The organism is Streptomyces sp. NPDC051569 (assembly GCF_044454085.1).
Lineage (GTDB): Bacteria > Actinomycetota > Actinomycetes > Streptomycetales > Streptomycetaceae > Streptomyces.
Map to the genome: position 1 here is coordinate 57,458 of NZ_JBITDJ010000006.1, position 229,100 is coordinate 286,557.

General features: G+C 69.9%; 202 protein-coding genes, 3 tRNA genes, 5 pseudogenes and 1 riboswitch (2 of these 211 running past the window's edge). Of the genes and pseudogenes, 104 read left to right on the top strand and 106 right to left on the bottom strand.

Going from position 1 to position 229,100, the window contains the following annotated elements; translation table 11 throughout:
- Together ACIBAE_RS12380 and ACIBAE_RS12385 are read right to left on the bottom strand one after the other, a co-directional pair.
- A protein-coding gene (locus tag ACIBAE_RS12380; protein ID WP_399284363.1) for an HTTM domain-containing protein crosses the window boundary here: on the bottom strand, positions 1-1,215 show its 5' portion. It extends 207 nt beyond the left edge of the window; 1,215 of the gene's 1,422 nt are visible here — the first part of the coding sequence; it begins with the start codon at positions 1,213-1,215; its stop codon lies off the left edge, out of view.
- Positions 1,212-1,916 carry a DUF5819 family protein gene (locus ACIBAE_RS12385; protein ID WP_399284365.1) on the bottom strand — a complete coding sequence of 235 codons (705 nt, stop codon included), beginning with the start codon at positions 1,914-1,916 and terminating at the stop codon, positions 1,212-1,214. The genes ACIBAE_RS12380 and ACIBAE_RS12385 overlap by 4 nt, the downstream gene beginning before the upstream one ends.
- Positions 1,917-2,058: 142 nt before the next feature.
- Here ACIBAE_RS12385 and paaA point away from each other — a divergent pair, with 142 nt between their 5' ends.
- From paaA to ACIBAE_RS12410, 5 genes are read left to right on the top strand one after another with little or no spacing between them, the layout of a single operon-like run.
- Positions 2,059-3,138 carry a 1,2-phenylacetyl-CoA epoxidase subunit PaaA gene (gene paaA / locus ACIBAE_RS12390; RefSeq protein ID WP_399284678.1) on the top strand — a complete coding sequence of 360 codons (1,080 nt, stop codon included), beginning with the start codon at positions 2,059-2,061 and terminating at the stop codon, positions 3,136-3,138.
- Positions 3,135-3,425: a 1,2-phenylacetyl-CoA epoxidase subunit PaaB gene (gene paaB / locus ACIBAE_RS12395; RefSeq protein WP_399284367.1), complete on the top strand. Its 291-nt coding sequence runs from the start codon at positions 3,135-3,137 to the stop codon at positions 3,423-3,425. Before paaA ends, paaB begins: the two co-directional genes overlap by 4 nt.
- Complete coding sequence (gene paaC, locus ACIBAE_RS12400; RefSeq protein ID WP_399284369.1) at positions 3,422-4,177, top strand: 1,2-phenylacetyl-CoA epoxidase subunit PaaC; 756 nt, start codon at positions 3,422-3,424, stop codon at positions 4,175-4,177. Before paaB ends, paaC begins: the two co-directional genes overlap by 4 nt.
- Positions 4,171-4,677 carry a 1,2-phenylacetyl-CoA epoxidase subunit PaaD gene (gene paaD, locus ACIBAE_RS12405; RefSeq protein ID WP_399284370.1) on the top strand — a complete coding sequence of 169 codons (507 nt, stop codon included), beginning with the start codon at positions 4,171-4,173 and terminating at the stop codon, positions 4,675-4,677. Before paaC ends, paaD begins: the two co-directional genes overlap by 7 nt.
- A complete protein-coding gene (locus tag ACIBAE_RS12410) occupies positions 4,678-5,736 on the top strand; it encodes a 2Fe-2S iron-sulfur cluster-binding protein (protein ID WP_399284372.1) in 1,059 nt (352 codons plus the stop codon).
- Between the two features lie 241 nt (positions 5,737-5,977).
- Here the strand turns inward: ACIBAE_RS12410 and ACIBAE_RS12415 are convergent, their stop codons facing one another.
- The 4 genes from ACIBAE_RS12415 to ACIBAE_RS12430 all read right to left on the bottom strand — a co-directional run bounded on the left by ACIBAE_RS12415 (position 5,978) and on the right by ACIBAE_RS12430 (position 9,338).
- Positions 5,978-6,319 carry a rhodanese-like domain-containing protein gene (locus tag ACIBAE_RS12415; RefSeq protein WP_399284374.1) on the bottom strand — a complete coding sequence of 114 codons (342 nt, stop codon included), beginning with the start codon at positions 6,317-6,319 and terminating at the stop codon, positions 5,978-5,980.
- 61 nt (positions 6,320-6,380) lie between these two features.
- Positions 6,381-7,301 carry a hypothetical protein gene (locus ACIBAE_RS12420; protein WP_399284375.1) on the bottom strand — a complete coding sequence of 307 codons (921 nt, stop codon included), beginning with the start codon at positions 7,299-7,301 and terminating at the stop codon, positions 6,381-6,383.
- A 49-nt stretch (positions 7,302-7,350) separates the two neighbouring features.
- Positions 7,351-8,832 (bottom strand): DUF2252 domain-containing protein, encoded by a 1,482-nt coding sequence (locus ACIBAE_RS12425; protein ID WP_399284376.1) that lies wholly within the window; start codon positions 8,830-8,832, stop codon positions 7,351-7,353.
- Positions 8,833-8,984: 152 nt separating this feature from the next.
- The gene (locus tag ACIBAE_RS12430; RefSeq protein WP_399284378.1) at positions 8,985-9,338 is read right to left on the bottom strand and encodes a winged helix-turn-helix transcriptional regulator; all 354 of its coding nucleotides are present in this window, start codon (positions 9,336-9,338) and stop codon (positions 8,985-8,987) included.
- A gap of 126 nt (positions 9,339-9,464) precedes the next feature.
- Between ACIBAE_RS12430 and ACIBAE_RS12435 the strand changes: the two genes are divergently transcribed.
- Positions 9,465-10,079, top strand: a complete 615-nt coding sequence (locus ACIBAE_RS12435; RefSeq protein ID WP_399284380.1) for an FMN-dependent NADH-azoreductase — start codon at positions 9,465-9,467, stop codon at positions 10,077-10,079.
- Positions 10,080-10,395: 316 nt separating this feature from the next.
- Here the strand turns inward: ACIBAE_RS12435 and ACIBAE_RS12440 are convergent.
- Positions 10,396-10,479: transfer RNA gene (locus ACIBAE_RS12440), tRNA-Leu, on the bottom strand.
- A 337-nt stretch (positions 10,480-10,816) separates the two neighbouring features.
- Here ACIBAE_RS12440 and ACIBAE_RS12445 point away from each other — a divergent pair.
- The 7 genes from ACIBAE_RS12445 (at position 10,817) to ACIBAE_RS12475 (ending at position 20,249) form a co-directional block, all read left to right on the top strand.
- On the top strand, positions 10,817-11,692 hold the full coding sequence (locus ACIBAE_RS12445; RefSeq protein WP_399284381.1) for an FhaA domain-containing protein: 876 nt from the start codon (positions 10,817-10,819) through the stop codon (positions 11,690-11,692).
- A gap of 10 nt (positions 11,693-11,702) precedes the next feature.
- Positions 11,703-12,218 (top strand): FHA domain-containing protein, encoded by a 516-nt coding sequence (locus tag ACIBAE_RS12450; RefSeq protein ID WP_399284382.1) that lies wholly within the window; start codon positions 11,703-11,705, stop codon positions 12,216-12,218.
- A gap of 141 nt (positions 12,219-12,359) precedes the next feature.
- Positions 12,360-13,892, top strand: coding sequence for a PP2C family protein-serine/threonine phosphatase (locus ACIBAE_RS12455; RefSeq protein WP_399284383.1), 1,533 nt, complete (start codon positions 12,360-12,362; stop codon positions 13,890-13,892).
- Between the two features lie 25 nt (positions 13,893-13,917).
- Positions 13,918-15,336: an FtsW/RodA/SpoVE family cell cycle protein gene (locus ACIBAE_RS12460; protein ID WP_399284384.1), complete on the top strand. Its 1,419-nt coding sequence runs from the start codon at positions 13,918-13,920 to the stop codon at positions 15,334-15,336.
- Positions 15,333-16,799 (top strand): peptidoglycan D,D-transpeptidase FtsI family protein, encoded by a 1,467-nt coding sequence (locus ACIBAE_RS12465; RefSeq protein ID WP_399284386.1) that lies wholly within the window; start codon positions 15,333-15,335, stop codon positions 16,797-16,799. Before ACIBAE_RS12460 ends, ACIBAE_RS12465 begins: the two co-directional genes overlap by 4 nt.
- Positions 16,800-16,967: 168 nt before the next feature.
- Entirely contained in the window at positions 16,968-18,995 is a 2,028-nt protein-coding gene (pknB, locus tag ACIBAE_RS12470) for a Stk1 family PASTA domain-containing Ser/Thr kinase (RefSeq protein WP_399284388.1), read from the top strand.
- Between the two features lie 318 nt (positions 18,996-19,313).
- A complete protein-coding gene (locus ACIBAE_RS12475) occupies positions 19,314-20,249 on the top strand; it encodes a restriction endonuclease (RefSeq protein WP_399284389.1) in 936 nt (311 codons plus the stop codon).
- On the opposite strand, the gene ACIBAE_RS12480 is transcribed toward ACIBAE_RS12475, so the two are convergent.
- From ACIBAE_RS12480 to ACIBAE_RS12500, 5 genes are all read right to left on the bottom strand, one after another.
- Positions 20,246-21,007 carry a class E sortase gene (locus ACIBAE_RS12480; protein ID WP_399284390.1) on the bottom strand — a complete coding sequence of 254 codons (762 nt, stop codon included), beginning with the start codon at positions 21,005-21,007 and terminating at the stop codon, positions 20,246-20,248. The two genes, ACIBAE_RS12475 and ACIBAE_RS12480, sit on opposite strands and share 4 nt — an antisense overlap.
- Positions 21,008-21,152: 145 nt before the next feature.
- On the bottom strand, positions 21,153-22,568 hold the full coding sequence (locus ACIBAE_RS12485; RefSeq protein WP_399284391.1) for a class E sortase: 1,416 nt from the start codon (positions 22,566-22,568) through the stop codon (positions 21,153-21,155).
- Positions 22,565-23,203 carry an aminodeoxychorismate/anthranilate synthase component II gene (locus ACIBAE_RS12490; RefSeq protein ID WP_399284392.1) on the bottom strand — a complete coding sequence of 213 codons (639 nt, stop codon included), beginning with the start codon at positions 23,201-23,203 and terminating at the stop codon, positions 22,565-22,567. Before ACIBAE_RS12490 ends, ACIBAE_RS12485 begins: the two co-directional genes overlap by 4 nt.
- The gene (locus ACIBAE_RS12495; protein WP_399284394.1) at positions 23,200-23,379 is read right to left on the bottom strand and encodes a hypothetical protein; all 180 of its coding nucleotides are present in this window, start codon (positions 23,377-23,379) and stop codon (positions 23,200-23,202) included. The genes ACIBAE_RS12490 and ACIBAE_RS12495 overlap by 4 nt, the downstream gene beginning before the upstream one ends.
- A 146-nt stretch (positions 23,380-23,525) precedes the next feature.
- Positions 23,526-24,293, bottom strand: coding sequence for a DUF881 domain-containing protein (locus ACIBAE_RS12500; protein WP_399284395.1), 768 nt, complete (start codon positions 24,291-24,293; stop codon positions 23,526-23,528).
- 141 nt (positions 24,294-24,434) lie between these two features.
- On the opposite strand from ACIBAE_RS12500, the gene crgA reads away from it, so the two are divergent.
- Complete coding sequence (crgA, locus tag ACIBAE_RS12505) at positions 24,435-24,692, top strand: cell division protein CrgA (RefSeq protein ID WP_363078981.1); 258 nt, start codon at positions 24,435-24,437, stop codon at positions 24,690-24,692.
- A 424-nt stretch (positions 24,693-25,116) separates the two neighbouring features.
- Here crgA and ACIBAE_RS12510 read toward each other — a convergent pair whose 3' ends face one another.
- Positions 25,117-26,019 carry a rhomboid family intramembrane serine protease gene (locus ACIBAE_RS12510; protein WP_399284396.1) on the bottom strand — a complete coding sequence of 301 codons (903 nt, stop codon included), beginning with the start codon at positions 26,017-26,019 and terminating at the stop codon, positions 25,117-25,119.
- A gap of 185 nt (positions 26,020-26,204) precedes the next feature.
- On the bottom strand, positions 26,205-26,732 hold the full coding sequence (locus ACIBAE_RS12515) for a peptidylprolyl isomerase (protein WP_399284398.1): 528 nt from the start codon (positions 26,730-26,732) through the stop codon (positions 26,205-26,207).
- A gap of 376 nt (positions 26,733-27,108) precedes the next feature.
- Between ACIBAE_RS12515 and ACIBAE_RS12520 the strand changes: the two genes are divergently transcribed.
- Positions 27,109-27,831, top strand: coding sequence for a DUF5324 family protein (locus tag ACIBAE_RS12520; RefSeq protein ID WP_399284399.1), 723 nt, complete (start codon positions 27,109-27,111; stop codon positions 27,829-27,831).
- Between the two features lie 64 nt (positions 27,832-27,895).
- Here ACIBAE_RS12520 and ACIBAE_RS12525 read toward each other — a convergent pair whose 3' ends face one another.
- The 3 genes from ACIBAE_RS12525 to ACIBAE_RS12535 all read right to left on the bottom strand — a co-directional run bounded on the left by ACIBAE_RS12525 (position 27,896) and on the right by ACIBAE_RS12535 (position 29,408).
- Positions 27,896-28,261, bottom strand: coding sequence for a DUF6344 domain-containing protein (locus tag ACIBAE_RS12525; protein ID WP_399284400.1), 366 nt, complete (start codon positions 28,259-28,261; stop codon positions 27,896-27,898).
- A gap of 508 nt (positions 28,262-28,769) precedes the next feature.
- The gene (locus ACIBAE_RS12530; protein ID WP_399284401.1) at positions 28,770-29,147 is read right to left on the bottom strand and encodes a hypothetical protein; all 378 of its coding nucleotides are present in this window, start codon (positions 29,145-29,147) and stop codon (positions 28,770-28,772) included.
- A gap of 188 nt (positions 29,148-29,335) precedes the next feature.
- A tRNA-Ala gene (locus ACIBAE_RS12535) sits at positions 29,336-29,408 on the bottom strand.
- Between the two features lie 186 nt (positions 29,409-29,594).
- Here ACIBAE_RS12535 and ACIBAE_RS12540 point away from each other — a divergent pair.
- Both ACIBAE_RS12540 and ACIBAE_RS12545 read left to right on the top strand, forming a co-directional pair.
- Positions 29,595-30,143: a helix-turn-helix domain-containing protein gene (locus ACIBAE_RS12540; protein WP_399284402.1), complete on the top strand. Its 549-nt coding sequence runs from the start codon at positions 29,595-29,597 to the stop codon at positions 30,141-30,143.
- Positions 30,144-30,194: 51 nt separating this feature from the next.
- A complete protein-coding gene (locus ACIBAE_RS12545) occupies positions 30,195-31,586 on the top strand; it encodes a serine/threonine-protein kinase (protein WP_399284404.1) in 1,392 nt (463 codons plus the stop codon).
- Between the two features lie 13 nt (positions 31,587-31,599).
- On the opposite strand, the gene ACIBAE_RS12550 is transcribed toward ACIBAE_RS12545, so the two are convergent.
- From ACIBAE_RS12550 to dnaA, 11 genes are all read right to left on the bottom strand, one after another.
- Positions 31,600-33,027 carry a hypothetical protein gene (locus ACIBAE_RS12550; RefSeq protein WP_399284405.1) on the bottom strand — a complete coding sequence of 476 codons (1,428 nt, stop codon included), beginning with the start codon at positions 33,025-33,027 and terminating at the stop codon, positions 31,600-31,602.
- A 273-nt stretch (positions 33,028-33,300) separates the two neighbouring features.
- Positions 33,301-33,435: a DLW-39 family protein gene (locus ACIBAE_RS12555; protein ID WP_003958712.1), complete on the bottom strand. Its 135-nt coding sequence runs from the start codon at positions 33,433-33,435 to the stop codon at positions 33,301-33,303.
- Positions 33,436-33,645: 210 nt separating this feature from the next.
- Positions 33,646-33,719: transfer RNA gene (locus tag ACIBAE_RS12560), tRNA-Ile, on the bottom strand.
- A gap of 58 nt (positions 33,720-33,777) precedes the next feature.
- A complete protein-coding gene (locus ACIBAE_RS12565) occupies positions 33,778-34,389 on the bottom strand; it encodes a DUF3566 domain-containing protein (RefSeq protein WP_399284679.1) in 612 nt (203 codons plus the stop codon).
- 87 nt (positions 34,390-34,476) lie between these two features.
- Positions 34,477-37,128, bottom strand: coding sequence for a DNA gyrase subunit A (gene gyrA, locus ACIBAE_RS12570; protein ID WP_399284407.1), 2,652 nt, complete (start codon positions 37,126-37,128; stop codon positions 34,477-34,479).
- 51 nt (positions 37,129-37,179) lie between these two features.
- Positions 37,180-39,267 (bottom strand): DNA topoisomerase (ATP-hydrolyzing) subunit B, encoded by a 2,088-nt coding sequence (gene gyrB / locus ACIBAE_RS12575; RefSeq protein WP_399284409.1) that lies wholly within the window; start codon positions 39,265-39,267, stop codon positions 37,180-37,182.
- A gap of 683 nt (positions 39,268-39,950) precedes the next feature.
- Positions 39,951-40,577 (bottom strand): DUF721 domain-containing protein, encoded by a 627-nt coding sequence (locus ACIBAE_RS12580; RefSeq protein ID WP_399284410.1) that lies wholly within the window; start codon positions 40,575-40,577, stop codon positions 39,951-39,953.
- Positions 40,574-41,746, bottom strand: a complete 1,173-nt coding sequence (recF, locus tag ACIBAE_RS12585; protein WP_399284411.1) for a DNA replication/repair protein RecF — start codon at positions 41,744-41,746, stop codon at positions 40,574-40,576. Before recF ends, ACIBAE_RS12580 begins: the two co-directional genes overlap by 4 nt.
- 29 nt (positions 41,747-41,775) lie before the next feature.
- Positions 41,776-42,663 (bottom strand): phosphogluconate dehydrogenase (NAD(+)-dependent, decarboxylating), encoded by an 888-nt coding sequence (gnd, locus tag ACIBAE_RS12590; protein WP_399284412.1) that lies wholly within the window; start codon positions 42,661-42,663, stop codon positions 41,776-41,778.
- A 77-nt stretch (positions 42,664-42,740) separates the two neighbouring features.
- Complete coding sequence (dnaN, locus tag ACIBAE_RS12595) at positions 42,741-43,871, bottom strand: DNA polymerase III subunit beta (RefSeq protein ID WP_399284414.1); 1,131 nt, start codon at positions 43,869-43,871, stop codon at positions 42,741-42,743.
- A 959-nt stretch (positions 43,872-44,830) separates the two neighbouring features.
- Positions 44,831-46,567 carry a chromosomal replication initiator protein DnaA gene (dnaA, locus tag ACIBAE_RS12600; RefSeq protein ID WP_399284415.1) on the bottom strand — a complete coding sequence of 579 codons (1,737 nt, stop codon included), beginning with the start codon at positions 46,565-46,567 and terminating at the stop codon, positions 44,831-44,833.
- Between the two features lie 363 nt (positions 46,568-46,930).
- Here dnaA and rpmH point away from each other — a divergent pair, with 363 nt between their 5' ends.
- From rpmH to ACIBAE_RS12645, 9 genes are all read left to right on the top strand, one after another.
- On the top strand, positions 46,931-47,068 hold the full coding sequence (rpmH, locus tag ACIBAE_RS12605) for a 50S ribosomal protein L34 (RefSeq protein ID WP_073787211.1): 138 nt from the start codon (positions 46,931-46,933) through the stop codon (positions 47,066-47,068).
- Between the two features lie 26 nt (positions 47,069-47,094).
- Positions 47,095-47,466 (top strand): ribonuclease P protein component, encoded by a 372-nt coding sequence (gene rnpA / locus ACIBAE_RS12610; protein WP_399284417.1) that lies wholly within the window; start codon positions 47,095-47,097, stop codon positions 47,464-47,466.
- The gene (yidD, locus tag ACIBAE_RS12615; protein ID WP_399284418.1) at positions 47,463-47,822 is read left to right on the top strand and encodes a membrane protein insertion efficiency factor YidD; all 360 of its coding nucleotides are present in this window, start codon (positions 47,463-47,465) and stop codon (positions 47,820-47,822) included. The genes rnpA and yidD overlap by 4 nt, the downstream gene beginning before the upstream one ends.
- Positions 47,823-47,825: 3 nt before the next feature.
- On the top strand, positions 47,826-49,109 hold the full coding sequence (gene yidC / locus ACIBAE_RS12620) for a membrane protein insertase YidC (protein WP_399284419.1): 1,284 nt from the start codon (positions 47,826-47,828) through the stop codon (positions 49,107-49,109).
- A 14-nt stretch (positions 49,110-49,123) separates the two neighbouring features.
- Positions 49,124-49,633, top strand: a complete 510-nt coding sequence (locus tag ACIBAE_RS12625; protein WP_399284420.1) for a protein jag — start codon at positions 49,124-49,126, stop codon at positions 49,631-49,633.
- A 107-nt stretch (positions 49,634-49,740) separates the two neighbouring features.
- Positions 49,741-50,457 carry a 16S rRNA (guanine(527)-N(7))-methyltransferase RsmG gene (gene rsmG, locus ACIBAE_RS12630; protein WP_399284421.1) on the top strand — a complete coding sequence of 239 codons (717 nt, stop codon included), beginning with the start codon at positions 49,741-49,743 and terminating at the stop codon, positions 50,455-50,457.
- A 265-nt stretch (positions 50,458-50,722) separates the two neighbouring features.
- Complete coding sequence (locus tag ACIBAE_RS12635) at positions 50,723-51,799, top strand: AAA family ATPase (RefSeq protein WP_399284422.1); 1,077 nt, start codon at positions 50,723-50,725, stop codon at positions 51,797-51,799.
- Positions 51,796-52,896 (top strand): ParB/RepB/Spo0J family partition protein, encoded by a 1,101-nt coding sequence (locus ACIBAE_RS12640; protein WP_399284424.1) that lies wholly within the window; start codon positions 51,796-51,798, stop codon positions 52,894-52,896. The genes ACIBAE_RS12635 and ACIBAE_RS12640 overlap by 4 nt, the downstream gene beginning before the upstream one ends.
- Before the next feature lie 299 nt (positions 52,897-53,195).
- Entirely contained in the window at positions 53,196-53,813 is a 618-nt protein-coding gene (locus ACIBAE_RS12645) for a GNAT family N-acetyltransferase (protein WP_399284425.1), read from the top strand.
- 78 nt (positions 53,814-53,891) lie between these two features.
- Here the strand turns inward: ACIBAE_RS12645 and trxA are convergent, their stop codons facing one another.
- The 7 genes from trxA to ACIBAE_RS12680 form a co-directional block, all read right to left on the bottom strand.
- Entirely contained in the window at positions 53,892-54,239 is a 348-nt protein-coding gene (gene trxA, locus ACIBAE_RS12650; protein ID WP_399284426.1) for a thioredoxin, read from the bottom strand.
- A 44-nt stretch (positions 54,240-54,283) separates the two neighbouring features.
- A complete protein-coding gene (trxB, locus tag ACIBAE_RS12655; protein ID WP_399284427.1) occupies positions 54,284-55,258 on the bottom strand; it encodes a thioredoxin-disulfide reductase in 975 nt (324 codons plus the stop codon).
- A gap of 119 nt (positions 55,259-55,377) precedes the next feature.
- On the bottom strand, positions 55,378-55,614 hold the full coding sequence (locus ACIBAE_RS12660; protein ID WP_399284428.1) for a hypothetical protein: 237 nt from the start codon (positions 55,612-55,614) through the stop codon (positions 55,378-55,380).
- Positions 55,615-56,330: 716 nt separating this feature from the next.
- The gene (sigM, locus tag ACIBAE_RS12665) at positions 56,331-57,035 is read right to left on the bottom strand and encodes an RNA polymerase sigma factor SigM (protein ID WP_399284429.1); all 705 of its coding nucleotides are present in this window, start codon (positions 57,033-57,035) and stop codon (positions 56,331-56,333) included.
- A gap of 21 nt (positions 57,036-57,056) precedes the next feature.
- Positions 57,057-58,748, bottom strand: a complete 1,692-nt coding sequence (locus ACIBAE_RS12670; protein WP_399284431.1) for a protein kinase family protein — start codon at positions 58,746-58,748, stop codon at positions 57,057-57,059.
- A gap of 109 nt (positions 58,749-58,857) precedes the next feature.
- Positions 58,858-60,999, bottom strand: coding sequence for a murein biosynthesis integral membrane protein MurJ (gene murJ, locus ACIBAE_RS12675; protein WP_399284433.1), 2,142 nt, complete (start codon positions 60,997-60,999; stop codon positions 58,858-58,860).
- A gap of 45 nt (positions 61,000-61,044) precedes the next feature.
- Positions 61,045-63,411, bottom strand: a complete 2,367-nt coding sequence (locus ACIBAE_RS12680; protein ID WP_399284434.1) for a DUF6049 family protein — start codon at positions 63,409-63,411, stop codon at positions 61,045-61,047.
- Between the two features lie 211 nt (positions 63,412-63,622).
- On the opposite strand from ACIBAE_RS12680, the gene ACIBAE_RS12685 reads away from it, so the two are divergent.
- Entirely contained in the window at positions 63,623-65,065 is a 1,443-nt protein-coding gene (locus ACIBAE_RS12685) for a CCA tRNA nucleotidyltransferase (protein ID WP_399284436.1), read from the top strand.
- Positions 65,066-65,077: 12 nt separating this feature from the next.
- Here ACIBAE_RS12685 and ACIBAE_RS12690 read toward each other — a convergent pair whose 3' ends face one another.
- From ACIBAE_RS12690 to ACIBAE_RS12700, 3 genes are all read right to left on the bottom strand, one after another.
- The gene (locus tag ACIBAE_RS12690) at positions 65,078-66,391 is read right to left on the bottom strand and encodes an MFS transporter (RefSeq protein ID WP_399284437.1); all 1,314 of its coding nucleotides are present in this window, start codon (positions 66,389-66,391) and stop codon (positions 65,078-65,080) included.
- Positions 66,392-66,483: 92 nt separating this feature from the next.
- The gene (locus ACIBAE_RS12695; protein ID WP_399284438.1) at positions 66,484-67,566 is read right to left on the bottom strand and encodes an inositol-3-phosphate synthase; all 1,083 of its coding nucleotides are present in this window, start codon (positions 67,564-67,566) and stop codon (positions 66,484-66,486) included.
- Positions 67,567-67,625: 59 nt separating this feature from the next.
- Positions 67,626-68,342 (bottom strand): PadR family transcriptional regulator, encoded by a 717-nt coding sequence (locus ACIBAE_RS12700; RefSeq protein ID WP_399284439.1) that lies wholly within the window; start codon positions 68,340-68,342, stop codon positions 67,626-67,628.
- A gap of 370 nt (positions 68,343-68,712) precedes the next feature.
- On the opposite strand from ACIBAE_RS12700, the gene ACIBAE_RS12705 reads away from it, so the two are divergent.
- Both ACIBAE_RS12705 and ACIBAE_RS12710 read left to right on the top strand, forming a co-directional pair.
- A complete protein-coding gene (locus ACIBAE_RS12705) occupies positions 68,713-71,370 on the top strand; it encodes a transglycosylase domain-containing protein (RefSeq protein ID WP_399284441.1) in 2,658 nt (885 codons plus the stop codon).
- Between the two features lie 127 nt (positions 71,371-71,497).
- Positions 71,498-72,988 carry a glycosyltransferase family 87 protein gene (locus ACIBAE_RS12710; protein WP_399284443.1) on the top strand — a complete coding sequence of 497 codons (1,491 nt, stop codon included), beginning with the start codon at positions 71,498-71,500 and terminating at the stop codon, positions 72,986-72,988.
- Between the two features lie 174 nt (positions 72,989-73,162).
- Here ACIBAE_RS12710 and ACIBAE_RS12715 read toward each other — a convergent pair whose 3' ends face one another.
- From ACIBAE_RS12715 to ACIBAE_RS12725, 3 genes are all read right to left on the bottom strand, one after another.
- Positions 73,163-74,194 (bottom strand): alanine racemase, encoded by a 1,032-nt coding sequence (locus ACIBAE_RS12715; protein WP_399284444.1) that lies wholly within the window; start codon positions 74,192-74,194, stop codon positions 73,163-73,165.
- Between the two features lie 113 nt (positions 74,195-74,307).
- On the bottom strand, positions 74,308-75,426 hold the full coding sequence (locus ACIBAE_RS12720) for a lipid II:glycine glycyltransferase FemX (RefSeq protein ID WP_399284446.1): 1,119 nt from the start codon (positions 75,424-75,426) through the stop codon (positions 74,308-74,310).
- 107 nt (positions 75,427-75,533) lie between these two features.
- Positions 75,534-75,848, bottom strand: a complete 315-nt coding sequence (locus ACIBAE_RS12725) for a hypothetical protein (RefSeq protein ID WP_399284447.1) — start codon at positions 75,846-75,848, stop codon at positions 75,534-75,536.
- A 270-nt stretch (positions 75,849-76,118) separates the two neighbouring features.
- Between ACIBAE_RS12725 and rpsF the strand changes: the two genes are divergently transcribed.
- The 4 genes from rpsF to rplI all read left to right on the top strand — a co-directional run bounded on the left by rpsF (position 76,119) and on the right by rplI (position 77,843).
- Positions 76,119-76,409, top strand: a complete 291-nt coding sequence (gene rpsF / locus ACIBAE_RS12730; protein WP_006604399.1) for a 30S ribosomal protein S6 — start codon at positions 76,119-76,121, stop codon at positions 76,407-76,409.
- A gap of 74 nt (positions 76,410-76,483) precedes the next feature.
- Positions 76,484-77,098 (top strand): single-stranded DNA-binding protein, encoded by a 615-nt coding sequence (locus tag ACIBAE_RS12735; RefSeq protein WP_399284449.1) that lies wholly within the window; start codon positions 76,484-76,486, stop codon positions 77,096-77,098.
- Positions 77,099-77,141: 43 nt separating this feature from the next.
- Positions 77,142-77,378, top strand: a complete 237-nt coding sequence (gene rpsR / locus ACIBAE_RS12740) for a 30S ribosomal protein S18 (RefSeq protein ID WP_003967857.1) — start codon at positions 77,142-77,144, stop codon at positions 77,376-77,378.
- An 18-nt stretch (positions 77,379-77,396) separates the two neighbouring features.
- Positions 77,397-77,843, top strand: coding sequence for a 50S ribosomal protein L9 (gene rplI / locus ACIBAE_RS12745; protein ID WP_399284450.1), 447 nt, complete (start codon positions 77,397-77,399; stop codon positions 77,841-77,843).
- A gap of 191 nt (positions 77,844-78,034) precedes the next feature.
- On the opposite strand, the gene ACIBAE_RS12750 is transcribed toward rplI, so the two are convergent.
- Positions 78,035-79,372, bottom strand: coding sequence for an MATE family efflux transporter (locus tag ACIBAE_RS12750; protein WP_399284452.1), 1,338 nt, complete (start codon positions 79,370-79,372; stop codon positions 78,035-78,037).
- A gap of 422 nt (positions 79,373-79,794) precedes the next feature.
- Between ACIBAE_RS12750 and dnaB the strand changes: the two genes are divergently transcribed.
- Positions 79,795-81,273, top strand: a complete 1,479-nt coding sequence (gene dnaB / locus ACIBAE_RS12755) for a replicative DNA helicase (protein ID WP_399284454.1) — start codon at positions 79,795-79,797, stop codon at positions 81,271-81,273.
- 585 nt (positions 81,274-81,858) lie between these two features.
- Here dnaB and ACIBAE_RS12760 read toward each other — a convergent pair.
- The 4 genes and pseudogenes from ACIBAE_RS12760 to ACIBAE_RS12775 form a co-directional block, all read right to left on the bottom strand.
- Positions 81,859-82,310, bottom strand: a pseudogene (locus ACIBAE_RS12760) (hypothetical protein).
- A gap of 60 nt (positions 82,311-82,370) precedes the next feature.
- Positions 82,371-83,918, bottom strand: coding sequence for an ISKra4 family transposase (locus ACIBAE_RS12765; protein WP_399284455.1), 1,548 nt, complete (start codon positions 83,916-83,918; stop codon positions 82,371-82,373).
- A 48-nt stretch (positions 83,919-83,966) separates the two neighbouring features.
- Complete coding sequence (locus ACIBAE_RS12770; RefSeq protein ID WP_399284456.1) at positions 83,967-84,209, bottom strand: hypothetical protein; 243 nt, start codon at positions 84,207-84,209, stop codon at positions 83,967-83,969.
- Between the two features lie 103 nt (positions 84,210-84,312).
- On the bottom strand, positions 84,313-85,278 hold the full coding sequence (locus tag ACIBAE_RS12775) for a helix-turn-helix transcriptional regulator (protein WP_399284458.1): 966 nt from the start codon (positions 85,276-85,278) through the stop codon (positions 84,313-84,315).
- 93 nt (positions 85,279-85,371) lie between these two features.
- On the opposite strand from ACIBAE_RS12775, the gene ACIBAE_RS12780 reads away from it, so the two are divergent.
- The gene (locus ACIBAE_RS12780; protein ID WP_399284459.1) at positions 85,372-85,737 is read left to right on the top strand and encodes a VOC family protein; all 366 of its coding nucleotides are present in this window, start codon (positions 85,372-85,374) and stop codon (positions 85,735-85,737) included.
- A gap of 632 nt (positions 85,738-86,369) precedes the next feature.
- On the opposite strand, the gene ACIBAE_RS12785 is transcribed toward ACIBAE_RS12780, so the two are convergent.
- Positions 86,370-86,936, bottom strand: coding sequence for a dihydrofolate reductase family protein (locus ACIBAE_RS12785; protein WP_399284460.1), 567 nt, complete (start codon positions 86,934-86,936; stop codon positions 86,370-86,372).
- A gap of 500 nt (positions 86,937-87,436) precedes the next feature.
- On the opposite strand from ACIBAE_RS12785, the gene ACIBAE_RS12790 reads away from it, so the two are divergent.
- From ACIBAE_RS12790 to ACIBAE_RS12820, 7 genes are all read left to right on the top strand, one after another.
- Positions 87,437-88,234: an inositol monophosphatase family protein gene (locus tag ACIBAE_RS12790; protein ID WP_399284680.1), complete on the top strand. Its 798-nt coding sequence runs from the start codon at positions 87,437-87,439 to the stop codon at positions 88,232-88,234.
- A 271-nt stretch (positions 88,235-88,505) separates the two neighbouring features.
- Positions 88,506-89,369, top strand: coding sequence for a hypothetical protein (locus tag ACIBAE_RS12795; RefSeq protein ID WP_399284461.1), 864 nt, complete (start codon positions 88,506-88,508; stop codon positions 89,367-89,369).
- Positions 89,370-89,589: 220 nt separating this feature from the next.
- The gene (locus tag ACIBAE_RS12800; RefSeq protein ID WP_399284463.1) at positions 89,590-90,186 is read left to right on the top strand and encodes an MBL fold metallo-hydrolase; all 597 of its coding nucleotides are present in this window, start codon (positions 89,590-89,592) and stop codon (positions 90,184-90,186) included.
- Positions 90,187-90,223: 37 nt separating this feature from the next.
- The gene (locus tag ACIBAE_RS12805) at positions 90,224-90,643 is read left to right on the top strand and encodes a helix-turn-helix domain-containing protein (protein ID WP_399284464.1); all 420 of its coding nucleotides are present in this window, start codon (positions 90,224-90,226) and stop codon (positions 90,641-90,643) included.
- Positions 90,644-90,653: 10 nt separating this feature from the next.
- The gene (locus tag ACIBAE_RS12810; RefSeq protein ID WP_399284466.1) at positions 90,654-91,070 is read left to right on the top strand and encodes a VOC family protein; all 417 of its coding nucleotides are present in this window, start codon (positions 90,654-90,656) and stop codon (positions 91,068-91,070) included.
- Between the two features lie 27 nt (positions 91,071-91,097).
- Positions 91,098-91,262: a hypothetical protein gene (locus tag ACIBAE_RS12815; protein ID WP_399284468.1), complete on the top strand. Its 165-nt coding sequence runs from the start codon at positions 91,098-91,100 to the stop codon at positions 91,260-91,262.
- Between the two features lie 234 nt (positions 91,263-91,496).
- Positions 91,497-93,890, top strand: coding sequence for an ATP-binding cassette domain-containing protein (locus ACIBAE_RS12820; protein ID WP_399284470.1), 2,394 nt, complete (start codon positions 91,497-91,499; stop codon positions 93,888-93,890).
- A gap of 104 nt (positions 93,891-93,994) precedes the next feature.
- On the opposite strand, the gene ACIBAE_RS12825 is transcribed toward ACIBAE_RS12820, so the two are convergent.
- From ACIBAE_RS12825 to ACIBAE_RS12835, 3 genes are read right to left on the bottom strand one after another with little or no spacing between them, the layout of a single operon-like run.
- On the bottom strand, positions 93,995-94,630 hold the full coding sequence (locus ACIBAE_RS12825) for a DUF6875 domain-containing protein (RefSeq protein ID WP_399284472.1): 636 nt from the start codon (positions 94,628-94,630) through the stop codon (positions 93,995-93,997).
- Positions 94,627-95,247, bottom strand: coding sequence for a hypothetical protein (locus ACIBAE_RS12830; RefSeq protein ID WP_399284473.1), 621 nt, complete (start codon positions 95,245-95,247; stop codon positions 94,627-94,629). The genes ACIBAE_RS12825 and ACIBAE_RS12830 overlap by 4 nt, the downstream gene beginning before the upstream one ends.
- A 35-nt stretch (positions 95,248-95,282) precedes the next feature.
- Positions 95,283-96,659, bottom strand: a complete 1,377-nt coding sequence (locus ACIBAE_RS12835; protein ID WP_399284475.1) for a pyridoxal phosphate-dependent decarboxylase family protein — start codon at positions 96,657-96,659, stop codon at positions 95,283-95,285.
- A 161-nt stretch (positions 96,660-96,820) separates the two neighbouring features.
- Here ACIBAE_RS12835 and ACIBAE_RS12840 point away from each other — a divergent pair, with 161 nt between their 5' ends.
- The gene (locus ACIBAE_RS12840) at positions 96,821-98,203 is read left to right on the top strand and encodes a serine hydrolase domain-containing protein (RefSeq protein ID WP_399284477.1); all 1,383 of its coding nucleotides are present in this window, start codon (positions 96,821-96,823) and stop codon (positions 98,201-98,203) included.
- 109 nt (positions 98,204-98,312) lie between these two features.
- On the opposite strand, the gene ACIBAE_RS12845 is transcribed toward ACIBAE_RS12840, so the two are convergent.
- Together ACIBAE_RS12845 and ACIBAE_RS12850 are read right to left on the bottom strand one after the other, a co-directional pair.
- Positions 98,313-99,473, bottom strand: a complete 1,161-nt coding sequence (locus tag ACIBAE_RS12845; RefSeq protein ID WP_399284479.1) for a winged helix DNA-binding domain-containing protein — start codon at positions 99,471-99,473, stop codon at positions 98,313-98,315.
- A 75-nt stretch (positions 99,474-99,548) separates the two neighbouring features.
- On the bottom strand, positions 99,549-100,007 hold the full coding sequence (locus tag ACIBAE_RS12850; protein ID WP_399284480.1) for a MarR family winged helix-turn-helix transcriptional regulator: 459 nt from the start codon (positions 100,005-100,007) through the stop codon (positions 99,549-99,551).
- Positions 100,008-100,413: 406 nt separating this feature from the next.
- Here ACIBAE_RS12850 and ACIBAE_RS12855 point away from each other — a divergent pair, with 406 nt between their 5' ends.
- Together ACIBAE_RS12855 and ACIBAE_RS12860 are read left to right on the top strand one after the other, a co-directional pair.
- Positions 100,414-101,055: an HAD family hydrolase gene (locus ACIBAE_RS12855; protein ID WP_399284482.1), complete on the top strand. Its 642-nt coding sequence runs from the start codon at positions 100,414-100,416 to the stop codon at positions 101,053-101,055.
- 314 nt (positions 101,056-101,369) lie between these two features.
- Complete coding sequence (locus ACIBAE_RS12860) at positions 101,370-103,151, top strand: globin domain-containing protein (protein ID WP_399284484.1); 1,782 nt, start codon at positions 101,370-101,372, stop codon at positions 103,149-103,151.
- A gap of 100 nt (positions 103,152-103,251) precedes the next feature.
- Here the strand turns inward: ACIBAE_RS12860 and ACIBAE_RS12865 are convergent, their stop codons facing one another.
- From ACIBAE_RS12865 to ACIBAE_RS12880, 4 genes are all read right to left on the bottom strand, one after another.
- Entirely contained in the window at positions 103,252-103,731 is a 480-nt protein-coding gene (locus tag ACIBAE_RS12865; RefSeq protein ID WP_399284485.1) for an NUDIX domain-containing protein, read from the bottom strand.
- A 51-nt stretch (positions 103,732-103,782) separates the two neighbouring features.
- On the bottom strand, positions 103,783-104,679 hold the full coding sequence (locus tag ACIBAE_RS12870) for a LysR family transcriptional regulator (protein WP_399284487.1): 897 nt from the start codon (positions 104,677-104,679) through the stop codon (positions 103,783-103,785).
- A gap of 236 nt (positions 104,680-104,915) precedes the next feature.
- A complete protein-coding gene (locus ACIBAE_RS12875; protein WP_399284488.1) occupies positions 104,916-106,037 on the bottom strand; it encodes a cystathionine gamma-lyase in 1,122 nt (373 codons plus the stop codon).
- A gap of 59 nt (positions 106,038-106,096) precedes the next feature.
- On the bottom strand, positions 106,097-106,477 hold the full coding sequence (locus tag ACIBAE_RS12880; RefSeq protein ID WP_399284489.1) for a phage holin family protein: 381 nt from the start codon (positions 106,475-106,477) through the stop codon (positions 106,097-106,099).
- Between the two features lie 15 nt (positions 106,478-106,492).
- Here ACIBAE_RS12880 and ACIBAE_RS12885 point away from each other — a divergent pair, with 15 nt between their 5' ends.
- From ACIBAE_RS12885 to ACIBAE_RS12900, 4 genes are all read left to right on the top strand, one after another.
- The gene (locus ACIBAE_RS12885; protein ID WP_399284490.1) at positions 106,493-106,810 is read left to right on the top strand and encodes a cupin domain-containing protein; all 318 of its coding nucleotides are present in this window, start codon (positions 106,493-106,495) and stop codon (positions 106,808-106,810) included.
- 137 nt (positions 106,811-106,947) lie between these two features.
- Positions 106,948-107,166: a DUF5326 family protein gene (locus ACIBAE_RS12890; RefSeq protein ID WP_399284491.1), complete on the top strand. Its 219-nt coding sequence runs from the start codon at positions 106,948-106,950 to the stop codon at positions 107,164-107,166.
- Positions 107,167-107,458: 292 nt separating this feature from the next.
- Complete coding sequence (locus tag ACIBAE_RS12895) at positions 107,459-108,229, top strand: IclR family transcriptional regulator (RefSeq protein ID WP_399284492.1); 771 nt, start codon at positions 107,459-107,461, stop codon at positions 108,227-108,229.
- Positions 108,230-108,331: 102 nt separating this feature from the next.
- Positions 108,332-108,766 (top strand): SsgA family sporulation/cell division regulator, encoded by a 435-nt coding sequence (locus tag ACIBAE_RS12900; protein ID WP_399284494.1) that lies wholly within the window; start codon positions 108,332-108,334, stop codon positions 108,764-108,766.
- Positions 108,767-108,853: 87 nt separating this feature from the next.
- Here ACIBAE_RS12900 and ACIBAE_RS12905 read toward each other — a convergent pair whose 3' ends face one another.
- The gene (locus tag ACIBAE_RS12905) at positions 108,854-110,257 is read right to left on the bottom strand and encodes a YibE/F family protein (protein WP_399284496.1); all 1,404 of its coding nucleotides are present in this window, start codon (positions 110,255-110,257) and stop codon (positions 108,854-108,856) included.
- 70 nt (positions 110,258-110,327) lie between these two features.
- Positions 110,328-110,472, top strand: a riboswitch (TPP riboswitch).
- On the opposite strand from ACIBAE_RS12905, the gene thiC reads away from it, so the two are divergent.
- The gene (gene thiC, locus ACIBAE_RS12910) at positions 110,465-112,294 is read left to right on the top strand and encodes a phosphomethylpyrimidine synthase ThiC (RefSeq protein WP_399284498.1); all 1,830 of its coding nucleotides are present in this window, start codon (positions 110,465-110,467) and stop codon (positions 112,292-112,294) included. It overlaps the preceding riboswitch by 8 nt.
- Positions 112,295-112,373: 79 nt before the next feature.
- On the opposite strand, the gene ACIBAE_RS12915 is transcribed toward thiC, so the two are convergent.
- Positions 112,374-113,444: a metallophosphoesterase gene (locus ACIBAE_RS12915; protein WP_399284682.1), complete on the bottom strand. Its 1,071-nt coding sequence runs from the start codon at positions 113,442-113,444 to the stop codon at positions 112,374-112,376.
- A 297-nt stretch (positions 113,445-113,741) separates the two neighbouring features.
- Positions 113,742-114,854 carry a LacI family DNA-binding transcriptional regulator gene (locus ACIBAE_RS12920; RefSeq protein ID WP_399284500.1) on the bottom strand — a complete coding sequence of 371 codons (1,113 nt, stop codon included), beginning with the start codon at positions 114,852-114,854 and terminating at the stop codon, positions 113,742-113,744.
- 356 nt (positions 114,855-115,210) lie between these two features.
- Here ACIBAE_RS12920 and hisC point away from each other — a divergent pair, with 356 nt between their 5' ends.
- From hisC to ACIBAE_RS12945, 5 genes are all read left to right on the top strand, one after another.
- Entirely contained in the window at positions 115,211-116,290 is a 1,080-nt protein-coding gene (hisC, locus tag ACIBAE_RS12925; RefSeq protein ID WP_399284502.1) for a histidinol-phosphate transaminase, read from the top strand.
- Between the two features lie 306 nt (positions 116,291-116,596).
- Positions 116,597-118,105: a cytochrome ubiquinol oxidase subunit I gene (locus ACIBAE_RS12930; RefSeq protein WP_399284504.1), complete on the top strand. Its 1,509-nt coding sequence runs from the start codon at positions 116,597-116,599 to the stop codon at positions 118,103-118,105.
- 14 nt (positions 118,106-118,119) lie between these two features.
- Positions 118,120-119,118, top strand: a complete 999-nt coding sequence (gene cydB, locus ACIBAE_RS12935) for a cytochrome d ubiquinol oxidase subunit II (protein ID WP_399284505.1) — start codon at positions 118,120-118,122, stop codon at positions 119,116-119,118.
- Positions 119,119-119,133: 15 nt separating this feature from the next.
- A complete protein-coding gene (cydD, locus tag ACIBAE_RS12940) occupies positions 119,134-122,751 on the top strand; it encodes a thiol reductant ABC exporter subunit CydD (protein ID WP_399284507.1) in 3,618 nt (1,205 codons plus the stop codon).
- An 88-nt stretch (positions 122,752-122,839) separates the two neighbouring features.
- A complete protein-coding gene (locus ACIBAE_RS12945; RefSeq protein ID WP_399284509.1) occupies positions 122,840-124,546 on the top strand; it encodes a GAF domain-containing sensor histidine kinase in 1,707 nt (568 codons plus the stop codon).
- 94 nt (positions 124,547-124,640) lie between these two features.
- Here ACIBAE_RS12945 and ACIBAE_RS12950 read toward each other — a convergent pair whose 3' ends face one another.
- On the bottom strand, positions 124,641-125,486 hold the full coding sequence (locus ACIBAE_RS12950; RefSeq protein ID WP_399284511.1) for a Cof-type HAD-IIB family hydrolase: 846 nt from the start codon (positions 125,484-125,486) through the stop codon (positions 124,641-124,643).
- Between the two features lie 338 nt (positions 125,487-125,824).
- On the opposite strand from ACIBAE_RS12950, the gene ACIBAE_RS12955 reads away from it, so the two are divergent.
- Entirely contained in the window at positions 125,825-126,736 is a 912-nt protein-coding gene (locus ACIBAE_RS12955) for an LLM class flavin-dependent oxidoreductase (protein ID WP_399284512.1), read from the top strand.
- 34 nt (positions 126,737-126,770) lie between these two features.
- On the opposite strand, the gene ACIBAE_RS12960 is transcribed toward ACIBAE_RS12955, so the two are convergent.
- From ACIBAE_RS12960 to ACIBAE_RS12980, 5 genes are all read right to left on the bottom strand, one after another.
- Positions 126,771-127,316 carry an RNA 2'-phosphotransferase gene (locus ACIBAE_RS12960; RefSeq protein WP_399284684.1) on the bottom strand — a complete coding sequence of 182 codons (546 nt, stop codon included), beginning with the start codon at positions 127,314-127,316 and terminating at the stop codon, positions 126,771-126,773.
- A 142-nt stretch (positions 127,317-127,458) separates the two neighbouring features.
- Positions 127,459-128,241: a MerR family transcriptional regulator gene (locus ACIBAE_RS12965; RefSeq protein ID WP_399284514.1), complete on the bottom strand. Its 783-nt coding sequence runs from the start codon at positions 128,239-128,241 to the stop codon at positions 127,459-127,461.
- Positions 128,238-129,182, bottom strand: a complete 945-nt coding sequence (locus ACIBAE_RS12970) for a metal-dependent hydrolase (protein WP_399284516.1) — start codon at positions 129,180-129,182, stop codon at positions 128,238-128,240. Before ACIBAE_RS12970 ends, ACIBAE_RS12965 begins: the two co-directional genes overlap by 4 nt.
- Positions 129,179-130,990, bottom strand: a complete 1,812-nt coding sequence (locus tag ACIBAE_RS12975) for an SDR family oxidoreductase (RefSeq protein WP_399284517.1) — start codon at positions 130,988-130,990, stop codon at positions 129,179-129,181. The genes ACIBAE_RS12970 and ACIBAE_RS12975 overlap by 4 nt, the downstream gene beginning before the upstream one ends.
- On the bottom strand, positions 130,987-131,817 hold the full coding sequence (locus ACIBAE_RS12980; RefSeq protein WP_399284518.1) for a M24 family metallopeptidase: 831 nt from the start codon (positions 131,815-131,817) through the stop codon (positions 130,987-130,989). The genes ACIBAE_RS12975 and ACIBAE_RS12980 overlap by 4 nt, the downstream gene beginning before the upstream one ends.
- Positions 131,818-132,062: 245 nt before the next feature.
- Here ACIBAE_RS12980 and ACIBAE_RS12985 point away from each other — a divergent pair, with 245 nt between their 5' ends.
- The 5 genes from ACIBAE_RS12985 to ACIBAE_RS13005 all read left to right on the top strand — a co-directional run bounded on the left by ACIBAE_RS12985 (position 132,063) and on the right by ACIBAE_RS13005 (position 136,669).
- Entirely contained in the window at positions 132,063-133,049 is a 987-nt protein-coding gene (locus ACIBAE_RS12985) for an ABC transporter ATP-binding protein (RefSeq protein WP_399284685.1), read from the top strand.
- Entirely contained in the window at positions 133,039-134,052 is a 1,014-nt protein-coding gene (locus ACIBAE_RS12990) for an ABC transporter permease (protein ID WP_399284519.1), read from the top strand. Before ACIBAE_RS12985 ends, ACIBAE_RS12990 begins: the two co-directional genes overlap by 11 nt.
- A complete protein-coding gene (locus ACIBAE_RS12995) occupies positions 134,049-134,960 on the top strand; it encodes an ABC transporter ATP-binding protein (RefSeq protein WP_399284520.1) in 912 nt (303 codons plus the stop codon). Before ACIBAE_RS12990 ends, ACIBAE_RS12995 begins: the two co-directional genes overlap by 4 nt.
- A gap of 25 nt (positions 134,961-134,985) precedes the next feature.
- Positions 134,986-135,705 (top strand): ABC transporter permease subunit, encoded by a 720-nt coding sequence (locus ACIBAE_RS13000; protein ID WP_399284522.1) that lies wholly within the window; start codon positions 134,986-134,988, stop codon positions 135,703-135,705.
- A 271-nt stretch (positions 135,706-135,976) separates the two neighbouring features.
- Positions 135,977-136,669, top strand: a complete 693-nt coding sequence (locus ACIBAE_RS13005) for a hypothetical protein (RefSeq protein WP_399284523.1) — start codon at positions 135,977-135,979, stop codon at positions 136,667-136,669.
- 197 nt (positions 136,670-136,866) lie between these two features.
- Here ACIBAE_RS13005 and ACIBAE_RS13010 read toward each other — a convergent pair whose 3' ends face one another.
- The 9 genes from ACIBAE_RS13010 to ACIBAE_RS13050 form a co-directional block, all read right to left on the bottom strand.
- On the bottom strand, positions 136,867-137,727 hold the full coding sequence (locus ACIBAE_RS13010) for an HAD family hydrolase (RefSeq protein WP_399284524.1): 861 nt from the start codon (positions 137,725-137,727) through the stop codon (positions 136,867-136,869).
- The gene (serS, locus tag ACIBAE_RS13015) at positions 137,724-139,001 is read right to left on the bottom strand and encodes a serine--tRNA ligase (protein WP_399284525.1); all 1,278 of its coding nucleotides are present in this window, start codon (positions 138,999-139,001) and stop codon (positions 137,724-137,726) included. Before serS ends, ACIBAE_RS13010 begins: the two co-directional genes overlap by 4 nt.
- A 578-nt stretch (positions 139,002-139,579) precedes the next feature.
- A complete protein-coding gene (gene pheA, locus ACIBAE_RS13020) occupies positions 139,580-140,515 on the bottom strand; it encodes a prephenate dehydratase (RefSeq protein ID WP_399284526.1) in 936 nt (311 codons plus the stop codon).
- A gap of 83 nt (positions 140,516-140,598) precedes the next feature.
- Positions 140,599-141,858: an iron uptake transporter deferrochelatase/peroxidase subunit gene (efeB, locus tag ACIBAE_RS13025; RefSeq protein WP_399284686.1), complete on the bottom strand. Its 1,260-nt coding sequence runs from the start codon at positions 141,856-141,858 to the stop codon at positions 140,599-140,601.
- 42 nt (positions 141,859-141,900) lie between these two features.
- Positions 141,901-143,820 (bottom strand): copper resistance protein CopC, encoded by a 1,920-nt coding sequence (locus tag ACIBAE_RS13030; RefSeq protein WP_399284527.1) that lies wholly within the window; start codon positions 143,818-143,820, stop codon positions 141,901-141,903.
- A gap of 14 nt (positions 143,821-143,834) precedes the next feature.
- Positions 143,835-144,305, bottom strand: a complete 471-nt coding sequence (locus ACIBAE_RS13035) for a copper chaperone PCu(A)C (RefSeq protein ID WP_399284529.1) — start codon at positions 144,303-144,305, stop codon at positions 143,835-143,837.
- Positions 144,302-144,961, bottom strand: a complete 660-nt coding sequence (locus ACIBAE_RS13040) for an SCO family protein (protein WP_399284531.1) — start codon at positions 144,959-144,961, stop codon at positions 144,302-144,304. The genes ACIBAE_RS13035 and ACIBAE_RS13040 overlap by 4 nt, the downstream gene beginning before the upstream one ends.
- Positions 144,962-145,101: 140 nt before the next feature.
- Entirely contained in the window at positions 145,102-146,904 is a 1,803-nt protein-coding gene (locus ACIBAE_RS13045; protein ID WP_399284532.1) for an MFS transporter, read from the bottom strand.
- A gap of 265 nt (positions 146,905-147,169) precedes the next feature.
- Positions 147,170-149,380, bottom strand: coding sequence for a serine hydrolase (locus ACIBAE_RS13050; protein ID WP_399284534.1), 2,211 nt, complete (start codon positions 149,378-149,380; stop codon positions 147,170-147,172).
- A gap of 198 nt (positions 149,381-149,578) precedes the next feature.
- Here ACIBAE_RS13050 and ACIBAE_RS13055 point away from each other — a divergent pair, with 198 nt between their 5' ends.
- The 4 genes from ACIBAE_RS13055 to ACIBAE_RS13070 all read left to right on the top strand — a co-directional run bounded on the left by ACIBAE_RS13055 (position 149,579) and on the right by ACIBAE_RS13070 (position 154,293).
- Entirely contained in the window at positions 149,579-150,319 is a 741-nt protein-coding gene (locus tag ACIBAE_RS13055; protein WP_399284536.1) for a GPP34 family phosphoprotein, read from the top strand.
- A gap of 434 nt (positions 150,320-150,753) precedes the next feature.
- Positions 150,754-151,611, top strand: a complete 858-nt coding sequence (locus tag ACIBAE_RS13060) for a helix-turn-helix domain-containing protein (RefSeq protein WP_399284537.1) — start codon at positions 150,754-150,756, stop codon at positions 151,609-151,611.
- Between the two features lie 249 nt (positions 151,612-151,860).
- On the top strand, positions 151,861-152,061 hold the full coding sequence (locus ACIBAE_RS13065) for a DUF397 domain-containing protein (protein ID WP_399284539.1): 201 nt from the start codon (positions 151,861-151,863) through the stop codon (positions 152,059-152,061).
- 549 nt (positions 152,062-152,610) lie between these two features.
- A complete protein-coding gene (locus tag ACIBAE_RS13070) occupies positions 152,611-154,293 on the top strand; it encodes a sodium:solute symporter family protein (RefSeq protein WP_399284540.1) in 1,683 nt (560 codons plus the stop codon).
- A 73-nt stretch (positions 154,294-154,366) separates the two neighbouring features.
- Here the strand turns inward: ACIBAE_RS13070 and ACIBAE_RS13075 are convergent, their stop codons facing one another.
- Both ACIBAE_RS13075 and ACIBAE_RS13080 read right to left on the bottom strand, forming a co-directional pair.
- A complete protein-coding gene (locus ACIBAE_RS13075; RefSeq protein WP_399284541.1) occupies positions 154,367-155,482 on the bottom strand; it encodes an ADP-ribosylglycohydrolase family protein in 1,116 nt (371 codons plus the stop codon).
- Between the two features lie 112 nt (positions 155,483-155,594).
- On the bottom strand, positions 155,595-158,243 hold the full coding sequence (locus tag ACIBAE_RS13080) for a bifunctional FO biosynthesis protein CofGH (protein ID WP_399284543.1): 2,649 nt from the start codon (positions 158,241-158,243) through the stop codon (positions 155,595-155,597).
- A gap of 450 nt (positions 158,244-158,693) precedes the next feature.
- On the opposite strand from ACIBAE_RS13080, the gene ACIBAE_RS13085 reads away from it, so the two are divergent.
- From ACIBAE_RS13085 to ACIBAE_RS13100, 4 genes are all read left to right on the top strand, one after another.
- Complete coding sequence (locus tag ACIBAE_RS13085; RefSeq protein ID WP_399284545.1) at positions 158,694-160,196, top strand: CehA/McbA family metallohydrolase; 1,503 nt, start codon at positions 158,694-158,696, stop codon at positions 160,194-160,196.
- 198 nt (positions 160,197-160,394) lie between these two features.
- Positions 160,395-163,418: a BTAD domain-containing putative transcriptional regulator gene (locus ACIBAE_RS13090; RefSeq protein ID WP_399284546.1), complete on the top strand. Its 3,024-nt coding sequence runs from the start codon at positions 160,395-160,397 to the stop codon at positions 163,416-163,418.
- A gap of 344 nt (positions 163,419-163,762) precedes the next feature.
- Positions 163,763-163,948 (top strand): hypothetical protein, encoded by a 186-nt coding sequence (locus tag ACIBAE_RS13095; RefSeq protein WP_399284548.1) that lies wholly within the window; start codon positions 163,763-163,765, stop codon positions 163,946-163,948.
- A gap of 334 nt (positions 163,949-164,282) precedes the next feature.
- Entirely contained in the window at positions 164,283-165,038 is a 756-nt protein-coding gene (locus tag ACIBAE_RS13100; RefSeq protein WP_399284550.1) for a hypothetical protein, read from the top strand.
- A gap of 28 nt (positions 165,039-165,066) precedes the next feature.
- On the opposite strand, the gene ACIBAE_RS13105 is transcribed toward ACIBAE_RS13100, so the two are convergent.
- Both ACIBAE_RS13105 and ACIBAE_RS13110 read right to left on the bottom strand, forming a co-directional pair.
- A complete protein-coding gene (locus ACIBAE_RS13105; RefSeq protein WP_399284552.1) occupies positions 165,067-167,436 on the bottom strand; it encodes a PQQ-binding-like beta-propeller repeat protein in 2,370 nt (789 codons plus the stop codon).
- Positions 167,437-167,628: 192 nt separating this feature from the next.
- Complete coding sequence (locus ACIBAE_RS13110; protein ID WP_399284554.1) at positions 167,629-168,438, bottom strand: VOC family protein; 810 nt, start codon at positions 168,436-168,438, stop codon at positions 167,629-167,631.
- 398 nt (positions 168,439-168,836) lie between these two features.
- On the opposite strand from ACIBAE_RS13110, the gene ACIBAE_RS13115 reads away from it, so the two are divergent.
- Both ACIBAE_RS13115 and ACIBAE_RS13120 read left to right on the top strand, forming a co-directional pair.
- Positions 168,837-169,484, top strand: a complete 648-nt coding sequence (locus tag ACIBAE_RS13115; RefSeq protein WP_399284556.1) for a TetR family transcriptional regulator — start codon at positions 168,837-168,839, stop codon at positions 169,482-169,484.
- Positions 169,485-169,600: 116 nt separating this feature from the next.
- Positions 169,601-170,281, top strand: a complete 681-nt coding sequence (locus ACIBAE_RS13120) for a pyridoxal 5'-phosphate synthase (protein WP_399284557.1) — start codon at positions 169,601-169,603, stop codon at positions 170,279-170,281.
- On the opposite strand, the gene ACIBAE_RS13125 is transcribed toward ACIBAE_RS13120, so the two are convergent.
- Positions 170,278-170,970, bottom strand: coding sequence for a GNAT family N-acetyltransferase (locus ACIBAE_RS13125; protein WP_399284559.1), 693 nt, complete (start codon positions 170,968-170,970; stop codon positions 170,278-170,280). The two genes, ACIBAE_RS13120 and ACIBAE_RS13125, sit on opposite strands and share 4 nt — an antisense overlap.
- 114 nt (positions 170,971-171,084) lie before the next feature.
- On the opposite strand from ACIBAE_RS13125, the gene ACIBAE_RS13130 reads away from it, so the two are divergent.
- The 3 genes from ACIBAE_RS13130 to ACIBAE_RS13140 all read left to right on the top strand — a co-directional run bounded on the left by ACIBAE_RS13130 (position 171,085) and on the right by ACIBAE_RS13140 (position 172,991).
- Entirely contained in the window at positions 171,085-172,248 is a 1,164-nt protein-coding gene (locus ACIBAE_RS13130; protein ID WP_399284561.1) for a flavin-containing monooxygenase, read from the top strand.
- Between the two features lie 96 nt (positions 172,249-172,344).
- Positions 172,345-172,680: a type II toxin-antitoxin system RelE/ParE family toxin gene (locus ACIBAE_RS13135; protein WP_399284562.1), complete on the top strand. Its 336-nt coding sequence runs from the start codon at positions 172,345-172,347 to the stop codon at positions 172,678-172,680.
- Positions 172,681-172,691: 11 nt separating this feature from the next.
- The gene (locus ACIBAE_RS13140; RefSeq protein WP_399284564.1) at positions 172,692-172,991 is read left to right on the top strand and encodes a helix-turn-helix domain-containing protein; all 300 of its coding nucleotides are present in this window, start codon (positions 172,692-172,694) and stop codon (positions 172,989-172,991) included.
- 30 nt (positions 172,992-173,021) lie between these two features.
- Here ACIBAE_RS13140 and ACIBAE_RS13145 read toward each other — a convergent pair.
- Together ACIBAE_RS13145 and ACIBAE_RS13150 are read right to left on the bottom strand one after the other, a co-directional pair.
- Positions 173,022-173,637: pseudogene (locus tag ACIBAE_RS13145) on the bottom strand (MFS transporter); the annotation flags it as partial.
- Positions 173,622-174,080: pseudogene (locus tag ACIBAE_RS13150) on the bottom strand (ATP-binding protein). The pseudogenes ACIBAE_RS13145 and ACIBAE_RS13150, both read right to left, overlap by 16 nt.
- 162 nt (positions 174,081-174,242) lie before the next feature.
- Between ACIBAE_RS13150 and ACIBAE_RS13155 the strand changes: the two are divergent.
- From ACIBAE_RS13155 to ACIBAE_RS13175, 5 genes are read left to right on the top strand one after another with little or no spacing between them, the layout of a single operon-like run.
- Positions 174,243-175,112 carry a Scr1 family TA system antitoxin-like transcriptional regulator gene (locus tag ACIBAE_RS13155; protein WP_399284565.1) on the top strand — a complete coding sequence of 290 codons (870 nt, stop codon included), beginning with the start codon at positions 174,243-174,245 and terminating at the stop codon, positions 175,110-175,112.
- Positions 175,109-175,294, top strand: coding sequence for a DUF397 domain-containing protein (locus ACIBAE_RS13160; RefSeq protein ID WP_399284566.1), 186 nt, complete (start codon positions 175,109-175,111; stop codon positions 175,292-175,294). The genes ACIBAE_RS13155 and ACIBAE_RS13160 overlap by 4 nt, the downstream gene beginning before the upstream one ends.
- A gap of 51 nt (positions 175,295-175,345) precedes the next feature.
- The gene (locus ACIBAE_RS13165; RefSeq protein ID WP_399284568.1) at positions 175,346-175,531 is read left to right on the top strand and encodes a DUF397 domain-containing protein; all 186 of its coding nucleotides are present in this window, start codon (positions 175,346-175,348) and stop codon (positions 175,529-175,531) included.
- Positions 175,532-175,582: 51 nt separating this feature from the next.
- Positions 175,583-175,768: a DUF397 domain-containing protein gene (locus ACIBAE_RS13170; RefSeq protein WP_399284569.1), complete on the top strand. Its 186-nt coding sequence runs from the start codon at positions 175,583-175,585 to the stop codon at positions 175,766-175,768.
- 28 nt (positions 175,769-175,796) lie between these two features.
- Positions 175,797-176,138 (top strand): helix-turn-helix domain-containing protein, encoded by a 342-nt coding sequence (locus ACIBAE_RS13175; protein WP_399284570.1) that lies wholly within the window; start codon positions 175,797-175,799, stop codon positions 176,136-176,138.
- Positions 176,139-176,207: 69 nt separating this feature from the next.
- On the opposite strand, the gene ACIBAE_RS13180 is transcribed toward ACIBAE_RS13175, so the two are convergent.
- The 4 genes from ACIBAE_RS13180 to ACIBAE_RS13195 form a co-directional block, all read right to left on the bottom strand.
- The gene (locus ACIBAE_RS13180; RefSeq protein WP_399284572.1) at positions 176,208-176,858 is read right to left on the bottom strand and encodes a hypothetical protein; all 651 of its coding nucleotides are present in this window, start codon (positions 176,856-176,858) and stop codon (positions 176,208-176,210) included.
- A 184-nt stretch (positions 176,859-177,042) separates the two neighbouring features.
- Positions 177,043-177,948, bottom strand: a complete 906-nt coding sequence (locus tag ACIBAE_RS13185; RefSeq protein ID WP_399284574.1) for an aldo/keto reductase — start codon at positions 177,946-177,948, stop codon at positions 177,043-177,045.
- On the bottom strand, positions 177,945-179,132 hold the full coding sequence (locus ACIBAE_RS13190; RefSeq protein WP_399284575.1) for a JmjC domain-containing protein: 1,188 nt from the start codon (positions 179,130-179,132) through the stop codon (positions 177,945-177,947). Before ACIBAE_RS13190 ends, ACIBAE_RS13185 begins: the two co-directional genes overlap by 4 nt.
- A 14-nt stretch (positions 179,133-179,146) precedes the next feature.
- Positions 179,147-179,284: a hypothetical protein gene (locus ACIBAE_RS13195; protein WP_399284576.1), complete on the bottom strand. Its 138-nt coding sequence runs from the start codon at positions 179,282-179,284 to the stop codon at positions 179,147-179,149.
- A gap of 623 nt (positions 179,285-179,907) precedes the next feature.
- Here ACIBAE_RS13195 and ACIBAE_RS13200 point away from each other — a divergent pair.
- Together ACIBAE_RS13200 and ACIBAE_RS13205 are read left to right on the top strand one after the other, a co-directional pair.
- Positions 179,908-181,164 (top strand): multiprotein-bridging factor 1 family protein, encoded by a 1,257-nt coding sequence (locus tag ACIBAE_RS13200; RefSeq protein WP_399284578.1) that lies wholly within the window; start codon positions 179,908-179,910, stop codon positions 181,162-181,164.
- Between the two features lie 14 nt (positions 181,165-181,178).
- Complete coding sequence (locus tag ACIBAE_RS13205; RefSeq protein ID WP_399284579.1) at positions 181,179-181,550, top strand: hypothetical protein; 372 nt, start codon at positions 181,179-181,181, stop codon at positions 181,548-181,550.
- Between the two features lie 132 nt (positions 181,551-181,682).
- Here ACIBAE_RS13205 and ACIBAE_RS13210 read toward each other — a convergent pair.
- Positions 181,683-181,922: pseudogene (locus ACIBAE_RS13210) on the bottom strand (MFS transporter); the annotation flags it as partial.
- A 230-nt stretch (positions 181,923-182,152) separates the two neighbouring features.
- On the opposite strand from ACIBAE_RS13210, the gene ACIBAE_RS13215 reads away from it, so the two are divergent.
- Positions 182,153-183,229: a GlxA family transcriptional regulator gene (locus ACIBAE_RS13215; protein ID WP_399284580.1), complete on the top strand. Its 1,077-nt coding sequence runs from the start codon at positions 182,153-182,155 to the stop codon at positions 183,227-183,229.
- Between the two features lie 280 nt (positions 183,230-183,509).
- Here ACIBAE_RS13215 and ACIBAE_RS13220 read toward each other — a convergent pair whose 3' ends face one another.
- The 3 genes from ACIBAE_RS13220 to ACIBAE_RS13230 all read right to left on the bottom strand — a co-directional run bounded on the left by ACIBAE_RS13220 (position 183,510) and on the right by ACIBAE_RS13230 (position 185,527).
- Complete coding sequence (locus ACIBAE_RS13220; RefSeq protein WP_399284581.1) at positions 183,510-183,983, bottom strand: ATP-binding protein; 474 nt, start codon at positions 183,981-183,983, stop codon at positions 183,510-183,512.
- A 601-nt stretch (positions 183,984-184,584) separates the two neighbouring features.
- Positions 184,585-185,097 (bottom strand): EF-hand domain-containing protein, encoded by a 513-nt coding sequence (locus tag ACIBAE_RS13225; protein WP_399284583.1) that lies wholly within the window; start codon positions 185,095-185,097, stop codon positions 184,585-184,587.
- A gap of 55 nt (positions 185,098-185,152) precedes the next feature.
- Positions 185,153-185,527, bottom strand: a complete 375-nt coding sequence (locus ACIBAE_RS13230; protein WP_399284584.1) for an STAS domain-containing protein — start codon at positions 185,525-185,527, stop codon at positions 185,153-185,155.
- A 284-nt stretch (positions 185,528-185,811) separates the two neighbouring features.
- On the opposite strand from ACIBAE_RS13230, the gene ACIBAE_RS13235 reads away from it, so the two are divergent.
- Positions 185,812-186,402 (top strand): RNA polymerase sigma factor, encoded by a 591-nt coding sequence (locus ACIBAE_RS13235; protein WP_399284586.1) that lies wholly within the window; start codon positions 185,812-185,814, stop codon positions 186,400-186,402.
- Positions 186,399-187,715, top strand: a complete 1,317-nt coding sequence (locus ACIBAE_RS13240) for a maleylpyruvate isomerase N-terminal domain-containing protein (protein WP_399284587.1) — start codon at positions 186,399-186,401, stop codon at positions 187,713-187,715. The genes ACIBAE_RS13235 and ACIBAE_RS13240 overlap by 4 nt, the downstream gene beginning before the upstream one ends.
- Before the next feature lie 78 nt (positions 187,716-187,793).
- Here ACIBAE_RS13240 and purU read toward each other — a convergent pair whose 3' ends face one another.
- Positions 187,794-188,723, bottom strand: coding sequence for a formyltetrahydrofolate deformylase (gene purU, locus ACIBAE_RS13245; protein ID WP_399284588.1), 930 nt, complete (start codon positions 188,721-188,723; stop codon positions 187,794-187,796).
- A gap of 166 nt (positions 188,724-188,889) precedes the next feature.
- Positions 188,890-189,336 (bottom strand): hypothetical protein, encoded by a 447-nt coding sequence (locus tag ACIBAE_RS13250; RefSeq protein WP_399284687.1) that lies wholly within the window; start codon positions 189,334-189,336, stop codon positions 188,890-188,892.
- A gap of 192 nt (positions 189,337-189,528) precedes the next feature.
- On the opposite strand from ACIBAE_RS13250, the gene ACIBAE_RS13255 reads away from it, so the two are divergent.
- Complete coding sequence (locus ACIBAE_RS13255) at positions 189,529-190,809, top strand: ABC transporter substrate-binding protein (RefSeq protein WP_399284590.1); 1,281 nt, start codon at positions 189,529-189,531, stop codon at positions 190,807-190,809.
- 203 nt (positions 190,810-191,012) lie between these two features.
- Here ACIBAE_RS13255 and ACIBAE_RS13260 read toward each other — a convergent pair whose 3' ends face one another.
- Positions 191,013-192,656 carry a hypothetical protein gene (locus ACIBAE_RS13260; RefSeq protein WP_399284591.1) on the bottom strand — a complete coding sequence of 548 codons (1,644 nt, stop codon included), beginning with the start codon at positions 192,654-192,656 and terminating at the stop codon, positions 191,013-191,015.
- 291 nt (positions 192,657-192,947) lie between these two features.
- Complete coding sequence (locus ACIBAE_RS13265) at positions 192,948-194,330, bottom strand: transcriptional regulator (protein WP_399284594.1); 1,383 nt, start codon at positions 194,328-194,330, stop codon at positions 192,948-192,950.
- A gap of 337 nt (positions 194,331-194,667) precedes the next feature.
- Between ACIBAE_RS13265 and ACIBAE_RS13270 the strand changes: the two genes are divergently transcribed.
- From ACIBAE_RS13270 to ACIBAE_RS13280, 3 genes are read left to right on the top strand one after another with little or no spacing between them, the layout of a single operon-like run.
- On the top strand, positions 194,668-195,354 hold the full coding sequence (locus tag ACIBAE_RS13270) for a bifunctional DNA primase/polymerase (RefSeq protein ID WP_399284595.1): 687 nt from the start codon (positions 194,668-194,670) through the stop codon (positions 195,352-195,354).
- A 55-nt stretch (positions 195,355-195,409) separates the two neighbouring features.
- A complete protein-coding gene (locus ACIBAE_RS13275; protein WP_399284596.1) occupies positions 195,410-196,225 on the top strand; it encodes an ABC transporter ATP-binding protein in 816 nt (271 codons plus the stop codon).
- Complete coding sequence (locus ACIBAE_RS13280; protein ID WP_399284598.1) at positions 196,222-197,967, top strand: transporter; 1,746 nt, start codon at positions 196,222-196,224, stop codon at positions 197,965-197,967. Before ACIBAE_RS13275 ends, ACIBAE_RS13280 begins: the two co-directional genes overlap by 4 nt.
- A 67-nt stretch (positions 197,968-198,034) precedes the next feature.
- Here ACIBAE_RS13280 and ACIBAE_RS13285 read toward each other — a convergent pair whose 3' ends face one another.
- Positions 198,035-198,898 carry an alpha/beta fold hydrolase gene (locus tag ACIBAE_RS13285; protein WP_399284600.1) on the bottom strand — a complete coding sequence of 288 codons (864 nt, stop codon included), beginning with the start codon at positions 198,896-198,898 and terminating at the stop codon, positions 198,035-198,037.
- A gap of 761 nt (positions 198,899-199,659) precedes the next feature.
- Complete coding sequence (locus tag ACIBAE_RS13290; protein ID WP_399284601.1) at positions 199,660-200,352, bottom strand: metal-dependent transcriptional regulator; 693 nt, start codon at positions 200,350-200,352, stop codon at positions 199,660-199,662.
- 197 nt (positions 200,353-200,549) lie between these two features.
- Here ACIBAE_RS13290 and ACIBAE_RS13295 point away from each other — a divergent pair, with 197 nt between their 5' ends.
- Positions 200,550-201,314 carry an SIS domain-containing protein gene (locus ACIBAE_RS13295; RefSeq protein ID WP_399284603.1) on the top strand — a complete coding sequence of 255 codons (765 nt, stop codon included), beginning with the start codon at positions 200,550-200,552 and terminating at the stop codon, positions 201,312-201,314.
- Between the two features lie 359 nt (positions 201,315-201,673).
- A complete protein-coding gene (locus tag ACIBAE_RS13300) occupies positions 201,674-203,257 on the top strand; it encodes a SulP family inorganic anion transporter (protein ID WP_399284604.1) in 1,584 nt (527 codons plus the stop codon).
- A 40-nt stretch (positions 203,258-203,297) separates the two neighbouring features.
- Here the strand turns inward: ACIBAE_RS13300 and ACIBAE_RS13305 are convergent, their stop codons facing one another.
- Together ACIBAE_RS13305 and pdxH are read right to left on the bottom strand one after the other, a co-directional pair.
- Positions 203,298-204,893 carry a PAS domain-containing protein gene (locus ACIBAE_RS13305; RefSeq protein WP_399284606.1) on the bottom strand — a complete coding sequence of 532 codons (1,596 nt, stop codon included), beginning with the start codon at positions 204,891-204,893 and terminating at the stop codon, positions 203,298-203,300.
- Between the two features lie 482 nt (positions 204,894-205,375).
- The gene (gene pdxH / locus ACIBAE_RS13310; protein ID WP_399284608.1) at positions 205,376-206,068 is read right to left on the bottom strand and encodes a pyridoxamine 5'-phosphate oxidase; all 693 of its coding nucleotides are present in this window, start codon (positions 206,066-206,068) and stop codon (positions 205,376-205,378) included.
- A 221-nt stretch (positions 206,069-206,289) separates the two neighbouring features.
- Here pdxH and ACIBAE_RS13315 point away from each other — a divergent pair, with 221 nt between their 5' ends.
- Positions 206,290-206,598: a hypothetical protein gene (locus ACIBAE_RS13315; protein ID WP_399284610.1), complete on the top strand. Its 309-nt coding sequence runs from the start codon at positions 206,290-206,292 to the stop codon at positions 206,596-206,598.
- A gap of 115 nt (positions 206,599-206,713) precedes the next feature.
- On the opposite strand, the gene ACIBAE_RS13320 is transcribed toward ACIBAE_RS13315, so the two are convergent.
- The 4 genes from ACIBAE_RS13320 to ACIBAE_RS13335 all read right to left on the bottom strand — a co-directional run bounded on the left by ACIBAE_RS13320 (position 206,714) and on the right by ACIBAE_RS13335 (position 213,410).
- Entirely contained in the window at positions 206,714-207,442 is a 729-nt protein-coding gene (locus ACIBAE_RS13320) for an enoyl-CoA hydratase family protein (RefSeq protein ID WP_399284689.1), read from the bottom strand.
- 38 nt (positions 207,443-207,480) lie between these two features.
- Positions 207,481-209,067 (bottom strand): 4-coumarate--CoA ligase family protein, encoded by a 1,587-nt coding sequence (locus tag ACIBAE_RS13325; RefSeq protein ID WP_399284691.1) that lies wholly within the window; start codon positions 209,065-209,067, stop codon positions 207,481-207,483.
- A 257-nt stretch (positions 209,068-209,324) separates the two neighbouring features.
- Entirely contained in the window at positions 209,325-210,365 is a 1,041-nt protein-coding gene (locus tag ACIBAE_RS13330; protein WP_399284611.1) for an EamA family transporter, read from the bottom strand.
- 78 nt (positions 210,366-210,443) lie between these two features.
- Positions 210,444-213,410, bottom strand: a complete 2,967-nt coding sequence (locus ACIBAE_RS13335; RefSeq protein ID WP_399284613.1) for an FAD-binding and (Fe-S)-binding domain-containing protein — start codon at positions 213,408-213,410, stop codon at positions 210,444-210,446.
- A 234-nt stretch (positions 213,411-213,644) separates the two neighbouring features.
- On the opposite strand from ACIBAE_RS13335, the gene ACIBAE_RS13340 reads away from it, so the two are divergent.
- The 7 genes from ACIBAE_RS13340 (at position 213,645) to serC (ending at position 220,701) form a co-directional block, all read left to right on the top strand.
- On the top strand, positions 213,645-215,219 hold the full coding sequence (locus ACIBAE_RS13340; RefSeq protein ID WP_399284615.1) for an ATP-binding protein: 1,575 nt from the start codon (positions 213,645-213,647) through the stop codon (positions 215,217-215,219).
- Positions 215,216-215,683 carry a roadblock/LC7 domain-containing protein gene (locus tag ACIBAE_RS13345; RefSeq protein ID WP_399284617.1) on the top strand — a complete coding sequence of 156 codons (468 nt, stop codon included), beginning with the start codon at positions 215,216-215,218 and terminating at the stop codon, positions 215,681-215,683. Before ACIBAE_RS13340 ends, ACIBAE_RS13345 begins: the two co-directional genes overlap by 4 nt.
- Positions 215,680-216,036 (top strand): DUF742 domain-containing protein, encoded by a 357-nt coding sequence (locus tag ACIBAE_RS13350; RefSeq protein WP_399284619.1) that lies wholly within the window; start codon positions 215,680-215,682, stop codon positions 216,034-216,036. The genes ACIBAE_RS13345 and ACIBAE_RS13350 overlap by 4 nt, the downstream gene beginning before the upstream one ends.
- Positions 216,017-216,667, top strand: a complete 651-nt coding sequence (locus ACIBAE_RS13355) for a GTP-binding protein (protein ID WP_399284621.1) — start codon at positions 216,017-216,019, stop codon at positions 216,665-216,667. Before ACIBAE_RS13350 ends, ACIBAE_RS13355 begins: the two co-directional genes overlap by 20 nt.
- Complete coding sequence (locus tag ACIBAE_RS13360) at positions 216,664-218,016, top strand: cytochrome P450 (RefSeq protein ID WP_399284622.1); 1,353 nt, start codon at positions 216,664-216,666, stop codon at positions 218,014-218,016. The genes ACIBAE_RS13355 and ACIBAE_RS13360 overlap by 4 nt, the downstream gene beginning before the upstream one ends.
- Positions 218,013-219,287 (top strand): cytochrome P450, encoded by a 1,275-nt coding sequence (locus tag ACIBAE_RS13365; RefSeq protein ID WP_399284624.1) that lies wholly within the window; start codon positions 218,013-218,015, stop codon positions 219,285-219,287. The genes ACIBAE_RS13360 and ACIBAE_RS13365 overlap by 4 nt, the downstream gene beginning before the upstream one ends.
- A gap of 295 nt (positions 219,288-219,582) precedes the next feature.
- The gene (gene serC / locus ACIBAE_RS13370) at positions 219,583-220,701 is read left to right on the top strand and encodes a phosphoserine transaminase (protein WP_399284625.1); all 1,119 of its coding nucleotides are present in this window, start codon (positions 219,583-219,585) and stop codon (positions 220,699-220,701) included.
- A gap of 169 nt (positions 220,702-220,870) precedes the next feature.
- On the opposite strand, the gene ACIBAE_RS13375 is transcribed toward serC, so the two are convergent.
- Positions 220,871-221,926: a WD40 repeat domain-containing protein gene (locus tag ACIBAE_RS13375; RefSeq protein WP_399284626.1), complete on the bottom strand. Its 1,056-nt coding sequence runs from the start codon at positions 221,924-221,926 to the stop codon at positions 220,871-220,873.
- A gap of 174 nt (positions 221,927-222,100) precedes the next feature.
- Between ACIBAE_RS13375 and pip the strand changes: the two genes are divergently transcribed.
- Positions 222,101-223,105 (top strand): prolyl aminopeptidase, encoded by a 1,005-nt coding sequence (pip, locus tag ACIBAE_RS13380; protein WP_399284627.1) that lies wholly within the window; start codon positions 222,101-222,103, stop codon positions 223,103-223,105.
- An 87-nt stretch (positions 223,106-223,192) separates the two neighbouring features.
- On the opposite strand, the gene ACIBAE_RS13385 is transcribed toward pip, so the two are convergent.
- Positions 223,193-223,507, bottom strand: a complete 315-nt coding sequence (locus ACIBAE_RS13385; RefSeq protein WP_399284628.1) for a hypothetical protein — start codon at positions 223,505-223,507, stop codon at positions 223,193-223,195.
- A gap of 242 nt (positions 223,508-223,749) precedes the next feature.
- Here ACIBAE_RS13385 and ACIBAE_RS13390 point away from each other — a divergent pair, with 242 nt between their 5' ends.
- Positions 223,750-224,745, top strand: coding sequence for an aldo/keto reductase (locus tag ACIBAE_RS13390; RefSeq protein WP_399284630.1), 996 nt, complete (start codon positions 223,750-223,752; stop codon positions 224,743-224,745).
- Positions 224,746-224,883: 138 nt separating this feature from the next.
- Here ACIBAE_RS13390 and thpR read toward each other — a convergent pair whose 3' ends face one another.
- Positions 224,884-225,492: an RNA 2',3'-cyclic phosphodiesterase gene (thpR, locus tag ACIBAE_RS13395; RefSeq protein WP_399284631.1), complete on the bottom strand. Its 609-nt coding sequence runs from the start codon at positions 225,490-225,492 to the stop codon at positions 224,884-224,886.
- Between the two features lie 116 nt (positions 225,493-225,608).
- Here thpR and ACIBAE_RS13400 point away from each other — a divergent pair.
- Positions 225,609-226,053: pseudogene (locus ACIBAE_RS13400) on the top strand (Uma2 family endonuclease); the annotation flags it as partial.
- A 105-nt stretch (positions 226,054-226,158) separates the two neighbouring features.
- On the opposite strand, the gene ACIBAE_RS13405 reads toward ACIBAE_RS13400, so the two are convergent.
- Together ACIBAE_RS13405 and ACIBAE_RS13410 are read right to left on the bottom strand one after the other, a co-directional pair.
- Positions 226,159-227,496, bottom strand: a complete 1,338-nt coding sequence (locus ACIBAE_RS13405) for an MFS transporter (RefSeq protein ID WP_399284633.1) — start codon at positions 227,494-227,496, stop codon at positions 226,159-226,161.
- 29 nt (positions 227,497-227,525) lie between these two features.
- Positions 227,526-227,966 carry a MarR family winged helix-turn-helix transcriptional regulator gene (locus ACIBAE_RS13410; protein ID WP_399284634.1) on the bottom strand — a complete coding sequence of 147 codons (441 nt, stop codon included), beginning with the start codon at positions 227,964-227,966 and terminating at the stop codon, positions 227,526-227,528.
- A gap of 139 nt (positions 227,967-228,105) precedes the next feature.
- On the opposite strand from ACIBAE_RS13410, the gene ACIBAE_RS13415 reads away from it, so the two are divergent.
- From ACIBAE_RS13415 to ACIBAE_RS13425, 3 genes are all read left to right on the top strand, one after another.
- The gene (locus ACIBAE_RS13415; protein ID WP_399284635.1) at positions 228,106-228,288 is read left to right on the top strand and encodes a FitA-like ribbon-helix-helix domain-containing protein; all 183 of its coding nucleotides are present in this window, start codon (positions 228,106-228,108) and stop codon (positions 228,286-228,288) included.
- A 201-nt stretch (positions 228,289-228,489) separates the two neighbouring features.
- Positions 228,490-228,795, top strand: a complete 306-nt coding sequence (locus ACIBAE_RS13420; protein WP_399284637.1) for a DUF2530 domain-containing protein — start codon at positions 228,490-228,492, stop codon at positions 228,793-228,795.
- 168 nt (positions 228,796-228,963) lie between these two features.
- On the top strand, positions 228,964-229,100 hold the 5' portion of the coding sequence (locus ACIBAE_RS13425) for a cation-translocating P-type ATPase (protein WP_399284639.1). 2,437 nt of this gene lie beyond the right edge of the window; 137 of the gene's 2,574 nt are visible here — the first part of the coding sequence; it begins with the start codon at positions 228,964-228,966; the stop codon falls past the right edge of the window.

The following is a 229,100-nucleotide window of genomic DNA, read 5'->3' on the forward strand; positions in this document are numbered from 1 at the left end:
CTCCAGGATCATCGCGACCAGCAGGACATTCTTGACCCGCCGGTTGAAGAGCGTGAAGGGGAAGGCGACCTGCACGACGACCGTGCCGTAGGTCAGCAGCATCACCATGACGCCGCTGGCCGAGAGCAGGGCGGAGAGGTCCGGCCACGGCGCGAAATAGTCGAGATTGAGCGGGTAGTACAGGGCGGTGCCGTCCTGCCAGCGCGACCCCTGGATCTTGTACCAGCCGGCGGTGGCGTAGACGAGACAGACCTCGGCCATGATCACCACGAGTGCGGCATTGTGGATGAGGTTGGCGAGGACATCGAGCAGGGCGCGCGGCTCGCCGCCAGGCGCGAAGCGCCGCGCCGCCCACCACAGGGCCTGGCCCACCCACTGTCCCCAGAAAAGGACCAGCAGCCACATTTCGGGCTGGACCCGGTCCGTCACGGTGCCGATGAGAAGAAACACGCCCAGGACGACCCACAGGGCCGGCCCGACCCGGTCGGGTGCGCCCCGGTCGAGTGCGCCCCGGTCGGGTGCGCCCCGGTCCGATGCGCCCCGGTCCCGGACCACACGGTCCGGTGCGACCCGGTCCGGTGCGACCCGGTCCGGTGCGACCCGGCCGCCGTCGTCCGCTCCATCGCCGCGCCCCCCGTCAGGGGCGTCGGCCTCAGCGCCGTCTCCGGCGCCGTCACCGGCCTCGCCGGAGGCGGCCAGGGCCTCGGCCCGGGCCGCCTCGCGCGCCGCGCGCCTGGCGTCCAGCGACCAGACCTGACCACAGCGGGTCAGCATCAGATAGATCGCCATCAGATGGATGACGTTGTCCCCGCCGTCGCCCATGAAGATGCTGCGGTTCTGCAGCGACAGCACGCCGAACATGAACAGCACGGACATCGTGCGGGTGCGCCAGCCGAGCATCAGCAGCGCGCTGGACAGCACCGCCGCGCCGAAGACGATCTCGAACCACACCGCACTGCTCGACCACATCAGTCCGGTGAAGGCACCGTTCTTGGTGATCAGCTGCTGGGCCATGTCCCAGCTCCACGGCCCGTCGGGCCCGTACAGCTCGCGCCGGTGCGGCAGCTCGCGCAACAGGAAGAGCAGCCAGGTGCCGGCGAATCCGATCCGGATGACCGCGCTCTGGTACGGGCCGAAGGCCGTGGAGGTGGCCCGCTGCACGGCACGGGCGGCCCGCCGGTCCGGGCTCCGCCGCTTGCTCGGTCCCCCGCTCACCGGCCGGCCTCCGTACGGCCGCCGCGCACGTCCCCGGGAAGATCCGTGGCGTCCACCGTCCACCAGGGAAGGACCCGGTAGGCGGGCCGGGTATTGATCTTCTCCTCGCTCCACGCGGGAGCGGGGACGGCGCTGGTGGCGGACCTGAGCTGGATGCGATCGACGGGACCGCCCAGGTCGCGCTTGTCCAGGCGCAGCATGACGATGCGGCGGACGTAGCTCTCGGAGAGCTGCCCGCGCAGACCGTTGGGACGGTTCTCGTTGTCGTGCGATCCGACGAAGAAGTCCCAGCCGCGACGCAGTTCGTTCTGGTCGACATGGCTGGGGAGGAGGTTGCCGTGGATCTCTTCGCCGTCCTCGGCGGAGAGATCGATCCAGCCGGTGGTCGTCCGGCCGCCGCCGGACTCGACCTCGGCGCGCACCTGGACGGCGACGTTCTGCTGGAGGGGGTTGGGCGCGAAGAGTTTCCAGTTCTGCTCGAACTCCGGATATATCCAGTCGTCGACGGCCTTGCCGTACTGCTTGCTGAGCGTGTTGGAGGGCGCGACGTGCAGAAACACCATGGCCAGATGGCCGCAGGCCAGCAGGGCGACGACGGCGAGCGCGACGGCGGCCGCCACCTGGTACGGGAAGGACAGCCCGGCTATCCCGACGCCGGGTGGCGGCCCGGCCTTCACGCCCTTGTCACCGTACGAATCCATTCCGCCCCGATCTCCGCCGATCCCCCGTCGGACCCCGGCCCTGGTTATCCACAGGGTTGACACCCTACGGGCCGTCGACTCACCATTGAAGCCAGTGAACCGAACGATCGGTCGGTAGGGGTCCCGGATGACGACAGTGCCCATGGCGACAGCCGCGAAGGCGAAGGTGGAGACGGTGGAGCGGGCTTTCGAGGCGGCGTTCGACGCCGCCGTGGCCGCCGACGAACGCATCGAGCCGCGCGACTGGATGCCGGACGCGTACCGCGCCACGCTGGTCCGCCAGATGGCGCAGCACGCCCATTCCGAGATCATCGGTATGCAGCCCGAGGCGAACTGGATCACTCGCGCGCCGTCACTGCGCCGCAAGGCGATCCTGATGGCCAAGGTGCAGGACGAGGCGGGGCACGGCCTGTATCTCTACAGCGCCGCCGAGACCCTCGGCACCGGCCGCGACGAGCTGCTCGACAAGCTCCACTCAGGCCGTCAGAAGTACTCCTCGATCTTCAACTATCCGACGCTGACCTGGGCCGACGTCGGCGCGGTCGGCTGGCTGGTGGACGGCGCGGCGATCACCAACCAGGTCCCGCTGTGCCGCTGCTCGTACGGCCCCTACGCGCGGGCGATGGTCAGGATCTGCAAGGAGGAGTCCTTCCACCAGCGGCAGGGGTACGAACTGCTGCTGGCCCTGAGCAGGGGGACGCCCGCCCAGCACGCCATGGCGCAGGACGCGGTGGACCGCTGGTGGTGGCCGTCCCTGATGATGTTCGGCCCCCCGGACGACGAGTCGGCCCACTCCGCGCAGTCCATGGCCTGGAAGATCAAGCGGCACTCCAACGACGAGCTGCGACAGCGCTTCGTGGACATCTGCGTCCCGCAGGCGCGCTCCCTCGGTCTGACCCTCCCCGACCCGGATCTGCGGTGGAACGAGGAGCTGGGCCGGCACGACTTCGGAGCGATCGACTGGGCCGAGTTCCGGGCCGTGCTGAAGGGCGACGGACCGTGCAACGAACAGCGGATCACGCAGCGCCGCCGGGCGCACGAAGAAGGAGCCTGGGTCCGGGAAGCGGCGGCGGCGTACGCGACGAAGCACGAAACCGGCACGCGCGGCAGGCACAGCACCGGCAGCACGGACAGCACGGCGGGCGCCGGCAGCACGGACAGCACGGCGAGCACCGGCAGCACCCACAGCACCGACAGCACGCAGACGGAGGCGACGGCATGAGCAGCTCGACCGACTGGCCGCTGTGGGAGGTGTTCGTGCGCTCCCGGCGGGGGCTCTCCCACACCCACGCGGGAAGCCTGCACGCCCCGGACGCGGAGATGGCCCTGCGCAACGCCCGCGATCTCTACACCCGGCGCAGCGAAGGCGTGTCGATCTGGGTCGTGGAGTCCGCATCGATCACGGCCTCCTCCCCCGACGAGAAGGACCCGTTCTTCGCCTCGGCCGGCGACAAGCCCTACCGGCACCCGACCTTCTACGAGATCCCGGAGGGGGTGAAACACCTGTGAGCGACGCACCGCCGACCGTCCCGGCGCACCTGCCCGCGCGTACCGCCACGCACGCCGCCGCACTGGCCCTGGGCGACGACGCCCTGGTGCTCTCGCACCGGCTGGGGGAGTGGGCGGGCCACGCCCCTGTCCTGGAGGAAGAGGTGGCGCTCGCCAATATCGCGCTCGACCTGCTCGGGCAGGCGCGGATCCTGCTCTCCCTCGTCGGGGACGAGGACGACCTGGCCTATCTGCGCGAGGAGCGGTCCTTCCGGAACCTCCAGCTGGTCGAGCAGCCGAACGGCGACTTCGCGCACACCATTGCCCGCCAGCTCTACTTCTCCACCTATCAGCTGTTCCTGTACCAGCGGCTCGCGGCCGGGGACAGCGAGTTCACCGGTCTCGCGGCCAAGGCCGTCAAGGAGGTCGCCTACCACCAGGATCACGCCGAGCACTGGACACTGCGGCTCGGGGACGGCACCGCGGAGAGCCATGAGCGGATGCGGCGGGCCTGCGAGGACCTCTGGCGGTACACCGGCGAGATGTTCCGGCCCGTCGAAGGGGTGGATCTCGACTGGCAGGCGCTGGAGGCCGATTGGCTCGCCTCGGTCAGCGCCGCACTGGAACGGGCCACGCTGAGCGCCCCGGACTCCCCCCGGACCGGGGGCTGGGCCGCGGGCGCGGGCCGCCAGGGACTGCACACCGAACCGTTCGGACGGATGCTCGCCGAGATGCAGCACCTGCACCGCAGCCACCCGGGGGCGTCATGGTGACCGCCACCCCTGCCACGCCACTGGAGGCCGAGCTGCGTGCCCTCGCCGGCGCCGTGCCCGACCCCGAGCTTCCGGTGGTGACGCTGGAGGAGCTGGGGGTGCTGCGTACCGTCCGTGTCTCGGGCGCCGGAGAGGTCCAGGTCGAGCTGACCCCCACCTACACGGGCTGCCCGGCGATCGAGGCGATGTCCTCGGACATCGAGCGCGTGCTCCACGACCACGGAATCGCGGAGGTCTCCGTCGTCACGGTCCTCTCCCCGGCCTGGTCGACGGACGACATCAGCGCCGAGGGCCGGCGCAAGCTCGCCGAGTTCGGCATAGCCCCGCCGCGCCCGCACGGCGCCGGCGGCGGCCCGGTGCCGCTGACGCTCGCCATCCGCTGCCCGCACTGCGGCTCGGCCGGCACCGAACTGCTGAGCAGGTTCTCCTCCACCGCCTGCAAGGCGCTGCGCCGCTGCACATCCTGCGGCGAACCGTTCGACCACTTCAAGGAGTTGTAGATGTTCCATCCGCTCCGGGTCAGCGACGTCGAGCGGCTCACGGACGACGCGGTGGCCGTCACCTTCGCCGTGCCGCCCGAGTTGCGCGAGGCCTTCCGGCACACCCCCGGCCAGCACATCGCCCTGCGCCGCACCGCGCGCGGCGAGGAGATCCGGCGTACGTACTCGATCTGCGCGCCCGCCACCGCCGATCCCGTACTGCGCGTAGGCATCCGGCTGGTCGAGGGCGGCGAGTTCTCGACGTACGCGCTCAAGGAACTCACCGTGGGCGACACGGTCGAGGTCATGGAGCCGACGGGCCGGTTCGTACTGGAGCCGCGCTCCGGGCGCTTCGCGGCGGTCGTGGGAGGCAGCGGCATCACTCCCGTGCTGTCCATCGCGGCCAGCCTGCTGGCGCGGGTGCCCGACGCCCGGTTCTGCCTGATCCGCAGTGACCGCACAGTGGCCTCGACGATGTTCCTGGACGAGGTCGCCGACCTCAAGGACCGTTACCCGGACCGCTTTCAGCTGGTCACGGCGATCTCCCGGGAAGAACAGCAGGCGGGGCTGGGCTCCGGGCGGCTGGACCGGGAGCGGCTCACCGGGCTGCTGCCGGCGCTGCTCCCGGTGGCCGATGTCGACGCGTGGTTCCTCTGCGGCCCGCTCGGCCTGGTGGCCGGCGCCGAACGAGCGCTGCGCGGACTCGGCGTGCCCCGTGGCCGCATCCACCAGGAGATCTTCCACGTCGACGACGCGGTCGACGCCACGGCGACCGTCACCACGGCCGCCGCGCGGACCCCGGCCCGCAGCACCCTCACCGCGACCCTGGACGGACGCTCCGGCAACTGGCCGGTCCAGGAAGGGGAATCACTACTGGAAACGGTGCTGCGCAGCCGCTCCGACGCGCCCTACGCGTGCAAGGGCGGTGTGTGCGGGACCTGCCGGGCGTTCCTGGTCTCGGGTGAGGTCAGGATGGACCGGAACTTCGCGCTGGAACCGGAGGAGACCGAGGCGGGCTACGTACTGGCCTGCCAGTCCCACCCGGCCACCGCCGAAGTGGAGCTGGACTTCGACCGCTGAACCAGCCGGGGTCGCGGCCCCCGGAGGGCCCAAGGTCCGCCGGACCGCGCCTGGGGCCTGTTGCGAAAGTCCCGCCTGGTTCGCGACGCCTGGTTCGCGACCCCTGGCACGCACACTCGCCGCACTGTCGGAATCGTCCACGTACGTCCAGTACGAGAACGATCCTCCGCCTTGCGATCGCACGCACCAGACGCCGTGAGCCCCGCCCCTCGGGCGGACGGCGCTACGTTCGCGACACGCCCTAGAGGACGAAGGCCGGGCTGCCGTTGTCGGTGACCATCGGACGCCCGGCGCCGTCCCAGGCCAGCATTCCGCCGTCCACGTTCACCGCGTCCATGCCCTGCTGCACCAGGTACTGGGTGACCTGGGCGGAACGGCCGCCCACCCGGCACACCACATACGCCTTACGGCCGTCGGCCGCCTCGGTCACCTCACCGAAGCGGGCCACGAAGTCGCTCATCGGGACGTGCAGCGCACCCTCGACATGACCGGCGGCCCACTCGTCGTTCTCCCGGACATCCAGCACCAGGCCGTCGGCCGGCACCGCCGCGACATCTACCGAGGGCAGCGGGGCGAAGTTCATGGGTGTGCCTTCTCTCGTACGTGACCGGGGCCTGGACCGGGCACCGGCGGCTCCGGAAAACCTACTCCACCAGCTTGGCCAGTTCGCTCTCACGCTCGGAGACCTCGGCCAGCAGCTGCTCGGCGATCTCCTCCAGCAGCCGGTCCGGGTCGTCCGGCGCCATCCTGAGCATCGAGCCGATCGCGCTGTCCTCCAGCTCCCGCGCGACCTGCGCCAGCACTTCCTTGCGCCGCGACAGCCACTCCAGCCGGGCGTAGAGCTCCTCGCTCTCGCTCAGCCGGGGCGCACGCGGCGCGGGCCCCGCCGCCCACTCCTCGGAGAGCTCCCGCAGCAGCGGCTCGTCGCCGCGCCCGTAGGCGGCGTTGACGCGCGTGACGAATTCCTCACGCCGGGTCCGCTCCGCGTCGTCCCGCACCAGGTCCGGGTGCGCCTTGCGCACCAGGTCGCGGTAGAGCTTGCGGGCCTCGTCGCTCGGCCGTACCCGCTTGGGCGGCCGCACCGGCTGATCGGTCAGCATCGCCGCCGCCTCAGGAGACAGTCCGTCGGAGTCCAGCCAGTCGTGGAACAGCTCCTCCACCCCCGGCATCGGCTGCACCATCGCGCGGGCTTCCTTCGCCCTGCGCAGATCATCGGCGTCACCGGTCCGGGCCGCCCGGGCCTCGGCGATCATCGCGTCCAGCTCGTCGAGCCGGGAGTACATCGGGCCGAGCCGCTGGTGGTGCAGCCGGGAGAAGTTCTCCACCTCGACCCGGAAGGTCTCCAGCGCGATCTCGAACTCGATCAGCGCCTGCTCGGCGGCGCGCACGGCCTTCTCCAGGCGCGCCTCGGGACGCGGCACGTCCGCCGCCCCGCTCACCGCCGCCGCCTGCACGGCGTCCGCCGCATCCGTGGCATCCGGCACGTCCGCCGCATCCGGCACGTCTCGTACGTCCTGCTCGTCGTCGTTACGGATCGTCGGCTCCCCGGGGGCGTCGTACATCACCCTTCCAGCCTACGGGCGATCACGGCGGGCCCCGCCCCGCCCCGGGCCCTCAGACCCCGAGCTCGGCCGCCACCCGCCCGCTCCTGACCGCCGCCACCAGGTCGGCGTGGTCCGCCTCCGTACGGTCCGCGTACGCCACCGCGAAGGCCGCCACCGCCTCGTCCAGCTCCTCGTTCTTGCCGCAGTACCCGGCGATCAGCCGGGGGTCCACGCTGTGCGCGTGGGCCCTGGCGAGCAGTGCGCCGGTCATCCGCCCGTAGTCGTCCATCTGATCGGCCGGCAGCGCCGCCGGATCCACACTTCCCTTGCGGTTCCTGAACTGCCGCACCTGATAAGGCCTGCCCCGCACCGTGGTCCATCCCAGCAGGTTGTCGCTCACCACCTGCATCCGCTTCTGGCCGAGCACCACCCGGCGCCCTTCGTGCACCGTCTCCGGCACCTCGAATCCGACAGCCGCCAGATGGGGCAGCAGGGCGGACGGCCGCGCCTCCTTCACCTGGAGCACCAGCGGCTCGCCCCGGTGGTCGAGCAACAGCACCACGTACGACCGCGTGCCGACGCTGCCGGTGCCGACCACCCGGAACGCCACATCGTGGATCGCGTACCGCGCGAGCAGCGGCAGCCGGTCCACCGAGAGGGTGCCCAGATACTCCTCCAGGGCGGCGGCCACGGCCCCGGCCTCCTCGTCGGGCACCCGCCGCAGGACGGGCGGCGCGTCCACGAAGCGCCGCCACCCGGCTCCCCCGGAGGCCCCGTCCGCACCTGCGCCGCCCCCGGCAGCCCCGCCCCCGCCGGGCACCGCCTCGGTCGACCTGGCGGCGAACCGCGCACTCGTGTTGTTACGGGCCTTCCGCGAGACGCGCTCCAGCGTGCCGACCAGATCGCGGGCGTCGGCGTGCGAGACAAGTTCCTCGTCGGCGATCGCGTTCCACGCGTCGAGCGCGGGAAGCTTCGCCAGCAGCCGCATCGTCCGCCGGTAGGCGCCCACCGCGTCGGCCGCGCCGCGCCGGCAGGTCTCCTCGTCCGCGCCCGCCTCCCGGCCGGCCAGCACCAGCGAGGTGGCGAGCCTCTTGACGTCCCACTCCCAGGGACCGACCACGGTCTCGTCGAAGTCGTTCAGATCGATGACGAGCCGGCCGCGCGCGTCTCCGTACAGACCGAAGTTCGCCGCGTGCGCGTCTCCGCAGATCTGCGCGCCGACCCCGGTGACCGGGGTGCCCGTCAGGTCATGGGCCATCAGCCCGGCGGCGCCGCGCAGAAAGGCGAAGGGGGTCGCCGCCATCCGCCCCACCCGGATCGGAGCCAGCTCGGGGACCCGGCCCCGGCTCGACTCCTCGACGGCACGCACCGCGTCGGGCCGCCCCGCCGCGAAGATCACCGAGTCGTGCGAGGAGCGCGCGACCCGCTCGCGCAGTGCCTTCCCCACAGCCTTGGGCGTACGGCCCGGCCTGCCCGCGACGCCCTCGGCGATACGCGGCGCGAATCCCGGCACCGCCGGAATGCGCTCGGATTCCGCTCCGACATCGCCCATGGCGTGCCGCCTCCCCCGCACTCGCCCAACATCAACTTCCACGAAGGTACCGGGCGTTCGGGGCGGGCGCCTCCCCTGTGGACAACCGCACGACTGTGGACAACCGCACCACCCCGCCACGGAAGCGACGGAGGCGACGGAAGCGACGGGGATCAGCAGCGCGGCTCGGGCGTAGCTCCCCGGAGATATGACTCGGCCCACAGGGCCAGCTCCTTCAGCGCCGGCTCCATCGCCGCCCCCGCCTCGGTCAGCCGGTACCTGACCCGCAGCGGCGGCCCCACATCGACCTCGCGCAGGACCAGGCCCGCTATCCCCAGCTCGGTCAGCCGGTCGGAGAGCATGCGCTCGCTGATGCCCGGAATCGCCCGACGCAGCTCGGCGAAGTGCGCCGCCCGTTCCATCAGGACGGAGATGATCGGCCCGGTCCACCGCTTGCCGAGCAGCTCGAAGACCAGCGTGATGCCCACGTTGACCTGCTTGCACGCGTCCTCGCTGTGGTCCGCCATGTCCTCAGAGTACTGGTTCCACGGAGTGGGATGAAAAAAAGTAAGTAGCTGTGTTATCTCTAGTAACGAACGGAACTACCGCCCGCCCGGCGCCCTCTTCTTTTTCACCCCCCTCTGGAGATCCTCATGGCAACGCTGCTGCACATCGACTCCGCCGTCTTCCCCGAAGGCTCGGCCTCCCGCGACATCACCGCCCTCTTCGTCCAGTCCTGGCAGGAGCAGCACCCCGAGGGCAAGGTCATCTACCGCGACCTCGCCGCCACCCCGCTGCCCCACCTGGACATGGCCGCCGTCGTCGCCGGCGCGGACAACGCGCTGCGCGCCGAGCTCGCCGCCGAGCTGGCCGAGGCGGACGCCGTGCTGATCGGCGCCCCGATGTACAACTTCACGATCCCGTCCACGCTCAAGGCATGGCTGGACCAGGTGATCATCAACGGCCACAACGCGGGCCCCGACAGCACGTCGGCGGAGACGCCCTTCACCATCGTCGCCAGCCGTGGTGGGTCCTACGCCCCGGGCACGCCGCGCGAGGACTTCGAGTTCGTCCAGAACTACCTGGAGAAGGTGCTGGAGGGCATGCTCGGCGTCACCCAGATCGACTTCATCGTCGCCGAGATGACCCTGGCCCACTCCAACCCGCAGATGACCCAGTTCATCCCGCTCGCCGAGACCTCCCGCACCCAGGCGAACGAAGCGGCCACGCAGAAGGCCAAGGCCCTGGCCGCCCGCCTCGCGGTCTGAGCCGCCCGCCCACGGTCCGGGGACAGCGCGTCCCCGGCCTGGGAGACGTGCCTCCCGGCGGGGCCGCCCCCGGGAAGCACGTCTCCCACCGTGACCTCCGGCGAGACGCCGGACACACAACCGGACATACATCCCGGACGCTCAACCCGGCGCTCAACTGGGAGCCCCCGCCAGGAACCCCGGCCGGACATCATGCCCGGACACCCGACCCCGGCACCCGCCTCCGACACCCGCCCCGGAGACACGAACCGGAGACACGACCCGGGAACACAACGAAGAAGCCCCGTAGGTCGATGACCTACGGGGCTTCCATCTGTGCGCGAGGGGGGAGTTGAACCCCCACGCCCTTTCGGGCACTGGAACCTGAATCCAGCGCGTCTGCCTATTCCGCCACCCGCGCATTGGGTGTGTCGTCCGGTCCCTCACCTGCTGGTGTGTGTCCCTGGCGACATGGAAAAGATTAGCACGGTGAAGACGGTGGGTTCACCTCCGTTGTTCCGGCGGTACGACGGGGAAGCAGGCACGGAGTCGGGCAACGGAACAGGGAACGGACAGCGACCGCACCCACTCCTCCTGAGTGGACCCCGGGTGCGGGACACTGTCGTGAGGCCGCCTCTACCATCCGTGTGAGAGGTGACACTCATCGACGGGGCAGACAAGGGGAACCAGCCGATTTCCCGACGCGTGGATACGATCAGTAAGCAGTACCAGGACGGCAACGACGGAGGAGGTGCCCCATGGGAGTCATGAAGCGTTTCGAGCAGCGTCTCGAAGGTCTGGTCAACGGCACCTTCGCGAAGGTGTTCAAGTCGGAAGTCCAGCCCGTCGAGATCGCGGGTGCCCTCCAGCGCGAATGCGACAACAACGCAACGATCTGGAACCGCGAGCGGACCGTCGTCCCCAATGACTTCATCGTGGAGCTGAGCACGCCCGACTACGAGCGCCTCAGCCCGTACTCCGGCCAGCTCGGTGACGAACTGTCCGGGCTGGTCCGCGACTACGCGAAGCAGCAGCGCTACACCTTCATGGGCCCGATCAAGGTCCACCTGGAGAAGGCCGAGGACCTCGACACCGGTCTGTACCGGGTGCGCAGCCGCACCCTGGCGTCGAGTACGTCACAGGGGCAGGGCCACGGGCAGGGGCAGGGGCAGGGCCACGGGCAGCCACCCGAGCGCGGTCACGCCTCCCCCCAGGGCGGCGCCCCCGGCGGCTACGGCTACCCGCCCGCCTCGGCACCCCCCATGCCGACCGCCCCACCCCCCGGTGGCCACCTGTCCGTGGCCGGCCGCACCCCGCCCCCCGGCAGCGGCCCCGGCCAGGCCGCACACGGCCAGGTACGCAGCTGGATCGAGATCAACGGCAATCGCCACCAGATCTCCCGTGCGACGCTCGTGCTGGGCCGCAGCACCGAAGCCGACGTACGGATCGACGATCCAGGCGTATCGCGCAAACACTGCGAGATCCGGACCGGAACGCCCTCGACGATCCAGGACCTCGGGTCCACCAACGGCATCGTGGTGGACGGACAGCACACCACCCGCGCTACGCTCCGCGACGGCTCGCGGATCGTCGTGGGCAATACGACCATCATTTACAGGCAAGCCGAAGGGTGAAGCGGGGGCAATGTCAGAGCTGACCCTGACGGTCATGCGGCTAGGTTTTCTGGCCGTTCTGTGGCTGTTCGTGATCGTGGCCGTCCAGGTCATCCGCAGCGACCTGTTCGGAACACGCGTCACGCAGCGCGGCTCACGCCGCAACAGCGACGCCCGTCCCCAGCAGGCGCGCCAGACCCCGGCGCCGCCCCAGCAGCGCCAGCAGCAGGGCGGCAACCGCCAGCGCCGCGGCGCCCCCACCAAGCTGGTCGTCTCCGAAGGCACCCTGACCGGCACCACGGTCGCGCTCCAGGGGCAGACCATCACCCTGGGCCGCGCGCACGACTCAACGATCGTGCTGGACGACGACTACGCGTCCAGCAGGCATGCCAGGATCTACCCGGACCGTGACGGCCAGTGGATCGTCGAGGATCTCGGGTCCACCAACGGCACGTATCTCGACCGGACCCGACTCACCACCCCGACACCGATTCCGCTGGGCGCTCCGATTCGCATCGGCAAGACCGTCATCGAGCTGCGGAAGTAGTACGACAATGAGCGAGCGGAGCGAGCGAGCCGCAGCGGTCCCGACTGCGGACCGGAGCAGGCTCCCGACCGGAGGGTGGGCAGTGTGGCTCGAGACCGGCTGGCGCGACAGTCGACCGGCGAGCCGACGGGTGAGGTGCGCATGAGTCTGTCTCTGCGCTTCGCCGCCGGGTCGCACAAGGGCATGATCCGGGAAGGCAACGAGGACTCCGGCTACGCCGGCCCCCGGCTGCTGGCCATCGCCGACGGCATGGGCGGCCAGGCCGCCGGTGAGGTCGCCTCCTCCGAGGTGATCTCGGCCCTCGTGCAACTCGACGACGACGTACCAGGATCGGACCTCCTCACCTCGCTGGGCACCGCCGTACAGCGGGCCAACGACCAACTGCGCTCCATGGTCGAGGAGGACCCCCAGCTGGAGGGCATGGGCACCACGCTCACCGCCCTCCTCTGGACCGGCCAGCGGCTCGGCCTCGTCCACGTCGGCGACTCCCGCGCCTACCTGCTGCGCGACGGCGTCCTGACGCAGATCACCCAGGACCACACCTGGGTGCAGCGCCTGGTCGACGAAGGCCGGATCACCGAAGAGGAAGCCACCACCCACCCGCAGCGCTCTCTGCTGATGCGCGCGCTGGGCAGCGGCGACCACGTCGAGCCCGACCTCTCCATCCGTGAGGTCCGCGTCGGCGACCGCTACTTGATCTGCTCCGACGGCCTCTCGGGCGTCGTCTCCCACCAGACGATGGAGGAGACGCTCGCCAGCTACCAGGGCCCGCAGGAGAGCATCCAGACACTCATCCAGTTCGCCCTGCGCGGCGGCGGCCCCGACAACATCACCTGCATCGTGGCCGACGTCCTCGACGCCGAGTCCAACGACACCCTGGCCGGGCAGCTCAACGACACCCCGGTCGTCGTCGGCGCGGTCGCCGAGAACCAGTACCAGCTCAGCAACGCGCAGAACGCCGCCGCGATGCAGACCCCCGCCGGCCGCGCGGCGGGCCTCGGCCGGCCCGTGCCGCCCCAGCACGGCGGCGGCTTCGGCCCGCCCGGCAGCGGCGACGACTCCGGCTACGGCGCCGGGCCGTACGAAGGCGGCTTCGGCGCTTACAGCGACGAGGACTTCGTCAAACCCCGCCAGGGCCGCAAGTGGCTCAAGCGGACCTTCTCCGTGGTGCTCGCGCTGGGCGTCGTCGGTGCCGGCGTGTACGGCGGTTACCGCTGGACCCAGACCCAGTACTACGTCGGGTCCAACGAGCAGCACATCGCGCTCTACCAGGGCATCAGCCAGGACCTGGCCTGGCTCTCGCTCTCGCAGGTCGAGACCGACCATCCCGAGATCGAACTCAAGTACCTCCCGCCCTACCAGCGCAACCAGGTGGAAGCCACCATCGCCGAGGGCAGCCTCGCCGACGCGCGCGAGAAGGTCGACGAACTCGCCACCCAGGCCTCGGCCTGCAAGAAGGACGCGCAGCGCCGCCAGGCGGAACGCGAGGCGGCCGCGGCCGCGGCCGCCGAGCAGGCACAGACCGACTCCGGCAAGGCCGGTACGAATCCCTCCGGCACGAATCCCTCCGGCCGGACCACCACCGACACCAAGCCGAAGCCGACTCCCGCTCCTGGCCCCAGCCTCTCGGAGGAGGAGCAGAAGGTGGCCTCGAACTGCGGAAAACAGCAGTAGCGGCCGTAGGGGGCCTTTCACCACCATGAGCGTTGTCACCAACACGACCACCATCGGCGCGATCGAAGCACCGAGCCGCCGCAACACCGAACTCGCCCTGCTGGCCTTCGCGGTCGCCATCCCGGTATTCGCGTACCTGAACGTGGGACTGGCCCTCAACGGCAAACTCCCCACCGGCGTGCTCGGTTACGGCCTCGGCCTCGGCCTGCTCGCCGGCGTCGCGCACCTCGTCGTGCGCAAGTTCGCCCCGTACGCCGACCCGCTGCTCCTGCCGCTCACCACGCTGCTCAACGGCCTCGGCCTGGTGCTGATCTGGCGCCTCGACCAGTCACCCCGGCTCATCCGCCGCGCCGAGAACGCCTACGGCGCCTTCAGCCCGGACGCGCCGAAACAGCTGATGTACTCGGCCCTGGCCATCGCGCTCTTCGCGGCCGTCCTGATCCTCCTCAAGGACCACCGCGTCCTGCAGCGCTACACCTACATCTCCATGGCCGTGGCACTGGTGCTGCTCATCATGCCGATGTTCTTCCCCTCGGTGAACGGCGCCAAGATCTGGATCAGCATCGCCGGCTTCTCCATCCAGCCCGGCGAGTTCGCGAAGATCATCATCGCGGTCTTCTTCTCCGGCTACCTGATGGTGAAACGCGACGCCCTGGCCCTGGCCAGCCGCCGCTTCATGGGCATCTACCTGCCGCGCGGCCGCGACCTCGGACCGATCCTCGTCGTCTGGGGCGTCTCGATCCTCATCCTGGTCTTCGAGACGGACCTCGGCACCTCGCTCCTGTTCTTCGGCCTCTTCGTCGTGATGCTGTACGTCGCCACCGAACGCACCAGCTGGATCGTCTTCGGACTGCTGATGTCCGCGGCCGGCGCGGTCGGCGTCGCGACCTTCGAGAGCCACGTCCAGCAGCGCGTGAACGCGTGGCTCGACCCCTTCACCTGCTACGACACCGACCCGAGCGGCGCCTGCCGGCAGATCAGCGAAGCCCTGATGTCCTTCGGTTCCGGTGGCACGCTCGGCACCGGACTCGGCCAGGGCCACTCCGACCTCATCGACTTCGCCGCCAACGCCGACTTCATCTTCACCACCGTCGGCGAAGAGCTCGGCCTGGCCGGCACCATGGCCTTCCTGCTGCTCTACGGCCTGATCGTGGAGCGCGGCGTACGGACCGCCCTCGCCGCCCGCGACCCCTTCGGCAAGCTGCTCGCCATCGGCCTCTCCGGCGCCTTCGCCATCCAGGTCTTCGTGGTCGCCGGCGGCGTCATGGGCCTCATCCCGCTCACCGGTATGACCATGCCGTTCCTCGCCGCCGGCGGTTCCTCCGTCCTCGCCAACTGGGCCCTGATCGGCGTCCTGATCCGTATCAGCGACACCGCGCGCCGGCCCGCGCCTGCCCCCGCCCCGTCACCCGACGCCGAAATGACCCAGGTGGTCCGACCGTGAACAAGCCCCTGCGCCGGATCGCGATCTTCTGCGGGCTTCTCGTCCTCGCTCTGCTGGTCCGGGACAACTGGCTCCAGTACGTACGCGCCGACGAGCTCAACGCGCAGCAGCACAACCGCCGCGTGCAGATCGAGCGGTACAGCGACGAGCGCGGCAACATCATCGTCGACGGCAAACCCATCACCGGCTCGGTCAAGACCGACGGCAGCGACTTCATCTACAAGCGCACCTACCTCAACGGCCCCATGTGGGCGCCCGTCACCGGCTACGCCTCGCAGGCCTTCGACGCCAATCAGATCGAGAAGCTCGAGGACGGCATCCTCACCGGCAACGACGACCGGCTCTTCTTCGACCGCACCATGGCGATGTTCACCGGCGAGAAGAAGAGGGGCGGCGATGTCGTGACCACCCTCAGCGGTGCCGCCCAGAAGGCCGCCTACGAAGGCCTCGGGAAGAAGAAGGGCGCCGTCGCCGCGATCGACCCGCAGACGGGCAAGATCCTCGCGCTGGCCTCCACCCCCAGCTACGACCCCTCCTCGTTCGCCGGCAACAGCACCAAGGACTCGAAGGCCTGGACCGCCCTCGACAAGAAGAACAACCCCGACGACCCGATGCTCAACCGGGCCCTGCGCCAGACCTACCCGCCCGGCTCCACCTTCAAGGTGCTGACCGCCGCCGCCGCGCTGGAACACGGCCTCGTCACGGACGTCGACAAGCCGACCGACTCCCCGCTCCCCTGGACCATGCCGGGCACCACCACCCAGCTCCAGAACGAGGGCAACATCCCCTGCAAGGACGCCACGCTCCGGGAAGCGCTGCGCGTCTCCTGCAACACCGTCTTCGGCAAGCTCGGCGCGGACCTCGGCAAGGACAAGATGCTGGAGACCGCGAAGAAGTTCGGCTTCAACGAGGAGCAGTTCATCCCGGTCCGCGCCGCCGCATCGGTCTTCCCCACCGACATCGACCCCTCGCAGACCGCGCAGTCCTCCATCGGCCAGTTCGACACCCGCGCCACACCGCTCCAGATGGCCATGATCGCCGCCGCCGTCGCCAACGACGGCAAGCTGATGAAGCCGTACATGATCGACCAGCTGCGCGCCCCCAGCCTGGACGTGCTCAGCCAGACCGAGCCCGAGGAGATGAGCCGCCCCCTCTCTCCGGAGCACGCGCAGATGCTCCAGAGCATCATGGAGACGGTCGTCAACGAGGGCACCGGCAAAAACGCCCGGATCCCGAACGTGACGGTCGGCGGCAAGACCGGCACCGCCCAGCACGGCGAGAACAACGACCAGAACCCGTACGCCTGGTTCATCTCGTACGCCAAGACGGACAGCGGCTCCCCGGTCGCCGTGGCGGTCGTCGTCGAGGACGGCAGCGCCGTCCGTGACGACATCTCCGGCGGCGGCCTCGCGGCCCCCATCGCCAAAGCCGTGATGAAGGCCGTCATCGACAGCAAGAAGTGACGCCGGTCACGACTCTCGTCCATAACCGCCCCTCGCGGTACCGGTCGTGTATCAGCTGACGGCCGGGGGCGGTTCGGGTACGGCGTGCCCGGTAGCGTATGGGCGAACAGCACACCGCCGGACCACACACCGGTGCGGTCGGGACTGACGGAGAGGGCTGGAACAGTTATGGAAGAGCCGCGTCGCCTCGGCGGCCGGTACGAGCTGGGCTCGGTGCTCGGCCGTGGTGGCATGGCGGAGGTCTACCTCGCGCACGACACCCGGCTCGGACGCTCCGTCGCCGTGAAGACGCTCCGGGCGGATCTCGCCCGCGACCCGTCCTTCCAGGCCCGGTTCCGCCGTGAGGCCCAGTCTGCCGCCTCGCTCAACCACCCGGCGATCGTCGCGGTCTACGACACCGGCGAGGACTACGTGGACGGGGTCTCCCTCCCGTACATCGTCATGGAACACGTCGACGGCTCCACCCTGCGTGAGCTCCTGCACTCCGGGCGCAGACTGCTGCCCGAGCGCACGCTGGAGATGACCGTCGGCATCCTCCAGGCCCTGGAGTACTCGCACCGCGCCGGCATCGTCCACCGCGACATCAAACCGGCCAACGTCATGCTGACGCGCACCGGCCAGGTCAAGGTCATGGACTTCGGCATCGCCCGCGCCATGGGTGACTCCGGTATGACGATGACCCAGACCTCCGCCGTCATCGGCACCGCCCAGTACCTCTCCCCCGAGCAGGCCAAGGGAGAGCAGGTCGACGCACGCTCCGACCTCTACTCCACCGGCTGCCTGCTCTACGAGCTGCTGACGGTCCGCCCGCCCTTCGTCGGTGACTCCCCGGTCGCCGTCGCCTACCAGCACGTACGGGAAGAGCCGCAGGCGCCCAGCGTCTACGACCCCGAGATCACGCCCGAGATGGACGCGATCGTGCTGAAGGCCCTCGTGAAGGACCCGGACTACCGCTACCAGTCCGCCGACGAGATGCGCGCCGACATCGAGGCCTGCCTCGACGGCCGGCCCGTCTCGGCCACCGCCGCCATGGGCGCGGTCGGCTACGGCGGGAATTACGGCGGGGGTTACGGCGGCGGCTACGGCGGCCACGAGGAGCAGTCGGCGACAGCCCTGCGTCAGAACGACCCGGCCGGCCAGACGTCGATGCTGCCCCCGATGAACCCGGACGACGGAGGATACGGCGGCTACGACGACCGTCCCGGCCGGCGCCGCCAGAGCCCGAAGAAGTCGAACACCTCGACGATCTTCCTGGTGATCGCGGGCGTCCTGGTGCTGATCGGAGCGATCCTGATCGGCAAATCGGTCTTCGGCGACAAGGAGGGCGGCAACCGGGTCGACGTGCCCGTGTTCGTCGGCAAGACCCTCGACGAGGCCAAGCAGCTGGCGGTCAACGCCAACGTGAAGGTCGCCGAGTCCGGCTCGGAGCGCTGTGACCAGCCCAAGGGCGCCATCTGCAGCCAGAAGCCCGACACCGGCAAGGTGGACGAGGGCGACACCATCCAGGTGGTCGTCTCGGAAGGCGCTCCGCAGGTCAAGGTCCCTGACGTCACGGACAAGGACAAGGACAAGGCGACCAGCATCCTCGAAGGCGAGAGCTTCAAGGTCGACATCAAGGAAGTCGAGTCCGACGAGGAGCCCGGCAGGGTACTGGAGCAGAGCCCGGAGGGCAGCTCACAGGCCGAGAAGAACTCCACGGTGACGCTGACGGTGGCCAAGCAGGCCCGGGTTCTCGTTCCCCAGGTGACCGGCGGGATGTTCGACACCGTCAAGAACCAGCTGGAACAGAACGGCTTCACGGTCACGTCCAAGGACGTGGACTCGCAGGAGCCCGCCGGGACGGTCCTCAAGCAGTCGCCGCAGGCCGGCCAGAAGGCGCCCAAGGGCAGCGAGGTCGCCCTGGAGGTCTCCAGGGGGCCGCAGCAGCAGAAGGTCCAGATCCCCGGCGACATCGTGGGCAAGTCCCTCGGCGAGGTGCGGAACACGCTGCAGGGCCTCGGCCTGAACGTCAACGTCGTCCCGCCGAACGCCGGCGACGACGCCATGGTGATGAAGAGCGCGCCCGACCCGGGATCCGAGCTCAACCCGGGGGACACCGTCAACCTCTTCGCCGCCGGCGGTCAGGGGAACAACGGCCAGGGCAACGGCGGCGGCTTCTTCGGCGGCCCCGGCCTGGCCACTCGCAACAAGGACTGACAGGCACCGACGCGCACGCAGCGGCCCCGGCACCCGTCATGGGTGCCGGGGCCGCTGCGTATCCGTACGCCTCTCACACAAAGAGTCAAAGTTTCGTCGTGTCTCCATATGTCATGACTCGTTAGGCCAATGGGGTGGGCAACGGACCCGCCCACGGCCCGACCACCGGCCGCGCGGCCACCACACGAGCCCGGAGGGACAGGACATGATCAAGGAGACGGCTCTGCTGGAGTCGAGGACCTTGCGCGGGACGTCGCGGACCGGACCGACGTACTCGACAGGGTCAAGGCCCTCTCACTGCTGCCGGACGGCGGGCACGTGACCACGGCAATGGTCGCCGCTTATTTCCAGGTCGCCGTGAAGACGATCGAGTCTCTCGTACTGGATCACCGGGACGAACTGGAAGCCAACGGCTACCGTGTTTTGACAGGTACAGAACTGACCTCCTTCAAGGAGGTCAGTGGGATCCCGTCACGCTCGCGGGCACTCGCGCTGTACCCCCGCCGGACGGTTCTCAACGTCGCCATGCTGCTCCGCGACAGCGAAGTCGCACGTCAGGTGCGTACGTACCTGCTGGACACGGAATACCTCGCCCGGATCGGGCCTGTGGATAACTCCGTCCACAGGCCCCCCGCGAACCACGGGGACCACGGCGACCTCGGCGATCGCATCGACCAGCGCATCACCCACGTCCTCGGCACGACCGTCGTACCGATGTTCAACGCTCTCATCGAGGCCTCCGGCGAGCAGCGCAAGGAGCTCATCTCCCTGCGCGAGGACGTCCGGCGTATCGAGCGCGAGCTCATCCAGCACGATGTCCTGCTTCGCCGCCCGCACCACGCACAGGAGCAGCGGCCGCTCGCCGGTGTCTTGGCCTCCATCGACGCGATGACCTGGCAGGAGTTCACGGAGCACGTGGCCGGCCTGCTGCGCAGGGACGGCTGCACCGGCGTCGCCGTGCACGGCGGGAACGGCGACCGTGGCGCCGATGTCACCGGCCGCACCGCGGACGGCCGCAGCCTGGTCGTACGGTGCGGGAATTCCACACCTCACCTCCCCGTCCCGAGCGGCGAGATGCAGAAGTTCCTCGGCACCTCCAAGGTCCAGCACCGGGCCGAGGTCGCGCTCTACGTGGCGACCTGTCCCTTTGCCCGGGACGCCCTCGCCATCGCCGCCGAGTACGGCGTCACCGCCGTCCACCGCGGGCTGCTGGAAGCCTGGAGTGCGGGCGCGAAGCTGCAGGCACTGCGTTAGGGCGCGTCGCGCAGCTCCGGAGGCGGCGTACGGTCCTTGTCGACCTTCTCCGTACGCTCCAGCTCGGCCCATACGATGTACCGATAGTCCGACGTGTAGACCGGCGTGCAGGTCGTCAGCGTGAGATAGCGGCCCGGCTTGGTCTTTCCCGACTCCTTCGGGACCGGCCGCAGCACCTCCACGTTGTACTTGGAGGTCTTCGGCAGCTCCTTGAATACCTTGTAGACGTACCAGGTGTCCCGGGTCTCGAAGACGACCGCGTCGCCGTCCTTGACCTTGTGGATGTTGTGGAACTTCGCCCCATGGCCGTCGCGGTGCGCGGCCAGCGTGAAGTTGCCCTTCTTGTCCCACGGCAGGGCTGACGGGACCGGGTCCGTGTAGTAGCCGGCGATGCCGTCGTTCAGCAGTGCCGTGTCGGTGCCCTTCTTGACCAGCACTTCGCCGTTCTTCATCGCCGGGACGTGCAGAAAGCCGATGCCGTCCTTGGAGTCGTACGTACGGGGGCTGCCACCGGCGCCGTCTGTGCCACCGCCCCGTGCCCACTCGTGACGTACGTCATCGCTCTGCTTGTGCGCCGCGCGGTCGGCGAGGACATTCGTCCACCACAGCGAGTAGGCGACGAAGAGGCCCAGCACCAGACCCGCGGTGATCAACAGCTCACCGAAGACACTCACCACGGCCGCGACCCGGCCCCGGCGCGGGCGGCCCGGCGACGGCGCTGGGTCGGCCTGCTCGTCGTGCTCGGTCCTCGCTGCCACCGCACCCGTCCCGTTCCTGTCCGTGCCTGTGCCTGTCCGTGCCTGTGCCTGTCCGTGCTCGTGCCTGTCCGTGCTCGTGCCTGTCCGTGCTCGTGCCTGCGCGTGTTCGTGCCTGTGCGTCTGCGTATCCGGTGACGCTTCGGCCTCAGCCGACGAGAGCGTCGGGCTTGCCCTTGCCGCGTGGCCGTTCGTCGACCATCTTGCCCCACACGATCATGCGGTACGTACTGGTGAATTCGGGGGTGCAGGTCGTCAGCGTGATGTAACGGCCCGGCTTCGTGAATCCCGAACCCGCCGGCACGGGATCGATCACACTCACGTTGGACGGTGAGGTCTGCGGCAGGGTCTTCGTCATGTCGTACGTGTAGTACGCGTCCTGCGTCTCGACGATGACCTGGTCGCCCGGCTGCAGCTGGTTGACGTAACGGAACGGCTCGCCATGGGTGTTGCGATGACCGGCCACCGCGAAATTGCCCAGCTTGTCCGACGGCATCGCCGTCTTGAGACTGCCCTCGGAGTAGTGGCCCACCATGCCGTGGTCAAGGACTTTCGCCTTGCTGATGCCCTCGGCGATCGGCACGACCACATCCAGCTTGGGGATGTGCATGATGGCGAAGCCCTGCCCGGGCTCGAAGGCGTCCGGCTGCCGCCCTTTCGCCCAGCCGTCCTGGATCTTGTCCGTCTCCTGGCCGGCGTACTGACCGGCGGCGACGTTCGTCCACCACAGCTGGTAGGTGACGAAGAGCAGCATCAGGACACCGAAGGTGATGAACAGCTCGCCGACCGCCCGGCTGGCGATGACGGCGGGGCTGTCCTTGAGGGCGCGTGCGGCGCGGCGCGCTTCGACCCGCGAGAGCGGCCGGGCCGGCGCGACCCCGGCGGAGTCCGACGCGGAGCCGGAGCCGGGCCCGGGACCTGGCGGCCCGGCCACCGGCGGTTCGGTGCGCTTACGGCCCCGGCCACCGCCCTTGGCGGCTTTACGGCGCTCCGCACGGCCGCCCGTACGCGGCTCCGGTTCCTCCCGGCCGGGCAGCGGAACACCCGCCCCGGACAGGCCCGCCCCGGCGGTGCCGTCCCCGGGCCCGCCCGATTCCGGCAGGACGACGGCGGGGGATATCAGCGTCCGCTCGGCGTCCGGCTCCTCCTGCGCGTAGTACGGGGCCGGCGGACCGAGCGGGGTCTCCTCCGCGTACTGCCGGTAATAGTCACCGGACCACTCCGGCGCGGCCACCGGCGAGGGCACCGCCCCGGGCTCGGCCACGGTCTCCGCCACCGGCTCGGCCTGGACCTCGCCGACCCGCACCCACGGCGAGTCCTGCCCCCGCCGCCCGGCCGGCGGGTCGCTCGGCGGGGGGTCCTGCCGCTCGTCCCGCCGACGGTCCTGCCGCCGACCCCCGTCCGGCGTCTGCCGTGTCTCCCGCCGCTGTCCGGGCAGCGGGTCGTTCAGCGGGTCCACAAGCCCGTCCACAGCGGCCTCGAACTCACCGGTGTCCCCGTACGCCCCCGGCGGCTCGTACGGGGCTCCACGACCGCCGTCGCGCCCGGGAAGGGGTACGGTCACGCGAGTGCCTTGCCCACCACCGGGGCCAGGCCCGCCGAACGGCCCACCGCGCCCGGATCGCCGCACTGCGCCAGCCAGTTGGCCAGCATCAGGTGGCCGTGCTCGGTGAGGACGGACTCGGGGTGGAACTGCACACCCTCGACGGGCAGTTCACGGTGGCGTACGCCCATGATGATGCCGTCCGCCGTCAGCGCGGTGACCTCCAGCTCGGCGGGCAGGGTCCCGGGATCGGCCGCCAGCGAGTGGTAGCGGGTCGCGGTGAACGGCGAAGGCAGCCCGGCGAAAACGCCCTTGCCCTCGTGCGTGACCAGCGACGTCTTGCCGTGCAGCAGCTCGGGGGCGCGGCCCACGACACCGCCGTACGCCACCGCCATCGACTGCATACCGAGACAGACGCCGAAGACGGGGACACCGGTCGCGGCGCAGTGGCGCACCATGTCGACGCAGACACCGGCCTGTTCGGGGGTGCCGGGTCCGGGGGAGAGCAGGACGCCGTCGAAGCCGTCCTGGGCGTGCGCGGTGGACACCTCGTCGTTGCGCAGCACCTCGCACTCGGCACCGAGCTGGTAGAGGTACTGGACGAGGTTGAAGACGAAGCTGTCGTAGTTGTCCACCACGAGAATGCGCGCGCTCATCCGGCAGCCCCCGTTCCGTTTCCGTCGACGGTCACGTCGTTGAAGGGCAGCAGCGGCTCCGCCCACGGGAAGACGTACTGGAACAGCACGTAGACGACGGCGAGCGCCAGCACGAGCGAGAGTGCCGCGCGCAGCCATACGTTGCCCGGCAGATGCCGCCAGATCCAGCCGTACATGCTGTCCCTTCCGTTCGGAACCGCCCCAGGCGGTACGGGACCAGACTAAAGGGCCACCGGGACACATGGGCGGTGCATGGGACAGCTGCACGGAGGTTCGGGTTTGCCGTTCGTCACAGGCCGGAAGGGCGCTCCCGCGCCGGCGGCTACCCGACGGGCTGCGCGTAGTGGAGATCCACCGTGCCCGAGTAACCGGGAAGCGTCTGGGACCCGTGCTCGGCGACCTTCCAGCCCAGGCCGTACGCCTTGACGTACAGCAGGTAGTTCTGGATCGCCGGGGAATCGTTCAGCGCCCGGCGCAGCCTGTCGTGGTCGCCGACAGCGGTGATCTTGTACGGCGGGGAGTAGACGCGGCCCTGAAGGATCAGCGTGTTCCCCACGCACCGCACCGCGCTGGTGGAGATCAGCCGCTGGTCCATGACCCGGATGCCCTGGGCGCCGCCCTGCCACAGGGCGTTGACGACGGCCTGCAGATCCTGCTGGTGGATGACGAGGTCGTTGGGCTGCGGCTCGGGATAGCCGGGGTTGGCGGTGGCGTCCGGCGGAGCGTCGTTGAGGGTGACGGTGACGGCCTGGCCGGTGACCTGCTGGGTGCCCGCCGCCTTCTCCAGGGCGCGCAGTCCGGCGTTCTCGGCCGCGGAGGATCCGTCGTCGCGACGGACGAGGGCGTCGATGTCCCGCCGTACGAGCGCGGTCGAGCCGCCGAGTTCGGCGTTCTTCCGGTCACGCTCGTGGATCAGGTCGGAGAGCTTCAACAGGGACGCGTCCGTACGGATGTTGGTGCCCTTGGCCGTGTTGAAGCTGGTCACGAAGATGAGTCCGGCGAGGGCGAAAACGGCGGCCGTGAGCAGCCGGACCGGCCGTCCGATCGATCGGCGGACCGGCCCTCGGGGAGAGTCGGCGGAATTGCTCAACGTACCCTTATCTCCTTAGGTGCCGAGGAACCACTACGCTAACGGACGCCCGGGGGCGGCGGTGTCCCCCTGCTCTCCACCCCGGCACCCCGTTGACAGATCCCTGCGCGGTAACGCAGCGCATCGACAGGAGAGTCCCTCGTGCCGAAGTCACGTATCCGCAAGAAGGCCGACTTCACGCCGCCTCCGGCCGCGAAGCAGGCGACAGCCATAAGGCTGACCAACCGGAGCTGGGTGGCTCCGGTCATGCTCGCCATGTTCCTGATCGGGCTGGCCTGGATCGTCGTCTTCTATGTGACCGAGGGCGATCTCCCGCTGGAGAGCTTCGGCAACTGGAACATCGTGGTCGGGTTCGGCTTCATCGCCGCCGGCTTCGGCGTCTCCACCCAGTGGAAGTAGCCGGTCCAGCCCTCGCTCGTCAAGCTCTGCCCCTACTTATCCACAGTGCTATCCACAAGCAGGGGAAAAGGTCAGATCTTCTGTGGATAACTCCACGGGAAGTTGACGCCGGTGTGACTGCGTCAGCCGTCCTGACATCACCTTCGCCCCTTGTCGCCGCTGGTCAGACCCACATCGGCGACAAGGGGCACTGATGTTCCCCACGCGGTGCACAAGATCCGGCACACACTGTGGACAACGTGGGGGCACGGACCGCTCGCGAGGCGTCACCGCCTGCTGAGCATCGCCGGCAACTGAACCTCACCGCCGGCTGAGCATCAGAGCCGGCTGAACTCAGGGCCGGCTGAGCTCAGGGCCGGCTGAGTGCGACGGTCCTGGTCATGTGAGCGCGGCGGTCCTGGTCATGTGAGCGCGGCGGTCCTGGTCATGTGAGCGCGGCGGTCCTGGCCACGATGATCACAACGGTCGCCGCCAGTACGAGCGCACAGGTGCCGTACTGGACCAGAGCCCGGCGCTCACGCGGTGCGTGCACCATGCCGATGGCGATCAGCGCGCCCGCCACCAGACCGCCGATGTGCGCCTGCCAGGCGATACCGGGCCAGAAGAAGGTGATCACCAGGTTGAGCGCGAGCAGGGTGATCAGGGGCCGCATCTCGTACCGGCGCCGGCGTGCCAGCACGACGGTCGCGCCGAGCAGCCCGAAGATGGCGCCGGAGGCCCCCAGCGTGGCCTGGTTCGGTGCCGCGAGCAGATAGGTGAGGGCGCTGCCCGCCACGCCGGAGATCAGGTAGAGCGTCAGATAGCGGGCACGGCCGAGCGCCGGCTCCAGCAGTCGCCCCAGCCACCACAGACTGAGCAGGTTGAAGGCGATGTGCCACACCTCCTGGTGCAGGAACACCGAGGTGACCAACCGGTACCACTGCCCGTCCGCGACACCGATCAGCCGTCCGGTCGGATCGATGGCACGTCCCACCAGGGAGAGCTGATCGACGAAACGGTCCCCCAGCGCCCAGGCCGCGGCGAAGACCGCGACGTTGATGCCCAGCAGGATCTTGGTGACCAGATGCGGGTCGGCCGCGACCGGGCCGCCGGCGAAGGTGCGCGGCCGGGCGGCGGACGGTGAGTGTCCCGTACCCGTACCCCGCCGGACACAGTCCGGGCAGTGGAACCCGACCGAGGCACTCACCATGCACTCGGGACAGATGGGCCGGTCACAGCGGGTGCAGCGGATGCCCGTCTCCCGCTCCGGGTGCCGGTAGCAGCTGCCCGGTCCTTCGGTCACGGCGGGTCGCTCCGGGCCTCCAGGGCCTCCTGTCGGCTGGTTCATCGGTCCCCTCCGTCGTCGCGGCCGCTGACGGCGCACGGCACACCGCCCCGCCCGCCCGTTATGTAACCACTACGGACGGGCAGGGCGGAAAGGTTCCCCGGGCCGGGCGTCCGAAACAGGATCCGCGCCGGCGACCGCGCCGGCGGCAACCGAAGCAGCAGCGGTGCCGGGTCAGCGATGCCGGGTCAGCGGGTCTCGACGACGACCGACTCGATCACGACTTCCTGCACCGGACGGTCGGTGCGCGGGTTGGTCTGGGCGGCGCCGATGGTGTCCACGACCTTCTTGCCGGCGTCGTCGGTGACCTCACCGAAGATGGTGTGCTTACGGGTGAGCCAGGCGGTCGGCGCCAGGGTGATGAAGAACTGCGAGCCGTTGGTGCCCGGGCCCGCGTTGGCCATCGCCAGGAGGTACGGCCGGTCGAAGGAGAGATCCGGGTGGAACTCGTCCGCGAACTCGTAGCCGGGACCGCCCGTTCCGTTGCCCAGCGGGTCCCCGCCCTGAATCATGAAGCCGCCGATCACACGGTGGAAGACGGTGCCGTCGTACAGCCGGTCACTGCTCTTCTGCCCGGTCGCCGGGTTGGTCCACTCCCGCGCGCCCTGGGCGAGCTCCACGAAGTTCCTGACGGTCTTGGGAGCGTGGTTCGGCAGAAGCCGGATCTCGATGTCGCCGTGGTTGGTCTTCAGGGTGGCGTAAAGCTGCTCGGCCACGATCTGCCTTCCGTAAGTCTTCGCTGACTCTGGCGATCCTCGCACGGAAGGCGCGCCCACCGGATCAAGGCAGCGGGCCGCCACGCATCGCGCGGGCCGGAAACTCACGGCGCATGGACGCGGTCCGCGGGGACACACGCGGAAAAGGCGGCCGAGTCGTGTCAGGACCCGCGCACGCCGAAGCGAAGAGTGGCATTGTCGTCCACGAGTCCCTCGGGACGGCACATGCCCAGGTATGACCAGATCGTCTTGCATGACCTAGATCGCCTTGTATGACCCGGATGCCAGCATCGCATGCCGAGACCGTGCCCGGCGGGCATGATTTCGAAAAGGGTGGACAGGCGACATACCGAACGCCACCGAGGAGGATGATCCTGTGACCCGCATGGACAGCGTGCGCGCCGCTACCGGTTCGGCGAGGGAGAGCGTGCAGCACGCCGCGGAAGCGGTGGCCCCTTACGCCGGCACGGCAAAGGAGCAGGCCGCTCTATATGCCCAGGAGGCGCGCGTACGGCTCGCCCCGACCATGACGAAGGCCGCTCAGCAGGCCCGTACTCAAGCTCAGCAGGCTCGTATCCAGTACAGCACCCGTGTGGCGCCTCATGTGCCTCATGTGCCTCCGAAGGTCGATGACGCGGCTCACCGTGCTGCCGTCCGCACCCGCAAGGCCGCCCGTCAGGCGGCCGACTACACGGTGCCGAGGGTCGGACAGGCGGTGGCCACCGCCCAGCCGGTGGCCGTGGAGGCCGCCGCGCGTTCGGCGGCCGCCCTGGCCGCTCTGCGCGGACAGGTCACGGCGAAAGAGGTCCGGAAGCTGGTGAAGAAGCACGAGCGACGGGCCAGGGCCGGACGGCTCGCCAAGGGGCTCGCGGTCGTCGGCGTGCTGGCCGGCGGAGCTTTCGCCGCCTGGAAGTGGTGGGACAAGCAGGCCAACCCGGACTGGCTGGTCGAACCGCCCGCCGCTACCGAGGTCTCCGACCGTGATCCGCTGTCGTCCGTCGACGGCAGCCGGGAAGCGGTCGATCCGCTCGATCCGGAGGTGCAGGCGAAGCAGGCCGAAGCAGAGGCGGACGCGGCCGACCGGGACGACCGTCCCTGATCACATCGCACCGCGGGCGGCCCGCATCCGATGGGCGCCGGGAGACCACGGGAATCCCGGCGCCTCATGCCGCGGTGAGCACCGCGTCGGCGGCGTACGCCCTCTCGCGTACGGAGTCGGCGTCGGTCTCGTCCGGCAGGTGACGGGCCGAGGGTGACGAGCCGTGCGCCTCGGCGCGGATGCGCTGCTTGATCGTCGGCGGCAGCGACCGGCCACGCGGCAGTGCCCGTGGCCGTGGCACCGCCGCCCGGCCCACGGCGGTCCTGGCGGCGCGGCGAGCGGCGGCGGACGCCGGCACGGGCTGCTCGGCCGGCTGCTGTACGGCGGTTCCGGCGGCCGTGGCCGGGGCGGTCAGCCCCAGCGAGGCGAGCACCGCGAAGAACGCGGTGATGAAGACGGTCCACAGTTTCCTGACCTTGAAGGCGGCCATAACCCCTCGCTTTCGGGTTGAGCGATCTACATACCTTCCTCATGATGTGTACGCATCTCGAAAATCCACGGAGCGACGCCGTCCCTGCGCAGCTCTTCGGATGAACACCACTCGTACGGTCCAACTGGCGTCGCCCGGCATCGCGAAAGAACGCGTCCCGAACGCATCCCGGCCGTGCCCCGATCGCGCGTCGATCCCCCGCGCGGCCACGCGTCCAGAAGAGTTGCCGGCGCAATCCGGGAAGGCTCGCGGCAGTATCCCGAAGACCCCGATCACCGTCAGCACAGGCTGACTTGGAGGGGCTCCTCACGCTCACCGAGTACCGCGAACCCTTTGCGGTCGGCCATACGGCCCGCCTTCCCGGCACCGAAGGCGGGCGGGCTGGACCAACTGCCGTTCCGTGCCCACGGCGATCGCCCGGGCCGTGGCCGTCCGCCCGAGCACCCACGCGGGCCGACGGCGGTGCGACCCGCCGGAACACGACCGTGGCGGTGGTCCCGCCGGCGGCTCACCAGACGATGACACCGCCGCCGACCCGCAGCGCCCGGTGCCCCGCGCCGATCATGTTGTCGAGGCGGAAACGTATGCCGTGGACGTATCCGGCCAGGCGCTCCGAGGGCTCCCCGCCCCCGGTGAGCAGCGCCGCCCGCTCGTGCAGCAGCGCGCACTCGGCGAGGAATTCCGGGACCTCGTCCGGCTCCACCAAGAGGTTCCCGTCCGCCAGCCTCGGCAGGAAGCGCGCTCCCAGGGAACGAACCCTCTCGGACCCCCACATGCTCGTACGCCACTCCTCGAACCCCGCGAGGTCGGATGCCTCGGGCGGTGTGTCGATCACCTCGATGCCGCCGTCCGCCGTGGGGAGGAACGCGTGAACCATCAGCGTCATGCCGGGCAGTCGACCACGGCCGGGATCCCGCTGTCCCGTGGTTTTCTCCTCCTCCGCCGACCGCGCCCGGCCCATGGCCTCCGGCGCGCGCCCCACGACCCGAGTGGCACGATCAGTGAACCACGATCAGTGAACACAGAGAGGTCCCCTGACCCGCGTTTCCGCAGGTCAGGGGACCTCTGGTGATGTGGAGCCTAGGAGAGTCGAACTCCTGACATCTGCCATGCAAAGACAGCGCTCTACCAACTGAGCTAAGGCCCCGTAGGGGTTGGGTACGGCCGAGCAGCGGACAACGGCGCGGCCATCACCATGAACCAGAGTACCGGGTGTACCCCGTGATCCCGCAAAAGGATTGGGACTCCCCGTGCGCGACCACGCTCCGTAAGATGCCCCACGAGGTTCACAGCAGCGAAGCTGCCGCATTGGGGAAGCGATGGGGAGACGCACATGGACGCCGTACAGCAGGAAACGACCGCCAGAGCCAGAGAACTCCAGAGAAGCTGGTACGGGGAGCCGCTGGGGGCGCTCTTCCGTCGTCTCATCGATGATCTGGGCCTCAATCAGGCCCGGCTCGCGGCGGTCCTCGGCCTCTCCGCGCCCATGCTCTCCCAGCTGATGAGCGGCCAGCGCGCCAAGATCGGCAATCCCGCTGTGGTCCAGCGTGTCCAGGCCTTGCAGGACCTGGCGGGCCAGGTGGCCGACGGCAGTGTCAGCGCGGGGGAGGCCACGGATCGCATGGAGGAGATCAAGAAGTCGCAGGGCGGCTCCGTCCTCACGGGCACCGGCCAGACGACGAACGCCTCGGGTGCGCCCACCGTGCGCCGGGTGGTCCGTGAGATCCAGTCCCTGTTGCGGTCGGTCGCGGCGGCCGGCGACATCATCGACGCGGCGGATTCCCTCGCCCTGGCCCAGCCCGAACTGGCAGAGTTCCTCCGGGTGTACGGTGCCGGGCGCACCGCCGACGCGGTCGCCCACTACGAGGCGCACCAGAGCTGACGGCATCGGCCGGTCCGTCAGCCGAAACGATTCGGGAGCGAGCGCGGCGCAATGGGTGAGGTCTTCGCGGGGCGGTACGAGCTGATCGACCCGATCGGACGCGGTGGTGTCGGCGCCGTCTGGCGGGCCTGGGACCACCGCCGCCGGCGGTACGTGGCGGCGAAGGTCCTCCAACAGAGCGACGCGCACACGCTGTTGCGGTTCGTCCGGGAGCAGGCGCTCAGGATCGATCACCCGCATGTCCTCGCCCCGGCCAGCTGGGCCGCGGACGACGACAAGGTGCTCTTCACCATGGATCTGGTCAGCGGTGGGTCGTTGGCGCACGTCATCGGCGATTACGGGCCGCTGCCGCCGCGCTTCGTCTGCACCCTGCTCGACCAGTTGCTGTCCGGCCTGGCGACGGTGCACGCGGAGGGCGTCGTCCACCGCGACATCAAGCCGGCGAACATCCTGATGGAGGCCACCGGGGCGGCGCGGCCTCATCTGCGGCTGTCCGATTTCGGCATCTCGATGCGCAAGGGCGAGCCGCGCCTGACGGAGACCAACTACGTGGTGGGCACACCCGGTTACTTCGCGCCCGAGCAGATGATGGGCGCGGAGCCCGACTTCCCTTCGGATCTCTTCGCGGTCGGCCTGGTCGCCCTCTACCTGTTGCGGGGTCAGAAGCCTGACTCCCAGGCGCTGATCGAGCACTTCGCCGCGCACGGCACTCCAGGGGCCCCGCAGGGCATCCCCGAGCCCCTGTGGCAGGTGTTGGCGGGCTTGCTGCAGCCCGACCCGCACACCAGGTTCCGTACGGCCACAGGCGCGCGCAAGGCGCTGGCAGCGGCCGTGGAGCTGCTGCCCGCGTCCGGCGCCGGTGAGGAGCCGGTCGAGATCTTCGACCAGATCGGTCCGCTGCCTGCCGGATTCGGCCCCTCCGGCCCCGTGCCCGTATCGCGGCCGCCGTCCCCCGCGCCTGTCTCCATGTCGGAGACGGGCAGCTTCCACCTCTCCCCGCCGCCGAGCCGCCGGCCCGCAGCCCAGCAACAGCAGCACGGCCAGGGGCAGGAGCGGCAGACGGGGCAGCAGCCGGGGCAGGAACACCAGCAGGCTCCCGCGCTTCCGCACCCGCTTTCCCCCCTTTCCCCCACGCCCCCCGACCCGTCCTGGGCCGAGACCGCGCCACTGCGGCACGAACAAGCCGCTACTGGTCAATACACCGCTCCGCACCCGCAGGTTCCCGATCAGCGCACAGCGATGCCACCCACCGCGATGCCACCCGCACCGATGCCGCCCGCAGCGGCTTCACCCGCGCCGTTCTCCCGGGCGCCGGTTTCCCAGGCGCCTGCCCGGCACGCCCCGCGCAGGCGTCCGGGACCGCCCCCGAAGGTGACGGTCCCGGTGCTCCTGCTCGCGCTGGCCTGCTTCGCGGTGGGTATCTGGGCCCTGACCCAGACCTGAGCCCCCCGCCGCGCTACCAGGCGGACGGCGGCTGCCCCCCGTACGGCTGGGTCGGCTGCGTGGACCGCGTCGGCTGTTCGGGAGCCGCGCGGCGTCGTGCCAGCAGCGTCCACACCCCGAGCCCGAGCAGCAGCACCGTGCCCGAGCCGATCCCCGCCGTCGCGACCAGTGCCATCCTGTCGCTCCGCGCCGCCTCCTGGCCGTCCTGCCCGTGCAGCGCGCCGGTCCGCATCTCCGGCGTCACGGTGAAATCGCCGGCGGAACCCGCGTACCCCGGACCCGCGTTCGCCTGGCCCTCGACGTTCACCCGCAGCGTCAGACCGTACGGCTTCGCACCGAACGTCGCGCCGACCTCGGGATCGAGGCTGATCTCCAGGTAGTACCAGCCCGCGAAGCGCATGTCCCGCACCCCGCTCCGCGGGCTGAAGCGGTTCTCGTACGCCGCCGGCGGGAGTGGCGTGAGGGACGTCGTGTTCTGTTTACCGTTGTACGAGACCGAGTTGCCGGTGCCGACGAGCCCGCGCGCAGGGTTGTACAGGGCCAGGGTCAACGCGCCGCTCACGTAGCCCGATCCCTCGGAGCTGCCCAGGTCGGCGCTGGCGAAGAGCTGCTGCCCCCAGTCCACCGGCACCCGGTAGAAGAGGGACTCACCCGGCTCGATCTTCGCCGTCCATTCGCCCCGCGTCAGGCCCTTGGCGTCGTTGAAGCCGGTGCCGCCCTCGCGCTCCAGCGGTCCGCCCGCCGCCGCTTCGGGCGGTTCCGGGGAGGCACTGGGCCACTCCGAGGGCGCCGTGGTGGGACCGGCCTCCGTGAGCGCGGGCTCGGAGACATGGCGGATCTCCAGTTCCCAGGGGTCGGCCGAGGAAGCGTCCCCGCTCTCCCGCTCGATGACGAGGAAGTACGTGCCGGCCTCGGCGCAGCGGGACCCGCTCCTGTCCGTCAGCCGGTAGGCGTAGGCGGCCAGCGGCCGGGGAAAGCCGGCGCTGCCGAAGTGCGAGGAGCTCGCAGCGCAGTCGGCCCCCTCGCGGTTCTGCAGCGAGACCTTGATCTGATCGCCGTACGCGACCTCCGTCCCCGGCCGGGGAACGGCCACCGCCGAGAGGTAGTCGCTCGTCCTCGCCTCCAGGTCCAGCCGGTAGACGAGCTTTCCGCCCGGCCGGATCGCGTCGCGGTACGTGCCGCCCGTCCCCAGCGGCTTCGCGTCACTCGTCGACATCGCTCCCGCGACCCTCTTCCCCGCCGGGTCGAAGACGTACGGACTCGGCTCACCGGCCGCCCACACCGGCCCCGCCGTCGCCACCAGCACCCCCACGGACCCCACGACCGCGCACAGCCCCACGCACATCGCCGCCGCCCCGGACAGCGCCCCCAGGCCCCTGCCGCGCCGCCTCTTCACGCGCTTCCCCTCGTCGTCGCCACCACTGCGCGCCGCACCGGTCACGGCGCCGGTCCATCCTGCCCCGCGGGACCCTCCGCTGTCTGTGCCGTCATCCGAATCCGCCCGCTTGTCCGCATCACCCCGCTCGCCACACCTCTCCGCACCGCGCACCGTTCACTCATGCAATCTCTTCATTCGCACGAGTGAACAGACACGAGTGAACAGAAGAGGGGCGCCGGACACACGAAGCCCGGACAGCGCGAAGTCGTGGACAGCACGAAGCCCCGGCCGTTCGACGGCCGGGGCTCGCAATCAGGACTTCAGGGCTACCGCGTCTCACACACCCGAACCTGCGGGCACGGAATCGGTCGCCTCCGTCCACAGATCCTGCTCGGCGCGATCCGCCTGGATCTGGCGGTACACGAGGAGCCCGCCGATGGCGGCCAGTGCGACCAAGAGAAGCTTCTTCACCGCGCGACCTCGTCTTTCCTTGACGTAGGGGACTTCTGGCCGACTATACACACCGACCGATACCGATCAGTGACCTGGCCGCGACCCCACTCCGGCCTTCGGCCGCGAGAAAAGCGGCCCTTCGGAAGTCGCCCCGGAAGTCGCCCCGGAGGAATCCCGGAAATGCGATCGGCCCGTACGGATGCACTCCGTACGGGCCGATCTTCGCGGTGGGGCTAACAGGATTTGAACCTGTGGCCTCATCCTTATCAGGGATGCGCTCTAACCAACTGAGCTATAGCCCCGCGCTGCCCCTGAAGATTAGCGCACTTCAGGGCCAGCCCCAAAATCGATACCCGCGCCTCACTCGTCCTCGGCGAGCGTGAGCTCAACTCCGCCCACGAAGCCCGCCGACAGGTTGTAGATGAAGGCGCCGAGCGTGGCCAGAGCCGTCGCCAGGACGACATCGATCACGGCGATGACCGAGGTGAAGATGAGCACCCGCGGCAGCGACAAGAACGACTGCAGATCGAAACCGTTGGACTCGTTCGAGCCCGTGGCCTCACTGATCGTCCCGCCGACCGTCGAGAAGACGCCCATCGCGTCCATGACCATCCACAGCGTCGCGGCCGCGACGACCGTGCACACCCCGAGCGCGATGGAGAGCAGGAAGCTGACCTTCATCACCGACCACGGATCGGCCTTGGCCACCCGCAGTCGTGCCTTGCGCGTCCGCGGTGTCGTCCGCGCCCCGGTCCTCGGACGGCGTACCGCCGAGGACGCGGCGCCCGCCGGCCCCGCCGAAGCCGGCTGCTGCCCGGTCGCGCCCCGCTGCTGACCCTGCTGTCCGCCCTGTGATCCCCCGCCGGCCGGCGAGGGATACGCCTGGGGCGGGTGGTACGGCTGCGCAGCCTGCTGCGACTGGTCGGAGCCGTACGTCTCGTAAGGGGGCTGCTGCCCCCGGGTGTCCGTCACCGTTACCCCCTGGGAGTCCGTGGTGGAGCCACGGGCTCCGTTCTCTCCGGAATCGGCCGATCCGGCGCCCGTGGCTCGACTCACGCTCTACTCCTCGTGCTGCCCGGCCGAAGGCTTGCTGCCCTCGGCGACCTCCGCTGTACCGGCCGCTTCGGCCCCCGGGTCATCGGTCCCGTCGACCTCTTCGGCCTCACGGCCCGCCTCGGCGTTGCGAGCGATGCCGACGACGGCATCGCGCTTGCCCAGATTGATCAGTTGGACGCCCATGGTGTCACGGCCCGTCTCCCTGACTTCGTTGACTCGCGTACGAATCACACCACCGCCCAGGGTGATGGCAAGGATCTCATCCGTCGCCTCGACGACCAACGCGCCGACCAGAGAACCACGGTCCTCCACAATCTTGGCAGCCTTGATACCCAGACCGCCACGACCCTGGACGCGATACTCGTCGACAGGGGTCCGCTTGGCGTATCCGCCGTCCGTGGCGGTGAACACGAACGTGCCGGGCCGGACGACGTTCATCGAGAGCAGTTCGTCGCCCTCGCGGAAGCTCATCCCCTTCACACCCGAGGTGGCACGCCCCATCGGACGCAGTGCCTCGTCCGTCGCGGTGAACCGGATCGACTGCGCCTTCCTGCTGATGAGCAGCAGGTCGTCCTCGGCCGACACCAGCTCGGCACCGATCAGCTCGTCGTCGGCGCCCGCCTCCGTCTCGCGGAGGTTGATCGCGATGACACCGCCCGAGCGGGGCGAGTCGTAGTCCTTGAGCGGGGTCTTCTTCACCAGACCCGCCTTCGTCGCCAGGACCAGGTACGGCACGGCGTCGTAGTCGCGGATCGCCAGGATCTCGGCGATCTGCTCGTCCGGCTGGAAAGCCAGCAGGTTGGCCACGTGCTGGCCACGGGCGTCACGGCCGGCGTCCGGCAGCTCGTACGCCTTCGCCCGGTAGACACGGCCCTTGTTCGTGAAGAACAGCAGCCAGTGGTGCGTCGTCGAGACGAAGAAGTGGTCGACGATGTCGTCTTCCTTGAGCTTCGTCCCGCGCACGCCCTTGCCACCGCGCTTCTGCGAGCGGTAGTCGTCCGTCTTCGTCCGCTTCACATAGCCGCCACGGGAGATCGTGACGACGATGTCCTCCTCGGCGATCAGGTCCTCCATGGACATGTCGCCGTCGAAGGGCACCAGCTTCGAGCGCCGGTCGTCGCCGAACTTGTCGACGATGACGGCCAGCTCCTCGCTGACGATCTGACGCTGCTTCTCCGGCGAGGCCAGGATCGCGTTGTACTCATTGATCTTCTGCTGCAGCTCGTCATGCTCCGCGACGATCTTCTGCCGCTCCAGAGCCGCCAGCCGGCGAAGCTGCATCTCCAGGATCGCGTTCGCCTGGATCTCGTCGATCGTGAGCAGCCCCATCAGGCCCGCACGCGCGGTCTCCACCGTGTCACTGCGCCGGATCAGCGCGATGACCTCGTCGATCGCGTCGAGCGCCTTGAGCAGACCGCGCAGGATGTGCGCCCGCTCCTCGGCCTTGCGCAGCCGGAACTTCGTCCGCCGGACGATGACCTCGATCTGGTGCGTCACCCAGTGCCGGATGAACGCGTCCAGTGACAGCGTGCGCGGCACACCGTCCACCAGCGCCAGCATGTTGGCGCCGAAGTTGGTCTGCAGCTCGGTGTGCTTGTACAGGTTGTTCAGGACGACCTTGGCGACCGCGTCCCGCTTCAGGACGACGACCAGCCGCTGACCCGTACGCGAGGACGTCTCGTCGCGGACGTCCGCGATGCCACCGACCTTGCCGTCCTTGACCAGATCGGCGATCTTCTGCGCGAGGTTGTCCGGGTTTGTCTGGTACGGCAGCTCCGTGACCACCAGGCACTGGCGGTTCTGGATCTCCTCGACCTCGACCACCGCGCGCATCGTGATCGAGCCACGGCCCGTGCGGTACGCCTCCTCGATGCCCTTGCGCCCCACGACCAGCGCGCCGGACGGGAAGTCCGGGCCCTTGATCCGCTCGATCAGCGCGTCGAGCAGTTCCTCGTGGCTCGCCTCGGGGTGCTCCAGCGCCCACTGGGCACCCGCCGCGACCTCACGGAGGTTATGCGGCGGGATGTTGGTGGCCATACCGACCGCGATGCCGGCCGAGCCGTTGATCAGCAGGTTCGGGAACCGCGCCGGCAGAACCGTCGGCTCCTGGTTCCGGCCGTCGTAGTTGTCCTTGTAATCGACGGTCTCCTCGTCGATGTCCCGGAGCATCTCCATCGACAGCGGCATCAGCTTGCACTCGGTGTACCGCATGGCGGCGGCCGGGTCATTGCCGGGAGAGCCGAAGTTGCCGTTGGAGTCCACCAGCGGCATCCGCATCGACCACGGCTGCGCCAGCCGGACCAGCGCGTCGTAGATCGAGGAGTCACCGTGCGGGTGGTACGTACCCATGACGTCACCGACGACACGGGCGCACTTGTAGAAGCCCTTCTCGGGCCGGTAACCACCGTCGTACATCGCGTACAGCACCCGGCGGTGCACGGGCTTGAGACCGTCCCGTACGTCGGGCAGCGCACGCGACACGATGACGGACATCGCGTAGTCGAGATACGAGCGCTGCATCTCCGTCTCGAGCCCGACCGGCTCGACCCGCAGCGACAGACCCTCCACCGCCACGGCTGTCTCCGGGGCGGCGGACTCGGGGACGGCGGGTGTGTCGGGGTTGTCAGGTGTGGCAGGGGTGTTCTCGTCGGCCATTGCTGGTCAGTGTTCCTTTCGGCCTATTCGAATCCGTCAGCTGAGACCGACTCAGATGTCGAGGAAGCGGACGTCCTTGGCGTTGCGCTGGATGAAGGAGCGCCGCGCCTCGACGTCCTCGCCCATCAGCACCGAGAACAGATCGTCGGCCTGGGCCGCGTCGTCCAGGGTGACCTGACCGAGCACGCGGTGGTCGGTGTCCATCGTGGTGATGCGCAGCTCTTCGGCGTTCATCTCGCCCAGACCCTTGAAGCGCTGGATCGAGTCCTCGCGGATCCGCTTGCCGTTCTGCTTGCCGAGCTCGATCAGCGCGTCGCGCTCGCGGTCGGAGTACGCGTACTCGAAGTCGTCCCGACCCCACTTGATCTTGTACAGCGGCGGCCGGGACAGATAGACGTGACCGGCCTCGACCAGGGGGCGCATGAAGCGGAACAGGAAGGTCAGCAGCAGGGTGTTGATGTGCTGGCCGTCGACGTCGGCGTCCGCCATCAGGATGATCTTGTGATAGCGGAGCTTCTCGATGTCGAAGTCCTCGTGCACCCCGGTGCCGAACGCCGAGATCAGCGCCTGGACCTCGGTGTTCTGCAGGATCTTGTCGATCCGCGCCTTCTCGACGTTCAGGATTTTGCCGCGGATCGGCAGGATGGCCTGGTACATCGGGTTACGGCCGGACTTCGCGGAACCACCGGCGGAGTCACCCTCGACGATGAAGATCTCGCATTTCGACGGGTCGTTCGACTGGCAGTCGCTCAGCTTGCCCGGCAGGGACGCGCTCTCCAGCAGCCCCTTGCGACGGGTCAGATCACGCGCCTTGCGGGCCGCGACCCGGGCCGTGGCGGCCTGGATCGACTTGCGGATGATGTCCGCGGCCTCGTTCGGATGACGGTCGAACCAGTCCGTCAGGTGCTCGTGGACGACCTTCTGCACGAAGGTCTTCGCCTCGGTGTTGCCCAGCTTGGTCTTCGTCTGGCCCTCGAACTGCGGCTCACCGAGCTTCACCGAGATGATCGCCGTCAGACCCTCGCGGATGTCCTCACCCGTGAGGTTGTCGTCCTTCTCGCGCAGAATCTTCTTCTCGCGCGCGTACCGGTTGACCAGCCCGGTCAACGCCGCGCGGAAGCCCTCTTCGTGCGTACCGCCCTCATGCGTGTGGATCGTGTTCGCGAAGGAGTACACACCCTCGCTGTACTGCGCGTTCCACTGCATCGCGATCTCGACCGAGAGCAGCCGCTCCTTGTCCTCGGCCTCCACGTCGATGACCGTCGGATGGATGAGCTCGCCCTTGCGGGAGTTGAGGTACTTCACGAAGTCGACGATGCCGCCCTCGTAGAAGTACTTCACCGTGCGGACCCGCTCCTCCGCCGCCTTCTCGTCCGCGCCGACGACATCCGCGCCGGCGACGTCCGCGCCCGCGACGGCCTTCGCCGACTCACGCTCGTCGGTCAGCGTCAGGGTCAGGCCCTTGTTGAGGAAGGCCATCTCCTGGAAACGGCGCGACAGCGTCTCGAAGGAGTACTCGGTCGTCTCGAAGATGTCCGAATCGGCCCAGAACGTCACCGCCGTACCGGAGGCGTCCGTCTCCTCGTTGCGGACCAGCGGCGCGGTCGGCACACCGAGCTTGTAATCCTGCGTCCAGCGGTGGCCGTCACGCTTGACCTCGACCGCGACCTTCGAGGACAGGGCGTTCACGACCGAGACGCCGACACCGTGCAGACCGCCGGAGACGGCGTAACCGCCGCCGCCGAACTTGCCGCCCGCGTGCAGCACCGTCAGCACGACCTCAAGGGCCGGCTTGCCCTCGGACGGAACGATGTCCACCGGGATACCGCGACCGTTGTCGATCACGCGTACCCCGCCGTCGGCGAGGATCGTGACGTCGATGGTGTCCGCGTGCCCGGCCAGGGCCTCGTCGACGGAGTTGTCGACGACCTCGTACACCAAGTGATGCAGCCCACGCTCACCGGTCGAACCGATGTACATACCGGGCCGCTTGCGGACCGCGTCCAGGCCCTCGAGCACGGTGATGGCACTGCCGTCGTACGAGGACGTGACCTCGCCGTTCTCGCCGGTGGAGGTGGACGGGGTCTTCTCATTGGGGTTGCCGGAATCGGCCACGAAGCGCCCTTTCTGGCACAGCACAGGCCGATCTCCGGGCAAACGGGAGCGGCTGCGTCGTTCGGCTGGTGTCAGCATCTGTTGACGGTTCCCACAAGCTCGCGGGAATTGGCACCAGTCTACCGGTAGCGCCGACCCGAATGGGGGTTTGCCGGTACCTGAGTCCGCATGTGCCGCCCTGAATGAGCGCCTCCCGACTCCCCATATTCGGGAAGGGGCTCCAAGAGGCTCACACGGGCATTGAGCGCTTCGGCCTGTCAACCACTCGCTACGGTGAGGGACGCCTCACCCCCCGAGGGTGCGGACCGGCTCGCACAGAGCTCGCACAGAGCTCCCGGAAAGCTCGCGAAAAGGGCGGCGGGGGCCGCCGAGGGCCGGCTCCGGGCCCGGAGCCGGAGGCTGATCAGGGGTACGGGTGGGCTCGGCTCCGGTCGATCCGCACGGCCCCGAGCCCGCCGGGGAGCCGGCGAGGGGTCCGTGCGCGAGGGTGCGCGAGGGTGCGCGAGGAAATCCGTCAAGAGATCCCGTAGCGGGCCGTGGGCCTGTCCTCCGGGGCAACCAGGAGTCGGCGGCGGGGCCCCGGGCGCGCGTGGCCCTGCTCCTGGGGCCGTGCTCGGGGGGCCGTGCTCGGGGGCCCGCTCGGGCGCTCACTCGGGGCACGCGGGCAGCACCGTCAGGACCCGCTCCGTCAAGGCGGTCCCGCGCCCTCAGCCGTACGTGTCTCCCGGCCCCTTGCTCCCCGGCGCCCTGAGCCGGCCGAACCGCTGCGGCGGCCCCCCGGGCCCCAGCACCTTGATCATCCGTACGGTGCCGTGCCCCAGATCCTCGTTCAGCCGGGCCACCAGCCGCGGCGCCAGCAGCCGCAGCTGCGTCGCCCACGCCGTCGAATCGCACAGCACCGTCAGCACCCGCTGATCATGGCCGTCGTCGTAGCGCTGCGGCACACAGTGCTTCGCCAGATCCTCACCGACGATCTGCGGCCACCGGCCCATCACACCGCCCACGGCGGCCGGCGTCTCCCAGCCGCGCTCCGTGATCAGACGATTGATCGCCGCACCCAGCGGCAGCGGATCCCGCCCGTCCGCACCCGCCCCCGAACGCAGCCCGCCACCACGCCTGGCCTGCTTCTTCTGCTGTGCGGCGGCGCCGCGCGCCCGCGCCTGCTCCTTCGCCGCACGCAACGCGACGCGCGCCAGGTCCACCCCGGACGACTCGGAGGGAAGCGGCGCCCCGGTCACCTGTCCGGCCGTCTCCTGGGGCAGCTGGTCGGCCCCGGACGGGCCGTCGGACCGCCCCGGCCCGTCGCCCCGCCCCGGCTTTCCCGCGCCGCTCATACCCGCTCCACCGCGCCCTCGGCCACCATGAACCGCGCCCCGGCCAGCACACCGGGAACGTCGTCGTCCACCGCCGCCGTCACCAGTACCTGCTCAGCCGGAACCACCAGCTCCGCCAGCCGCTCCCGCCGCCGCGCGTCCAGCTCGGCGAACACGTCGTCCAGCACCAGCACCGGCTCGTTGCCCTCGGCGCGCAGCAGATCGTAGGAGGCCAGCCGCAGTGCGAGCGCGTACGACCAGGACTCACCATGGCTGGCGTACCCCTTCGCCGGCAGCTGCCCCAGCCTCAGCACCAGCTCGTCGCGGTGCGGACCGACCAGCGTCACGCCCCGCTCGATCTCCTGCTTGCGTACGTCGACCAGGGCGGCCAGCAGCTGTTCGTACAGCTCATCGCGCGTATGCGCGGTCTCCCCGGATACCTCACCGGACAGCTCACCCGCGGCATCACGCCCGGAATCACGCGCGGCCGAGGAGCGGTACTCCAAGGACACCGGCCCACCACCGGGTGCCACCTGCTCGTACGCCTTGTCCGTCAGCGGCTGCAACACCGCGATCAGATCCAATCGCTGCGCCAGCAGCTCCGCCCCCACCCGCGCCAGATGCTGGTCCCACACATCCAGCGTCGACAGGTCCATGCCCCGTCCGCCGTGCCGGCGTGCCATGGCGGCCGACTTCAGCAGGGTGTTGCGCTGCCTGAGCACCCGGTCGTAGTCCGACCGCACCCCCGCCATCCTCGGCGACCGCGCCGTGACCAGTTCGTCCAGAAAACGGCGCCGCTCGCCCGGGTCGCCCTTCACCAGCGCCAGGTCCTCCGGCGCGAACAGCACGGTCCGGACGATCCCCAGCACATCGCGCGGTTTGACCTGCGAGGACCGATTGATCCGCGCCCGGTTCGCCCGGCCGGGATTGAGCTCCAGCTCGACCAGCTGGGAGCGCTCGCCCTGGGTGACCGCCGCGCGGATCACCGCACGGTCCGCGCCCATCCGCACCAGCGGCGCGTCCGACGAGACCCGGTGGCTGCCGAGCGTCGCCAGGTAGCCGACCGCCTCGACGAGATTGGTCTTCCCCTGCCCGTTCGCCCCCACGAACGAGGTGACGCCCGGGTCGAGCGGAACCTCGACCCGGGCGTAGGACCGGAAGTCGGCCAGCGACAGATGCGTGACATGCATGGGTGTACGCCGGCCTTCCCCGGTCAGGGTTACTTCTTGGAGCCGTTCGACTCGACCGCGTGGCCGCCGAACTGGTTGCGCAGGGCCGCGATCATCTTCATCTGCGGCGAATCGTCCTGCCGCGACGCGAAGCGCGCGAACAGCGACGCGGTGATCGCGGGCAGCGGGACGGCGTTGTCGATGGCCGCCTCGACCGTCCACCGGCCCTCGCCGGAGTCCTGCGCGAAGCCCCGCAGCTCGTCGAGGTGCTCGTCCTCGTTCAGGGCGTTGACCGCCAGGTCCAGCAGCCAGGAACGGATGACCGTGCCCTCCTGCCAGGAGCGGAAGACCTCACGGACATCGGTGACCGAGTCGACCTTCTCCAGCAGCTCCCAGCCCTCGGCGTAGGCCTGCATCATGGCGTACTCGATGCCGTTGTGAACCATCTTGGCGAAGTGACCGGCGCCGACCTTGCCCGCGTGGACCGAGCCGAACTCGCCCTCCGGCTTGAGCGCGTCGAAGATGGGCTGCACCTTCGCCACGTTCTCCGGGGCACCGCCGTACATCAGCGCGTAGCCGTTCTCCAGGCCCCAGACACCGCCCGAGACACCGCAGTCGACGAAGCCGATGCCCTTGATGCCCAGCTCGACCGCGTGCTTCTCGTCGTCCGTCCAGCGGGAGTTCCCGCCGTCCACCACGACATCGCCGGGCGAGAGCAGATCCGCCAGCTCATCGATCGTGGACTGGGTCGCGGCACCGGCCGGGACCATCACCCACACGATGCGCGGTCCCTTGAGCTTGCCCACCAGCTCTTCGAGACTGTGTACATCGGCGACGTCCGGATTGCGGTCGTATCCGATGACGGTGTGGCCCGCGCGGCGGATGCGCTCGCGCATGTTGCCGCCCATCTTGCCGAGACCGATGAGACCGAGCTCCATCAGGCGTTCCTTAAGCGTTGAGGCGATTCGTACCAGAACCCGAGCCTACGCCCGGGCCCGCTCACTCACCTGTGGGGTCAGCCGCTCAGCCGCACGGGCATGATCAGGTACTTGTACGCCTCGTCCGCCTCGGCCTTGACGTCCGCCCTGCCGCTGAGCAGCGCCGGCTTCGTCGAGGTGGTGAAGGAGAGCTGGGCGACCGGCGAATCGATCGCGCTCAGGCCGTCCAGCAGGAAGGTCGGGTTGAAGGCGATCGAGATGTCGTCACCCTCCAGCTGCGCGTCGACCCGCTCCACAGCCTGTGCGTCGTCGCTGGAACCCGCCTCCAGGATGAGCACGCCCTGCTCGAAGCTGAGCCGCACCGGGGTGTTCCGCTCGGCCACCAGGGCCACACGCTTGACCGCCTCGACGAACGGAGCGGTCTCGATCACCGCGATCGAGTTGAACTCGGTGGGGAAGAGGGTGCGGTACTTCGGCAGGTCGCCTTCGAGCAGCCGGGTGGTGGTGCGCCGCCCGGCCCCCTCGAAACCGATCAGTCCTTCGCCGGCGCCCGAGCCGGAGAGTGCCAGAGTGACGGTGTCACCGCTGGTCAGTGCCTTGGCGGTGTCCAGCAGCGTCTTGGCGGGCACCAGGGCGACCGCGGAGGCGTCCGGGACTTCCGGCTTCCACAGGAACTCACGGACCGCGAAGCGGTAGCGGTCGGTCGAGGCCAGGGTGACCCGGTCGCCCTCGATCTCGATCCGGACGCCGGTGAGAACCGGCAGTGTGTCGTCGCGGCCCGCGGCGATAGCCACCTGGGAGGCGGCCGAGGCGAAGACCTCACCGGGGACGGTGCCGGTCGCCGTCGGCATCTGCGGCAGCGCGGGGTACTCGTCCACAGGGAGTGTGTGGAGGGTGAAGCGGGAAGAGCCGCAGACGACGGTCGCCCGGACACCGTCCGTGGAGATCTCGACCGGGCGGTTGGGCAGGGCACGGCAGATGTCGGCGAGCAGCCGGCCGGAGACGAGGACGGTGCCGTCCTCCTCGACCTCGGCGTCCACCGAGACCCGGGCCGAGACCTCGTAGTCGAAGCTGGAGAAGCTGAGAGCGCCCTCCTCAGCCTTCAGCAGAAGGCCTGCCAGTACGGGCGCCGGCGGACGGGCCGGGAGGCTGCGGGCCACCCAGGCCACCGCCTCAGCGAGTACATCGCGCTCCACCCGGATCTTCACCGGAACCGCCTCCTGCTGTTGCTGGCTCGCCCTGCTGGCCTTCGTCGTCGGCTGTGATGCCGGTGACCAGTCTGACGTACGGCGCCGACAGTCGCTGCGGCTGCGGGTCAAATCGAGGAAACGGGCTCCGGGCGCTCCGGGCTCAAGTTGTGCACAGCCCCTGCTTCGAAGCGGATCCCTGGCTAACTCTAAGTGGTAGTAGTAGTAGGTCCTGTGGAAACAGTGGATAACGCCATCTGTGCAGGTCAGAGCCGGTTTTTTGTCCACCGACCCTGTGGGTGACACCGGTGGACAACTCGCCGGTTCTGTGGACGGGCGAAAGTTCTGCACACCCGATGCACAGGAGGCGGGTAGTTCTCCCCAGGCCCGTCCCCAGCTTTACCCACGTTCCCCACAGCCCAATCGGCCTCCTTGGTGTGACGCCTTTCACTCGGCTCAGCGATTCCGCGTGTTTGGTTGCCGAACAGTGGACAGCGCTGTGGAGAAGCTGTGGGCAAGAGAGACCCGCCTGTGGGCCGCCGGTGGACAAGAGCGACGGCGGCCTGTGGACAAAAAATCTGTCCACACCCTGTGGAGCGTCTTCGTTCACAATTCCACAGGCCTCTGACCTGGCCTGATGCCGTTCCGGCGGATGAGCCTGTGGATACGGTCTGGACAACTCGGCCGTCCCCAGGCTGTGGACGGCCGTTCTCTCCGCATTCTGTGGAGAAGTCCACCGTGGCGGCCCTTATTCGAACAGGCCGCTGGGGCACTCGCCTTCGGCGCGGTCGTCCCGGCGGCCTTGCGGGGTCGTTCCGAGCTCTGCCCGGTGCCGCCTCGGTGCCGTTCGGGTGCCGCTTCGGGGGGCCCGGAAGGCCGCTTCGGGGCCCGGAAGGCCGTTCTGGGCCCCCGACGACGAAGGGCGCCCCAGGACCGTGTCCCGGGGCGCCCTTGGCGACAGGCGGTGCGCGCCGACCGCCTCAGCCGTTCTTGATGCGGTTGGTGAGCTCCGTGACCTGGTTGTAGATGGAGCGCCGCTCGGCCATCAGCGCGCGGATCTTCCGGTCCGCGTGCATCACCGTCGTATGGTCGCGCCCGCCGAACTGCGCGCCGATCTTGGGCAGTGACAGATCCGTCAGCTCACGGCAGAGGTACATCGCGATCTGGCGCGCCGTCACCAGCACCCGGCTGCGTGACGATCCGCAGAGGTCGTCCACCGTCAGGCCGAAGTAGTCGGCGGTCGCCGCCATGATGGCGCTCGCGGTGATCTCCGGGGCCGCGTCCTCGCCGCCCGGGATCAGATCCTTGAGCACGATCTCGGTGAGGCCGAGGTCCACCGGCTGCCGGTTGAGCGAGGCGAACGCCGTGACCCGGATCAGCGCGCCCTCCAGCTCGCGGATGTTGCGCGAGATGCGTGAGGCGATGAACTCCAGCACCTCCGGCGGGGCGTTGAGCTGCTCCTGCACCGCCTTCTTACGGAGGATCGCGATACGCGTCTCCAGCTCCGGCGGCTGGACGTCCGTCGTCAGTCCCCACTCGAAGCGGTTGCGCAGCCGGTCCTCCAGGGTGATCAGCTGCTTCGGCGGCCGGTCGGAGGACAGCACGATCTGCTTGTTGGCGTTGTGCAGCGTATTGAAGGTGTGGAAGAACTCCTCCTGTGTCGACTCCTTGCTCGCCAGGAACTGGATGTCGTCGACCAGCAGGATGTCGACATCGCGGTAACGCTTGCGGAAGGTGTGGCCCTTGCCGTCCCGGATCGAGTTGATGAACTCGTTGGTGAATTCCTCGGAGCTGACGTACCGCACGCGGGTGCCGGGGTAGAGGCTGCGCGCGTAGTGCCCGATGGCGTGCAGGAGATGGGTCTTGCCGAGGCCGGATTCCCCGTAGATGAAGAGCGGGTTGTACGCCTTCGCCGGTGCTTCGGCGACGGCCACCGCCGCCGCGTGCGCGAACCGGTTGGACGCGCCGATGACGAAGGTGTCGAAGAGGTACTTGGGGTTGAGCCGGGCGTGCGGCTCGCCAGGTCCCGGGGCCGGGGCGGGCTGTGCGCCCGAGGGACCCGTCGCGCCGCCGTGCCGGGGCGCCGGCGGCTCCTGGAGATCGCGGTCGGGGTGCTGCTCGTACGGCGAACGATCGCCGCCCGGGGGCTGCCGGTAGTCGTGCTGCGGCTGCTGCGGGTGGGCGGTGGCGTACGGGTCCCGGTCCTGGTAGCCGCCGAGCCTGGGCTGCTGCCAGGAGAGGTCCTCCTGGGTGCGCGGCCAGGCGCCGGGGTTCGGCCGCTGCTGCTGGTAGTCCGGGTAGGCGGGGCGGACCGAGGGCATACCGTCGTCCGACGGCCGGTGCCCGTAGCCGTCGTACGCGTCGTTCTGGTGCTGCTCGTCATGGAGCGGGCCCTGGTAGCGGTGCTGCTGGGGCACGGTGGGGGCCGGCGGGGTGGGCTCGCCCGTGGAGTCGTCGACGGTGATGGCGATCCGGATGGGCCGGCCGCACTCGTGACTCAGGGTCTCGCTGATGAGCGGGGCGAGGCGCCCTTCGAGGACACGCTTGCCCCACTCGTTGGGGACGGCGAGGAGCGCCGTGTCGGCCACGAGTGCGAGGGGCTGGCAGCGCTCGATCCACTGCTTGTCCTTGGGCTCGATGCCCTGCTGGCCCTCCCTGAGGAGCTGTTCCAGCACACGTGGCCACACTGCGGCAAGATCGGCAGGTACATCAGCCACAGGGGCACGCTCTCTCGCAGGTCCCACGAATGTGTGCTTCTCGGGACGGGATGGGAAGACCGGCGGAAAAGAAGCCGGAGTCCCGCCACGGTAGTCAGGCCGACCCGCGTGGTTCAAGTTGTTGTCCACAGCCTGTGCACAATGGAGGTCGACATGGAGCTGGTTTGACCGGATGGCGTAGCCGCGCGTACCGTGACCAGGTCGAGTTGTCGATGGCTGCTGCCGCCTGCCTCCGATGGGCAAAGATCACGAACTGTGGTTGTGAAGCGGTGCAATCGAGCGTGAATCGCGAGCTACTCGTGGGCGCACGGTGACAGCCAGGCGATGTCCCGCCATCCACACATCACTTTCTGGAGCCCCCGAGTGAGCAAGCGCACCTTCCAGCCGAACAACCGTCGTCGCGCCAAGACCCACGGCTTCCGGCTGCGGATGCGTACCCGTGCCGGCCGCGCGATTCTCGCGTCCCGCCGTGACAAGGGTCGCGCCCGTCTGTCCGCCTGATCGCCTGATCAGCAACAGGTCGTGACGTGCTGCCTACCGAGAATCGGCTGAGGCGGCGCGAGGAATTCGCGATCGCGGTACGCCGAGGCCAGCGGGCCGGACGCCCGCTTCTTGTCGTCCATCTACGCAGCGGTTCAACGGACCCGCGCGCGCCTGGGGAGAGCGCTCCCCCGTCGCGTGCGGGTTTCGTCGTAAGCAAAGCCGTCGGCGGAGCTGTGGTCCGCAACCAGGTGAAGCGAAGACTTCGTCACCTGATACGCGACCGACTGCCCGAGCTGCCCCCCGGTAGCCTGGTTGTCGTACGGGCGCTGCCCGGAGCAGGCGACGCCGAATATGCACAGCTGGCCCAAGACCTGAATGCCGCCTTCCGGCGGTTGCTGGGAGGGGGCGCGCGATGAAATACCCGCTGCTGGCCCTGATCAAGCTGTACCAGTGGACGATCAGTCCGTTTCTCGGGCCTGTCTGCCGGTACTACCCGTCGTGTTCGCACTACGGATATACGGCCATCGACCGTCATGGCGCGGTGAAGGGCACGGCCCTGACCGCCTGGCGCATTCTGCGGTGCAATCCGTGGTCGCCGGGTGGCGTGGACCACGTCCCACCCCGCAAACGCCCGCGTTGGCACGAACTGCTGCGCAACGCTTGGCGCAGCCGTAAGGGCGGGCACTCCGCCGCCGACGTGCCTTCCGGGGGGTCGGTCCCCGACACCTCCGGTCCGGCCGCAGAGACCTCGCCCAATGCTCAAGGAGCCTGATTAGTGGACACGATTGCCAGTCTCTTCAGCTTTATCACCACGCCAGTTTCGTGGGTCATCGTCCAGTTCCACAGCCTGTACGGGGCGATCTTCGGCCCGGATACGGGTTGGGCCTGGGGACTGTCCATCGTTTCCCTGGTGGTGCTGATCCGGATCTGCCTGATCCCGCTTTTCGTTAAGCAGATCAAGTCGACCCGGAACATGCAGGTGCTCCAGCCCAAGATGAAGGCGATCCAGGAGCGCTACAAGAACGACAAGCAGCGTCAGTCCGAAGAGATGATGAAGCTGTACAAGGAGACGGGTACCAACCCGCTCTCCTCGTGCCTTCCCATCCTCGTGCAGTCGCCGTTCTTCTTCTCCCTGTACCACGTGCTCTCCGCCATCGCGAGCGGCAAGCAGATCGGCTTCATCAACCAGAGCCTTCTCGACAGCGCGCGGCAGGCGCACATCCTGGGCGCTCCGCTGGCCGCGAAGTTCACGGACGGCAGCGCGAAGGTCGCGTCCCTGAACGCCTCGCTGACGGATGTGCGTATCGTCACGGCGATCATGATCATCCTGATGTCGGCGTCGCAGTTCTACACGCAGCGCCAGTTGATGACCAAGAACGTCGACCTGACGGTCAAGACGCCGTACATGCAGCAGCAGAAGATGCTGATGTACATCTTCCCGGTGATCTTCGCCGTCACGGGTGTCAACTTCCCCGTCGGTGTCCTCGTCTACTGGCTGACCACCAACGTGTGGACCATGGGCCAGCAGATGTTCGTGATCAACCAGAACCCGACGCCCGGCAGCAAGGCGCAGGACGCCTACCTGCAGCGTCTGCTGAAGAGCGTCAGCACGCACACGGACATCCGGTCCCGGCGTAAGCGCAACGTCATCCGGGCGATCGTGGCCAAGGGCCCCGACCGCAACGACAACGAGCGCAAGTTCGTCACGGGCCTGACCAAGGCTGGTCTGGCCGCGCAGCCGGACGGCACGGTGATCAAGAGCGATGTCGCCACGGCCGAGGCCGAGGCCGGCGGTATCGCGAAGCGACAGCAGCCGAAGCGCCAGACCAAGGCGAAGCGGCAGGCCGCTTCCCATGTGGGCACGGACAAGCCGGGGCACGAACAGGCCGAGGACTCCGAGATCGCTGGTGACGTGGCGAAGACCTCGTTGCAGAAGAAGGACGAGCCGCAGGGCACCACGTCCAAGCCGACGGGCAAGCCCGCCGCCGGTTCCGCACGCCAAGCCAAGCCGGGGCAGCGTAAGGGCCAGCAGCGGCCCAAGCACCCGTCCAAGAAGTAAGAAGGAGTCCATCCGTGACGGAAGGCACCATCTCCGCCGCCGCCGAGGCGGGCGACAGCCTCTCCCGCCTGGAGCAGGAAGGGGAGATCGCGGCCGACTACCTCGAAGGTCTGCTCGATATCGCTGACCTCGATGGCGATATCGACATGGACGTCGAGGCCGACCGGGCCGCGGTTTCGATCATCAGCGACAGCGACCGGGATCTGCAGAAGCTGGTAGGCCGCGACGGTGAGGTCCTGGAGGCGCTCCAGGAGCTGACGCGGCTTGCCGTGCACCGGGAGACCGGGGACCGAAGCCGGCTGATGCTGGACATCGGGGGCTTCCGCGCCCAGAAGCGCACGGAGCTCGCCGAGCTGGGAGCCAAGGCCGCGGATGAGGTGAAGAGCACCGGTGAGCCGGTGAAGCTGGACCCCATGACGCCCTTCGAGCGCAAGGTTGTGCATGACGCGGTCGCGGCCGCGGGTCTGCGCAGCGAGTCCGAAGGCGAGGAGCCGCAGCGCTTCGTCGTAGTGCTCCCTGCCTGATCGGTCCATTGGATCTTCGGCCCCGTCTGTTTCGCAGGCGGGGCCGATCTTTATCAGCCGGATAGTCAGCCGCCATGTCGGTGGTTCAGTACGGAAGGACGGTTCCCGTGACGGAGGCAGCAGAGCTTCCCCCTGCGCCGGAAGAAGCACGGACTGTTTTCGGCGAATTCTTTCCGGAGGCTGTCCGCTACGCGGAGCTTCTCGCGGACGCGGGGGTCAAGCGCGGCCTGATCGGTCCACGTGAGGTGCCGCGGCTGTGGGAGCGGCACCTGCTGAACTGCGCGGTGCTCTCCGAGGTTGTGCCTGAAGGCGTCACGGTCTGCGATGTGGGCTCGGGTGCGGGGCTTCCCGGGATCCCGTTGGCGCTGGTGCGGCCGGATCTGAAGATCACCCTGCTGGAACCCCTGCTCCGACGGACGAACTTCCTTCAGGAAGTGGTCGAGCTGCTGGGGCTGGACCATGTGACGGTCGTACGCGGCCGCGCTGAGGAGGTCCTCGGTACGCTGCAGCCGGTCCATGTGGTGACGGCCCGCGCGGTGGCTCCACTCGATCGGCTCGCGGGCTGGGGAGTGCCGCTGCTGCGTCCGTACGGCGAGATGCTGGCGCTCAAGGGTGACACCGCCGAGGAGGAGATCAAGGGAGCCCGTGGTGCTCTGAGCAAGCTCGGTGTGCTGGAAGCTTCCGTACTCCAGGTGGGAGAGGGCATCGTCGATCCGCTCGCCACGGTGGTGCGGGTGGAGGTCGGGGAGAGCCCCGGAGGAGTTCGGTTCGCGACGAAGCGGGCGAAGGCTGCCCGGGTGGGGCGCGCACGACGGCGCCGCTGAGCCGTACAGTCCGTACTGCCTATCAGTGATGCTCCATACAAGCTGCCATACCTACGCATCGCGGAGTGTCGTGACGATCTGACCCTGTGGCCCGTGCATCGTGTTTCACGTGAAACGTCGCTCGTTGCTGCAGGGAATCATCGGCCGTGGCCGTGCGGCTGCCACGCCGCGCGGCCGAAAGCCCCTCGTGAGGGGGAGGGAGTTGTCCACAGAGGTGGGTTTCTCCACAGAACCAAGGGCCTCGCTGGTTCACGACCCCGAAAGCATGGCAGGCTCTGTCCATTGCGAGTCTGAAGTCGAGGAGAGTGAATCCTTGCGGTCCGACGCCCACATCGCGGGACCGATGGCCGATCCGGTCCCCGGTCCCCGCAGCGAGTCGGCGGGGGAGGATGTTTCACGTGAAACACCGCCCCCGATGGACGACACCCCCATTGGTCGTGCTGCTCAGCTGGCAGTGGAGGCACTGGGCCGCGCCGGCGAGGGCCTGCCCCGCCCTGAGCGAACGCGCGTCATGGTTGTTGCCAATCAGAAGGGCGGGGTGGGAAAGACCACCACAACGGTCAATCTTGCCGCTTCGCTCGCGCTCCATGGCGCACGCGTCCTGGTGATCGACCTAGATCCCCAGGGCAACGCTTCGACGGCGCTCGGGATCGACCATCACGCCGAAGTTCCCTCGATCTATGACGTCCTGGTGGACAGCAAGCCGCTCTCAGAGGTGGTCCAGCCCGTCCTCGACGTCGAAGGTCTCTTCTGTGCCCCGGCCACCATCGATCTCGCCGGTGCGGAGATCGAGCTGGTGTCGCTGGTGGCACGGGAGAGCCGGCTGCAGCGGGCGATCGAAGCGTACGAGCAGCCGTTGGACTACATCCTCATCGACTGCCCACCATCGCTCGGCCTGCTGACCGTCAACGCGATGGTCGCCGGCGCAGAGGTCCTGATCCCCATCCAGTGCGAGTACTACGCACTGGAGGGACTGGGGCAGCTGCTGCGGAACGTCGATCTGGTCCGAGGGCATCTCAACCCCACGCTGCATGTGTCGACGATCCTGCTCACCATGTATGACGGCAGGACGCGGCTCGCCTCGCAGGTGGCGGAGGAAGTCCGCAGCCACTTCGGCAAGGAGGTGCTGCGGACGAGCATCCCTCGGTCCGTGCGTATCTCGGAGGCACCGAGCTATGGGCAGACGGTGCTGACCTACGATCCGGGATCCAGCGGATCCCTGTCCTATCTCGAAGCCGCCCGTGAGATCGCCCTACGAGGGGTCGGGGTGCACTATGACGCCCAGCAAGGCCACGTGAACAGCCAGAACAGTCAGCAGAGTATGTCGGAGGGGATCCAGTGAGTGAGCGACGTAGAGGGCTCGGGCGTGGGCTCGGTGCGCTGATCCCTGCTGCTCCGCAGGAGAAGCAGCTGCCCTCCACCGGAGCGGCCCCGGCCTCTCCTGGTTCGGCGCCGGTGCTGACCGCGGATCGGGGGGTGGCCGCAGCGAAGGTGACAGCGCTTCCGCAGGCCGCCACGGCACCGGACGCGGAGACGATTGCGCCGGAGTACGCGATGGCGCCCGAACCACCGGCAGCGGCCGGCGCGCACTTCGCCGAAGTACCGATCGACTCCATCACGCCGAACCCTCGGCAGCCGCGCGAGGTGTTCGACGAGGACGCGCTCGCCGAGCTGATCACCTCCATCAAGGAAGTGGGCCTTCTCCAGCCCGTAGTCGTACGGCAGGTGGGACCGGAACGCTACGAGCTCATCATGGGCGAGCGGCGCTGGCGGGCGTGCCGGGAGGCCGGCCTGGAGCGCATTCCGGCGATCGTCCGTGCCACGGACGACGAGAAGCTGCTGCTCGACGCGCTGTTGGAGAACCTGCACCGTGCCCAGCTGAACCCGCTGGAAGAGGCCGCCGCGTACGACCAGCTGCTCAAGGATTTCAACTGCACGCACGACCAGCTTGCGGACCGGATCGGGCGTTCGCGTCCTCAGGTCTCCAACACACTGCGTTTGCTGCGGCTCTCGCCCTCCGTGCAGCGCAGGGTCGCCGCCGGCGTGCTGTCGGCCGGCCATGCCCGAGCGCTTCTCTCCGTGGATGACTCCGAGGAACAGGATCGGCTGGCGCACCGCATCGTGGCCGAGGGGCTCTCGGTACGGGCGGTCGAGGAGATCGTGACGCTGATGGGGTCGCGTCCCCAGAGTGCCGCGAAGGCGAAGGGGCCGCGGGCCGGCGCCCGGCTGTCGCCGGCGCTGACCGGTCTCGCATCGCGTCTCTCGGACCGTTTCGAAACCCGAGTGAAGGTCGACCTGGGACAGAAGAAGGGAAAGATCGTCGTCGAGTTCGCCTCGATGGAAGATCTGGAGCGGATTCTCGGCACGCTCGCACCCGGTGAGGGACGGGTCCTGGACCCGGGCCCCTCCGAGGATGCCCCGGAGGGCGACGAGAGCTGAGTTCTCACGCAGCGACAGGGCGGGCCGTGTTCCATGCTTACGGGAACACGGCCCGCCCTTTGCTGTCTCTCGGTGTGCGGGTCATCTCTGGGTGGATACGATGCGATCTGGTAGCGCATCCACCTTGATTCATCTCGGAGGGAGAGCGGGGCCATGCGATCAGTGAGCCGCAGCCGATGGGTGTCAGCTGGGTTGGGCCTTGGAATGGTCGGCGGCTTCGTCGGCGGCCTGCTTCGGGAACGGAGCATGCTGACAGCGGGCCGTGGCGCGGCAGGCGAAGGAAGTGAGGAACAGCCTCCATGGGGCGTCGGCTCGTACCGCTCACGCTGGACAACCTCCCGGATCTCCCCAAGCGTTGCCGTGGGTGTGTCTTCTGGGAGCTTGATCCCGTCAGGGGAGAAGCCGCGATAAGAGCGGGCAGGTCCAAGGCGGAGAAAGAGGCATGGATCTCGGCCGTGCTGCTCGAGTGGGGATCGTGCGGTCGCGTCGTCTATGTCGACGATCTGCCGGTCGGTTTTGTTCTGTACGCGCCTCCCGCCTACGTTCCGCGGTCCACGGCCTTCCCCACGAGCCCGGTCTCTCCTGATGCGGCCCAGTTGATGACGGCGTGGATCATGCCCGGCTATCAGGGGCAGGGGCTCGGCCGTGTGATGGTGCAAACCGTGGCCAAGGATCTGCTGCGGCGCGAGTTCAAGGCCATTGAGGCATTCGGTGACGCCCGCTGGAGGGAACCGGCCTGTGTGCTGCCCGCAGATCATCTGCTGGCGGTGGGCTTCAAGACGGTCCGTCCGCACCCGAGATATCCGCGCCTGAGGCTGGAGCTGCGTACCACTCTCTCCTGGAAGGAAGACGTGGAACTGGCTCTCGACAGGCTGCTGGGCGCGGTCCAGAAGGAGCCGGTGTTGCGGCCGCTCTGATGCGGCCATCGGACGAGCAGCACGTGAAACGGGTCCATCCCCAGGGGGACGGACCCCTTTCACGTGAAACATTGAGGATCAGCTGTCGCTGACCTTGTCGCCGATGAAGCTCTCCAGGTCGCGAACCAGGGCCGCCTTGGGCTTGGCGCCGACAATGGTCTTGGCGACCTCGCCGTTCTGGTACACGTTCAGCGTCGGGATGGACATGACGCCGTACTTGGCTGCGGTGGCCGGGTTCTCGTCGATGTTGAGCTTGACGATCTCGATCTTGTCACCGTGCTCGGCCGCGATGGCCTCCAGCGAGGGGGCGATCTGGCGGCACGGCCCGCACCAGGCAGCCCAGAAGTCCACCAGTACGGGCTTGTCGCTCTTGAGGACGTCCTCTTCGAACGAGGCGTCAGTCACGTGCTTCAGGTCGCCGGCCACGGCGGCCTCCTTAATCTCGTGGGGTGTGCGGGGCGAACAGGCGGTCAGACAGTGGCGGTCTTCTCCGGCTCGGCGGTCTTCTCACTGTCGCTCAGTGCAGCGAGAAAGCGCTCGGCGTCGAGGGCCGCGGAGCAACCAGTGCCCGCAGCGGTGATCGCCTGGCGGTACGTGTGGTCGACGACATCGCCGGCGCCGAAGACACCGGACAGGTTCGTCCGCGTCGACGGGGCGGCGACGGTGAGGTATCCCTCGTCGTCCAGATCGAGCTGGCCCTTGAACAGCTCGGTCCGAGGGTCGTGGCCCACCGCGATGAACAGGCCGGTCACCGGAAGCATCGAGGTCTCGCCGGTCTTGGTGCTGCGCAGAGTCAGACCGGAGAGCTTGTGATCACCATGAATCTCGGCGACCTCGCTGTCCCAGGCGAACTTGATCTTCGGGTCCGCGAAAGCGCGGTCCTGCATGGTCTTGGAGGCGCGCAGAGTGTCTCGGCGGTGGACGATCGTGACGGACTTGGCGAAGCGCGAGAGGAAGGTGGCTTCCTCCATCGCAGTGTCGCCACCGCCGATCACAGCGATGTCCTGGTCCTTGAAGAAGAAGCCGTCGCAGGTGGCGCACCAGGAGACGCCGCGTCCGGAGAGCGCGTCTTCATTGGCCAGGCCGAGCTTGCGGTGCTGGGAGCCGGTCGTGACGATCACGGCCTTGGCGCGGTGTACGGTTCCGGCGGTGTCGGTGACCGTCTTGACGTCACCGGTGAGATCGACGGAGATGACATCGTCGGGGACGAGCTCGGCGCCAAAGCGCTCCGCCTGTGCCCGCATGTTGTCCATCAGGTCAGGGCCCATGATGCCGTCGCGGAAGCCGGGGAAGTTCTCCACGTCGGTGGTGTTCATCAGCGCACCACCGGCGGTGACGGCGCCCTCGAAGACCAGCGGCTTCAGGGACGCGCGCGCGGTGTACAGGGCGGCGGTATAGCCGGCGGGCCCGGAGCCGATGATGATCACATTACGGACGTCGCTCACGGGTTTCTTCCTCGTCTCTGGGGACTGCCTACTGGGGCCGGATCAACGACTTCACCCCATCCAACGGATCCTACGGGTCCCGCATTCCCGTGACGCCCAGGCGGCACCCCCAGGCACTGTCAGCGCTTGGGGTAGGAGCGTGTCAGCAGGACCTTCCCGTCGGTGGACGGGGCGCTGTCGACGCACGTCGCGTCGATGACATACGCCTGCACCCGGGTGGAGTCGACCGAGTGCGGCAGCACGACGAGATAGGCGCGGCTGCCTCGGTAGCTTCCCTGCTCGACAGCGAGGGCGGGCTCGGTGCGGCCGATGCCCCGTTGAATACAGGGAGGGACGTCAGACCCAGGCTGCAGCATGGGTGAGTTCATGGCGCTCCGGTCGCTGCCGGCGTCGCCGCCCCGTTGCTCCCCTGGGAGATCCTTGGCCGCCGAACCGGAGGCCAGTAGCCCGTCCACGCGGCCTTGCAGGCGCGATCCCGAGAACACATCGCTGTCGTCGGCGGGCGCGCTGACAGCTGAACTGGCCTGTTGGTCGGCGCCGCTGTCGACGGGGGGTCGGAGCGACTGGATCAGGAGAACGCTGACACCGACAGCGGCTGTTCCGAGAACGGCGCCGAGGACAGCCGTGCGGCGGCGACGCCGGGCAGGGCCGCTGCGGCCGGGCCCGGTGCCTGCCCTGGCGCGGCCGCCGGGACGGCCGTGATCGGCCCGACCTGGGTCGGTGGTCGGGTGATCCGCCAGATTCAGGGGAGCCGACGCAGTGAGTGTGCGAGACGGGAGCGCTGTTTCACGTGAAACATGTGCGTCTTCGTTGGGCGTGCTCGAATCCAGGAGTGCTTCCGCCGCCAGAGCCGCATCGATACGGCCGGCGATGTCAGCCGGCATCCGCAGGGGCCCGGGAAGAGTGCCGAGGAGTCCCCTGATCTCCTCCAGCGAACCATGGACGTCGGCGCAGAGGGGGCAGCGGCCCAGGTGATGCCGTATGTCGGAGGCCCGGGACGGGGGGAGCAGACCTTCCGCCAGGTCGGAGATCTCGGAGACATCCGGGTGCTGAGCCGTGTCGGTCGTCGATGTCACGCGTGCCCACCTCCGCCCTTCACTGCAGCAGGATCATTCTGTGCTGGATCTCTTGGCCCCGGTGCCGGTGGGACGGATGCCCTCGGCGTCCGGTTCCTTCCCCCACCGAGGACGGTGTTATCCGTGGTCTCCCCCCGCAGATGCGTGAGCAGGGGAAGCAGTCTGGCCCGGCCGCGTGCGCAGCGGCTCTTGATCGTTCCGATCGGCACATCCAGGACGCGAGCGGCTTCTGCCACGGGGTAACCCTGCATGTCGACGAGCACCAGGGCGGCACGCTGATCGACCGGGAGCTTGGCCAGCGCCGCGAGCAGCTCGCGGCGCTGGTCCTGGCGTTCGGCGGGAGCTTCCGCCGACTCATGAGGTTCGAGAAGCTGCTCCAGCCGCTCGGTGTCATCCATCGGCGACGTCTTGCGGGAAGCGCTTTTACGGGCCCGGTCGAGGCAGGCGTTGACGGTGATGCGGTGCAGCCAGGTGGTCACGGCGGACTGGCCGCGGAAGGTATGAGCCGCCCGGAAGGCGGAGACCAAGGCGTCCTGGACGGCGTCGGCCGCTTCCTCCCGGTCGCCCAGGGTGCGCAGCGCGACGGCCCAGAGACGGTCGCGGTGGCGTCGTACCAGCTCGCCGAAAGCATGAGGGTGACCCTCGACGTGGGCGTTGAGGAGGTCATGGTCGTTCGCGTCGCCGAGTGCGGCGTCGTCCACCGGTGAGCCCCCTCTGATCCCTCAACTGGTGATTTTGATCTCCGACACCTTGCCCCGGTAGTTGCCCTGATCGGTCTGCGGGAGATCGGTCAGCCAGACCAGAACGTACCGCGCCTCGACCGGTTCGCCGGGCTTCAGCGAGACTTTCTCACCGGATCCCTCGGCAACCTTCTTGAAACCGTCCAGTTCGGTCGGCTGGGATGAAGCGCTCGCGGACGCCGCGCGCAGCTCCACGCCGGTCGTTCCTCCGAGGAAGGAGACGTCTGCCTGGCCGATCTGCTGAGCCTTGCCCAGATCCAGGATGATGCCGACACCGGGCTTCAGGCGGCCGAAGTCGGAGCTGTAGTAGCCGTCGGTATTCCAGAATGTCTTCGGGTCGCCGTCGTAGCTGTTCTTTATCCCGGCCGGCTTCTCGGATCGGTCCTGGCCGAACGGGTCGAAGTCCTGGGCCCTGACGATGGCGATCGGCTGGGCGGGTTTGATCGCCTTGTCGTTCCCCGTGGTTGTCTCGGTGGGAGTGGTGTCGCTTCCACCGTTGTCCCGTTCGAGAAGCCGGTCCGCGACCTGCCAGCTGCCAAGGCCCAGGGCGGCGATGAGGAGCGCGGCGACCGTCCACTTCAGGGCTTTGCCGGTACGGCCCTGGAGCGGCGGTGGCGGCACCGGGGTGATGACAGTCGCTCCGGGGACGGCGGGCGGCCGTCCGTAGGTGCCCTGTTGGTAGGTGGTGCGCTGGTATTCCGGCGGGGCCGCGAACGTGGGCTCCGGTGGCCGGATACGCGGCATCTCCACCACGGCCGCCGCGAGTTCGTCCGGGGTGGTGCAGGGTGGGTCCTGGCGGGAGGCGGTCGCACCGTCATTCACGAGGGCCCGCATGGCGAGCTCGGACAGACCACGGTGGATCCCGGCCCGGACCTGGTCCGGCGCGATCAGCCCGACGCCCTTGGGTAGCCCGGAGAGTCCGTACGCGTCGGTCTCGTAGGGCCAGCGCTGGGTCAGCGCGGCATAGAGCAGCGCGCCGATCGCCTCCGTGTCGGTGCGCTGCGGCCGGTCGGCCCGGATACCGCGCAGCGCGGCGTTCACAGCGAGGCCGCGGATCCGGTACTGGCCGCTGGACGTGCGCAGGACCGCTCCGGGTGTCAACCGCAGATGTGCGAGCCCTTCACGGTGGGCCGCGGCCATGGCCTGGGAGACCTGGCTGACGAGCTGGTAGGCGTCGTGGGCCTCCAGCGGCCCTGAGGCGAGGAGAGCGGTCAGTTCGACGGCATCCGGAAGCCACTCGTGGACGACGTAGACGAGGTCGTTCTCCTCGACGGCGTCCAGGACCTGGACAAAGCGTGGGTCGCCGAGCAGAGCGGCGGACCTGGCCGCGGCCAGTACGGAACGGGCCCGGGGATGGTCGGCGGGGAGGAGATGGACGCCGACGGCGCGACGCAGTTTCTCGTCGACCGCGCGCCAGCTGCTGAAACCGTCCAGACGGGTGACGCACTCCTCCAGGCGGTAGCGTCTGGCGAGCTTGTGGCCGCTGTGCAGCTCCGGTGAGGTGATGGACGACTCGCTACTCCGACGCTCACCGACCGTCTCCGGTGCGGACTCCTCCGCGGTGTTCTGGGCTTTCGCCAACCCGTCGGTCGTGGCCGCGTCCGCCTTGGCGGTCAGCGGCTCATCGCCGCTGTTGTCGGCCACGTCGACGGCAGCCGTGCTACGTTCCGCCACCGTCGCTCCTGCCTCCCCATCCGTTGCGAACTATCCAACAGCCAAGCCAATTGTGCCCACAGTCGGGCGCTATGCACGACCCGCGGCTGCCGCCGATGGTTGTGCGACCTCAGCGCCCGAGGCGTCCGCGCACCATGCCGACCATGGCGTTCATTTCTTCGATCCGCATCTTCTTCGCCGCGACGAAGAAGACACCCAGCAGCACGATGCCACCGCCGACCAGCGCCACCAGCGAGCCCATGGCTCCGCTGCCGAGACCGTTCCGGACCGCGTAGGCGACCGCGCCGGCGGCCAGAGCCCCAGGGACGGAAGCCAGGCAGAGACGGGCGTACGTGCGCAGGACGCGGCCGCCGTCCAGGTCGCCGCCGAGGCGTTTGCGCAGCCTGCGCCAGGCGATGCCGACACCGACCGCGTAGGCGAGCCCGTACGAGGCGGCCATGCCGACCACGGCCCAGCGGGAAGGCAGCACGACATAGCAGGCGGCGGATGCCGCCGCGTTGACCGCGGCGACGATGACCGTGTTGTAGAAGGGCGTCCGGGTGTCCTCGTAGGCGTAGAAACCGCGCAGGACGACGTACTGCACGGAGTACGGAATGAGTCCGAGGGCGAACGCCATCAGGATGAAGCCCATGGACTGGGCCGACTCCAGGCCACTGGACGAGAACAGCAGCGTGGACATGGGGACTCCGAGCGCGAGGAACGCGAAGGCGATCGGCACGATCGCGACCGCGGAATTGCGCAGACCCTGCGAGATGTCGTCGCGCACCGCGCCCGGGTCACCGTCGCTGGCGGCCCGGGAGATGCGCGGCAGCAGAGCGGCCATGACCGAAACGGTGATGATGGCCTGCGGCATGCCCCAGATCAGCTGGGCGTTGCTGTAGGCGAGGATGCCGGTGCCGTCCTTGCCGGAGGCTTCGCCGGCGGCGGTGGCGAGCTGGGTGACCACCAGCACGCCCGCCTGGTTGGCGAGAACGAACAGGACGGTCCACTTGGCCAGCTTGACCGTCTTGCCGAGGCCGTGGCCCTTCCAGTCGAAGCGCGGGCGGAACCGGAAACCGGTCTCCCGCAGGTAGGGGATCATCGCCAGAGACTGGACGGTGAGACCGAGCAGGGTGCCGATGCCCAGCAGCCGTACGCCGTCCGGCGGGATGGTCGTGACCGTCATGCTGGAGTCGGCAGCGGTGCCGTACACCCAGATGAACAGACCGAACGTGGCGATCATGACGATGTTGTTGAGGACCGGGGTCCACATCATCGCGCCGAACTTGCCCCGTGCGTTGAGGATCTGGCCCATGACCACATGGACGCCCATGAAGAAGATCGTGGGCAGACAGTAGCGGGCGAAGGTGACGGCGACATTGTTGGCGGACGCGTCACTGGCGATGGTGTCCGACATCAGCCGGATCAGCAGCGGCGCCGCGAACACGGCAAGGGCCACGATGGCGCCGAGCGCCACCATGACGAGGGTGAGCAGCCGGTTGGCGTAGGCCACACCACCGTCGTCGTCGTTCTTCATCGCCCGCACGAGCTGCGGTACGAAGACGGAGTTGAGGCCGCCCCCGACGGTGAGGATATAGATCATCGTGGGCAGCGTGTAGGCGACCGTGTAGGAGTCACCGAGCAGGGCGGCACCCAGGGCAGCGGTGATCACCAGGCTGCGTACGAAGCCGGTGAGCCGGGAGACCAGTGTGCCGGCGGCCATGACCGCGCTGGACTTGAGTAGCCCTGAGGCGCGGCCACCCGACTTCTTGGCGGGAGGCGGAGCCGGGACCGTCTCGGGCTCCGGTGCGAGGGTCGCCTGGCCCGCTGCCTGCTGGTCGCGGAAAAGGTGCGCGAAAGCGTCCGGTGCCGGAGCCTCGTCACCAGCCCCCGAAACCAGTTCGTCGACGCCTGTGAACTGGGTGGTCCTGGGGTCGTCCCCGTACGGGAGCATGCGGGACGGGCCCCCGGGCTCGGGTGGCGGAGTCGGCGCCCAGAGGCGGGGATCAGGGGCGTGCTGCTGCGCGGGCGGCTGCTGGTACAGCGGTGGGGTCTCCCGATAGGTGCCGGGAGGCGGCGGTGGGTGCGCGGCGCGGTCGTACAGCGCCTCGGTCACCGGGTCCTGCGCGGAGAGATCCTGCGACCAGTAGGGGTCCTGGCTGTAGGCATCCTGGACATAGGGGTCCTGGGCAGGCTGCGGAGAGGGCGGGACTTGGCCTGCCGGATCGCCGCCCGCGCCCTGACCGCGGTCACCGTCGTACGGCGCGTTCATGGTTACCCCACCTCATCGTCCCCGGCCGACCGGCCACGACATCGCTCAACGGTCCACTTTCTCACCCGTGTCCGACGGGTCCGCGCTTTCCGGTCCGGTGTCCGGTCCCGGGTCACTCGGCTGCCCGGGATCCGTATCCCCGGCGCCCCTCGTGCTGCCCGGCTCCTGCGTGTCCCGCGCGTTCCCGGCGCTGCCGTCCGTGCCGAAGGCGTCCTGGGTGAGCGGGGCCTCGGCAGCCTCCTTGCGTGCTGCCGTCCGCTTACGCCGGCTGTACATCTTGACGCCGGCGAGGGCCAGCAGCAGCACACCGCCCGCGATGACCAGCATCACCGTGGGGGTGATCTCGGAGACCCTGACCTGGAAGGCCATGGGTTCGCCGTACGGCTTGCCGTCCACCGTGTAGAGCTGCGCGGTCACCAGGACAGGGCCGTTCGCATTGCCCGCCCCGGTGAACTTCACCGACTGGCTGTGACCTCCGTCGATCTTGATCGGCCGCTCCGCGACCGTCCGGGAATCGTCGATCTTGAGGCGGGTCGGGTTGTCCGACTTGAGGCGCAGCACCAGTTTCCCGACGCCCTGCAGCAGCTGATTCTGCACGGTGACGGGGATCGTCGCGCTGCGCCCGGACAGGGTGAGAACGGATTTCTTGATGAGCTGCACCTCAGCGGTGAGGCCCTCCAGATACGCGTCCACCGTGTCCCGGTACGGCTTGGCTCCTGCCGGGTTGCCACGCCAGGAGGCCGACATGGCCCGGTCGATCGCATTGCCGAAGGGGGCGTCCACCCGGTCCGGTGCGCTGAGAATGGCTTTAAAGCTGTCCAGCCGGTCCTGCGTGTCCTTGATCTCCAGGAATGCCGGCGTCGGCAGCTCCTGGGCGCGCAGTTTCTTCGGGTACCGCGACGAGCTGGGCACCTTGGTGGTCGCGTCGGCGTCGGGCTTGGCCGCCGCCGCGGCGATCAGATCGGAGGGCTGCGTCCAACGCTCGGGATCCAGGCCGTGCAGCGCGCGCGCCATCGACTGCGCCTGAGTGGCCGTCGGCATCCGCTGTGGGGCGACGACCACACTGCGCTGGTTCTCGGGCTCCTGCAGCGTCAGCGCCAGTGACTGGGCGAGAAATTTCTGGACCGCGAGAGTGGAGTCGGCCGCCTCGGCCATATCGGCCTGGAAAGCGGTGGAGAGCCGGGTGTCGGCGACGACGGCTGTGGTTCCGCCGCCGATCGGCCGTGCGGCGCTGGGGGTGTACGACAGATTGTCCTGAAGGCTGTCGCTGCGAGTGATCACCTTGTGCGCGCCTGCCGATGTCGCGACGTCGACGATCGAGGGATCGATCGCGCCATCCACCGGCCAGGCGAAATCGACCGACGGTTTCACGTGGAGGATGGTGTCCACGGTCTTCCAGGCCACGTCCGTGGCGGGCTGCAGATGGCTGAGCGCCCCGGAGACGTGCACGCCGCGGTGTGCCAGCGACGCCAGGTCAGGATCGCCGAAGGGCAGGGCAACGACCTTACGGCCCTGTACGGCCTTCTCTAGGGCGTTGAGCCACGCGGTGGCCAGGGCCTGGTTCTTGCCCTCGACGGTGGAGTTCCCGCTCTTGACGCGGTATTTCCGGGTCATCGCGTCAGCGGTGGCCAGCAGATCGGGGTCGATCACCCAGGTGACGGGGAGCTGATTGCCCAGGGAGACCATCTGCTCCAGCCGCCCACCGGGGGCGAACTCCTGAGCCAGGTCGTCGTTCGTGAAGACCGGCGTCTGCTGGTCGTCCGAGCCGGTCTCCGCCGAGAGGTGTGCCGAAGAGATCAGCGGCCACAGGTAGGTGAGCTGGGTCCTCTTGTCCGTGGCCTCGGGCTGCCAGGGGAGGAAGGTGCGCTGGATGCCCAGCACCTGGTCGTACCGCGCGGTGGAGGTCTGGCCGGTCAGGGAGACACCGAGCTGGTAGACGCCCTCCTCGTCGAGCCCGAGCTTGCTGACCGGTACGGAGAGGGTGAAGTCCTGCGAGATGCCCGAGGCGAGCTTCGGGAAGCTGACCTTGTACTTGCCTCCGACCGGCGCTACATCGCCCGAAGCGTCGGAAGAGCGCTTGGCGGCGTCATCGATGGCCGTCCTGCCTGACAGCGGCGGACCCACTCGGAGATCCACCTGGGCATCGGTGATGGTCTTCTTGCCCTCGTTGGTCACCGTGCCGGAGATGGTGAGTGTGTCGCCCTTCACCGGCGCGCTGGGACTGATCGTGTCGAGGGACACATCCACCGTGCGAGAGCCGGTGGCTTCAGCCGCGGCGTGGGCCGCTGGGGTCGCAGTGCCGGCCAGCAGGCCGGCCAGGAGCGGTGCTCCGGCCAGCAGGGAGGCTCTGCGCCGCAGCCACCGGCGGGCAGGAGAGTGACCCATCCCCTGGAGTTCTGCCGCCTCCGCCACGCGCTCGCCCGTCCCTCGTCATCGTCTGTCGCCGTCGGTGGTTGTCGATTGCTGCGTCCACGCATGGTAACGATGTGCGCTGTGGTGAAGTGCTGGGGACCGTTCTACATGATCGGAAGAATCTCATGCGCTGCCGCCCACCCGTGCATCGGGCCGGGCCGCCCGGAAACGGGGAGGCCCGCATGAGCCGTGGCACGTACCCTTTTCTGTTGTGCCGAACGCCAATGAAGACAATTCCAGTGCACTGAGTCAGGTGCAGCTCCGCGCGGTCAGTGAACTGCTGCGGGTGTCCCCCGTCGCGGACGATCTCGCGCGCCGATTCCAGCAAGCCGGATTCGGTCTCGCCCTGGTCGGCGGCTCGGTCAGGGACGCCCTGCTGGGCCGGCTCGGCAACGACCTGGACTTCACGACCGACGCCCGCCCCGAGGACGTCCTGAAGATCGTCAGGCCCTGGGCGGACTCGGTGTGGGAGGTCGGGATCGCCTTCGGCACGGTCGGCAGCCAGAAGGACGGCTATCAGATCGAGGTGACGACGTACCGCTCGGAGGCATACGACCGGACGTCCCGCAAACCCGAGGTGTCCTACGGTGACTCCATCGAGGAAGACCTCGTGCGCCGGGACTTCACGGTGAACGCGATGGCTGTCGCGCTGCCGCAGAAGGAGTTCATCGATCCCCATGGCGGCCTTGAGGACCTCTCGGCCCAGGTGCTGCGTACGCCTGGAACCCCCGAGGACTCGTTCTCCGACGACCCGCTGCGGATGCTCCGCGCCGCGCGTTTCGCCGCGCAGCTGGACTTCGCGGTGGATCCGGACGTGGTCGCCGCCATGAAGGCCATGTCCGACCGCATCGAGATCGTCTCCGCCGAGCGGGTCCGTGATGAGCTGAACAAGCTGATCCTCTCCACCCACCCCCGTAAGGGCCTGGCCCTGCTCGTCGACACCGGGCTCGCCGACCGGGTGCTGCCTGAGCTTCCGGCGCTACGTCTGGAGAGCGACGAGCATCACCGGCACAAGGACGTGTACGAGCACTCGCTGACCGTTCTGGAACAGGCCATCGATCTGGAGGAGGACGGGCCGGACCTGGTGCTACGGGTGGCCGCTCTGCTGCATGACATCGGCAAGCCCCGGACGCGGCGCTTCGAGAAGGACGGCCGGGTTTCCTTCCACCACCACGAGGTGGTGGGGGCGAAGCTCACCAAGAAGCGGATGACCGAGCTCAAGTACTCCAACGAGATGATCAGGGATGTCTCGCGGCTGGTGGAGTTGCATCTGCGCTTCCATGGCTACGGAACGGGCGAGTGGACCGACTCGGCCGTGCGGCGCTATGTGCGCGATGCCGGTCCGCTGCTGAGCCGCCTTCACAAGCTGACCCGCTCGGACTGCACCACGCGGAACAAGCGGAAAGCGAACGCGCTCTCCCGTGCGTACGACGGTCTGGAAGACCGGGTGGCCCAGCTGCAGGAGCAGGAGGAGCTGGACTCCATCCGGCCTGACCTGGACGGCAATCAGATCATGGAGATCCTGGCGATCGGTCCCGGGCCGGCGATCGGAGCGGCGTACACGTTCCTGCTGGAACTGCGCTTGGAGAACGGACCGATGGAACACGACTCGGCCGTGGCAGCCCTCAAAGAATGGTGGGGCACGCGGAACTGAAGCCGCAGAGCGTCATGTTTCACGTGAAACATGACGCTCTGCGCCCTGCTCGGGGGCCGGGTTCCACGTGAAGCTCCGCCCCCGACGCGTTGTCGCGGCGGCAGTGGCGGCGTACAGGACGGCGACGGTCAGGACGAGCGGTACTGACCGGCCATCCGGCGGTAGCAGCAATGCGGCCACTGCGGCGGCACCGACGAAGGCGACGTTGAACAGCACGTCGTAGAGAGAGAAGATCCTGCCGCGGAAAGCGTCGTCCACCGCGGTCTGCACCACGGTGTCCGTGGCGATCTTGGCGCCCTGCGTTACCAGACCGAGGACGAAGGCCGCGATCAGTACGGGAACCGGCGTGAAGGCGAGCCCCAGAACCGGTTCGAGTAGGGCAGCCGCTCCCGCACACGTCCCCATCCATCCGTACGGGCCGAGCCGGCTCACCGTCCACGGTGTGAGTACCGCGGCGGCGAAGAACCCCATCCCGGAGACGGCGAGAGCGAGCCCGAGCAGTGCCAGCCCTCCGGACTCCTCAGTCGACCAGGCGTATCTGCAGAGCATCAGCACCATGACCGTCAGCGCCCCGTAGCAGAAGCGCATCACCGTCATGCCGGCCAGCGCGCGCGCCGCCGTGCGCCGCTCGGAGAGGTGCCGCAGCCCGCCGACGAGCCCCCGCACGGTGGAGCCCAGTGCGGCTCCCAGCCGCGGCTGGACCAACGACTGCTCAGGTCCGAGAAGTCCGCGCGCCAGGAGAAGCGAGGACCCTGCCGCGCACAGGTAGAGAGCGGCACCCACCAGAACGACGGCCGCGTCGGAGTCCGCGGCGGAGAGCCGTACGAGAAAGGCGAGCCCGCCGCCCCCGGTCGCGGCGAGCGTTCCGGCCGTCGGCGAGAGCGAGTTGGCGACGACAAGACGGTCGGCGTCGACGACATGGGGCAGAGCGGCGGAGAGCCCGGCCAGAACGAACCGGTTGACGGCGGTCACGGACAGCGCCGAAACATAGAAGAGCCAGTCGGGTACGGAGGCGACGATCAGCAGCGCCGTACAGCTCGCCAGCAAGGCCCGCAGCAGATTCCCGTACAGGAACACCTGGCGACGCTGCCAACGGTCCAGCAGAACGCCGGCGAACGGTCCGATCAGTGAGTACGGCAGCAGCAGGACCGCCATGGCGGACGCGATCGCGGCCGGCGAGGTCTGCTTCTCCGGGGAGAAGACGACGTAGGTGGCGAGCGCCACCTGAAAGACGCCGTCGGCGGCCTGGGAGAGCAGGCGTACCGCCAGAAGGCGTCGGAAATCTCTGAGGCGCAGGAGTACGCGCAGATCCCGTACGACAGGCATGTGGGTCAGCGTCACATACGCGCCACCGGGACATGCGAGAAGGGTCACCGGACACGCGGCCCGGTGACCCCTCTCGTCGGGAAGACCGAGCTTTAGCGCTCGACCTCGCCCTTGATGAACTTCTCGACGTTCACGCGGGCCTCGTCGTCGAAGTACTGGACCGGCGGCGACTTCATGAAGTACGAGGACGCGGAGAGGATCGGGCCGCCGATGCCGCGGTCCATGGCGATCTTCGCGGCGCGCACGGCGTCGATGATGACACCTGCGGAGTTCGGGGAGTCCCAGACCTCGAGCTTGTACTCCAGGTTCAGCGGAACGTCACCGAAGGCACGGCCCTCAAGGCGGACGTAAGCCCACTTGCGGTCGTCCAGCCACGCGACGTAGTCCGACGGGCCGATGTGGACGTTGTCCGCACCCAGGTCGCGGTCGGGGATCTGGGAGGTGACGGCCTGCGTCTTGGAGATCTTCTTGGACTCCAGACGCTCCCGCTCGAGCATGTTCTTGAAGTCCATGTTGCCGCCGACGTTCAGCTGCATCGTGCGGTCCAGGACGACGCCCCGGTCCTCGAAGAGCTTCGCCATGACGCGGTGCGTGATGGTGGCGCCGACCTGGGACTTGATGTCGTCACCGACGATCGGGACACCGGCCTCGGTGAACTTGTCCGCCCACTCCTTCGTGCCGGCGATGAAGACCGGGAGGGCGTTGACGAAAGCGACCTTGGCGTCGATGGCGCACTGCGCGTAGAACTTCGCGGCAGCCTCGGAACCCACGGGCAGGTAGCAGACCAGGACGTCGACCTGCTTGTCCTTGAGGATCTGGACGATGTCGACCGGAGCCTCGGGGGACTCCTCGATCGTCTGGCGGTAGTACTTGCCCAGACCGTCGAGGGTGTGACCGCGCTGGACGGTGACGTCCGTCGACGGCACGTCGCAGATCTTGATGGTGTTGTTCTCGCTGGCGCCGATGGCGTCCGCGAGGTCGAGACCGACCTTCTTCGCGTCGACGTCGAAGGCGGCCACGAACTCGACGTCCCGCACGTGGTACTCGCCGAACTGGACGTGCATCAGACCCGGTACCTTGCCCGCCGGGTCGGCGTCCTTGTAGTACTCGACGCCCTGCACCAGCGAGGCGGCGCAGTTGCCCACGCCGACGATGGCTACGCGAACCGAACCCATTCCGGTTGCTCCCTGTGTGATTTCAGTGTTCCTGATGAGGCCCTGCGGAGATGCAGGCCTCACGTGACGGTGTCCGCGGACGGATCCGGCGGACCGGGACGTCCCGGGGGCGGACCCCCGGAAGACGCGGCATCCCGGTGCCGGGGCAGGCCACCCGCTTCTCCCGATGTGTCTTCCTGCTCAGCGGGCCCTTCGGGGCCGGACCGTCTCTGATCCCGTCCCGCCCGCTCGCTCTCGATGAGCTCGTTCAGCCAGCGCACTTCGCGCTCCACGGACTCCATGCCGTGCCGCTGCAGCTCAAGTGTGTAATCGTCGAGGCGCTCGCGTGTCCGGGCCAGGGAGGCGCGCATCTTCTCCAGACGCTCCTCCAGCCGGCTGCGGCGGCCTTCCAGCACGCGCACCCGCACCTCGCGCTCCGTCTGTCCGAAGAAGGCGAACCGAGCAGCGAAATGCTCGTCCTCCCAGGCGTCGGGGCCGGTGTGCGACAACAGCTCCTCGAACTGCTCCTTACCTTCCGCCGTCAATCGATAGACGATCTTGGCGCGGCGTCCGGCGAGCGAGGCGGCGACCGCCTCTTCAGGAGCACTGCCCGGCTCCTCGATCAACCAGCCGTTGGCGACCAGCGTCTTGAGGCAGGGGTAAAGCGTCCCGTAGCTGAAGGCCCGGAAGATTCCCAGTGACGTATTGAGCCGTTTGCGCAGCTCATACCCGTGCATAGGGGACTCGCGGAGCAGACCGAGGACGGCGAACTCGAGGATGCCCGATCGCCTGCTCACCCTTCGCCTCCTCCGCCGTCCGGGACTGGTATGCCGTGCTGATGTATCGACTCGATACATCAGCACGATAGGCCGGGGAGCCTGCTGGGGCAAGAGGGGGCAGGGTGAACGGCGTCACATCACCAATTAACAGGAAGCAACTTGCCTGATTTGGGGTGAACTTCATCTCTCGGTAGGTTTTGGCCGTGCGTAGTCTGTGCGGGATGCAGACCACCGGGAACCACGAGGCGCGAGGGAGCGTCAAGACTGTGGGCTTACCGGATGCATACCGGACGGGCCCGATACCGGGCTGGTCCGTATTCATTTCGGGGGGACCGGAACTCAACTGCCGCTTCCAGGCGTACACGCCTGCCCGAGGAGTAGTCGTTCGATGAGCGAGCACCGTCGCAAACCGCCACAGCCGCAGGGTGGCGGACGTGCCGCGGCCAGGCGCGCGGCCCAGCAGCCGGCCGGCCGCCGCGCCGCCCCTTCCCGCGAAGCCGCTTCGGCTTCACCCTCCGACGCCTACGAGGAGGAGCGCCCCTACGGCGGCCGGGCCGAGGCCCGGCGGGCCGCCCAGCGCGGCGGCCGCCGACGCGCGCCGGAAGCCGGGGGCGCCGGTCCCGGCCGTGGTCGGGGAGGGCAGCCGTCCAAGAAGCGGTTGATCGACTACCCGCGGTACAACAAGTACGGCTGGCGCCGGTGGGTGCCGTCCTGGAAACAGACCACCGCACTCTCCATCGGTTTCCTCGGCTCGCTCATGGCCGCCGGGACCATCGCGTACGCCGTGGTGGGGGTGCCTGACGACAGCAAGATCTCAAAGGCCCAGAACAACGTCTACTACTGGGACGACGGTACGCCCATGGTCTCCACCGGCGGTGAGATCAACCGGCAGATCATCACGATCGACGTGATTCCCCGGGCGATGCAGTACGCGGTCATCTCCGCCGAGAACAAGACGTTCTACAAGGACTCCGGCGTGGACCCGATGGGCATCGCCAGGGCGTTCGTCAACATGGCCAAGGGCGGCCAGACGCAGGGTGGTTCCACCATCACTCAGCAGTACGTCAAGAACGCCCTCCTCAACGATCAGAGTCAGACGCTGAGCCGTAAGTTCAAAGAGCTCTTCATCTCGATAAAGGTCGGCACCGAAGTCGAAAAGCCCAAAATTATGGAGGGGTATCTCAACACCTCCTACTACGGGCGTGGCGCCTACGGCATTCAGGCCGCGGCCCGTACGTACTACGGTGTCGACGCCAAGGACCTGAACCCCAGCCAGTGCGCTTTCCTGGCCACGCTTCTGAAGGGCGCGAGCTACTACGACCCCGCGGGCGCCCCGGAGATCGACCCGGGGGCCACGCCTGAGGCCAACACCGCGAGAGCCACGAAACGGTGGAAGTGGATTCTCGACGAGATGGCGAAGGACGGGAGTCTCCCGGCCGCCGAGCGTGCCAAGTACACCGAGTTCCCGAATCCGCAGGAGCCGAAGAAGAACGCCCAACTGGGTGGACAGGTCGGCTACCTGGTGGACCTCGCCAAGGCCTATTTCGTCAATAACAACAAACAAGGCCTCACGACGGACGATCTCTCCAAAGGCGGGTACGAGATCTACACGACCTTCAACAGGGCGAAGGTCGAAGCGCTGGAGAAGGCCGTCACGGCGGTCTACAAGGCCAACATCGACCCCAAGAAGCGTCCGGACAAGGACACCCATGTCCAGTTCGGCGGCGCGTCGGTCGATCCCGCCACCGGGGCGATCGTGGCTATTTACGGCGGCCAGGACGCCACGAAGCACTTCACCAACAACGCCGACCAGACGGGCGCGCAGGTCGGCTCGACCTTCAAGCCGTTCGTGCTGGCCGCGGCGATGAAGGACGGAGTGCGGGACCCCGAGGGCCGGGAGTCCCAGAGCGAGGACCAGCGCACCAGGATCTCGCCGGACAAGGCCATCTACAACGGGGACAACAAGCTCAAGATCAAGAGATGGGACCGTTCGATCTGGACGAACGAGGAAGGCAAGGAGTGGCTGCAGACGAACGACGGCCAGACGAGCTACGGCCCCATCAACCTGCGTGAGGCCATGCGGGAATCCGCCAACTCCCCCTTCGTCCAACTGGGCATGGACATCGGCATCCCCCAGGTGAGGGACGCGGCGGTGAGCGCCGGCCTTCTGAAGTCCTCGCTCTCCAAGTCCAACGTGCCGTCGTTCTCGATCGGTATCTCCGATCCGAGCGCCATCCGGATGGCGGGTGCCTACGGCACGTTCGCGGCACACGGCAAGCAGCGCGATCCGTTCTCCGTGAAGAAGGTGGACCGGGGCGGCAGCACCATCTACACGCACGAGGACCGCCCGAAGAACGCGTTCGACGCCCAGGTCGCGGACAACGTCACGGACGTGCTGAAGACCGTCGTGGAGAAGGGCACCGGTACGAACGCGAAGCTCGTGGGCCGTGAGGTGGCCGGCAAGACCGGAACCACCGACGGCAACAAGTCGGCCTGGTTCGTCGGCTACACCCCGCAGCTGTCGACCGCCATCGACATGTACCGCCTGGACGATGACGCGAAGAACAAGGATCGCACTTTCGAGGAGATGTTCGGCACCGGTGGCCAGGAGAAGATCCACGGTGCCTCGTTCCCGTCCGAGATCTGGCACGACTACATGGAGGAGGCGCTGAAGGGACAGCCGTCCAAGCCCTTCCCCAAGCCCGAGCCCATCGGTGAGGGCTGGTACGGCGGCGGCGCCTCACCCTCCCCCACGCCGAGCGAGACCCCGTCCGAGACGCCTTCGGAGACGCCGTCCGAGACGCCGTCAGAGACGCCGTCCCCGTCCTCTCCGGCCCCGACCGAGACCTGCAGGGTGCCGTGGGGCTGTGGGAACAACGGCGGCGCCAACCAGGGGGCCGACCAGGGGGCCGACCAGGGCACCGATCAGGGCGGAGCCAATGCCGGAGCCGACGGAGGCCCCAGTGGGACGGCGTCCCCGCCCGGTGGGGGGAACAACGGCGGCCAGAACGGTGGCGGAGGCTTCTTCGGAGGAGCGGGCGGCTGACCGGCCCGGATCGCGGTACCGCGGTACCTGACACGAGGGCCGTCGCATCGGATACGTACCCACACGGTGTACGTACGGTGCGGCGGCCCTCGCCGTGTCCGGGGCGGCGTACGGCAGGATGGTCGGCATGCCGAGCGCAGAAGAGACACCCGTGCATCAGGACCGGTCGGTCGTACCGCCGACGCGGCGGGACGAGATCGCCGCAGCCGGCAGTGAGCTGATCGGCGGCCCGGCCGGCCGCTGGGCCTGGTTCGGCAGCAGCCGGCTCACGCCCGTGCGGGTCGTCGCTCTGGTGGCGATCGGGATGTTCGCGCTGGGCATGGCGCAGAAGATGCCGTGTTACGACTGGGCGTGGTTCCGGGGTGCCAGCTCCCAGTACACCCATGCCTGCTACTCGGACATCCCGCACCTCTTTCTGGGGCGTGGCTTCGCCGACAATCTCGTGCCGTACTTCGATCAGCTGAACGGCGACATGAAGTACCTGGAGTACCCCGTGCTGACGGGGGTCTTCATGGAGGTGGCCTCCTGGCTCACGCCGGGCGGTTCCACGCAGTACCGCGAGCAGATGTACTGGATGGTCAACGCGGGATTGCTGATGATCTGCGCGGTCGTCGTCGCGGTCTGTGTCGCCCGCACCCATCGGCGCCGTCCCTGGGACGCCCTGCTGGTCGCTCTCGCGCCCGCTTTCGCGCTCACCGCCACCATCAACTGGGATCTGCTGGCCGTGGCACTCACGGCCGCCGCGATGCTGATGTGGTCCCGTGGCCGCGCCCTCGCCTTCGGGATTCTCATCGGGCTCGCGACCGCCGCGAAGCTCTACCCGGTCCTGCTGCTCGGACCTCTGCTCGTGCTGTGCTGGCGAGCCGGGAAGTACCGCGAGTACGGGGCGGCGCTGCTGGGAGCGGCCGGTGCGTGGCTGGTGGTGAATCTGCCGGTGATGCTCCTCGCACCCGAGGGGTGGAAGAAGTTCTACACCTTCAGCAGGGAGCGGCAGATCGACTTCGGCTCGTTCTGGCTGATCATCACGCAGCGCACGGGCGAGTCGATGGACGTCGACACCGTCAACAACATCGCGATGCTGCTGATGCTCCTGGCGTGCGTGGGCATAGGAGCGCTGGCCCTGACAGCCCCGCGCCGGCCGCGCTTCGCCCAGCTCGCCTTCCTCGTGGTCGCGGCCTTCATCCTCACCAACAAGGTCTACTCACCGCAGTACGTCCTGTGGCTGGTTCCGCTGGCCGCGCTGGCCCGGCCGCGCTGGCGGGACTTCCTGATCTGGCAGGCCTGCGAGATCAGCTACTACCTGGGCATCTGGATGTACCTCGCCTACACGACGAGCGGCGACGCCCATAAGGGGCTGCCGCCCGAGGGCTACCAGCTCACCGTCGCCCTGCATCTGCTGGGGACGCTGTACCTGTGCGCGCTGGTCGTGCGGGACATCCTGATGCCGGAGCGTGACGGCGTACGGTCCGACGGTTCGGACGATCCGTCGGGTGGCGTGCTGGACGGCGCGGAGGACGTGTTCGTCCTCGGACGGGCACCCCGCCCGACGCGGCCCGTCGCCCAGGCGCTGGAGGGTCCGCGGGTCGAATGGGGCGTACAGCCGCCAGGGGCCGCCTGACCGGCTTCGTACGGCCGCCTGGAGGGGACAAGCTCCGGGCGTCGGCGAGCTCGCGGAATCCGCCTGAGCCCCAGGGGCGGGGCCGGTGGCCCGGTTCACGGGCGCCCCGACGTGCTCAGGGGCGCCCGTGGGGCCGGCGGTGAGGGTCAGCGGTGAGTGGTCAGCGGTGAGTGGTCAGCGGTCGACGAGGCGGTCGTACTGGGTCGTCGTGTGCCGCAGATGAGCCACCAGCTCGTCGCCGACCTTGGGCTCCGCGGCGTCCGAGGGCACGAACAGGATCGACACCTGCATGTGCGGCGGTTCGGCGAACCAGCGCTGCTTACCGTCCCAGACGAACGGCGCGAGGTTGCGGTTGACCGTGGCCAGGCCGGCCCGCGCGACGCCCTTGGCGCGCGGCATCACACCGTGCAGGGCCTTGGGGGCTTCCAGACCGACCCCGTGGGACGTGCCCCCGGCGACGACCACCAGCCAGCCGTCGGAGGCGGCCTTCTGCTGGCGGTAGCCGAACCGGTCACCCTTGACGACCTTGGTGACGTCCAGCACGGAACCGCGGTACTCGGTGGCCTCGTGGTCGCCGAGCCACAGCCGCGTACCGATGCGGGCGCGGAAGCGGGTCTGCGGGAACTGCTGCTGCAGCCGGGCCAGCTCCTGGGCGTGCAGGTGACTGACGAACATGGTGTGCAGGGGGAGCCGTGCCGCGCGCAGCCGGTCCATCCAGGCGATGACTTCCTCGACCGCGTCCGAGCCGTCCGTACGGTCGAGCGGGAGGTGCAGCGCGAAGCCTTCCAGACGGACGTCCTCTATGGCGGCGTGCAGCTGGCCGAGCTCCTCCTCCTTGACTCCGTGGCGCTTCATGGAGCTCATGCACTCGATGACGACGCGGGCACCTACCAAGGCGTACACGCCGTCCACGGACGAGACGGAGCGGATGACCCGGTCGGGCAGCGGCACCGGCTCCTCACCCCGCCGGAAGGGCGTCAGGACGAGGAGGTCGCCACTGAACCAGTCCTTGATCCGGGCAGCCTCGTAGATGGTGCCGACGGCGAGCGTGTCGGAGCCGAAGCGGGTGGTCTCGTCGGCGAGACGTTCATGGCCGAAGCCGTAGCCGTTGCCTTTGCAGACCGGGACGAGACCTGGGAATTGGTCGATGACCGACTTCTGGTGCGCTCGCCAGCGCGCGGTGTCGACGTAGAGGGAGAGCGCCATGCCGGTCCGGAACCTTTCTCGTGGCTGCGGTTGTGAAGGATATGAGGGATGTCGGGGGTTGTGGCGGATTGGTGGAGGCGGGTTCAGGAGAATCCCGCCGCCCCTCATCGCCGTCAGCGACGCGACATGTAGATGTCCAGCGCCTTGTGGAGCAGTTTGTTGAGCGGGAAGTCCCACTCGCCGATGTACTCGGCGGCCTCGCCGCCGGTGCCCACCTTGAACTGGATCAGACCGAAGAGGTGGTCGGTCTCGTCGAGGGAGTCGGAGATGCCCCGCAGGTCGTAGACCGTGGCGCCCATCGCGTAGGCGTCACGCAGCATGCGCCACTGCATCGCGTTCGAGGGCCGTACCTCACGCTTGTGGTTGGCGGAGGCGCCGTAGGAGTACCAGACGTGGCCGCCGACGATCAGCATCGTCGCCGCAGCGACGTTCTCACCCTCGTGACGGGCGAAGTACAGGCGCATGCGGTTGGGGTCCTCGGTGTTCAGGACGGTCCACATGCGCTGGAAGTACGACATCGGCCGCGGCCGGAAGTGATCGCGCTCGGCGGTGATCTCGTACAGCCGCTGCCACTCGTCGAGGTCCTCGTAGCCGCCCTGGACGACCTCCACGCCGGCCTTCTCGGCCTTCTTGATGTTGCGTCGCCACAGCTGGTTGAAGCCCTTGAGGACATCGTCCAGCGAACGGTTCGCCAGGGGCACCTGGAAGACGAAGCGCGGCTGTACGTCACCGAAGCCGGCGCCGCCGTCCTCGCCCTGCTGCCAGCCCATCTTGCGCAGTCGGTCGGACACCTCGAAGGCGCGCGGCTCGATATGGGTGGCCTCGACGTCGCGCAGGCGCTTGACGTCCGGGTCCTGGATACCGGACTTGATCGCGCCGGCGTCCCAGCGGCGGATGACGACCGGCGGCCCCATCTTCACGGAGAAGGCGCCCTGGTGCTTGAGATGCGCCAGCATCGGCTGCAGCCAGTCGTCCAGATTGGGGGCGTACCAGTTGATCACCGGGCCCTCCGGCAGGTACGCCAGGTACCGCTTGATCTTCGGCAGCTGCCGGTAGAGCACCAGACCGGCACCGACGAGCTGGTCGTTCTTGTCGAACCACCCCAGGTTCTCGGAGCGCCACTCGGTCTTCACGTCAGCCCATGCCGGGACCTGGCAATGACTAGCCGCGGGCAGGCTCTGGATGTAAGCCAGATGCTGCTCTGGGCTGATGGTCCTCAGGGTCAGGCTCATGCGGGGCGCTCCTCGGCAGGTGTGTCCCCATGGATTCAGGGGCTCCGGCTCTCGCGCCGAAGCCTACTGGCCGATGGAGCGCCCCGTCCGGCCTGGGGAGGCGCTGGTCAGCCGATCACTCCGCCGAAGAGCCCGCCGTGCGCCATTCCGATGAAGAAGCCCACCGCCGAGGCGCCGAGTCCGAGGATGGTCAGGAACCGTTCGCGGGTCGTCACGGAGATGAACTGCGAGGACCCGCCCGTCAGGATTCCCACCAGCCCGGCCCACGAGGTGAGCAGGTGCAGGTTGCTGTAGAACGCCGAGACGACGGCGATCACGCCCAGCACCATCGTTACCGCTACCAGAGCGTCCTGCAGCGGATGGCGCTTGCCGTCGGTGGCGAACAGAGAGGTGGACGAGTTGGGTCGCATTGCCTGTGCCATGTGGCACCTCCTGGCTTTGCCGGAGGTGGCGCGTCGTCGCGGCGCACACACCCGATGTGTACAGATTGTTCCCGGGGAGGACCGGATTTCAACCCGAAGCAGGTGTGCGGGTAGTCTGTAACGTCTGCAGCGGTGTCTGCCCTAGCCAAAAGACAGCTCCTCGTACGCCGAGGTGGACTGTCAGTGGCGGTGGATACCGTTGTTCACGCATCACGACCCTCCTGCCACGGAACGACCGTGGCCGCTGAGTCCAAAGGAGGTGGGTTCCACATGCGTCACTACGAGGTGATGGTCATCCTCGACCCCGATCTCGAGGAGCGAGCTGTCTCCCCGCTGATCGAGAACTTCCTCTCCGTTGTCCGTGAGGGCAACGGAAAGGTCGAGAAGGTCGACACCTGGGGCCGTCGTCGTCTCTCTTACGAGATCAAGAAGAAGCCCGAGGGCATCTACTCGGTCATCGATCTGCAGGCCGAGCCTGCGGTCGTCAAGGAGCTCGACCGACAGATGAACCTGAACGAGTCGGTCCTCCGGACCAAGGTCCTCCGCCCCGAGACCCACTGAGCCTCTAGCTCAGAAGTCATCGGGTTCGAGTAGCAGCAAGCAGCCAGAAGCAATCCCCGCCGAGAGGTTCACCCATGGCAGGCGAGACCGTCATCACGGTCGTCGGCAATCTCGTCGACGACCCCGAGCTGCGCTTCACCCCGTCCGGTGCGGCGGTCGCGAAGTTCCGCGTCGCGTCCACACCCCGCACCTTCGACCGTCAGACCAATGAGTGGAAGGACGGCGAGAGCCTGTTCCTGACCTGCTCGGTCTGGCGTCAGGCGGCGGAGAACGTCGCTGAGTCGCTTCAGCGAGGCATGCGCGTCGTCGTGCAGGGCCGGCTGAAGCAGCGGTCCTACGATGACCGCGAGGGCGTCAAGCGCACGGTCTACGAGCTGGATGTCGAGGAAGTCGGCCCCAGCCTCAAGAACGCCACGGCCAAGGTCACCAAGACCACCGGTCGCGGCGGCCAGGGCGGTTACGGCGGCGGCCAGCAGGGCGGCAGCGGCGGCGGCAGCGGCAGCGGCAACTGGGGCGGCGGCCCCAGTGGCGGCGGCCAGCAGGGCGGCGGCGGTGCTCCCGCCGACGACCCGTGGGCGACCAGCGCGCCGGCCGGCGGTGGCCAGCAGCAGCCGCAGAGCGGCGGGGGCAATGGAGGCGGCTGGGGCGGAAGCTCCGGCGGCGGCTACTCGGACGAGCCTCCCTTCTAGGGCGGGCTCGTACCCCACTTCTTGATCACACAGGAGAAACACCATGGCGAAGCCGCCGGTGCGCAAGCCTAAGAAGAAGGTCTGCGCATTCTGCAAGGACAAGACCCAGTACGTGGACTACAAGGACACGAACATGCTGCGGAAGTTCATTTCCGACCGCGGTAAGATCCGTGCCCGCCGCGTTACCGGCAACTGCACGCAGCACCAGCGTGACGTCGCCACGGCTGTCAAGAACAGCCGTGAGATGGCGCTGCTGCCCTACACGTCCACCGCGCGATAAAGGGAGGGTGACCGAATCATGAAGATCATCCTCACCCACGAGGTTTCTGGCCTCGGTGCCGCTGGCGACGTCGTTGACGTCAAGGACGGCTACGCTCGTAACTACCTGGTCCCGCGTGGTTTCGCGATCCGCTGGACCAAGGGTGGCGAGAAGGACGTGGCGCAGATCCGCCGCGCCCGCAAGATCCACGAGATCGCGACCATCGAGCAGGCCAATGAGATCAAGGCCCGCCTCGAAGGCGTGAAGGTACGTCTGGCTGTTCGCTCCGGCGACGCCGGCCGCCTCTTCGGCTCCGTAACCCCCTCCGACCTCGCTTCGGCGATCAAGTCGGCCGGTGGCCCGGAGGTCGACAAGCGCCGCATCGAGCTCGGTGCGCCGATCAAGACCCTGGGCTCGCACCAGGTGTCCGTGCGTCTGCACCCCGAGGTTGCCGCGAAGCTCGGCATCGAGGTCATCTCCGCGTAAGCGGTGCGCTCGGCAGAGCATGGAGAGGGCCGTACCCCGCTGGGGGTGCGGCCCTCTCGCTTTCTTTTCAAGCCTCTTCTCGTCGAGACGCCAAGACGGGTCGAGGCGCCAAGACGGGGCAAGACGTCAAGCCGTTTCACGTGAAACATGGACACACACGATGTTTCACGTGAAACAGGGCAGATAGCTGGTCAGCGGGTGGCGCCCGTGACCAGCCAATGGCCGGAGCGGGTGCGCAGCCAGAGTGTCAGCATGCGCACCGCCATCATCAGCCCCATAGCCCACCACAGCGCCGTGAGCCCACCGCCGAGCGTGGGGACGAGTAGGGCGACCGGCGCGAAGACGGCCAGGGTCACCAGCATGGCACCAGCGAGATACCGGCCGTCCCCGGCGCCCATCAGTACGCCGTCCAGGACGAAGACGATCCCTGAGATCGGCTGGGAGACAGCCACCACCAGCAGAGCTGGCAGCAGCGCGTCCCGTACGACGTGGTCACCGGTGAACAGCGGAATGAACAGGGGGCGCGCAAGTACGATCAGCGCGCCGAGGAGAACACCGGCCGCGACCCCCCACTGCACCATGCGACGGCACGCCTCCCGAGCACCCTCGACGTTGCCCGCCCCCAGATAGCGACCGATGATCGCCTGTCCCGCAATGGCGATCGCGTCGAGTGCGAAGGCCATCAGACTCCACAGCGACAGAATGACCTGGTGGGCTGCCACATCCGCGTCGCCGAGACGGGCGGCGACTGCGGTGGCGATCATCAGGACGGCACGCAGCGAGAGCGTACGAACCAGTAGGGGCACACCCGCTTGGGCGCTCGCCCGTATCCCCGCGGTGTCGGGGCGTAGTGACGCGCCGTGCCGACGCGCTCCTCGCAGGACGACCAGCAGATAGACAGCGGCCATCGCGCACTGGGCGATCACCGTGCCCCAGGCGGACCCTGCGATGCCTAGCCCGGCACCGTAGACGAGTGCCACATTGAGCGCCGCGTTGGCGGCGAAACCGCCTATGGCCACGTACAGCGGCGTCCGGGTGTTCTGGAGGCCCCGCAGTACGCCGGTCGCGGCGAGAACGACCAGCATGGCAGGGATGCCGAGGCTGGAGATCCGCAGATAGGTGACGGCGTACGAGGCAGCGGTATCCGAGGCGCCGAACAGCTGGATCAGCCAGGGTGCGCTGGGCAGGGTCACGGCGATGACCGCGGCGCCGAGCAGCAGCGCGAGCCAGATACCGTCCATGCCCTGGCGGACCGCGCCCTGAAGATCGCCCGCGCCGACCCGCCGCGCGACGGCGGCGGTGGTCGCGTAGGCGAGGAAGACGAAGACGCTCACCGCGGTGGTCAGCAGGGCTGCCGCGATCCCCAGCCCGGCGAGCTGCGCGGTGCCGAGGTGGCCGACGATCGCGCTGTCGGCCATGACGAAGAGCGGCTCGGCGACAAGGGCGCCGAAGGCGGGGACGGCGAGCGCGATGATCTCGCGGTCGTGGCGTCGTCGCTCTGTCCTGGATGCCGAGGGGGCCTGTGTCATGAGGCCAATCTAATCTTCCACAGGTAAGTGATACAAGGCATCAACGGTCCTTACCCGTCGGCCGGGTGAAGGCGCTGCTGTGCGCCGTTTGTCGTGATCTTGGTCCAGTCGGCAAAGTTTTTCTTCCCCACAGTCGGTGGACGGAGAAAGGCCAGGTCAGAACGGTCGAGTGGAGATGGCTATGAGTTTGTCCACAGTGCTGTCCCCCGGTCCGTGCACAGGTTCGGCCGAGTTCTCCACAGCATCTGGTCGCTCGTCCACATGGCCTGTGGATAACCAGATTGGCGGACGGTGCCGACGGGCCTACCGTGGACCGGCGTCCGACGCATCGAAACCGGAGTCAGCCCTCTCGTTTTGTCAGTGTCGTGCCGTAGAAACAGTGGCACGGCGAGGTCCGCTGGGCGGACATGAGGAGGTGGCCGGTGAGCATTCCCGAGCCGTTGGACGACCCCTGGACCGATTCCGGTCCCAGTGACCGTCTGCCCGTCTCCCGGCAGCGCCGCGGCGAGGGCCGGGGCCGCGAGGAGCAGCAGGAACGAGGCCGTGACAACGGCGCCTGGGACGGCGGCTCCCCCGGTTTCGAGCGGGTGCCCCCGCAGGATCTCGACGCCGAGCAGTCCGTGCTCGGCGGCATGCTGCTGTCCAAGGACGCCATCGCGGACGTCGTGGAGATCATCAAGGGCCAGGACTTCTACCGCCCGGCGCACGAGACCGTTTTCCAGGCGATTCTGGACCTGTACGCGAAGGGGGAGCCGGCCGACCCCATTACCGTGGCGGCCGAGCTGGTGAAGCGTGGTGAGATCACCCGCGTCGGCGGGGCCTCCTATCTGCACACCCTGGTCCAGTCGGTGCCGACCGCGGCCAACGCGTCGTATTACGCGGAGATCGTCCACGAGCGGGCGGTGCTGCGCCGGCTCGTCGAAGCCGGTACCAAGATCACGCAGATGGGATACGCGGCCGACGGCGATGTCGATGAGATCGTCAACTCCGCCCAGGCCGAGATCTACGCCGTCACCGAGCAGCGGACCAGTGAGGACTATCTGCCGCTCGGCGACATCATGGAGGGCGCTCTGGATGAGATCGAGGCGATCGGTTCGCGCAGCGGAGAGATGACCGGTGTACCGACCGGCTTCACGGACTTCGACTCCCTCACGAACGGTCTGCACCCCGGCCAGATGATTGTGATCGCGGCCCGCCCCGCGATGGGTAAGTCAACGCTCGCCCTGGACTTCGCCCGTGCCGCGTCCATCAAGAACAATCTGCCGAGCGTGATCTTCTCCCTGGAAATGGGGCGTAACGAGATCGCGATGCGTCTGCTGTCGGCGGAGGCGCGGGTGGCGCTGCACCATATGCGATCCGGCACGATGACGGACGAGGACTGGACGCGGCTGGCCCGCCGTATGCCGGATATCTCGCAGGCCCCGCTCTATATCGACGATTCGCCAAATCTCTCGATGATGGAGATCCGGGCGAAATGCCGTCGCCTGAAGCAGCGTAACGACCTCAGGCTCGTGGTCATCGACTATCTGCAGCTGATGCAGTCCGGTGGTTCGAAGCGTGCCGAGAGCCGCCAGCAGGAGGTGTCGGACATGTCGCGAAACCTCAAGCTGCTGGCCAAGGAGCTGCAGCTGCCGGTCATCGCACTGTCGCAGCTGAACCGTGGCCCCGAGCAGCGTACGGACAAGAAGCCCATGGTCTCCGACCTGCGTGAGTCGGGCTCCATCGAACAGGACGCGGACATGGTGATCCTGCTGCACCGTGAGGACGCGTACGAGAAGGAATCGCCCCGCGCGGGAGAAGCCGACCTCATCGTGGCCAAGCACCGTAACGGTCCGACGGCCACCATCACCGTGGCATTCCAGGGCCACTATTCGCGTTTTGTGGACATGGCGCAGACCTGAGCCGCGTTTGTGTAGGTGTAGGATCCGCGTTTCGCTGTCAAAATCCGCACCCCAGTGTCAAGCCAGTGTCGAATTTGACATGATCCGAGGACGTGCAGGTCAGAAGCGTCACCCGTTGGAGTGACATTGGAGTGGTGCTGCAGACGCGGCCGGGCCCTCGCGCCAATGTGGAGATAAAGGTTGAGAAGCCACTCCAAGGGGCTGCATCGGCATGTCAGATCAAGGCGTCATATCCACAGCCGAGTTACAGGTCCGGAAGCCCGGCAAGGACAAGCCTGAACTGCACGGGTTCGGCGAGGTGCGACCAGAAGAATTGTTCGCTGCGGCACCGTGGCGGACGTTTCGCTGGCATCTGGGCCAGGCGCACTACTCGGGAGCCTACTGGTCAGCCACGGAAGCGTCCCATGTGATCTACGAGTTTCTGCTGGAGCTCAGCCGAGTCCTGTACGCCGACTTCGATCCGAGGTGCACGCGGATCATCGCGCAGCCGTTCCACATGACAGCACATGTCGACGGGGCGAAACGTCGGCACATCCCCGACGGATGTAGCTCGTCTATAGGGACTGGGCCGTGATCGTGTATGTGCTACTCGGATCGGCGGCGGATTGCTGAGAGGAGGCGCCGCATGCCAACCACGTGCCCGCCCGTCCCGATGACTAGCCGTCGGTAGATACCGCCGGCCAGACCGGGAAAAACAGCTCGACTTTCGGCGCGCAGCCGTGATCGACACGGAATATTATATCTTCGAGGCGAAAGATCAGGGCGTAGGACGAGAAGCGATGGCGCCCCTCGAGGACCAGCTCCCGTCCCGTGACCGCAGTGACCACCCGAAAACCGGGCAGTGTCGAGCCTTCGGCCAGGGGCCGTGGCCCAGAGGCTGTGCAGTCGGCGGATCCCACCAGTCTCGCGTAGCTGGCCATACCAGGACCCGAGAAGGATCGGTCCAGTGTCTCGCCCAGACTGCGCCAGACGTCGTCGGCCCCCGCGGCAATGACCGTCGAGTGCTCATCGATGTACGGCAACGAAGCGATCGGCATCAAAGCCTCCGTGAGGTCCGGTCCAGGTTGGGTGCGATTCGTTTTCAGGGGAGTTCCTGATCAAGCCATGAGGTCGTAGCCGTGCTGGTCAGGGGTGGGGTAGAGCCGTTGGTGTTCGCGGGCGAGGTGGAAGGCGAAGTAGGCGTCGAGGTCTTGGTTGTCCTTCACCGCGCGGAGTTTGAGGACGGCTTCGGCGCCGTCGAGTCCCCACCTTGCTCCGGTGATCTCCAGGCGGTCGCCGATGAGGTGCCTGCATGCGCTCTCGATCGGGCCGGTGGCGATCGGCCAGCCCTTGGCGAGGGCGGTGTCGTAGTGGAGGTGGTCGAGGTGGAGGTGGTCGAGGTGGCCGGTGAGGTAGCGGACGCAGGTGTCGGCGGCCTCGCGTTTCGCTCCGCGCAGTCCCCTCTGTTCGGCCTGGGCGGTGATCTCGGCGGCAGCACGGGCGGCCTGGCCGTGGAGGATCGTGGTCAGGTGGCCGGCGACCCAGACTTCGGCCGCCGGGGTGCCTGCCTGGTGGAAGCAGTGCGCGGCCGCCCACATGTACTCGCCCACGTGCACGATGTCGAGCAGGACGTGCACGGTGATGCCGCGCCGGTCGGCCTCGGCCTGGATCAGGTCGAGTTGGTGGCGGGCGCCGTCGACGAGGACGACCCAGGACCGGGCGTGATCGCGGTCGCGGGCCTCGGCCTGGTCGAAAGCGGCGGCAATCGTGTGCTCGGGTGGGTGGATCACTGAGCCGGTCAGCCACTTCGCCCGCGCTTTCGGCCCCGGCCGTGGCGCGCGGGTGCCGCTGCGGCCGTCCGGCGGCGCGATGACGTCGTGCGGCCGCCTGGGGGCGGGATCGGCGTCGAAGACGCAGGCCAGCGTCGCCATCCGCTTGCGGTGCGGCTCCTCGCCCGGAGCAAGCCGGGTGCGCATCGCCCGCGGGGTGTTCAGATGTGCTTTCAAAGTCGCGGGCCGCAGGGCCTCGGGCCGTATCGCGATACCCTTGCCGTCGACCTGCAGGACCAGCGTCGTTGACGCGGTCGCCGGCAGGGGAACACGGTGCCGGTAGAGGCTGTCGATGTCACGGGCAGCGGCCCCGACGAGGCATTCAGCCTGCCGTTTGCCCAGCACCTTCCCGCACCGGTCCTCGATTGCCTCCTTCGCCTGATCGTAGGAGCCACGCACCGCCTCGGCGACAGCGAGCCGGCGCAGGCCGTGCGAATGCAGCCCGGCCGGCAGCGACAGGGCGGCGTCCAAAGGACGGACACTGGTCATCGACCTGCCCCGCCACGCGGTCCGCGTCACGGTGACCGTGCCGAACACGCAGGCCAGACGACGGGAATGCCCTGGCTCACGATGCGGGCGAACCCTTCCGTCCACGCCCCGGACCACCTCCCGCCCGGCCTGCCCCGTCCGGTCCCGCTCCTGCCGCTCCCGCCAATCGAGATGGCCCTGGAACAGCAGCCGGAGCAGCTCACGGCCCCGCACCTCGATCAGATCCTCCAGACCATGGTGGGACAACGCGGCCGACTCCGGACCGGCCAACACTTCTGTCAGGCGGCCGAAGGCACTTGCCGCGGCGGCGAACGGATCGATGGCATGGAAGGCGTCGTACGGTTCCACAATGGCTCTTCTTTCTTCCGCGCTTCGGTTTGGGTGGTACCTCCGAAGTTAGAGAGAAGAGCCTTTATCGTTCAGCGAGTTCACCGATTTCACCTCCCGGCCCGGGTGGGCCGCGGTGAACTTCCCGGGCCGGCCTTCCACCAGCCAGCCCCGTTCCACCAACCGCTTCAGCTTCCCCCGCGTCCCCTCGATCTTCGCGGTCACCGCGGGCAGCCCGATCCTGGGCACGATCTGCTTCGCCTGCACCGGCTTCGCAGCGTCCGCCACCACCTCCACGATGTCGCGGTACACATCCGGCAACACATCCACCGAGAGGGCCCTCCGGCGGACGGAGTCACGGAGCATATCTGCAGAAAGGGGGCATGAATGGCCGACGCCGACTAGGTGTTGCGGGTCAGGACGTTGGTGACGGCGCATAGTGGTGGGCAAGATCGGTGGCGAGGTCGCGAAGGTGAGTCCTGGCTTCGGTGGGGCTGTGCACTGTGATGGCGCTCCCGAACGGCAGTAGTGCTCGCACGTCCTCCAGATGCAGGAAGCGGATTGTTACCTTGCGGCCGTTGGCGGATTCTTCGTGGTCGTCCGGGACGAGTCGTAGGCCAAAGATCCGTTGCGCTCGCTCGATCTGGGTCTGGTCGATGGTGGCGCTGACCTCTATCGCGTGGTTCTGTTCCCACTGGTCAATGAGTGCTGCAGCGACGGTGGCCAGGGTCTGGCTCTCGCGGATCCGTCGTGGCTGGTCGACTTCTTTCCACGTCGTGATCCGTTCGAGTCGGTACATCCGTGGCGCTCGGGCGCAGTCGGCGACGAGGTACCAGCTGCCGGCCTTGGCGAGCAACCCGTAGGGATCCACGACCAGGTCGCGGGGGCATGGCTCGCGTGGGCTGTCGTACTCGATCAGTAGCCGGCGACCGCGCCGCACCGGGCCGATCAGCGAAGCCGGGGTCGTGCCGGAAGTACGGGCCTGGAGCCAGGGACGGCTGTCCACGTGCACTACGTCGGTGAGTGGCAGGAGCTCATCAACTCGACGTGGCTGTGCAGCGGCGATCTTGGAGAGCGCGCGCCGGCTTTCGACCGATGGGTCGAGCTCCGCACGTTGCTTCTCGTCCAGCCCGGTGAGCGACAGATGATCACGCTCGCCGGGTGTGAGTCGCGTGAGGTCGAGCCCGGACCCGGGCAGCATGGTCACGCCTCCGAGGCGGCCCCGTTGCGCGGTCACCGGCAGACCGGCGTCGCGGAGCCAGTTCAGGTCCCGGGTGACGGTTCGAAGGGACACCCCCAGCGCCGAGGCAAGTTCCTGTGTGGTCACGGCATTCCTCGATGCCAGGAGCAGCATCAGGGAGAAGAAGCGGTCTGGGGTCACACGCCAAGTTTTTCAGGAATTTGCGACATGATGCGGCGCATTTCCCGGTCAGGCTGGCGGATGCGTACCCACGACCTGCGAGAAGGAAGAACCATGACCACATCTGTCGTGTCCATCGTCTACGTGAACGACGCTCCCGCCGCAGCGCGTTTCTACGGAGACCTCCTCGGCATGAGCCCCTCGTTCGAGACTCCGGGATACATCACCTTCGACCTCGGGCCAGGCGCTGACCTCGCTGTGTGGTCCGGCCCGTTCGAGGATCTGTCAGCGGACGTCCCGCGTACCAGTGAGGTGTGTCTGGCCATCGACAGTGGGCCCGACGAGGTCAACGCGATCTTCAAGCAGTGGCAGTCCAAGGGCGTCACGATCCTGCAGGAGCCTCATGATGCGGGGTTCGGGCTGACCTTCCTCGCAGCCGATCCTGACGGGAACCGTATCCGCGTCGCACCGCGGGGCTGAAAGGCCGCAATGCGGCAGGCGCGCACGATAGGTGTCGCGCCTGCCGTCGTCTGACGTCGAGAGGACGACGAGTGCCCCACGCGAATGCGCTCCTGAGCGTCGAGGGCCGTAGGCGGCTCGCGGTGAAGCCGAACTCGACTTCATGGACCTCGGCAGCGGTGACAACCGTCCCGAGCACCGAGGCCTCCAAACCGAGCAAGAACTCCATGCCCTCCTCGGACCCATACTCGACTGGATCGTCCTCGGCACGAACGGCTGCCCACGAGGATTGGACATGACCGCGCGGACAGATGTCGACGACAACTGACGCGGACTCGAAGGAAACCCCAGCTCAACGCTCCGCCATTCGACACTCAATCGCGGAACCTACACGTTTGTTGTAGGTCTCAGATTTCGTGGCCAAATCTCACGAGCGATGGCCAAGCGATGGCATATCTGACACGAATCTGAGACTGCCAGCAAGTCGCCCACCCGTATGGGTGATGGGCTCTGATGCTGGTGCCCTGGTAGAAGCCCGCTGACAGCGTGGGCTCACGGGGCATCGCTCGTGGGCTTGGGGGTGTGCGGTGGGGGAGATCGCCGCGACGGTGAGAGGAAACACCGATCCAAGCCGTGAGACAGCGGGAAGCTGCTCAGCGCCTTGTCTCGTACCTGGTCAGGACCACGCCGCCGGGAAACGTCCGCGTCTCCACCAGGTTCAGGTTCACCCAGCTGTCCAGCGCGGTGAAGAACGGCGTGCCGCCGCCCACCAGGACCGGATGGGCGGCGATCACGTACTCGTCGATCAGCCCGGCGCGCATGGCCGCCCCGGCAAGCGTTGCGCCGCCGATGTTCATCGGGGCGCCGTCCTCGGCCTTGAGCCGGGTGATCTCGGCGATCGCGTCGCCGGTGACCAGGCGGGTGTGCCAGTCGACCTTGTCGATCGTCGAGGAGAACACCACCTTCGGTGTGTCCCGCCAGTTCCGCGCGAACTCGATCTCCGCCGGGGTGGCGTTGGGCTGCTGGTCGCCGGTCGGCCAGTAGGAGCTCATCGTCTCCCATAGCTTGCGTCCGTACAGCGACAGGCCGCTGGCCTGCTCGTGGTCGAGCCACCACTGGAACAGCTCGTGGCTCGGCGGTCCGCTCCAGCCGATGTCGTCGCCGGCCGCGGCGATGTAGCCGTCCAGGGTCAGGTTCATGCCGTAGATCAGTTTCCGCATGGCCTAGCCTTCCGTCCGTGGGTGTCCGGCGTATGGACCAGCGCGGCGCGGGAAACTCATCGATGCGCGATCTGGGCTCGCCGGTAGTGCTCGTGCTCGGGGCTCAGCGTGGTGTACTCGGCCGACACGGGCAAGCCCGCCTGATCTCGACCTCGCCCTCGCGAGGAAATGCCACGGATTTGAGGCTGATCATGGGTGACAAGGCCGTGAGACAGCCAAGAACGCCCAGGTCACGCAAGATCGACATGTCACGAGCGGCGAGAACCTACGTTTGTAGGGGGGACGATTCAGTTCAGCAATCGGGCCCGTATCTCAGCAGTGCATCAGCAGCGTCGGGTGGTTCAGCACTCCGAAATCTCGGCGGCCCGTTGCCACCCGGCGTGATGGGCCGAGATCAACCGTCGCATGAACGTGGCCCTCACGTCGCAGTCTTCCTTCCGTGAAGCTTCCTGAACTTCTCTCCGGTGGGCATGAGTTCCACCGCAGATATTCTGCGCGACATGATCAACTCATATGCGAGCCTTGACGATGCCGGCGTTGCGATAGCCGCGGCACGTGCCGGCGCGGACGTGGTGCACAACATGTACGGCAAGCGCCTCACCCGCGTCGACAAGGGCGACGGGGACTTCGCCACTGCCGCCGATGTCGAGGCAGAGAAGACGATCCTCGGCGTCATTCGTGCCGCCCGACCCGATGATGCGGTGCTCGGCGAGGAGGGCGGCCACCAGGGTGCCGCCGAAGCTGTGCGTCAGTGGTTGGTGGATCCTTTGTGCGGCACGCTGAACTATGCCGTTGGCAACATGCTGGTGGCCGTCAATGTGGCGCTGCGCGACGGGGCGGCGGCCGTGGCTGACCCGTTCAGTGGCGAAGTCTTCTGCACCGATGGTGAGACCGCCTGGGTGCGGTACGACGGGGCCGATGTGGAGCTGGCACCCACGTCCGCCACCCAACTGGTGGACGTCAACCTGGACCCGCCATTCCCGAGCGCGCCCGGTTTCCGGGCCGTGGACCTGCTGGCCCACCCCGGGTTCGTCGAGCGGTTCCGGCCGCGCGTTGTGTCCACGACGCTGGCGTTGGCCTGGGTCGCCGCGGGCAAGCGTGCCGCGTACGTCACCGATGGCGGCGACCTGTCCGGGAGCGTGCATTTCGCCGCCGGCATCGCTCTGTGCCAGGCCGCCGGCTGCCTGGTCACCGGGATCGACGGCGCCCCGATCGGCCAGGCAGGCCGCGGGCTTGTGGTGGCCGCCGACGCCGAGACCCACGGGCTGCTGATGTCGATGATCCGCAGTCGAAGCTAGGAAAGGTCGTCGCAGCGCCCAGGGCACTGCCCCACCCGGCGGAGTGCCCAACTGTCGCGCGAGCGTAGGTCCTCCCCGATGTGCGGGTGTCCCACCCCGACCGTGTTGCCATCAGGCCGTCAGATCTCCGGCCGTTGGGTGTGGACACATGGTGGCCCCATGAAGCTGACGTCAATCGGCAGGAAGGTGGCCACCGCGGCGCGGAAACCTCGGCGGCGGCAGCCGACACATCGCGCGGAACCCTGTCGTCATGAGAAGGCACAATCGGCGCATGTCTGAGATCTTCGTCGACCTGGGATCCGTCACCGCGCCATCCGGAGTGCTGGTGCTCGGCATGGCTGGGTGGATCGACTACTGGCGGGAACTGGGTCAAACCCTGTCCGAGCGCGCCAGGACGACGGCGGCGTCGGGAGGAGGCCATCTTCGTGAGTGGTTGTGCGAGGCGGTTGCGGTCCCCGCCGCCGTCGACCGGCCGCTGACAGCGCGCGCGAGCACCTCCCCGTCACCGTTCGACGAGGAGCCGACGATCGCGACCCTGGAGATCGGCCTCGGCCTGCCATGGCCCGAGACCTCAGACCGGTCGATGCCGGTCTCGCTCGGCGACCTGCCCGTCGACCGATGCGGCATGGCGATCGGCGATGCCTCGGCGCTCGACGCGTGGACGGGTATGAACAGCGAGCCGGACAACGGGCTCGCCGACGTCACCTTCTGGGGCCGATATGCGGACGATGCGCACGCGCGGTTCGGCGGCGAGCGGATCGGGCGGTACGGGTACGACGGACCGCACGGGTGGCTCGACCTCCCGGTGGGCGAGGCAGCCTCGCTTGCTGCGGAAGTCACCGTCTGGCGGGGTGGCCTCCAGGGCAAGGGTGTCGCTGTCTCGCTCGACAAGCACACCGACTTCTATCGCTTCAGGCGGGCCGGGTGGCACCATCCGCTCCACGTCGGTTCGATCGAGGTTGGCGGCTGCCAGGTGCTCGGTATCGACTGGGACCAGGGCGATCACTCGATCCGGCACCGCGGTGAACGGGACGCCGACCAGGTCTATCCGGTCACGCTCGAAGCCGATGAGGCGGGCCAGACGGTGATGCGATGGACCATCCCGCCCTATGACTTCAACGGCGAAGACGCCTGACGAGCCGCGAAGCCGCAGGTCACGTGGTCGTCCGCATCCACGTTGCGCACCTCGTCGAGCGCCTGACCAGGGCTGGTGAGGAAGAGCAGCTCCGGTTCCCGTAATCGTCCGGGTCGACCACTCCACATCGGCACGCCCGGGGGCAGTGGCTCGCGGGCCTATGCGGCCGGCCTGGGATCTGCGGGCGCGGGGTGGGGCGGTCGGCGTACATTCGGACGGTATGCGGATCACGAAGTACACCCACGCATGTGTACGACTCGAACATCATGGCCGGGTACTGGTCGTCGATCCCGGGACGTGGAGCGAGCCAGCTGCCTTGACCGGCGCGGACGCCGTGCTGGTGACTCACGAACACGCCGATCACGTCGATGTCCTTCGCCTGGCCGGGCTCGGCGTTCCGGTCTACGCCCCGGCCGAAGCGAACATTCCACGGCTGGAGGTCACGGCGGTGTCCTCCGGTGAGGAATTCACCGCTGCCGGCTTCCGCGTACAGGCGGTCGGTGGGCGTCACGCGTTCGTCTACGCCGGTCAACCGGACTGCGCGAACCTCGGCTACATCATCGACGAGGCGATCTACCATCCTGGTGACTCGCCGCACGTCCCCGAGCGGCCGATCGAGACGCTCCTGGTTCCGGCCCAGGGATCATGGATGAGGACGGCGGAGGCGATCGACTTCGTCAAGGCGATCAAACCGCAGCGGGCGTTCCCGATACACGACGCCCAAATCAACCGTCGCGGTCTCAGCAGCGTCAACGGCTGGCTCGCCGAAGAGACCGACAACGGCTACCGGTATCTGACGCCCGGCGAATCCGTCTGAAGGGGCGGCCCACCGCGTCCGTGCGATGCTGGGGCACATGACCCTGGAGGACCTGGTACGGCTGCGCCGCGCCCGGGACACGATGGACCGCGACTACGCGCGGCCGCTGGACGTTCCGGCGCTGGCGAACGTCGCCCTCATGTCCGCCGGACACTTCTCCCGCAGCTTCCGCGCCGCCTTCGGGGAGACGCCCTACCGCTACCTGATGACCCGCCGTGTCGAGCGGGCGAAGGCGCTGCTGCGGCGGGGCGACATGAGCGTGACGGAGGTCTGCTTCGCGGTCGGGTGCACCTCGCTGGGGTCGTTCAGTTCGCGCTTCACCGAGCTGGTCGGCGAAAGCCCCAGCGCCTACCGGGCCCGCCGCCACGAGGCCGGTGCGGCGATCCCGGCGTGCGTCGCCAAGATCCTCACGCGACCGGTCAGGATCGGAGAAGCGGAATCCGCCGCCGCCTCGTAGCGTCGAAGACATGAACATCAAGCTCGCCCAGTGCTTCATCGCAGTCGACGACCACGACAAGGCGCTTGCTTTCTACCGCGACGTCCTCGGCCTGGAGGTACGCAACGACGTCGCGTTCGAGGGGATGCGCTGGGTCACCGTCGGGTCACCCGCGCAGCCGGACGTGGAGATCGTCCTCGAACCGCCACTCGCCAACCCCAACGCCTCGCCGGCCGACAAGCAGGCGATGGCGGAACTGCTGGCCAAGGGCATGCTGCGCGGCGTGATCTTCTCCACCGACGACTGCGACGCCACCTTCGAACGCATCCGGGCGGCCGGTGGAGAGGTGTTGCAGGAGCCGATCGACCAGCCGTACGGCGTTCGCGACTGCGCCTTCCGCGACCCGGGCGGCAACATGCTCCGCTTCACCCAGCCCCGCGAGCGGTAGGGACAGCCTGCGGTAGGGTCCGGGCCCATGGCTGTAGAGCGCTCCGACTCCTGGGCGGCGCAGGCGACCCGGCTCCTCCGGGCGGACGGCGGGGGGAGCGCCCCGGACCCGCTGTGCCGGATCGCGCCGCCCGCGTTACCCGACACCGAGGTGTACCTGGGGAGCGGTCGGCGCACCCTGCGGGCAGCGTGAAGCGCGACCGTTCCGCGTCGCGTTCCATGAGGCGGTCGCACGTGGCGCTGTCACGGCCCGGACCCTGGTGATCGCGGCCACCGGTGACGCGGTCGCCGTCGTGGGGGCGTAGTTCGCCAGGCTGCTCCGGGTAGGCCGCCCGCGCCGCCCGCGCCGCCCGCCCGACCGCGAGCTGACGCGCGACGACGCCGACGGAGCCCGTGAAGGCGGCCCCGCCCAACAGATGGAGACACGATGAGCATGGCCGCGAGGACGGACGCGCAGTCGCCTGCACTGCGCGCCGGCGACCGCCACGATCTGATCCGCGTGCACGGCGCGCGCGAGAACAACCTCAAGGACGTCAGCATCGAGATCCCGAAGCGCCGGCTGACGGTGTTCACCGGCGTCTCCGGCTCGGGCAAGAGCTCGCTGGTCTTCGACACGATCGCCGCGGAGTCGCAGCGGCTGATCAACGAGACCTACAGCGCCTTCATGCAGGGCTTCATGCCGACCCTGGCGCGGCCCGAGGTCGACGTCCTCGAAGGGCTGACAACCGCGATCATCGTCGATCAGCAGCGGATGGGTGCCGACCCCCGCTCGACGGTCGGCACCGCCACCGACGCCAACGCAATGCTGCGTATTCTCTTCAGCCGACTCGGGCAGCCGCACATCGGCTCGCCCAACGCGTTCTCCTTCAACGTCGCCTCGATCAGTGGAGCGGGTGCGGTCACCCTGGAGCGCGCCGGACGGACCGTGAAGGAGCGTCGCGAGTTCAGCGTCACCGGCGGTATGTGTACGCGCTGCGAGGGCCGGGGCACGGTCTCCGACATCGACCTCACCCAGCTCTACGACGATTCCAAGTCGATCGCCGAGGGCGCGTTCACCATTCCCGGCTGGAAGACCGACAGTTTCTGGACCGTGCGGGTCTACGCCGAGTCGGGCCTCCTCGACCCGAACAAGCCGATCCGCAGGTACACCAAGAAGGAGATGCGGGACTTCCTCCACCGGGAGCCGACCAAGGTGAAGGTCGAGGGCGTCAACCTCACCTACGAGGGGCTGATACCCAAGATCCAGAAGTCCTTCCTGTCCAAGGACAAGGAGGCACTGCAACCGCACATCCGGGCGTTCGTGGAGCGGGCGGTCACCTTCACCACCTGTCCCGAGTGCGGCGGTACCCGGCTCAGCGAGGCGGCCCGATCCTCGCGGATCGCCAAGATCAACATCGCCGATGCGTGCGCGATGCAGATCAGCGACCTGGCCGAATGGGTCCGCGGTCTCGACGAGCCGTCGGTGGCGCCGCTGCTCGCGACGCTGCGGCAGACCCTCGACTCGTTGGCGGAGATCGGGCTGGGCTACCTCTCGCTCGACCGGCCGTCGGGCACCCTGTCGGGCGGCGAGGCGCAACGCGTCAAGATGATCCGCCACCTCGGCTCCTCGCTCACCGACGTCACCTACGTCTTCGACGAGCCCACCACCGGCCTCCATCCCCATGACATCGAGCGGATGAACGACCTGCTGCTCCGGCTGCGGGACAAGGGCAATACCGTCCTCGTCGTCGAGCACAAGCCGGAGGTCATCGCGATCGCGGACCACGTCGTCGACCTCGGCCCCGGCGCCGGTACGGCGGGTGGCACCGTCTGCTTCGAGGGCACCGTCGAGGGGCTGCGGGCCGGCGGCACCCTCACCGGCCGCCATTTCGACGACCGGGCCGCCCTCAAGGAGACGGTGCGGACGCCCACCGGCATGCTGGAGATCCGCGGCGCGACGGCGCACAACCTGCGCGACGTCGACGTCGACATCCCGCTCGGAGTGCTGGCCGTCGTCACCGGGGTGGCGGGCTCCGGCAAGAGCTCGCTGATCCACGGCTCGGTGTCCGGGCGGGACGGGGTGGTGTCGGTCGGCCAGGGCGCGATCCGCGGCTCGCGACGGAGCAACCCGGCGACGTACACGGGACTGCTCGACCCGATCCGCAAGGCGTTCGCGAAGGCCAACGGCGTGAAACCGGCGCTGTTCAGCGCCAACTCCGAGGGCGCCTGCCCCAACTGCAAGGGCGCCGGCGTCATCTACACGGACCTGGCGATGATGGCCGGCATCGCCACCACCTGCGAGGAGTGCGACGGAAAGCGGTTCCACGCATCGGTGCTGGACCACCACCTCGGCGGCCGCGACATCAGCGAGGTGCTCGCGATGTCGGTGACCGAGGCTGAGGAGTTCTTCGGCGCCGGCGAGGCGCGCACACCGGCCGCACACGCCGTCCTCGGCCGGCTCGCCGACGTCGGGCTCGGCTACCTCAGCCTCGGCCAGCCGCTCACCACGCTGTCCGGCGGCGAGCGGCAGCGGCTCAAGCTGGCCACCCACATGGCTGATAAGGGCGGCGTCTACGTCCTCGACGAACCGACCACCGGCCTGCACCTCGCCGACGTCGAGCAGCTGCTCGGCCTGCTCGACCGTCTCGTCGACTCCGGCAGGTCGGTCATCGTCATCGAGCACCACCAGGCGGTCATGGCGCACGCCGACTGGATCATCGACCTCGGCCCCGGCGCAGGCCACGACGGCGGCCGGATCGTCTTCGAGGGCACACCCGCCGACCTCGTCGCCGCCCGCTCCACCCTCACCGGCGAGCACCTCGCGGCCTACGTCGGCACCTGACCGAGGTCCTGGCGGAGGGGTGTGGCCTCCAAGGAGAACCGCGACCCGGCACGAGAACGGCCCCACATGTGCAGGCCGTCCTCGTGCGCGGGTGCCGCAGTGGGTCAGGGCTGGACGCGGCTGACGAGCTGGTCGCGGACGCGAGCCGGTATGGCAGGGGCGAAGCGGCGCAGGTAGTGGTCAAGGTGCAGATCGTCGCCGAGCAGGAACGGCAGATCGAAGACGAGGAGCTTACGTACGGCCAGCAGCGGCAGCGGAGCCCGCAGAGGGCGGAAAGCGGTGTTCCACAGGCCCGGTTCCTCGCACACCGGATGGAACTGGCCGATCATCAGGCCGGCGGCCACGAACTCGTCCTTCGCTTTGCGCTGGAGTTCGTCCAGTTCGGCCGAGTCCGTCCGGTCGAACTCGGGCAGCACCAGCAGCAGGGTCAGCAGCTCCCGGTCGTCGTCCTCCAGTCCAGCCGAAAGACGTTCGTGCCAGGCCCGCAGCGAATCGACCGCCGAGGAGAGATCTCCGCCCTCGGGACCGGCCGGTACCGCAAGGTGGAACAGTTCCTTGCGCAGCGAGGGCTGGGTGTACGGGCACACCGGACCGGTGCGGCCCAGTTCCGGGTGGCCGGCCACCAGGAAGTCGCTGCTCCACCGCAGTACCTCGCGCAGGGAGGACTGATGCGACGCCGGTACCTCACCGCGCGCCACTTCGCCCGCTGACCAGAAGGCGATCCGTTCGTCCCCCCTCATCGTGGATCCCGCCACAGCGGCCGCAGGGAAGGGCCGCTGTCCGGCAGCACGATGGTGTCACCCACCGGAGCGAAGCCCACTTGTCGGCACAGCGCCTCGCCGCCAGGTGAACTGGCCTCCGCGTAGGCGCCGACGCCCTCCCGGTCGGCGCGAGCGGCCAATTCGTCCAGCAGACCGGAGAGCAGTCCGCGCCGTTGCCGCGAGGGACGGACAGCGGCGAACGACGCGTAGAAGTGTGCGGGCTCCGCCGGGTGGTGTTCTGCCTGGAGGCGGGCGATGGTCCCCAGCGCCTCGGCATGGTCCCCGAGGGCGGCGGCGAAGCGCTGGCCCAGCTCTTCTCCGCGCTGGTCCACATCCTTCGACGCGCCGGGCGGCAGGAACAGCATCACCGCATCGCCGCACGGCGTGGTGGCGACCCCGTCGTACTCGGAAGAGATGTCGATGAATACGCGGAATAATCCGGGCAGAAGCTCCGCTCTGCGCCAGCCGTCAGGAATGATCCAGCGGGTCAGTGGATCGTCATGGAAGGCCTCGGCCAGCAGGGTGGCCAAGGCATCGGTGTCGGACCTGGCAGGACGGCGCGGGGCACCAGGCGGCGGACGGTCGATCGTGGTCAAGGGTTCCCTCCGGAAGGCGGTGCGGGGGCCATGCGCTACCGCCCCTCGCCACGGACGGCGAGCTGCTCCACTCGGGCGTGCAGGCGGTCGAGATAGTGCTCGGCCTCCGGCTTGATCAGGACACTGCGCATTACCCGTGCCGCATCGGCGTCGCGGATGATCCGCGGATGCCGTCGCACGAACGCCTCGGCGTCCGTGCGCAGCACACTCAGGAAGACCGGCTCCTCGGGAGCGGTCATGCCGCCCCGCAGCAGTTGTCCGGATGCCGCGTCGACGGCGGACAGCGAAGCCGGCCGGGTCACCGGAAAGTAAGTGACGATGTCGAGGTCGGGGCGCTGGTAGAGCTCCAGCGCGTCCGATGCCTCCAGAAGATCCGCCCACCGCAGGGCGGCGCGGCGATTGGCCGCGAGAATCGCCCCGAACCCCTCAGGAGTCAGCGGGAGCAGCTGAAGCGTCAGCCATAGGCCCGCGGCCGAGGCACCGGCCCGCGAGCACTCCAGGCTGATCTCGCCCAGGTGCACCTCGGCATCGGTGAAATAGGTGTACGGCGAGTCGTGGGCGAAGTGGCGGCCGGCCTGCGGGTCGGGGAAGAGCACCGCCCCGCAGCCGTAGGGCTGCAGGCCGTGCTTATGTGGGTCCACCACGACCGAGTCGCACTCCGGGATCGCCTGCCACGGCCTTGGATCGATCCCCTCGGGGGTGTCCGGCCGGCCGAGCAGCGCGTAGAAGCCGCCGTACGCGGCGTCCACATGTACCCGGGCCCCGTAGCGCCGGGCCAACGGCAGTACGTCGTGCACGGGGTCCACGACGCCCAGGCCCGTGGTGCCTGTGGTCACCACCACGGTGCCGACCCGCCCCGTCTTCAGCAGGCTTTCCAGGGCGTCGAGTTCGATGCGTCCCTGTCCGTCCACCGGTACCTGATGGCCCTCTACGCCCAGTACCTCGCACATGCGCTCATGCGTGTAGTGGCACTCCGAGCTGTAGGCCACGCCGCGGTCCGGATGCGATCGGCGGGCCACGTAGAGCGCCTCGAGGTTCGCCATCGTCCCGCTGGTCGTCAGATGGCCGACGTGCGAGGGGAGACCGAACATCTCCGCCAGCGCGGTGACGCACTCGCGTTCCATCTCCGTGGTCGCGGGGCCGCCCTCGGCCGCGTGGTTGTTGGGATTGAACAGCATCGCGGTGAGATAGCCGACGACCGCTGCCGGATGCGGCGGTTTCACCATCTGCCCCGCATAACGGGGATGGAAGAACGGATAGTTGTCCTCCATCCGTTTGGCGAAGCGGCCGAACGCGTCGGCGAACTCGTCATCGCCGACACGGTGTGACCCGTGCGCCTCGAACGGGCCGAACCGGTCACCCCATTGCTCGGCCACATCCACCGCGCGTGGCAGCCAGTAGCGAAGATCCACGATCAGCCTTCCCCGGCATACGACTCGGACGTACGTGGGAGTACGTATACGGGGCGGCGCGCAAGTATCGCGCAACGCGTTTCGACCCGCCCGGCATCAGCTCTTCCGTGCCGCGCGAAAATGAAGTCGACTCAGCGGGCCGCTGCCGGTAGATGTGGTTCATGACCTCACCCCGTGAAGAGTTGCTGCCCGGTACCCGACGTGCCCTGCTGCATCGCATCGCTGTCGCGCAGTCCGAAGGACGGGCACCCTCGCTTGTCGCGGCGGTGGCGCGCGAGGGGCGGATGGTGTGGGAGGGCGCCCGCGCAGGCGCGGACGGGCACGCTCCGGACGCCCGCACGCAGTACAGGATCGGCTCGATCACCAAGACCTTCACGGCTGTTCTTGTGCTGCGACTGCGCGATGAGGGGCTGCTCGATCTCGGTGATCCGCTGGAGAAGCACCTGCCGGACACCGGCGTGGGTGAGGTCACCATTGTCCAGCTCCTGTGCCACAGTGCCGGCTTGAGCGCGGAGACCCCGGCGCCTTGGTGGGAGCGGACCCCGGGCACGCTCCGCCCCACACTCGCCGACGTCCTCGGTGATCACCCCGTTCTGCACCCCACCGGTCGGCGTCACCACTACTCGAATCCCGGCTACACCCTGCTCGGTTCGCTGATCGAAGCGCTGCGCGGAGCGCCCTGGGAGAAGGTGCTGCGGCGTGAAATCCTTGAGCCCCTGGCCATGGACCGTACGACCGTGCGGCCTGTCGCTCCACACGCGGACGGCTGGGCGGTGCATCCCTGGGCCGATGTGATGCTGCCCGAACCGGCCGAGGACCTCGGCCTGATGGCGTCGGCCGGCCAGCTCTGGTCGACCGCCGCCGATCTCTGCCGGTTCGCCGTCTTCCTTGCCGAGGGTGATGAGCGGGTCCTGAGCAGCGCGTCCGTAAGGGAGTTGCGGACACCATCCGTGCCGCCGGAGGCCGGGGAGTGGGACGGTGGGTACGGGCTCGGGATGCAGCTCGCCCGTCACGGCGGTCGGAGCCTCGCCGGGCATGGCGGTTCGCTGCCGGGGTTCGTCGCAGGTCTGTGGGTGAGCGTGGAGGAGGGGGTGGCGGCAGTGGTGCTCGCCAATGCCACTGCAGGGCCGCTGGTCAGTGCGGTCGCCGCCGATCTCATTGGCATCGTGGCGGACGCCGAGCCGCGGATCCCTGAGCCGTGGCGGCCATTGCCCGAGGTGGACCGGGCGCTGCTGGCGCTGACCGGTCCGTGGTACTGGGGTACGTACGCCTTCGGGCTCAAGCTCGCCGCGGACCGTGGTCTGGAGCTGCATCCCCTGCGTGGTGGGGGGCGCGGCTCGCGCTTTGTCGTAGGGCCGGACGGCAACTGGACGGGGCTCGACGGTTATTACGCGGGGGAAACCTTGCGGGTGGTGCGCCGAGTGAATGGCTCGGTAAGCCATATCGACCTCGGGTCGTTCGTTTTCACCCGTGAACCGTACGACCCCGAGGCGGATGTGCCCGGAGGAGTGGACAAAGCAGGTTGGACCGGCTCGGCGTCGTGAAACAGAGCGCATGTTTCACGTGAAACATCGACGGGGTCGGGGCACGCGGTCCCTCACTTCGTCAGGCCGCGGCTCTCCGTCAGCTCGTGGCGCACCAGTCCGGCGTCTCTCAGGACATCAGTTCCCGCTCCAGCGGGGTGCGGAAGCGAGGCGTGATCCGGGCTTCGCCCACCCAGGCCGACAGCTGGGCCGCCTCCGCCTCGATGGCGGCGGCGGCCTCCCGGCCGGGGTCGGTCAGCAGTCGCCAGACGATCTCGCCATCCGCGCGCTGGGCCCAGCCGCCGATGATCGCGCCGTTCCACCACACGGTCGGACCGATGTTTCCCGAACGGTCGAAGAGGGCGGGGCGGTGGTCCGTATTGAAGTGAAAGGCGCGGTCGGCCCAGCCCATGGCGCTCGGGTCCAAGCCGGGCAGTAGTGCCGCCCACGGCTCCACGGGTTCCTCTGGAGCTGTGTCTCCAGGCAGTACGAATCCGCTGCCGGTGTCGAGCGCGACCTCTTCCGCGCCGATCGCGGCCAACGACGTACGTACGTCGGTCAGGGTCCACCCGGTCCACCACTTCAGATCCGCCTCGGTGCCGGGTCCGTAGGAGAGGAGCCAGCGTCGAGCGACCTCGGCGCGCGAATCGCCGGCCGCGCCAGTCGGCCAGGGATCGGAAGCGGTCCAGCGAAACTGACTGGAGGTCCATGATCCGCGCGGTCGGTCCCGGCGGATCCGGCCGTCGGCGGCGAGTACCCGGATGACCCGGCTCGCGACGCCCTGAACGGCTTCCCACTTCTGGCCCGGAAAGACAGTGATCTTCGTACGCAGTGCGGGAACGGCCGCAGACAGTTCGCTGCCGGTGGCCGCTCCGCGCGCGGTGAGGGCGGTGAGCGCCGCCTTCTCGGTCTCGGCGAGCCAGTGCTCGTCCAGACCGTTGACCGGCTCCGCCAAGTGCTTGAGCAAGGCCCTGCGTTCCTTGGCGGCGATGGTTCGGGCGGTCGAGGAGTCCACCAGCGGAGCCAGTTCGGCGGAGACAACGAACAGCGTATTGCGCAGGGAGAGCAGCCGAACCAGGGCCACTTCCTCGTACAGGGCACGCTCCACCACTGCGACGCTCGCTTCGCTGAGCCGCGCGCAGGTTGAGAGAAAGACGGTCGCGGCGTCGGTGGCATGCAGGGCGACGACCGCGTCTGCGACAGCGACCGGTGTCTCGGCCCGTACGGACGGGGCCAGAAGATGGCGGCGGCCGAGCCGGCGCCGTCGCTGTTCGTCGTTGATCCGGTGCACGGCAGACTCCTCGGGGAAGAGCTGGTCAGCGGAGCGTACGTCAGGTCGCTTGATGCGCAGACCTTGTCAGAGGTCCTACGCGGGGACGCGCAACTCCTCGACGGTCCTGACCAGGGGAGCGAGTTCCGGATGCGTCGCCGCTTCGTCCAGGGCCTCCCGCAGCGCCGTGTCGTTGGTAGGGCGGGCCTCGGCGAGCAGGGCCAGCCCGGCCTCCGTGACATCGGTGTAGATGCCACGGCGGTCGGTGCTGCACAGATAGCGGGTGAGCAGGTCGCGGTCCTCGAGACGGGTGACCAGCCGAGTGGTGGCGCTCTGGCTGAGGACGACGGCATCGGAGACCTGCTTCATCTGCAGGTGGCCTCCCGGCCCGTCGTGCTGGCGGCTGAGGACATCGAGCAGGGAGTACTCGCGGACGCTCAACTCGTGTCGGGACTGAAGCGCCCGCTCGATATGCGACTCGATCTTTCCGTGCAGGAGAGAGAGCGCCACCCAGCCCTGCGTGAGGGCGGTGAGTGCGGGATCCGTCGCGGTCATGCGTCTGTCCTCCATCGTCCGGAGCGGCCTTGAGTCCAGGGTAGGGGACCAGCGCAATATCCCGCGTATGCAATTACTGCTTGCTTCGCGGTGTGGATCGCCTGCCAGCCGCTTGCCAGGGTTGGTGGTGCGAACCGGCTGGTCCAGTCGTCCGGCAATTCAGGGGTGCCGCGCGTCGTCATCGTGGAACGGCGAGGCCCTGTCCGTGCTTCCTCAGCCACCCGAGCAACCCTTTCCGGGAAGCGGTCCGGACGCGAGGGCGCCGGGGTGAACGGAGCGACCGGATGATCGGGAGAACGCCCGGCGCGCGGGTTACTTGACGTGTTTCACGTGAAACACGATGCTCTTCGGCCAACTGAAAGATGTCCGCAGAACGCAGCGGTCCTAGGTACTAGCCTCGGTGGGTATGGCGGGCACGCGCAGGCTGCATCTCTTCGACCTCGACGGAACGCTCATCCGTGGTTCGGCCGCTGCTGTGGAGATCTCCAGGCAGTTGGGACTGGGCGCCGAAATCGCCGAACTGGAGCACGACTTCCTGGCCCGGAAGCTGATGCCGGACGAGTTCGCGGTCCGAGCCAGGGAGCTGTGGGCCGAACTCACCCCGGCGCACGTGTCGGCGGCCTTCGAGGGGGCGCCCTGGCTGGCGGGCATCCGTGAGGTCTGGGCGGACATCCGGAAGCAAGGGGACTTCTGCTCCGTTATCTCCCTCTCGCCCGACTTCTTCGTGACGCGGCTGCTGGACTGGGGAGTGCATGCCGCGCACGGCTCACGCTGGCCGCTCCCGCCCTTCACCGAGCGCGTCGACCGGGCCGGCATTCTCAACGCGGCCGCCAAAGTGAAGATCGCGGATCGGCTGTGTGCAGAGTTCGGGGTGGGGCTGGACAACTGTGTTGCCTATGGTGATTCGATGTCCGACGCGGAGATCTTCGTGTCGGTTCCCAGGTCGGTGGCGGTGAACGCCGATCACCATCTGCACGGGATCGCCACGCATGCGTACACCGGAGGCGATCTGCGCGAGGCATATGAACTGGTGCGCCTCCAGCGGTAATACGCTGACCTGGAGGTACGCGGAAAGAGTGGCCGAAGCGGCGAATCGGCACGGGAATAATGCAGCCTAACGGTAAAACTGGCGCCGACGCCCGGACTTCGCACTCTTTGTCCCATGCGCCGGCTCAGCCTGCCATGCTCCGACGACAGGGACTGCGGGCAATGTCACTTTCCTCCGCCTCATGCCCGAATGACGGGTATGGCGGAGGCTAATGTGGGCAGTCAGCAGTCTAGTCAGAGCGGGGAATTGCTAGCGTATTCCGGGCCAGCGGAAGTGCGCAGACCGACCGAAAGATGTTCGAGGCGAGGCACACCATGGACGCTCCGACCACCACGTCGGCCGACAACGGCACTTCCGGAGACAGTGCGGGCAGCGGCTGGTTCGCTCCTCGCAGGGCGCCGAGCAGTGACAGTCGGCCGGCCTCCGGTACGCCCGGCAGCGCGGCCGCCTCAGCGAGCCGCGACCGAATAAGCCCCCCGAGCCGATCGCTTGCCTCCATACGCCCGGTGGGCTCAGGGGCGGCCCGTCCCGCGCCGCCCCGGCGTGAGGGCCCGGCAGACCACGATTCCCCGGCAGAGGCGATCCGTCGGCAGCCGGCGCCGGTGGACGAGGTTCCCGACGCCTTCCAGCCGCGCCCCAGGGAATCTCGGGACACCGAAGGCCCGGTTTCTCACCCGGCCGAAGGCCCGGTTTCTCACCCGCAATTCCACGAGCTGCCTCTCGCGCCGGAACGCGGTACCGACGGACCCGCCTCCGAAGCGGCCGCGGCAGCAGCCGTACGTTCCGCCGTCGCGCGACCTGAGTCCGTACAGCGGGATGCCCCGGCGGGTGAGGCCGCGGCACTGCCGCCGGAAGCCCCGGCCTCGGGCGTACTGCCCCCCGAAGCCCCGGCTCCGCAACCGGTCGCGGCCCCCGCGGACACCACCGCTCCCATGGCGGAGGCCGCCGTCCCCGTGGCCGGCCCGGAGGCTTCCCCGGACGCGATCCTCATCCGCCGCACTCTGGCCGAGATCGCTCCCGTCGCGGACCAGGTCACGTCGTACTTCTACGCGCTGCTCTTCGTCCGTCACCCGGATCTGCGCGGCCTGTTCCCCGCCGCCATGGACGCCCAGCGCGACCGGCTCCTCAAGGCGCTGCTCACCGCTGCCGAGCACATGGACTCCCCGGCGGTCCTTACCGACTATCTCCGGCAGTTGGGCCGTGGACACCGTAAGTACGGCACCCAGGCCACGCACTACCCCGCTGTCGGCGAGGCACTCATCGGCGCGCTGATCCGCTACGCCTCCACCACATGGGACGACGAGACCGAGGGCGCCTGGGTCAGGACGTACACCACCATCTCGCAGATCATGATCGACGCTGCAGCGGAGAACGAGCAGCACGCTCCGGCCTGGTGGCAGGCGGAAGTGGTCTCGCACGAGTTGCGGACCCCCGACATCGCCGTCATCACAGTCCGTCCCGACCAGCCGTATCCGTTCCTCGCCGGGCAGTACACGAGTCTGGAAACCCCCTGGTGGCCCCGGGTCTGGCGGCACTACTCCTTCGCCTCGGCCCCTCGCCCGGACGGTCTGCTTGCCTTCCATGTCAAGGCTGTCCCGGCCGGCTGGGTCTCCAACGCCCTGGTCCACCACGCCAGTCCCGGTGACGTACTCCGGCTCGGGCCCCCGGCCGGTTCGATGACCGTCGACCACAGCTCGGACAGCGGCCTGCTCTGTCTGGGAGGAGGCACCGGCATCGCGCCCATCAAAGCGCTTGTCGAGGATGTCGCCGAGCACGGTCACCGGCGGCCGGTCGAGGTCTTCTACGGTGCGCGCAGTGATCAGGATCTCTACGACATCGACACGATGCTGCGGCTCCAGAGCGTGCACCCCTGGCTCGCGGTACGCCCCGTGGTCGCCGAGGGGCCCAGTCTGGGTCTCACCGGGCAGCTTCCGGAGGCCGTCCGCGATCACGGCCCCTGGCATGAGTACGACGCTTATCTGTCGGGCCCGCCCGGGATGATCCGCAGCAGTCTCGACGCTCTCAGAGGCGCCGGAATCCCGTCGGAGAGGATCCGGCACGACTCCCTCGACGTACTGGTGGGCGCCGTCGAATAGTGCCGTTCCCCGCAGGCTTTGCCCCGTCGCGCAAACATCGCCGGCCGCGGCACCGGAACAGGGCGGGACTCGTGAGACGGCCGGGCCGGGGCGGGGGCGGTCAGCCCAGGTCGGGGGCGTGCATCGCGCGCACGCCCTCGATGTTGCCGTCCAGGTAGTGCCGCAGCGACAGAGGTACGAGATGGACGGCGGCGATGCCGACCCGGCTGAACGGCACCCGGACGATCTCGTATTCTCCGCACGGTTCCTCGATCTCGGGGCCGTGCCGTCGGGAGGTGTCGATCGACTCCAGCCGGCAGACGAAAAAGTGCTGCACCTTCACGCCGGTCACCCCGCCGTCGGCGATGTGTTCCACGGTGTCGACGAAGCAGGGCACCACGTCGACGACTTTGGCGCCGAGCTCCTCGTCCACTTCACGATGGAGGGCGTCGACGACGGTGGCGTCTTCTGTCTCGACCCCGCCTCCGGGGGTCACCCAGTAGGGATCCACCCCGGGCTTTGTTCGCTTGATGAGGATGAGGTCGTCGCCGTCGAGCAGGATGGCGCGGGCAGTGCGCTTGACCACGGGCCGTTCGGTCATGGGAAGAGGTTCGCCCGCGAGACCCGTTCTGAAACTCCTCAGCCCCTGCTGTCACCAGTCGACCGCAGCGCGCAGCAGCCACTCGTGCGCCCGCGCGATCGGCGGCAGGCCAAGTGTGCCGGTGCGGACGACCAGGAAATAGGTGCGCAGGGGAGGAACCGGCGGATCGAGCAGCGCGACGACCTCTCCGCGCTCCAGCGCCCCCGCGCAGAGATAGCGCGGCACTACGGCCAGTCCGGCACCCGCCGCCGCGCACTCCAGAACAGCCCGCAGGTCGGGGACGATCACGGTTCCCGAGGAGGCCGGCCGGGAGTCGAAGACGGCGGCCCAGTAGCGGGAGACCAACGGCAGGGACTCGTGCACCTCCACCACCGGCAATTGCTCCAGCACCACATGTCCGTCGCGCAGCACGTTGTGGCCCAGCCGCGCCGCCCAGCGGGGCGCCGCGATCAGTACATGCTCCTCGTCGCAGAGCGCTGTCGCGGTGAGCAGTCCACCGCGTGGACGGGCCGTCGCGATGGCCAGGTCGTGGTGCCCGGCGGCCAGCCCCTCCAGCGTTTCCTCGTTCTTGCCGAAGAACGAGGTGCGCAGTGCGAGGCCCTGGGCGGTGAGGGGGGCGAGCGCGGGAAGCGCGCGCAGGGAGGTGAACTCAGGTGGCCCGGCCAGGTGGAGCGTTCGTACGCCGGACGACTCGCTGTCGAGCCCGGTCTCGGCGATCTCGATCAGCGCGTCGAGGTGGGGCGCTGCGCGGTGCGCGAGTTCGTCGCCGATCGTCGTAGGTGTCACCCCGCGGGCCTGACGCAGGAAGAGTGGCCGGCCCAACTGCCGCTCCAGCGTCCTGATCTGGCCGGTCACCGCAGGCTGGGAGAGGCCCAGCAGTGCTGCGGCGCGAGTGAAGGAGCCCGCCCGGTGCACGGTGACAAAGGTGCGCAGCAGAGCCAGGTCCATGTCCTGCTCTCCCGTCCCGGATCTCGCCCCCGCGGCGCCTCCGGATCGTCAACGATAAGTAAGCCGATAGCTTCCTGTCGCTACTGTGATTGGACACTGACGCAGAGTCAACTAGCCTTGAGTGCGTGGTTCTCCTCGGATGGACCCTGAGGACGGTCCGAGCCATGAGGGGGGAGGCTCGGACCGTCCGTTCCGCACGGTCGTCACCCGCGCGTCGCCTTTCAGTCCGCCGATAGTCAGTGTGCCGATTCGTCCAAGGCACGCAGTACATCCGCGACCAGGTCCTCAGGATCCTCGGCTCCGACGGAGAATCGGATGAAACCCTCCGGTACGGCATCGCCGCCCCACCGTCCGCGCCGCTCCGCCGTGGACCGTACGCCGCCGAAGCTGGTCGCGTCGTCCACGAGCCGCAGTCCGGCCAGAAAACGTTCGGCCCGGTCCCGGTCGGGCAGGACGAACGACACCACGGAGCCGAAACGCCGCATCTGCTGGGAGGCGATGGGGTACGAGGGGTCGCTGGGCAGTCCTGGATAGCGCAGCCCGCTCACCTCGTCGCGCCCTTGCAGCGCCTGCGCCAGCACCAGGGCGCTGGCGCACTGCCGGTCGACGCGCAACTGGATTGTGGCCAGCGAACGGTGTGCGAGCCAGGCCTCCATCGGCCCGGGGATTGCTCCGACGACCTTGCGCCAGCGCCGTACACCCGCGATCAGTTCCGGATCGGCGCTGGTCACATGGCCGAGCAGGATGTCTCCGTGACCCGTCATGCCCTTGGTGTCGCTCGCCACGGAGAAGTCCGCGCCCAGCTCCAGCGGGCGCTGTCCGAGCGGAGTGGCGAGGGTGTTGTCGACGGCGACCAGAGCGCCCGCGTTGTGCGCTTCGCGCACAAGCCGCCGAACGTCGCAGACATCGAGCCCCGGGTTGGAGGGCGTCTCGATCCAGAGCAGCCGGGCCCCTTCCAGGACCCGCAGCTGGGCATCGCCACCGGTCGGCGCGGTCCGGACCTCCACGCCGAAGGTTTCAAGGCGTTCCCGTAGCAGCGGCAGGGCCTGATAGCCGTCATCCGGCAGGACAACCGCGTCGCCGGCCCGGAGTTGGGAGAAGAGCACCGCCGAGATCGCGGCCATCCCGGAGGCGAAGATGACGGTCTCGACCGTCTCCCCCGGCGCTTCCAACTCGCCGATGGCCCGTTCCAGGTGGGTCCAGGTCGGATTCTCGTCCCGGCCGTAGGTGTACGGGCCCGTCGGCTCGCCCGGCAGGTGGAAGTGCGCGGCGAAGACCGGCCCGGGCAGGGTCGGTTCGTACTTCACCATCTCGGGCAGCCCGGCCCGTACCGCTCGTGTGCCGTCCCCTGGGGTCATGCCGTCTCCTCCATCGCGTTGCGTACAGCGGGAAGCGGTGTTCGCTCCCCGCGGGCCGGTCAGTCCTCGTGGTCGGGGAGCACGACGTTCAGCGCCCACGACACGATCGAGATGATCAGGCCGGCGAAGACGGCCGTCCAGAAGCCTTCGACGTGGAAGCTCAGGTTCAGCCCGCCCGCGAGCCACGAGGTCAGCAGCAGCATCAGGGCGTTGACCGCCAGAGTGATCAGCCCGAGGGTAAGTATGAACAATGGCAGGGTCAGGAGCTTCACCACTGGCTTGACGAGGAAGTTCACCAGACCGAAGAGCAGAGCGACGAGCCCCAGTGTCAAGATCTTCTTGCCGGTGCTGTCACCGGTCAGGGTAAGTCCCTGGATCAGCCAGATCGCCACTGCCAGGGCCCCGGCGTTGGCGATCGTCTTGACTACGAAATTCTTCATGTGTCTGATCGTGGCATGAAGGCATTCCGACTTGATGAGCTGGAGGCGGAGCGTGCCGCCAATGACGGTGCATATCTGCAGTTTGTACGGGAACGCAACATGTCAGTGGGGTTGTACGCACTGGATGCCGGGGCCATCGACCCGCAGCGGCCGCACGGGCAGGACGAGGTCTACTTCGTCGTGAGTGGCCGGGCCTCGATCACCGTGGGGATGGAGACCACGCAGGTCGGCAGGGGCAGCGTGGTCTATGTACCGGCCGGAGTGGCGCACAAGTTCCACCACATCACGGAGGATCTGCGGGTGATGGTCGTCTTCTCGCCGCCCGAGGGCTGACCGCGACCCTCAGGGCCGCCTCAGGGTCGGATCAGGGGAGATCGGGGGCCGCAGGGCCACCGCGGCCGTCTTCCCGCCTCTAGCATCGAGGATGTCAGGCAGATGCTTGAGGTACTGGGTAAAGCGAGGTAAGGGCGATGGCGGTACGGGAGATATTCACGGGGATGCCGTGGTGGGTGAAGTGGATCGCGGTACCCCTGATCGTCCTCGTCCTGTTCGGCGGGATGATCGCCACCGTGGTCGCGTTCTTCATCGCGCTGCTCTTCAAACTGCTGCTTCTGGTGGTGTTGGTCGGCGGACTGATCTACGTCGTACGGAAGTTCACGTCCTCCTCGTCCTCACGTCGGGACTGGTAGGGCGGACAGCCAGTGCGGGCGTTAGCCCGCGCGAGGGAAAGGTGAACGGGAAACCATCCCTGAGGCCACTCTGCCCCTAGAGTGGCAAATCTCTGCCACGCCCTGGGAAAGCACCAACGATGATCGCTCTGACCTCTGGTTTGTGCGATTTTTCCAGGCCGGGCCTCAGGGTTCCTCGGGTCACGTCCCGGGGTTCCCGGGGGTACTCCCTCGGTCCCCGAAGGGTGTGGCGGGCGCGCGGGGGCGGCCCCCGCGGGCGGGCTCTTCCCGTCAGCACGTCTGGGGGTCACCTTTGGCCACAGCTACAAGAACCGCAGCCCCTACCCTGATCGGATCGGTGCAGCGGGCGCTGCGACTGCTGGAGTCCGCCGGTTCCCATCCGGACGGAGCGCCGGCGAAGCAACTCGCCCGTGAGGCCGGGCTTCCGCTGCCCACGGCGTATCACCTGCTGCGTACGCTGACCCATGAGGGCTATCTCCGCCGTGAGAAGGGCGTCTTCGTTCTCGGCGACGCCGTAGATCGGCTGGTACGCGGTGAAGCCCTGCAGAATCGTCGCAGCAAGATCGTCCATTCGATCGGTCACTGGCGTGACGTCATCGGGGCCCCGGTGTACTTCGCGGTCTACCACGAGGGCGAGATCGATCTTGTCTCCGTCGCGGACAGCCCGGCTGCCCCCACGGCCTACGAGTGGGCCGACCTGCGGGAGACCGCTCATGCTCACGCCATCGGGCAGTGCCTGCTGAGCCAGCTCGACGAGGAATCCCGCCTCGACCATCTGGACCGTCATCCCGTCCGCCCGCGAACACCGCACTCGGTACCGGACCGGAGCACCCTGCTGGAGCGTCTCGGCTCGCTGGGCCGGATGGAACCCGTCGTGGAACGGCAGGAGTACGCACTCGGCACGGTCTGTGCCGCCGTACCGGTCGCGCTCGGATCAACGGCAGGCGCGGTGGCCATTTCCGTACCACTCCATCAACAGGACCGACTGCTCCCAGCGGTCGAGTGGTTACACAGAGAAATCGATAGCCTACTCACCGCAGGCATCGTCTCTATCAGTATCTGAAAAATTACTCCTTGTGATCTGCTAGCGCTTACAGGACTATGGCGTCAAGAGGATCAACGGGGATCATTCCCAGCCACTACCTCATCTACACCGGAGTACACGATGCGCGAGTCGGTCCAGGCCGAGGTCCTGATGAGCTTCCTCGTCTCCGAGGAGCTTTCGTTCCGGATCCCGGTGGAACTGCACTATGAGATGGGGGATCCCTACGCGGTGCGAATGACCTTCCATCTGCCCGGCGATGCCCCTGTCACCTGGACATTCGGACGCGAACTGCTGCTCGACGGCATCAACACGCCCAGTGGTGACGGCGATGTGCACATCGCCCCGACCGCGCCCGAAGATCTCTCCGATGTCCATATCCGGCTCCAGGTCGGTGATGACCACGCGCTGTTCCGGGTGAGTGCCGCACCGCTCGTGGCCTTCCTCGACCGGACGGACCGATTGGTTCCGCTCGGGCAGGAGCGCACGCTGGGTGACTTCGAGGGCAATCTGGAGGAGGCGCTCGGCCGCATCCTCGCCGAGGAGAACGCCGGCTGAGCGGATCCGGCTGAGCGGATCCGGCTGAGCGGATCCGGTCGAGCGGATCCGGTCGAGGGGGCGCAGGGGTGCTTCGGCCGGTGCGGCCTACTTCTTACGGCGCCGTCCCCGGCCACCGGGTCCGCGTACCGCCGCGCCCTGCTCAGGCACGGCGGGCACCGGCCCCCGCGATGTCGGACCCGGTGCTGCCGGCCCTGGTGCCGCCGACCCCTGCCCTGCGGACTGTGTTCCGGAGGACGCGGGCCGGTCGGCGGAAACCACCAGTGCGGCCAGCGCCGTAGTCACCGGAACTGACGCGACCAGGCCGATCGAGCCCACCAGGGTTCGTACGATTTCCTCTGCCACCAGCTCGCTGTTGGCGACTGCTCCCACACTCGACTGCGCGATGGAGAAGAGCAGCAGAAGAGGGAGTGCGGCGCCCGCGTAGGCGAGCACGAGCGTATTGACCACCGACGCGATGTGATCCCGGCCGATCCGGATGGCCGCCCGGTAGAGGGCGCGGGGGCCCATCGACGGATCGGCCCGGTGCAGCTCCCAGACTGCCGAGGTCTGCGTCACCGTCACATCGTCGAGAACACCGAGCGAGCCGATGATGACGCCCGCCAGGAGAAGACCGCTCATGTCGATCTCGGGATAGAGGCCGTGGATGAGGCCGGTGTTGTCGTCGGTGTTCCCGCTCAGGCTCGCCCAGCCGATGAAGAGCGACCCCAGCAGCCCGATCAGCAGGAGAGAGACCAGGGTGCCGAGGACGGCGACCGACGTACGGGCCGTCAGACCGTGGCACATATAGAGGGCGGTCAGCATGATGGCGCTCGCGCCGACCACCGCGACGATCAGTGGATTCGAGCCCTGCAGAATCGCGGGCAGGATGAACAGCGTCAGCACGGCGAAGGAGACGGCGAGCGCGATCAGCGCCATCACACCGCGCATCCGCCCCACCAGGACCACCGCGAGCGCGAAGATCCCGGCCAGCAGAGCCATCGGGAACTCACGGTTCACATCGGTCACCGAGTACTGGAGATCGTGGGGCGCATCGGGGGCGTAAGCGACCACCACCCCCTGTTTCACGTGAAACTGCCGCGGGGCGTCCGGCTGGACGACCTCGATGAAGGTCCGTCCCTTCTCCTTGCCGGTCGTGACCTCGATCGTCGCCTTCTTGCATTCCCCGCTCCCGGACCGCTGCGTCGCACTGCCCCCGGATGTCGAGGGGCCGCCGGTCGACGGCAGCTGCGACCCGTTGGCGTCCTGACAGTCGAGCTGCTCGATCCTCACCACGTGGCCCTGCTGGGTCTGCCGGTCGAAACCGACACCGGTGCGCTCGTGCGCCGGTGTGCCGCCCGGCCAGAGCATGGCGAGCCCGACGACCACGGCGGTCGCGAACGGGATCAGGACCGCCGCGATGACCTTGCGGAGGTGCCGGGAAACCGGTTCGGCGGGCCCATGACTGTGCGAGTGGCCATGCGCTTCGTGGGTCTGCTGAGGTGAGGTCACCGACCGATCATCGCAAGAAGAGAGAGGCCCCCTGGTCAGCGCGCCCGATATGGCATTAGCGTGGAGTCACCTTTGCACACGCGGGAGCTCGGAGCACCGGGCTGAGAGGGCGCTGACTGTGCGGTCCCAGGGACATCCCCTGGACGCCTGCGCTGCGCCGACCGCTGAACCTGTTACCGGGTAATGCCGGCGTAGGGAGTAGGTCTCATGACCGTTCAGGACGCACACACGCCTGCCTCCGGCTCGGAGCATCCGGGCGAGGCCCGTCGATCCATCGGCTGGCACAAGGGATATGTCGCGGGTTCACGCCCGGATCTCCAGGTGCCCGTCCGTCAAGTGCACCTCACCAACGGCACGGACGTGACGCTGTACGACACGTCGGGCCCTTACACCGACCCGACCGTCGAGACCGATGTACGCCTTGGCCTCGCGCCACTGCGGGAGGACTGGATCGTTGGCCGTGGTGACACCGAGGCCTACGCGGGCCGCCGGGTCCGCCCTGAGGACGACGGACTCAAGCACACCTCTCCGGGCGGGGGACTGCGCAACCTCGACGCCGTCTTCCCGGGCCGACCGCGCCGGCCGCGCCGGAGCCGGGACGGACAGGCCGTGACGCAGCTCGCGTACGCCCGCCGTGGTGTCATCACCCCGGAGATGGAGTACGTCGCGATCCGCGAGAACGTCCTCCCGGAGCTGGTCCGGGAAGAGATCGCCGCAGGCCGCGCCGTTCTGCCGGCCAATGTCAATCACCCGGAAATCGAGCCGATGATCATCGGGAAGCGATTTCTGGTGAAGGTCAACGCGAACATCGGGAACTCCGCCGTCACCTCCTCCATCGAGGAGGAGGTGGAGAAGACGACCTGGGCGACCCGCTGGGGCGCGGACACGGTCATGGACCTCTCCACGGGCCGCAACATCCACACCACGCGCGAGTGGGTGCTGCGCAACTCCCCGGTCCCCATCGGGACGGTACCGCTCTATCAGGCACTGGAAAAGGTCGACGGCAAGGCCGAGGAGCTGACCTGGGACATCTACAAGGACACGGTCATCGAGCAGGCCGAGCAGGGCGTCGACTACATGACGGTCCACGCCGGTGTCCTGCTGCGGTACGTGCCGCTCACCGCCCGCCGCAAGACGGGCATCGTCTCGCGCGGCGGCTCGATCATGGCCGCCTGGTGTCTCGCGCACCACAGGGAGTCGTTCCTGTACGAGAACTTCGAGGAACTCTGCGAGATTCTCGCGACCTACGACGTGACGTACTCCCTCGGCGACGGCCTGCGGCCAGGCTCCATCGCGGACGCCAACGACGAGGCGCAGTTCGCTGAGCTGTGCACCCTGGGTGAGCTGAACGCGACCGCCAAGCGCTTCGGCGTACAGACGATGATCGAGGGGCCGGGCCATGTGCCGATGCACAAGATCAAGGAAAATATCGACCTGCAGCAGGAGATCTGCGAGGAAGCGCCGTTCTACACACTCGGCCCGCTGACGACCGATGTGGCCCCGGCCTACGACCACATCACCTCCGGCATCGGCGCCGCGATGATCGCGTGGTGGGGCACGGCGATGCTCTGCTACGTCACCCCCAAGGAACACCTCGGCCTTCCGGACCGCGACGACGTCAAGACCGGTGTCATCACCTACAAGATCGCGGCCCATGCGGCGGATCTCGCCAAGGGCCACCCGGGAGCGCAGGACTGGGACGACGCGCTGTCCGACGCCCGTTTCGAGTTCCGCTGGGAGGACCAGTTCAACCTGGCCCTTGACCCGGACACGGCCAGGGAGTTCCACGACGAGACGCTCCCGGCCGAGCCGGCCAAGACTGCGCATTTCTGTTCGATGTGTGGCCCCAAGTTCTGCTCGATGAAGATCTCGCAGGACATCAGGCGTCGCCACGGCGGCGATCCGGAGACGGCGGAGAGGCGAGTCGAGAGCGAAGCGGACGTTCGGACCGAAGCGGGTATCGAGGCCGCTATGGCCCAGAAGTCCAAGGAGTTCGCCGCAGCCGGCAATCGCGTGTATCTGCCGCTCGCCGAGTAGGCAACTGGGCGGGCCGGGGGCGGCCGTCGCTGTCCGGACCCGGCCGGGGGTTACTCCGGCCGGTGGTCCGGGCCGCCGATCAGTTGCCCAGGGGAAGCCGGACGACCAGCAGTTTTCCCGCCATGGTCACGCCTCCGTCCATGGCGATGGCAAGTCCGTCGGCATATACGTGCGGCCCTTGGACCAACGGTCCCGTACCGCCCTCGTCGTCCGAGGCGTCTTCGGTACCGACTTCGCCGAGTAGATAGGGAATCGGACTGTGGCCGTGGACGATGCGCTGACCGCCGTATCGGGAGAGCAGTTCCTGAACGGCCTCCGGGCCGTCATCACGGAATGCGAAGCGTTTGGTGAGCTTGCGGAACAGCTCCCAGCATTCGTCCGCGTCGTTGCGCGTGAGGATCTGGTGGACGGTGTCGTTGACGTCCTCGATGCTGGATCCGTAATCCAGGTAGGCGGTCGTGTCGGAGTGCATCAGCAGATGCCCGTCCTCCTCGACGACCGCGTCGAGGCGTGACATCCACTGCAGATGGACGTCCTGGAGGCGCTCCATATCGCTCCGCTGGCCGCCGTTGAGCAGCCAGGCGGCCTGGAAGGTGGCGGTGCCCGCCCCGGAGTTGACGGGGGTGTCGGCGAACCGTTTGGCGCCGACGAGCAGCAGCTCGTGGTTCCCCATCAGGGCCTTGCAGTAGCCGCCGGCGGCAGCCGCTTCGGCGGAGAGCCGCATCACGAGGTCGATGACGCCGATGCCGTCGGGGCCGCGGTCGGTGAAGTCACCGAGGAACCAGAGGCGGGCGGTGCCGGCTGCCCAGTGCCCTTCGGCATCGACGAGGCCCTGTTCCGCCAGGGCGCCGAGGAGTTCGTCGAGATAGCCGTGGACGTCGCCCACGACATAGAGCGGGCCGCGGCCGCCGTCCACGGACGTGTCGCCGGGGTCGGCGTGCACGTGGAGGCTGTCGTCCCGGTTGATCACCGGGAGGTCGCGTTCGGTGGGTGTGTAGTCCTCCGGCAGCTCGTCGTCCGGGACGGCGTTGCCCGGATGCCCGGACTGCACGGGAACCTGCGCGTATGGCGGGACGCGGAAGTCACGCGACGTCGCCGTCCGCACCACGGGTTCCTGGCCGGCCCCCTGTGTCATCGACCCCTCCACCACCGTCGCGCCGCCGTACACCCCTCAGGCCCGCCTGGCCGGATGGGGATGAGCCCGCCGGAGGTAAGGAAGGTCTGTGGTGTCGTGCGCCCATCATAGGAACGCGGGCCCTCTTGTGTGACGCACCCGGGGTGGTGAATCCGGTCGCACCTCCGGTTCACCGGATGTTTTTGCGCCGATCATCCGGAATGTGCAAGGCCGAGTCCTTTGACCGGCCCCTGCGAGGAAGGCGGTTGTTCCCGCAGGGGCGGCGCGCGGTTACCCGTACGAGCGTGGGTCAGTCACCCGTACGGACGTCGGTCAATCGCCTGCGGGGGACCGGGGAGCGCTGACCGTGGTGCGGGGTGGGCGCCGTTGGGAGGAGGTCCGGACGATCAGCTCGGTCGGTATCACCTGCTCGACCGGGTGGTCGGTATTGATCCCTTCGATGGCGTCGATGAGGAGCTGGATGACGGCGGTGCCGATACGGCGCGGTTTGAGCGAGAGGGTCGTGATGGGCGGTTCGGTGGAGGCGTACACGGTGGACTCGCTGCAGCAGACGAGCAGCAGGTCCTCAGGGACGCGCAGCCCGTACCGCCGGGCGGCGGCGAGCAGGTCGGTGCCGTTGGGATCGAAGAGCCCATAGACGGCGTCGGGGCGGTCGGGCCTGGCCAGGAGCCGGTCGGCGGCGACGGCCCCCGCGCACGGGTCGTGCGCGGGGTAGGACTCGTAGACCGGGTCCTGGCCCACGCGCTCGCACCACTGCAGATAGGCGGTGGTGGAGAGCCGGGTGTAGGTGTCCGTGGTGGTGCCGGTGAGCAGGCCGATCCTGCGGGCTCCGGCGGCGGCGAGATGGTCGAGGAGGTCGAGGACGGCCGCCTCGTGGTCGTTGTCGACCCAGGCGGTGACGGGGAGGGTGCCCGCCGGCCGGCCGTCGGAGACGACGGGCAGGCCCTGGCGGACGAGTTCGGTGACCACGGGGTCGTGGTCGGAGGGGTCGATGACGACGGTGCCGTCGAGGGCGACGTTCGACCAGACGTCATGGCGGGAGGTGGCGGGGAGAATGACGAGGGCGTAGCCGCGGGCGAGCGCGGCCGATGTCGCGGCCCTGGCCATCTCGGCGAAGTAGGCGAACTCGGTGAAGGTGAAAGGTTCATCCCCGTACGTCGTCACGGTCAGGCCGATAAGGCCCGATTTGCCGGTACGGAGGGTTCGAGCCGCGGCGGATGGCCGGTAGCCGAGGCGCTCGGCGACCTCTCGGACATGGCGTCGGGTGGCGTCGGGTAACCGGCCCTTGCCGTTGAGCGCGTCCGAGACGGTCGTGATGGAGACACCGGCTGCGGCGGCCACGTCCCGGATGCCCGCCCGACCTTGCCGGCTTCCCCGGCGGGTTGTGTCCGTCCGGCTCACCTGGTGTTTCCCTGCTGCTGTCATGGCGAGCCGATAGTAGGGCTCGGGCGACCGATTGGGCCGGTCGCATATGCACCCCTTGGCAGGCACGTTTCTGCATGATCCTAAACGACCAACGGCCATGGAAAGCAAGGTGGTTAGAGCTTCTGGGTGTGGTCGGCTGTGCCTTGAGTGCCATGGACCTGCCCCAGAGCTCATGTTTCGAAGAGGTCTCAACTCACCTCTACGGGGGACGCGCGCCACGGCGCGAGCCACCAGCGCGCGGCTGTACAGCGAGCGCCCCCCTTTCCCGGCGCCCGGCATTCGCAGCGGCCGCGAATCCTCATAAGGTGAGCAGTATTCAAGTGCACGGACCCGTGAACGGCCGAGGAGGACCTGCGGTGAGCGAGATGAGCCCCAAGCTGCGCGCCGAGTTGAACGGCATTCCCCTGTACAAGCCGGGCAGGCCTGCGGCGCAGGGAGGGCCGGTCGCGTACAAGCTGTCCTCCAACGAGAACCCGTATCCGCCGCTTCCCGGGGTGATGGAGCAGGCGATCTCCGCCGCCGGCGTCTTCAACCGCTATCCCGACATGGCCTGTACCGGGTTGATGAACGAGCTGGCCGAACGCTTCGGGGTGCCCGTCTCGCACCTGGCGACCGGCACCGGTTCCGTGGGCGTCGCCCAACAGCTGCTGCAGGCCACCGCGGGACCCGGTGACGAGGTGATCTACGCCTGGCGTTCCTTCGAGGCGTACCCGATCATCACCCAGATCTCGGGTGCGACCTCCGTGCGAGTGCCGCTGACCGCCGGAGAAGCGCACGATCTGGACGCGATGGCCGCGGCGATCACCGAGCGGACCCGGTTGATCTTCGTCTGCAACCCCAACAACCCGACCGGCACGGTGGTGCGCAGGGCTGAGCTGGAACGATTCCTCGACCAGGTCCCGAGCGATGTACTGGTAGTGCTGGACGAGGCGTACCGCGAGTTCATTCGCGACGCCGAGGTGCCGGATGGGGTCGAGCTCTACCGGGACCGCCCGAATGTGGCCGTGCTGCGTACCTTCTCGAAGGCGTACGGGCTCGCCGGCCTGCGGGTCGGGTTCGCGATCGCCCATGAGCCGGTGGCCGCGGCGCTGCGCAAGACCGCGGTTCCCTTCGGTGTGAGCCAGATCGCCCAGGACGCGGCGGTCGCCTCGCTGCGGGCCGAGGACGCGCTGCTGGGCCGGGTGGGCTCGCTGGTCGCCGAGCGGGAGCGGGTGTACCGCACCCTGGTCGACCAGGGCTGGACCGTGCCGGAGAGCCAGGCCAACTTCGTCTGGCTGCGCCTGGGTGACCGCACGCTCGATTTCGCGGCGGCCTGCGAGGCGGCCGGCGTGATGGTCCGGCCCTTCACGGGCGAGGGGGTGCGCGTCACGATCGGCGAGCACGAGGCCAATGACCTCTTCCTGCTGGCGGCGGAGGCGTTCCGCAAGGAGCTGTAAAGAGCTGTAAGCGCTGTAGGGAGCCCGAGAGGCTTTCCGGGAGTAGCCGCGGTCGGGGGTCTTCGGTTGCGGCATGTCAGGTCAGAGTCGAGGGCGGTCTCTTCGGGGCCGCCCTTCGGCGTGGGCGCTCACGGAGTTGGGGCACCCCCCCCGCGAAGATCCCGGAAGGGTGTGCGACATAATGCTTGTGAATGTGAACGCATTCACAAGCATGTCCCTGTTTCGGACGTTCTGTGGTGGATCAAAGGGACAGGCTGTCGCTGTGACCGCTGTGACCACGGCAATGTGACGTAAGGAGAGACGAACGTGGACCTCGCTCTGGCGCCGGAGACCCTGGCGCGATGGCAGTTCGGCATCACCACCGTCTATCACTTCCTCTTCGTTCCCCTGACGATCTCGCTCGCCGCGCTCACGGCGGGGCTGCAGACCGCGTGGGCCCGCACGGAGAATCCCAAGTACCTCAAGGCGACGAAGTTCTGGGGCAAGCTCTTTCTCATCAATATCGCGATGGGGGTCGTCACCGGCATCGTGCAGGAGTTCCAGTTCGGGATGAACTGGTCCGACTACTCCCGGTTCGTCGGTGACGTCTTCGGTGCTCCCCTGGCCTTCGAGGCCCTGATCGCGTTCTTCTTCGAGTCCACTTTCATCGGACTGTGGATCTTCGGTTGGGACAAGCTGCCGAAGAAGATCCATCTGGCCTGTATATGGATGGTCTCGATCGGCACGATCCTCTCCGCGTACTTCATCCTGGCGGCTAATTCCTGGATGCAGCACCCGGTCGGCTACCGGATCAACGAGAAAGCCGGACGGGCCGAACTCACCGACTTCTGGGCGGTGCTCACCCAGAACACCGCGCTCACCCAGTTCTTCCACACCATGACAGCCGCCTTCCTTGTCGGCGGCGCCTTCATGGTCGGCATCGCGGCCTTCCACCTGGCACGGAAGAGGCACATCCCGGTGATGCGGACCTCGCTGCGGCTCGGCCTGGTCACCGTCGTCATCGCGGGCCTGCTCACCGCCGTCAGCGGTGACCTCCTCGGCAAGGTGATGTTCAAGCAGCAGCCGATGAAGATGGCCGCGGCCGAGGCGCTGTGGGACGGCGCGGCGCCCGCTCCGTTCTCCTTGTTCGCTTATGGAGATGTCGACAAGGGCCACAACAGCGTCGCCGTCCAGATACCGGGGGTGCTCTCCTTCCTCGCCAACGACGACTTCAGCTCCTACGTCCCCGGCATCAACGACATCAACAGGGCCGAGCAGGAGAAGTTCGGCCCCGGCGACTATCGGCCGAACATCCCTGTGGCCTTCTGGAGCTTCCGCTGGATGATCGGCTTCGGCATGGCGTCCTTCACGCTCGGTCTGGCCGGTCTCTGGCTGACCCGTAAGAAGTTCCTGCTCCCACCCGGGTTGCGGACGGGCGAGGACGAGGTGCCGAATCTGGTGCTCTTCCGGAACAAGGCGCTCAGCCCCAAGATCGCCAGGTTGTACTGGATCACCGCCCTCTGGACCCTGCTCTTCCCGCTGATCGCCAGCTCCTGGGGCTGGATCTTCACCGAGACGGGACGCCAGCCCTGGGTCGTGTACGGAGTGTTGCGCACCGCCGACGCGGTCTCTCCCGGGGTCTCCCAGGGCGAGGTACTCACTTCGCTGATCGCCTTCACCCTGCTGTACGCGGTCCTCGCGGTCATCGAGGTCAAGCTGCTGGTGAAGTACGTCAAGGCCGGGCCGCCCGAACTCACGGACGCCGACCTCAATCCGCCCACCAAGATCGGCGGCGATCCCACGGACGCCGACCGGCCGATGGCCTTCTCGTACTGAGGACTTGAGGAGCTATGGAACTCCACGACGTCTGGTTCGTCCTGATCGCAGTCCTCTGGACCGGCTACTTCTTCCTCGAAGGCTTCGACTTCGGGATCGGGGTCCTGACGAAACTGCTGGCCCGCGACCGCAAGGAGCGGCGGGTCCTGATCAACACCATCGGACCCGTCTGGGACGGCAACGAGGTATGGCTGCTGAGCGCCGCCGGAGCGACCTTCGCCGCGTTCCCGGACTGGTACGCGACGCTCTTCTCCGGCTTCTATCTGCCGCTGCTGCTCATCGTGCTCTCCCTGATCGTGCGCGGTGTGGCCTTCGAGTACCGGGCCAAGCGGCCCGAGGAGAACTGGCAGCGCAACTGGGAGCACGCGATCTTCTGGACCTCGCTCCTGCCGGCCCTGCTGTGGGGGGTGGCCTTCGGCAACATCGTGCGGGGCGTGAAGATCGACGCGCACAAGGAGTACGTCGGCGACCTCGGGGACCTGCTCAACCCCTACGCGATCCTGGGCGGGCTGGTGACCCTGACTCTCTTCACCTTCCACGGGGCCGTGTTCGCCGCGCTCAAGACGGTGGGCGACATACGGGTACGGGCCAGGAAGCTGGCGCTCGTCCTGGGGCCGGTCGTGGCCGCGCCGGTGCTCGGCTTCCTGTGCTGGACCCAGGCGGACCACGGTGACGGCAAGAGCCTGATCGCGTTGATCGTGGCTGTGGCCGCGCTGGCCGGTGCGGTCGGGGCCATAGCGGCGCGACGTGAGGGCTGGTCGTTCGCCCTTTCCGGAGTGACGATCGTGGCCGCGGTCGCGATGCTCTTCCTGACGCTCTTTCCCAACGTCATGCCGTCCTCGCTGAACCCGGCGTGGAACCTGACGGTCACGAACGCCTCGTCCACCCCGTACACCTTGAAGATCATGACCTGGTGCGCGGCGATCGCGACGCCGGTCGTACTGCTCTACCAGGGCTGGACGTACTGGGTGTTCCGTAAGCGGATCGGCACGCGGCACATCGCGGACGCCTAGGAAGGGGTGTTTCACGTGAAACCAATCGACCCGCGCCTGCTCCGGTACGCGCGCACCACCCGCTTCTTCCTGGTGGCCGTGGTGGCTCTCGGACTGGCCGGTGCCGGGCTGGTGGTGGCCCAGGCGATGCTGATCGCCGACGTGGTGGTGGGGGCGTTCCACGAGGGGGTGGACGGCTCCGACCTGCGTACGCCGCTCCTCCTGCTGGGTGCGGTCGCCGTTGGGCGCGGGCTGGTCTCCTGGCTGACCGAACTGGCCGCCCACCGGGCCGGCGCGGCGGTCAAGTCCGAACTGCGCGGACAGCTGCTGGCCCGGGCCGCCGAGCTGGGGCCGGGCTGGCTGAGCGGACAGCGCACCGGATCGCTGGTCGCGCTGGCCACCCGCGGCGTGGATGCCCTGGACGATTACTTCGCGCGCTATCTGCCGCAGCTGGGCCTCGCGGTGGTCGTGCCGGTGGCGGTCCTGGCGCGGATCGTCACCGAGGACTGGGTCTCGGCGGCGGTCATCGTGGTCACCCTCCCGCTGATCCCACTGTTCATGGTGCTCATCGGCTGGGCCACACAAGCCCGGATGAACCGTCAGTGGCGGCTGCTCTCCCGACTGTCGGGCCACTTCCTGGATGTGGTCGCCGGACTACCGACCCTCAAGGTCTTCGGCCGGGCCACGGCGCAGGCGGAGTCGATCCGGCGGATCACCTCCGAGTACCGGCAGGCCACGCTGCGCACCCTGCGACTCGCCTTTCTCTCCTCGTTCGCGCTGGAGCTGCTGTCGACCCTGTCGGTCGCGCTGGTCGCTGTCGGTATCGGGATGCGGCTCGTCCACGGTGAGCTCGATCTGTACACCGGTTTGGTGGTGCTGATCCTCGCCCCCGAGGCGTATCTGCCGATCCGGCAGGTGGGGGCGCAGTATCACGCGGCAGCCGAGGGACTTGCCGCCGCCGAGGAGATCTTCACGGTCCTGGAAACCGAGCCCTTGACGGGCGGCAGGGGGGAGGTGCCCGCCGATCCCCGGCTGGAGTTGGAGGGCGTGACGGTCCGCCATCAGGGCCGTACGGAGGCCTCCCTGGACGCGGTCACGCTGACCGTCGAGCCGGGGGAAACGGTGGCTCTGGTCGGCCCCAGCGGGGTCGGGAAGACCACGCTGCTCCAGGTGCTGCTCGGGTTCGTCGCACCCGACGAGGGCCGGGTACGGGTGGGCGGACGGGCACTGCACTCCCTTGACCTGGAGCGCTGGCGGGAACGGATCGCCTGGGTTCCACAGCAGCCGCATCTCTTCGCGGGGACGATCGCGGAGAACGTGCGGCTGGCCCGTCCGGACGCGGACGAAGCGGCGGTACGGGCGGCCCTGCGGGACGCGGGGGCGTACGACTTCGTCGCCGCTCTCCCCCAGGGTGTGGACACCGAGCTCGGTGAGGACGGGGCAGGGATCTCGGCGGGTCAGCGCCAACGGCTCGCGCTGGCACGCGCGTTCCTCGCCGACCGGCCGATGCTGCTGCTGGACGAGCCCACGGCGGCGCTCGACGGCGAGACGGAGGCAAGCGTCGTTGATGCCGTACGGCGTCTGGCGGCAGGCCGCACGGTACTGCTGGTCGTCCACCGCCCGGCACTGCTCGCGGTCGCGGACCGGGTGATCACCCTGCCGGAGCGGTCGGCGGCGTCACCGGAGCCACGGGAATCCGTGGGGTCGGCACGGTCGATGGGGCCGGCCGGTTCACCGGGGCCGGCCGGGCCGCTGGGATCGGCGCGGCAGTCCCCCTCCGGCACGGACCTCGGCACGACAGCCGTCCGCGACTCCCGCGCGGCCCACAGCGAGAACCAGGCATCCGCGGGCGAAGACAGCATCGCGCCGGTCGCCTTCGGGGCCGAGGGCGGTGGCCGTCCGGTCCCCGGGGATCCGCTCGCGCGGATGCGGGCCGCCGCCGGGGCGCTCCGCGGGCGGTTCGGACTGGCGCTGCTGCTCGGGAGTTGCGCCCTGGGCTCCGCTGTCGGGCTCATGGCGGTGTCCGGCTGGCTGATCTCCCGCGCCTCCGAACAGCCTCCCGTGCTCTATCTGATGGTCGCGGTGACGGCGACCCGCGCCTTCGGCCTCGGCCGGGCCGTCTTCCGGTACGCCGAGCGGCTCGTGTCCCACGACGCGGTGCTCAGAATGCTCGCGGACCTCAGGGTCTCCGTGTACCGGCGGCTGGAGCGCGTCGCGCCCGCCGGGCTGCGCCAGGCCAGACGCGGAGACCTGCTGTCCCGGCTCGTCGCCGATGTGGACGAACTCCAGGACTACTGGCTGCGCTGGCTGCTCCCGGTCGGCACCGCACTGCTCGTCGGAGCGGGCTCCGTCGGGTTCACGGCGTGGCTGCTGCCCGAAGCGGGGGCAGTACTGGCCGCCGGGCTGCTCCTCGCCGGAATGGGAGTGCCGCTGCTGAGCGCCGCATGCGCCCGCCGCGCGGAGCGGAAACTGGCCCCGGCACGAGGGCTGTTGGCGACCCGGGTCACCGATCTGCTCAGGGGCACCGCGGAGCTGACCGTCGCGGGCGCGCTGACGAGCCGTATGCGCCAGGTCCGGGACACCGATGTGACTCTCACGGCCATCGCCTCGCGGGGCGCCGGCGCAGCCGCCCTCGGCGGCGGCCTCTCCGCCCTCACCTGCGGGCTGACCGTGGCGGCCGCAGCGGTCGTCGGCGTACAGGCGGTACGGGACGGGCGGCTCGCGGGCGTCGAGCTGGCCGTCGTCGTCCTGACCCCGCTCGCCGCGTTCGAGGCGGTCGCCGGGCTGCCGCTCGCCGTGCGCTACCGCCGGCGTGCCGGCCTGAGCGCGGAGCGGGTGTGCGAGGTACTGGACGCCCCCGTGCCCGTACGGGAGCCGGACCAGCCGGCCGCCGCTCCCGTGTCGCCGTTCCCGCTGGAGATGCGGGGGCTGGCCGCGCGGTACGCCGGGCAGCACCGGGACGCGCTGAGCGGCTTCGATCTGACCCTGACCGCCGGTAAGCGGGTCGCCGTGGTCGGGCCCTCGGGCTCGGGCAAGACCACGCTCGCCCAGGTACTGCTGCGCTTCCTCGATGCCCGTGAGGGCGGCTTCCTGCTGGGCGGGACGGACGCGGCCGCGCTCGACGGCGACACCGTCCGGGGCTTCGTCGGGCTGTGCGCCCAGGACGCGCACCTCTTCGACAGTTCCGTACGGGAGAACCTCAGGCTCGCCCGCAGGGAGGCGACCGAGGACGAGCTGCGCGACGCCCTGCGCCGGGCCCGGCTGCTCGACTGGGCCGACTCCCTGCCCGCCGGGCTGGACACCCTCGTCGGCGAACACGGCGCGCGGCTCTCCGGGGGGCAGCGGCAGCGCCTGGCGCTTGCCCGGGCGCTCCTCGCCGATTTCCCCGTGCTGGTGCTGGACGAGCCCGCGGAGCATCTGGACCTGGCGACGGCGGACGCGCTGACCGCCGATCTGCTGGAAGCGACCGAGGGGCGGACAGCTCTGCTCATCACCCACCGGCTGCGGGGCCTCGACCTGGTCGACGAGGTGATCGTGCTCGACGAGGGCCGCCCCGTACAGCGCGGGCCCTACGAGCGGCTCGTCACCGAGGAGGGACCGCTGCGGCGGATGCTGGAACGTGAGCGCGCGGGTGAATTGCTCCGCCGGGGATGATCCGGTTACCGCCCGGCTGCCATCCCGCAGCCGGGCGGTAACCGACTTTCCACCCTCATGATGACTAACTAGTCTCAAAGTCATGAAAGTGCCCGAATCAACGGACCCCCTCGAAGCCGCCGCCCGTGCGGCGCGCGGTCTCCAGGGCCTGTCCATCGAAGCCACCGCTCGGGTTCCGCAGCTGCTGGAGGCGATGCGTTCCGTCGGTACGGGCCTGGAACTGCACACCACTCTTGATCGAATCTGCGAGACGGCGGCCCAACTCGCGGACGCCCGCTACGCCGCGATCGGTGTCGTCGACGAGACGGGCGACGGCCTCTCCGACTTCGTCACGTACGGCGTGGACGAGGACGTGGCCCAGCGGATCGGCCGCAGGCCCGATGGACTCCGGAGCCTCCTCGGCGCCCTGATCCGGCACCCCGACCCGGTCATGATCACCGATCTGACCACCGATGCGAGCTCGGCCGGATACGCGCCGGGCCGTCCGCCCACGCGCACGTTCCTGGGTGTTCCCATCCGCGTCCACGGCGCGCTCTTCGGCAATCTCTATCTGGCCGAGAAAAGCGGCGGGGGCGAATTCAACGACCAGGACCTCCATATGGTGCGGGTGCTGGCCACGGAGGCCGGGATCGCCGTCGGCCATGCCCGGCTGTACGAGGCGGCCCGACAGCGCGAGCGGTGGATCGACGGCTCGGTCGCGGTGACCACGGCCCTGCTCTCCAGCGGCGACGTCGGCGACGCCCTCACCGTCGTCGCCGAACAGGCCCGGGCCCTCGCGGACTCCGCCGCGGGCGTGGTCATGCTGCCCGCCCCCGACGGCGGTCTGGAGATCGTCGCCGTCAGCGCCGACAGCCCCCGCTCCGAACTGGGCACCGTCGTTCCGGCGGAGAGCCCCGTCGTCCGGGCCCTGCTGGCCGGCGAGTCCGTCTTCGTTGACGACTCCGCCACGGATCCGCGCATGATCACTGACCTGGCCGCCGGTTTCGGCCCGACCATGCTCCTGCCGCTGCACAGCGACGGCCGGGTGCTCGGCGCACTCGTCACACCCCGCGCGCTGGGCGGACGCCGCTTCACCGAGACGGAGCGCATCCTCGCCACCCAGTTCGCCTCACAGGCCGCCCTGGCACTGATGATGGCCGAGGCGCAGCGCGACCGGGAGCGGCTGGCGGTCCTGGAGGACCGCGACCGCATCGCCCGGGACCTGCACGATCTGGTCATCCAGCGACTGTTCGCGACCGGGATGCTGCTGGAGAGCGCGCAGCGCGGTCCGGTCGCCGCTGAGGCGCACCGGGGCATCGGCAAGGCTGTCGACGAACTGGACGTCACCATCCAGGAGATCCGTACAGCGATCTTCGCGCTCCAGCAGGGATCGGCCGAGGCGCCGTCCGGGCTGCGTATCCGGGTGCTGCGCGAAATCAAGATGGCGGCCGTGCCGCTGGGTTTCAGGCCCGCCCACCGCTTTGTCGGCCGGGTCGACTCCGCAGTCGGAGAACTCACCGGCAAGAACCTGATCGCAGCGCTGCGCGAGGCACTCTCCAATGCCTTCCGGCACGCCCACGCCACCCGGATCGAAGTCGTGGTGGACGCCACGATCCGGCTCGCCGACGGGAGCGGAGCGGTCCGGCTGTCGGTCGCCGACGACGGTGTGGGCATTCCGGACGGCGGCCGCCGCAGCGGACTGCGCAACCTGCGGCGACGGGCGGAGTCGCTGGGCGGTCTGAGTACGTGCGGGCCGGGCCTGGGGGAGGACGGCGGCGGTACGACGGTGATCTGGGAGGCGCCGCTGTGTCCCTGACGGCCGGGGGGGGGGGAGCGCCGGTGGCGCTTTTTGGGCGCGAGGGAGCCCCCGAGGCAGGTGCCCGGTGTTCCAGGGGCGTCCCGGGCGGGCTCTACAGCCGCGCCAGGATCTCCTCGATGACGACCGCGACGCCGTCCTCGTTGTTGGTGACCGTACGGCCGGAGGCGGCGGCCAGTACGTCCGGGTGGGCGTTGCCCATCGCGTACGACGTTCCGGCCCAGGTCAGCATCTCCAGATCGTTCGGCATGTCACCGAAAGCGACGACCTCGTCGGACGAGATACCGCGCTCCGCGCAGCACAGCGCGAGCGTGCTCGCCTTGCTCACACCGAGGCCGCTGATCTCCAGGAGCGCGGTCGGGCTCGAACGGGTGATGGAGGCGCGGTCACCCGCCGCCGTACGGGCCAGCGTGAGGAAACCGTCCGGGGGCAGGTCGGGGTGGTGGGCGAGGAGCTTCACCACGGGGTCCGCCGATGCCTCGTCCGTGGCGCGGAGGAGCTTCTCGGCGGTGGCGACGGTCGCGCCCGGGTCCTGCTGGAAGGGCGGGTACGCGGGCTCGTAGTGGATGCCGGTGGTCAGCTCGACCGCGAAAGTCGTTCCCGGGGCCACGTCACGCAGCGCCCGGACGACATCGACGGCGACCTCACGGTCCAGGGGGCGGACCTTCACCAGATGTCCGCCGGCGTGCAGATCGACGACCGCGGCGCCGTTGGCACAGATCGCCAGCCCATGACCGTGTACGTGGTCACGGACGACATCCATCCAGCGCGCCGGGCGCCCGGTGACGAAGAAGACCTCGATACCGGCTTTCTCGGCGGCGGCGAGCGCGGCGACCGTACGGTCCGAGACGAATCGGTCGTCGTGCAGCAGGGTGCCGTCCAGATCGGTGGCGATCAGCCGGGGCCGGGCGGGGAGCGGGGAATCGTCAGGCGAGGTCACCGTCCCATTCTCATGCACAGAATCGAGGACAGGTGCCCTGCGGCCGGCATCAGGCGTGGGGTGTCTCCTGCTCAGGCGGCGAGCGGACATGATCGCGGGGTGGAGCCGCGCAGGGGCGTCCCCGCCCCGCCTCCCCACGCCGGCCGGTACATGTCGGGCTCGCGCCCATGCGCAGCGTGCGACGCCGCCCGTCAGGACAGTGCGACCTGAGGATCACGGCGCCGGTTCGGCGTGTCTTCCGGTAACGGCGGGCGTCGGACCGGCCGCGCTCGGCGTGGTCGCTCGGGGGCCCGGTGCCAGTGCCGCGACGGGAAGACCCACGTCCTAGGCTCACGAGCATGACTCCCCCCTTGCGTCTGAGCACCGTGATCCTTCCCGTCCGCCGCTGGCTCGACGGTGGCCGAGACGAGTGGCAGCGCGCCGAGCGGCTCGGCTTTCACACCGCGTACACCTACGATCACCTGTCCTGGCGCACCTTCCGCGACGGGCCTTGGTTCGGGGCGGTGCCGACTCTGACGGCGGCGGCCGCCGCCACCGGGCGGATCCGCCTCGGCACCCTGGTGACCTCGCCGAACTTCCGGCATCCGGTGACCCTGGCCAAGGATCTGATCTCACTCGACGACATCTCCGGCGGCCGGGTCTCCCTGGGCATCGGGGCAGGTGGCACGGGGTTCGACGCCACAGCGCTGGGCCAGGAGGAGTGGACACCGAAGGAGCGGGCCGACCGGTTCGCCGAGTTCGTACCGTTGCTCGACAGACTGCTGAGCGAAGACTCCGTGACGTACGACGGGACCTTCTACTCCGCGGTCGAGGCGCGCGGTATTCCGGGATGCGTGCAGCGGCCCCGGCTCCCGTTCGCGGTCGCGGCCACCGGACCCCGCGGGATGAGGCTCGCGGCGCGGCACGGCCAGGCATGGGTGACGACAGGGGATCCGAAGCTCTTCGAGACGGGCACGCCTGAGCAGTCCCGCGAGGCCATTCGCGGCCAGATCGAACGGCTCGGCAAGGCCTGCGCGGAGATCGGCCGGGAGGCGTCCGGGGTGGAGAAGATCCTGCTCACCGGATTCACGCCGGACCGGGGCGGCCCGATGGAATCGCTCGACGCGTTCGTGGACTTCGCGGGCAGGCACTTCGAGCTGGGCATCACCGAGATCGTGATCCACGCGCCCATCCCGGACTCGGATTTCGCCGCCGACCAGGGGGTTTTCGAGCGGATCGCCACGGAGGCGCTCACGCAGCTTCGGACGTAGTACCCGGTCCCGGAGGAGCTGCGGACCGTTCCACTCAACTGGAAAAGCGCAGGAACCGCGGCGGCACGAAGTCCGTGAGCCAGACGCCATTGGCGCTCATGTGGAAGACGAGGCCGTCGCGGTGCATCGCGCCCGCGTCCACCGACAGGACGACGGGCCGGCCGCGGCGTGCGCCGACCCGGGTCGCGGTCTCGCGGTCGGACGAGAGATGGACATGGTGACGGGCCATGCGGCGCAGCCCCTCGGCGCGGATCGCGTCCAGATGGCGGGCGACCGTGCCGTGGTAGAGATACGCGGGTGGCTCCGCCGGGGCCAGCCCCAGCTCGACGGCGACGGTGTGGCCCTGGTTGGCGCGGATCATGTCCCCGTCGACCGCGAACCGCCGCTTGTCGCTGGAGGCGACGACATGGTCGAGTTCGGCACGGCTGATCCGGAAGCCGTGCTCGGTGGCCGCGCGGATCAGTTCGTCGACCGCCACCCAGCCGTTCGCGTCGAGAGTGATGCCGATCCGCTCGGGCTGATGGCGCAGATGCTTGGACAGGTACTTCGACACCTTCACGGTGCGTCGTTCATCGGGTATTCAGGTCATCCGGACAGCCTGCCGGGCAGACCCGGCGGTCTGCCACTTCATTCCGAGCTTTCATGACCCACAGGTTTGATCCACAGCCAACATGAGTTGTCCCCAGGCAATGAGACAATTCTGTGGACAACTCAGAGGCAATTTAACCCTTTTGGGGAAAATGACTACCTTGTCGGCGAGTTGTGGACAGGGAGTTCAACGTCCTTGCTTGCAGCTCGCGTTCGGTGGAAGCGACGATGAAGGCCACCGTGTTCTCCGGCCCAACCAGCCTCTCCACCGCCCGAATCGTTTCCGCGGGCAGCGTCACGGAAAGCCGCCCGGTGACAGTCACGGCTGGGCTGTCCACGGCTGGGCTGTCCACGGCTGGGCTGTCCACGGCCGGACGATGGGCGGACGTCGCGGGCAGCGGCGCTTCCGCCGCGTACAACCCGGCTGTCAGGGAGAGCTCCTGCGGACCGGGGACCGGGAAGATGTCGTCCCGGCCGGGGACCCGTTCCCGTACGCCCAGCTCCGCCGCTCCGGCGAGCGCCGCGACGTCGGGCGGGCCGCCGAGCCGCTCGGCCACCTCCGCGCGAGGGATCAGGGCCGCCCCCTCGGCGGCCCGTGGTCCGTGCGTCTCCGAGTCCGCACCGAGCACCGCGCCCAGGCCTCGTCCCGCTTCCCACGCGTCCAGCAGCTCCTTGACGGAGGCCAGGGTGTAGCCCCGGTCCAGCAGACCGGCGATCTGCCGAAGCCGGGCGAGATGGCCCTCGCGGTACACGTTGGCCCGCCCGCGCCGCTCCGGTCTGGGGAGCAGCCCGCGATTCTGGTAGGCGCGGATCGTACGGACGGTGGCGCCGCTCGCGTACGCCAGCCCTTCGATCCGGTATTCGCGGCCGGGTTCGGGCGCTCGCGAGGCCCCGGGTGCGGGCCCGGGCGCGCTCACTCCTTCCGCCCCGGCGCCGCGCGGCCCACCTCACCCGCCGCCGCACGGGCCGCGGGCGAGGACCTGAGGTACTCGGCTGCCCTGCGCGGTGACCCCTCGCGCGAGGGGTGGTACGACGGCCGGCAGTAGCGGGGTATCGCCGCGCCCAGCGCCTTCCAGCCGGGCAGCAACCCCTTTCCGACCGCCTTGTTGTGCTCACGAAGGGAGTAGCGCGCGCGGTCGGCGAGCTGAGGGTCGTGCCCGATCAGATAAGCGGAGCCCGTCACCCACAGCCACAGCAGTACGGGGGCGACCACGGCCATGCCCACGATCCGCAGGACATATCTGCGCGGTTCCGAGACGCCGCAGTGCTGGTACATGTCGAAGGCGACAGCGCGGTGCTCCACCTCTTCCGCGCCGTGCCAGCGCAGGAGATCGAGCATGATCCCGTCAGCTCCGGCCCGGTCGAGTTCCCCGGCGGCCAGCACCCAGTCCCCCAGGACCGCGGTGAACTGTTCGATCGCGGCGACCAGCGACAACCGGAAGCGCAGCCACAGCGCGGCGGACACCGGCACACCGAACGGGACGCGTTCGCCGAGGAGTTTCTCGAAGAGGAAGTCGATGCGCCGGGTGTACGCCTCGGTGTGCAGCCGCTGTGCGGCCAGATGGTCCAGCACGGTGGAGTGCTGCACGCTGTGCGTGGCCTCCTGCCCCATGAACCCTTTGACGTCCTTGAGCAGTTCCGGGTCGGTGACCAGCGGCAGTGCCTCTTTCAGCACCTTCACGAACCACCGTTCGCCCGCCGGAAGCAGCAGGTGCAGCACATTGATGACATGCGTGGCGGTGGGTTCCTCCGGTATCCAGTGCAGAGGCGTCTCGCGCCAGTCGAACGAGACCCGGCGCGGAGCGATGCCGTGGCGCTCCCGTCTCGCTCCGCGCGGAGCCCGCTCTTCGGCGCTCACAGCGGTGGCTCCACCCGTGCGAGGGCGCGCAGCGCCCTGGGCGCGAGGCGCGACAGGAACCGCGCGGCGTGGGCCTCCGGAGTGACCGGCACGACCGCCTGGTCCCGCACGACGGCGCGCAGCACGGCGTCCGCGACCTTCTCCGGCGGGTAGTCGCGCAGTCCGTAGAGCCGGGACGCCTTCTTCCTGCGGTGGGCTTCCTCCTCTGCGGACACTCCGGTGAAGCGCGCGGTGGACGTGATGGCGGTGTTGACGAAGCCGGGGCAGATCGCCGAGACCCCGATGCCCTGTCCGGCCAGTTCGGCCCGCAGACATTCGCTGAGCATGAGCACCGCCGCCTTGGACGTGCTGTACGCCGGTAGTGCCTTCGAGGGCTGGTAGGCGGCGGCCGATGCGATGTTGACGACATGGCCGCCCTGGCCGCGCTCCGCCATCTGTTTACCGAAGAGCCGGCAACCGTGGATGACACCCCAGAGATTGACGTCGAGGACTTTCTTCCAGTCCTCCGCCGTGGTGTCGAGAAACGACCCCGAGAGCCCGATCCCGGCGTTGTTGACCAGGACATCGACGACCCCGTAGTCCGCGGCGACCTTCGCGGCGAGTTTCTCCATCGCCTGTTGGTCGCCGACGTCGACCGGCTCGGCCCATGCCTGGGGGGCGCCGATCAGCCGGGCCAGCTCCACGGTCCTGGCCGCCCCCTCCGCGTCCTGGTCGACCACCACGATCCGCGCGCCCGCCTCGGCGAACGCGAAGGCCGTGGCCCGGCCGATCCCACTGGCCGCTCCGGTGACCAGGACGAGCTGGCCGCCGAAGCGCTCGGCGTGCGGCCCGTTCGGCGCCGTACCCGTGGCCGGGTTTCCGCCGGACTCATGGGTGGTGATGAAGTCGGAGATCCAGGAGGCCAGTTGGTCGGGCCGGGTGCGGGGCACCCAGTGCTTGGCGGGCAGCGTGCGCCTGACCAGTCGTGGAGCCCACTGCTCAAGATCGTCGTAGAGCCGTTCCGACAGAAAGATGTCGGCGGTCGGCGTGATCAGCTGGACAGGTGCGTGCGCGTAGGCGTCCGTACGCGGCCGGCGCAGCCGGGCGCGGATGTTGTCCCGGTAGAGCCAGGCGCCGTGCGCCGCGTCCTGCGGCAGGGAGGATGTCGGATACCCCCCGTCGGAGATCTTCTCCATCCGCCGGAGCATCGTGGGCCACCGTTTGCCCAGCGGGCCGCGCCAGGCGAGCTCCGGCAGTACGGGTGTGTGCAGCAGGTACACGTACCAGGACTTGGCACCCTGGCCGAGCAGCTGGCCGGCCCGGCGCGGGGTGGGCCGCGTCGCCCGTCGTTTGATCCAGAGCCCCATGTGGTCCAGCGACGGGCCCGATATCGAGGTGAACGAGGCGATCCGGCCCTCGGTCCGCGCCACTGTGACGAACTCCCACGCCTGCACGGAACCCCAGTCGTGGCCGACCAGATGCACCGGCCGCCCCGGGCTGACCGCGTCGGCGACGGCCAGGAAGTCGTCCGTCAGCTTCTCCAGGGTGAAGCCGCCGCGCAGCGGGACCGGCGCCGTCGACCCGCCATGTCCCCGTACGTCGTACAGCACCACGTGGAAACGGTCGGCGAGCCGCCCCGCGACCTCCGACCAGACCTCCTTGCTGTCCGGGTAGCCGTGCACCAACAGGACGGTGGGCCGCGCCGGGTCGCCCAACTCGACGACGCTCAGATCGACGCCACCGGTCCGCACCCGGCGCTCCCGCACCCCCACCAGCCCCGCCTTCGTACCGTCGCTCTTCTTGCCGCTCCTGCTTTCCCGCGTGCTCATACAGCCTCCGCCCAGCGCCGCACGTGCGGCAGATCGTCGTCCAGCCAGAACGCGCTCTGCTCCGGATCCCGGGAGTCGGTGACCACCAGAATCTCCTCGAACTTCGCGCCCGTCCCACGGAAACCGAGGTGGGGCTCGACCGCCCACAGCCCGGGTCTGGGCGGGTGATCGGAGAATCCGTACGGGCTCCACAGCGGCGACCAGCCGTCCCGGTGACCGTGCAGCGCGTCGCTCGCCAGCCCCTTCAGTGCCTGGGTCCCGAACCCGAAAACCCGGGGTGACCAGCGGCGTTCCTTCACCCGGTCGACCTTGTGGGCGACGACGCCGAAGGGATAGGCCCGGTGCCGGTTGGCGTATCCCTGACGCATCATCAGCCGGTCCACGTCCTCATAGATCTCTCGCAGGGTGCGCTGCTCGCGCACCTCCCGCAGGATCAGCTCGCGATGTGCCGCCAGATCGGCGAGGAGCCTGTCGTGCAGGAGATTCGGGCCGAGACATCCCGAGTAACCGACGTCGGCCGTGAAGCCCCGGTACACCGGCGCCAGATCGAGGATGAACGGCATCCCCGCTTCCAGCCGGCGGTCGGTGGGGAAGAACTGCAGCGGTATCCGGAAGCCGGCGAACGCCGTACGGTCCCCGAACCAGGCGAAAGGCAGGTGGAACCAGTCGCGTACGCCGCGGGCCCGCAGCCACTCGCGCTGCATCCGCGCTGCCTCACGCTCGGTCACCCCCGGCTTCAGCCGCGCCGCGACGGCCTCCGCGCATGCGTAGGCCAGTCGCTGCACCTCCCGGAACCCCGTCAGTTCCCAGGTCTGTTCGTCCCTCACGCGCCCCCCACTCGCCGCCCCGTGTGCGGTACGTGTCCGTAACGTGACACTGATGAATGTGACAATGGTCGGCGGCCACGTCAAGAGGCCGGGGGTTTCCTGTGGATAACCTGCGGCGGTCATCGACGGGCGGTCCACCGGTGGTCCCTGGCCCTTACGGGTCCCTACGTCTGCAGGGGGACAGGGATACAGCCGCCAAGGCTGACGCCCACTGTGGCCCGCGCCACTAACGTCGAACCGTGACTGTGATCGCGACCGAAGCCCTGAGCAAGCGGTTCCCCCGGGTGACCGCGCTTGACCGGCTCTCCCTCGACATCGGACCCGGTGTGACCGGTCTGGTGGGCGCCAACGGAGCCGGCAAGTCCACCATGATCAAGATCCTGCTGGGTCTGTCCCCCGCCACGGAAGGCCGGGCCACGGTGCTCGGGCTCGACGTCGCCACCAGCGGCAGCGCCATCCGTGAGCGTGTCGGGTACATGCCCGAGCACGACTGCCTGCCGCCGGACGTCTCGGCCACCGAGTTCGTCGTCCATATGGCGCGCATGTCCGGACTCCCCCCTACCGCGGCCCGCGAGCGCACCGCCGACACCTTGCGCCATGTCGGCCTGTACGAGGAGCGGTACCGCCCCATCGGCGGCTACTCGACCGGTATGAAACAGCGCGTCAAACTCGCTCAGGCACTGGTCCACGACCCGCAGCTGGTCCTCCTCGACGAGCCGACCAACGGCCTCGATCCGGTGGGCCGCGACGAGATGCTCGGCCTGATCCGCCGTATCCACACCGACTTCGGCATCTCCGTCCTGGTCACCTCGCACCTCCTCGGCGAGCTCGAACGTACCTGTGACCATGTCGTCGTGATCGACGGCGGAAAGCTGCTTCGCTCCAGCTCCACCAGCGACTTCACCCAGATCACCACCACCCTCGCGGTCGAGGTCACCGACTCGGACACCCACCCGGACGGCACACACGCGCTGCGCGAGTCGCTCACGGCGGCCGGACTCAGGCTCCACGCGGGCAGGGAGGAAGGACTGCCCGGCGCGGGCCACATCCTGCTGATCGAGGCCACGGGCGAGGAGACGTACGACGTCGTCCGCGACACGGTCGCCGGGCTCGGCCTGGGGCTCGTACGCATGGAACAGCGGCGACACCACATCGCCGAGGTCTTCCGCCCGCGCGCGGGCGACGAGGCGGAGTACGCACTGCGGAAGGGAGGCACCAGCGATGAGCACTGAGACCGGAGCAGAGACCGGAGCAGAGACCGGATCAGAGACCGGATCAGAGACCGGAGCAGGGACCGGATCAGAGACCGGGGCAGGGACCGGTACAGGGGCGGGAGCCGGATTCGCCACCGGGCCCGGCTCCGGGACCACCCGGATCCACAACATCGGATACCGCGACTACGAGGGGCCCCGGCTCGGCCGGGCCTACGCCCGGCGCTCCCTCTACTCGCAGTCCCTGCGCGGCGCGTACGGTCTGGGCCGTTCGGCCAAGTCCAAGGTCCTGCCGATGATCCTCTTCGCGGTGATGTGCGTGCCCGCGGCGATCGTCGTCGCCGTGGCCGTCACCACCGATCTCACGGATCTGCCGCTCGACTACACGCGCTACGCGATCGTCACCCAGGCCGTCATCGGTCTCTATCTCGCCTCGCAGGCACCGCAGTCGGTCTCCCGGGATCTGCGCTTCAAGACCGTGCCGCTCTACTTCTCCCGCCCGATCGAGCGCGTCGACTACGTGCTCGCCAAATACGGCGCGATGACCTCGGCCCTCTTCATCCTGACCGCCTCCCCGCTCGTCGTCCTCTACGCCGGCTCGCTGCTGGCCAAGATGGACTTCGCCCACCAGACCAAGGGATTCGGACAGGGGCTGGTGTCCGTGGCGCTGCTCTCCATTCTCTTCGGCGGGCTCGGCCTGGTGATGGCCGCACTCACCCCGCGTCGTGGTTTCGGCGTCGCCGCCGTGATCGCCACACTGGTCATTTCGTACGGAGCGGTCTCGACGCTCCAGGCGATCGCCTGGAGCGTCGACGCGGGCGACGCGGTCAAGTGGCTCGGCCTCTTCTCGCCGATCACCCTCATCGACGGCGTACAGACGGCCTTCCTGGGCGCCGGCTCCTCCTTCCCCGGCGGTGCGGGGCCCTCGGCCGGCGTCGGCGTGGTCTATCTGGTCGTCGTCCTCGCCCTCATCCTTGGCTCGTACGCCGTTCTCATGCGCCGTTACCGGAAGGTCGGGCTGTGACCACCATCGAAATCGAGCACACCTCACGCTGGTTCGGCAATGTGGTGGCCGTCAACGACGTGACGATGACCGTCGGCCCCGGAGTCACCGGACTCCTCGGCCCCAACGGCGCGGGCAAGTCGACCCTCATCAACATGATGGGCGGCTTCCTCGCTCCCTCGACGGGTACCGTCACCCTCGACGGACAGCGGATCTGGCGCAACGAATCGGTGTACCGGCAGATCGGCATCGTGCCGGAGCGGGAGGCGATGTACGACTTCCTCACCGGTCTCGAATTCGTGGTCGCCAACGCCGAACTGCACGGGCTCGGCGCGAAAGCGGCCCGGGCCGCGCTGGCCACGGTCGAGATGGAGTACGCGCAGGACCGCAGGATCGCGACGTACAGCAAAGGCATGCGCCAGCGCGTGAAAATGGCGTCCGCCCTGGTCCACGACCCGTCCGTGCTGCTTCTCGACGAGCCCTTCAACGGTATGGACCCGCGCCAGCGCATGCAGCTGATGGATCTGCTGCGGCGTATGGGCGCCACGGGCCGCACCGTTCTGTTCTCCTCCCATATCTTGGAGGAGGTCGAGCAACTCGCCTCGCACATCGAGGTGATCGTGGCCGGGCGGCATGCCGCCTCCGGTGACTTCCGCAAGATTCGTCGCCTGATGACCGACCGGCCGCACCGCTATCTCGTAAGGTCCAGCGACGATCGCGCGCTCGCCGCCGCGCTGATCGGGGATCCGTCGACAGCGGGCATCGAGGTGGATGTCGCCGAGGGTGCGCTGCGTATCCAGGCGGTCGACTTCGGCCGCTTCACCGAACTGCTGCCGCGGGTCGCCCGTGAGCACTCCATCCGGCTGCTCACGGTCTCGCCCTCGGACGAGTCCCTCGAGTCGGTCTTCTCCTATCTCGTAGCGGCCTGAGCGGCCTGAAAGGAGCTGTGACGTCATGTACAACCCCACCGTCGCCCGGCTCACCTACCGGGCCCTGCTCGGCAGGCGCCGGGCCGCGATCCTCTTCCTGCTCCCCGCCCTGCTGATTCTCATCTCGGTGGCCGTCCGCGTTCTCAACGGCGCGGACGACCAGGTCGCCTCCGACGTGCTGGGCGGCTTCGCCCTCGCCACGATGGTGCCGCTGATCGGTGTGATCGCGGGCACGGGCGCGATCGGACCCGAGATCGACGACGGCTCGATCGTGTACCTGCTGGCCAAGCCGGTGAAGCGGCCGACGATCATCTTCACCAAGCTGATCGTGGCGATCGCGGTCACCATGGCCTTCTCCGCGATCCCCACCTTTGTCGCCGGCTGGATCCTCAACGGCAACGGTCAGCAGATCGCGATCGCCTACACCGTCGCGGCGCTCGTCGCCTCGATCGCGTACAGCGCGTTCTTCCTGCTGCTGGGCACGGTAAGCCGCCATGCCGTGGTCATCGGACTCGTCTACGCACTGGTCTGGGAGGCGCTCTTCGGCAGCCTCGTCGCCGGCGCGCGCACGCTCAGCGTTCAGCAGTGGGCGCTGGCGCTCGCCCAGAAGATCGGCGGCGAGGGTGCGATCACCTCCGACGTCAAGCTGCCCTTGGCGGTAGGACTGCTGGTGGGGGTCACGGTGATCGCGACCTGGTACGCCGGCCAGAAGCTGCGGACGCTCACGCTCGCGGGCGAGGAGTGAGCGCGGACTCTACGGACCGGCGCACGTGTACGCGAAAACCCCTGCCCGATGGGTGGGGGTTTCCGCGTAACTGTACGTTTATCGGTTCGTTGTTCATGATGCGTGGAGGCAACTGGAGTTCGTTACGTCGAGCGTTCGTGAATCTGGGGATTGCCGGTGCTGGATCGAAAGCCGCCCGGTCATTGAGTGAGTAGCCACCGTGAGCCGACCTCCGCCCCTGAAGCCCGGGGACAGGGCCGTCCGTCATCGGCTCATCAGGGAAGGCATGGTCATGCCACCAGAGGGTGCTCTGCTCGAATCGCGCACGATGCGTGACAGCGTCATGGTGCGGGTCGAGACGCTCGACAAAGTCAAGGCTCTCGTCATGCTCCCGGACGGAATTCATGTGCGCACAGAGGACGTAGCGCGGTACTTCGAAGTATCCACAGGCGTCATGCGGCAGTTGACCGCGCGGCATCGAGCCGAACTGGCCGAGAACGGGATGCGGGTGCTGCGAGGCTCTGACCTGCGCGAATATCAGAGTGACAACATGTCACTCTCATCCGGTGAGAGCGGAAGTTATCCACAGAGGCGCTCCAGCCTCACGCTCTACACCCGCCGTGCCGTGCTCAACACCGCGATGCTTCTCCGCGACAGCGACATCGCACGGCGCGTCCGTACGTATCTCCTGGACGCCGAGGAAGATCTTCGTCAGGGCTACGCGAATCTTGACCGGCGCATGACCGACGTGGAGTCCTGCCTCGGCGGGGTCGGGGTGGCGCTGCGGGAGCTGGGGCCGGTCCTGCACCGGATGTCGTACCGGCTCGACAGTCTGGACCGGCGGCTCGACGCCACCAACCAGGTCGTCGCGGCCATCAGCAACCGGCTGTGCGAGATGTCCGGCGACATCAGCCGCTTGGACTCCAGGATGGACGGTCTCGCCCATCAACTGAGGGATCTGCGTCGCCGCCCTCAGCGTCGCTGATCCGGACTCGGGGGACCGCGCCTGCCCGCAGTGCGTGGGCGGGCGGGCGCGGTCGCTGTTCCGGATGCTCCGCCGCTCTCCCAGGCATGCCCGGGAAAACGCCGGGGTCGTGAAATCACGCCTGGCTCGCACCGCTTCAGCCCGATTGACATCTCCGGGCGATCCGTTGCGAGTCGGGCGAACCGAGCAAGGTCTTCCTACGCCTTCCAGCGCCGCAGCAGCTTCTCCAGGACCACGGCGATGCCGTCGTCCTCGTTCGACGCCGTGACCTCGTCCGCCACGGCCTTCAACTCCTCGTGCGCGTTCGCCATCGCCACGCCGTGGTGCGCCCAGCCGAACATCGGAATGTCGTTCGGCATGTCACCGAACGCGATCGTGTCCGAGGCCTTGACGCCGAGGCGGCGCGCGGCGAGGGAGAGGCCGGTGGCCTTGCTCAGGCCCAGTGGCAGCATCTCCACGACTCCCGCGCCCGCCATCACCACATCCACCAGGCCACCGGCGATCGCCCGCGCCACTCGCGCCAGCGCGTCGTCGTCCAGCTCCGGGTGTTGCATGTACACCTTGTTGAGCGGCGCCGACCACAGCTCCGCCGGGTCATCGACGGCCACCGCCGGAAGCGGGCCTTCGTGGACTCGGTAACCCGGGCCGATCAGCACGTCGCCGTCGAGTCCGTCCCGGCTCGCGGCCAACGCCAGCGGGCCGATCTCGGCCTCGATCTTGGAGACCGCCAGTCCGGCCAGCTGCCGGTCCAGCGTTATCGAGGTCAGCAGCCTGTGCTCACCGGCGTGGTAGACCTGCGCGCCCTGGCCGCAGACCGCGAGGCCCTCGTACCCCAGGTCGTCCAGGATGTGCCGGGTCCAGGGCACCGCACGCCCCGTGACGATGATGTGCGCGGCGCCCGCGGCGGCGACGGCTGCGAGCGCTTCGCGCGTACGCCCGGAGACTGTGCCGTCCTCACGCAGCAGCGTGCCGTCGAGATCGGTCGCGACCAGCTTGTACGGGAAGGACGGGGCCGACGACGCCGGGGACGACGGCACGGAAGCGGGGCCGGCGGTCACTTGGCGATCGGCTCCAGTACCTCGCGGCCGCCGAGGTACGGACGGAGCACTTCGGGCACCCACACGGAACCGTCGGCCCGCTGGTGGTTCTCCAGGATCGCCACGATCGTGCGCGGTACGGCGCAGAGCGTGCCGTTCAGCGTCGCCAGCGGCTTGACCTGCTTGCCCTCCCGCATCCGGACGGAGAGCCGGCGGGCCTGGAAGCCTTCGCAGTTGGACGCGGAGGTGAGCTCGCGGTACTTGCCCTGGGTGGGGATCCACGCCTCGCAGTCGAACTTGCGCGTGGCGGAGGCGCCCAGGTCGCCCGTGGCCACATCGATCACCTGGAAGGGCAGGCCGAGGCTGGTCAGCCACTGCTTCTCCCAGTCCAGCAGCCGCTGGTGCTCCGACTCCGCTTCCGCCGGGTCGACGTACGAGAACATCTCGACCTTGTCGAACTGGTGCACCCGGAAGATGCCCCGGGTGTCCTTGCCGTACGTACCGGCCTCGCGGCGGAAGCACGGCGAGAAGCCCGCGTACCGCAGGGGCAGCTTGTCGGCCTCGATGATCTCGTCCATGTGGTACGCGGCGAGAGGGACCTCGGACGTGCCGACCAGGTAGTAGTCGTCCTTCTCCAGGTGGTACACGTTCTCCGCGGCCTGGCCGAGGAAGCCCGTCCCCTCCATGGCGCGCGGGCGGACCAGCGCCGGGGTCAGCATCGGGATGAAGCCGGCCTCCGTGGCCTGTGCGATCGCCGCGTTGACCAGGGCCAGCTCCAGGAGCGCGCCGACGCCGGTCAGGTAGTAGAAGCGCGAGCCGGACACCTTGGCGCCGCGCTCCATGTCGATGGCGCCCAGCGCCTCACCGAGCTCCAGATGGTCCCGGGGCTCGAAGCCCTCCGCGGCGAAGTCACGGATCGTGCCGTGCGTCTCCAGGACGACGAAGTCCTCCTCGCCGCCCACCGGGACGTCGGGGTGCACGACATTGCCGAGCTGGAGGAGCAGCCGCTTGGCGTCCTCGTCGGCCTCGTGCTGCTCGGCGTCGGCGGCCTTGACGTCGGCCTTGAGCTGCTCGGCCTTCTTGAGCAGCTCCGCCCTCTCTTCGGCGGACGCCTTGGGGATCAGTTTGCCGAGCGACTTCTGCTCGGAGCGCAGCTCGTCGAAGCGGACGCCGGACGACCTGCGCCGCTCATCGGCGGAGAGCAGGGCGTCGACAAGGTCGACATCCTCTCCACGGGCGCGCTGGGAGGCGCGGACACGGTCGGGGTCCTCACGGAGCAGGCGAAGGTCAATCACCCCACCAGGCTACCGGTGTGCGCTGACAGCGGCCCACTCGATATCGGCACGTGCGACCCTTTGTCCGTATTGCCGCAATTAAGAAAGCTGTCGGAAAATCCCCTGGGCGCTACCTGCCGTTCGTCGATAAAGGAGATCCAATTCCCCGGAACGTGGCAGTCCGTCGCTGCCGCCTTGACTCACCACCCTTGTGAGAGGCGGGACTTGAGGCGGCCTTCGGCTGGACGCGGGGAGGATGTTGTCCACAGAAATGCACAGGGTGCGTCTACTTATCCACAGGGTGTGCGGATCATCTGTGGATCACGGAAGTGATCGTTCCGACTGCTGAGTGAGGCTGGGAAATTGTCCCCTCAAACCCCATTCACACACTCATTCGGGTGGGAATTGCTCGCTCTAACGAGTTGATCGGCGGAATTGAGGTGACACGAGCCGGCTCGCTGCCCCGTGGTGGAAGTGGGGGGACTGGAGTGATATGTCGACTGTGTCGGCTTGCGTTGTCGACTTGTCCCCAGGCGGAGAGTATGCCTGTGGATAACTTTGTGGAACATCCACAGGCGCCGGCCCGCAGTCGTCGCCCGTCAGGAACGGCCGTCCTGGCTGCGCGCCAGCCACTCGGCCGCCGTGATGAACTCCGCGTCGGAAGTGCCGCGCCGCAGGGTCCGCACATCCGCCGTCGACACACCCGCCCGCGGGTACGAGCCGAGGAACCGTACGCGGGGACAGATCCGCTTCAGCCCCATCAGCGCCTCGCCGACACGACGGTCCGAGATATGGCCCTCGGCGTCCACGGCGAAGCAGTAATTACCGATCCCCGCTCCCGTCGGCCGCGACTGGATCAGCATCAGGTTGACCCCGCGCACCGCGAACTCCTGGAGCAGTTCGAGCAGCGCACCCGGGTGGTCGTCGCCCAGCCAGATGACCACCGACGTCTTGTCCGCGCCGGTCGGCGCGGAGGGCCGCGCGGGCCGGCCCACCAGCACGAAGCGGGTCTCCGCGTTCTCCGCGTCGTGGATCTCGGTGAACAGGGGCTCCAGGCCGTACGTGGCCGCCGCGAACTCGCCGGCGAAGGCCGCGTCGAACCGGCCCTCCTGCACCAGCCGTGCGCCGTCCGCGTTCGATGCGGCCGACTCCCACACCGCGTTCGGCAGGTGGGTCCGCAGCCAGTTCCGCACCTGCGGCTGGGCGACCGGGTGACCGGTCACCGTCTTCACGTCGGAGAGCTTCGTGCCCGGCCGGACCAGTAGCGCGAAGGTGATGGGCAGCAGCACCTCGCGATAGATCATCAGCGGCTCGCCGGAGGCGAGTTCGTCGAGGGTCGCGGTGACCCCGCCCTCCACCGAGTTCTCGATCGGTACGAGTGCGGCCGCCGCCTCCTCGTTCCGTACGGCGTCGAGGGCGGCTGCTACGGAGACCATCGGGACGAGTTCCCGCGTGGCGGCTTCCGGGAGGGTACGAAGGGCGGCTTCCGTGAAGGTGCCCTCGGGGCCGAGATACGTATAGCGCGTGGCCGACATACGGTCACCCTAATGGGCCGACCGTGTCCATGGCTCCGTGTTCACGAGTCGGGGTTCAGGGCCCCGCGTCCGTGGCTCGGCGCTCATGACTCCAGGAGCCGCTGGCCCACGTACTCGCCCTTCCCCGCGCCGCCGGGCACCGCGAACAGCCCGCTCGCCTCATGCCGGACGAACGACGACAGCGCGTCCCCCCGGTCGAGCTTGCGCTGCACCGGTACGAAGCCCTTGAGCGGGTCGGCCTGCCAGCAGATGAAGAGCAGCCCCGCGTCCGGGGTCCCGTCCGGGCCGATTCCGTCGTGGAAGGAGAACGGACGGCGCAGCATCGCGGCGCCTCCGTTCGCCCCCGGGGCGGAGATCCGGGCGTGAGCGTTGGCGGGGATGACGAGTTCGCCGTCCGGGCCGGTCCGCTCCAGGTCGAGTTCTGTCGTCTCGGTGCCGCCGGTGAGCGGTGCGCCGTCGGACTTGCGCCGCCCGATGACCCGCTCCTGCTGGGTGAGCGGGAGCTTCTCCCAGTCGTCGAGGAGCATGCGGATACGCCGTACGACGGCGTAGGAGCCGCCCGCCATCCAGGCGGGAGCAGCGGCGGCGGGAGTACCGGTGGCCGGAGTACCGGTGGCCGGAGTCGCCGGTACGAAGATCCGCTGGTCGAAATCCGGCTCCGACGGCTTGGGGTTGCCGGTGCCGTCGAGCTGGCCCATGAGATTGCGGCTGGTCATCGGCCGTGCGGTCGCGCCGGGCGAGCGGTTGAAGCCGTTCATCTGCCAGCGCACCCGGGCCGCCGCGCCCGCGTCCTTCTGGAGTGTGCGCAGGGCATGGAAGGCGACGAGTGCGTCGTCGGAGCCGATCTGGATCCAGAGATCGCCGTCGCTGCGTCCGGCGTCGAGCTGGTCGGCGGAGAAAGCGGGCAGCGGGTCCAGGGCGGCGGGGCGGTGCCGGACCAGATCCGTACGGTCGAAGAAGGTACGGCCGAAACCGAAGGTGACGGTCAGGGAGGACGGTCCGGCGTCCAGGGCGATACCGGTGTGGTCACCGGGCCCGGCACTCTCTCCGGCCATGAGCGCGCGCGCCGAGTCCGACCAGCGGCGCAGCAGTGCGGCGGATTCCGCGCGCCCGGAGCCGGGAGCCAGGTCGAAGGCGATGAGATGGCCCCGGGCGGGCGCCGGGGTGGTGATGCCGGGCTGGTGTACGCCGTGGAAGGGCACGGAGCCCGCGCCGAGGGTGGTCAGCGCGGTCGCGGGATCGGGGCGGCCGGCGGCGTAGGCGGTGGCTCCGCCCACCGCGCCGAGCGCCAGCCCGGCGGCGCCGGCCGCACCGACGGTGCCGAGCAGCCGCCGCCGGGACATGTCGCGTTCGTCGTGGTCCTGTCGGGTCTCGCTCACGGTGGGTCAGCCGATCTTCACGTTCTTGTCCACGGTCGTCTGGTCGATGTCAGAGGTCCGTACGGTCACCTGGAGCCGCCAGTCGCCCGGTATCGGTATCTGTACGCCTTCCGCGCTCCAGTGTCCGGGAGCGAAGCGCTCCGGGACGACCGGCAGCGGGCCGATCTTCCGGGAGGTGAGGGTGAAGGCGACCTTGACCTCGGGCACGTCCAGTGGCTGCCCGTCCGGTCCGTCGACGTAGATGTGCAGCAGGTTCGTGCCGGAAATGCCCGGATCGAGGGTGAGCCGTACGGTGCCCTCGCCGTTACGGCCGCCTGTGTCGAAAGGCAGGCTGAGGTCGACGGGGCCCCGGGTCACGGGGGCGGGGGCGGATGTGCCCCCCGTCCGGCTCGCTTCCCGCTCGGCGGTGCGGCCCGGCTCCGTCGACGTCAGCACGGTCGTGACGGCGAGGAGCACCACGGCGACACCGGCCTCGGCCAGCACGGAACGGCGCAGTCCGGATCGCTCGGGATCGGCGTCCCGCTCACGCTTCTGGCGTGCGGTCGCCAGCGCGGCTTTCTGGCGGGCGAGCTGGGTAGTTCGTACAGCGTCACCAGCCACGGCCGTCGTGGCGACGGTCTCGGTCTCTCCGCCGGCAGCCGATTCCGCCGCCACCTCTGTCCGCTGTCCCAGTCGTGCCGTCCAGCGCCGTGAGAACCAGGCGATCCCGACCAGCACGGCGACGAGTCCGACCTTGACCAGGAGGAGTTGCCCGTATGACGTTTCCCCGAGCGCCGACCAGGATCCGACCTGCCGCCAGGACTGGTAGAGCCCGGTCGCGGCCAGGACCACGACGCTGATGAACGCGGTGCGCGAGAAGCGCCGCAGGGCCACGCTCTCGATGGAGGGTGCCCGGTAGAGAGCGACGAGCAGCGCCGTGAGCCCGCCGAGCCAGGTGGCCGCCGCCAGCAGATGCAGGACGTCCACCGGCATGGCGAGACCGGGCTGGATCCCGGTCGAGGCGTGCTCGGCGAGCGCCCAGGTCGCGGCGATTCCGGCGGCGACGACGGTGCCGCCCACGGCGAGCCCGAAGGTGAGGTCCTTCTTCTCCTTGTTCTCCTCCTCGTCCCTGGGTGTCCCCCGCTTGGCGTACGCGCCGAAGAGGACAGCCACGAACAGAGCGGCGGCGCCGAGGAGCAGCAGCCGGGAGACGAGTGCCGCTCCGGCCTTGGTGGCGAGGACGTCCCGGAGCCCGCTCAGGTCGAAGGCGTCGCCCAGTTCGCCCGAGCCGGTGTACGGGGTGCGCAGCAGGAGGAGGACGAGCGTGGCCGCGGTGAGGGTGACCCAGCCCTGGACGACGAGGCGTTGCAGTGGCCGGACGGAGGCGCCTCGCGGCCAGCAGCCGAGGATGAAGGCGGCGCCGCCGACGAGCAGGATGAAGCCGGCGTACGAGGCGTAGCGGGCGGCGCCGTACAGGGCGCCGACCACTCCTCCGCCGGCTTCCTCCTGAGGCACGGTGGCGGTGGTCTTCGAGGGGGCGCCGATGGAGAAGGTGAAAGCGCCGGACACGGGGTGGCTGTCGGCCGAGACGGCCTGCCAGGCGACGGTGAAGGTGCCGTCGGGCAGGCCGGCGTGCAGGGCGATGCCGTACCTGACGGTGCCTCCGCTGCCCAGATCGCGGATCTTCCCGGTATCGGCGCGCTTGCCGGCCGGATCGAGTACACGGATCGAGTCGTCGCCCATGGCGACCTGTTCGGAGAAGGTGAGGGTGATGTCCTTGGGGGCGGTGGCGACCACTGCCCCGTCCTCGGGGGTGCTCCCCGTCAATGCGGCATGGGCCGACGCCGTGCCGGCGAGAACGGTGAAGACGGTGCCGAGAAGCACCGTGGTGACGAGCAGCAGCCGCACCAGGGGTGTGGCTCCGAAGCGCGGGGCGGTGGTTGTCATGGCGTCTCAGTCCCTCAGTGCTGGGCCGGGTTGTACGTGGTCTCCTTCACGGGAAGCTCGACCTTGATGGGGCCGGCCTTCTCGAAGTGCAGTTCGATTTTGACCTTCTGGTCCTGTTCGGGCCGCTGTTTGAGGTTCGCGAACATGATGTGGCTGCCGCCGCGTTCGAGATTCAGCTCGCCGCCGGCCGGGATGTCGAAGGACGCCACCTGCCGCATTTTCTGGTTCTCGGTCTGGTGGATGGTGATGTCGTCGGAGATGTCGCTGGTGACGGAGGTGAGTTTGTCGGCGGCGCCACCGCTGTTGGTGACGACGATGAAGCCCGCAGCGAGGTCGCTGACGGGCCGCGGCATGTACGCGCCGCTGACCTTCAGCTCCGGTGTGCCGCCGGACGACGCGGATGGTTCCGGGGAACAGCCGGTCAGCGCCAGCGCCAGCGTGATGGTGAGGCCGGCGGCGAGGGTGAGGGGAGCGGGGCGGGTCACGGGTTCTCGCCCTTGATGATCTTCGGGAGGTCCTTGGCGTAATCGTCCGACGTGGCGTCCTCGCCGTACAGGACGTACCCGTCGTCGGTCTTCGGTGAGAACGCGATGACCTGTGCGCCGTGTGTGGAGGAGACGAGGCCGTCCTTGTCCTTCGTGGCCGCCTCGATGCCGATGCCGAGCTGCCGGGCGCCGGCCTGGATGGCGGAGAAGTCGCCGGTGAGCCCGGTGAAGGAGGGATCGCCGGCGCTGGGAAGCCACTTGGCGAGTTCCGCCGAGGTGTCCCGGGCGGGATCGGTGGTGACGAAGACGACCTGGAGCTTGTCCTGGTCGGCCTTGGCGAGGGACTTCCTGGCGATGGCGATGTTGCTCATCGTCAGCGGGCAGACGTCCGGGCAGTTCGTGTAGCCGAAGTAGATCAGTGTGGGTTTGCCCTGGGTCCGCTCGCGGAGGTCGTACGGCTTGCCCTGGGTGTCCGTGAGGACGAGGTCCGGCTTCGTGAAGGGCTGGTCGAGCACCGTCGCGGCCTGCGTCTTCTCCTGGGCTTGGATGTCGGCGATCGGCTTGGCGGAGTCGTCGCCGCTGCCGCAGGCGGTCAGGGTGAGTGTGGCCGCTGCCGCGAGAGCCGCGGTGACGGCGGACAGGGTCTTCTTGCGCATGGCGGTATTTCCTGGTGGTGAGGTGCGGGGCTCCGGGCGCGGGGGGGGGGGGGGGGGGGCCCCCCCCCCCCCCCCGGGGGGGGGGGGGGGGGGGGCCGGGCGCCCCCCCCCCCCCCCCCGGCCACCGGCGCGGCCGCTCGTCAGCGCAGTTCCTCCGGGCAGCCCGTCCCGCGTGGCAGTTGGTACGGCGCGGCCAGCCGGTAGACGCCCGGTCGGGGTGCCAGGAGCTCCGTCCATTCGTCGCCCTCCTCCGTCGCCTCCGCCTTCATCAGACAGCCGTTGGGGTTGTCGAAGACCCGGGGCCCGTCCTCGTCCGCCTTGGACGTCTCCGTCTCCTGCGGCGCTACGACGCTCTTGCCCGCCTCGTCGACCAGGCCGAGCCACGGCGAGTACGGGATACGGATCAGCACCCGCCCCGCCCGCTTCACATGGATCGTCAGTTCGCCGGCGCCCGCCCGGTCCACCGTGGCCGGCGGGTCGGCGAGCGGCATCGGGTCGTCGACCGCGTAGAGCTGCCAGTTGGCGTCGCCCCAGATGTGCTTCAGGTACGGCTGGCCCTGCCGGACGAGTTCCGCCTCGGCACCGGCGCCCGAGTCGGGCCTTCCCTTGGGGAGCACCACGTAGTGCACGGCCCAGCGGTCCAGCCAGCCCCGGTAGTTGTCGGAGGTCAGGGTGTCGTCGTAGAAGAGGGGGTTGCGCTCCATGTCCGCCTGCCGGTTCCAGCCGCGCGCGAGGTTGACGTACGGCGCGATCGCGGATGCCTCGCGGTGGCTGCTGGCGGGGACCACCTCGACGCGGCCCTTCTCCGCGCCGATCCGCTGCAGCTGGTGCACGAGTGGTGCCAGCTCGCGGTTCCAGGACGCCGCCGGGGCCGTACGCACCATGTCGTCGACCGTCTTGTAGCCGATCCACACATGGAAGCCGACGAGCACCAGGACCAGGGCGTACCAGCGGCGTGAGCGCGGGGCGGTGTACGGCAGGGCGGCGAGCAGCACCACCCCGCTGATGACCATCGCGAGCCGGGACACGTTCGACCCGATCTGCGAGTCGACCACCCAGGTCAGCAGCACCCCGAGGCCGTAGACGGCCGAGGCGACCCGGACCGTGCGCCACTGCGCCGGTACCAGCACGCACACGAACACCGCGTAGAGGAAGGGCAGTGACGCCGTCCCCAGTGACATCGGCTGGGTGCCGGAGAAGGGGAACAGCCAGGCCGAGAGGGCCACCACGGCGGCGGGTGCGAGGCCGAGGGAGTACGCGCCCGGCCGCCGCTTGTTGAGGAAGAGCGCCGCCGCGACGACCCCGAGGAACAGACCGGCCACCGGGCTCGCGGCGGTGGCGAGCGCGGCGAGGGGCGCGGCGGCGAGCCCCTTGGCCCACCGCTTCGTACGCCAGCGGTGCGGCCAGCAGAACACCGCCGCGACCGCGCCCAGCGCGAACATGAAGCCGAGCCCGAACGTGACCCGCCCCGACAGGGCGTTGCAGAGGTACGCGAAGACTCCCGCGAGCGCGCACGCGACCGGGTTGCGCACCGCCCGCACACGGACCAGGATCAGCGCGGTCAGCGCGGCGGACGCGGTCCCGGCGAGCATCATCGTCGTCCGGACGCCGAGGACCGACATCAGATACGGCGAGACCACGCTGTACGAGACCGGGTGCATCCCGCCGTACCAGGCGAGGTTGTACGCGGAGTCCGGGTGGCGGCCGACGAATTCGGCCCAGGCGTCCTGGGCGGCGAGGTCGCCGCCGCTGTTCGCGAAGAAGAGGAACCACAGCACGTGCGCCACGGCGGCGACCACGGTGGTGAAGAGCACGGGGTGGCCGAGCACCCAGGCCCGCAACCGGCGGCCGACGCCGGACTCCGGCCCGGTGCGCGGGCCCGCGTTCGGTGACCCGTGGGGGCTCGTACCGCCATCGGTGCGCGTCGGCTCAGCGGTGGTCACTGCGGCTCCCCCACGTCTTCCCGTCTCACCATCCGTCCACCCGTCGCCGCCGCCTGGTGGCGCCGGCTGGTGGGGCCGGCTGCTGTCAGGCCGGGGGAAGGCGTCCCGCCAGATGTTCGTCTCGGGACGCTAGCACGCGGCCACAACCGGCGAGGGCGCCCCTGTCGTGGGCGCCCTCACCTGCCGTACGCCGCCGCCGACGGCCGGCTGCCCATGACGGCGTCACCCGTCGTCGCCGGGCGCCACCCGGCGTCACCGGCTCAGGTCAGCCGACGCGCTTCAGCTTCGTGCCGAAGCCGGGCTCGGCCAGGTCCCGCTGGAGCGCGACCGGGGCGGAGACCTTGCCGGGGCCACTGCCCGCCGTCAGCTCGCCGACCACGGCGCCCGCCTTCGCGGAGTGCGGGATCTGCTCGCCCGCACGCGCGCCGAGGCCGAGCTCGACCCGGAGTCCGGACCAGCCGACGACCTTTATGTCCTTGGTGGTGACGACGGGGGTCCGGCCGCCGAGCCCGTCGTCGACGTAGCCGACGACCGAGCCCTTCTTGACGACCGTGTTCGTCTCCAGGATCTTCTCCGTCGCGAGCAGCGCTTCCTTGCTGACGGCGTTGACCGTGTCGATGATCGGTGACTTGTGCTGGCCGAGGATGGCGCCGACGATGTACTGCTCCGTGCCGTCGACCTCCTGCCTCGCGGCGAAGAGCAGGTTCCCGCCCGCCTTGGTGGTCGACCCGGTCTTCATGCCGATCGCGCCGTCGTAGGGCACCAGCGTGTTGTAGTTGCGCCACACCTTGCCGGACGGGTCGGTCCAGGACGGCAGCCTGGTGATGTCCACCAGCGCCGGGATCTTCACCAATTCCAGGCCCAGCTTCACCTGGTCGGCGGCGGTGGAGACCGTCGTCTCCTTGAGGCCGGACGGGTCGGTGTACGTCGTGTCCTTCATGCCCAGCCGCTGGGCGGTGGCGTTCATCTTCTCGACGAACGCCTCCTCCGAACCGGCGTCCCACCGCGCGAGCAGCCGCGCGACGTTGTTGGCGGACGGGATCATGACGGCGCTCAGGGCGTCCTTCTGGGAGAGCTTGTCGCCCTCCTTGATGGTGTTGAGCGTCGACTCGTTGCCCGACTCGTCGTAGCCGCCCTCCTTCTCGGCCGTGGCGTCGACCGAGATGGTGGCGCCGTCCCCGCCGGCCTTCATCGGGTGGTCCTGAAGGACGATGTACGCGGTCATCGCCTTGGTCACACTGGCGATCGGCACGGGCTTCCGTTCGCCGAATTCCCCGACGGGCCCCAGCCCGGCCACGGCCATCTGCCCCTGGCCCTCGCCTGGCCACGGCAGCGACGGCTTCTCACCGTCGAAGGTGTAGCCGGTCGCCGCCGTGTTCGTCAGCACCGGCGCGGGCAGCGGCCGCATGGCCTGCACGACCGCGAAGATCACCAGCAGGAGCAGGACGAGCGGCGTCCAGATCTTGACCCGCCGGACCGTCGTACGGACCGGTGTCTCCGGCGGGGGCGGCGTGTTGGTCAGCTCGGCGAGCAGATCGAGCGGCGGCTTGGGCGGCATCGGCTGCTGCCGGGTCCGCTCGCCGCCGCTGAGCGCGGGCAGCGGGGCGGCGGGGGTGGCCTCAGGCGTCCGTACGGAAGGTACGGATGGGGCCGTCTCCGGCAGCACGTCGGCGGGCCGCGCGTCGTCGCGCCGCAGCGGTATGAACGTACTGGTCCGCTCCGCCGGCGTCTCGGCCTTGGCCTCGGGCTCCGTCCCAGCCTTTGCCGCCGCCTGGTCCCGCTTCTCGGGGTTGGTCTCCGGCTCGGTCTTCTCAGCCTTCCCGGGCTGCCCGGCCTTCCCGGGCTCCGCCGCCTTCTCGGGCTTTGTGGCCTCGGACGGCCGGATCACCTTGAGCGCGGTGGTGGGCTGATCGACGGGCGGCCGCTTGATCGCCCTGAACACGGTGGTGGGCTGGTCGACCGGCGGCGCGTCGGCCTTGGCGGGTACGTCGCCCTTGGCGGGTACGTCAGCCTTGGCGGGTACGTCGCCCTTGGCGGGTACGTCGCTCTTGGCGGGTACGTCAGCCTTGGCGGTCGGGTCAGCGTGCTGATCGCTGTCCGTGTCCGTGTCCGTGTCCATACCGGCGACGGCATCGGCGTCGGCATCCGAGTCCGAGTCCGTGCCGTCCTCGGGCGCCTCGGGCTTGGCCCAGGAAGGGACCGTGCGGGACGGCTCGTCGTCGCCGTCGTTCTCGTTACCGGATTCCTCCGGCGCCTCGGGGCGATTTGCGGTTGCGACCGTTGCCGACGCCTGCTGTCGCTCCACCTCCCCGGCTGCCCCCACCGCTGTCCCGGCCGCTGTCCCGGCCGCCTGCACCGTCTCGGCCGGCTCCGCCGCTGATTCGCGGCGGACCACGAGGCGCGGGTCGCGGTCCGCCGTTGTCGCCTCCCCCGAGGACTTCTGCTGATCCGACTTGCCGGGGGACTCGCCCGCCACCGCGTCTCCTTCGTATCCATGTCTCATGCGACCTGCCGCACTGTCCGAACCATCTATCAGTGTCCTGCTCTGGGACCTCGGCCCTGCCAAGAGACGAGAACGACATACGTCATGGTTCCCGTACAAAGCACCCAGGCGCTCTCGACAGACCAATGTGAGAGGGGTCACCCTGTCATTCATCCACGCGGGGAGGCATGGATGGGCAGGAGCCGCAGAACAATTCCGGAGGAGCTTCTGCTGCTCGCTCTGGACCCGGCCACGGGTACCACAGCGCAGCCGCAGTCGCTCGACCTCGGCCTGGCCGGAGCACAGCTAGTGGAGCTGGCTCTGGCAGGACGGATAGCCCCAGACGGGGATCGTATCGCCGTGGTGATGCCACGGCCGACCGGAGATCCGACTCTGGACTCCGCACTGGAACTGCTGCGCAGGCGCGGCAGCCCGGTCCGGGCGGTCCATTGGATTGGCGGGCCCCGCCTGGGGCTGCGTCAGACTTACCTCTCACATCTGGAGCGGTGCGGCATGGTGCATGCCGTGGCGGGCCAGATGTGCGGAGTGCTGCCGACGACTCGCTACCAGGCGACGGAGACGGCGATCAGCCGGGAGATCAGGTCCCGGCTGGACAGTGCGATCCGCACCGGCGTACCGCCGGACCCGCGGACCGCGGCGCTCGCCGCACTGGCCCACGCGGTCGGACTCGGCAAGCACCTCTACCCCGGCAACGAGGGGCGCTCATCGCGCTCCCGGCTCCGGGACCTGATCAGACACGACCCGATGGGTGGCCTGGTGGCGCACGCCGTCATGGACGTGTCGAACGGCGTGGGCGCGCAGCAGCGCCGTAACCCCGCCCAGGGCGCCGCCAGCGCTCCGGGTGGCGGCCGGGCGGCCGCTGTGCCGATGCAGCCGCACCACGGCGGCATGGCGCGCGTCGCGGCGCACTGAACGACCCGTAGGACCTGGTTGGGCCCGTAGGACCGCACCACGCAGGACCGCAGCACCGCACGACCGCACCACACCGCAATCCGCCGCACCGACGTCTCCAGACCCGGTCCGGGAGCCGCACAGGACGCGCGGGGCAGCCTGTTCCATGGGCCGCCCCGCGCGTTGCGTTGTCGGTCCGACCGCGACGCGGCCGCACGGGCGGCCTCGGACGCCCCCTGACAGCCCCTGCCGCCGCCGGCGACCCGGACAGCCCGCGACACGGCTCCCGGACGCCTGGAACCGCCCCGGGCGCCCAGCGCGCGCTCCGGCGCGCACATCGGCGCGTCCACCGGCGCGTTCGCCTCTGTGGCCATTTTCCAGCGCAGTTGGGACCATTGGTGGCAGTCTGCTGAGCAGTAGATACGTACAGCAACGCAGCCGGAGGTGCAGTTTCCGTGGCGTCCAACGTCAACCCCACCGTCAGGCGACGCCGATTGGGCCAGGAGTTGCGCCGGCTTCGCGAACTCAAAGGCATGACGGCCGAAGAGGTGGCGGAGCGCCTGCTGGTCTCCCAGTCGAAGATCAGCCGCCTGGAGAACGGTCGTCGCTCGATCAGCCAGCGCGATGTCCGCGACCTGTGCGGGGTGTACGAAGTGGCCGACGAGCGCATCGTCGACTCGCTGATGCAAATGGCCAAGGACTCGCGCCAGCAGGGCTGGTGGCACGCCTTCGGCGACATCCCGTACAGCGTGTACATCGGGCTGGAGACGGACGCGGCCTCGCTGCGGGTTTACGAGCCGCAGGTCGTCCCCGGCCTGCTCCAGACCCGCCCGTACGCGGAGGCGCTGATCAATGGCGCGCTGCCCGAGTCCGCCGCGCCGGACGTCGAGAAGCGTGTCGGCGTACGACTGCGGCGCCAGGACCGCGTCAACGCACCCGAGGAGCCGCTCCGGCTCTGGGCCGTGGTGGACGAGTCGGCGCTGCGCCGGGTCGTCGGCGACCGGCAGCTGATGCGGGAGCAGCTGGAGCACCTCGTCGAGCAGTCGCAGCTCCCTCATGTGACCGTGCAGGTGCTGCCTTTCGACATGGGCGCGCACCCCGGGATCAGCGGGCACTACGCGATTCTGGAATTCCCGGATGCCGCGGACTCCAGCGTGGTCTACATCGAGGGCGTGACAAGCGATCTTTATCTGGAGAAGGCCGCGGATGTGCAGCGGTACAGCGTGATGTACGAGCATTTGCGGGCCCAGGCCCTGAATGCCGATCAGACGCGGCAGTTCATCTCGGATATCGCCAAGGAATACGCCCGCTGAGGCCGGCGGGTGGCTCGTGACGATACTCCGGGCCGCCCGCCACTTTGGTCGGACATGCCCCGTACATCCATATTCCCGCCGAGGGCGAGGGCACGGTACACCTCACCCCGCCCGACGCGGAAGACTCCTCTGCGGCAAGCCACCCGCACGAGTGAACGCCCGTCCCGCCCGTGGAGTGAGGCGAGTAGCGTCGATCATGCCAGCAGGAAGTTGGCGCTCATGCACATCACTTGCTGAACCGGAGCGATCATGGCAATTCTTCAGGGTGCTACGGACATGTGGACCAAGTCCTCCTACTCCGGCGGAAACGGCGCCTGCGTCGAGGTCAAATCCCCCGTCGTCCAGTCCATTTCCGTTCGGGATTCGAAGGCCCCCGAAGGCCCTTCGATCTCCTTCGTCCCCGCGTCGTGGAATGCGTTCGTGCAGGAAATGGGCAAGAGCGCGCTCTGACCCGGCCGGGACCGGACGACGCTCCATCACCCGTACCGCCGGCGCCGCCCGCACACCGCGCGGAGCCCGCACGCACAGAGCCCTCTCGACCGGTTCGCCGTCCTGGCCGAGGGGGCTCGGCCATGCCCGGGCTCCGAACAACTCTGACAGTTGGTTGTGAACTCCCCCTCTCGGCCGCTCGGGACCCGCATCCCGGGCGGTCGTCTCTGTATGGCCGGAGCCACGGCCGGAGCCACGGCCGGAGTGGCCGGAACCATCGCCGGAACCATGGCTGGAGCCATCGCCGGAGCCATCGCCGGAGCCTGACGAAGTGCCCGCTCATCGTGTGGCGGTCGTCGCGTTCACGACAATGCCCTGTGAAGTCAAGAACGGGCAAAATCGTTCGGCTTTCTGACTTGCGTTCACACTCATGACCGCAGAAACCCTTGACCCGCCGCCGCGCCAGGCGGTTCAATCCCCCAAGTCCCCGCTCCCGCACGGGGGCTCCGCTGATCGGACGTACTGACGAAGAGCTACGACGTTCACAAGGCGGACCCCTGGAGGGGGCACATGAACAGCCTCGACTGGATCGTGCTCATCGCGTACTTCGGTGTGATGATCGCGATCGGCGTCTGGTCGCACAAGCGCGTGGACAGCGTCAGCGACTTCTTCACCGCCGGCGGCAAGATGCCCTGGTGGCTGTCCGGCATCTCGCACCACATGTCCGGCTACAGCGCGGTGATGTTCACCGGGTACGCGGGCATCGCCTATATGTACGGCGTCACGTCCTTCGTGACCTGGTCGCTCCCGATCGCCATCGGGATCGGGATCGGCGCGAAGCTCTTCGCGCCCCGGCTCAACCGGCTGCGCTCGCGGCTGCACGTCGCGTCCCCGCTCGAATACCTCAAGAACCGCTACGACCTCAAGACCCAGCAGGCCCTCGCCTGGTCCGGTCTGCTGCTGAAGATCGTGGACGTGGCCGCCAAGTGGGCGGCGATAGCGACCCTGCTCTCCGTCTTCACCGGGATCTCCCTCAACCAGGGCATCCTCATCACCGGTGTCATCACCGGCATCTACTGCACCGTCGGCGGACTGTGGGCCGACGCCCTCACCGAGCTGGGGCAGTTCATCATCCAGCTCTTCGCCGGGGTCGCGATGCTCGTCGCCGCCATGGGCAAGCTCGGCGGCTTCAGCGCGCTGTGGACCGTCTGGGACAAGCTGCCCGGCGGTCACGCCGACCCGACGGCGGGGCCGTACACCGTCACCTTCCTGCTGGCCTTCCTCTTCATCAAGACCTTCGAGTACAACGGCGGCATGTGGAACCAGGCGCAGCGCTACATGGCGACGGCCAACGCCCGCGAGGCGACCCGCTCCGCCCGGCTGTCCGCCGTCCTCTGGCTCGTCTGGCCGCTGGTCCTGTTCTTCCCGATGTGGTGCGCGCCGCTCCTCGTCCACGCGCGGAAGCCGGACGCCTCCGACGCGTACGGCCTGATGACCGAGCAGCTGCTGCCGCACGGTCTGCTGGGCCTGGTCATCGTCGGCTTCTTCTCGCACACGATGGCGATGTGCTCCTCCGACGCCAACGCCATCTCGGCGGTCTTCACCCGGGACATCGCGCCGACCCTCTCGAAGGCGGCGCGCGGCTGGTCGGAGCGGGCCGGTCTGGTGGCGGCCCGGCTGTCGACCATCTCGTTCCTGGCCCTGTCGATGGCCATAGCGACGCAGGTCAACTCGCCCACGTTCAAGGACATCATCACCGTCGTCATCAAGTGGGTGGCGGGGCTGATGGGTCCGATCGCGATCCCGTTCATGCTCGGCCTGCTCAAGACGTTCCGCAGGTCGGGTCCGACGGCCGCGATCGTCAGCTGGGCGCTGGGGCTGCTGGCCTTCTGGCTGGTCAACTACCCGATCAGCTGGAACGTCGACGGCGGGGTGCCGCTGCAGTACCAGGTCTCGGTGCCGCTCGCCGTCTCGCTCGTGCTGTACATCGTGATCGGCTTCCTGAAGCCGGAGGACACGGCGGAGCGCGATGTGCTGCTGGCACGGATCAACGGCGAGGGCGCCGGAGACGGTTCGGACCTGACCGCCGCCTCGCTGACGCTGCCGTCGCAGGCGAAGGCGAGCGTGAAGGAATCGTCGACGACGAAGACCGGCGACGCGAAGACCGGCGACGCGAAGACGGGCGACGCGAAGACGGGCGACACAACGGCGGACGACGCGAAGGCGCGCGGCCGGGAGAGCTCGGACGGCTGACGTACGCGGACGAGGCCGTACGCACGCGGGGGGCCCGGCTCACCTTCCCGGGTCGGGCCCTCCGCAGGACCGTTCAGGCACGCGGGTAGCGGACCAGCCAGCCGGACGCCGCGACCGCCGGACCGTGCAGCGACGGGCCCTGGGTCATCTCCATCGCGAAGTCGTCGGCGAGTTCGAGGACGGTGGGCCGTCCCTCCAGCTCGGCCAGCCAGGCGGGCGGCAGAGCCGTCTCGCCGTGCAGGGTCCCGAGCAACGCCCCGCAGAGCGTGCCGGTGGCGGCGGAGGGGCCGTCGTGATTCACGGCGAGACAGAGACCGTGGCGGATGTCCTCGCCGACGAGCGCGCAGTAGACGGCGACGGCGAGCGCGTCCTGCGCCGCGTGCCCCGCACCGAGCGCGGCGACCCTGCCGGGATCCGGAACCCCTTGCCGTACGGCGCCGAGCGCCCGCAGCAGAGCGTCCGTGACGGGCTGGTGCCCGGGGTGCGCGGCGATCAGGTCGAGAGCGCGCCCCACACCGGTCTCCAGGGTCTCGCCGCGCGCCAGAGCGTGGGTGATCACGGCGAAGGCGCCCGCCGAGAGATACGCCGTCGGATGCCCGTGGGTCTGGGCGGCGCACTCCACGGCGAGCTGGCACACCAGCTGCGGCTCCCACCCGACGAGCAGCCCGAAGGGCGCGGACCGTACGAGCGCGCCCGCGTCGCGGGCGGTGGGATTCTTGGGCTTGTCGAGCGTGCCCATGGTCCCGTCGCCCAGCCCGGTGAGACAGGAGCGGGGCGGATCACGCCGGACGTACAGCCACTCCTCCTGCGCGAGCCAGCCGTTGTCCCCGCGCCGCAGGTCGGGCCCCCAGTCGTGCTGGGTCGCCGCCCAGCGCAGATGCGCGCGGTGCACATCGGTGGGCGGGTGCCAGGCTCCGGTGTCCCTGCGGACCTGGGCGCGGATCAGTCCGTCCACGGTGAACAGGGCCATCTGGGTGGCGGCGGTGACAGCGCCCCGGCGGCCGTACGCGGGCACCGGATCGACCACGCCCTCCGGGCCGTACGCGCCACGGATCTCGCCGAACGTGAGCGCGGCGACCCCGGCCCCGAGCGCGTCCCCGAGGGCCCCGCCGAGCAGGCACCCCCGCACCCGGCTGCGGAAGTCCTGCTGCTCGACCCGCCCCCACAGGGCCCCGGTCGGTGTGCTCACACGTCCCACCCTTCCCCTGAGCCTCCCAGAGCAACTGACGAGCACTGTAATCGAACAGGAACGCTGAGTTCAGGGAGCACGCCGACGAATCGGTTCGGGGCAGGCGGAGTTGTCAGGCGCCGTCGCCGACCAGGGGCAGCAGCTCCGGCAGGTGGCCGTCCGAGGCCGCCGCCGCCCGTACGCGCTCCTCCGGGACCTCGCCGTACAGCGTCGTGCGCGGCTTCGCCGGGCGGCCCGCCGCGTCGGCGATGGCGACGAGGTCCTTGACCGAGCGGTACGAGCCGTAACTCGATCCCGCCATACGGGAGATGGTCTCCTCCATCAGCGTGCCGCCCAGGTCGTTCGCGCCGGAGCGGAGCATTTCCGCCGCGCCCTCCGTGCCGAGCTTCACCCAACTGGTCTGGATGTTGGTGATGTGCGGGTGGAGCAGCAGACGGGCCATGGCGATGACCGCGCGGTTGTCGCGGTCCGTGGGGCCCGGCCGGGCGATGCCGGCCAGGTAGACCGGGGCGTTGGTGTGGATGAACGGCAGCGTCACGAACTCGGTGAAGCCGCCCGTCTCCTGCTGGATGCCGGCCAGCGTGCGCAGGTGGCCGAGCCAGTGGCGGGGCTGGTCGACATGCCCGTACATCATCGTGGAGCTGGAGCGGATGCCCAGCTCGTGGGCGGTCTTCACGACCTCGATCCAGGTCGCCGCCGGCAGCTTGCCCTTCGTGAGGACCCAGCGCACCTCGTCGTCGAGGATCTCCGCCGCCGTGCCGGGGATCGAGTCGAGCCCGGCCTCCTTGGCGGCCGTCAGCCACTCGCGGATCGACAGGCCGGTGCGCGAGGCGCCGTTGACGACCTCCATCGGCGAGAAGGCGTGCACGTGCATGCCCGGGACGCGTTCCTTCACGGCGCGCGCGATGTCGAAGTACGCCGTGCCGGGCAGGTCGGGGTGGATGCCGCCCTGCATGCAGACCTCGACGGCGCCGACCTCCCACGCCTGCTGGGCGCGGTCCGCGACCTGGTCCAGGGAGAGGGTGTACGCGTCGGCGTCGGTGCGGCGCTGCGCGAAGGCGCAGAAGCGGCAGCCGGTGTAGCAGACATTGGTGAAGTTGATGTTGCGCGTGACGATGTACGTGACGTCGTCACCGACCACGTCGCGGCGCAGTTCGTCGGCGATCCGGGTCAGCGCGTCCAGCGCGGGGCCGTCCGCGTGCAGCAGGGCGAGCGCTTCCGCGTCGGTCAGCTTCGTGGGGTCGTCGGCGGCCTGCCCGAGGGCCGACCGTACGTCCGTGTCGATGCGCTCCGGCACCATGCCGGGGGCCGCCGCCTCGCGCAGCGCCTCCCAGTCGCCGTACACGTCGTCGAAGTCGTCCCGGCGGTCGCCGGTACGGCCCTCGGTGTCGATGGTCCGGTGCAGGTCGGTGCGGCCGGTGGCGGTGAAGCCCTCGTCCGGCTCCTGCCAGGGCAGCCCGGACGGCTTGACGCCTTCCCTGGCCAGGCCCGTCTCCGGGTCCGCCAGTGCCCGGACGTGCGGCAGCAGCCGGGGGTCCAGCCAGGGCTCGCCCCGCTGGACGAACTCGGGGTAGATGGTGAGCCGTTCGCGCAGCTCGAAGCCGGACTCGGCGGTCTTCGCGGCCAGCTCGTCGATGTGCGGCCAGGGGCGCTCGGGGTTGACGTGGTCGGGGGTGAGGGGCGAGACGCCGCCCCAGTCGTCGATGCCCGCGCCGATCAGCAGGGCGTACTCGGCGTCGACGAGGTTGGGCGGTGCCTGGATGCGGGCGGACGGGCCGAGGATGTGCCGGGCCACGGCGACGGCCGCCGCCAGCTCCTCCAGCTCCGCGTCCGGCATGCCGCGCATCGCGGTGTCCGGCTTGGCACGGAAGTTCTGGACGATGACTTCCTGGATGCCGTGGTAGGCGCGGGCCGTCCTGCGCAGCTCGAAGAGGGAGTCGGCGCGCTCCTCGTACGACTCCCCGATGCCGATCAGGATGCCGGTGGTGAACGGGACGTTGGAGCGGCCCGCGTCCTCCAGCACCCGCAGCCGTACGGCGGGCTCCTTGTCCGGGGAGCCGTGGTGCGGGCCGCCGGGCTCGGACCACAGGCGGGTCGCGGTGGTCTCCAGCATCATGCCCATGCTGGGCGCGACCGGCTTGAGCCGCTGGAGATCGGTCCAGGACAGCACGCCGGGGTTGAGGTGGGGCAGCAGCCCGGTCTCCTCCAGCACCCGGATCGCCATGGCCCTGACGTACGCCAGGGTGTCGTCGTACCCCTCCGCCTCCAGCCACTCGCGCGCCTCCGGCCACCGGTCCTCGGGCCGGTCGCCGAGCGTGAACAGGGCTTCTTTGCAGCCCATGGCCGCGCCCTGGCGGGCGATCTCCAGGACCTCGTCCGGCGACAGGAACATGCCGTGGCCGGCCCGGCGCAGCTTGCCGGGGACGGTGACGAAGGTGCAGTAATGGCACTTGTCACGGCACAGCCGGGTCAGCGGGATGAAGACCTTGCGGGAGTACGTGATGACGCCGGGGCGCCCGACCGCCGCCAGGCCCGCGTCCCGGACCCGGGCGGCGGATGCGGCGAGGTCGGTGAGGTCGTCGCCGCGCGCCTGGAGGAGCACGGCGGCCTCGGCGGCGTCCAGCGCGACACCGTCCCGCGCGCGCTTGAGCGCCCGCCGCATGGCATTGGCGGTGGGCCGGTCCGGGCCCGCCGGACCGTCCGGTCCGGCGGCTCGGGTCGGTCGTCCGGTCCCGGATTCCTCAGGCACGCGCGTCGTCATTCTCTGAGGATACGTTCGGCGCCACGGCCCGACCGGAGACGGGCGGTACGCGCGCCGGACCGGCTGCCTCCGACTGCGGCGCGCACCGGTCACGGCGCCCGACCGGCCCCCCGACCGGCGTCCGGCCATCGCCTGCGGCGGCGCGCCCCGACCGTGCGGCGCGCGTGCCCGGGGCGTCCGGCGCGAGGCCCCGGGCAGGTGCCCGCCGCCCGCCAACCCCCTTCCCCCACAGGCCGGTTCACGGCTGAATACGAGAGTTCGGGTGCACGGACCCGGACGCCCGCTCGCCTCTCCCCCCACGACGTTCTTGGAGCCGCAGGCATGTGCAAGAACCACCCCGACCACACAGACCGGACAACCCGGACAGCCCACGCAGCCCACGCGGAGCACGCAGACCGGGAAGCTCAGGCAGACCAGACAGGCCACGCAGCAGACAGCTCCGGCCCCGCGATGGGCAGGCGGGGGCTCCTCGTGACGGGAGCCGCCGCCGCGCTTACGTTGGGTACCGTGAGCTTCGCGAACGCCGCGCCCGCCGGCGGCGGTGACAGCGCCGGTGGCGGCGAACAGACCAGGACCGTTCGCGGCATCCTGCCGACCGGTTCCCCCGACTTCGTCCACCTCCCCGTCGAGGTCCCGCGCGGGGTCAGCGAGATCCATGTGGCGTACGCGTACGAGCGGCCCGCCGTCCCCGCCGGCACCCAGGGCAACGCTCTCGACATCGGCATCTTCGACGAGCGCGGCACGGCGCTCGGCGGGCGCGGCTTCCGGGGCTGGTCGGGCGGCGCCCGTACCGGGTTCTTCCTGCGCGCGGACGAGGCCACCCCCGGCTATATCGCGGGTCCGGTGCGGGCCGGGACCTGGCACATCGCGCTGGCGCCGTACACCGTCGCCCCGGAGGGCCTGTCGTACGAGGTCACCGTCACCCTGCGCTTCGGCGTCCCGGGCAGCACCCCCGCACCGGTCCACCCGCCCGAGCGGGCCAGGGGGCGCGGCCGGGCCTGGTACCGGGGCGACTGCCACATCCACTCCCTGCACTCGGACGGCAAGCGCACCCCCGCCGAGATCGCCGCGCTCGCCCGCGCCGCCGGTCTCGACTTCATCAACGGCAGCGACCACAACACCCACTCGGCGCACCGCGCCTGGGCCGGTCTGTGGGGCGATGACCTGCTGATCCTCACCGGCGAGGAGATCACGACCCGCAACGGCCACGTCCTCGCCATCGGTACCGACCCCGGTACGTTCGTCGACTGGCGCTACCGTGCCCGCGACAACCGCTTCGGCCACTACGCCCGGCAGATCCGCCGCGCGGACGGCCTGGTCGTGCCCGCCCATCCGAACGCGACCTGCCTGGGCTGCAACTGGAAGTTCGGCTTCGCCGACGCCGACGCGGTGGAGGTGTGGAACGGCCCGTACACCCCGGAGGACGAGATCGCCCTCGCCTCCTGGGACAACGCCCTGGTATCCGGAGCCCGTTCGGGCCGGGCGTGGACGCCCGCGATGGGCAACAGCGACGCCCACCGCGACCCCGACGCCATCGGCACCCCGCAGACCGTCGTCCTGGCCGACGACCTGAGCCGTGACGCGATCCTGGCCGGCATCCGCGCCGGTCACAGCTATGTGGCGGAGTCGGCGAAGGTCTCGCTGGCCTTCGGCGCGACCGGCGGCCGGGGCGAGCACGCCGGTATCGGCGACCGTCTGCGGGCCGGCGCCGACACCCCGGTGACCGTACGGCTGGAGGTCACCGGCGCCCCGGGCCGCACGGCCCACTTCGTCACCGACCAGGGCACGCCGCACACCGTCACGCTGCCGGCGTCGGGTGCGGGCACGGTGGAATGGCGCACGACCCCCTCGTACGCCACCTACGTACGCGCGGAGGTGCGGCACGCCCCGACGGTGCCGGGCCTGCCGGGAGCGCTGGCGGCGTTCACCAACCCGGTCTTCCTCGGGGAGTAGCGCGGGAAGGCCCGTAACGGGCGGCGGCCGGGGGGCGGGTCCCATCCGCCCCCGGCCGCCGTCGATCTGACGCGGCGTCCGCTTCCTCTCACGTCCCGTCCGTCCCTTGCGCTGTCTGTCGTCCGGTGCTGACGCGCCCCCCTCCGACAAGGCAGACTGTCGAAGGCGATACCGGCAGTAGCGGGGGCAGGGGGAGCTATGGACCGAGACGGCATGCCGCACCTACCGGAGCAACGGACTCCGGTCGCGCCACATAAAGCGAACACGACCAGCACGACCAGCACGACCAGCACGACCAGCAACAGCCTCGACATCGGCAGCACCGCCGGCGCCGCCGGACTGCGCTTCAGCGTGCTCGGGCCCGTACGCGCCTGGCGTGGCGGGGACGCGCTGTCGTCCGGGTCGCCCCAGCAGCGCGCCCTGCTCGCCGCCCTGCTGCTGCGCGACGGCCGCACCGCCACCGCCGGCGAGCTGATCGACGCCCTCTGGGGCGACGACCCTCCGCCCCAGGCGCTCGCCGCGCTGCGGACGTACGCCTCCCGGCTCCGCAAAGTCCTCTCCCCCGACGTGCTGGTCAGCGAGGCGGGCGGGTACGCCCTGCGGACCGCGCCGGACGCCCTCGACCTGAACGTCGCGCGGGAACTGGTCCTGGCCGGGGAAAAGGCGCGCGCCGCCGGGGACCGTTCCCGGGCCGGCGCGCTGATCGTCGAGTCGCTGGCGCTGTGGGACGGCGAACCACTCGCCTCCGTACCCGGACCGCACGCCGAGACGCAGCGCGCCCGGCTGGCGGAATGGCGCCTTCAGCTCACCGAGACCCGGCTCGATCTGGACCTGGAGCTGGGCCGCCACGCGGAGGCGGTCTCCGAGCTGACCGCACTGACCGCGGCGCACCCGCTGCGTGAGCGGCTGCGCGAGCTGCTGATGCTGGCGCTGTACCGCAGCGGGCGGCAGGCCGAGGCACTCGCGGTGTACGCGGACACCCGCCGGCTGCTCGCCGACGAGCTGGGCGTCGACCCATGCCCCGAGCTGGCGCGGCTCCAGCAGCGCATCCTCCGGGCCGACGCCGAGCTGGCCCGCCCGGTCGAGGAGCCGGCGCCGGCCCACACCGTCGTCCGCCCCGCACAACTCCCGCCTACGGTAGAGGACTTCACCGGCCGCGCCGCCTTCGTACGGGAGCTGGGCGACCGGCTCGCGAGCGCCGAGGAGTCCGTGATGGCGGTCTCCACGCTCGCCGGGATCGGGGGCGTCGGCAAGACGACCCTCGCGATACGGGTCGCGCACGAGGCGCGGCCGCACTTCCCGGACGGCCAGCTGTACGTCGACCTGCAGGGCGCGGGCGCGCGGGCCGCCGAGCCGGAGGCCGTCCTGGGGGCGTTCCTGCGGGCGCTGGGCACGCCCGGGAGCGCGATCCCCGATTCGCTGGACGAGCGGTCCGCGCTCTACCGCTCGACGCTCGACGGTCGCCGGGTGCTGGTCCTGCTGGACAACGCCAGGGACGCCGCCCAGATCCGCCCGCTGCTGCCCGGCACGCCCGGGTGCGCGGCGCTGGTCACCAGCCGGGGCCGGATGGTCGATCTGGCGGGCGCGCATCTGGTCGACCTCGATGTGATGTCGCCGGAGGAGGCCCTCCAGCTCTTCACCCGGATCGTCGGCACGGAGCGCGTCACCTCGGAGCGCGAGGCGGCGCTGGATGTGGTCGGCGCGTGCGGTTTCCTCCCGCTGGCGATCCGTATCGCCGCCTCGCGCCTGGCGGCCCGCCGCACCTGGACGGTCTCGGTCCTGGCCGCGAAGCTCGCGGACGAACGGCGCAGGCTCGACGAGCTCCAGACGGGCGATCTCGCCGTCAAGGCGACGTTCGAGCTGGGCTACGGAGCGCTGGAGCCCGCCCAGGCGCGCGCGTTCCGCCTGCTCGGCCTCGCCGACGGCCCCGACATGTCGCTGGCCGCGGCGGCCGCCGTCCTGGACCTGCCGCCGCACGAGACCGAGGATCTGCTGGAATCGCTCGTCGACACCTCGCTCCTGGAGTCCGCCGCACCGGGCCGCTACCGCTACCACGACCTCGTACGCCTCTACGCCCGCGCCTGCGCGGAACGGGACGAACAGACCCCGGCCGAAAGGCAGTCGGCGCTGTCGCGACTGCTCGACTTCTACCTGGCCACGGCGGCGCGGGTGTACGCGCTGGAGCGGCCGGGCGACCGGCTGGTGGAGCACCTTGAGGTGACCGAGGACCGGGGGCTGAGCTTCACGGACCGCCATGCGGCCCAGGACTGGCTGTACACGGAGGCGAACTGCCTGCTCGCCTGCGTACGCCAGTCGCCCGACCCGCTGACCCTGCGGCGGGCGGTCGACCTTCTGTGGGCCTCCGCCGACCTGGCGGAGTCGGGCGCCAACTCCAAGCAGTACGGGGAGGCGGCCGCGCTCCTGCGGGAGGCCGCGCACGCGACCGGCGACAAGCGGACCGAGGCCAGGGCTTTCGTCATTCTGGCCAACGTCCATCAGATGGTGGGCCGTTTCGACCGCGCGGACGAAGCGGCGGACCAGGCCCACCGGCTCACCGAACCGGCGCGGGACCCGCTGCCCGGCTGCTGGACCGCGAACGTCCGGGGCGTCATCGCGCTCTTCCAGGGCCGGTACGCCGACGGTGAGAAGCACCTGACGCAGGCCATCGAGGGGTTCCGCCGGGCGGACGACCGGGCCGGCGAGGCGAGCGCCCTCTGCAACCTGTCCCGTATCCACCTGGCGACGGAACGCACCACGAGCGCCGTCACCCTGGCCCAGGAGGGCATCGACGTCTACGACGGGCTGGGGCACTCCCTGCGGGGGGCGAACGGCCGGTACGCGCTCGGGCTCGCGCTCACCCAGGGAGGCCAGCTCACCCTGGCGACCCAACGGCTCCAGGAAGCCCTGGCCGTCTTCCGGGACAGCCGCCAGCGGCTGTGGGAGGGCATGGCGCTGTTCCGGTTGGCCGAGGTCGACCTGACGGCCGGCCGATCGGCGCAGGCCGCGGTCAACGCCGAGATGGCGCTGACGGTCCTGCGGGGTATCGGCGGCGCGTGGCGGCGCGCGAACGTGCTCACCGTGCTGGGCCGGGCGCTGGACGGCATCGGGCAGCCCGGCAGGGCCGAGGTCTGCCGGCGCGAAGCGCTGACCCTCTACGAGGAACTGGACGCGCCGGAAGCCGCCTCCGTGCGCGCGCTGCTGTCACCGGTCACGGCCTCGTGAGTCCCGCCGCGGCGACGGCCGCCCGGGTCTCCTCGGTCACGGCCGCGTGCCGACGGGCGGGCGGGCGCGGGCAGGCGGGGCCGGCAGGCGGGCAGGCGGGCAGGCCGGCAGGCGGGCAGGCGGGCAGGCGGGGCGAACAAGCAAGCGGGGGGCGTTCATCGTTCGTTTATCGCCACCCGCCATTCTTGCGGTACGTCGCACCGTCGCGTCGGGGGGCAGACGGGGCGGCACGGAGCTGTCGCATCGATCTGGACAGTCCTGAGATGCTCGCCGGCGGCCTCGGGGGAGCCGCCTGCGAGTATCTCCATCCATCGCGCAGCGCAAGGAAGAGGGAGTTGACGGGCATGAGTGACAACAAGAGCGCCAAGCCGGCCGTCGAGCCGAAGGACGCCCACGCGGGCTCCGGCAAGGGCGAGGTCACCACCAAGGACATCCACGCCACGGGTGGCGACCTCACCACCAAGGACATCCACGCCACGGGTGGCGAAGCCACCGTCACGGACATCCACGCCACGGGCGAACCCGCCTGAATCAGACCATTCCGGGACGGGGAGCGACCGCGGTGGCGCGGAGGGGGAGCCACCGCGGTCGCGGCATGTCCGCCACCGGCTCCCCCTCCGGCCCGCGTCACGCGAGCAGTTCGTGATGTACGCGCTCGCTGCGCCCGCCCGGACGAGGGTCCCGTTCTTCGGGGTGTCCATCGGCCCTCCGACCGTCCCGCTGTCGACACCCCGACAGCGGGCGGGGAGTGACAGCCCGGCTTCCGGAGACCGCGTGTGCCGCATGGCGCCGGTCAGGCACCCGGCGTAGCGTCGGCAGCGGAGCGGGATTCCGTACAGGCCGGTACAGGCAAGGAGGCGGGCGATGGTCCGCAACGTCATCGGTTCGGTTCTCGCTCTCGCCGGAGCGGCCGCCGCCGTACTGAGTCCCTTCCGTGCCTGGTACGACGGCCGGCACGGGAGCGACATCCGCGTCGCCGACCTGTTCAACGGTGTCACCGGCAACAGCGCCGCTCTCGGGGAATCCCTGCTGCTGCCCGTCGCCTTCGCGGCCCTGGTCACCCTGATCGGCGTGGCGCTGCGCTCACGGCCGCCGGTGGCACTGGCCGGTCTCGTCGTCCTCGGCTTCACCATCCTCTGGATGGTGCGTCAGGGCATGGCGGCGGGCAGTCTCAGCGTGGACGGTCACGGCGGGGGCCTGGGCCTCGGCGTCGCGTACTCCCTCGGCGGCGGGCTCGTACTCCTCCTGGCCGCAGTGGTGATGAGCGGCCGGCGACGGTACGGACGGCCCTCGCTGGACGACCTGCCGCCCATGGTCCCCGTCCCGGACGGCCCGGCGCCGCAGGACTGGGACCCGCCCTACGGAGCCGGGCCGTACGGATCCCAGCAGTACGGATCCCACCAGAACGGGGCCCAGCCCTACGGAGCCCAGCCCTACGGAGCCCAGCCCTACGGGTCCGGACCGTACGGGTCCGGGCCGTACGACTCCGGGCCGTACGGCGCGCACCCCTACGCGTCCGAGCGGGACCGGTCGCACCCCGACGAGGACACCCAGACCCTCGGCACCGTCGGGCCCGGGTACGACGACGCGGATCCGCGCCGGGACAACCCGCCCCGGTGACCGACACCGGTGCCGCTGCCGCCGCGGGCTACCGCTGCCCGCGCCCCGTCGCCGTCCCCTTGACCGCGTCCAGCGCGTAGACACAGCGGTCCTTGCTGCACGCGTACACCACACCCCGGCGTGCCACCGGCGAGCCCGTGATCTCGCCGCCCGTCGCCAGCTTCCAGCGCAGCTGGCCGCCGCTCGCGTCCAGCGTGTACAGCACATGGTCGGCCGAGCCGAAGTGCAGTCGGCCCTCGGCGACGACCGGCGCGCCGATCACCTCGCCGCCCGCCGCGAAGCGCCACTTGGGCGTGCCCGTGACCGCGTCAAGCGTGTACACGGCGCTGCCGCTGCCGACATGGATGTTGCCGTCGGCGACCAGGACGGGCTCGATCGACTGACGGGACTCGGTGGCGATACGCCAGCGGTCCTTGCCGGTCGTCGCGTCGAGGGCGTACACCGTGCCCAGGTAGTCGGCGAGGTAGACACCGCCGCCCGTCACCGCGGGCCCCGGCGCGAAGGCCGGGGGCGAGAGGAAGACGGCGGGCGCCTCGAAGTGCCAGCGCACATGGCCGGTCGCGATCTCGACGCACAGCACGCGCGTCCCGGCCGAGACGTACAGATGACCGTCCGGCGCGGGCAGCACCCGTACGGGCACGCCGCCGCACGAGGCCGCGTCGCCGATGGGGTACGACCAGCGCTCGGCGCCCGAGCGCGCGTCCAGCGCCTTGAGCCGGGTGTCCTTCCACACGTACACCGTGCCGTCGACGACCACGGGCCCGGCCTCCGGCGTCTCGAAGTCCGTCTGCGCCCCGGCCGTCTCCCACAGCTTCTCGCCGCTGGACGCCTCCCACGCCTGGACACCGCCGCCGCGCGTGCCGGTGACGACCGTGCCCCGGTCGACCTGGAGGGAGTACACCCACGCGTCGGTCTGCAGCCGCCAGCGCTCACCGCCGTCCGTGGCGTCGAGCGCGTACAGCGTCGGCCCGTCCGAGGCGTGGATACGGCCGTCGGCGACGGCCATCGCCCACGCCACGTCCCGGGTCTTGAACTGGCGGCGCCCGCTGCCCACGTCCAGGGCATGCACCTCGAAGGAGGTGACGTACAGCAGATCGCCGTCGACGACCGGTGTCCCCCAGACGTCGTTCGACATCCGGAACCGCCAGGGCCGCCAGTGGCCGGGGGCCGCGTCGGGCGGCGGCGCGGGCGCGGGAACCGGCGGGGCGGCCGGGGCCGGCACGGTGCCGGTGAGCCCGTCCGCGCCGGTCAGCCCGGCCGGCGGGCGGATCCAGCCGGTCGCGGGACCGGCATCGGTCACGGACGCGTCCCGCGCGTCCATGACCCGGGGGCCGGGGCCGATCGGGACCGGCGATCCCGCCAGCCGGACTCCGCCACCGGGCGGGGCCACGGGCGGGGCGGGCGGAGGCGGCGGGAACGCCGGGGCCGGCTGGTGCGCGGGCCGCGGTACGGGAGCGGGCTCGGCGGGACGCGGCGGACGCATGGCGGTGGCCGTGGTGATCCGGCCGCCGGCCCGGCGGTGCTCGATCATCGTGGTGGCGTTGTCCGGCAGCCAGGCTGACGCCGTGCCGCTGTCGTCGCTGCCGGAGGCGAAGAGGTGAGGGGCCAACTGGGCCTGCAGGTCGGCCGGTGAGGGGCGCAGGCTCGCGTCACGCTGCATGCAGGACTCGATGAGCGGCCGCAGCTCGTCCGGCAGCCCCTCCGTGTCCGGGCCCTCCCGCAGCAGCATGAAGACCGTCTCGATCGGGTTGGCGCCGTGGAACGGGGCGTGGCCGGTGGCGGCGAAGATGAGGGTCGAGCCCAGCGAGAAGATGTCGCTGGCGCCCGTCACACTGCGCGAGTCGCGCGCCTGCTCGGGCGACATGTAGGCGGGCGTGCCGACCGCCACATTGGTCATGGTCAGCTTGGTGTTGGAGACCCCGGAGGCAATGCCGAAGTCGATGACGCGCGGCCCGTCCTCCACCACCAGGACGTTGGACGGCTTCATGTCACGGTGCACCAGACCGGCGCCGTGGATGGACTGGAGCGCCTCGGCGATGCCCGCCGCCAGCCAGCGCACCGCCTGGGCCGGCATCGGACCGCACTCATTCACTATTTCTTCCAGCGAGGGTGCGGGCACGTACGCCGTGGCCAGCCAGGGCACCGCGGCGCGCGGATCGGCGTCCACCACGGCCGCCGTGTAGAAGCCGCTGACGGCGCGCGCGGCCTCCACCTCACGCGTGAAGCGGACCCGGAACAGCTGGTCCTCGGCAAGCTCGGTACGTACGGTCTTGATCGCCACGCGACGGCCGGACGCCGAGCGCGCGAGATAGACCAGCCCCATACCGCCGGCTCCGAGCCGCCCCAGCACCTCGAACGGGCCGATACGCCTCGGGTCGTGCTGCGTCAGCTGCTCCACTTGCCTGCCACCTCCCCGTACGGGCCACAAAGGTACGGCCCCGTGCCCCCTGATTCTTCCTGCCTGAGGCAACGGTTGCGAACCCGGGGGCGGATCGGGGTGTCCCGTCCCGATCCGGACACCTCGTACGCGACCCCCTTCGCGACACCCTTACCCCCGGGGCCCCGTCCCTCATCCGTCCCCGGCCGCCGGTCATTCCGTCCCGGGCCGCTGATCCGGCTTCGGCTCCGGCCCTGCCACCACGGCGAAGGACGCGCCCTGGTTGTCCGAGAGCACCGCCATCCGCCCGTACTCGATGTCGAACGGCGTCGCGGTGACCCGGCCGCCGAGCCGGACGACCGTCGCCGCTGTCTCGTCGCAGTCGACGACGGAGAAGTAGCTGAGGAAGTGACCGGGCATCTCCACCGGAAAGGCGTCCGTGATCACACTGCGCCCGCCGACCGGTCTGTCGGCGCCCGGTCCCGTACCGGGGAGTGCCCAGACCCGGAAGTCGATGGAGGAGTCGGGGAGATCGGTGCCACGGAAGCCGAAGACCCGCTCGTAGAAGGGGTCGACGCTCTCCTTGTCCCGGGTGTAGACCTCGGTCCAGCAGAAGGAACCCCGCTGGTCCTTCTTCTCGAAACCGGTGTGTTCCCCCGCCTGCCAGAGTCCGAACACCGCGCCGGCCGGGTCGGTGGCCTGCGCCATGACCCCGAGCTCTCCGAGGACCATCGGCTCCCCCAGCATCCGGCCGCCCGCGTCCCTGATCCTCGCGCTGAGCGCCACGGCGTCGTCGGTGGCGAAGTAGACGCCCCACGCGGTGGGCATCCTGCCGTCCTGTTTGGCGTACAGACCGGCGACGCGCTTTCCCTCGCTGAACGCATCGGTGTAGTGGGCGCGTTGGGCGCCCCTGTCCTCGCCGAAGGTCCAGCCGAAAAGCTCTCCGTAGAAGCGCTTGCCCGCTGCGAGATCGGGGAGTGACACATCCACCCAGCACGGCGTGCCTTCCGCCCACGCGGCCATAGCCCGGATCCTTCCGTCTGTGGGGTGCCCGTCACCGCCAAGCTAATCGGCCATGGGCCGTGGCGCAGGGGATGAAATAGAACATTTGCTCCATTATCGCAGGGTGAGGCCGCTGCGACCTTGAGTTATCCACCGAAGTTGTCCACAGGCTGTTGATAACACTATTCGCGGCCGAATGGGCCGGGCGCCCCCCGCGACCCCTCTCCGGGCCGCCTCCGGGCCGCCTCCCGGCCGCCTTCAGCCCTTTCCGGGCCGTCTCCGGCAGCCCGCCGTCCCGACGCCCCCGACCGGCCCCCGCCCCCGTCCACCGACCCCCGGGCACCCCCGCGCGCACAGGCCGATTCCCCATTTGCAGTCGGCCAAATCGCGCTCCGATCACCCCTCGGTAAGCTGACGGCATGACAGGACAAGTACGCACCGTCGACGGCCGCGTTGCTGGTCGGCGCGGGCAGGCGACGCGGCAGAAGCTGCTCGACCGCCTCAGCGAGATGCTCAGCTCCTCGCCGTACCGGGACGTCAAAGTCATCGACGTGGCCCGGAAGGCAGGCACTTCACCCGCGACTTTCTACCAGTACTTCCCGGACGTCGAGGGCGCTGTCCTCGAACTCGCCGAGGAAATGGCCAAGGAGGGCGCCGGGCTGACCGGACTGGTCTCCGGCCGCTCCTGGGTCGGCAAGGCCGGCTGGCAGACGTCGGAAGAACTGGTGGAAGGTTTCCTCGACTTCTGGCGCAAACACGACGCCATTCTCCGGGTCGTCGACCTGGGCGCGGCGGAGGGCGACAAGCGGTTCAGCAAGATCCGCTTGAAGATCCTGAACTCCGTCACCAACTCCCTGACGGAATCGGTGAAGGAACTCCAGTCCAAGGGCAGGGTCGACAAGGATCTCAGCCCGGCCGCGCTGGCCGGCTCGCTGGTCGTCATGCTCGCCTCCGTGGCCTCGCACCAGAAGGGCTTCCAGAGCTGGGGCGTGAAGCAGGCCGAACTGAAGCCCAATCTGGCGATGCTGGTCCATCTCGGCATCACCGGCAGGAAGCCCACGAAGTAACCCGCCGCGAGGTTCCGGGGGACTTCCGTCCCGGGAGCCTTCCGAGCGGACGACCTCGGGGGACTTCCCCCCGGGAACTTTCGCCTCACGTCTCCGCCCACCGCTTGAATGGCGCCATGGACGACGACCAGCAGGACACCTCGCGGGACGCGTTCCGCGCCCTTCTTCGCACCCAGCGCGTCTGGGACACCGAACTGCCCGCCTTCGACCCCGCCACCGCGCCCGACGAACCGCTCCCGCTGTTCCACCGGTGGTTCACCGAGGCCGCCCGGGCCGGGCAGCCCGAGCCGCACACGATGACCCTCGCGACCGCCGACGAGCGGGGCTTTCCCGACGTACGGACCCTGATGCTGCACGACGCGGACGAGCGTGGCTGGCACTTCGCCTCGCACGCGACCAGCCGCAAGGGCCGCCAACTGGCCGCTCGCCCCGAGGCCGCGCTCGGCTTCTACTGGGCCACGCGGGGCCGTGCCGTACGGCTGCGGGGCAGGGTCCTGACCGTCGGCGCGGAGGCGAGCAGCGCGGATCTGCATGCCCGCTCGACGGGGGCGCTCGCCGCCGCGCTGGTCGGGCGGCAGAGCGAAGTGCTGTCGTCGACAGCTGAGTTGGCGCAGGTCAGTCAGGCCGCGTGGGAGCTGGCGCGGCGCGAGCCCGGGACCGAGGCCGCGACGTGGACGGGATACGTGCTGGTCCCGCACGAGGTGGAGTTCTTCCAGGGCGAGGAGCACCGGCGCCATGTGCGGCTGCGCTATCGGCGCGAAGGTGACTCCTGGGTGCGGGAGTTGCTCTGGCCTTAGGGCCTCTCGGGCGTGGCCCCGGACGGCGTGGCCCCGGACGGCGGGTCGGCGGGCGGCGGGTCGGCGGACGGCGGGTAGGCGGACGGCGGGTAGGCGGACGGCGGGTCGGTCGCGAGCCGTGCGTGCCGGTGGACGTCGCGGAACGCGTTCAGCGTCCCCGCCGCGAACATGCCGTCCCGCAGGGTCCCCTCCGCGCGGTAGCCGCAGCGCTCGGCGACCCGGCAGGAGATCTCGTGACCGAGGGCGTGGCCCAACTGGATCCGGTGGAGTCCGACTTCGTCGAAGGCCCAGCGCGTGCACAGCTCCAGCGCGCGGCGGGCGACGCCACGGCCGCGCGCCTCGGGCAGCACCCAGTACCCGACGTCCGCGCTGCGCATCCGGAAGTCGATCAGGCGCAGCCCGACGTGCCCGAGGACGGTCTCCTCCTCCCCCCGTTCTTCCTCTCCCCCGACGACGCAGAACTGCGCGAGGTCGCCGCGCTCGCGCCCCTCGGCGTACCGGCCGAAGGCCAGCGCCGCTTCCGCTTCGGTCGTGAGGGAGTTCAGCGGGGTGTTCCAGTGCAGGAACTCCGCGTCGTTGTACGCGCGCAGCAGCGCCGCCTCGTCGCCGGTGCGCCAGGCGCGCAGGCGCAGCCCGTATCCCCGGACGACGGCAGGAGGTGGCAGGCGCCGGTCGGATGCTTCGCTCATCAGGCCATTCAACCCCCTTGGCGGCCGACGCGATTGGCGAATGTGATCGATTCGCAACCGATTCCGGTCTTGACCGAGACCCAACAAGTCATGAGCCGATTAGGCTCAGTTTTCATGCCGGACGACTTCGCCCTCACCAACGACCGCCCCGTGTACGTCATCGGCGGCGGACCAGGGGGGCTCGCCGTCGCCGCCGTTCTCCGCGAACGCGGCGTACGGGCGGTCGTCCTGGAGAAGTCCGAAGCCGTCGGGGCCTCCTGGCGCCGGCACTACGAGCGGCTGCGGCTGCACACCACCCGCCGGAAGTCGGCGCTCCCCGGTCTCACGATGCCCCGGTCCTTCGGCCGCTGGGTGGCCCGTGCCGACGTGGTCCGCTACCTGGAGACGTACGCGGCCCACCACGAGCTGGAGATCGTCACCGGCGTGGAGGTCACCAGGATCGAACGCTCCCCCGATGGTTCCGGCTGGCTGCTGCACGCGACGGGCGGCCGCGAGCTGACCGGACGCGCGGTCGTCGTGGCCACCGGCCACAACCACACGCCCCGGCTGCCGGCCTGGCCGGGACGGGAGTCGTACGGCGGCGATCTGCGGCACGCGAGCGAGTACCGCGACGCCGGGCCGTACGCGGGCAAGGACGTCCTGGTCGTCGGGGCCGGCAACACGGGCGCGGAGATCGCCGTCGACCTCGTCGAGGGCGGCGCGGCGCGCGTACGCCTCGCGATCCGCACGGCCCCGCACATCGTGCGCCGCTCCACGGCGGGCTGGCCGGCCCAGTCGACGGGCATCCTGGTCCGCCGGCTGCCGGTCTGGTCGGTCGACCTGGCGGGCGGACTGATGGGCCGGCTCACCACCCCGGACCTGTCCGCCCAGGGCCTCCCGCGCCCGGACACCGGCCTCTACTCCCGGGTGCGCCAGGGCGCCATCCCGGTGCAGGACGTGGGCCTGATCAGCGCGGTGCGCGCGGGCCGGGTCGAACCGGTGGCGGCCGTCGAGTCCTTCACCGAGGACGCGGTCGTCCTGGCCGACGGCTCCCGGATCACCCCCGACGCGGTCATCGCGGCGACGGGCTACGACCGGGCCCTGGAGGGCCTGGTGGGCGACCTGGCCGTACTGGACGACAGGGGCCGCCCCCTCGTCCACGGCGCCCGCACCCCGAAGCACGCGCCGGGCCTCTACTTCACGGGCTTCACGAACCCGATCAGCGGCATGTTCCGTGAGATGGCCCTGGACGCCCGCAGGATAGCGAAGGCCGTGTCCCGCCTTCAGCCGAGCCGGTAGGCCCGTTCCGCGCGAGCCGCTGAAAGGTCACTCACCTTCGAGTGACCTTGAGCCCTCCCCATCATGACGCTGCAGCCTCTCCATAACACTCCTGTTATGACATGGGGAGAGATCGAAGTCGAGCCGGAGGTGAAGTGGTTCCTCGGGCTGAGTCAGCAGCATCGTGGTACGGCGGCGTTCTACGTTGACCTGCTCGCCTCTCACGGAGTGCTGCTCGGCGAGCCTTACACCAAGCAGCTGGCCGGGAAGCTCCGGGAGCTTCGTTTCCACCTTGACGGCGAGGCGATGCGCATCACGTACTGGATCGGAAGCGGGCGTCGCATCATCCTGCTCACGGTTTTCCGAAAGCAGCGGATGCGGGAGAACGCAGAGGTCGTCCGGGCGGTTCGAGCGATGCGCGACTGCATGGACCAGAGGCACACAGCCGAGTGAAGGATGACGCTATGAGCGACCGGAAGAAGTGGGACGAGCTGAGGCAGGAAGCTCTCTCTCATCCCGACGCCCAAGAAGCCTACGAGGCGACGCGGATCCGCTACGAACTCGGACGCACGGTGCGTGAGCATCGCGAGGCCCTCGGCATGAGCCAGGCTCAGCTCGCCCGGGCCGCCGGGCTTCAGCAGCCTGCCGTGGCACGGTTCGAGGCGGGTGGGACCATGCCCACCCTGCCCCTTCTCGAACGCTTCGCCTCCGCCCTCCGACTGCGGCTCCATGTCGGGTTCGAGCCGCTCGACCGGGCGAGCTGAGCCACCAGGACCGGGACGGGGCCTGACCTCTCAGGTCGCGGCCGACGGCACCCCCGCCAACGGCCCCCCGGCCGCCGCCCCCCGGCGGATCACCAGGGCCATCAGGGCCGCCGCCGCGCAGAGGGCGCCCGAGGCGTACCAGACGACGTCGTAGGAGCCGAAGACGTCCCGTGCCAGGCCGCCCGCGAAAGCGACGACGGCGGCGCCGAGCTGGTGGGAGGCGAGGACCCAGCCGAAGACGATCGCGCTGTCCTCGCCGTAGTGCTCGCGGCACAGGGCGATCGTCGGCGGGACCGTGGCGACCCAGTCCAGACCGTAGAAGATGATGAAGAAAAGCATCGGCGGGTGCACGGACGGCGCCAGCAGCATCGGCCACCGGCGGGAACTTGGGGAGGAACTCCTCGGCGCCGTAGGCCGGGAAACCCACGTCCGCCGAATGGTCCCGCAGCAGCAGCCAGACGAACGGGACCACCGCGAGCGCGGCCAGCGAGACCGTGACCGAGGCGGGCCGCCAGCCGTGATGTTCCACCAGCCAGGACAGCAGGGGCAGGAACACCAGCTGGCCGGACGCACCCGCCGCCGTGAGGATGCCGGTGACCAGTCCGCGCCGCGCCACGAACCAGCGGTTCGTCACCGTCGCCGCGAAGGGTGGGGGCGTGCGTTCACCTCCGCCCAGACGGTCTTGCCGCTCGGCGGGTACGGCTCCGTGCCCCAGCGGTCGGCGAGGGCCCCGACCAGGAGCAGGCCGCGGCCCGACTCGCTGTCGGCAGGCGTGTCGCAGGCCCCGCACAGCAGCGGGGGGCGCTCGCCGCGTGCGTCGGTGACCGCGACGCGCACGGTGCCGGTCGCCGCGTGGAAGGTGAGGGCGAGACGGAAGTCGCGACCCTGGACGCGGCCGTGGAGCGCCGCGTTGGCGGCGAGTTCGGCGACGATCTACTCCGCGCGTTCGGTGACGACGGGTGACACCTGCCAGGCACGAAGCTGCTCGACGGCGAGCAGCCGGGCCAGGCGGGCGCCACGGCGCGTGGAGGACAGCAGCTGCGCGAAAGCCTCTGCGGAGAGAGGCCGGTGGGGTGTGAGGGCGTTCATGGGGCAACCGTGGCGGGCGCCCGGGGGCGTTCACCAGGGGTGGGCTCCGTACGATGCGTCAGCGTACGGGCACATTCTGTAGACGGTACGTCGTTCTTTCCGTCACGCTGGGTGAGTCGATCGCGGAGAGCAGCGCACGTACGCACCTGGAGGTGGCCGCGCATGGCGGACGGTACGGAGATCATGGACGGCGATGACCTGACGGACGGCGAGGTGCACCGGGAGCCCGACCCCTCGGACAGTCTGCGCACCTTCGGGGCCGTCGTCCAGGCCCTGCGTGAGCACGCCGGTTTCAGCAGGGCCGACTTCGGCGGCCTGGTCCGCTTCTCCAAACACACGGTGGAGTCGATCGAGCTGGGACGCCGGATGCCGGACCAGTCCTTCGTGGAGCTGGCGGAGGAGGTGCTGGGCAACACGGGGGCGCTGCGGAAGGCGGCGAGATTCCTGACGCGGGGGGAGGCGGGGCTGGCGGCCTGGTTCCGGCGGTGGGCCCGGCTGGAGAAGGTCGCGGTCAGTCTGTGCACGTACGAGTGCCGGCTGCTGCCGGGGCTGCTGCAGTCGGAGGGATACGTGAGGGCGGTGTTCGACAACGGCATTCCGCCCTTGTCGGACGAGCAGTTGGAGGCACAGGTCTTCGCTCGACTGGAACGGCAGAAGCTGCTGGGTGAGAGGCCGAACGTCCCGTTCAGCTTCATCGTGGAGGAGCACATCTTCCGGCGGCGGCTCGGTGGAACCGAGGTGACGCGGGTCTTGCTGGACCACGTGCTGGAACTTACCGCTCCGCGTAACGTGACGCTGCAGATCATGCCGCTGGACGCCGAGTTCCACGCGTGTCTGGACGGCCCCTTGCAGCTTCTGGAAACGTCTGAGCGTCGACGGCTCGCGTACTCGGAAGGGCAGCAGAACGGGCGTCTGATCAGTGACGCGAAAGAGGTGAGCCTCCTCTATCAGTGCTATGACACACTGCGCTCGCAGGCCCTGAACCCCCAAGACTCGCGGGACCTGTTGGAGCGAATCCGAGGAGAGCTATGAGCACGACGGAACTCGCCTGGTTCAAGTCCACCTACAGCGGGACCCAGGGCGACAGTTGTGTTGAGGTCGCCATCACCGAACAGACCATCCGCGTCAGGGACTCCAAGGACGTGGCCCAACCTCACCTCGCGGTCGCGCGGGACAGCTGGACGTCGTTCGTACGGTACGCCGCACACGACTGAGCCCGTCAGACAGGGCCAGCCGTACGACACTCGCGCACTCCGAGGAGAGCTATGAGCACGACGGAACTCGCCTGGTTCAAGTCCAGCTACAGCGGGACCCAGGGCGACGACTGTGTTGAGGTCGCCCTCACCGAACAGGCCATCCGTGTACGGGACTCCAAGGACGTGACCCGGCCTCACCTCGCGGTCGCGCGGGACGGCTGGACGTCGTTCGTACGGTACGCCGCACACGACTGAGCCCCTCAGACAGGACCAGCCGTACGACACTCGCGCACTCCGAGGAGAGCTATGAGCACGACGGAACTCGCCTGGTTCAAGTCCAGCTACAGCGGCAGCCAGGGCGACGACTGTGTAGAGGTCGCCCTCACCGATCAAGCCATCTGCGTACGGGACTCCAAGGACGTGACCCGGCCTCACTTCACGGTGGGGCGGGACGGCTGGACATCGTTCGTACGGTACGCCGCACACGACTGAGCGGCTTGCCCGCAGTGCGGCAGAGCTGATGACGCTGTCTTCCACCCTTCAGGCTGACGGCATCCAACTGGAACTCCTGTCCGGTCCCCTTCAGGGTGTGTACGACCCGAACGGGGCGGGTGCCATCGTGTTCGCCGTGCTCGCCGTGAGTGCAGAGGTGGAGCGGGAAGGCATCCGGGAGAAGACGTTGGAAGGGTTGGAGGCTGCGGCCCGCAAGGGCAACGTCGGTGGGCGGCCGTCCGTCTTGGATGACGACAAGCTCGCCGTAGCCCGTGCCCGGCACACCAAGGGAGACAGCGTCACAGCCATCGCCAAGGCTCTGGGAATCGGCCGCGCCACGTTGTACCGCCACCTGGGAGAGAGCGTCTGAGACAGGCACACAGGGACACAGGCAGGCCCCCCGGCATCACGTCGGGGGCCGCTGTCATGCGCGGGCCTGTCAGGCACTGACCTCTGAGTGAAGGGGAACTGGTGGCCGAACGCCCGTGAGTGACTCCGCCCGAGTGAGAAGGTGCGGGGCCAGGTCCGGGTACCAGCCACGGGCTACCGCTTGCAGCATCTCCGCCAGGGCCGCAAGCTCCCCAACTCGGCCGGCTGGGGTGTTCAGGACCGAAGCGAAGTCCAGCCGGATGCGGTCCGCCACATCGGGAACGAGCAGGCTGTTCGCGTGAAGGAGACCCACGTCGTAGCCGTGGGGCACCAGGCCCCACCGCTCCCAGTCCAGCAGGGTCAGGGGCATGGTCGTGAGGTTGCCCCAGTGCAGGTCACCATGCCCGGTCACCCGCTCCACCTTGGCCGGGGCAGGGATGCCGAGGAACTGGGGGAAGGCTCGTTCGATCCACCCGTCCCGGACAGTGACCTTTACTCCCTCCGCCTCAGCGAGCAGTGCCAGGGACCGGCGCAGGTCGGCCCACCACTCGTCAGGCAAGCCGGGGTCGCGGTCCAGGTCGGCCCGCTCTGGGGACACAACGGGGTGCGTCACGTAGTCGAGGACTTCGGCCTCGAAGGCCCACTCGCCGTCAGTCCAGTCGTGCACCTCGTGCAGGCGGGGGCGCGGGACCGCGTCAGGCACCAGCAGGGAAGCCCCCACGATGCCCTCCCCCTGCTTCCTGCCCGCGTTCCTTTTGGCCGTCCGGCCTACCCGTAGCCACCACTCCCCCGCCTGCCGACCGAGGGTCACACCTTGGAACCCCCAGGCCAGCGGACCCGTACACGTGAGCCCCAGAGCCTTCGCCGCCCTGTCGTGGGCAGCCTCCATCAGCGTCTGTACGTCCTCACTCGGCGGCGAGTTCATCGGTCACCCTCCTAAGTTCCTCGGCCGTCAGGGGCGCAGCCAGAGACTTCGCCGCATCGTCCCAGTGTTCGCGCGTGCTCGCGGAAGTCAGGACGACATCAAGGCCGGGGCACGATCCGGCAGCCAGCAGGGCAGCGGCTGCGGCCGACAGGCCGGGGCGGATGAAGTTCACCAGTTCGGGTGTCATGGCACCCAGCAGTTCGCCCCCGTGCAGAGGGGCGGAGCCGAACGTGATCAGCCCCGCGTCCTTCGCCTGCACCAGGGGCCCGGCGCCGTTGAGTGCCTGCCTGATCAGGTCATCCATGATCAGACTGACGGGCATCTGCAACCCCGTGAAGTGGTGCTCGGCGGAGCCCGCCGCCTGTCGGGCGAGCCCAAGCAACTCGGGAACCGTGAACGCTTCGGAGGTCAGGCCCGTCCAGGTGGCGACGCCGTACCCGCCGATCCTGCCCGCATGGGCGAACTCCTCCAATACCGTGAAGGCTTCCCGCACACGCCAGTGCAGAGCGGCACGGTCAAGGCCGTGCCCGTGGTGCTCAGGGTTGTGTACGAACACCAGGTCCACGCGGCCGAGTGCGCCCAACGAACGCTCCGTCTGCCAGCGAACGAAGCCCGGTTCAAGGCTGTGCCGACTGGCCGTCTTTTCCCGGGTGAGCACGCCTTCAGCCAGGGCGGTGCGGCCCTGCTCCTCCGTGAAGAACCCTGTCTTCGTGGCCACCCGAACGGTGGGGTACTCCGCGAGAACCGGGCGCAGCGCCTCGTGTGCTCCACCGTGGGCGTAGTTGGGTGCCGTATCTACCCAGGGGCTACCGGCAGCCAGGGCGGTGCGTGCCGCCTGACTGACGGCACGCACGCGGTATGTCCCCAGGGAGAGAGCGGCAGTCACAGCGCGGTCCCCACGACCGCGACGGCGTGGCCCTCGATGAGGGCGGAGACCAGCTCGGCCACGTCTTTGATCTCCAATCCGGCGGAGTCGGCCATCTCTCCGAGCGTGGTCGGCTGACCGGTCAGCAGCGTGCCCAGGACGGGAAGGGCCGACTCGGCGAAGTCCCAGGCGGTACCGGCCGCCGAGAACGTGACCGTGCTGTGGGCGGGGTTCGCCGTCAGACGGCTCCGAGGGGCGGTCAGCTTGACCGTGATCTCAGGTCGTGCGGGCAGCCCGTCCACGTAGGGCAGCGAGGGAATGGCGTGCCCCAGGTCGGTCGTGTCGATGGACACCGCCCACCGCTCCACCAACCGGGGATCGGCCAGTTCGTTCAGCACCTCACCGCGTAGCGCGGCCATGAAGTCGGAGTGCTCACTCAGTGAGGCAAACCGCGGGATGTCCCTGCGCAGAGCGAGGGACGAACGGAGCTGATCCACGACCCAGAGCATGAGGTCCGCACCCGTGTGCGGGACCATGCCGAACGTCAGGTGAAGCGACTCCGTCCCCTGGTCAGCCGTGACCGCGTGCCACCAACCGCGCGGCAGGTAGAGCACATCACCAGGGGCGAGAACGATGTCCGCCACCGGGTCGCCCTCGGGCCTCTCTGGCGACTCCACGTCCCGGAAGGTCGGAGCCTCACGTGTGGAGCCGTACAAGCGCCACCGCTTCGAGCCGTGGACCTGCACCACCACGACATCGTGGTCGTCCCAGTGCAGGCCGAAGCCCTCCCGGTCCGTCCAGGACGCGTACGCGTTGGCTTGCACGGACGTGCCGAGGAACCGTTCAAGACCTTCGGCAGCCACACCCACCACCGGGTGGATCTTCTCGACCGCATCGAGGACCAGCGACGCCCCGTCCTTGAGCTGGGCGTGGAGGTCGGCCGGCTGGATGCGCGACCAGGTGACCGCGCGGCGGTTCGTGGTGGGGATCGCGTAGCGGTGAAGGGGGACCATCTCGCCATCCACCGACAGGCGCAGCCGAGGCGGCTCCAGTCGTTGCGTGGCGATGATCCGATTCAGGTCGTCCCAGGAGAACAGGCCCGCCGTGTCGGCGGTGCCGGGGAAGTGCGCGTAGGAGCGGTGGTACGTCTGGGCGAGGAACGTGTCCCCGCCCAGACGCCCCGCCCACGAGGCGGCATCAAGCATCGTGGGCAGCCCCGTCAGTCGTTGCCGTCAGAACGCCCGCTACTGACGTCCGACTCCTGCTCGGCACGCGTCCGCGCGGCCACGATCCTGCGCTTCGCGACGAGCAGGCCACCCCCCTCGGGGGTCGCCGATCCGGTGTTCTCTTCCACCATCGGACTTACCTCTCTACTCGGAAATACCCGCCGGGAATCCGGCGGGGGGAACGGGAGGGCAGCAGCCTTTACGGCAGCTACCGCGTCGTAAGGGCTCCGGCCAGGAACACGGCCGAGCCGCCAAGGATCATGGCCAGGTAGAGCGGACCTGCGTACCGGCCGAAGCGGCGCAGTACCCAGTTCTGTAAGCCAGACCTCACGCCGTCCCTGGCTCGATGTCAGCCGGGCGCAGCGAAGTGGCGGACAGCGAGTCGCGCCCCGTGCAGCGGGCACACCCGCAGGGCGGGTATCGGCCCGGGTCGGACAGGATGACGAACGAGTCACCCTCCCGAACCCTGGTGCTCTGCTCCCAGGTGCGACCCGAGTCACGGGACACCCGAAGGCTCATGAGAACGCGGCGATCAGTGCCGAGGTCCACGGCCCGAGTGGATCCGGAGCCATCGTTCGTCATGCCGTTCTGCGTTCCCATGTCCGCACCCTTCCGCAGGTTCTCGCCCGTGCCGTTTGCGACAACCCCAAGGAAACCGCCGGGAGTCCGGACTCTCCACGGCATCGATGCGGCAGTCTTGATGCAGATCCGTGCACGGCAGCGACGTAGGTTCAGGTCATGGGAAGGGGCCGTCATGGGACTGGCGGAACGGCGCAAGACCCTGGGCTACAGTCAGGAGAAGTTGGCTCAGTTACTCGGGGTAGACCGAACAACGGTCGGACGCTGGGAGAGCGGCAGGATCGAACCCCAGCCACCCCAGCGACGGGGCTTGGCCAGTGCCCTCGAAGTCACTCTCATCGAGCTTGACGCCCTCTTGCCGCAGCCACGAGCCGCCAGCCAGGAGGCCACAGGGCAGCAGTCCAGTGACCACCCAGGTGTGGGAGACCCCGACGACATGATCCGCCGCGAATTCCTCCGCATCCTCACCGTGAGCGGAGCCCTCACAACCCTGCCGCTGGACGAGGCCGAAGCCCTCACCGACGGGGTGCGCAGGGGCGCACCATCCGACTTCGCGCGGATGAACAGCCACCTCTGGCAGGTCTACCAACTGGCCCGCTCCAAGGGCTCTGTCTACCCCATCGTCCGCGACCAACTCGCCACGCTGAACGAAGCCCTGGCAACGGACACCCGAGGTAACTCCCGGCCACTCCTGAACGCGGCAGCCGACCTCTTCCAACTCGCCGGAGAAGTCGCCTTCGATGCCAACCGATACACCGACGCGGCAGCGTCCTACGCCCTGGCAGCTTCCGTCAGCAAGGACGCCGGAGCCTTCGACCTGTGGGCCTGCGCCCTGGTGCGGCACGCCTACGTGGACATGTCGGAGCGCCGATACCACCAGGCTGCGCAGCTCCTGTCGCTGGCCGAGAGACTGGCAGAGCGAGGAGACAGCACCCTCGCCACGCGGCACTGGGTCGCCTCAGTTCAGGCCGAGGCGTACGCCGGCCTCGGAGACCTGGCCGGGTGCGAGCAGGCGCTCGACCAGGCGGAGAGGGTCAGCGACCTGACCACGGGCAGCACCAACGGTGGATGGCTGCGCTTCGATGGCACCCGACTGGCAGAGGAACGGGGCGCGCGCTACGTCCAGCTCGGACGCCTCGACCTGGCGGAAGAGACGCTGAAGGGAGCGCTGCAACAGACCGAGCTTGCGTCCGGCCAGTCCTACCGGCGCAGAGGCGCGGTGCTGACCGATCTCGCCGCCATCAGCGCCAAGAGGCGGGACCCCGAACAAGTCGTCGCGTACGGGCGGGAAGCCATGCAGTTGGCGCAAGCCTCAGCCTCGGGCTACGTCGCCCGTAGACTCCAAGCCCTGTGCAGCGAGTTCGGCCCCCTGGCCGGGGACCACCGCGTAGCGGAGCTGGGGGCGGAGATCGCCACGCTGAGCACGCAGTGACGAGAGGGGATGGCATGTCGCAGATCGAAGGTGCACGACTGTTCCGGGAAGCGTGGATCACGGGCGTCCACCAGCACTTCCCAGGCGAGCCGAAGCCCGGATACGTGACCCCGTGGGACGACACCCCGCAGTGGGAGCGCGAGGCCGCAGGCTCTGTCTACGAGCAGGTCCGCCAGTTCATCGAGATCAGCAGTGGCCACGCTTCCAGGTTGTCCCGGGAGCAGAAGGGCCGGTTCGTCGCGACCTGCTGGACAGCACAGATGTTCAAGCACTTCGAGGACCCGAAGCCCGGCTACGTCGCCGACTGGCCCGACCTTCCGAAGTGGCAGCAGGAGACCGACGCCGACATCTTCGAGGCCATCGAGAAGGCGCTCAGCGACCGCTGATGAAGGCGGCCCCTCGGTCTCAGCTACTTGCCTGGGGCCGAGGGACAAGCGGGCGAGTCGCAGCACCTCGGCGTGCCCACACAAGGCTCGTGCACGCATCCACCATCCACATGATGGTTCCCCCAAGCATCACCACGCGAACTCCGCGTGCAACGGCTCAATCAGCAGTCCAGGGAGCGAGGCGAAGGCGGCGGCCCCGATGATCGTCACGAAGGTGACGACGGCGACGAACCACGCCCGGTGGACGCGCCCGCGCGGCGAAGCGGCGGACGGCGGAGGAGCGGACGGCGGAGGAAGGGCGGAAGGCGGAGCGGGACGGGGATCCGAGGAGTCCTCTGCGGGGAGTTCGGTTGTCTGTGTCACGTCAGTCAGCTTCGGGCGGCGGGGACTTCCGTACGAGTGGCCCGAGGGACAGTGTCCGCCAGGATCGGGCCACCCGGAGCGCGGAGCGCTCATGGCCCGACCGGAGTCCCCCGGCCCGGACGGAGTCCCCCGGCCCGGGCGCTCCGGGAATGACCTGGGCCGTCACGCGCTTCTCCGTCACAGAGCCGACAGATGTCGATCGATGATCCGGACCACCCGTGGGCGACAGGAGAGCACCCATGCCCGGCAGGCACCCGCACCGCGTCGTCGTACTGGCCCTCGACGGGGCGATCCCCTTCGAACTGGGCATCCCGCAGAGGATCTTCGGCTGCGCCCGGGGCCCCGCCGGCGAGCCGCTGTACACGATCGCGACCTGCTCGGTCCGGCCGCCGGGTCCGGTCCGTACGGACGCGGACTTCTCGATACTCGTGGAGAACGGCCCGGAAGCACTCGCCACCGCCGACACCGTGGTCGTACCCGCGTCGTACGAGCTCGGGCCCGTCTACGACGAGGGCGTGATCACCGACGAACTCGCCGCGGCCCTCAGCCACGTGCGGCCCGGCACGCGGCTGGTCTCCATCTGCACCGGCAGCTTCGTCCTGGCCGCCGCCGGCTATCTGGACGGCCGCCCGGCCACCACCCACTGGTCCTCCGCCGCCCACTTCGCGCGGCTGTTCCCGCGCGTCGACGTCGACGCCGACGTGCTGTTCATCGATGACGGGGACGTCCTGACCTCCGCCGGTGTCGCCGCCGGGATCGACCTCTGCCTGCACATCGTGCGGCGCGACCACGGCACGGCCGTCGCCAACGACGTGGCCCGCCGTACGGTCGTACCGCCGCACCGGGACGGCGGCCAGGCGCAGTACATCCAACGCCCGGTCCCTGAACCGCAGCTGGCCGGCACCGCCAGGGCCAGGGCCTGGGCGCTCACGCGCCTTCACGAGCCGATCCAGCTGCGCGACATGGCGGAGCGGGAGTCGATGTCGGTACGGACGTTCACGCGCCGCTTCCGCGAGGAGGCCGGGATCAGTCCGGGACAGTGGCTGGTGCTGCAGCGGATCGAGCGGGCCAGGCAGCTGCTGGAGTCGACGGATCTGTCGGTCGACCAGGTGGCGCGGGACGCGGGCTTCGGTACGGCGCAGTCGATGCGGCAGCATCTCCAGTCGGCGCTGGGCGTCCCGCCGACGGTCTACCGGCGTACGTTCCGAGCCGGGGCGGGCACCGGCACAGGTACTGGGACCGGCACAGGCACTGGGACCGGCACAGGCACCGGCCCAGATCGCGGAGAGCGGGCACGGATCACCTCCGGCCGGTGAGCCCGCGCTCCGTGGAGCGGCCGTGAACCGGATGGCGGGTGCGCGCGTTCACGCGCCCCCGAGCGCGGCACAGCGCCCCGCCACCCGGCTCGCCACGGCGTACAGGCCCTGCCCCTCACTGCCCCGGAGGAGCTGCCGCCGAGCCGCGACCCGCACTCGCCAAGGTCCGGGCCCGGAGGCCCGTAAACCCGGAACCCTTGGCGTCCCCTCGCCACGAATCGCTCATCCAAGAGTGATCAGGTGGGGGCGCTCCGTCAACAGCGTCGCGGGGCGGGGATCGTCAAGCCGGATGCGTGACAGCGCGTGCCGGGTCAAAGGCCGCCGGTGCGTACGCGCCGGATGCGACCCCCGGCGCACTTCTGTCCACCTCGCACCAGATCCGCTTGCCGGCGCCCTCCGGCTGCCACCCCCACCGGTCGGCCAGGCCGTCGACCAGCTCCAGGCCGCGCCCGTTGGTGTCATCGCCTTCCGCGTGGCGCGGTCGTGGCGGGGAGGCGCTGGCGTCGGCGACCTCCACCCGTACGGTGCCCGCCTCGGCCGCTCCGGCCCCGAAGAGCATCCGCAGCACCGCCGGACAGCCCGTGTGCACCACGGCGTTGGTGACCAGCTCGGAGATGAGCAGGATCAGCGTCTCCGCGACCGGCTCGTCGTCTCCTATCCCGGACCCGGCGAGCCGGGACCTGGCCCATCGACGGGCTCGCCCCACCTCCGAGGGATCGGGCCCGACCTCCAACTGAACCTGAAGCACCTGCACCGCTCACACCATCCGAACCGGCGGACACATCGCCTCGCGCCTCGACAAGGTTCTCCACAGAGTCACAGAACGTGATTCCCTTGCGAGACAGCATGGTTGACGTACAGTCACCGCAACAAGCGCTTCGGGCATATTCCAGCGCGAAGGAGTACGCGTGCCGCATACTGTGCGACGCACGCTGCGGGGAGTCGAACATGGGCGCGTATAGCGCCTTTGTACGGTACGAGTGGCGCACATTCGGGCTCCCGGCGCCACCGCACCGGCAGCACCGAGACCGTCGCGCCTCAGAACATCTCGCACTCGACGGAGCGTACCGGAGCACGGACACGACTCCGGCCCGTGACCGACCGCGATAAGGACACAACCCGGTATCGACCTCGACACGACGCCCTGACCACGCACGGTTACGGAGAAGAGCGCTGGGGCCAGAGCTTTGTCCGCATCGTTCTCACGAGCGAGCGCGCCCCCTCCGTACGAGCGGGCGGGCGGGCGGTACGGCGCGCGGGAAGGCCGTACGGACGCGCGGGAAGGCCGTACGGCCCGCTGGGCGTGGCGTACGGGTCGGCGGGCGGGCCCGGTGGCGATCCGGGCCCGGGTCCGGTCAGGGCTCGGGGGTCACGTAGAACGCCGCGAAGCCGGTCAGGATCTCCTCCTCGTGGATGCGGCCGTCGCCGTCCGCGTCCAGCTCCACGGCGGCCTGGGCCGCCGCCTCCTCACCGATGCCCAGCACCCGCAGCGCGCGCTCGGCCGCCGCGCGGGTGACACCGCCGCCGTCCTCGTCGGCGATGGCGATCGCGGCGCGCAGGAACGGGCGGGCGATCTCCGCGAACCGCCGCGGGTTGTCGCGCAGCCGCTTCACGGCGCCCGTGACGAATTCCTGCCGGCTGACCCGCTGGTCGCCGTCCACGTCCGCGATCCCCGCCATGCCCTGCCAGAACGCCTCGGCGCCGCTGTAGAGCGCCTGCCCCTTGTCGGAGCGTGCGGTCGTACCGAACTCGGCGAGCAGTGCGGCCGCGGCCCCGCTGAAGTCCTCGCGGTCGATGTAGCCGCTGCCGTCCTGGTCGAAGGCCGCGAACCGGGAGGCGATCTTGCCTTCGTACTCTGCGCTGTCCATGCCGGGAGCGTACGACGACGAGAGGCCCCCGCGTGCCGTGTTGGGCACGGATCCGCTAGGCGGAGAGGGGCTGGGAAGCGTCGTCGACAGCCGTGCGCACATCGGGGTAGACCTCGAAGAGACGGCGCACGCCGAGGGCCGCCAGAACGCGGTTGACGTGCGAGCCTTCCTCGGATCCGCGGGCCGGCAGGATGAGGTGGAGGCGGCCCCGGCAGGAGTGCAGCAACCGGCGCGAGGCGATCAGCACGCCGACCCCGCTGGAGTCGCAGAAGAACACCCGGGAGAGGTCGAGCACCACCTCGCGGCGGCCGGCCGCGACCGAGTCGTGGACCCGTCGGCGGACCTCGGGCGAGGTCACCAGGTCGAGTTCACCGGTGATGTGCAGCACCGTCCACGCTCCCTGCTCGGACTCGTCCACCTTGAGCGTCACGCGCGGGGGCCTTTCCTCGGGAGTGTTTCGGGATGCTTCGGGGTGATCCGGAAGTGGCGGTTCCTCATCGCGGCTGCCCAACGCGGGCTCCGGCGAAACACGATCCGCGTACGGTGGCGGATTCCTTACCGCGCCGGACGGCATCAGGAACGTACTTGCGGCAAAGACGCCTGCGTTGTCAGTGCCGCCGACTACATTCGGGGGAACGACGGACTTCGACATCATTTCGGCATCGTGGTGGGCAGCGGCAGACGGACAGACCGAGGAACAGGGCTGGGGTTCGTATGGCGAAAGAGACACCGCCCCGCTGGGACCGCAGGATGCAGCAGCGGCTCGCGCGGGGCGAGGCGGCCGCGCTCGGTGAGTTGTACGACCGATTCGCGTCGCTGGTGCACAGCCTTGCCCACCGCGTGGTCGACGACGACGCGGCGGCGGACCGCGTCACCCGTGAAGTCTTCGGCTACGTCTGGGAGAACCCGGAGACGTACGACCCCAAGCAGGGATCCATGAGGTCCTGGGTCGCCCAGGTGACCAGCGAGCTGGCCGTGCGGAGGCTCCGGCAGACGGAGGCCGCCGCGTACGAGGCGAGCGGCGAGGGCACCCCGGAGGAGCTGGAGCGGCTGGAGCTGAAGATACAGCGGGCGTCGACGGCCGCCCGGGCGGACTTCATCGTCAGGTCGATGCCGGCGCCGCTGTGGGACGCGCTGGAGCTGGCGTACTTCCAGCGCAGGGACTACCGCCAGACCGCGGCGGACCTCGGCGTCACGGAGGACGAGGCGCGCCGCCGCCTGCGGCTGGGGCTCCAGCTCCTCTCCACGGCCAACACCCGGACGGTGGACGGCTCGTCGCCGCGGGGAAACGGACGGCCCCGATGACCGGCCCCTTCGACAGCGGCACGGACGGCGGTTCCGACGACGGCCGGGACGGCAGCCGCGATGGCAGCCGCGACAAGGGCCGGGGCCGGGACGGCTCCCGGGCCTTCGCGCGCATACCGGCGCCCAGGCCGGCGCCGGACGACGTGGTGCCGCCGCCATCTGACGCGCCGGCGGAGGCTTCGCCCGACGTCTCCCCCACCCCGGCGGCCACCGGCGCGCTGACGCACAAGGTGCTCAAGTCGCTGCTCGGCGCGTGGGCGCTCGCCGCCTGCTCCGGGGAGGAGACCACACGCGTCGAGGAACACCTCACCGAGTGCGCGCCCTGCGCGGAGGAGGCCCTCCGGCTGCGCGACGCCGTCGGGCTGCTGCATGCCGAGCGGACACTGGATCTCAACCCGATACTGCGCGCCCGGGTGCTGGAGAACTGCCTCGCCCGCCGGCCCGCCCGGATCCCGGTCCCCGACTGGGCCGCCCCGTACGACGCCGAGACCGCCCGGCTCGACGCGCTGCTCCGGGACTTCGGCGACGCGGAATGGCACGCGCCGGTGCGGCTCAAATGGTTCCAGGACGAGCGGGCCGCCATCCGCGAGACGACCGTCGCCGGGGTCATCGGCCATCTGATGACCGTCGACGGCCTGGTCGCCAACGCGCTCAGTCTCGACGACCCGCTCGGCTCGGCCGCCCCGGTCGCGCCCACCGACCGTACCGAACGCTTCTGGGACACCGCCGGCCGTCCGGCCACCCGGGACATCCACGGCTCCTGGCACGAGCAGAGTCACAGCCTGATCCGCACGGTGTCCTTCGCCGAGGGCGGGGCGGCCGAACTCTCCGTCTCGTACGGGGCCTTCTCCCTGCCGCTGCGCGACGCGCTGCTCGACCGCGCCTTCGAGTGCTGGGTGCACGGCTGGGACATCGCGGAGGCGGTCGCCTATCCGTACGACCCGCCCACGGGAGCGCATCTGCACCGGATGATCGACCTGGCGGCCCGGCTGCTCCCGGGCGCGCTCGCCGCACGCCGGCGGGGCGGTCTCGCGAGCCCGCCCCGGGACCTGGTGACGGCCGGCTCGCCCGGCCGGTCGCTGCATCTGCATGTGGAGGGGCCCGGCGGCGGTGACTGGTACATCGCGCTGGACTCACCGGCGGCGCTCGGCACCCGTGAGCGTTCCGTCGCGCAAGTGGCTCTGGACGGCGTCGAGTTCTGCCAGCTGGTGGCCGGACATGTCTCGCCCGAGGAAGCGGCGGCGGGCCAGGAGGGCGACCGGGAGGCGATCCGGGACGTCCTGTTCACGGCCGCCGCGATGAGCCGCCTCTGACCTTCCCGGGCCGGGAGCGGCACCGGCGCCCGGGCGGCAGCGCCCTGGGCCCGTCGCCCCCTCGCCCCGCCGACCCGCTCAGCCGAAGACCACCGTGCGGTGCCCGTTGAGCAGGATCCGGCGCTCCGCGTGCCACTTCACGGCCCGCGCCAGCGCCTGGCACTCCACATCCCGCCCGATCGCCACCAGCTGCTCCGGTGTGACCTGATGGCCGACGCGCTCGACCTCCTGCTCGATGATCGGGCCCTCGTCCAGCTCGGCCGTCACGTAGTGCGCCGTCGCGCCGATCAGCTTGACCCCGCGCGCGTGTGCCTGGTGGTACGGCTTCGCACCCTTGAAACTCGGCAGGAACGAGTGGTGGATGTTGATGATCCGGCCGTTCAGCCGCTTGCAGAGATCGTCCGAGATGACCTGCATGTAACGCGCCAGCACGACCAGCTCGACCCGCTCCGCGCGGACCAGCTCCAGCAGCTCCTCCTCCGCCGCCGCCTTGGTGTCCCGGGTCACCGGGATGTGCACGAAGGGGATGCCGTACGAGGCTGTCAGCTCGGCGAAGTCCTGGTGGTTGGAGACCACCGCCACGACGTCCACCGGCAGCGCTCCGGTGGAGGCCCGGAAAAGCAGGTCGTTCAGGCAGTGGCCGAACTTGCTGACCATGAGGACGACGCGCATCCGCTCCTCCGCGCGATGGATCTCCCACTCCATCCGGAAGGCGTCCCCGATGGCGGCGAAGCTCGCGCGCAGCTTCTCGACACTGACCGGGGCGTCGGCGGAGAAGTGCACCCGCATGAAGAAGAGACCGGTGTCGTGGTCGCCGAACTGCTGGCTGTCCTCGATGTTGCAGCCGGTCATGAAGAGATAGCTCGACACGGCGTGCACGATGCCCTGCTTGTCCGGGCAGGACAGCGTCAGCACGTACTGCTCGGACTGCGGGGACTGCTCGGGCCGCAGGGACTGCTCGGGCTGCGAGGACTGCTCGGCGGCGGGCGCCGGCGGGGCGGAGGTCATGACACCGGAGGATTTCACATCCGCCCCCGCCGGGAGGGGTTCCGCCGACACATGGACAGGCGGCGCCTCACACCGCGCCCGGCGCCGTGAGTCCCACCCCGCCCCCTGCCGTGCGTCCCGCCGCGCCCCCGCGCCGTGCGTCCCGCCCCAGCTCCCGGGCGGTGGCTCACGCCGTCCGCGTCATGATCCTCAGTACGTCCAGCGACTGCGGCGCCACGTCCGGGTCGTCCCCGTCGCTCGTCGCCAGCCGTACGTGCGCCTCACGGGCGGCCCGCACCGCCTCCGGCCAGCCGTGGTGCTCCAGGTAGGCCGAGACGGGCGCGTCCGCCCCGACCTGGTGCATGATGCGCAGCACCCGCAGCACGGCGAGGTCGATCAGCGCGGCCTCCCCCGAATCGCGGAAGATCGTGCCGACGTATTTCTCGGCGGACCAGTTGTCCAGCCAGGTGTCCTCGACCAGCCGGTACACGGCGTCGGTGACGTCGCCGTACCCCTCGCGGCCGGCCAGCCAGTACTCCTGGTGGAAGGCGGGATCGGAAAGCATGTGCAGCGCCGAGCGCACATTGCTGCGCCAGCGCCACCACGGCATGTCGTTGAGCGGCATGCCGCCCATGGTGGGGGAGCGACGGGCACGACGGGAAGAGTTCTCGGAACCTTGCTGCACGATGATTGATCGTACTGCCGCGACCGGCCATACGATCCGACCGGGGGCGGCCCACCGGACCCCTGGAATTCACCCGCACGTCACGCCGCGTTGAAGCTCCCTCACTCCGGCGTTACACGGAAGCGGGAACCCTCCGTACCTATGACCGGTCGGCGACGCTCTCCCTTCCCCCGTCCCTTTCAGGCCGGTGCGGTACGCGCTCTGTGTACGGCCGCGGCCGGGGCCGTGCTCCTGACCGGCTGCGGCGTCCTGCCCGGCACCACGGACGGCGCCAGGCAGCCGGTCACCGTCATGACCTGGGCGCCGGTCGGCACCAACGCCACCAACATGCCGGGGATGCCGGCCATGGCCAAGGCGTACGCGCGCTACGTCAACGCCTCCGGCGGCCTCGACGGCCATGAGCTGCGCGTCCTCAGCTGCAACGAGCGGAACGAATCCTCGGGCGCGGCCGCGTGCGCGCGCCGTGCGGTCAAGGAGCACGCCGTCGCGGTCGTGGGCTCCTACAGCCAGCACGGCCGCGAGTTCATGGCGCCCCTGGAGGCCGCCTCCGTCCCGTACATCGGCGGCTACGGCGTCACCGAGCAGGAGTTCAGCAGCTACCTCTCCTATCCCGTCAACGGCGGCCAGGCGACACTCCTCGCCGGGAACGGAAGGCAGTTGGCCCCCGACTGCGAGCGGACCGCGCTGGTACGCCCCGACACCATCACCGGCGACGATCTCCCCGGGCTGCTCAACTCCGGTCTCGCCCTGCACGACCGGAGCCGCGCCGTCGACATCCGCGCGGCGGAGGACGCCACCGACTACACCGCGTCGGCCGAGCGGGCACGCGCCGGGGCGAAGGACGGCGGCTGTGTCACCGCGGTGCTGGGCGACCGCACGGAGACCTTCTTCGACTCCTACCGCCGGCTCCCCGACGACGGCCGGGACATCAGGTTCTCCTCGGTCCTCGGCAGCGTCGGCCAGCCGCTCATCGACCGTACGGGCGGCAAGGCCGGGCCCTTCGAGGGCGCCTACATCACCGGCTGGTACCCGGTGGCGAGCGACCCGGCGTGGCAGCCCATGCGAGACGTGATCAAGGAACACGCCTTCGGGGACGACGCCGTCGACCCGGCCGACCCCGGGGTGCAGACCACCTGGATCGCCTACACCGCGCTCAAGAAGGTCGTCGAGACGATCGGCGACGACACGATCACCCCGGGGAAGATCGCGGACGCCCTCGACCGGGGCGCGGAGGTGGATACGGGCGGCCTCACTCCGCCGCTGCGCTGGCGCTACGAGGACATGCTGGGCGCACCGGGCTTCCCGCGGATCGTCAACCGGGACGTGACCTTCCAAGTGGTGCGCGAAGGGCGGCTGGTGGCCCAGAAGAAGGGGTTCGTGGACCTCGGCGACACCCTGGCGAGCGCGTCGGCCCAGTCCTGACCCCCGCCCGCACACGTCCCGCCCGCACGCCCCGCCCGCACACGTCCCACCCCGCACACGTCCCGCCCGCACGCCCCGCCCGCCCACGCGTCCCGCCCGCGCGCGGATGTCCAGGCGCGGGACGTCCGCGTGCACGGCACAGGCCCGGTCCCGCATCGCGGTCCCGGGCCTGTCCGTACGGCCCGGTCGGGGGCCCGTGACGGCTACAACTGCGTCGCGTCCCGCGCGGTCAGGCCGTACTTCGCCGCGATGCCGTTCCAGAGCCCGGAAGCCTTCTTCTTCGCCGCCGTGGCCTCGCCGCTCGCCCGGTCGCCCTCGCCGGTCTCCGGTGTCCTGCGCGCCTGGCCGTGCTTGCAGCCCTTCTTGCCCTTGGCCTGGTCGGCCCACCGCGCGTAGTGGTCGTCCGCCGAGGCGGACGCCTGCCAGGCCTCGGTGAGGGCGGACGCCAGCTCGCCGTGGCCGGGCAGCTGGTCGAGCGTCAGGCCCTTGAGGCTGGTCACCAGCGCCCGGCGCTGCGCGGCGGCGTCGTTCAGATCGCTCGCCGCCTGGTCCAGGTTGTGGCAGGACTTGATGTCGGCGACCGAGCGGATCACCGCCGCGCGGCTGTTGTTGCTGTCCGCGAGCAGCTTGTCGAGCGCCTCCGCCTGTGACTTCGCCGGGTCGGCGGCGCTCTCCCCGGCGGGCTCGGTGGTGGCCGGACCCGCCGAAGCCACCGCCTTGCCGTCGTCCCGCGACGCGCTGTCGTCACCGCCGCTCATGAGCGCGCCCGCGCCCAGGCCGAGGACGGCGCAGCCGACGACGACGGCCGCGATGACCGGCACCCGCGACCTGCGCCGGTCGCCGCCGCGCCCCCGGGGGTCCTGGGGGTCCTGTGGGCCGCGCCCGGGCGGGTCGTACGAGCCGCGCTGCTGCGGCGCGTACGGCGCGGGAGCGGGACCGGCGGGCTGCCGGTGGCCGTACGGCTGGGAGGCGTGGCCCGGGCCGTGCGCCTGGCCGCGCCCCGGCCCCTGGCCCTGGCCCTGGCCCTGGCCCTGTCCCTGGTCGAAGGCGGGAAGCTGCTGCGTCGAGTCCGGGATCCGCGCCGGTCCGCCGGTGGGGCCGTCCGTACGGAAGAGGTTGTCGAACTCGGCGGGCGGCTGCCGTTCGCCCGGTTCGCCCGGGCGTACGTCGTACGGGGCACCCGCGGGGACGGGCGCGATGTACTGCGTGGCGTCCGCGTCCGAACCGTGCGGGGCCGGCGGGACCGGTGCCAGGAACTGGGTGGCGTCCGTGGAGCTCTCGGGCGGCAGCATGCCGGGCCCCGGGCCGTGTCCGTACCCCTGCCCCTGGCCGGGCCCGCTCGGGATCGGTGCGATGAACTGCGTGGCGTCCGCGTCCCCCAGGGCGGGCACGGGCGGCAGATACCGCGTGGCGTCCGCCCCGCCCGGCGCGGGCGTGTCCGCCGCCGGCGGAAGCGGCTGTGCGTGCGGCTGCGTGTGGGGGGCGTACTGACCCGGCTGCCCCTGCTGCTCATAGGTGAACTGCTGGCCGTGCCGGAACGGCTCATGCGCCTGCGGGAGTCCGCCGCCGTACGCGTCGCCCGCGGGCAGGCCGTACGCCTGCCCAGGCTCCTGGGACCCGTAGGACCCCGGTGCGGCGCCGGGCGCCCCGCCGTACCCGGACTGCTCGTGGTGGCCGCCCTGCGGGCCCCACGGCTGCCCCCACGGCTGCCCGCCCGCCGGCGGGCCCTGGTCCGCGGCCGTGCCGGGGATCCAGGGCTCGCTGCCGTCGCCGGGCAGCACGACGCCTTCGTGCGCGGGCCGAGCGGCGGGGTGCTGCGGCTCATCCCCTTGTCCGCTGTGCGTCACCGGGACTCCTACGTCTGGAACCTGTGGATCTACGGAATCATCGGTTCACGCTACCGGGTGAATCGCGGCCTCTGCCACGCGCGGTGATCCAGTAACACCACGCTCCCTCACAACGCTGTTACAGGAGCTGACTTCGCCTCTTCGGTCCCCGTACGCCCGTCCGCCGTCCCACCGGCCGGGGTCCGGACCGCCCCGGTCGCCACGACGCCCCCACGGCGTCCTCACGGAGCCCTCACCCGCGCCCCGGAAAAACCTCCGCCCGCCGTCCGGAAACCCCCCTTCGCGCACCCCTCAGGCCGCCTGGATCTCCAGCCGCGCGCTGAATTCCCGCACCGCCGGTTCCGTGCTGTACGGATCGAGCCGCTGCTGGAGATCGTCCAGATACTCCGCGCCCCGGCTGGAGCGCAACGTCCCCAGCAACTCCACCGCGCGCGTGCCGGTATGGCACGCCTGCTCCACCTCGCGCCGCTGGACCTGGGCGGTGGCCAGCAGGACGAGGCCGATCGCCCGCCGCCGGGCCCGGGACTCGGGATGGCCCTCCAGGGAGGCCGTGGCATGCCGGGCCGCCTCCTCCGGCCGGCCGAGATCGCGGTAGCAGTGCGCCAACTCGTCGGCGAGATAGGCGTGGTCGAAATGCGCGATCCAGTCCGGGTCGTCGCCCGGGCTGTCACCCGCCTGCTCCAGCGCGGTGACCGCCCGGCCCACCGCCGCCTCGCACGTGTGCGCGTCGCCGAGCAGCGCGTGGCCCCGCGCCTCGGCGGCGAGGAACATGGCCTGCGCGCGCGGCGGCACGTGCCCGCGCGCCCCCTCCTGCGCCGCCCGCGCCAACTGGGCGATCTCCCGGGGATTGCCGAGCTGCGCCGCCAGATGACTCATGGACGCGGCCAGCACATACCCGCCGTAACCACGGTCCCCCGCCGCCTGGGCCAGCCGCAGTGCCTGGATGTAGTAGCGCTGGGCGAGCCCGGGCTGGCCGGTGTCGATCGCCATGTAGCCGGCCAGCTCGGTCAGCCGGGACACGGCGGCGAAGAGGTCCCGCCCGACCGATTCCCGGTACGACCCCGACAGCAGGCCGGACACCACGCTGTTGAGGTAGTGGACGACGACCGGACGGACATGGCCGCTGCCGAAGCGGTGGTCCAGATCGATGAGCGCCCGCGTCATGGCCCGTACCGCCTCGACGTCGGAATCGCCCACCCGCGCACCGGTGTTCCGCGCGACCACCGCGTCGGCTCCCGTGATCAGCCAGTCCCTGCTGGGCTCCACGAGCGCCGAGGAGGCCACCGCGGCGCCGGACAGGAAGTCACGCCGGCCGACATCGCTGCGCCACAGCTCGCAGACCTGCTCTATCGCGCCGAGGACCGTCGGCGCGAACTGGAGGCCGACCCCCGAGGCCAGACTCTTGCCCTGGGACATACCGATCTCGTCGATCGTGACCGTACGACCGAGTTTGCGGCCCAGGGCCTCGGCGATGATGCCCGGGGCCCGGCCGCGCGGCTGCTGCCCGCGCAGCCAGCGCGCCACCGATGTCTTGTCATAACGCAGGTCGAGCCCGCGCTCCGCCCCCACCATGTTGACCCGTCGCGCGAGTCCCGCGTTGGAACACCCCGCTTCCTGGATGAGCGCCTGGAGCCGTTCGTTCGGCTGGCGCGCGACGAGTGGCCTGGCTGCCAATGGATACCCCCTGTAGCCGCAGTGATCAGCTCGGTGATCCCTGCCCGGCAAATATGCGAAGAATGCACATGTTCGGCGATAACGGAAATATTCGAGGATCGTCGGGAAACATCCGAAGGCACAGCCGGATCGGACCCTGCGCCGTTCACATGGTGACGGACCCCCGGGCCCGGCCACCCGGTAACCGCCGCGCCCCGTGCCGCGCGCCCCCGCCCGTGCATCCATGCGCCCCGCATGCGGGCGCACGCGGGATCGAGTGGCACCGCCCCGGACAACTCCGGGCGGCGGGCGCCATTGAGCGCCACCCGGGGCGTAACCGGCGGTGGCGGCGGGAGTTGTGCTGTTCGTGGAAGAGACCATCGGAGTGACGGACGCCGCGCGAAAGCCCCAGCGGCGGGCCGAGCCGCTGCCGGAGTGCGCGGTGCGGTATGCGGAAGAGCGGCACTGGGACGTGTTCCCCGGCACCTGGCTGGAGGCGGCGGAGGGCGAGGAGAACTGCTCCTGCGGCCGGCCGGACTGCCCCTCACCGGGGGCCCATCCGACCAGGCCCGACTGGGCGACGCAGGCCACGGGCAGCGGCGCGGCGGCACGGCGGCTGTGGTCGAAGCAGCCCAGGGCGTCGATCCTGCTCCCCACGGGACGCACCTTCGACGCGCTCGACGTACCGGAGTCGGCGGGCTTCCTGGCGCTGGCCCGGATGGAGCGGATGAACCTGACGCTCGGCCCGGTCACCCGCACCCCGGACCGGCGGATGCTGTTCTTCGTCCTGCCGGGCGGGGCGGTCCGGGCGGACGATCTCGTACGGAACGTGGGCTGGTCGCCGTCGTCGATCGATCTCGTCGCGCGCGGCGAAGGTCACTACGTGGCCGCCCCGCCGACCCGGATCGGCCGCGGCGGCGCCGTGCAGTGGGCCCGGCAGCCCACCCCGGCGAACCGCTGGCTGCCGGACGCGGAGGAGCTGATGTGCCCGCTGGTGTACGCGTGCGGGCAGGAGGCCGTCGCGGAACGGGAACGGCGTACATAGGGTGGGCCCCCGTAGATACGCGGTGTGGATACGGGACTCCGAAAGGCGATACGGGATGCCGGAACAGGCACGGGACCACATAGGGGCGGGCGGGGCGTCGGCGGCACCGCCCGCGGTTCGCGTCGAAGGACTGTGGAAGCGCTTCGGCGAGCAGGTCGCCGTCGCCGGGATCGATCTCGAACTGCCGGCGGGCCAGTTCATCGGGCTGGTCGGACCGAACGGCGCGGGCAAGACCACGACCCTGTCCATGGTGACCGGCCTGCTCCGCCCCGACCAGGGCCGCGTCGAGGTCGCCGGGCACGACGTCTGGCGGGATCCGGTCGAGGTCAAGGCGCGGATCGGTGTCCTGCCGGAAGGACTCCGGCTCTTCGAACGACTCTCCGGACGTGAACTCCTCGGCTACAACGGGCGGTTGCGTGGGCTGCCCGGCGCCGAGGTCGACAAGCGGGCCACCCAGCTCCTGGACGTACTGGACCTGGCGGGTGCCCAGCACAAACTCGTCGTCGACTACTCGACCGGCATGCGCAAGAAGATCGGCCTGGCGGCGGCACTGCTCCACAATCCGCAAGTCCTCTTCCTGGACGAGCCGTTCGAGGGCGTCGACCCGGTCTCGGCGCAGACCATCCGCGGCGTCCTGGAGCGCTACACCGCCTCGGGCGCGACCGTCGTCTTCTCCAGCCACGTGATGGAGCTGGTCGAGTCGCTCTGCGACTGGGTCGCGGTGATGGCGGCGGGCCGTATCCGCGCGCAGGGCACCCTCGCGGAGGTACGCGGCGACGCGCCGTCCCTGCAGAGCGCCTTCCTGGAACTGGTCGGCGCGCAGGGGCGCGACACCGGCGAGTCCCTGGACTGGCTGGGCGGCGCCCGATGAGCGAGAGCGCGGACGCGGCGCCGAACCCGGCCGCGACAACCGCCCCGGCGCCCGGCGATCCGGCACCCGGCGACCCGGAGCACGGCGGCCTCGCGTTCACCGCCCCGCTCCCCGTCGCGGCCGCCGGGGCCGGGGCCCCCACCCTCACCTTCGCCTCGCTCGCGCCCGTCTTCGTACGCCTGAAGCTGTCGCTGCTGCGCAACGGGCTCCGGCAGTCGTCCGGCCGGACGGCCGCGTACGTCACGACCGCGGTCCTCACGCTGCTCTTCACGGTGGGCCAGTTCGCCGGTCTGGTCCTGCTGCGCGGACACGCTCACGCGGACACCCTGGTCGTACTGATCACCGCCGTACTCGCCCTGGGCTGGGCCGTGATGCCGCTCTTCTTCCCCAGCGGCGACGAGACGCTGGACCCCACCCGGCTGGTGATGCTGCCGCTGCGCCCGCGCCCGCTGATCGGCGCGCTGCTCGCGGCGTCGCTGGTCGGGATCGGGCCGGTGTTCACGGTCTGCCTGCTGGTCGGTTCGACGGTGGCGACCGCGCACGGCGCGGCGGCGGTCGTCGTGGCGGTCGTGGGCGCGCCGCTGGCCGTGCTGGTGTGCGTGGCTCTGGCGCGCGCCGTCGCGACGGCCAACGTCCGGCTGCTGACCTCCCGCAGGGGCCGCGACCTGGCCGTCCTGAGCGGTCTGCTGATCGCCGTGGGCTTCCAGGGGGTCAACTTCGCCGTGCAGCGGATCAGTCAGGCGGGCGGCCTCGCGGCGCTCGACCCGGCGGCCCGGATCGTACGGTGGCTGCCGCCCGCGTCGGCGATCGGCGCGGTGGACTCGGCGAGCGAGGGCGCGTACGCCCGGGCCGTCCTCCAACTGCTGCTGTCCGTGGCGGCGCTGGCGGCGCTGCTGTACGGCTGGCAGCGCTCGCTGGTGAAGCTGATGACGGTCCCGGACGGTTCGACGCTGGCGGCGGCCGGACCGTCCCGCGACGCGTCGGAGGGGCGGCCCGGACTGGGCCGGCTGCTGCCGGAAGGGCGTTCCGGCGCGGCGATACGGCGCAGCCTGCTCTACGTGTGGCGCGACCCGAAGACGAAGGCCGCGTGGGCCGCGTCGCTGGCCGTCGGGCTGATCCTGCCGGTGATCAACGCGGTGCAGGGCCACGGCACGATCTACTTCGCGTGCTTCGCGGCCGGGATGCTCGGCGTGCAGATGTACAACCAGTTCGGCCAGGACAGCTCGGCCTTCTGGATGGTGGCCATGACCATCTCCTCGAAGCGGGACGCCTACGTCGAACTCCGCGCGCGGGTGGTGGCCCTGCTGGTGATCACCCTGCCGTACTCGACGCTCGTCACGGTGATCACGGGCGCCCTGCTGAACGACTGGCGGGCCCTGCCGGAAGCGCTCGGCCTGTCCTTCGCGCTGCTCGGCGCGATGCTGGCGACGGGGGCCGTGGCGTCGGCGACCTACCCGTACTCGATCCCGCAGGGCAGCTCCAAGAACGTGGCCCCGGGGCAGACCGGCCTCGCCGTGATCGCCATCTTCGGCGGCATGGTGGCGGCCGCCGCGCTCTGCGCGCCCGTGCTCGGGCTGACGCTCTGGCTGCACTTCGCGGGCGGCGCGGACAGGTGGTCCTGGCTCCTGCTTCCCCTGGGCGCGGCGTACGGCACCCTGCTCACGGCGGGCGGCCTGCGCCTGGCGGCCCCACGGACGGCGGCCCGCCTGCCGGAGATCCTGGCAGCGGTCAGCAAGGGCTGAACGGGGGCGGCGGGCCGGTGACGCCGAGCAGGACGTCAGGGCGTCAGGGCGTCAGGGCGTCAGGGCGTCAGGGCGTCAGGACACCGTTCAGGAAGGGTTCGATCGCCGCTCTCCAGGCGTCCGGCCGGTCGTAGTGGACCAGATGGCCCGCGTCCGTCACCTCCGCGTACTGACCGCGCGGGAGGACGCGGACCATTTCCTGGGCCTCCGCGCGGCCCAGCTCGCCGTCGAGCCCCCGGACGACCAGGGTGGGGCACTGGACCTGGGCCAGTTCCTCCCAGTGGGCGTCGTGGACCCAGGTCTCCCGGGACGTGAGCATCTGGCGGCGCGAGAAGACCGGGCGCCAGCCGTCCGGGCGCTCCGCCATCACCTCGGCGAAGAACTCCCCGCGCGCCGGCGTGGGCCGCTCCACCCAGGGGTCCTCCTCGCCGAACCACTTCCGTACGTCGGCGAGGGTCGCGAACGGGGCGGGCCACGCCCGGAACCAGTCCTCCCATTCCCGCTGGGACGCCGCCCCCAGCGCGGAGGCCCGCATGTCGCAGATGATCAGCGCCCGGACCAGGTCGGGGCGCTTCGCCGCGACCTGCCACGCGGTGAGCGCGCCCATCGAGTGGCCGACGAGCGTCACCGGCGCCAGCCCGAGCTTCTCGATCACGGCCTCCGCGTCGGCCACGTACGCCTCGCGTGTGAACGGCCCGTCCGCGGGCTTGTCGCTGCGGCCATGGCCTCGCTGGTCGAGCGCGACCGTCCGGTGCCGCTCGGCCAGCCAGCGCGCTGTGGAGGTCCAGTGCGAGGCCCTGCCCATGAGTCCGTGGAGCAGGAGGACGCCGGACGTCCGCTCCGGCTCCCCGCGCCCCTTCGACGGGTCGGCGAACTCCCAGGCGGCGAGGCGTACACCGTCCGCCGCGGTCACGTCGATGCGCTGCACCATGTCCCGGCACCCTTCGGTCTGGGGTCCTGAGCGGTCGAGTCCTGTTCAGCCGCGGCCCGATTCCGGTACGGCCGGCCACGCCAGACTATCGAACTCCTATTCGAAAACCTGGTTCTGGCGCACAACACCGCTCTTTCGAGTGACCACGCTCAAGGATTGCCACCGGCGGCCGAGGGGAGATTTGCTCCGGGAGGCGGGCCGCTCGGGGATGAGGGTCCGAGGGGGACGACCCTGGGAGCTCGGGGCTCCGGGTCAGCGCGGGGGAGGACCGGCTCCGGTGCCACGAGGCACCGGAGCCGTCCCCGTTCACCGGCGCCGGAAGAGAGCCACCGTGACATCGCGAGGCGTGATCACCGGACCACGCACCGTGTCCACGCCCGTCCACACGCATGACCCTGCCCCTCCCCGTCGTGACCATGTCGGCTGAAAAGCGGATTCCCCCGGTGGCCGCGCCTACGCCTCGCGGCCACCTCGAACACCCCTCGCATGCCCGCCGTGGGCACGGGCTCCGCCGGATCCGCGCGGACCCCGGTGCCGAACGTCCCGGCCTGCGGGGTTCCGCCCGACTGCCCGGCGTCCCCCCGTGCCCGGCGCTCTCAGCCCGTCCCCGGCGCCCGGTGTCCTCCGCGCCCGAGTACCCGGCGTTGCGAGTACCCGGCGTTGCGAGTACCCGGCGTTGCGAGTACCCGGCGTTGCGAGTACCCGGCGTTCCGAGTACCCGGCGTTCCGAGTACCCGGCGTTCCGAGTGCTTCGGCTTCCCTCAGGGCTTGGCCACGAAGACGTGCGAGGCCACCTCGGCCCCCAGCTCCGCCGCCTCGCCGCTGCTCCCGACCAGTACCCCGCCGGGGGACTCCGTCACACTCACCACGGAGCCGGGCTGCACGCCCGCCCTGCGCAGCGTGTACATGAGCTGGGCGTCGGTCTGGATCGGCTCACCGATCCGCCGCACCACCACGGTCTTGCCGTCGGCGCCGGGATCCAGCTCCGCCAGGCTCACCATGCCCGCGTCGAGGAACGGGTCGGCCTCCGCCTTCTCCCCCAGCTCGTCCAGGCCCGGGATCGGGTTTCCGTACGGCGACTCCGTCGGGTGGCGCAGCAGCTCCAGCACCCGCCGCTCCACCGCCTCGCTCATCACGTGCTCCCAGCGGCACGCCTCCGCGTGCACCTGCTCCCACTCCAGGCCGATCACGTCGACCAGGAGGCACTCGGCCAGCCGGTGCTTGCGCATGACGCGGGTCGCCAGCCGGCGCCCCTCGTCCGTCAGGTCCAGATGCCGGTCGCCCGCGACCTGCACCAGACCGTCGCGCTCCATGCGCGCCACCGTCTGGCTGACCGTGGGTCCGCTCTGGTCGAGCCGCTCCGCGATCCGGGCGCGCATCGGGACCACGCCTTCTTCTTCGAGTTCGAGGATGGTACGGAGATACATCTCCGTCGTGTCGATCAGTCCGGACATTCGTGCCCCTCGATAAATCGTGTGCGCTGGCCCTGACCCAATTCTGACGCATCCCCCTGACAACCGTGCCTCGCGGGAGGGAGGCGAAGCGGCTGGGACCGTACCGGTGTCGCGTAGTTGCCTTGACAGGGCAATGGTCCAGACCTCAACGTGATCCGCGGCGCCGACATTCCTCACTCCCCGGAAGGGCCTCCTCGATGAGCGCGAAGAGCGAGAGCAAGCTGGCCGGTCAGTTCTTCGATGCCGCGATCGGCCTGCTGCGGCGCGCACGGGACGAGGAGTCCGCGAACATCGCCGCGGCCGGCAGGGCGATCGCCGACACCGTCACCGGCGGCGGCCGGCTCTTCGCCTTCGGCGCCGGACACTCCTCGCTCGCCGCGCAGGACGTCGTCTACCGGGCGGGCGGTCTCGCGCTGATGAACCTGCTCGCCGTGCCCGGGACGGTGGGCGTCGATGTCATGCCGGCCACCCTCGGCTCCGCCCTGGAGCGGGTCGACGGCCTGGCGAGCGTCGTGCTCGACTCCAGTCCCGCCGCCGAGGGGGACCTGCTGGTGATCATCTCGCTCTCCGGGCGCAACGCGCTGCCCGTCGAGATGGCGATGGCCGCGCGGGCGCGGGGCCTGAAGGTCATCGGCGTGACGTCCGTGGAGTACGCGACGCGGACCACGTCCCGGCACCACACGGGGACGTTCCTCAAGGACCACTGCGACATCGTCCTCGACAACGGGATCGCCATCGGCGACGCGGAGCTGACGGCCGAGGGCGTCGAGGCGCCGTTCGGCCCCGCCTCCACGGTCGTCACCAGCGCCCTGATGCAGGCGATGACGGCTGCCGCCGCCGGGGAACTCGCCGAGCGCGGGATCGAGCCCCCGCTGCTGCGGTCGGGCAACGTGGAGGGCGGTCCCGAGTGGAACCGTCGCGTGATGAGCGAGTACCGCGACCGGATCTTCTACTGCCACTGACGTAGGCACGCCGTCGCCGTCGCGCGACGGCTCCGGTACGCGAGTGATCACTGAGGGCCCCGGGACAGCACCCCGGGGCCTTTATTCGTACACGCGTACCGAAGCCACCACTTTGCGTCACCAATCGGACAGTTGGCGAAAATCCGATCTTTTCCGGGATGGTCACAGTCCGGCAAAGTGACGGGCCCGACCACACCGCGCCCCGCACCCGGGGACCACACCCGCTCGGCCGCGTGCCATGCCGCGCCCCGACGCCGCACGGCCCGGCGGGGGTCGCGGACCGCGGTGACGGCGACCCCGGCATCGATCAGCTACCGCCCGTCGTCCGCTCGCGGACCGCACAGCGAGGAAACTCCCCCATGCTCTCCCTGCTGAGGGACCCCCGGGTCCTCCGGCGCGACGTACTCGCGTCCCTCGTCGTCTTCCTCGTCGCCCTGCCCCTCTGCGTGGGGGTGGCGGTCGCCTCCGGGGTACCCGCCGAACTCGGCCTGGTCACCGGCATCGTCGGCGGACTCGTCGTGGGTGTCCTGCCCGGTAGCTCACTCCAGGTCAGCGGCCCGGCCGCCGGCCTGACCGTGCTCGTGTACGAAGCGGTCAAGGAATTCGGCGCGGGCGTGCTCGGCGTCATCGTCCTCGTCTCCGGACTGCTCCAACTCGCCCTCGGCGCGCTCCGTTTCGGCCGCTGGTTCCGGGCGACCCCGGTCGCCGTGGTCCAGGGGATGCTGGCGGGTATCGGCCTGGTGCTGATCCTCGGCCAGGTGTACGCCCTGGCGGACACCGCGCAGCCCGCCGGCGGCCCCGGCAAGATCGCCGGCCTGCCCCGGCTGGCCGGCGGAATCGTCACGGACGGTACGACACCGACCGCGTTCCTCGTCGGCGCCGGGACCGTGGCCGTGCTGGTGCTGTGGCCCCGGCTGCCGGCCCGCGTCCGCGCGGTCCCGGGGCCGCTGGCGGCGGTCGCGCTGGCCACCGGGGCGGTGGCCCTGCTGGACCTGCCGGTCGCCACGGTGGAGGTGCGCGGACTGCTGGAATCGGTCCGGCCACCCGGCCTCGGCGACTTCGGGCGGCTGGCGGACCTGGCCGTGATCGGCAGCGTGGTCGCGTTCACCCTGATCGCCTCGGCGGAGAGTCTCTTCAGCGCGGCCGCCGTCGACCGTATGCATGACGGGCCGCGCACCGACTACAACAAGGAACTGGTGGCGCAGGGCGTGGGCAACACGGTCTGCGGGCTGCTCGGCGCGCTCCCGATGACCGCGGTCATCGTACGGAGCTCGGCCAATGTCCAGGCGGGGGCGCGGACTTCGCTCTCCCGGATCCTGCACGGCCTGTGGCTGCTGCTGTTCGCAGCGCTGCTGCCGGCCGCGATCGGGATCATTCCGGCGGCCGCGCTCGCGGGCGTCCTGGTCCACGCGGGCTGCAAGCTGGTGCCGTTCCGGGAGCTGGTCCCGTTGTGGCGTGAGCACCGGGGCGAGTCGGTGATCCTCGCCGTCACGGCGGTGGCGGTGCTGATCACGAACCTCTTCGAGGGGGTCGTCCTGGGGCTGCTGCTCGCCGTGGTCAAAACGGCCTGGGAGATCTCGCACCTGCACGTCGACGTACGCGCGCTCACCGGCGGGCGGCTGGTCGTGTCCGTCACCGGCAACGCCACGTTCCTGCGGCTGCCCCGGACCATGGAGCAGTTGGAGGAGCTGCCGAAGGACCGCCCCATCGAGCTGGACCTGTCCGGGCTGCGCCACCTCGACCACGCGTGCCGTATCGCCCTGGAGAGCTGGGCGCTGCGCCACAACGACGCGGAGACGGAACCGGTGAGGCTACGACCTCCGGCCGGCGCGGCCCGTACGGCTGCGGCCCCCACGGCCGTGGCGCCTACGGGCGGGACGCGTACGGGCGGGACGCGTACGGGCGGCACCCGTACGGGCGGGACGGACACCGGAACTCCCTGACCGTGCTCGCGGGCCGGCGGGTCCGTACCCGCCCGGCCCGTCAGTCGGACAGCACCCGCGAGAGGTCCAGGGACCCCGCCATCCGGATCGTCACATCCTCCGCGTACACCGCGTCCGGCCGTTCGAACGGGGCCCGGCTCGCCGCCCGGAGGAACGTCACCACGCCCAGCGAGCGGCCCCGGCTGCGCAGCACCGTGCACAGCGCGTGCACCGAGTCCGGCGGCCACTGACGGGAGGCCGCCCAGGTCGCGGACGGTACGGCGGAGGCGGCGGGCGCGGGCCGGGGGGCGCCGGTGCCGGCCGGGTGGGCCCCGGCGCCGGCCGGGTGGGCCCCGGCGCCGGCCGGATGCGCACCGGACATGGCGGCACCGCCCTGAGCGGAGCCCGGCCGGACGGCACCGGGCGCGGGCGAGCGCGCCGGGGCCGAGCCGGACGGCGCGCTGGCCCGCACCGAGCCGATCCGGTCCATCGCCTGGAGCGCGGGATGCCCCGCCATGTAGGGCACCGGTATCCCGCCCGAGGCCTGCGGCATGCTCGGGCCGGACTCGCCGCCCGAGGGCGTGGCCACCGCCCGTACCAGCCGTACCGGAGCGTGCGGGCCCGCCGGGGGCCCACCGGGCCGGTCCTCCACCACCAGATCGATCAGCGCGTGATCGGCGAAGCCCGCAAGCGCGAAGTCCAGGTAGACCGTCGCCGCCTCCATCGGGTCCTCGCACTCCGCCGCCGCCCGCCCGGCCCGGTGCAGCTGACTGGAGCGGAACCGCAGCCGGTCCGCCTCCTGCGTGGCCAGCTTCGTCTCCGTCACGTCCTGGAACATCCACCCCACACCCAGCGGGACCGGCTCCTCCGCCAGGGGGGAATCCAGCCGCAGGAAGCCGCTGCGCCAGCAGCGCCGCCGCTCGCCGTCGGCCGTACGGACCACCACCCACTGCTCGGCGAACGTGCTCGGGGCGCCTTCCGCGAGCACGTGGTGGAGCGCGGCCTCCAGCTCCTCGACGCCCTGGCCCAGCAGCTCACCGAGGGGCCGCCCGAGCACCGAGGGGCGGCCGGGGCCCAGCGCCTTCGCCGCGTGCGTGTTGACCACGGTCGGCCGGAGATCGACGTCGACGAGGACGACACCCCAGGAGGCGTCGTCGAAGAGCGCCTCACTGAGCGCGATGGAGCGTTCCAGGTCGATCTGCGCGTGCACCTCGCTGAAGGCGGAGTACACCCCGGCGGGCTTGCCGTCCGGCCCGCTCACCCTGGCGGACTGGGTTCGTACGAGCACCCTGCCGCCGTCCTTGCGCAGCAGCGCGAACTCGTGGATCTGCCGTCCGGGGGCGTCCATCACGGCCATCAGCCGCGCCTGGACCTCGCCCGCGTCGGCGGTCCGCACGGCCCATCCGGCGAATCCGTGCCGCCCGACGGCCTCCTCGGCGCTCCAGCCGAGCACGCGCTCCGCCTCGCGGTTCCAGTGGGTGACCACTCCGCCCGCGTCGAAGGCGCACAGCGCCGCGTCCATGCCGTCGAGCAGGGCCGCGAGCAGGTCGGCCCCCGGCCCGTCCCGCTCCGGCGCGGTGACGGCGTCCGGCTCGGACACGGCTCCTGGCTTGTCCGGTCCGGGCGCGTTGGTGGTCTCACTCCGAGCAGCAGTCATCCTGGCACCCCCTGGAGGACCTCTCCGCCTGTGCTGATGCACATACGATCATTCAACTGGAACGTGACCCAGCACACACAAGGTTCCCCGAAATCGTTACGTCCCTCAATTCTCCCCCCAAGACGGGCCGCCCACCATGCCCGCAGGGTGCCCGTGAGGCCGCCGCGTCAATATCTGAGAAATTCCCTTGAGCGCGGCCCCGGGGGCGTTTAGCGTGTAAAGCACACCGAAAGGAGGTGATCCGGAAGATGTATTCCATCCGGACAAGTGAGGTGGCTGCGGGCTGAGGCTCGTTGTCGCACTCTCGTAGTGCTCGGCCGGCCACGGCCGAAATCCCCAGCAGTCACCCGACCCGCAGGCCGCCGGTATGTCCGGCCGGCTCCCTCCCCGGAGGGACCATGGCCTGCGGGTCGTCCGCGTTCGCGGGGCGTCGCGGGGTGTCGCGGGCCGCGCGGGCCTCAGCCCTCAGCGGGACCCCGGGGTCACGGGCAGAGCCGCTCCACCCGCCAGGGCCCTTCCCCGCCGGACGCCGCCGCCCGCCGGCCCGCCTCGCGTACGTAGCGCAGCCGGTCGTGCAGCCTGTTCTCGTGCCCCTGCCAGAATTCGGCCGTCTCCGGCGTGACCCGGAAGCCGCCCCAGTGCGGCGGCACCGGGACCTGCTCGCCGTCCGGATAGCGCGCCGCCAGCTCGTCGTACCGCGTCAGCAGGTCGTCGCGGGAGGCGATCGGAGCGGACTGGTCACTGGCCCAGGCGCCCAGCTGGGAGCCGTGCGGGCGGGTACGGAAGTACGCGGCCGTCTCGTCGCGGCCGACGCGTGCCGCCGTTCCCGTGACGATGACCTGCCGGGCGACCGGGTGCCAGGGGAAGAGCAGCGAGACGTGCGCGTTCGACTCGATCTCGCGGCCCTTGCGGGACGTGTAATTCGTGAAGAAGACGAAGCCCCGCTCGTCGAAGGCCTTCAGCAGCACCGTGCGGGACGACGGCCGGCCGTCGGGGGTGGCCGTCGAGACGATCATCGCGTTCGGCTCATGGAGGTCGGCCGCGCTCACGTCGGCGAACCACCGCGCGAACTGCTCCATGGGGGCCGGCGCGAGGTCCGGCTCCAGCAGAGGCGTGGAACGGTACTGCGTGCGCATGACGGCGGGGTCCGGGTTCTCGTGAGACACGGGGGTCATCTTGCCGCAGCATCCCGCCGCGCCACCGGCGGGGGACGAACGCCGGGTCGGTCGGTCGAACCGCGCCGGCCCCGGGGCGTTCCCGAGGAGTCCCCGGCGAAGGCCTGGGCGAAGCTCCGGCGAAGTTCTAGGGATATGCGTAGTCGACGCCGGGTGACCGTTTGCGAGCGCACGGCCATGGAAAGCCGTGGACGGCCATAATCGCTCACCAAAGGATTACTATGCGTAAGTATTTGTTCGCTTCGGTGGCTCTGGGCGCGACCCTGGCCCTCGCCCCCCTGACGCTCGCCACCGCCGCGTCCGCGGTTCCGGCCACGGTGACGATTGACGAGTGTTACGCGGGCGGGGGTTACCCGGGCGGCGTGTACAACAGCGCGGGCCAGGCCCTCTGCAAGAGCGGCACGTACGACGGCGTGCCCTTCGACCACGACCCGATGCAGGCATGGTGCGAGGACGGCTATCACGTGGTCGTCCCGTACCCGAGCCCGCCGCAGTGCGTCCCCAACGTCCCCACCGCCACGCGCGCGTAACCACGGCGGCGCCCCACCGGCGGGACTCTTCGCGGGTCCCGCCGGTGGCACCACCGGCTGGGGCGGGGTCACCGCACCCACGCGGGCGGAATCACCGCACCCATCGCGGGTGGGGTCACCGCACCCATGCGGCGTCGCGCCGTTCGAGGAACGCCGCGATGCCCTCGCGCGCCTCCGACGTGATGAAGAGCGAGGCGGAGCGCTGGACCAGCTCCTCGGCGTACCGGTCGAAGGCGTCCAGCACGCCGGTCGTGAGCAGCTTCTTGGATTCCGCGAGTCCCTGCGGTGAGGCCCGGCGCAGCCCGTCCAGTACGGGGACGAGCGCGGCGTCCACGTCATCGGCGGCCTCGGTGATCAGTCCGGCGGCGGCCGCCCGGTCCGCGTCGAACAGCTCGGCGGTGAGGCAGTAGCGGGCCGCCGCGCGCGGTTCGACCCGGGGCAGGAGCGGCAGCGAGATCACGGCCGGGGCGACTCCGATCCGTACCTCCGTGAACGCGAAGTCCGACGTGCGGTCGGCGATCGCGATGTCGCAGGCGCCCAGCAGCCCCAGCCCGCCGGCCCGGACATGGCCGCTGACGCGGGCGACGACGGGCTTGGGCAGCTCGACGATCCGCCGCATCAGACCGACGAAGGTGTACGGGTTCGCCGGCTCCTTGAGGTCGGCGCCCGCGCTGAAGGTCGTGCCGGTGTGGGTGAGCACCACGGCCCGTACGGCGGGGTCCCTGGCGCAGTCGTCGAGAGCTTCGCCGAGCGAGCGGACGAGCCGTGCCGAGAGGGCGTTGCGGTTGCCCGGTGAGTCCAGGGTCAGCGTGCTGACGCCCCGCTCGTGCGAGGTCGCGACCAGCCTCGCGTGTGGTGTCCCGTGTTCGGTCGCGCGTTCCGTCACGTGGTCTCCTTCTCGCTCTCGCGGTCCCGCAGTTGACGTCTGAGGATCTTCCCGGAGGCCGCACGGGGCACGCCTCCGACGAACTCGACCCGGCGGATCTTCTTGTACGGGGCGACGTGTTCGGCGACGAAGGCCATGACGTCGCCCTCGGTCAGTGTCCGCGCGCCGGGCCGGCGGACAATGTACGCCTTCGGCACCTCGTCGCCGTCGGCGTCCTGGACGCCGATCACCGCCGCGTCCGCGACGGACTCGTGGCTGAGGAGGAGGGCTTCCAGTTCGGCCGGGGCGATCTGGAAGCCCCGGTACTTGATGAGTTCCTTGACGCGGTCGACGACGAAGAGCCAGCCGTCTGCGTCGACCCGGCCGACATCGCCGGTGCGCACCCAGCCGTCCGCGTCGATCATGTCGGCGGTGGCGTCGGGGCGGCCGAGGTACCCCTTCATGACCTGCGGGCCGCGCAGCAGGATCTCCCCCTCGGCGCCGGGCGCCACGTCCCGGCCGGGGTCGTCGAGCGCGACGAGGCGCATCTCGGTGCCGGGCAGGAGCTTGCCGACGGTGCCGGGCGGCGGGGCGGCGGCGGACAGCGGGACGGCGTGCGTGCCGGGCGACAGCTCCGTCATGCCGTACGCCTGGAGGACCGGCGGGAGGTTCAGCCGGGCCGAACAGGCTCTGGCGAGACGGGCGTCGAGTGGGGCGGCGGCGCTGAGTACGTAGTCGAGCGAGGACAGGTCGTACCGCTCGACGGACGGATGTCCGGCCAGCGCCAGGACGATCGGCGGTGCGACGTACAGGCCGTTGACGCGGTACTTCTCGATCGCCCCGAGGAACTGGTCGAGGTCGAAGCGCGGCAGCACGACGACGGTCGCGCCGCTGCGCAGGGGCGCGTGCATCAGGGCGGTCAGCCCGTAGATGTGGAAGAACGGCAGGACGGCCAGGATCCGGTCGCCGGGGCCCATCGGTACGACCGGTTCGAGCTGCGCCAGATTGGTGGCGATCGAGCGGTGCGTGAGCATGACGCCCTTGGGGGCACCGGTGGTGCCGGAGGAGTACGGCAGCGCCGCGACGTCCTCGCCGGGGCTGATCTCGACGTCCGGCTCCGGGGCCGTCGAGTGCGACATGTCCAGGATCGAGCGGTGTCCCTCGGCACGGTCGCAGACGAATATCTCCTTGATGCCGCCCACGAGTTCGGCGGACCGGCGGGCCACGTCGAGCAGGGCGGAGACGGTGACGATCCAGCGGGCGGAGGCGTCGCGCAGCTGGGTGGCGAGCTCCTCGGAGGTGGCGAGGGGGTGGCTGGTGGTGACGGACGCCCCGGCGCGGGTCGCGGCGAAGAAGACGGCCGGGTACGCGACGGTGTTCGGGCTGTGCAGGGCGAGGACGTCTCCCTTGCGCACGCCCGCGTCGGTGAGGGCGGCGGCGATGCGGCGGTGGAAGACGTCGAGCTCGGCGTAGGTGACGCTCGTCCCCCGCGTACCGTCGATGAGGGCGACGGAGTCGCCGAACTCGGCGGCGCGGCCGAGAACGGCCTCGTGGATGGGCAGGTCGACGGCCGGGACATCCGCGTAATCGCTGCGGAACACCATGACGATCCCTTCGAAGCGCTTCGTGGCGGTTCGTGCGGACAGCCAGAATCGCGCGTTTCCGTACGACTTGGGGAGACCCAGGGACGGAGGGAATACGTCGTTCGGGATCGGCTCGCGGCCGACAAGCGCGATCCGCGCCGCGCGGGCGGCGGTGGCGGGCGGGCGGCCGGGACGGGCGGCGGTGGCGGGCGGCGGTGGCGGGCGGTGACGGGCCGTACCCACGGCGGCGGGTCGCCGCGCGGGCCGGCCGCGCCCGCTCACTCCGTCCCGGCGCGCCTGTCCCCGGCGCCCCTGTCCCCGGCGACCCCGTCCCCGGCCGCCCGTGCACGCGTGCGACGCCTGTCCACCTGGGTCCGTACCGCGCCCATGCTCGCCACGATGACCAGGGCGATCGCCAGCGCGTCGGTGGCGGAGAGTTCCTGGTGCAGCACCAGGAATCCGGCGGCGGCCGCGATGGCCGGCTCCAGGCTCATGAGGATGGCGAAGGTCGGGGCGGGCAGCCGCCGCAGGGCGAGCAGTTCGAGGGTGTACGGCAGGACGGACGACAGCACCGCCACCGCCAGGCCCAGCCCGATCGTGGAGGGCACCACCAGCTTCGATCCGGACTCCACGATGCCGAAGGGCAGGGCGATCACCGCGCCGACCGCCATCGCCAGCGCCAGTCCGTCCGCCTGCGGGAAGCGCCGCCCGGTCCGCGCGCTGAAGATGATGTACGCCGCCCACATGACGCCCGCCCCGAGCGCGAACGCCGCGCCCACCGGGTCCAGCTCGTCGAAGCCGCCGCCGCCGAGGAGCAGGACGCCACCGAGGGCGAGTCCGGCCCACAGGAGGTTGACCAGCCGCCGGGAGACGATCACGGAGAGGGCGAGCGGGCCCAGGAATTCCAGGGTGACGGCCGCGCCCAGCGGAATGCGGTCGACCGCCTGGTAGAAGAGGCCGTTCATGGTGGCCAGGGAGGCGCCGAAGGCGAGCACCGTCCCCCAGTCGGCGCGCGAGTGCCCGCGCAGGCGGGGCCGGCAGACCACGAGCAGGACGAGCGCGGCGAGCGTGAGGCGCAGCGAGACCACGCCGAGGGCTCCGGTGCGCGGCATCAGCATGACGGCGATGGCGGCCCCGAACTGCACGGAGACCACGCCGGAGACGACGAGTGCGACCGGGCCGAGGGCGCGTCGCGGGGCCTTGCCGCCGGGTGCGCCACCGGAGCGGGCCGCGCCGGTGTGCGTGCCGGCATCCGTACCCACGGTGGCCTCCGACGGTGAGACGACGGCAGCGGGGGCAACGGTACGCGGCTCTTCCACCGGAGACCTCCTTCGGTCTAATGCAATGAACGTGAGGTACAAGATACTGCGCTGGCAGGTCCCGGCCTCCCGCCCACGCTACGACTCCGGCCCCGCCTCGGGCCCCTCCGGCCCCTCCCCCGGCCTCTCCAGCGGCCCCTCCCCCGGCCTCTCGGCCGGTCCCTCAGGCAGTCCTTCCGCGAGTCCTTCCGCCAGCACCTCCGCGAGGTGCCGCGCCCGGTATCCCCCCAGCTCTGCCAGCTGCGTGCGGCAGGAGAAGCCGTCCGCCAGGATCTCCGTTCCGTCGGCCGCCGCCCGGACCGACGGCAGCAGCTGGTCCTCCGCGCAGGCCACCGATACCTCGTAGTGGCCCTGTTCGAAGCCGAAGTTGCCCGCCAGGCCGCAGCAGCCGCCGCTCAGCTCGCCCGTCAGGCCCGCCCGGGCGCGCAGCCGGCGGTCCGCCCCGTCGTCGAGGACCGCGTGCTGGTGGCAGTGGGTCTGGCCGGCGACCGGGCGGTCCAGGCGGGGCGGCCGCCACTCCGGGGCGATCTCCTCCAGGGCCTGCGCGAAGGTGCGTACGGCACCGGCCAGCCGGGCCGCGCGCGGGTCGCCGGCGAGCAGTTCGGGCAGGTCGGTGGTGAGCGCGGCGGCGCAGCTCGGTTCGAGGACGACGACCGGCAGGCCCAGGTCGAGGAGGGGCTCCATCCGGTCCAGCGTGCGGCGCATGACGGTACGCGCCCGGTCGAGCTGCCCGGTGGAGACGTACGTCAGCCCGCAGCACACCGGCCCGCCCTGCGGCAGCACGATGCCGATCCCGGCCGCCTCCATGACCTCCACCGCCGCCCGTCCCACCGACGGCGAGAGGTGTTCCGTGAAGGTGTCCGGCCACAGGACCGCCGTACGGGTCTCCGAGAAGATCCCGGCCCTGTCCCCGACACGGCGGCGCAGCCACCGCCCGAAGGACTCCGGTGCCAGTCGCGGAAGAGCGCGCTCCGGGGCGATGCCGCCCAGCCGCTTGGCGATCGCCGCGAGGAACGGCACCCGCGCCGCCGCGTTGAGCGTCCGCGCGAAGGGCGCGGCGGCCCGCAGCCACACCGGCAGCCGGCCCATCGAATAGTGCGCGGCCGGGCGCCTGCGGCCCGCGTAGTGGTGGTGCAGGAATTCCGCCTTGTACGTGGCCATGTCGACGCCCACCGGGCAGTCACTGCGACAGCCCTTGCAGGACAGGCAGAGGTCCAGCGCGTCCCGCACCTCCGTGGAGCGCCAGCCGTCCGTGATGATCTCGCCCGCGAGCATTTCGTGCAGGAGGCGGGCCCGCCCGCGTGTGGAGTGCTGTTCCTCACCCGTCGCGCGGAAGGACGGACACATCACCTCCTCCCCCGAACCGGGCCCGGCCACCCGGCACTTCGCCACGCCCACACAGCGCCGTACGGCCGCCGGGAAGTCCCCTCCCGCCGGTCCGTCCTGGGGATAGGCGAAGGCGACCTCGACGGGTTCGCGCGGCAGTACGGAGAAGCGCAGATTCTCGTCGAGCCGCGCCGGGCGGGCCAGGACGCCCGGGTTCAGGCCGCCGGCCGGGTCCCAGAGGTCCTTGAACTCGCCGAAGAGCGCGACGAGTTCATCTCCGTACATCTTCGGCAGCAGCTCCGCACGCGCCAGCCCGTCGCCGTGTTCCCCGGAGAGCGAGCCGCCGTGCGCGACGACGAGTTCGGCCGTCTCCTGCGAGAAGCGCCGGAAGCGCCGTACGCCGTCGTCGCTCAGCAGGTCGAAGTCGATCCGTACATGGATGCAGCCGTCCCCGAAGTGCCCGTACGGCGTGCCCCGCAGGTCGTGCTCGGTCAGCAGGGCGCGGAAGTCGCGCAGATACGCCCCGAGCCGCGCGGGCGGCACGGCGCAGTCCTCCCAGCCGGGCCACGCCTCGCTGCCGTCGGGCATCCGGGTCGCGGTCCCGGAGGCGTCCTCCCGCACCCGCCACAGCGCCCGCCGCTCGGCCGGATCGTCGACGAGCATGCCGTCGAGGGCGTCGGCGGCGTGGACGATCCGCTCGGCGTGGGCGCGCGCCTCGGACGCGGTGGCGCCGCCGGTCTCCACGAAGAGCCAGGCGCCGCCGCGCGGCAGGTGGTGGCGCTCGCGTACGAGGTCCTCGGCCATGCCCTCGACGGTCAGCGGCCCGTACGGCAGCAGCCCCGCCGCGGCCTCGGCGGCGGCGCTCTCGTCGGGGTAGCCGAGGACCGCGAGGGCGCGGGCGGCGGGCGCCTCGACCAGTCGTACGGACGCTTCCGTGACGATCCCGAGCGTGCCCTCGCTGCCGCAGAAGGCGCGCGCCAGGTCGGGGCCGGCCTCGGGGAGCAGCGCGTCCAGGGCGTATCCGGAGATCCGGCGCGGCAGGCCGGCCGGGAAGCCGGTGCGCAGCGTCGCGAGGTTGCGGTCGACGAATTCACGCAGCCCCGCCGGGGCGCCGTCCCAGCCCCGGCCGAGGCGCAGGGCGTCGCCGCCGTAGGTGGTGACGGACAGCGCGCGGATGTTGTCGGCCGTCGTCCCCCAGGCCACCGAGTGCGATCCGCAGGCGTTGTTGCCGATCATGCCGCCGAGCGTGCACCGGCTGTGGGTGGAGGGATCGGGCCCGAAGGTCAGGCCGTACGGCCGTGCGGCCTCGCGCAGGTCGTCCAGGACGACTCCGGGCTGGACCACCGCCGTGCGCGCGTCCGCGTCGATGTCGACGATCGAGCGCAGATGGCGTGTGAGATCGAGCACTACCCCGACGCCGGTGGCCTGCCCGGCGATCGACGTCCCGGCGCCGCGCGGCACCACCGGCACCCCGTGCTCCCGGCACACCGCCAGGGCCGCCGCAACGTCCGCCGCGTCGCGTGGCGCGACGACGCCGACGGGCACCCGCCGGTAGTTGGACGCGTCCATGGTGGTCAACGCCCGCGCGGCGGCACCGAAGTCCACCTCGCCCTGGACGGCGTTCCGCAGCGCCCGCGCGAGTGCCTTCGTATCGCGCGTTTTCCGTGCGTCCCGTGTGTCCGGTGTTCCTTGTGCTTCCCGAGTTCCGAGCTCAGCCATGAGACCCAGGATGCCTCCGCGGCCACCACCGCCCCGGCTTTTCGCCACCCGCCGCGCTCAGCGCACACAAGAAATTCAAACAGGAAACTCCCAAACAGATCGTCAGTTCTCCTATAGTGGCCACCGTTTGATCAGGATTAAACAGATCCAGCCGTCACCTTCCCCCACAGCCCCAGCACCCCCGAGCGCCAACCAGCAGCCCCCACCCCCACCCCCTCACCGAGGTAGCCGAATTTGCGCCCCGCACTCCGGTCGACCGCACCGGCCCTGCTGATATCGGCTGCCGTCTGCGGCCTCCTGTGCGTGTGGGCGGTATCCGCCGCACCCGACGCGATACGGACCGCGCTGGCCTGGGGCGGGGGCGCGGCCGCCGTGCTCCTGACCGCCGCCGTCACCGCCGCCGCGCACGGCCGGGCGACCGGCCGGCAGCTCCGTGAACACAACGCCGTGCTCGCGGCGCGCGCCGAGCAGCTCACGGCCAAGGCCCAGCGCGCCGAGGCGGACGTCCGGCGCACCGTCGCCGAGGCCCGGCGCGCGGCCGAACAGGCCGGCCGCAGCGAATCCGACCGCGCCGCCGCCGTCTCCGCCTGCGCCAACGCCGCCGGACGCATGCAGGCCCTCGCGACGAGCATGCTGGCCGACCTGCGCGAGATGGAGCACCGGCACACGGACGAGGCCGTCCTCGGTGATCTGCTGCACCTCGACCACCGCACCGCGCAGGCGGGCCGCCTCGCCGACTCCATCGCCGTACTGACCGGCGCGCGTTCGGGACGCCGCTGGGCCAAGCCCATCGTGATGGAGTCCATCCTGCGCGGCGCGATGGGCCGGATCAGCGGGTACCAGCGCATCCGGCTGCACTCCACGAGCGAGGTGGCGATCGCCGGACACGCGGCCGAGGGGGTCATGCACGCCCTCGCCGAGCTGCTCGACAACGCCGCCAACTTCTCGCCGCCGACCGCCGAGGTCCATGTGTACGTGGAGGAGGTCCCGTCCGGGATCGTCATCACCGTCGAGGACAGCGGGCTGGTGATGAGCGACGTACAACTGCGCCGTGCGGAACGGGCCGTCACGGCCGATCAGTCGGACCTCAGCGGCCTGTCCGGCACCCGGCTCGGTCTCGCGGTGGTCGGGCGGCTGGCGCGCAAGCACGGGCTGACGATCTCCTTCCGGCCGTCGGCGCGGGGCGGCACGGGTGCGCTGATGCTGCTGCCGCACGAGCTGATCACGCGGCTGCGTCCGGAGTCGCTGGGGCCGCCGTCCGTACGGACCGTACGGACCCGGAAGAAGCAGCCGGCGCCCGCGCCCCTCTCCCCGTCCGAGGCAGCCGCCCCGGAACAGGCCCTTCTGGCGGCACCGGTCGCCCGGACGGCGGTCGCCCCCGTGCCCACCAGCGGCCCCGTACCCACCAGCGGCCCGGCCCTCGGCGCGGAACCGGCCACCGCACCGGCCGACGCGCCGGGCACCGCACCGGGCACCGCACCGGCCGACGCGCCGGGCACCGCACCGGCCGGCGGCACGATCGCCGCCACGACCGCCGACGCGGCCGGCCTGGGCGACAGCGGCCTCCCCAAGCGCCGCCGTGGCCGCACCCTCGCCGCCGCCCTGCTCCGTACCGGCGAGGGCCGGTCACGCGGTACCACCGACGATTCGGCCACCGAAGCCACGGCCGGAGCCGCGCCCAGGACCGACCCCGCCAAACAGGCGGCCCGGTTCAGCAGCTTCCGCAAGGCCGTACGAACCACCCCGCCGCACCCGGCGAACACCACGCGCCCGGCGACCCCCACGCACCCGGAAGGCAATCCCCGATGACCGGCACCACCACCGACGAGAAGCTCAACTGGCTGCTGGAGAAGCTTCTCCAGCGCACGCCCGGCGCCCGCCACGCGCTCGTCCTGTCCCGGGACGGCCTCAAGCTGTGCCGTACCCCCGAGCTCTCCGTCGACCAGGCCGACCAGCTCGCCGCCATCGCGGCCGGTATCCAGAGCCTGTCCCACGGCGCGTCCGTCGAGTTCGGCAACGGCGAGGGCGGCGTACGGTCCGCGATGACCGAGTTCTACGGCGGCCTCCTGCTGATCGTGGAGGCCGGTGACGGTGCCCATCTCGCCGTGGTCGCCGCCGAGGACGCCGAGGTGGGCCTGATCGGCCACAACATGAGCGAACTCGTCGAGCAGCTCGGCGAACACCTCAGCTCGCCCCCGCGAAGCACCCCGGAGGACTCGGCGGACTCGGCGGACCCGCGGGTCACGCAGGGACAAGGCGGCGTTCAGGCATGAGCCGGCCCGGCCGGGATGACTCCCCCGACCGGCTGTACACCCTCACCGGAGGGCGCAGCCGGTCCGATTCGGGCATGTTCGACCTGGTCACGCTGGTGGTCGCGGAGTGCGACCCGAGTCCAGGCATGCAGTCGGAGCACGTGGCGATCCTGCGCATGTGCCAGGGGCCGACGGCGGTCGTGGAGATCGCCGCCCGGCTCGGCCTGCCCGGCAGCATCGTGCGGATCATGCTCGCCGACCTGCTCGACACCGGCCGGATCAGCGCCCGCCATCCCCGTACGGCCCGTGCGGCGGACCGACTTCCCGATCCCGACATCCTGGAGCAGGTGCTCGTTGGACTCCGTAACCTCTGACCGGCCGACCGACCGGTCGGCCCTCGCCGGCACCGCCGACAACGGTCTGAAGATCGTCATCGTCGGCGGCTTCGGTGTCGGCAAGACCACCATGGTCCGTTCCGTCAGTGAGATCCGTCCCCTCAACACCGAGGAGACGATGACCAGCGCGGGCGAGGGCATCGACGAACTCGCCGATCTCGACGGGATCCGTACGAAGACCTCGACCACCGTCGCCTTCGACTTCGGCCGGATCTCGCTCGACGCGCGCTCGGTGCTGTATCTGTTCGGCGCCCCGGGGCAGGAACGTTTCTGGTTCCTGTGGGACCGGCTCTTCTCGGGGACGCTGGGCGCGGTCGTGCTCGTCGACACCCGGCGGCTGGCCGACTCCTGGTACGCCATCGACCGTCTGGAACACCACGGCACGCCCTTCATCGTGGCCTGCAACGACTTCGGCGGCCCGGTCCACACCGAGGAGCAGATCCGCGAGGCGCTCGACCTGGCGCCGGACGTGCCGATGGTGGAGTGCGACGCGCGGGACCGCTCGTCCAGCAAGTACGTACTGATCACGCTGGTCGAACACCTGCACGCCATGGCTACGAAGAGCGCGGCGGACGCGACGAGCGACACACCCCCGGAGGCCGCACCGTGACGACGCCCACCGAACAGCACACCGATCGGCACGGCGGACAGCCCGGCGGACAGCACACCGGACAGCAGCCCGGACCGCCGGCCGGCTGCCCCGCCCACGCGGGCTCCCCGGGCGCCGAAGGCCCCGCGCCCGTCCCGCTCAGCGGCCCCCTCTTCCAGGCCGAACCCACCAAGCTCTACCGGGAGATGCGGCGCGACCACGGCGCCGTCGCCCCCGTCGTCCTGCCCGGCGGCGTCCCGGCGTGGCTGATCCTCGGCTACCGCGAACTGCACCAGGTCACCAGCGACCCGGCGCTCTTCAGCCGCGACTCCGACCTCTGGAACCAGTGGGACGACATCCCCGCCGACTGGCCGATGCTGCCGATGATCGGCCGCAAGCAGCCGTCGATCCTCTACACCGTCGGCGAGCGTCACCGCGAGCGCGCCACCGTGATCAGCGACGCGCTGGAGGCGGTCGACCCCTTCGCGCTCAAGCGGACCGCCGAGCGGTACGCCGACGAGCTGATCGACGGCTTCTGCACCGACGGCGGTACGGACATCATCGCGCGGTACGCGACGCAGCTCCCGGTCCGCGTCCTCGCGAAGATCTACGGCTTCACCGACGACCAGGGCCCCGGCCTGGCGACCGACCTCAAGGACATGATCGACGGCCGTGAGCGCGCCCTGGCGGCCCAGCGCCACCTCACCGGGTCGGTGAAGGCGCTGCTGGCCGAGCGACGCGCCGAGCCCGCCGAGGACGTCGCCTCCCGGATGGTGGGCAACACGAGCGGCTTCACCGAGCAGGAGATCGCCGAGGACCTGCGGGTGATGCTGACGGCCGGCCACCAGCCGACCGCCGACTGGATCGGCAACACGATGCGGCTGATGCTGACCGACGACCGGTTCGCCGCGTCGCTGTCCGGCGGCCGGCACAGTGTCGCCGAGGCCATGAACGAGGTCCTCTGGGAAGACACCCCCACCCAGAACGTCGCCGGCCGCTGGGCCGCCCGCGACACCCGCCTCGGCAACCGCCAGATCCGGGCCGGTGACCTGCTCCTGCTCGGCCTCGCCGCCGCCAACTACGACCCACAGGTCCGCACCGACGGCTCCTCGCTCACCGGCGGCAACAACGCCTTCTTCTCCTTCGGGCACGGCGAGCACCGCTGCCCGTTCCCGGCGCAGGAGATCGCCGAGGTCATCGCCCGTACGGCCATCGAGGTGCTGCTCGACCGGCTCCCCGACATCGACCTCGCCGTCCCGGCCGAGAGCCTCACCCGGCGACCGTCCCCCTGGCTGCGCGGCCTGTCGGAACTGCCGGTGGTCTTCACCCCCACCCCCGCTGTTGGACCTTCGTCCGGAGGATCGAGATGACGACGACCTGCCCGTACACACACCAGGCCGGGGACGCGGCGGGGGCCGCCGTGCCCGGGGGCGGCAGGATCGTCCTCGACCCGTTCGTCTCCGACCTGGACGGCGAGAGCGCCGCCCTGCGCGCCGCGGGACCGCTCGCCCGGGTGGAGCTGCCGGGCGGGGTGCGCTGTTACGCGGTCACGCACCACGCCGAGGCCCGCCGGCTGCTGGTCGACGGCCGGCTGGTGAAGGACATCACGGTCTGGGACGCGTGGCGGCGCGGCGAGATACCGGGCGACTGGCCGCTGATCGGGCTGGCGAACCCGGGGCCCTCGATGCTGACCGCCGACGGCGCGGAGCACCGGCGGCTGCGCGCCCTGGTCGCGCAGGCGCTGACACCGCGCCGGGTGGAGCGGCTGCGGGACCGCGTCGAGGAGCTGACGACCGGCCTGCTCGACCGGCTCGACCGGCGTGATCCGTCCGAACCGGTGGACCTCAAGGTGGAGTTCGCGTATCCGCTGCCCATGAGCGTGGTCCGGGAGCTGATGGGCGTGGACCCGGCCGACCTGCCCCGGCTGAAGGAGCTGTACGACAAGTTCTTCTCCACGCAGACGCCACGGGCCGAGGTCCCCGGGGTGATCGCGGAGCTCGCGGGGCTCTTCACCAGGACCCTGGAGTCCAAGCGGGCGCAGCCGGCCGACGACCTGACCAGCGCCCTGATCGCGGCGTCGGAGGACGGTGACCGCCTCACCGACCGGGAGATCGTCAGCACGCTGCGGCTGATGATGACGGCCGGTCACGAGACGACGATCAGCCTGATCGTCAACGCCGTGGTGGCCCTGAGTACCCATCCCGGGCAGCGCGCGCTCGTACTGGCGGGCGAGGTGCCGTGGGAGAACGTGATCGAGGAGACGCTGCGCTGGTCGACCCCGACCTCCCACGTGATGTTCCGGTTCGCCACGGAGGACATCGAGGTGGGGGACCGTGTCCTCCCCAAGGGTGAAGCTCTGATCATGTCCTTCGGCGCGATCGGCCGGGACGAACGGCAGCACGGCCCGACGGCCGGCGACTTCGACGTCACCCGCCCGCCGACCCGTCACCTCTCCTTCGGCCACGGCCCGCACGTCTGCCCGGGCGCGGCGCTGTCCCGCCTGGAGGCGGGGGTGGCGCTGCCCGCCCTGTACGCGCGCTTCCCGGACCTGGACCTGGCGGTCCCGGCGACGGAGCTGCGCAACAAGCCGATGGTGACGCAGAACGACCTGTACGAACTGCCGGTGCGCCTGGGCGGCTGACCGGCGTGCGGACGCTGCCCGGCGTACGGACCAGCCTGTACGGCTCCGAGGGTCATCGCCCCCGTCCCGCCCCGCCGGCCCCCGCACCGGACCGCGCACCCGGCCCCGCGCACCCAACCCCCGCACCGGCCCCGCCGGCCCCGCGCACCGCCAGGGGCCGGCGGGGGCCGGCGGGGGCCGGCGGGGGCCGGCGGGGGCCTGCTGCCCCTCCCGGCACTACCACGGACGGCGGCGGGTGTCTCACCCGACGGACACGGTTGACTACGGTGCGGCGGGAAGGACTACGCTCCGGCCCGTGGCCGATATCGAGATTCCCGCTGACATCAAGCCCGCCGACGGCCGTTTCGGCGCCGGGCCCTCCAAGGTGCGGACGGAGGCGGTGGACGCGCTGGCGGCCACCGGCACATCCCTCCTCGGCACGTCGCACCGCCAGGCGCCGGTCAAGAACCTGGTCGGCGCGGTGCGCGACGGAGTACGAAGCCTCTTCGACCTTCCCGAGGGCTACGAGGTGATCCTGGGCAACGGCGGCTCCACCGCCTTCTGGGACATCGCGACCCACGGGCTGATCGAGAACAGGTCGCAGCACCTGTCGTTCGGTGAGTTCTCGTCCAAGTTCGCGAAGGCGGCGAAGCTCGCCCCGTGGCTGGCCGAGCCGACCGTCATCGCCTCCGACCCCGGCTCCCACCCGGATCCCGAGGCCGAGGAGGGCGTCGACGTCTACGCCCTCACGCACAACGAGACCTCGACGGGCGTCGCGGCCCCGGTGAAGCGGATCGCGGGCGCCGACGAGGGCTCGCTCGTACTCGTCGACGCGACCTCGGGCGCGGGCGGCCTGCCGGTCGACATCGCCGAGACGGACGTCTACTACTTCGCCCCGCAGAAGTCCTTCGCCGCAGACGGCGGCCTGTGGATCGGCGTCTTCTCGCCGGCCGCGCTGGAGCGTGCCGCGCGCGTCCACGGGTCGGGCCGCCACGTCCCCGAATTCTTCTCGCTCCCGACGGCGATCGACAACTCGCTGAAGAACCAGACGTACAACACCCCGGCGCTGGCCACGCTCTTCCTGCTGAACGAGCAGCTGAACTGGCTCAACTCCCAGGGCGGCCTGGACTGGTCGGTCAGCCGCACGGCCGCCTCGTCGCGCACGCTGTACGGGTGGGCCGAGGCGTCCAAGTACGCGACCCCGTTCGTGGTGGACCCGGCGAAGCGCTCGCAGGTCATCGGCACGATCGACTTCGCGGACGAGATCGACGCCACGGCCGTGGCCAAGGCGCTGCGCGCCAACGGCATCGTCGACACCGAGCCCTACCGCAAGCTGGGCCGCAACCAGCTGCGCGTGGCGATGTTCCCGGCCGTCGACCCGGCGGACGTCGCGGCCCTCACGGCGTGCGTGGACTACGTGATCGAGCACCTCTGAGCACACGGCTCCCCCGCGCGGTCACCCCGTGACCGTCACGCCCTCGGGCCCCGGCGCACACCGCGCCGGGGCCCGTCGCACTGAGCCCCCGCCCTGCCCCCACACGTACTCCCGGCCCCCGCCCCACGCGCACCGCCGCACCCGCACCCGCACCCGCACCCGCACCGCCCTACGCGCCGCGGCCTCCGCGCCGCAGCCGCGTGAAGCCGAAGACCACCGCGGCTCCCGCGATCAGGACGAGCGCGCCGAGCGTGAGGTGCCCCCGCTGGTCACCGCCGCCGGAGGCACCGGCACCGCCACCGGACGGGGACGCCGAACTCCCGCTTCCCGCAGGCGCGTCGGCGGCGGGCTTCCTGTCCAACTCGACCCGGACCACCCCGCTGCCCCGGCCCTCCGAGCCGAACATCAGCGCGCTGCCGTCCGCCGTGTACGTCACCGACTCGGCCTGCCCCTGGAACGGCGCGTGCACCGCGTGGTCCGCGCCCAGCCGGCCGTTCTTCCACACATAGCCGCGCGCGCTGAAATACGAGCGGAGCACCAGCTCCTTGCCGTCGGGCGAGAACGCCCCGTCCGTCACCCACGGCACCTCACCGATCCGCCGGAAGACGTTCGTCCCGGACGAGGTCAGCCGCGCCGGCCCCTCGTACAGCCCACCGCCGTCCTCGTTCTTCGAGGCGATGTAGACCCGGCCGGTCACGGGGTCGACCATCAGCGCCTCGGCGTTGCGCGGGCCGTCCGCGTACTTCACGGTGAACTGCGTCGCCCGGACCGTCGCGTCCTTGAGCTGCTCGGGCTCGGGGAAGCGGTAGATCCACACGTGGTCCCAGGTGCCGTTGAGGTTGTCGCCGATGTCGCCGACGTAGATGTCCCCGTCGGGTCCTATGGAGATGGCCTCGACATCCCGGGGCTCGCCTATGCCCCGCAGAGTGATCGTCGCGACCGTCTCGCCGGTCCTGGAGTCCACCGCGTAGACGTACGGGCCGTCGTCGCTGTCGTTGTGCGTCCAGTACACGCCGGGATGGACGCGGCTGGCGGCCAGGCCGCTGGACTCGGTGATCCGTGGGTCCTCGATCGTGAAGCTCCGGTCAGGAGTCCCGTCGTCGGCCGCCGCGACGGCCACGCCCACGGGCGAGAACGCCATCGCGGAGATCGCGGATACGGTCAGCAGTGCGGCGGCGACGGCACCGGAAGGACGCGAGCCAGGATGACGCGGAAACGAACGCATGCGCACAGCCTCCCACCCCACGCGCCCACGCCGCCCGGCGTCACCCCGCACGCCCGGCGGGCAATGTCGTGATCAAGAGAAGCGACCTGTCCGCCCTCACGGCCGAAGTCGGCGTCGGCCGCTGCCGGTCGTCAATCTCGGCGAGGGCGACGGCAGACCGGCATGATCGGGCGGATGACACCCCCTCGGACCACGGACCAGGACCCGCTCCACCCGCCCATCGAGCCGTACGAGCACGGCATGCTCGACGTCGGGGACGGCAATCTCGTGTACTGGGAGGTCTGCGGTAACCCGCGGGGCAAGCCCGCGCTCGTCGTCCACGGCGGCCCCGGTTCCGGCTGCGGGCCCGGCAGCCGGCGGTTCTTCGACCCCGAGCGCTACCGCGTCGTCCTCTTCGACCAGCGCAACTGCGGCCGCAGCACCCCGCACGCCGCCGACCCCGCCACCGATCTGCGCCACAACACCACCGACCACCTGATCGCCGACATGGAACGGCTGCGCGCCCACCTCGGCATCGAGCGCTGGCTGCTGTACGGCGGGTCCTGGGGCTCGACGCTGATCCTCGCGTACGCCGAGCGCCACCCGGAGCGCGTCTCGGAGATCGTCATCGCCGGCGTGACGACCACCCGGCGCTCGGAGATCGACTGGCTGTACGGGGGCGTCGAGCGGATCTTCCCCGAGGCATGGGACCGCTTCCGTGACGGCGTCCCGGAGCAGGAGCGGGGAAGCGGGCGCGGCGCCGGGAGCGCCCGTGATCTCGTCGCGGCCTACGCCCGGCTGATGGAAAGTCCCGATCCCGCCGTACGGGAGCGGGCCACGGCCGACTGGTGCGCCTGGGAGGACGCCGTACTCTCCCAGGAATCGAACGGCTCGCCCTCCCCGTACAGCGGCCGTCCCCCCGCCGCCCGGCAGGCCCTCGTCCGGATCTGCTCGCACTACTTCTCGCACGGCGCCTGGCTGGCGGAAGGCGCGCTGCTGCGTGACGCGGGGCGGCTGGCGGGGATTCCCGCCGTGCTGGTCCACGGCCGGTTCGACCTCGCCGGGCCGCTCGGCACCGCCTGGGAGCTGGCGGGCGTCTGGCCGGACGCCCGGCTGGTCGTCGTCGAGGACGCGGGCCACCAGGGCAGTGCCGCCCAGCGCCGGGAGGTGCGGGCGGCGCTCGACGCGTTCGCCGGCTGACGTGCGCGCGGGGGCCGGCGGTCCGCCGACCGCCGGCCCCCGCGCGCACGCGTCTTCGCTCGGGCGCCTCCCCTCGGGCGCCTCGGCTCACGAGGTGACCAGGCCCCAGCCCACCGGGTCACCCTGCAGATCGCACCAGGTGGTCGATGTGCCGCCGGAGACGGCCCTGTTCCCGTAGTGCGTGTAGATCAGGCCGCCCTTCTTGCAGTCGACCCAGCCCGTGAACGCGCCGCCGCCGCAGGTGAGAGCCACCCCCTTGTGCCCCGCGCTGCCCGTCACCTGCCGGGGCGGGGCACAGGTGATGGCGGCGGCAGCGGCCGTGGAGGGCGAGGCGGCGAGAATGCCGCCCGCCCCGAGCGCCAGGGCGGCGGTGGCGGCGACGAGATGACGTCGAGTGAGCAAGGCGAACCTCCTGATGGGAAGCGGAACGCGGAGACGCGCTCCGTCACACACCGGAACCGTATGAGCACGGAAAGGAGTCGCACGGCTCCGCCCGACAACTTGGCTGGAAACCACAGAGAGCGTCACTTTTGTGTCCAGGAGTGATCTCTTGCGCACAACGGGCATTTTGCGCTATCGGCTGACGGCCACAAGGCGGACCCGGGCTTGCCTTGAGTGCGCTCGAACGCGTTGGCTGTGGAGTCATGAAGTACACGCAGCTCGGACGCACCGGACTCAAGGTCAGCCGACTCGTCCTCGGGACGATGAACTTCGGGCCTCTCACCAACGAGGCCGACAGTCACACGATCATGGATGCCGCGCTCGACGCGGGCATCAACTTTTTCGACACCGCCAACGTCTACGGCTGGGGCGAGAACAAGGGCCGCACGGAGGAGATCCTCGGCACCTGGTTCGCCAAGGGCGGCGACCGCCGGGACAAGGTCGTTCTCGCCACCAAGGTGTACGGGAACATGGCCGCGGACGGCGACGCGTGGCCCAACCACGACAAGCTCTCCGCCCTCAACATCCGCCGCGCCGTCGACGCCAGCCTCAAGCGGCTGCAGACCGACCACATCGATCTCTACCAGTTCCACCACATCGACCGCGCCACCCCGGTCGACGAGATCTGGCAGGCCGTCGAGACCCTGATCCAGCAGGGCAAGATCCTCTACGCCGGCTCGTCCAACTTCGCCGGCTGGAAGATCGCCCAGGCCAACGAGGCCGCCCACCGGCGCGGCTCGCTCGGCCTGGTCAGCGAGCAGTGCCTGTACAACCTGGCCGAGCGCCGGGCCGAGATGGAGATCATCCCGGCCGCGCAGGAGTACGGCCTCGGCGTCATCCCCTGGTCGCCGCTGAACGGCGGTCTGCTGGGCGGCGCGATCCGCAAGGAGCGCGAGGGCGGCGGCTCCCGCACGAGCGACGGCCGCTCGGGCAGCGGGCTCGCCAGCACGACGATCCGGGCGCAGATCCAGTCGTACGAGGACCTGCTCGACAAGCACGGCATCGACCCGGGCGAGGCCGCGCTGGCCTGGCTGCTGACCCGCCCGGGGGTGACGGGCCCGATCGTCGGCCCGCGCACCATGGAGCAGCTGGAGTCCGCGATCCGCGCCGTGGATCTGGAGCTCTCCGAGGAGGTCCTCTCCTCGCTGGACGAGATCTTCCCCGGTCCGGGCCCCTCGCCGGAGGCCTTCGCCTGGTGACCGCCTGAGTGCGGGTGCGCACGGGCGGCCGTGGTCGGGCTACTGACCGACCACGGCCGCCACGGCGATGATCGTGAACATCAGGACAAGCACACCGGCCATGATCCGGTTACGGGTTTTGGGGTCCACACGTCGAGGTTAACCGCCCGGGGAGGCGGGACCGGCGCCCGGGTTGTCCCGGCGGCCCCGCCCGAGCGGGCAGCGGAGAACCGTCTCGTACCGGGGCCGCTCCCCCGGCACCCCGTCCACCGGCAGACGGCTGCGTACGAGCACCAGCTCGGCCACCTCCCACGACATGCCCTCGAAACCGTCCAGCGTCTCGGCGTACGGGCTCAGGTCGGTGTCCTCGGCGCCGCGCGCGAGCGTGAGGTGGGGGTGGTAGCGGTGGTGCTCCTCCATCGACACCCCGGCCCGGCGCGCGGCGGCGCCCGCGCGTTCGGCGAGGAGCCGCAGCTCGTCGATGCCCCCGGCGGCGCCGGCCCACAGCGCCCGGCCGCCGAAGTGCCCGCCGCCGTGGACACGCAGCGGGAACGGCTCGGTACGGTGCGCGGCCCGCTCCAGCCGCTCGGTCAGCTCGGGCAGCAGCCGTTCCTCGACCTCCCCGAGGAACGCGAGCGTGAAGTGCCACCCGGCGGGCCCGGTCCACCGCAGGTCGTCGGCCCCGGGGATGTCCCGCGCCCGCTCGACGGCACGGTCCAGTTCCTCGATGGCTCCGGTGGGCGGGAGTACGGCGGCGAACAGTCTCATGGGCCGAGTCTCCCACCGCGCAGCGGCGCGACCCGGTCACCGTGCGTATCGTTGTACCGCGCGGCTGCCGCATCCCGTGGCAGCGGGGAGGAGCGCCACGATGACCGTCGTAGAGACCGACACGGGACACCCACTGGGAGATCATCCTGGATGTCGTCGAACAGCTTCGCATCAAGTACGCCCGTAAACGGATCAAGTCCGACGTCCGCATCGACTTTCCCGGGCACCTCAACGGCTTCGCCTGTGACGTGACGGCCATGTCGGAGAGCGCCGTCCTGGACGCGAAGGGTCACTGGGATCACCAGGACGTGAAATTCGTCGCCGAGGTGATCTCCGTCGACCGGCATGAACGACTACGGCCCCAAGAAGGCCGCCTACGCCGCCGCCGGTGTCCCCGTCTACCGGATCGCCGATCCGTACACCGGCCGGTGTCACGTCTACACCGAGCCGAAGGACGCGGAGTACACCACCCAGCTGACCGTCACCTTCGGCACGGAGATCGACCTCACGGACACCGCCGTGGGCCTGACTCTGAAGACCGAGGAGTTCCCGCGCGGCTGACCCCCGCGCGGGGCCCCGGCACACGGGAAGGCCCCGGCCGGCGCCCCCCGGTCAGGTCTCCCGTACACCGGTCAGGGTCTCCCGTACAACGGCCGGCCGTCACCCCTACACGGCCGCCGCCAGCTGCTCCTTCGGTACGAACTCCATGTGCGGGCGCCCGCCGCGCAGGTCCAGCCGGAGCCGGACCCCCACCACCCGGGTCAGGATCAGACCGATGGCCCCCGCGGCGAGCAGGGAGACCGCTCCGCCGGCGGCGAAGCCGATGCGGGCGCCGTAGGTGTCGGTGATCCAGCCCAGCAGCGGGCCGCCGACGGGGGTGCCGCCGACGAAGACCATCATGTAGATGCTCATCACCCGGCCGCGCATCTTCGGGTCGGCCGCCATCTGGACGCTGGTGTTCGCGCTGATGTTGGTGGTCAGGCCGATCATGCCGATCGGCACGAGCAGCAGCGCGAAGAGCCAGACGGACGGCGAGAAGGACACCGCGACCTCCAGCAGGCCGAAGCCCATCGCCGTGAGGATCAGCAGACGCAGCCGCGAGGAGCGGCGGCGGGCGGCGAGGAGGGCGCCGGCCAGGGAGCCGGCCGCCAGCAGGATGTTGAAGACGGCGTACAGGCCGGCCCCGCCGTCGTAGACGTGATGCGCGAAGGCGGTGAGCCAGATCGGGAAGTTGAAGCCGAAGGTGCCGATGAAGCCGACGAGGACGATCGGCCAGATCAGCTCGGGGCGGCCCCGCACATACCGCAGTCCTTCTCTGAGCTGCCCCTTCGCACGCGGGACGGAGACGGACTTGTGCAGTTCGCTCTGGCGCATCAGGAGGAGGCCGAGGAGCGGGGCCAGGAAGGACAGGCCGTTCAGCATGAAGGCCCAGCCGCTGCCGACCGTGGTGATCAGCACACCGGCGACGGCGGGGCCGACGAGGCGGGCGGACTGGAAGTTGGCCGAGTTGAGGCTGACCGCGTTGCGCAGCTGGTCGGGGCCGACCATCTCGGAGACGAAGGCCTGGCGCGTCGGGTTGTCGACGACGGTCACCATGCCGAGCAGGAAGGCGATCAGGTAGACGTGCCAGACGTGCACCTGTCCGGAGAGGGTCAGGACGGCGAGGGCGAGGCCGAGCAGGCCCATCGCGGCCTGGGTGAAGAGCAGGAGCTGCCGCTTCGGATAGCGGTCGGCTATGACGCCGCCGTACAGGCCGAAGAGCAGCATCGGCAGGAACTGCAGGGCCGTCGTGATGCCGACCGCCGCAGAGGAACCGGTGAGGCTGAGGACCAGCCAGTCCTGGGTGACCCGGGACATCCACGTACCGGTGTTGGATACGACGGCGCCCGTCGCGAACAACCGGTAGTTGCGTATCTTCAGCGACGAGAACGTACCGCCGCCGGTGCTGCTGTCGTGGGTGGATTTCGGTGCGGGGGCGGAGTCTGCTCCGGATCCCGTACTCAAAGTCGGTTCGCCTCCTGGTAGCGCGCGGATCAGAGGTGGGCGAGCTTCTCCAGTACGGGGGCGGCAGCGCGCAGCTTCGCCCACTCGTCGTCGTCCAGGCCCTCGGCGAGGGACGTCAGCCAGACATTGCGCTTGCGGCGGCTCTCTTCGAGCATCGCCTCGGCCTCTTCGGTCTGGCTGACCACCTTCTGCCGACGGTCGTCGGGATGCGGCTCGAGCCTGACCAGCCCCTTCGCTTCGAGCAGCGCCACGATGCGGGTCATCGACGGCGGCTGGACGTGCTCCTTGCGGGCCAGCTCACCCGGGGTGGCCGAGCCACAGCGGGCGAGGGTGCCCAGCACGGACATCTCGGTGGGGCTCAGCGATTCGTCGACACGTTGGTGCTTCAGGCGCCGGCCCAGCCGCATGACGGCGGAGCGGAGGGAGTTCACGGCGTCGTCGTTCTCGTCACCGTGGGACACATCAGGCATGTTCGTTAGCATAACTCATTACCCATTCTAAATACCACCGGGACGGTTCCGGTGCGTTCCTGTCGCAAAGATCACTCATACGAGTGATCCCACTTCGGAAAGTGACCCACCGGGGCGGGCCTGCCCCGACCCTGTTCGGATGGCATCGACAGTGCTCAGCCTGCGGATAGACGAGGAGCTGCTCGACCGGCTCCGGCAGCGCGCCGCAAGACGCGGAATGAGCGTCCAGGACTATGTCGTCCGGACGCTCGTTCACGATGATTTCGACGAACGCTTCAAGGCGGCCGTCGACAAGACGGAGAAGTTCTACGGCGTGACGTGAGCCGCACCCCGCAAGCCGGACGTTACGTCAGACCCGGCGCCGGGATCGCGGAGGACAGGACGAACACCGCGACACGATGTACACCGCTACCACCGCCACCGCCACCGTCGTCATCGGCACCGTGCGGCCGCGCTCCGCGATCTCGACGTGGCGGCCCCGACCCCCGGCCGCCCCGTCCGACCCCCCGCATAGACTGGGCCCATGACCGGTTCTTGGCTGGGATCGACGGGATCTCCGCAGCGTGAGGCGCCCGAGCCCCTGGAGGGGCCGGTCGTCGGCACCATCGTGGGCGGCACCATCATCTGGTTCGCCCTCTTCCTCGTCCAGCTCCCGTTCTACGGCTGGTTCAGCGACCACGGGCACACGTGGTGGATCTGGACGTGCCTGGCCGGCGCGGGGCTCGGGCTGATCGGCATCTGGTACGTACGGGGACGGGACGCGGCGATCAAGCGCGCCGCAGCGGCGGCGGGCCCGCCGGACGGAACGCGGGACGGCCCCTCCGCCTGAACGGGGGCCCACCGCCATAGACGGGGGCCCCCGCCCACGGGCCGGTAAACCGAAGCCGCCGCCCACGGACCGTGAACCGAAGCCGCCGCCCACGGGCCGGTGAACCGGCAGCCGGCCTTCGGGCCAGTCAGCGGGTGAAGCCGCCACCGCGCCCGTACCGTCTGGACCATGACGCAGCACGGCTCCGAACCGCACGGCCCCGGGCCGCAGGGCCCTGCCATCGACGCGGGCGCCGAGCTCGACCCCGTACACCCCATGAGGCTCCCGCGACCGACCGGCCGCCACACCGGGCTGACCGCCGCCGA

Bases quoted from the DNA above. Each gene is read 5' to 3' on its own strand.
- ACIBAE_RS12385 (WP_399284365.1), bottom strand. From the start codon at position 1,916: ATGGATTCGTACGGTGACAAGGGCGTGAAGGCCGGGCCGCCACCCGGC.
- paaA (WP_399284678.1), top strand. From the start codon at position 2,059: ATGGCGACAGCCGCGAAGGCGAAGGTGGAGACGGTGGAGCGGGCTTTC.
- paaB (WP_399284367.1), top strand. From the start codon at position 3,135: ATGAGCAGCTCGACCGACTGGCCGCTGTGGGAGGTGTTCGTGCGCTCC.
- paaD (WP_399284370.1), top strand. From the start codon at position 4,171: ATGGTGACCGCCACCCCTGCCACGCCACTGGAGGCCGAGCTGCGTGCC.
- ACIBAE_RS12410 (WP_399284372.1), top strand. From the start codon at position 4,678: ATGTTCCATCCGCTCCGGGTCAGCGACGTCGAGCGGCTCACGGACGAC.
- ACIBAE_RS12415 (WP_399284374.1), bottom strand. From the start codon at position 6,319: ATGAACTTCGCCCCGCTGCCCTCGGTAGATGTCGCGGCGGTGCCGGCC.
- ACIBAE_RS12425 (WP_399284376.1), bottom strand. From the start codon at position 8,832: ATGGGCGATGTCGGAGCGGAATCCGAGCGCATTCCGGCGGTGCCGGGA.
- ACIBAE_RS12430 (WP_399284378.1), bottom strand. From the start codon at position 9,338: ATGGCGGACCACAGCGAGGACGCGTGCAAGCAGGTCAACGTGGGCATC.
- ACIBAE_RS12435 (WP_399284380.1), top strand. From the start codon at position 9,465: ATGGCAACGCTGCTGCACATCGACTCCGCCGTCTTCCCCGAAGGCTCG.
- ACIBAE_RS12445 (WP_399284381.1), top strand. From the start codon at position 10,817: ATGGGAGTCATGAAGCGTTTCGAGCAGCGTCTCGAAGGTCTGGTCAAC.
- ACIBAE_RS12450 (WP_399284382.1), top strand. From the start codon at position 11,703: ATGTCAGAGCTGACCCTGACGGTCATGCGGCTAGGTTTTCTGGCCGTT.
- ACIBAE_RS12455 (WP_399284383.1), top strand. From the start codon at position 12,360: ATGAGTCTGTCTCTGCGCTTCGCCGCCGGGTCGCACAAGGGCATGATC.
- ACIBAE_RS12460 (WP_399284384.1), top strand. From the start codon at position 13,918: ATGAGCGTTGTCACCAACACGACCACCATCGGCGCGATCGAAGCACCG.
- pknB (WP_399284388.1), top strand. From the start codon at position 16,968: ATGGAAGAGCCGCGTCGCCTCGGCGGCCGGTACGAGCTGGGCTCGGTG.
- ACIBAE_RS12490 (WP_399284392.1), bottom strand. From the start codon at position 23,203: ATGAGCGCGCGCATTCTCGTGGTGGACAACTACGACAGCTTCGTCTTC.
- ACIBAE_RS12495 (WP_399284394.1), bottom strand. From the start codon at position 23,379: ATGTACGGCTGGATCTGGCGGCATCTGCCGGGCAACGTATGGCTGCGC.
- ACIBAE_RS12510 (WP_399284396.1), bottom strand. From the start codon at position 26,019: ATGAACCAGCCGACAGGAGGCCCTGGAGGCCCGGAGCGACCCGCCGTG.
- ACIBAE_RS12525 (WP_399284400.1), bottom strand. From the start codon at position 28,261: ATGGCCGCCTTCAAGGTCAGGAAACTGTGGACCGTCTTCATCACCGCG.
- ACIBAE_RS12530 (WP_399284401.1), bottom strand. From the start codon at position 29,147: ATGACGCTGATGGTTCACGCGTTCCTCCCCACGGCGGACGGCGGCATC.
- ACIBAE_RS12540 (WP_399284402.1), top strand. From the start codon at position 29,595: ATGGACGCCGTACAGCAGGAAACGACCGCCAGAGCCAGAGAACTCCAG.
- ACIBAE_RS12545 (WP_399284404.1), top strand. From the start codon at position 30,195: ATGGGTGAGGTCTTCGCGGGGCGGTACGAGCTGATCGACCCGATCGGA.
- gyrA (WP_399284407.1), bottom strand. From the start codon at position 37,128: ATGGCCGACGAGAACACCCCTGCCACACCTGACAACCCCGACACACCC.
- ACIBAE_RS12580 (WP_399284410.1), bottom strand. From the start codon at position 40,577: ATGAGCGGCGCGGGAAAGCCGGGGCGGGGCGACGGGCCGGGGCGGTCC.
- recF (WP_399284411.1), bottom strand. From the start codon at position 41,746: ATGCATGTCACGCATCTGTCGCTGGCCGACTTCCGGTCCTACGCCCGG.
- gnd (WP_399284412.1), bottom strand. From the start codon at position 42,663: ATGGAGCTCGGTCTCATCGGTCTCGGCAAGATGGGCGGCAACATGCGC.
- yidD (WP_399284418.1), top strand. From the start codon at position 47,463: ATGAAATACCCGCTGCTGGCCCTGATCAAGCTGTACCAGTGGACGATC.
- ACIBAE_RS12635 (WP_399284422.1), top strand. From the start codon at position 50,723: ATGGCAGGCTCTGTCCATTGCGAGTCTGAAGTCGAGGAGAGTGAATCC.
- ACIBAE_RS12645 (WP_399284425.1), top strand. From the start codon at position 53,196: ATGGGGCGTCGGCTCGTACCGCTCACGCTGGACAACCTCCCGGATCTC.
- ACIBAE_RS12660 (WP_399284428.1), bottom strand. From the start codon at position 55,614: ATGCTGCAGCCTGGGTCTGACGTCCCTCCCTGTATTCAACGGGGCATC.
- murJ (WP_399284433.1), bottom strand. From the start codon at position 60,999: ATGAACGCGCCGTACGACGGTGACCGCGGTCAGGGCGCGGGCGGCGAT.
- ACIBAE_RS12690 (WP_399284437.1), bottom strand. From the start codon at position 66,391: ATGCCTGTCGTACGGGATCTGCGCGTACTCCTGCGCCTCAGAGATTTC.
- ACIBAE_RS12695 (WP_399284438.1), bottom strand. From the start codon at position 67,566: ATGGGTTCGGTTCGCGTAGCCATCGTCGGCGTGGGCAACTGCGCCGCC.
- ACIBAE_RS12705 (WP_399284441.1), top strand. From the start codon at position 68,713: ATGAGCGAGCACCGTCGCAAACCGCCACAGCCGCAGGGTGGCGGACGT.
- ACIBAE_RS12710 (WP_399284443.1), top strand. From the start codon at position 71,498: ATGCCGAGCGCAGAAGAGACACCCGTGCATCAGGACCGGTCGGTCGTA.
- ACIBAE_RS12715 (WP_399284444.1), bottom strand. From the start codon at position 74,194: ATGGCGCTCTCCCTCTACGTCGACACCGCGCGCTGGCGAGCGCACCAG.
- ACIBAE_RS12720 (WP_399284446.1), bottom strand. From the start codon at position 75,426: ATGAGCCTGACCCTGAGGACCATCAGCCCAGAGCAGCATCTGGCTTAC.
- ACIBAE_RS12725 (WP_399284447.1), bottom strand. From the start codon at position 75,848: ATGGCACAGGCAATGCGACCCAACTCGTCCACCTCTCTGTTCGCCACC.
- rpsF (WP_006604399.1), top strand. From the start codon at position 76,119: ATGCGTCACTACGAGGTGATGGTCATCCTCGACCCCGATCTCGAGGAG.
- ACIBAE_RS12735 (WP_399284449.1), top strand. From the start codon at position 76,484: ATGGCAGGCGAGACCGTCATCACGGTCGTCGGCAATCTCGTCGACGAC.
- rpsR (WP_003967857.1), top strand. From the start codon at position 77,142: ATGGCGAAGCCGCCGGTGCGCAAGCCTAAGAAGAAGGTCTGCGCATTC.
- rplI (WP_399284450.1), top strand. From the start codon at position 77,397: ATGAAGATCATCCTCACCCACGAGGTTTCTGGCCTCGGTGCCGCTGGC.
- ACIBAE_RS12750 (WP_399284452.1), bottom strand. From the start codon at position 79,372: ATGACACAGGCCCCCTCGGCATCCAGGACAGAGCGACGACGCCACGAC.
- ACIBAE_RS12780 (WP_399284459.1), top strand. From the start codon at position 85,372: ATGACCACATCTGTCGTGTCCATCGTCTACGTGAACGACGCTCCCGCC.
- ACIBAE_RS12785 (WP_399284460.1), bottom strand. From the start codon at position 86,936: ATGCGGAAACTGATCTACGGCATGAACCTGACCCTGGACGGCTACATC.
- ACIBAE_RS12790 (WP_399284680.1), top strand. From the start codon at position 87,437: ATGATCAACTCATATGCGAGCCTTGACGATGCCGGCGTTGCGATAGCC.
- ACIBAE_RS12795 (WP_399284461.1), top strand. From the start codon at position 88,506: ATGTCTGAGATCTTCGTCGACCTGGGATCCGTCACCGCGCCATCCGGA.
- ACIBAE_RS12800 (WP_399284463.1), top strand. From the start codon at position 89,590: ATGCGGATCACGAAGTACACCCACGCATGTGTACGACTCGAACATCAT.
- ACIBAE_RS12805 (WP_399284464.1), top strand. From the start codon at position 90,224: ATGACCCTGGAGGACCTGGTACGGCTGCGCCGCGCCCGGGACACGATG.
- ACIBAE_RS12810 (WP_399284466.1), top strand. From the start codon at position 90,654: ATGAACATCAAGCTCGCCCAGTGCTTCATCGCAGTCGACGACCACGAC.
- ACIBAE_RS12815 (WP_399284468.1), top strand. From the start codon at position 91,098: ATGGCTGTAGAGCGCTCCGACTCCTGGGCGGCGCAGGCGACCCGGCTC.
- ACIBAE_RS12820 (WP_399284470.1), top strand. From the start codon at position 91,497: ATGAGCATGGCCGCGAGGACGGACGCGCAGTCGCCTGCACTGCGCGCC.
- ACIBAE_RS12825 (WP_399284472.1), bottom strand. From the start codon at position 94,630: ATGAGGGGGGACGAACGGATCGCCTTCTGGTCAGCGGGCGAAGTGGCG.
- ACIBAE_RS12840 (WP_399284477.1), top strand. From the start codon at position 96,821: ATGACCTCACCCCGTGAAGAGTTGCTGCCCGGTACCCGACGTGCCCTG.
- ACIBAE_RS12850 (WP_399284480.1), bottom strand. From the start codon at position 100,007: ATGACCGCGACGGATCCCGCACTCACCGCCCTCACGCAGGGCTGGGTG.
- ACIBAE_RS12855 (WP_399284482.1), top strand. From the start codon at position 100,414: ATGGCGGGCACGCGCAGGCTGCATCTCTTCGACCTCGACGGAACGCTC.
- ACIBAE_RS12860 (WP_399284484.1), top strand. From the start codon at position 101,370: ATGGACGCTCCGACCACCACGTCGGCCGACAACGGCACTTCCGGAGAC.
- ACIBAE_RS12865 (WP_399284485.1), bottom strand. From the start codon at position 103,731: ATGACCGAACGGCCCGTGGTCAAGCGCACTGCCCGCGCCATCCTGCTC.
- ACIBAE_RS12870 (WP_399284487.1), bottom strand. From the start codon at position 104,679: ATGGACCTGGCTCTGCTGCGCACCTTTGTCACCGTGCACCGGGCGGGC.
- ACIBAE_RS12875 (WP_399284488.1), bottom strand. From the start codon at position 106,037: ATGACCCCAGGGGACGGCACACGAGCGGTACGGGCCGGGCTGCCCGAG.
- ACIBAE_RS12880 (WP_399284489.1), bottom strand. From the start codon at position 106,477: ATGAAGAATTTCGTAGTCAAGACGATCGCCAACGCCGGGGCCCTGGCA.
- ACIBAE_RS12885 (WP_399284490.1), top strand. From the start codon at position 106,493: ATGAAGGCATTCCGACTTGATGAGCTGGAGGCGGAGCGTGCCGCCAAT.
- ACIBAE_RS12890 (WP_399284491.1), top strand. From the start codon at position 106,948: ATGGCGGTACGGGAGATATTCACGGGGATGCCGTGGTGGGTGAAGTGG.
- ACIBAE_RS12900 (WP_399284494.1), top strand. From the start codon at position 108,332: ATGCGCGAGTCGGTCCAGGCCGAGGTCCTGATGAGCTTCCTCGTCTCC.
- thiC (WP_399284498.1), top strand. From the start codon at position 110,465: ATGACCGTTCAGGACGCACACACGCCTGCCTCCGGCTCGGAGCATCCG.
- ACIBAE_RS12920 (WP_399284500.1), bottom strand. From the start codon at position 114,854: ATGACAGCAGCAGGGAAACACCAGGTGAGCCGGACGGACACAACCCGC.
- cydB (WP_399284505.1), top strand. From the start codon at position 118,120: ATGGAACTCCACGACGTCTGGTTCGTCCTGATCGCAGTCCTCTGGACC.
- ACIBAE_RS12955 (WP_399284512.1), top strand. From the start codon at position 125,825: ATGACTCCCCCCTTGCGTCTGAGCACCGTGATCCTTCCCGTCCGCCGC.
- ACIBAE_RS12975 (WP_399284517.1), bottom strand. From the start codon at position 130,990: ATGAGCACGCGGGAAAGCAGGAGCGGCAAGAAGAGCGACGGTACGAAG.
- ACIBAE_RS12990 (WP_399284519.1), top strand. From the start codon at position 133,039: ATGAGCACTGAGACCGGAGCAGAGACCGGAGCAGAGACCGGATCAGAG.
- ACIBAE_RS13000 (WP_399284522.1), top strand. From the start codon at position 134,986: ATGTACAACCCCACCGTCGCCCGGCTCACCTACCGGGCCCTGCTCGGC.
- ACIBAE_RS13005 (WP_399284523.1), top strand. From the start codon at position 135,977: ATGCCACCAGAGGGTGCTCTGCTCGAATCGCGCACGATGCGTGACAGC.
- pheA (WP_399284526.1), bottom strand. From the start codon at position 140,515: ATGTCGGCCACGCGCTATACGTATCTCGGCCCCGAGGGCACCTTCACG.
- efeB (WP_399284686.1), bottom strand. From the start codon at position 141,858: ATGTCCCGGCGGCGGCTGCTCGGCACCGTCGGTGCGGCCGGCGCCGCC.
- ACIBAE_RS13030 (WP_399284527.1), bottom strand. From the start codon at position 143,820: ATGACAACCACCGCCCCGCGCTTCGGAGCCACACCCCTGGTGCGGCTG.
- ACIBAE_RS13040 (WP_399284531.1), bottom strand. From the start codon at position 144,961: ATGCGCAAGAAGACCCTGTCCGCCGTCACCGCGGCTCTCGCGGCAGCG.
- ACIBAE_RS13055 (WP_399284536.1), top strand. From the start codon at position 149,579: ATGGGCAGGAGCCGCAGAACAATTCCGGAGGAGCTTCTGCTGCTCGCT.
- ACIBAE_RS13065 (WP_399284539.1), top strand. From the start codon at position 151,861: ATGGCAATTCTTCAGGGTGCTACGGACATGTGGACCAAGTCCTCCTAC.
- ACIBAE_RS13070 (WP_399284540.1), top strand. From the start codon at position 152,611: ATGAACAGCCTCGACTGGATCGTGCTCATCGCGTACTTCGGTGTGATG.
- ACIBAE_RS13080 (WP_399284543.1), bottom strand. From the start codon at position 158,243: ATGACGACGCGCGTGCCTGAGGAATCCGGGACCGGACGACCGACCCGA.
- ACIBAE_RS13085 (WP_399284545.1), top strand. From the start codon at position 158,694: ATGGGCAGGCGGGGGCTCCTCGTGACGGGAGCCGCCGCCGCGCTTACG.
- ACIBAE_RS13090 (WP_399284546.1), top strand. From the start codon at position 160,395: ATGGACCGAGACGGCATGCCGCACCTACCGGAGCAACGGACTCCGGTC.
- ACIBAE_RS13095 (WP_399284548.1), top strand. From the start codon at position 163,763: ATGAGTGACAACAAGAGCGCCAAGCCGGCCGTCGAGCCGAAGGACGCC.
- ACIBAE_RS13100 (WP_399284550.1), top strand. From the start codon at position 164,283: ATGGTCCGCAACGTCATCGGTTCGGTTCTCGCTCTCGCCGGAGCGGCC.
- ACIBAE_RS13110 (WP_399284554.1), bottom strand. From the start codon at position 168,438: ATGGCCGCGTGGGCGGAAGGCACGCCGTGCTGGGTGGATGTGTCACTC.
- ACIBAE_RS13115 (WP_399284556.1), top strand. From the start codon at position 168,837: ATGACAGGACAAGTACGCACCGTCGACGGCCGCGTTGCTGGTCGGCGC.
- ACIBAE_RS13120 (WP_399284557.1), top strand. From the start codon at position 169,601: ATGGACGACGACCAGCAGGACACCTCGCGGGACGCGTTCCGCGCCCTT.
- ACIBAE_RS13125 (WP_399284559.1), bottom strand. From the start codon at position 170,970: ATGAGCGAAGCATCCGACCGGCGCCTGCCACCTCCTGCCGTCGTCCGG.
- ACIBAE_RS13130 (WP_399284561.1), top strand. From the start codon at position 171,085: ATGCCGGACGACTTCGCCCTCACCAACGACCGCCCCGTGTACGTCATC.
- ACIBAE_RS13135 (WP_399284562.1), top strand. From the start codon at position 172,345: ATGACATGGGGAGAGATCGAAGTCGAGCCGGAGGTGAAGTGGTTCCTC.
- ACIBAE_RS13140 (WP_399284564.1), top strand. From the start codon at position 172,692: ATGAGCGACCGGAAGAAGTGGGACGAGCTGAGGCAGGAAGCTCTCTCT.
- ACIBAE_RS13155 (WP_399284565.1), top strand. From the start codon at position 174,243: ATGGCGGACGGTACGGAGATCATGGACGGCGATGACCTGACGGACGGC.
- ACIBAE_RS13160 (WP_399284566.1), top strand. From the start codon at position 175,109: ATGAGCACGACGGAACTCGCCTGGTTCAAGTCCACCTACAGCGGGACC.
- ACIBAE_RS13165 (WP_399284568.1), top strand. From the start codon at position 175,346: ATGAGCACGACGGAACTCGCCTGGTTCAAGTCCAGCTACAGCGGGACC.
- ACIBAE_RS13170 (WP_399284569.1), top strand. From the start codon at position 175,583: ATGAGCACGACGGAACTCGCCTGGTTCAAGTCCAGCTACAGCGGCAGC.
- ACIBAE_RS13175 (WP_399284570.1), top strand. From the start codon at position 175,797: ATGACGCTGTCTTCCACCCTTCAGGCTGACGGCATCCAACTGGAACTC.
- ACIBAE_RS13190 (WP_399284575.1), bottom strand. From the start codon at position 179,132: ATGCTTGATGCCGCCTCGTGGGCGGGGCGTCTGGGCGGGGACACGTTC.
- ACIBAE_RS13195 (WP_399284576.1), bottom strand. From the start codon at position 179,284: ATGGTGGAAGAGAACACCGGATCGGCGACCCCCGAGGGGGGTGGCCTG.
- ACIBAE_RS13200 (WP_399284578.1), top strand. From the start codon at position 179,908: ATGGGACTGGCGGAACGGCGCAAGACCCTGGGCTACAGTCAGGAGAAG.
- ACIBAE_RS13205 (WP_399284579.1), top strand. From the start codon at position 181,179: ATGTCGCAGATCGAAGGTGCACGACTGTTCCGGGAAGCGTGGATCACG.
- ACIBAE_RS13215 (WP_399284580.1), top strand. From the start codon at position 182,153: ATGCCCGGCAGGCACCCGCACCGCGTCGTCGTACTGGCCCTCGACGGG.
- ACIBAE_RS13225 (WP_399284583.1), bottom strand. From the start codon at position 185,097: ATGGACAGCGCAGAGTACGAAGGCAAGATCGCCTCCCGGTTCGCGGCC.
- ACIBAE_RS13235 (WP_399284586.1), top strand. From the start codon at position 185,812: ATGGCGAAAGAGACACCGCCCCGCTGGGACCGCAGGATGCAGCAGCGG.
- ACIBAE_RS13240 (WP_399284587.1), top strand. From the start codon at position 186,399: ATGACCGGCCCCTTCGACAGCGGCACGGACGGCGGTTCCGACGACGGC.
- purU (WP_399284588.1), bottom strand. From the start codon at position 188,723: ATGACCTCCGCCCCGCCGGCGCCCGCCGCCGAGCAGTCCTCGCAGCCC.
- ACIBAE_RS13250 (WP_399284687.1), bottom strand. From the start codon at position 189,336: ATGGGCGGCATGCCGCTCAACGACATGCCGTGGTGGCGCTGGCGCAGC.
- ACIBAE_RS13255 (WP_399284590.1), top strand. From the start codon at position 189,529: ATGACCGGTCGGCGACGCTCTCCCTTCCCCCGTCCCTTTCAGGCCGGT.
- ACIBAE_RS13275 (WP_399284596.1), top strand. From the start codon at position 195,410: ATGCCGGAACAGGCACGGGACCACATAGGGGCGGGCGGGGCGTCGGCG.
- ACIBAE_RS13280 (WP_399284598.1), top strand. From the start codon at position 196,222: ATGAGCGAGAGCGCGGACGCGGCGCCGAACCCGGCCGCGACAACCGCC.
- ACIBAE_RS13285 (WP_399284600.1), bottom strand. From the start codon at position 198,898: ATGGTGCAGCGCATCGACGTGACCGCGGCGGACGGTGTACGCCTCGCC.
- ACIBAE_RS13290 (WP_399284601.1), bottom strand. From the start codon at position 200,352: ATGTCCGGACTGATCGACACGACGGAGATGTATCTCCGTACCATCCTC.
- ACIBAE_RS13295 (WP_399284603.1), top strand. From the start codon at position 200,550: ATGAGCGCGAAGAGCGAGAGCAAGCTGGCCGGTCAGTTCTTCGATGCC.
- ACIBAE_RS13300 (WP_399284604.1), top strand. From the start codon at position 201,674: ATGCTCTCCCTGCTGAGGGACCCCCGGGTCCTCCGGCGCGACGTACTC.
- ACIBAE_RS13305 (WP_399284606.1), bottom strand. From the start codon at position 204,893: ATGACTGCTGCTCGGAGTGAGACCACCAACGCGCCCGGACCGGACAAG.
- pdxH (WP_399284608.1), bottom strand. From the start codon at position 206,068: ATGACCCCCGTGTCTCACGAGAACCCGGACCCCGCCGTCATGCGCACG.
- ACIBAE_RS13315 (WP_399284610.1), top strand. From the start codon at position 206,290: ATGCGTAAGTATTTGTTCGCTTCGGTGGCTCTGGGCGCGACCCTGGCC.
- ACIBAE_RS13325 (WP_399284691.1), bottom strand. From the start codon at position 209,067: ATGGTGTTCCGCAGCGATTACGCGGATGTCCCGGCCGTCGACCTGCCC.
- ACIBAE_RS13335 (WP_399284613.1), bottom strand. From the start codon at position 213,410: ATGGCTGAGCTCGGAACTCGGGAAGCACAAGGAACACCGGACACACGG.
- ACIBAE_RS13345 (WP_399284617.1), top strand. From the start codon at position 215,216: ATGACCGGCACCACCACCGACGAGAAGCTCAACTGGCTGCTGGAGAAG.
- ACIBAE_RS13350 (WP_399284619.1), top strand. From the start codon at position 215,680: ATGAGCCGGCCCGGCCGGGATGACTCCCCCGACCGGCTGTACACCCTC.
- ACIBAE_RS13365 (WP_399284624.1), top strand. From the start codon at position 218,013: ATGACGACGACCTGCCCGTACACACACCAGGCCGGGGACGCGGCGGGG.
- ACIBAE_RS13375 (WP_399284626.1), bottom strand. From the start codon at position 221,926: ATGCGTTCGTTTCCGCGTCATCCTGGCTCGCGTCCTTCCGGTGCCGTC.
- pip (WP_399284627.1), top strand. From the start codon at position 222,101: ATGACACCCCCTCGGACCACGGACCAGGACCCGCTCCACCCGCCCATC.
- ACIBAE_RS13390 (WP_399284630.1), top strand. From the start codon at position 223,750: ATGAAGTACACGCAGCTCGGACGCACCGGACTCAAGGTCAGCCGACTC.
- thpR (WP_399284631.1), bottom strand. From the start codon at position 225,492: ATGAGACTGTTCGCCGCCGTACTCCCGCCCACCGGAGCCATCGAGGAA.
- ACIBAE_RS13410 (WP_399284634.1), bottom strand. From the start codon at position 227,966: ATGCCTGATGTGTCCCACGGTGACGAGAACGACGACGCCGTGAACTCC.
- ACIBAE_RS13415 (WP_399284635.1), top strand. From the start codon at position 228,106: ATGGCATCGACAGTGCTCAGCCTGCGGATAGACGAGGAGCTGCTCGAC.
- ACIBAE_RS13420 (WP_399284637.1), top strand. From the start codon at position 228,490: ATGACCGGTTCTTGGCTGGGATCGACGGGATCTCCGCAGCGTGAGGCG.